Raw genomic sequence first — 226,566 nt, forward strand, 5'->3', positions numbered from 1 at the left:
CTTGTCCCCGACCTGGATTCGCGCTTCGGGTAGTGCCGGCCGCTGGCCGGCAACCTCTTTGAACCAGGCATCGAGAGCAGCCGGCCAGCGGCCGGCTCTACCAGGGCTTGTCCCCGACCTGGGTTGGCGCTTCGGGTAGTGCCGGCCGCTGGCCGGCAACCTCATTGAACCGGGCATCGAGAGCAGCCGGCCAGCGGCCGGCTCTACCAGGGCTTGTCCCCGACCTGGGTTTGCGCTTCGGGTAGTGCCGGCCGCTGGCCGGCAACCTCATTGAATCCAGCATCGAGAGCAGCCGGCCAGCGGTCGGCTCTACCAGGGCTTTTCCCCGACCTGGATTCGCGCTTCGGGTAGTGCCGGCCGCTGGCCGGCAACCCCTTTGAGCCAGGCATCGAGAGCAGCCGGCCAGCGGCCGGCTCTACCAGGGCTTGTCCCCGACCTGGGTTCGCGCTTCGGGTAGTGCCGGCCGCTGGCCGGCAACCCCATTGAACCGGGCATCGAGAGCAGCCGGCCAGCGGCCGGCTCTACCAGGGCTTGTCCCCGACCTGGATTCGCGCTTCGGGTAGTGCCGGCCGCTGGCCGGCAACCTCTTTGAACCAGGCATCGAGAGCAGCCGGCCAGCGGCCGGCTCTACCAGGGCTTGTCCCCGACCGGGTTCGCGCTTCGGGTAGTGCCGGCCGCTGGCCGGCAACCTCCTTGAACCAGGCATCGAGAGCAGCCGGCAGCGGCCGGCTCTACCAGACGGGATCGTTACCGCAGCGGGCGATCCTCGCCGCCATCCCCGCTCTCGGCAGGCGCCGGACCGGCGTTGCTGCGACGCTGCTCCTCATAGGTGCGGAACGCCTGGTGGATGTGCTTGCGGAGCTCATCGTCGTTCCACGGCTTGGTCAGGAAGCGATAGATCGCACCACGGTTGATCGCGTCGGTCACCGTGTTCAGATCGGTGTAGCCGGACAGCACCAGCCGGATCGTGTCCGGGTACAGCATCTTCACCCGGCCCAGGAACTCGGTGCCGCTCATGTCGCTCATGCGCTGGTCGGACAGGATCACCTGCACGTCGTTGATCGCTAGCAGATCGAACGCATCGCGCACGTTGCCGGCGGCCAGAATGCGGTAGCCATCGCGGCGGAACAGGCGCACCAGCGAGCGCAGCACGTTCTCCTCGTCGTCCAGCAGCAGCAGTGTGCGGTCCGGGCGGGTCTCGGCGAAGGCTTCCGGGCGCAGGTAGCGGCGGCGCAGGGTCATGCCGGCGGCATCGGCCGACATCGGTTCGCCGAACAGGTAGCCCTGGAATACATCGCAATCGTTGCGGCGCAGGAAGCCCAGCTGCGCCTGCGATTCCACGCCGTTTGCAATGACCGTCATGCCCAGCTGGTGGCCCATGGCGATGATCGCGCGTGCGATGGCCGCCTCGCGGTTGCCGGCTGGTGCACTCTTGATGAAACTGCGGTCGATCTTCAGCTTGTCCACCGGGTAACGCACCAGCGCACTGAGGCTGGAATCGCCGGTGCCGAAGTTGTCCAGGCTCAGGCTGATGCCTTCGTTGCGCAGGTTGGCCAATGTCTCGTGCACGAAATTGACATTGTTGGTCAGCGCGCTTTCGTTGATCTCCAGCGTCAGCATCTGTGCCGGCACGCCCGCGGCCTGGATCAGGCCCATCACTTCAGCGAAGAAGTTCGGCCGCAGCAGCTGCAGGGTGGAGACATTCACGGCAATGGTGAAGTCGTCGAAGCCCTGGTCGCGCCACAGGCGGGCCTGCTTGAGCGCGCCTTCCAGCACCCAGGTGCCGATCTGCACGATGATGCCCAGCCGCTCGGCGGTGCGCATGAAGCGCTCCGGCACCAGCATGCCCAGCGTGGGGGACTGCCAGCGCAGCAGCGCCTCCATGCCCACAACATGGCCGTCGCGGGCACTGACCAGCGGCTGGTAGCGAAGCTTCAGCTCGCCGTTGGGGATCGCGTCGACGATCTGGCGCGCGATGATGCTCTCGCTGTGCGCGCTCGGCGGGGTATCCACTGCATGGATGCGCACCGCGTTTCCACCTTCGCGGGCCGCCTGGTACAGCGCATCCTCGGCGTGGTCGAGCAGTCGCGAGGCGTTACTGGCGTGTTCCGGGCACAGGCTCACCCCCAGCTTGCCAGTCATGAACAGCGTGTACGGCAGCACCGACAGGGGCAACTCCATCTGTTGCCGGATCTCCTCGGCGAAGTCCTCCGGCAGCGGCACGTCGGCGTTGCGCGGGACCGCGATCAGGAACTCGTCGCTGCCATGCCGCCACAGTTTGCCGCGACCGCGCAGGTAGGACTGCAGCCGCTGCGCCACCAGCACCAGCGCCTGGTCACCCACCTCGGCGCTCATGTTCTCGTTGACTGAAGCGAAGTGGTCGATGTCCACGTGCATCAGCATCAGCGCGGTGCCGCCGGAGGCCGCTTCGGCGACCATCGCCTGCAGCTCGGGGTTGCCGGCACCGAGGCGATCGGGTGCATCATCGATGCTGACCGGCGGCTGGTTGGGATTCCACATAGGCTCAGTATTCCGGTGACTCAACGGCGGCCATGCTGGCCGCCTGGTAGGGGAGGTGAACGTCGATCAGGGTGCCTTCGCCATGTGCGGATTCGATGCGCACATGGCCGCCGACACTCTGCGCGCGCTCGCGCATCACGATCAGGCCCAGGCCGCGCGGGCCGTCCGGGTCGAAACCTTCGCCGTCGTCGCGGATCTGCAGGTGCAGGCTGCGCTTGCCGATGTCGCGCAGCTGCAGGTGTACCTGGCTCGCGCGCGCGTGCCGCAGCACGTTGGTCAGGCTCTCCTGTGCGATGCGGAAGCAGGCCTGTTCGATGCTGTTGTCGGGGCGATGCGGCAGGGGCTCGATCTCGGCCAGCAGCTCCACCTGCGAAGAACGGAACAGCACCCGTGCCTGCCAGCTGAGGGCCGCTTCCAGGCCCAGCGCGTCCAGCTGCGGAGGGCGCAGCAGGGTGGAGATGTCGCGCAGCTTGGCTACCGTGGTGTCGGCCAGGCTGACGATCTGTGCCAGGTCCTCGGCGCGGCGTTGCGGATCGTGCTCGTCCTGCGCGGCATGGGCGGACAATTTGATCGCCGTGATCGCCTGGCCGATGTCGTCGTGCAGATCGCGCGAGATCGCGCGGCGCTCGTCTTCCTGCAGGGAGAACAGGCGGCCGGCCATCGCCTGCAGTTCGCGGTTGCTGGTTTCCAGTGCACTGCGCGTCCGTTCGGAATCACTGAGGTCGCGCACGATCAGCAGCTTGCAGTCGCGGCCACCATAGCGAACCTCGCCCACCGCCAGGCCGGCATGGAAGCTGCGGCCGTCGGCGCGCTGCATGGCCACCACGCTGCTGTGGCCGGGGCCCAGGTGTGGCTGCCCTGCACGCAGCTGGCCGCGGACGCGGGCCAGATCACCGGCAGCGACCAGCGCCGACAGCGGCTCACCCAGCAGGGTATGGCTGCCATAGCCGAACAGGCTGGCCGCCCAGGCGTTGGTGTACAGCACGTGCTCGTCGGAGAGGATCACCACGCCATCGGGCAGCACCCGCACCAGTTCGCGGAACTGCTCCTCGCGCTCGCGTAGCAGGCGCCGCGATTGCTCCCGCTCGGTCACGTCCTGCAGGGTGCCCAGCACGCGGCTGCGGCCGGACTCATCGACACCACTGGCGGCACGCAGGTGCACCATCAGGGCGCGTCCGTCCATCGACAGCAGGGGCAGCAGTACGTCCACCTGCACCGGATCACCCGAGCAGAGGTCGGCCAGCAGCTGTTCGGTCTGGGTGGCGGTGGCAGGGTCGGCGGGAACCAGCAGCTCGTCGAAGCGGTGCCAGCGGCGGGCTTCCGGCGGCCGGCGGCCAAGCAGTCGGTAGACCTGGTTGGAATAGCGGCCCATGCCGGTGGACGGGTCCAGTTCCCAGGCGCCGATGCGCGCCAGTTCGTGGGCTTCTTCCACCCGCGCAAGCGCCTGGTCACGGCGCAGCTGGGCCAGGTCTTCGGCAGTGCGGTCGATGGCAATCAACAAGCGGGCGTTGTGGCCGTCATAGCTGATGGCGTTGGAGCGCAGTTCCATCTGCCGCAGCGAACCGTCACGCAGCTGCAGCTGGGTACGCAGGATGCACAGTTCCTCCGGCGCCTCGCGGATCGCCTCCAGCTTGGTCTGCAGCGCCTGGTCCTGGCCTGGCGGCCACAACGCGTCGATGGTCTGCTCCAGCAGTTCGTCACGCTCCCAGCCGAAGGCGATACAGGCAGCCGGATTCGCATCGAGGATCGCCAGCGTGTCCAGGTCGTAGACCAGGATCGGGCCGGGGTTGCCCTCGAACATCTGCCGCAGGCGCAGCTCCGAGGCCTGCTGGCGCGCATGGGTGTGCAGCACATGCTCGGCCAGCGGCCGCAACAGCAGATACAGCAGGCCGGCACTGGCCAGTGCGAAGAACGAGCCCTTCACGCTCTGCCACATCGCCGCCTGCTGCGGATCCGGCACCAGCGCCTGCACGGCACTGTCGGAAGCGATCATCCAGGCCAATGCCATCACCAGGTAGCTCAGGACCACCCGTCGCCGGTCGCGGCTCAGCGCCTGCGCCATCCGCGGATCGGGTACAAGGGCGGTGCCGGTCGGTTCTGCAGGCATGGACGGGCTGGTTGAAAGGGGCGCCGGCCATCTTACCGCGCAGGTGCGCCCAGACCACTCAATTATCCGCCGCAGGCGCCGTTAACCACTGCGTGCCCCGCTGACGGGCGTGTCATCCGGAGCAAGATCGCGTGGACCAAGGGATCATCGCCAGCCTGCTGCAGCACCCGCTTGCGTCGGCGCTGGTCATCGTCGACCGCACGGGTCGCCCGCTGGCGGCCAATCCGGCTGCGCGCGAGCATGGCCTGCCGGCCACCGTGGCTGCGTATGCGCCGATGCTGGAAGATCTACGCCTGATGGCTGCCGATGGCGGCATCGTGGCCTGCACGCTGCCGGGTGGCCCGCACGGGCACTACGATGGCCACCTGCGCGCCGTGCACGATGGCGCCGGCAACCTGCTGGCCTTCACGCTGAGCATTCCCGAACCGGTGCCGCTCGGCGGCGGTGGGCGCTGGGAGCTGGCGCTGGACAGTGCCGGCCACAGCCTGTGGGACTGGGACATTCCCAGTGACCGTGTGGTGCGCACCCCGGCAGTGGGCGATGAAACCGCCACCGAGATGCTGGCCCGCGTGCACGGCGAGGACATCGCCCAGGTGCGGGCCGCACTGGAAGAGCATCTGCGTGGCTTGAGCGAGCAGTACAGCGCGCAGTTCCGTTTCCGCCAGGCCGATGGCCAGTGGCGCTGGGTACTGGACCGGGGCCGCGTGGTCGCGCGCACCGCCGATGGCCAGCCGCTGCGCATGGTCGGTACCCATACCGATATCGAACAGCAGAAGCAGCTGGAAGGGCTGCTGCAGGAACAGCAGCTGCACCTGAGCGAGGCCCAGCGCATCGCCAGCATGGGCAGCTGGTCGTTCGACCCCAACAGTGGTCATTTCTGGTGGTCGCCGGAGCTGCGTTCGATGCTTGCGCTGGAGCAGGGCGCCGTACCCGGCCAGCGGCGCTGGCTGAAGCAGCTGCACCCACGTTCACGTGGCGCATTGCGTGCGGCGTGGCGGCGGTTGTGGCGCGATGGCCGTGCCGCCAATCTCGAACTGGAACTGACCCGGGGCAATGAGCCGTCGCAGCACCTGCGGCTGTGGATGCAGCCGTTGCTGGACATGGACGGACAGCCCAAGCGACTGCTCGGACAGGTGCAGAACATCACCGAGCAGCACCAGACCGACGCGTTGATCCGCTGGCGCACCGAGTTGCTCAACCGCGTCTCCGCGCTGGGCCGCATCGGCGGCTGCGAGATCGAGGTGAAGACCCGGCACATGCAGTGGACCGAGGAGTGCTATCGCATTCACGGCCTGCGCAAGGAACCGATCACCCTCGACCAGGCGCTGGCGTTGTACACCGAGGACTCACGCAATGCCTTCGAAGCGGCGTTGGCGCGCATCGCCAACGGCGGGCTGCCCGAGCAGCTGGACCTGTGCTTCTACCGCCAGTCCGGCCTGCGCGTCTGGGTGCAGGTGCTGATCGAGCTGGACCGCCGTGACGGCCTGCCGCCGCGCTTCGTGGTGCTGTTCCGTGACATCACCCGCGAGCGCGAAGCCAACGAGCGCATCGAACTGCTGGCCCACTACGATCTGCTGACCGGCCTGCCCAATCGCGTGCTGCTCGGCGAGCAGACGGCAGAGGCCATCGAAGAAGCACGTGACCGTGGCACATCGCTGGCGATGCTGTTCATCGACCTGGATGGCTTCAAGACCATCAACGACAGCTTCGGCCACGCCACCGGTGATGCGCTGCTGAAGGCCGCTGCGACGCGCCTGCACCAGAACCTGCGCAACAACGACCTGTTCGGCCGCTTCAGTGGTGATGAATTCATCGTGGTACTGCGCGACCTGGCCGAGCCGGAAGACGCCGGCCACGTCGCGCGCAAGCTGATCGCTTCGCTGGCCGAGCCGCTGCGTCGTGGCGAGACCACGTTGAAGGTCGGCGCCAGCGTCGGCATCGCGATGCTGGGCGATGCACAGACCGATTTCGATTCATTGCTGCGTGCCGCCGATGCCGCGATGTACGCGGCCAAGGAAGCGGGGCGCAACACCTACCAGTACTACAGCCAGGACGCATTGGCCCGCATCCAGCGCAAGCTGGAGCTGGAGCATGCCCTGCACGGCGCCATCGAGCGCGAAGAGTTCAGCCTGGCCTACCAGCCGCTGCTGCACGCCCACCACGGCGAGCCGCCGGCGATCGAGGCACTGTTGCGCTGGCACCGCCCCGGGATCGGCTACTGCAGCCCGGCCGAGTTCATCCCCATTGCCGAAAAATGCGGCGAGATCGTGCGGATCGGCGACTGGGTGCTGAATGAGGCCTGCCGCCAGGCAACCGCCTGGGACCGTGCCGGTCTGCGTTTCGACCGCATTGCGGTGAATGTTTCTGCGGTACAGCTGCGAGACCGCGGCTTTGCCGAGCGTGTGATCGAAATCTGCCACGCCCATGGCTGGCCACCGCAGCGGCTGGAGCTGGAACTGACCGAGTCGGCGTTGATCCGTGACACCGACATCCTGCGCCATTGCTTCGACGTGCTGGAACGGCACGGCGTGCCGCTGGCGGTGGATGACTTCGGTACCGGCTTCTCCAATCTCAACTACCTCAACCGCTTCCCGGTGGGGCGCCTGAAGATCGACCGCAGTTTCGTGCAGGGCATGCTGCACGATTCGGGTACGGCCGAAGTGACCCAGGCCATCGTGCACCTGGGCCACGCGTTGGGCATGAAGGTGGTGGCCGAGGGCGTGGAAACGCACCAGGAAGAAGACATGCTGCGCCGCCAGGGCTGCGACGAGATCCAGGGCTACCTGTACTCGCGACCGCTAAGCCCGCGCGACCTGGCGCAGTGGCTGCGCCAGCCACAGCCGGTTTCGCTGCGCACCGATGCCAGTGGGGAAGTGATGCTGGTGCGGTGATCAGCTGCACTGGTTGGAACTGACCCTGGCTGCTGTGCCTATCCACGCATGGCGTGGATCTACCGCAACCCGCTTTGGTGGGGGCCGACCGTTGGTCGGCACGGATGCCTGTGCCTCTCGATCATCCACGCATGGCGTGGATCTACCTCGGAAAATCCGCCCTCAGCTGCACGCGCAGCGCTTCTACAATGGCCGCATAGCGCCGCTTCTGGACCAGATAGCTGGCCAGGAACAGCGGAAGCACCAGCAGCATCGGCGCCACCACCGGGCGCATCGCCACCAGTGGCAACAGCAACAGCGACAGGATCGCCACGAACCAGCTGCACAGGCCGATCACCCGCACTTCGTGCCGTCGCGCGTTGAGTACGATGCGACCGCGCATCACCGGGAAGTAGCGCAGGCCGAAGCTTGGCGCGAAGCTCTCGCGGAACGCCATGCTGCCATCGGGCAGCGCATGGAAGGCCAATTGCAGCCATCTGTCCTGCGGCAGGTCACGTTCCAGGCTGCCCAGCGAGAGCCGGGCCTGCATGGCCGGTGACGCCGCGATGCGTTCGTTGAACAGGGTGATGCCCCAACTGAAATAACCGGCCACCCAGGCCATCAGAAGGACGGTCTCGATCAGCAGGAGTGCGATCAGGGTGATGGCCATCGGTCTTCCATGAACGGGATCGGTGGATCATGCCACAACGATTTCGCCACCCCGGTAGATCCACGCCATGCGTGGATGTTGCGGCGAGGGCCAGACGTCACACCGGCGGATGAAAGCCGTCCACCCATGGCGTGGATCTACTTCAGCGCTTCCCCGTCCAACCCCAGGTCCCAGGCCAGTCCCAGCAGTGCCTCGTCCGCCCGCGACGGGGCGGGGCGCGCGTCCGCCAGCTGCTGCAGTTCGCGGATCTCCTCGCGTGCCACATCCTCCAGCTGCTGCAGCTGCTCACGCACGCTCGCGTTGCGCGGGCGCTCGGTATCGGTGAGAGAGGGCAGGGCGCGGATCAGGGTCATGGTGCGGGTACAGGATGCATCCAACGGCGGGTTACAGGCAAAGGCCCCGGTTGAACCGGGGCCTTGCGGGCTGCCGGCGAGGGCAGCGGACATCAGGATCAGAACAGCTCGACGGTGCCGGCGCCCATGCTCTGCTGGGCAACCGGCTTGTGCGGCGGGCGCTCCCATTCGCTGCGCAGTTCGCGCAGGCGGCTGCCGGTGCGCTGCAGGGCGGTGGCGATCTCTTCGTCGAATACGCCGCCATTGCGGTGCAGCAGTTCCTGCAGGGCCACCGCTTCGCGGTTGATCGCGGTCAGGCGGTCCAGGTGGGTGTGCACGCCGCCCAGCGCCTGGGTGGCGATGTCTTCGAACTGCAGGGCGCGCACGGCTTCGGCTACGCTGCCATCGATCGAACGGGCGCACTCGGACACTTCGCGCATGCCGTCACCCAGCGAGGCGTTGATCTGCGCGACGTTGTCGAGCATCGCCGCCGCTTCCTGGCGCGCTTCGCGGGAGCGGTCCATGTCACGCGAGGCCATGTGCGAGACCGTCTCGCGCACCTTGGCGATGGCGTCCTTGGAGCTGTGTGCCAGCTTGCGGATCTGCTCGTTGAAGGTGGTCGAGCGCTCGGACAGGTTGCGCACTTCGTCGGCGACCACCGCGAAGCCACGACCGGCTTCACCGGCACGTGCCGCTTCAATGGCAGCGTTCAGGGCCAGCAGGTTGGTCTGGTCGGCGATCGACTTGACGTCTTCCAGCAGCGCGAAGATGCCATCCAGGTGCTGCGCCATCTGGTCGATGTGCTGCACGGTGGTGCTGCTCTGGCCGCTCACCTGTTCCAGCGCTTCGACCAGCTGTTCCATACGATGGCTGGCGTGCTGGGCGAAACGGGCAACGTCGAGGCCGGCATTGCCTTCGTCACCGGCGCGGTCGACGATGCGCGACAGGGCCTGGCTCTGCTGGCGAGACTTGCGGTTCATCGCATCGAAGCTGCCACCGAGGCTGGAGACGGCCTGGCGGATCAGGTCACGGGCGCGTTCCACTTCGCCGCGCGAACCCTCGATCTCGTTGCCGACGAAATTGCGCAGTTCGGTCAGCAGCTGGTCCTGCTCACGCAGGACTCGGGCGTGTTCCGGGGAACGGTGTGCCTGGGCGCGGGTGGTCCACCACGCAAAGCCGAGCCAGCTCAGCGTCATCGTGGTCAGGATCGCCCAGCGCAGGGCGGCCGGCCATTCGAAACCGATGGCGAAGGGGAGCAGCAGGGTCAGAGCCAGGGGGGCGGCCAGACGGATGAAAATGCGTGAGTACATGGACGTTCTCGGGAGGTGCACGGAGGATGTATCGGCCGTACCCCCTTTCTCTTTAACGTCGATGTGCCTCGAAGTGCATCCTGAATGCGCCGGTTTTCCGGCGCCTTGGCGGCTTCGGGGTCAGAGCCCTTTCCGTGCCGGAAAGGGATCCGACCCCACACCCTCAGGCCAGCTGCCGGTCCACGGCCTCGATCATCGCCTTGCGGCTGAACAGGAAGTCCCAGTAGCTGCCGCCCAGCTGCCGCCACAGCACCGCAGCGCGCACCGCGGCCAGCAGCAGGGCGCGGATCTCGGCCACCACGCCAGCCTGGCCCAGGTAGTGCGGGTTGCCCTGCACCATGACCCGCGGCTTGAGGTGGCTGATGGTGTCGGCGTAAAGGCCTCCCAGGTTGGCCAGCACGTCCGGGTGGCCGCTGTCGCCCAGTTCGGTGGCCTGGCGCTGGGCGCGCTCGATGCCCGAGGCGACCTTGTTCACGGTGGCGCCATCCTGAACGAAGCGACGCTCCAGCTGCAGCACCGACAGGGCCAGCTTGGGCAGGATCGGGTCCTGGCCCTGGCTGCGGAAGTAGTTGTGCAGCAGGCGCAGGCCGGACTTCAGTGCATGGCGGTCACCGAACACCTCCTGCGGCGAGGACGCATCGACACGGAACACGCTGTCCACGGCGGTGCGCACGGCGGCGGCGTCGGAATGGCCGGTATCGGCGATACGGCGTACCTGCTGCAGGGCCTGGGCAATGCCGGCCAGGGCCAGGACGCGGTCGTCGACAGTGAAACTCATGCAGCGATTACCTCAAAAGGGGAAGGGGTGGTGCGCAGGCGCTGCTCCAGCGGCGCATCGGTGGCGGCGATCACCGCGCCACCCAGGCACACGTCACCGTCATACAGCACCAGCGATTGACCGGGGGTAACGGCGCGCTGCGGGCGCGCGAAGGTGACCAGCACGCTGCCATCGTCCAGCACCTGGACCGTACACGGCTCATCGGGCTGGCGGTAGCGGGTCTGGGCGGTGCATTCGAAGCGCCGTGCCGGCGGCGAACCGGCGATCCAGTGCGCGGTTTCCGAGCGCAGGCGCTCGGACAGCATCCACTTGCTGTCACGGTCCTGGTCCACGTACAGCACGTTGCTGGCCACGTCCTTGCCAACCACGTACCACGGCGCGGCCGGGCGGCCACGCACGCCGCCGATGTTCAGGCCCTCGCGCTGGCCCAGGGTGAAATAGAACACGCCCGGATGCTCAGCAATCACGCTGCCGTCGGCCGGGTCGAGGATCTGGCCCGGCTTGGCTGGCAGGTAGCGGCCGAGGAATTCACGGAAGTCGCGCTCGCCGATGAAGCAGATGCCGGTGGAGTCCTTCTTGGCGTGGGTCGGCAGGCTGACGTCACGCGCGATCCGGCGCAGGTCGGTCTTTTCCAGGTCGCCGATCGGGAACAGGGTGGCCGCCAGCTGCTCCTGGCCCAGCTGGTGCAGGAAATAGCTCTGGTCCTTGGAACGGTCGGCGCCGCGCAGCAGCAGCCACTGGTGGCCGCGCTGGGTCACCCGTGCATAGTGGCCGGTGGCGATGCGTTCGGCGCCCAGCTCGCGGGCGGCATCCAGGAAGTGCTTGAACTTCACTTCGCGGTTGCACAATACGTCCGGGTTCGGGGTGCGGCCGGCCGCGTACTCGGCCAGGAAGTGCTCGAACACGCCCTGCCAGTACTCGCTGGAGAAGTCGCGGAAGTGGAACGGGATGCCGAGCAGGCCGCAGACGGCCACCGCATCGCGGCGGTCGTCCTCGGCGCGGCAGTCGCCGCTGCCATCGTCGGCCCAGTTCTGCATGAACAGGCCGGCCACGGCTTCGCCCTGCTGTACCAGGCGCCAGGCGGCGACCGAAGAGTCGACACCTCCGGAGACGCCCACCATCACGCGCGGAGTGCTCATGCGACCTCCCGGACCAGCGAAAGCGGATGGCGCTGGCCACCCAGGTAATCAGCCACCACCTGCCAGACCAGCGGGCTGCGCTGGCGCTCGCCGGCGGCCTGCAGTTCGGCCGGGGTCAGCCACAGCGCGCGGTCGATGCCGGTGTCCAGTGGCTGCGCCGGGTCGTGCGAGACCGGGCGCGCCGCGTAGCAGAAGCGCAGGAAGGCGGTGCCGTCGCCGGCAGTCCACTGGTAGCAGCCGATGAAATGGGTCAGCTGCACCGTCCAGCCGGTTTCCTCGCGGGTCTCGCGCAGGGCTGCCTCGGCCAGGCTTTCGCCCGGCTCGAGGTGGCCGGCCGGCTGGTTCAGCACCTGCCGGCCATCGATGGTCTCTTCAACCAGCAACACGCGGCCGCCGTCGACCACCACCGTGGCGACGGTGGCGTGCGGTGCCCAGCGCGGGTCCGGCGTGGCGTTCAACTCAGAACTCGTCCTTCTTGGTCAGTTCCAGCTCCATGGCGTCGGCGGTGCGGATGGCCGCATCGATGGCGTCGCTGAGCTGGTCGGCAGTGGCATCGGCGTCGATCTTGACCACGAACATGGCGGTGGTGTCCTGCTTTACCCAGCCGCCCATCTTGGCATCCTGCGAATCTTCCAGCAGGCGGTTGGCCACGGCCACCGGGAACTGCTTGGTCTTCGCGTTGTAGGCCGGCGACCAGATCTCGCGGATGTTGTGGGTACCGAAATCTTCCACCGACGAACGCACGTAGACCATCTGGGTGCGGTCACCCTCGACGTCGAAGACCATGCGGTAGTCGCCGTCCTCATCGACTTCGTAGGTGTAGCCCAGCTTGTCCAGATGGCGGGCCACGGCCTTGTCGGCGTCTGCGGCGGCAGCGGAGCCGGTGGCAGCCAGAGCGATCAGGAGGGCGGGGAGAAGGGTCCTTTTCATGAAGATCCTGTGAAACAGTGTTGAGAGAGGGTGCAATTGTGACGGTGGGCGTGCGTGCCGTCCAATCCGCGGCAGGCCGACGCAGGCGCGCCCGAGCCTCTATAATGGCCCGATGCCCCATGAGTCTTCCCCCGATTCCCAGCACGAGCACGGCGTCGCCGTAGAGGCCGCGCGCCCGGAAGTGGCGCCGCCGCCGTTCTACCAGGTGATGCTGCTCAATGACGACTACACCCCGATGGATTTCGTGGTGGATGTGCTGCAGCAGTTCTTCAGCATGGACCTGGACAAGGCCACGCAGGTGATGCTGCACGTCCATACCCGCGGCCGCGGCGTGTGCGGGGTGTTCACCCGCGAAGTGGCCGAGACCAAGGTCGCCCAGGTCAACGAGTACTCGCGGATGAACCAGCACCCGCTGCTGTGCACGATGGAAAAGGCCTGACCGGCTGCTGATTCTCGTCCGGGCACATCGATCCCGGATGGGTGTGCCCTCCAAGGTGGGCACCTACCAAGCGCGGGTCTCACCTCTCCGCCAGCGCCTCCAGGGCCATCCGGGCGACTGTCTCGTCGATATCGGCCGGGTCGCCGTCATCCCTGAACCACGCTGCCGACAGCGCAGTGCTGGCCGCGATCCAGCGCAGCAGGCGTGTGCGTTCCAGTTCGGCCAGCGCACAGACCTGCTCAAGGCGGATCGCAAACCGCTCGGGCCGCGTCGCAACGTGGATGCCCGGACCACAGAGGTCCGGGTTGCTGAACATCGTCGTGTAATCGAACGCACGGTCCCCCAGCAGTCGCTTCGGGTCGATCGCCAACCAGCCGCGCGGGCCGAAATCCAGCACATTGTCATGATGCAGGTCGCCGTGCAGCGGCCGGATCTCCTGTTCATCACGCAGCAGCCCCTCCGCCAGTGATCTGCACTGTTCCAGCAGTGGCGGCAGCACAGCCCTTGGCTGCAGCAGGTCGGCGAACCATGTACGCAGGCAGACCAGTTCCGCTGGCGGCGCGCTCCGTGGCCGGTGCAGCCGCTGCAGGACCTGGCACAGGATCGCGGTGCAGGCGTCATCGTCGCCCTCGATCGAGCGTTGCCGCAGCGAGTCACCGCGGGCACGCTCGATCAGGATCGCAGGCCCCTCGTGGGCCAGCAGGCGGGCGGCGCCATCGCCGTTCCACCAGCGTAGCAGGCGATGGCTGTTCTGCTCCTCGGTCTCGCTGCTGATCTTCAGCATCGCTGGCTCGTCCGTAGCGGTCAGCACCGGCCAGAGCCGGGCGTGGGGCGTACGGAGGGCCGGGCCATCACGCCGCAATCGCCAGCGGCTCAGGTAGGGTTCGCTCATGCTGGGTGGGCTGTCCTGGAGTGAATGAAGATCAAGCGATCTGTACTGCTAACGCCATCTGAACGCAGCAATCCGCTAGGGTGATGGAAATCGCGTAGTCAGGCCGCATATTGTCCCCATCTGCCGCCGGAGTAATCCATGTTCAGCAAAGACCTCGAACACACCATCGGCCAGTGCTACAAGCGCGCCCGTGAGGCCCGGCATGAGTTCATGACGGTCGAACACCTGCTGCTGGCACTGCTCGACAACCCGTCAGCCCAGGCCGTACTGAAGGCCTGTGGTGCCGATGCCGACCGCCTGCGCCAGGAGCTGGAGCAGGCCATCGAGGCCTCCGTGTCCCGCCTGGCGGAAGACGATGGCCGCGACACCCAGCCGACCCTGGGCTTCCAGCGTGTGCTGCAGCGGGCCGTGTACCACGTGCAGTCCTCGGGCAAGAAGGAGGTCACCGGCGCCAATGTGCTGGTCGCCATCTTCGGCGAAAAGGACTCCCACGCCGTCTATTACCTCAACCAGCAGGATGTGACCCGGCTGGATGTGGTCAATTACCTGTCCCATGGCATCGCCAAGCTGGGCGATGAAGGCGAGCAGTCGTCTTCGTCCCCGGAGGGCGAGAGCCGCATGGAAGGCGGGGAGGGCGAGCCCAAGGGGGATGCCCTGACCGAATTCGCCAGCAACCTCAACGACCAGGCGCGGGCAGGTCGCATCGACCCGCTGGTCGGCCGTGCCGACGAGATCGAGCGCACCATCCAGGTCCTGTGCCGCCGCCGCAAGAACAACCCGCTGTACGTCGGTGAGGCGGGCGTAGGCAAGACGGCCATCGCCGAGGGCCTGGCCCGCCGCATCATCGAAGGCTCGGTGCCCGACGTGCTGGCCGACGCGGTGATCTACTCGCTCGACCTGGGCGCACTGGTGGCTGGTACCAAGTACCGTGGCGACTTCGAGAAGCGCCTGAAGAGCGTGCTGACGGCACTGAAGAAGGTGCCCAACGCGGTGCTGTTCATCGACGAGATCCACACCATCATCGGTGCCGGTTCGGCGTCGGGCGGCACCATGGATGCGTCCAACCTGATCAAGCCGGCGCTGGCGTCGGGCGAGCTGCGCTGCATCGGCTCGACCACGTTCCAGGAATACCGCGGCATCTTCGAGAAGGACCGCGCGCTGGCGCGCCGCTTCCAGAAGATCGACATCGTCGAGCCGACGGTGGGCGAGACCTACGAGATCCTGCAGGGCCTGAAGTCCAAGTACGAGCTGCATCACGGTGTGACCTACTCCGACGAGGCCCTGCAGGCCGCAGTGGACCTGTCGGTGAAGCACATCGGCGACCGCCTGCTGCCGGACAAGGCCATCGACGTGATCGACGAGGCCGGTGCCCGCCAGCGCCTGCTGCCCGAGGAGCAGCGCAAGGAGCTGATCGACGTCGAGGAGGTCGAGGCGATCGTGGCCAAGATGGCGCGGATCCCGGCCAAGCAGGTCAGTGCCACCGACAAGGATGTGCTGCAGCACCTGGAGCGCAACCTGAAGATGGTGATTTTCGGCCAGGACCCGGCCATCGAGACGCTGTCCTCGGCGATCAAGCTGGCCCGTTCGGGCCTGGGCAACCCGGAAAAGCCGATCGGCAATTTCCTGTTCGCCGGCCCGACCGGCGTCGGCAAGACCGAAGTGACCAAGCAGCTGGCGTTGCAGCTGGGCATCGAGCTGGTCCGCTTCGACATGTCCGAGTACATGGAGCCGCATTCGATCAGCCGCCTGATCGGCGCGCCTCCGGGCTACGTCGGTTTCGACCAGGGCGGCCTGCTGACCGAGAAGATCGTCAAGACGCCGCATTGCGTGCTGCTGCTGGATGAGATCGAGAAGGCGCATCCGGACATCTTCAACATCCTGTTGCAGGTGATGGACCGCGGTGTGCTGACCGATACCAACGGTCGCGAAGCGAACTTCAAGAACGTGGTGCTGGTGATGACCACCAATGCCGGCGCCGCGCAGGCCTCGCGGCGGTCGATCGGCTTCACCAAGCAGGACCATGCCACCGACGCGATGGAGACCATCCGCCGCAGCTTCACCCCGGAATTCCGCAACCGTCTTGACGCGGTGGTGCAGTTCCAGGCGCTGGGCTTCGAGCACATCCTGCGCGTGGTCGACAAGTTCCTGATCGAGCTGGAGATGCTGCTGCAGGACAAGCACGTCAGCCTGTCGGCCACCCCGACCGCGCGCGACTGGCTGGCCCACCATGGTTTCGACCCGCTGATGGGTGCCCGTCCGATGGCCCGCGTGATCCAGGACAAGATCAAGCGTCCGCTGGCCGACGAGCTGCTGTTCGGCAAGCTGGTCAACGGCGGCAAGGTCAGCATCGACGTGCGCGACGACGAGCTGGTGGTCGAGACCCAGGCCGAGCCGGAGCGGCTGCTGCCGGTCACGGTGGAATGAGCTGACGCCGCAGGCTTGGCGTGAAAGACTGGAAATGACAAGGGCGGCTTCGGCCGCCCTTGTCGCATGCACTGCAACTCAACGCCCCTGCTGCGCCAGCCGCCTGAAGGTCGCCGCATCGATCGGTTCGATCCGGGTCACGGTGCAGTGATTGCTGTCGGTTTTCAGTGTGCTGCGGGCATCGCCGCAGATCCGTTCAGGGGTACTGGGCGTGAAGAAGACATAGCTGGCCGAGGCGGCAGCGCCCAGGCAGCGCTTCTGCAGGTGCACCCGATAGTGGTTGTCACCGTCGCGCAGCAACACCTCGCGTTCCGTGCTGGAGGGGCGGATATCGCGATTGGCGATGAGGGCAATGCACTCGGACGCGTTGGAGGGCTTGCTGGGTTCAGCGGCGAATGCCGCCAGGGGGAGGCTGACCAGCAGAACTGCCGGCAGCAGGACGTGCGGGAGCAGGGCGTTCATGATCGGGAGGGGGTGGCGATCCGGACTGGATCGGATCCCACGATGCCGCGGCGGCTGCAGGCGCGAATCTGCCGCAAGCGGGGCTGACCGACGCCACGGTGAGCTCGGTCACGGTGACCTCCGGCAGGGCCGGATTCCGGGCATGACAAAAGGCCAGCAACCAGGGCTGGCCTTGTCGAGTGGCGCTAGGCGCCGACCGCTTACTTCATGCGGTAGGTGATACGACCCTTGGTCAGGTCATACGGGGTCATTTCAACCTTGACCCGGTCACCGGTGAGGATGCGGATGTAGTTCTTGCGCATGCGGCCGGAGATATGGGCGATGATTTCGTGCCCATTTTCCAGGCGAACGCGGAAAGTGGTGTTCGGCAGCGTCTCGCTGACGGTGCCCTCGAACTCGATGGAATCGTCTTTCGACATGTAGTCCTGTGCGGTTCAGAAAACGGCCACGCTGGGCCTAAGGCGCGGTATTTTACGCGTGACGGCGCCAGCTTGCAAAGTTTGTGTTAACCCCCGGCCAAACGCCGTGCTGGCAGGCGTCCAACCGCTTGGGTCCACGGGCCTTCCCGGCCGTCACCGCGCACGGCCCGGCGCACGTGCTGCAGGAATTCCGCGCGCGGCAGGTGCTCGGCGCCCATCCGCAGCAGGTGCGGATTCTCCACCTGGGCATCGATCAGTTCCCAGCCCCAACCATGCAGGGTGGATGCCAGGGCGGCCAGGGCGATCTTGGAGCCGCCGCTGGCACCACTGAACATGCTTTCGCCGAAGAACATCGACCCGATTGCCACCCCGTAGATGCCACCGACGAGGGTCTGCTGGTCCCAGACTTCAAACGAATGGGCGAAGCCCAGGTCGTGCAGCTGGCCGTAGGCCTCGACCATCGCCGGGCTGATCCAGGTGCCGTCCTGGCCGGGCCGCGGTGCTGCCGCACAGGCGCGCATCACGCGGCTGAAGGCGGTGTCGGCGGTGACCTCCCACGTACTGCTGCGCAGCTGGCGGCGGAACCGGCTGGACAGATGCACGCCCTCGGTGCGGAACACCATGCGCGGGTCCGGCGACCACCACAGGATCGGCTCGCCCTCGCTGAACCACGGAAAGATGCCGCCAGCGTAGGCATTGAGCAGGCGCACCGGGTGCAGGTCACCGCCGACGGCGAGCAGGCCATCGGGCTGGCGCAGCGCGGTCTCGGCCGGCGGGAAGGGGGCGTCCGGCGCATCAGCCAGGCGCCAGGGCAGCTGGCGGGTCATGCCCTCATTGTATTCGCCGTGGTGACCGCTGATGTCTGGCACCATCAACGTCCAACGGCAAGGAGCCCACGCATGAGTGACGCGATCACCGCCATCCTCGATGTGCACGACAACCCGCGCACGTGCAACGACAGCCAGAGCATGCTGCTGGCGCTGGCGACTGAGCAGCCGGGTCAGCTCGGTGCGCTGATGCGGCTGGCCCTTGCCCGGCGTTCACCCAGCTCGGCCTTTCTCGACATGACGCTGGATCTGCTGCCCGACGAAGCGGTTGCGCCGGTCTGTGCCGAGGCCTGGCGTCGCTATCGTGATGGAGAGCGCGGTGAGCTGCTGGCCAGCGTGATCGAATTCGCCAGCTACCAGGCGCCGCAGGTGCTGCAGGACGACTGGGAGGCCTTGCTGGCGATTGTCAGTGAGAATGAGCTGCAGCTGGCTTCGCAGGTGTGGCGGGGCCTGCCGTCTGCCACTGCCGGGCAGTGGGCGCAGATTCTGGCCGAAGCCGATGACGATCGCGAAATGGCGCGGGCCAGGGCGCTGCTGCTCGCGGCGCAGCCCGAGAGCTATGCCGTTGCCCGCGGCTACCTCGCTGACTGGGGCGCGCTGGATGCTGAGGTCTGGGCGCATTGGGCCGGCGTGGCTGATGGGCCGCTGCCGCGCCGCCTGCATGGGGAGCGGCCGCTGCACATCCGCTTTGGCCGCGAGCAGCATCGCGCGCAGCAGGCGGACGAACCGAGCTGGCGCAAGCGTATCTGGCGCCTGCACCCGACCTGGAATGGTGGGCAGGTGCACCATGCGGGGCAGATGGGAGGACCGCTGGAAGCGTTGTGTGGCAGCTGCCATGCACCGCTGCAGCGCCTGATGCGAACCGACGCTGCCGCGCTGCAGCCGGGCGCGGCGGGTGAGATCACGCTGGGCCTGTGCCTGGACTGCTGCGGCTGGGAAGACCCGCCCGTGCGCTTCTATCGCCACGATGCCGTCGGCCTGCCCAGCTGCCACCCCAGCCAGCGTCTGGAGGTGCCGGCCACGCCGACCGACAGCGGTGACCTGGTGCGTGCCGAGATCGGCCTGGTCGCCATGGATACCAGGCGGTGGCAGCAGCAGGACTGGGGCCAGTCCAACCATCGGCAGAACCTGTCGCGCGTGGGCGGCGCGCCCAGCTGGGTGCAGAGTGCCTGGTACCCGGCATGCATCGATTGCGGCGAGGAGATGCCCTTCGTGATGCAGCTGGATTCGACACTGCCGACCACCAGTGGAGGCGCGCTGCTCTGGGGTAGTGGCGGCATGCTCTACACGTTCTGGTGTGCGAAGTGCCGGGTGAGCGGGCACTTCTGGCAGTGCACCTGAGCACAGCGCCCTCGCCATTGTCCTGATAGGTGCCAACGTTGGTTGGCGCGCCCCACTGCCCTGGTAGGTGCCAACCTTGGTTGGCACGCTTCTCGGCGCCGCGCCAGTCGAGCCAGCTCGGCACTACGGCTCTACGCGGAACGGCCCATGCCCCTGCAGCTCCTGCTGGTAGCGCCGCACATCGCGCCGTTCCCGCCGGCACCAATCCTGCAGTGCTTCTGCGAAATCCGCATCGGCCACCCAGTGCCGGCTGCGCACCAGCGTCGGCAGGAAGCCCCGCGCCAGCTTGTGCTCGCCCTGTGCACCCGGTTCGAATCGGGTCAGCCGTTCGCGCAGGCAGTATTCGATACCCTGGTAGTAGCAGGCCTCGAAGTGCAGGCCGGGCAGGGTGGCGCCGCCCCAGTAGCGGCCGTACAGCGTGTCGCCACCGCGCAGGCACAGCGCGCCGGCAATCGGCTCGCCGTCCTGTTCGGCCAGGAACAGCACCAGCCCGCGGCCCAATGAAATGGCCAGATGGCGCAGGAAGGGCTCGGTCAGCGCCGGGGCGTTGCCGTACTCGAGGAACGTCTGCAGGTAGAAGCGATACATCGCCTGCAGGTCGGCACGGCGGGCTTCATCGCCGTGCACCACGCGGAAGGTGATGCCCTGGCGGGTGACCTTGGCCCGTTCCTGGCGGATGTTCTTGCGATGCTTGTGGTTCATCGCGCCAAGGAACTGCTCGAATGTGGCCCAATCGCCCGGGTTCTGCCACTGGAACTGCACGTCTTCGCGCAGCAGCCAGTCATCGCCGAACAGCGCCTCGTCCACTGCGGTGTGGAAGTTGATATGGGCCGAGGACACGTCCAGTGCAGGCAGCGCCTCGCGCAATGCCGACAGCAAGGTGGCGCGACCTGAATCGTGACGGGTCAGCAACCGCGGGCCGGTGACCGGCGAGTACGGCACCGCGCCCAGCCACTTCGGATAGTAGTCGCGGCCATGACGGGCATACGCGTTGGCCCACGCATGGTCGAACACGAACTCGCCGTGCGAATTGGTCTTCAGGTAGCCCGGAATGGCGCCGACCAAGCTGTCGCCTTCCCAGAGCGTGAAGTGCCGGGGCTGCCAGCCCCAGTCCTCGCGCAGGCAGCCGTGCTGTTCAAGGCCTGAGAGGAAGGCGTGGCTGACGAAGGGGTTCTGACCGTCGTGCAGGGCATCCCAGTCGGTGGCGGGGATGGACTGCAGGGAGTCGAGGAGGCGGGGGGAAGGCATGAGGGAAGGATAGGGCAGATGAAACAGAAAGGCCGACGCACTGGCGTCGGCCTTTCATCCGGAGTCGGGCGTGGCTCGGCCCTACAGGAGCGGGTCAGCCTCTCAGCTGGCCTTGCCCTGCGCGTCCAGGTAGCGCTCGGCATCCAGCGCGGCCATGCAGCCGAAGCCGGCCGAGGTGATCGCCTGGCGGTAGTGCTGGTCGGCCACGTCGCCGGCGGCGAACACGCCTTCCACCGAGGTCTGGGTGGCATTGCCGCCCAGGCCCGAACGGATTTCCAGGTAGCCGTTGTTCATTGCCAGCTGGCCGTCGAACAGGGTGGTGTTCGGGTGGTGGCCGATGGCCACGAAGAAGCCGTGGGCGTCGATGTCGCGAGTGCTGCCGTCCAGGGTGGACTTCGCGCGCACGCCGGTCACGCCGGCATCATTGCCCAGCACTTCTTCCACCTGGTGGTGCCAGACGGTCTCGATCTTGCCTTCGGCCACCTTCTTGAACAGCTTGTCCTGCATGATCTTTTCCGCCTTCAGTGTGTCGCGGCGGTGGACCAGGTAGACCTTGCGGGCGATGTTGGACAGGTACAGGGCCTCTTCCACGGCGGTGTTGCCGCCACCGACCACGACCACGTCCTGGTCGCGGTAGAAGAAGCCGTCACAGGTGGCGCAGGCGGACACACCGCGGCCCTTGAACTCGTCTTCGGTCGGGATGCCAAGGTACTTGGCGGTGGCGCCGGTGGCGATGATCAGCGCATCGCAGGTGTACTCGTGGCTGTCGCCGATCAGCTTGAACGGGCGCTGCGACAGGTCGGCGGTGTGGATGTGGTCGAAAATGACCTCGGTCTCGAAGCGTTCGGCATGGGCCTGCATGCGCGCCATCAGGTCCGGGCCCATCAGGCCGTGGGCGTCACCCGGCCAGTTGTCCACCTCGGTGGTGGTCATCAGCTGGCCGCCCTGCTGCAGGCCGGTGATGACGACCGGCTTCAGGTTGGCGCGGGCGGCGTAGACGGCGGCGGTCCAACCGGCCGGGCCGGAACCGAGGATGACGAGGCGCTGGTGGCGGGAGGGCAGGCTGGTGCTCATGTAAACTCGCGAAAAGGTAGATGGGACAAGGCGCTGGCGATGTTTGCGCAGCATCCTTGGCTGGTCATAGAGTGGCGGCTGGGGCAGGGCGATTCAAGCCGATGAACGGAACGCCGTCATCCAGCAGTGGTTTCGGCCCCCGGATTGGCCTGCCGGACGTCGCATAACTGAAAACTGACGCCGTCTCATTTATTATCAATCACTAACAGCGCATTCCAAAGGTATGGTCTAAGGTGGCGAAGCAGGTCCCCGAACGCTCCAAGTCCGACGACAGCAAGGCGTCACGTCGCACGGCCGCGGCGGCGACGACCGACAATCCACGCCGCCAGCGTCTCTGGCGCGATCTGGGCCTGATCGCCATCGCGCCGGCCCTGCTGTACCTGGCGGCCAGTCTTTTCACCTATTCAGCGACTGATCCGGGCTGGTCGCATACCGGCAGCGTGGTCGCGCCGGTGCACAACCTGGGTGGCCGCGCCGGGGCCTGGATCGCCGACGTGCTGCTGCAGCTGTTCGGCTACATCGCCTTCCTGCTGCCGGTGGTGCTCGGCGCGCTGGCGTGGATCGCCATGTTCGGGCTCAAGCGCGAGAGCAAGGGCGAGAACGACCTGGATCCTGCGCTGCGCCTGGTCGGCCTGGTCGGTTTCCTCATCGCCGGCACCGGCTTCCTGCACGTGCGCCTGTTCAGTGGCGACGTCTCCAGCGCCGGCGGCATCCTCGGCAAGCTGGTGGGCAATTCGCTCACGGTGGGCTTCGGCGCGCTGGGCGCCAACCTGTTCGTGCTGGTGCTGCTGCTGGCCTCGATCACGCTCGCGACCGGGCTGTCCTGGTTCACGGTGATGGAGAAGATCGGCCGCGGCGTGATGTCGCTGGCGCCGTTGCTGGAACGCAAGAAGGAAGAAGTCACCGAGTGGAAGCAGACCCGGGTGATGCGCGAGGAGCGCCAGGAAGTGCGCAAGGCCGACGCCGAGGTGCGCGCCAAGCGCGAGCCGGTGAAGATCGAGCCGCGTCCGGAGCCGGTGATCGAGAAGAGCGATCGGGCCAAGCGCGATACCCAGATTCCGATGTTCCGCGGCGTCAACGGTGATGGCTCGGACCTGCCGCCGCTGGCGCTGCTGGATGATCCCAAGCCGCAGCCCAAGGGCTACGACGAAGAGACGCTGGAGACCCTGTCGCGGCAGATCGAGTTCAAGCTGAAGGACTTCCGCATCGATGCGCAGGTGGTCGGCGCCAATCCCGGCCCGGTCATCACCCGCTTCGAGATCGAGCCGGCACCGGGCATCAAGGTCAGCCAGATCAGTTCGCTGGACAAGGACATCGCGCGCGGCTTGTCGGTGAAGTCGGTGCGCGTGGTCGACGTCATTCCGGGCAAGTCGGTGATCGGCCTGGAAATCCCCAACGTCACCCGCGAGATGATCTTCCTGTCCGAGCTGCTGCGCTCGAAGGAATATGACAAGTCGACCAGTGTGCTGACCCTGGCGCTGGGCAAGGACATCGCCGGTCGCCCGACCGTGGCCGACCTGGCACGCATGCCGCACCTGCTGGTGGCTGGTACCACCGGTTCGGGCAAGTCGGTGGCGGTCAACGCGATGGTGCTGAGCCTGTTGTTCAAGGCCTCGCCGAAAGACCTGCGGATGCTGATGATCGACCCGAAGATGCTCGAACTGAGCGTCTACCAGGGCATCCCGCACCTGCTGGCACCTGTGGTCACCGACATGAAGGAGGCCGCCAACGGCCTGCGCTGGTGCGTGGCCGAGATGGAGCGCCGCTATAAGCTGATGAGCGCAGTGGGCGTGCGCAACCTGGCCGGCTTCAACAAGAAGGTGAAGGAAGCCCAGGACGCAGGACAGCCGCTGATGGACCCGCTGTTCAAGCCGAACCCGGAACTGGGCGAGGCGCCGCGCCCGCTGGAAACGCTGCCGTTCATCGTCATCTTCATCGACGAATTCGCCGACATGATGATGATCGTCGGCAAGAAGGTGGAAGAGCTGATCGCGCGCCTGGCGCAGAAGGCGCGTGCGGCCGGCATCCACCTGATCCTGGCCACGCAGCGCCCGTCGGTGGACGTGATCACCGGCCTGATCAAGGCCAACATCCCGACCCGTATCGCCTTCCAGGTCAGCTCCAAGATCGACTCGCGCACCATCCTCGACCAGTCCGGCGCGGAAACACTGCTGGGCCACGGCGACATGCTGTACCTGCCGCCGGGCACCGCGCTACCCGAGCGCGTGCATGGTGCGTTCGTGTCCGACGATGAAGTGCATCGCGTGGTCGAGCACCTCAAGGCGATGGGCCCTGCCGACTATGTCGACGGCGTGCTGGACGAAGTGCAGACGATGGGCGACGGCGTGGTCGTCGGCGCCACCGGCCTGCCCGAGAACAGTTCGTCCGGCGACGAGTCCGACCCGTTGTATGACGAAGCGCTGCGGGTGGTCACCGAGACCCGCCGTGCATCGATTTCCGGCGTGCAGCGCCGGCTGAAGATCGGCTACAACCGTGCAGCGCGACTGATCGAGGCCATGGAAGCGGCCGGCGTGGTCAGCCCGCCCGAGCACAACGGCGACCGCACGGTGCTGGCACCGCCGCCGCCGAAGTAGGACCCGACGTATCCCCCACGACGTCCAAGGAACCGACGCATGCTTCACCCCGTACCAAGCGCGCTGGCACTGGCGCTGGCAGCCTTCCTGGCTGCCGGCCCGGCACTGGCAGACACCGCCACCTCCGCGCCCGCCACGGCGCCGCCTTCCACCAGCGGCGATACCGAAGCCAGCAATAACTTCAGCATTGTCCGTTACCGCGCCGACTACCAGGTGCGGCCGGATGCCGGCAATGTGCAGACCGAAACCTACGAAGTGCTGCTCAAGACCAAGGCCTCGGTCGAGCAGTTCAGCCAGGTGCGGCTGAGCTACAGCGAGAAGATGGAAACCCTGGAGGTGCTTGGCGCCTACACCATCACCGCCGACGGCCAGCGCCGTGACGTGCCGGCCGACCGCATCTACACCCAGGAAAGCTACTCCAGCGCCTCGGCGGCGATGTATGCCGACCGCAAGGTGCGGGTGATCGTGTTCCCGAACCTGGCCCCGGGCACCCGTCTGTACTACCAGGTGCGCCGCACCCAGGCCACGCCGTACTTCCCGGGCTATTTCGGCCTGTGGGAGACCTTCAATGTGTTCACCGAGTACGAGGACGCCGAAGTCACCCTGAGTGCGCCGGCCAACCTGCCGATGTTCATCGACAGCCGCGGCGTGCAGGGCAGCGATCGGCCGACGGTGAAGAACGGCCAGGCGCAGTGGCGCTGGCGCTACCAGCGTCGCGAGGCGATGCCGGCGCAGAACTGGTCGGCGGCGGGCTGGGAGTTCGGCCCGAACATCATGGCCAGTACCTATCGTGACTGGTCGCAGATGGGTCGCGCCTACCAGCTCAAGGCGGGCCCGGCGGCCGAGGTGACCCCGGCGCTGCAGGCGCTGGCTGATGAGATCACCGCGGGTATCAGCGACCGCCGCGAGCAGGCTGATGCGCTGTATCGCTGGGTTGCGCAGAACATCCGCTACGTCGCGGTGTACCTGGGCAATGGCGGGCTGGAGCCGAACAGCGCGCAGAGCATCCTCGACAACCACTACGGTGACTGCAAGGACCACGTGACGATCCTGGAGGCGCTGCTGGCAGCCAAGGGCATCGCCAGCTCGCCGGTGCTGATCGGTGCAGGTGGCGGCCCGACGTTGCCGAAGATTCCGGTGCTGGGCCGCTTCAACCACGCCATCACCTACATTCCCGAGTTTGATCTCTACCTGGATTCGACCACCGCGTGGGCGCGCTTCGGTCAGCTGCCGGAAGGTGATCTGGGTGCGCCGGTGATGCGTACCCGCGACGCCACGCTGGCACGCACCCCGGCCAATACGCCGGAGCGCAATGCCACCTCGATGGAGGTGCGTTTCACCTTCGACGCCAACGGCAACCTGCGCGGCGAGACGATTCCGAAACTGGGCGAGAACGCCGAGATCGGCATGCGCGCCCAGTTCTCCCAGCTCAACGCGCAGAACCGTGCGCGCGCTGAAGAGCAGATCATGGCCGCCTCAGGTTTCGATGGGCGAGGGCAGCTGCAGATCCAGGGCGTGCCGGTCGATCTGACCCGGCCGTTTGGCTATCGCATGGCGTTCCAGGCCGAGGACTACGCCGACTTCAGCGTGGCCGGCGGCATGGCCGTGCCGGACCCGCCGGGTGGCGAGTCGGTGCGTGGCTTGTACGCCACCGCCTCAGCGCCGGCCAACGAGACACCGTTCTACTGCAATGCCAGCCTGCGCGAGGAAACCTATCGCCTGCAGTTCCCGGCCAATGCGCCGATCATCGCCATCCCGGCCAGCCAGCGTTTCGCCAATGCCGCCGGCGAGTACCGGGTGGACTGGAGTCGCGAGGGCCAGGAGGTGATCGTGCACCACCGCTTGCAGCAGAATGCAGTGCGTGGGCCAGAGGCGTTGTGCCAGCCGCAGGACTATCCGGCGTTCCGCGCGCTGTATCGCGAAGTGCGGCGTGGCTTCCGCGGCCAGGTGCTGTACGGCAAGCTGCCGGGATCCGGTGGCTGAATCGCCGATGGACGTTCAGGGCGGCATAATGTCGCCCTGATCGCCCATTCATCTTTCCCCGGGCACACTGGCAACCACCTTTCCTGGCGCCCGCGCCCACAGGATTCCCGCATGAACTTCCGCTTCCGCCGTTTCCTTGCCACCACCACCCTGGCCGTGGCCTGCGCCGCCGCCGGCAGCGCCTGGGCTGGCGCCCGCGATGACCTGAAGACCTTCACCAGCGGCCTGAAGGGCCTGGATGGCCAGTTCAGCCAGCAGGTGTTCGACAGTCGCGGCAAGGTGAAGGAATCAACCAGTGGTCGCGTGGCCCTGTCGGCGCCGCGCCTGTTCCGTTGGGAATACGTGCGCCCGCACGAACAGCTGATCGTGGCCGACGGCAGGAAGGTCTGGATGTACGAGCCGGACCTGGAGCAGGCCACCGTGCGCGAGCAGGGCAAGGAAGAGCAGAACAGCCCGCTGACCGCGCTGATCAACCCGGCGCTGCTGGAGCAGCAGTACGACGTCAGCGAAGAGGCCGCGCAGCGCGACGGCCTGCAGTGGCTGTCGCTGTCGCCGAAGCGCGAGACCGAAGCCAGCTTCCAGTACGCCGCGCTGGGCTTCAACGCGCAGGGGCTGGCCAAGATGGAAATCACCGATGCGGTTGGCCAGCGTACCGTGATCAGCTTCAGTGGCTGGAAGCGCAACCCGGGCTTCGCCGCCGGCACCTTCAGCTTTACGCCGCCGAAGGGCACCGACGTCATCGGTAATTAATGGTGGTCGCCGGGCATGGCCTGGCGCTACCTGCTCTGGTGGGTGCCAACCGGCACCGCCTTGGTGGGTGTCAACCTTGGTTGACACGCTTTTGATCTGCCGGCCAGCGGCCGGCACTACCGAATCCTGTGGCCCGGCGCCAACCGCTCTGGTGGGTTTCAACCGGCACCGCTTTGGTGGGTTTCAACCTTGGTTGACATGCTTTTGATCTGCCGGCCAGCGGCCGGCACTACCAGACATCGCGTCCCGCCCGCCGGGCACGGTCCGGCGCTACCGTTGGGCGGCGCGGTACAATGACCGGGTGCCAAGACATCGCTCCACTTCATTCCCCGGACCCGATCTGCTGAGCGTCGATCGGGAACACATGCGCCCGCTGGCCGAGCGCATGCGCCCCCGCACCCTGGACGAAATGGTCGGGCAGAAGCGCCTGCTGGCGCCGGACAGTGCGCTGCGCCGCGCGGTCGAATCCGGTCGCGTGCATTCGATGATCCTGTGGGGGCCGCCGGGCTGCGGCAAGACCACGCTGGCGCTGCTGCTGGCCGAGTACGCCGATGCGGAATTCCGCGCCATCTCTGCCGTGCTGTCCGGCCTGCCGGAGGTGCGCCAGGTGCTGGCCGAGGCCGCGCAACGCTTCGCCGAAGGCCGCCGCACCGTGTTGTTCGTGGATGAGGTGCACCGCTTCAACAAGGCGCAGCAGGATGCGTTCCTGCCGCATATCGAGCGCGGCACCATCCTGTTCGTCGGTGCCACCACCGAGAATCCATCCTTCGAGCTGAATTCGGCGCTGCTGTCGCGTTGCCGCGTGCATGTGCTGGAAGGCGTTTCGCCCACAGACATCGTTGAGGCGCTGGAGCGTGCGCTGGGTGACCGCGAACGCGGCCTGGGTGAAGAGCACATCGAGGTCGCTCCCGAGCTGCTGCTGGAAATTGCGACCGCCGCCGACGGCGACGTGCGCCGTGCGCTGACCCTGCTGGAGATCGCCGCTGAGCTGGCGGGCGGGGAGGGTGGGCGCATCACGCCGCAGACCCTGACCCAGGTGCTGGCCGATCGTACCCGCCGCTTCGACAAGGGCGGCGAGCAGTTCTACGACCAGATCTCGGCGCTGCACAAATCCGTGCGCAGCTCCAACCCGGACGCCGCGCTGTACTGGCTGACCCGCATGCTCGATGGCGGCTGCGATCCGTCTTACCTGGCGCGCCGGCTGACCCGCATGGCCATCGAGGATATCGGCCTGGCCGACCCGCGTGCGCAGAGCATGGCGCTGGAAGCGTGGGACATCTATGAGCGGCTGGGCAGTCCGGAGGGAGAGCTCGCGTTCGCCCAGCTGGTGCTTTATCTGGCCAGCACGGCGAAGTCGAATGCCGGCTATGCGGCCTTCAACCAGGCCAAGTCCGATGTGCGCGAGAGCGGCACAGAAGAAGTGCCGCTGCACCTGCGCAATGCGCCGACCAAGCTGATGAAGGAACTGGGCTACGGCGCCGAGTACCAGTATGACCACGATGCGGAGGGTGGCATCGCGCTCGACCAGACCGGTTTCCCGGATGCGATGGGCGAACGGGTGTACTACAACCCGGTGCCGCGCGGGCTGGAAATCAAGTTGAAGGAAAAGCTGGATCGTTTGCGCGCCGAGCGCGAGGCTGCGCGCGCCGCGAAGGGCCGCTGACCCGGTTCATGTGGCGTCGAGCCATGCTCGACTTCGCTCTTGGCAGGCTTGTTGGCATATTCGGTAAGGCAGTCGAGCACGGCTCGACCCTGCAGTGGCAACATTGTTCCCGGCACGTTCATTTGGCACACTGCGCGGCTACTTTTTCAAGGATCGATGCCGTGCAGGAAATGATTCTGCCGTTGAAGCGCTACGCCCAGTTCGAGGGCCGCGCGAACCGCCGCGAGTACTGGATGTACCAGCTGTTCCTGTTCCTAGTCGCAACGGCAGTGATGCTGCTGGCCGGCGTGCTGGCGATCCTCCTGCGCAACAGTGCCGAAGCGCTGGCCGGCATCCTGATCGGCATGGTGGTGCTGCTGTGTGTGATGTGGCTGGCCACGATCGTGCCGCTGATCGCAGTGACCGTACGCCGCCTGCATGACTGCAACCAGTCGGGCTGGCTGTTCCTGCTGGCGCTGGTACCGGGTGGCGGGATCGTGATCATGATCTTCTCGCTGCTGCCGGGCACGCCGCAGGAGAATGTGTATGGTCCGGTGCCTACGGGGCCGTGATGATGCATGAGTCGAGCATGGCTCGACGCTACAGAGGCAAAGAAAAGAAGCCGGCATTTTGCCGGCTTCATCTTTACTTGATGGTGCAATCGCCGAAGGACAGGTAATCGGTGCCCGAGCTGAACTGCAGCGTGCAGCTGGCGGTGAAAGTCGCGCCTTCTTCCAGTGCGCCCAGCTTGGCCGCCTGCTGTTCGTCGTCGCTGGTCAGCCGGGCCAGGACATTGCCCTGGTCATCGCCGGCCTCGATCAGTGGCTCGCCCGCCAGGTTGCTGGAAACGCTCAGTGCGACGGCAGTGAATGTCACCGTCTGGTTGAGTTGGTCCATGCCCAGTGACGAATTGCCGGCCTCTTCAAAGGCCTGGTAGAGCGTTGGCAGGTCCTGTGCGGCATGGGCGGCCAGCGGTGCGAGCAGGCCAAGGGAAAGGGCGATCAGGGTGGTGCGCTTCAAGGTGTTCTCGCAGTCACGGGATCCATTCCCGTGGGTGGTGGTCAGTAGATCCACGCCATGCGTGGATAGGTTTGGCAATAGACAGGGCGCGGCCGATGGCTCGATCACCCATCCATCCGCAGCCCTGCGAGGGTAGGGCGCTCCTGCGCCCCGCTGCCGGGCAAAATAGTGGATTCAGTGTTTCCGGTGCAACCGGGAAAATGAACGTATCGCGCGCGTGATACACAGTGTGACGTTTGATCGATGTGATAATCATTCGCGTTTAAGGTAGACTGCGGTCCCCTATGAACCGGCGGCCATTGGTCGCTCCTGCCGCCGCTGATGATGCATTTCGTCCCGCCTTCGCGCCGTGGTCCGCTGGCCCGCGGCCTGGCCGCCTTGATGATGGGTCTGCTCCTGGCCACCCCGTACGCCCATGCGCAGCAGCGCAATCCACTGCAGAAAATTGGCCACACCGTACTCGACGAGCCGGCGGCCAGCTATCGCTTCGAGCATTTCGTGGTGGACAGTCCCGACCAGCAACGCCGCTGGCGGGTGAACCTGGTGATTCCGGCCAAGGCCGGCAAGACGCCCTCCCCGGTGCTCTACGCGCTGGACGGCAATGCCGTCGCCATGGTGCTGGATCAGCCGTTGCTGGCCGAGCTGGCCGCGCGCAAGGCGCCACCGGTGCTGGTGCTGATCGGCTACGACAACGACCTGCGCATCGATTCCAAGGCGCGCACCCGCGACTACACCGCGTGGATCGACCGCGCCGACGATGAGAGCGGTACGACACAGGCGGTCGGCGGTGGTGCTGCGGTCTTCCTGGATGTGATCGAACGCCGCATCAAGCCGGAAGTCGAGCGTCGCGCACGCATCGATACGCAGCAGCAAGCGCTGTGGGGCCACTCGCTGGGTGGGTTGTTCGTGCTCAATGCGCTGTACACCCGTCCCGCCGCCTTCCAGTCCTATCTGGCGGCCAGTCCCTCGCTGTGGTGGAGCCAGGGCGCGGCGCTGGGTGATCCGGAACAGCAGTTCGTGCAGAACGTGCATGGCCAGCCGGCAAAGCTCTGGTTGATGCTGGGCGGTGCCGAGCGTGTTGGCGATCGTGGCAAGCGCGACCTGAGCAACCCAAGGGTGGTCGCGCACCTGCGCCGCATCGGTGGCGCCACGCCGGATGCGGCGTGGCAGTTGTCAGAACGGTTGGCCAAGGTGCCGGGCATGAGCGTGCAGTACCGCGAGTTCCCGGGGCTGGGACACGGCCCGATGCTGCCGGCCTCGTTCCATGCCGCGCTACATGAACTGTACGGCGTGACCGACCGCAGCGCCGGTGACGGTGCCCCCACGGATGGTGACAACGCCGCCGAGTGAATCCCTTCGCACGCGATGCCGTGCGACCCCACTACCCAGGCGAGGCTGCCGGCGTGCAGCGGCCCAGGCAACCGATGAATCCCGCGTCACGTGGCGCGGCCTACGTGTGCAAGGAGCCTTCCATGTCGTTCCGTCCGTCTTTCCGTCTCACCTCTCTCGCCGCCGGCCTGTTGCTGGCGGTGACCGCCACCGCGCAGCCGGTGTTCGACCAGCCGGCCAACGCCACCTTCAAGGGTGAAGTCGTCTCACGCGGTGAGAACGTGGTTCCCGGCAGCACTGCCGACGTGGTCGGCCGCGGTTTCGTGCCGGGCCAGAAGGTCAGCCTGCTGCGTGGCGACAGCGTGCTCAACGCGCAGCCGCTGGTGGTCGACGCTGATGGCAACTTCAAGGCCCAGTTGAGCATTCCGGCCGACGCGGTGCCGGGCACCCATCCGGTGGTGGTGCGCGCCAGCCAACCGGCTGCGGCCACCGTGCTGAAGCTGCGCGTCTCGCCGCAGCTGCCGCTGTCCGGCCAGGCGCAGTTCGCCACCCAGTCCAACAAGCTGGTGCCGGGCCTGTACCAGTCGGCCTACAGCGCCGCCAGCAATGCGGTGTTCGTGACCTCGGCGGTGGGCCGCCCGCCGGTGACCCAGTCGCAGCTGCTGAAGCTGGACCCGAAGTCGCTGAAGGTGACCAAGGCGATCACCCCGGCGCAGGTGCCGGGCAGCACCAATGGTGCGGTCTATGCGGTCTACGGCGTGGGCGTGGATGACACCAACGGCAATGTCTGGGTCACCAACACCCGCCAGAATTCCATCGCGGTCTATCGCCAGAAGGACCTGTCGCTGGTCCATCAGTTCCCGGTCGATGCCGTGCCGCACGCGCGCGACGTGGTGGTCGACGGCACGCGCGGCAAGGTGTTCGCTTCTGCCACCGGCGAGGACCACCTGTCGGTGTTCGATGCGAAGACCTTCAAGGAACTGCCGCAGGTGACGCTGGAATCCGGCGTGGACGACGGCAAGTTCACCCCGATGAGCCTGGTGCTGGACGAGAAGGGCGGCAAGCTGTTCACCGTCAGCATCGGCACCCCGGAAGCGGCGGTGATCGATGTGGCCAGCGGCAAGGTCGAGAAGGTCATCGATCTGGGCAATTCGATCAGTGCCTCGGGCGTGGCCTTTGATGCGGCACGCAACCGCCTGTACGTGGCCTCGCAGGGCACCGACAACCTGCTGATCGTCGACGTGGCCGCCGGCAGGGTGCTGCACGATGTGCCGGTCGGCGCCGGCGCGCTGAACGTCGCCTTCGATGATGCCTCCGGCCTCGCCTACGTCAGCAACCGTGGCGCTGGCACGGTCACCGTGGTGAACGGTGACGGCAAGGTGGTCGCCAATCTTGATGGCGGCACGCTGCCGAACCACGTCCGCGCCGATGGCAAGGGCAACGTGTTCGCGGTGAACAAGTCGCGCGGCGCTGAAGACCCGAAGGGTGACCGCATCACCCGCATCACCCCGAAGCAGTAAGTCACACGGTGGGGCGGCGTGCGCGTCGCCCTGCCAGCAAGGAGAAAGTGCATGAACATCGCGTCCCGTCTGCGCCTGTGTGCGCTTCCGTTCGCTGTTTCGCTGGCGTTGGCTGCCTGTGGCGGCTCGTCGGCTCCCTCTGATGCCAATACGCCTGCCAAGTCGCCCGCAGCAACGGCGGCCGCTGCGGAAACCGCGCTGCCGGCAGGCTGGCAGCGCGTGGCAGGAGCCGAAATGCCGGCCGTGCACGGCCAGAAGGCGGTGCTGCCGGCCAAGGTGCATTCCGATGATGGCGCCGATATCGAAGTGGCCGATACCAGCCGGATCATCGCCGGTGGCGACGACGTCATCGCGGTGATCGAAGCACTGGGGCTGGGCAAGCAGGTATTTGCCGCGCCGACCAACACCACCACCCAGGCCGGCCTGGCCGCGCCGCACCAGTTCCTGTTCAACCGAACCACTGGCGTGGAGGGCGTGCTGAGCCTGCAGGGCTCGCTGTTCCTCGGCAACAGCCTGCGCCGCCATACCGAACTGGCCAAGAAGCTGCGCGAAGTGGGCGAGCCGGCGGTAGTCATCGATGACCTGCAGCCAGCGCCGGACAAGGTGCGCAAGGTCGCCGCGGCACTAGGGCTGGCCGAGGCAGGGCAAGCACTGGCCACGCAGGTGCAGCGTCAGCTCGACGAGGCTGCAGCGATTGGCAAGGGCCTGGGCCATGCGCCACGACTGATCCACGTGTCGGCCACCGGCGCTGGCGGCTCACCGACTGTTGCCGGTGCCGACAGCGCCTCGGCGCAGCTGATCGCGCTGGCTGGCGGCGTCAACATCGGCACCGAGGCGGGGGTGAAGAACTACTCGCAGCTGAGCAATGAAGGCGTGGTCGCCGCAGCGCCGGAGGTGATCCTGGTGACCGAGCATGACCTGCAGCTGTTCGGCGGTGCCGAGGGCCTGTGGAAGGCGTACCCGACGCTGAAGCAGACCCCGGCCGGGCAGGCCAATCGGGTCTGGGTGATGCCGGACGTGCAGCTGAAGTACACCAGTGTCGGTTCCGGTGCGGGCGCGCTGGCGCTGGCCAAGGCCCTGGCGGCGTTGCCGAAGGCATGAGTCCGGCGGATCGGCGCCGCCGTCGCGGGCGGACGATGTTGCTGGTGGCGTTGCTGGCACTGCTGGGTACGGTGCTGGCCTCGTTCGCCGTGGGCCCGCTGCGGCTGCCGCCGCTGGAGGTGATGCAGGCGTTGGCGGTGAAGCTGGGGCTGCTCGATCCGCAAGCAGTCAGCGGCCGCGACCTGGCCGTGGTCTGGCAGCTGCGCATTCCGCGTGCCCTGCTGGGTGCGATGGTCGGTGCGTCGCTGGCGATGGCCGGTGCCAGTCTGCAGGGCCTGTTCGGCAATCCGCTGGCCGATCCCGGCATCGTCGGTGTCAGCCAGGGTGCTGCGCTGGGGGCAGTGGCTGCCATTGTTCTCGGCGCTGCGGGCGCAGCCGGCTGGCTGGTGCCTGTGGCCGCGTTCGTTGGCGGTGCGCTGGCGATCGGCCTGACCTATGCGCTGGCGCGGCCCGGGAAAGGCAGTGGCAATGCCACGCTGCTGCTGGTCGGCATCGCGATGGCCGCGTTCTGCTCGGCGCTGATCGGTTTCCTCACCTACATCGCCAGCGAAAGCGAACTGCAGTCGCTGGTGTTCTGGCAGATGGGCTCGCTGGCGCGTGCCAACTGGGCCGATGTGGCGGCGGTGGTGCCCCTGTTTGCCATCGGCGTGTTCGCGTTGCAGCGGTTGGCCACGCCGCTGGACATGCTGGCGCTGGGCGAACGCCAGGCGCAGCACCTCGGGCTGGACGTGACCCGCACGCGGCGTCGCCTGGTGGCGTTCAGTGCGCTGCTGGTGGGCGCGGCGGTGGCCTTTGCCGGTTCGATCAGTTTCGTGGGCCTGGTAGTGCCGCACGTGGCGCGCCTGCTGGTCGGCCCCGGGCATCGCTGGCTGCTGCCGTTGTCCGGCCTGCTGGGCGCGCTGCTGATCGTGGTGGCCGACACCGCGGCCCGCACGCTCGATCCGCCGGCGGAGATTCCGCTGGGCCTGTTCTCCGCCGCGCTGGGCGCGCCGTTCTTCCTCTGGCTGGTGCTGCAGCAGCGCCGCAAGGCGGCGCCATGAGCGTACTGCTGAAGCTGCACGAGGTGGTGGTGCGCCGCCAGCAGCGCGAGATCCTGCATGGCATCTCGCTGGCGTTCGAGCCGGGTACCGTGACTGCGCTGGTTGGCCCGAACGGCGCAGGCAAGTCCACGTTGCTGGCGGTAGCGGCCGGCGACCTGCGCGCCGATGCGGGCGAGGTGAGCCTGTTGGGCAAACCGCTGGCCAGCTACAAGGCCGGGCCGCTGGCGCGCGAGCGCGCGGTAATGCCGCAGGAGCACGGCGTTCGTTTCGCCTTCAGCGTAGAGGAGGTGGTGGCGATGGGCCGGTTGCCACACCCGCCGGACCCGGTCACGGACGATGCCCGGGTGGAAGCGGCCATCGATGCCGCCGAACTGCAGGCGCTGCGCCTGCGCGAGGTGCAGCAGCTGTCCGGTGGCGAGTCCGCCCGCACCACGTTCGCGCGTGTGCTGGCGCAGGATACGCCGTTGCTGCTGCTGGATGAGCCGACCGCCGCGCTGGACCTGCGCCATCAGGAGCGCACGCTGCGCAGTGTGCGCGCCTGTGCCGAAGCCGGTGCGTGCGTGATCGTGGTGCTGCACGACCTCAATCTTGCCGCCGGCTATGCCGGCCGCATCGTGCTGCTGGAACAGGGCAGGGTGGCGGCCGACGGCACGCCGTTGCAGGTGCTGACCGAAGACAACCTGCAGCGGGTCTACCAGCAGGATGTGGTGGTGCTGGAGCACCCGCGGCGCGGGGTGCCGCTGGTGGTGGTGACCTGAGCGAGGGCCCGCCAGGTTGCTCCGGGTATCATGATCGTTTCGTTTTCTTCAATGGACTGATGCCATGTTCCGCACCGTTACCTGCAGCGTGCTGCTCGCCGCAATGATTGCTTCCGCTTGCGCTGCCAATGCGGCGTCGACCGCTCAGGTTTCGCTGACCGACGCGGCCGAGAACGCCTCGCTGATCGAGACCCGGCATTCCAGTAGCGACGGTGCCGCTGTGACGTCGATGAAGACGCAGTACTTCGCCAACGAGGAAATGTCGGTGAGCTGGGACGACCAGCAGGTGCTGGTGCTGTGCAGGGAGACGGCGTACCTGAAGATTCCTGCGACCAAGCTCAAGGCCGGTGCGTTGACCTCCGAACAGCGGCAGATGATCGTCTACCAGGCGCTGATGTCAGGCCTGGGGGCTGTCGCGGGCGTCATCGGGCCGGCAGGCGAGGTGGTGACCGTGGCCGATGACGGCAGCGAGACCCGCAGCGTTGGCGAAAGCAGCTGGGCGTATGGTGTTGAGCGATACGAGGTGATCACCCAGCGGCTGCCGGACGGTGCACTTCGGGTCCGGACCCGCAAGACGGAAACCGTGAATACCACGCCTCCGGCGGGCCCGGACGACATGTTCAGTACCGAGGACGATCAGGCGGCACGCCTGTCGGAACTGGCGCCGGTGGGCAGCTGGACCGAAGTGGTTGTCCACGGTGGCGCACGGCTGCCACACATGGACCCGGCGACGTCGCTGAAGGGGTGGATCTCGATGGGCGACGACCAGGCGGCGACCGTGGGTGAGGCGCGCAAGCTGCACGACTGCAAGTAGGGCATGGCAGGGGTCAGAGCCCTTTGCTTTGGGCAAAGGGACCCGACCCCGATGTCGGTCGGCTTCATCGTTCTATTAATGTGTGCAATATTCACTTGCGCGCCAGATTGGCAGGTCTAGAATGCGCCCCATGAACCGGATGCCGCTCCTGAAGTTTTTCACCCTGACCCGCGCAAGCGCGGAACGGGCGTGTCTGCCTGGAGCCCCACGAGGCCGTTGAAGCGGCCATCGCTGGACCTTCGACAGAGCGCCCTCCGGGGCGCTCTTTTCGTTTTTGTTTTTTGTTAGTCGACTAACAGTCGACTCTACCCAGTCGACTCTACCCAGTCGACTCTACCCAGTCGACTCTACCCAGTCGACTCTACCCAGTCGACTCTACCCAGTCGACTCTACCCAGTCGACGCTACCTACTCGACTCTACCCAGTACCGCGAAGGAGAACGTGCCATGCACCAGATCGCCGAGACCGAACGCTAGCCGCGCACCCTGTCGCCAACCGGGGTGTGCGGCCCCTGAAGTTGGCTTTGCAGGAACCTCTTTATGAACACCCACGTCCTTTCCCGTCGTCGCAACCTTGGCATCATTGCCCACATCGACGCCGGCAAAACCACGCTGACCGAACGCCTGCTGTGGAAAAGCGGCGAGATCCACCGCGTCGGCGAAGTGCACGACGGCAATGCAACCACCGATTTCTCGGCGATCGAGCGCGAACGCGGCATCACCATCGGCGCTGCCGCCGTGCAGGCGCAGTGGGCGCCACGTGACCTGCCGCCGCATCGGCTGACCCTGATCGACACCCCCGGCCATATCGACTTCGCCATCGAAGTCGAGCGTTCACTGCGCGTGCTCGACGGCGCGGTGGCCGTATTCTCGGCCGTGGACGGCGTGCAGCCGCAGTCCGAGACGGTGTGGCGCCAGGCGCGTCGCCATCGCGTGCCGCTGATCGCTTTCGTCAACAAGATGGACCGCGTCGGCGCGTCGTTCGCGCGCGTGCTGGAGCAGCTGCAGGACAAACTGCAGGCGCGACCGTGGGCGTTGGGCGTGCCGTTGGGCAGCGAAAGCGGCTTCAATGGCTGGGTCGACCTGGTCAATGAGCGCGTGCTGCAGTGGCAGGATGGCGCCGCAACCACGGTGGCCCCGTGGGACGACGCGGCACGCGCGCAGTGGCAGGCTCAGCGCGATGCGCTGGTCGAAGCCGTGGCCGATCACGATGAACAACTGGCCGATGCCTGGCTGGAAGGTCGCGTGATCGATGCCGAACAGCTGCGCGCGGCGATCCGCCGGGCGACGCTGGCGGGTGCGGGCGTGCCTGTGCTGGCCGGTGCTGCGTTCAAGGACAAGGGCATCGAGACGCTGCTGGATGCGGTGGTCGACTACCTGCCGTCGCCGCTGGATCGCCCTGCCGTCAGCGCTGAAAGCGATGAGGGCGAGGTGGTGCTGCCGCCGGATCCGGAGGGGCCGCTGGCCGGCCTGCTGTTCAAGATCACCCACCAGCAGCACGGCGCGCTGAGCTTCGTGCGGCTGTACTCGGGCACCTTGAAGGTGGGCGACGCCGTGGCCAGTTCGCAGCATCCGCAGGGTCGGCGCGTCAGCCGGCTGGTGCGGGTGCAGGCCGACCAGACCCACGACATCGAGCAGGCCGTGGCCGGTGACATTGTCGCGGTGCTGGGCTGGAAGGATGCGGTCAGTGGCGAAACGCTGAGCGGCCGTGCGCAGCCGCTGCGCCTGGAGAATATCCAGGCCCAGGCGCCGGTGCTGGCGTGGCGCCTGGAGCCGGCGCGTGCGGCCGACCTGATCCGGATGGCGCAGGGCCTGGCCAGCCTGGCCCAGGAAGACCCGTCGTTCCGCGTCGAAACCGATCGCGACACGGCGGAAACCCTGGTCTGGGGCATGGGTGAGCTGCACCTGGAGGTGATGGTCGAGCGCCTGCGCAGTGAGTGGAAGGTGGACGTGGGCGTAGGTGCGCCGCGCGTGGCCTACCAGGAGACGCCGCTGCGTGCGATGACCGGCGTCGTCGGGCGACTGGTCAAGCAGACCGGTGGACAGGGCCAGTTCGCGCACGTGGTGCTGGATGTGTCGCCGCGTGAGGACGACCAGGTGGTGTTCAACGACCGCATCGTCGGTGGCGTGGTGCCGCGCAGCTTCATCGCTGCGGTCGAGAAGGGTGTACGTGCCGCGCTGTCGGAAGGGCCGCAGGGTCATCCGGTGGTCGGCATCGAGGTCAGTCTTGTCGATGGCCAGACCCATGCCAAGGACTCTTCGGAGATGGCGTTCCATCGCGCGGGTGCCGAGGCGATCAAGGCCGCGCTGGCCGAAGGTGGCACGCAGCTGCTGGAACCGGTGATGGCGGTGACGGTGCATTCGCCGTCGGCGTCGGTGGGCGATGTGGTCGGCGACCTCAACCGGCGCCACGGTCGCATCGCCCGCATCGAGGACCAGGACGGTCGCGCTGAGGTCAGTGGTTTTGCGCCATTGGCGCAGCTGGTGGGTTACACCACGTCGCTGCGTTCGCTCAGCCAGGGGCGGGCGAGTAGCGAGGCGCACCTGCACGGCTACGAGCCGGTACGCGCTGCATGAGGAAACGTGGGGGGAGCCCGTTCGCGGGCTCCCCTTTTTGTGTTCGGGGGCGCGCATCCACGCATGGCGTGATCTACAGGGCGATCGGGTCGCGAGCTCTGCAGTAGATCCACGCCATGCGTGGATGGGGTCCTCGGGATGCGATTTTTTGCATTGCATCGCAACAAAACTGCAGAAAAGGCTGGATTAAAGTGATGCCTCACGATAAATTGCGCACCCCCCGTTGCTCGCCGCCGCCCGCACCCTTTCTCATGCGTGATGACAAAGACCCCGGAACCCTGGAGCTGACCCTGCCGCGAAAGCGCGGCCGTCCGCCCAAGTTCGGGTACGCCATGAGTGACGCGCAACGGGCCGCGCGCTACCGCGCGCGCCGGGCAGGGCAGGCCAACCACGCGGATGTGCGGTCCTGTTCGGACATGGTGCTGCTGGACAAGATCCGCGCGGCGGTCAGCGCGCGTGACACCGAACTGGCCGGTTTCCTGGTCCATGTGCTCTGGCAGCGCTACCCCCTGCAGCTGAAATAGGCCGACGATGGGGTGGCCGTTGTCATCGAGCTTGTTGATAATGCGGGATTCAGGTTGTTCCCGCTGGCGCGCCCGGGATGGCAGGCGCGCATGATCGAACGGTTCCCAAGATGACCACCACCAGCGACACCACCACCGAAGCGGCGCCGAGCAACGCCCCCCTGTTCTACACCCGTCCGGTGCCGCTGCAGGCCGATGTGCACGCCGACCTGCGCATCCTGCCGGGCAGGCTCGAGTTTGCCGCGGGCAACAACGCCATTCCGCTGGTGCTCGGCGAGTTCTCGCTGGCGCTGCACCACTTCCCGATCCTCTTCGCTGGCCCGACCGCAGTGCCGATGGCTGCCGTTGGCGTATCCGACCAGAACCTGTTCATCAAGGATGGCCTGTGGGAAGACGAGGCCTATATCCCGGCCTACCTGCGTCGCCACCCCTTCATCTTCATCGACACCGGCTCGGACAATGATTTCCTGCTGGGCATCGACGAAGAGAGCTCGCGCGTGGTCAAGGGCGGTGACGAAGGCCAGCCGCTGTTCGTCGATGGCAAGGCCACCGACATGGTGCAGCAGGCACTGGAGTTCTGTGGCCAGTTCACCCGTGAGCACGAACAGACCCAGGCTTTCTCCAAGGCCCTGATCGACAACGGCCTGTTGGTCGAGCGCAACGCCACCGTGCGTACCCCGGATGGCCGTGAGTTCAACCTCAATGGTTTCCAGGTCGTCGACGTCGAGAAGTTCGTCGCGCTGCCGGAAGCCACTGTGGTCGAGTGGCATCGCAGTGGTTGGCTGGCGCTGATCCACCAGCACCTGATGTCGCTGGGTCGCTTCAACGACCTGACCCGTCGCCAGGTCGAGCGTCTGGCGGCCTGATCAGGCCCCGGGCATGGCTTCCGCAGCGCGGGAGCCATGCCATTGCTGAAGGACGCGCAACAGGCGTCGCGCATCGGCCCAGTCGGGTGTGGCGTCGCGACCCAGCTCCCACAGGTCGCCCGCCGTGTCCGCCTCTACGGCAGCTCCGTATATCTGCAGGGCCCCCTGAAGCCGGTGCGCGTGATGGCATAGGTCAGTGGCACTGGCGTCATCGATGGCCTGTTCGATCCGCAGCAGCTCGTGGCCGATGTCCGTGATGTAGGCGGCGTCGCCTGCGGCTGTGCCCATTGCGATGGCCTGTCCGGTCGCCGGCAGCTCCAGCGCCCGCAGCAGTGACTCAAGCTGTAGTGGCTTGGTCAGGGTGGCGTCGAACCCTGCTTTCCGGCAGCGCGCCACATGCCGACGATCACGGCGTGCCGACAGCGCGATCAGTCGCAGTGGGGCACGCGCCTGCCTGCGCAACTGCATGGCCAGCGCATAGCCATCCATGTCCCCGAGCCCGATGTCGAGCAGGATCACGCTGCGCGGTCTCACGGCCTGCTCGGCAAGCGCGCTGGCGGCGTCGCCAGACGCGTGTACATCGGCACCCAGGCGGCGCAGCTGCTCGCTGATGACCCGGCGATTGAGGGCGTGGTCCTCCACCAGCAGCAGCTCAACCCCGCCCAGCGGCGTTCCCGCGCCGGCGCTGGCGGTTGACGTGACCTTGGCCTTGGCGGGGCGTACCGGCAGGCGCAGGGTGAAGCGACTGCCGCGCCCGGGGACGCTGTGTACTGACAGGTTGCCGCCCATTGCGCGGGCAAGCGCATGCGCGATCATCAGTCCCAATCCGCTGCCTCCGCGCTCCTTGCCGTCTCCGCCCTGCTGGAATGGCTGGAACAGCACGGTGAGTTGCTCTGCAGTGATGCCGATTCCGCTGTCGATCACATCCAGCATGAGCTCACGAGGGTGGTTGCCTGGCGTCAGTTGAAGGCGCAGCTCGATGCCGCCGACGTCGGTGAACTTGAGTGCGTTTCCCAGCAGGTTGTCGATGATCTGGCGCAGTCCTTCCGGATCGATGGCGACAATGGGGCAGGGCTCGGGGAGGCAGTCGAAGCGAAGCGCCAGCCCGCGCTGCCGAGCCTGGGGACGAATTGCATCCAGCGATTGGCGGCAGAGTCGTGCAATGTCGCAAGGTTCTACGTGCGGCTTGAAGGTGCCGCTGGCCAGGCGTGAGAACTCCAGCGAGCGGTTGAGCAGGTTGCGCAGCGAGGAGCCCGCGGCATGTGCAGCCGCCAGCGCTTCTCGCTGCCCCATGGGCGCCGACGGCTGGCTGAGCAGGTCGATCGAGGCAAGGACTGCCTGGGCCGAATTGCGCACCTCGTGGCTCAACATGCCAATCGCGCGGGCGCGGGCACGGCCTTCAGCACGCAGGCGCCTGTGCCAGGCATGCCACAGGAACGGGGCGACTGCCAATGCGGCAGCCAGGGCCGGCAGCCACTGCGGGGGCAGCTGACGCATCCAGTCTAGGACGTGCTCCAGCGAGGCGGGGGCCGCCTGTTGGGCCCATAGCTGCAACAGGCCGGCATGTTCCTCCAGCGTAATGTCGTGCAATGCCCGCTCGATGCGCTCCAGCAGCTGGCGATCTTCGTGGCGCGCAAGCAGGTGCAGGTCGGTGGAGAAATCGCTGTCGAAAGGCTGCAGGTGCAAGTGCCCGGCGAAATGCCGACGGATCAGGGGCCGCAGGGTCGTTTCCAGGCCGATTGCCAGATCGGCGGTGCCGTTTTCAACAGCTGCCAGCGTGGCGTGCCGATCGGCCAGGTGTAGCAGGCGGACGTGCGGATGGCGCGCGGCCAGCCATCCCGCATACGGCCCCCCTTCGAGCACGGCCAGGACCTGGTGGTCCAGTTCCGTGATATCGCGTGGCAGGCGTTCGCCGCTGCGGCCGGCGAGCATCGTCTTGCCACCGCGGAACGTGCTGGATGCCACCAGGCCGGGGCAGGGTGGCTGCAGGTGGTTGCCAATCACCAGTACCAGATCCGCTTCGCGTCTGCAGACGGCAGCCACCGATGCGCCGGTGCTGGGATGCTGGTGCTCCTGGAACTGCAGCTGCGAACGCCGTGCAACCAGATTGGCGTAGCCATGGGCCAGGCTTGGCAACGTCGTGCCGCCAGCGAGTGCAGCGGGTACCGGGTGCAGCGACGGCGTGGTCGCCACCCGGACTTCGCGCCCCGGCCCCCATTCAAGTGATGACGCATCCTCGGCCGACGCGGCGGGAAGCAGGATGAGCGCCAACAGCAGGAGGGTGGATGTACGCATTCGATCGCGCATCTTCACGGTGATTCCAGCTGCTGCCGCATGGCGTAGATCTCGGCATCGTTGCGCAGCCTGAGCTTGCGCAGGGCCGCAACCTTCTGTGTGCTGACGGTCTTGATGCTGCGATGGCGGCGGAGCGCGATTTCCGAAACGGTCAGGCCCGCCAGCAGGAGCTCCAGTACTTCGCGCTCGTTGCGGCTGAGCTCTTCGCAGTCTCCCGGCAGCGTGCAGTCGGGTGGCAGTCGCGGAAGGCCCTGCGATACCCGCACGATCGCGTCCGCGAGCATCGGCAGTGGTTCGGCCTTGCTGACCACGCCGCTGACACCCGTGGCGATGAGCTGGTTGATGTGGATCGAGGGTGAAAGGGTCGCAAAAGCGAGCAGGGTGACGCGAGGAAAGTGCTCGCGCAGCAGCGGGGTCAGCTCGGACGCGCTGCGATCGTCGCGGGCCAGGGTCAGATCGATGATCGCGACATCCACCCGCATCTGCTGGAGGCTGTCGATGAGTTCGTCGCTGCGGGCGTGGCTGGCGACGATACGGAAGCGGGCGTCGCGGGAGAGGTGCAGGGCAGTGCCGCGACGGACGACTTCGTGGTCGTCCAGTAGTGCCAGTCGCAGCGGGCGCGGGGCAGGAGGTCCATTCATGCGCAGGGAGGTGATCGGCGCCCATGGGGCGTGATGACCATTCTGGCGCTGCTGTCGCGGCGAACATCGAAAATGCTTGATTTTTGCGATTATTCCTAAGAATCGATGCGCTTTATCCATCGATTCGGGGCTATCCATTGGCGGGATGGATTGCCAGGGCGGAAACAAGCCGTTTCCGCAAGCGTGATGGCGCTTGGCGTGGATGTCATCGGGAAGCTTCCGGTGCGGCATGCCACCGATCCGCACCGGCCGGGATCGACTTCAGGGCGTTCGCCCCTCGTCGCGCAGGCTGCGTGCCATCTCGCTGGTTCCGGCCCAGCCAAGGTCGGCGTACAGCGGCTTCCCTTGCGCGGTGGCATGCAGGACCGCGTAGGTGGCGCCACGCTCGGCGAAGGCGTGGTCTGCCAGGACCATCAGCTTCCGGGCGATGCCCCGGCGGCGGTACTCCGGTTCCACATACACGTTGAGGACGTAGCCGCGGCAGCCCTGTTCCGGATGGGCAGGGTGGGGTGGCCAGTCGATCAGCATCAGGCCAATGCCGGCGATGGTTCTGCCCTGGTCTGCAAGAACATGGCCGAAGTACTCGCCCGAGGCCAGGCGCGGCGCCAGCCAGGCACGGAAAGGAGCCGCCATCGCCCGCAGGACCTCCTCGGTCCGCCCACTCTCGCGGAACATGGCTTCGCGGTGGGCACAGATCACATCCAGGTCGCTCGCACGGATCTGCCGCACTTCAAGCCCGTTCCATGTCGCTTCTGCGTGGCTGCCCATCGTGCTGATCCCCGGCTCAGGTCTGTCCGGGAATTCTGGCATCCTCTGCCGGGTGATGCATGACGCAGGGCGCAATCGGGTCGTTGTTGCCACGCACTACCGGATGGATTGCGGCACGCGCCGCAGCCGGCGGATGTCGTAGCCCATTTCGGCGATGCGCTGCACGGCTTTCTGGTAGTCGCCATCGGCCACCTGCGGCGTACGTGCCATGTACCAGACATAGTCGCGCTTGCTGCGCGCGACGATGGTCTGGCGGTAGTCGTCATCCAGCCAGGCGATGATGTACTCGGCCTGGATCGGCCAGATGAACTGCATGCCCCAGACCGCGCCATGACCTTCCTCTTCAACATGGCCGATGGGGTGCATCGACCTCTGCGGGGCATCGAAGCTGCCCTTGCGATAGGTGAAGGTGGTCTGGATGCGCCCATCGGGCTTCAAGGCATAGCTTTCCACTGCATCGTAGGCATCGCGTTCGGGCCAGGACGGGATATGGGCGATCACGTACCAGTCGCCCATGAAGCGTGGCACATCCACCGAAGGCGCCTGCGGAAGTGGCCGGGTATCGCTGGAGGAGCAGCCTGAGCCGAACAGGCCGACCGCGATCAGCGGAAGCAGCGTGAACATGCGCATGTCACACCTCAGCGGGGACGGAACAGGTAGTGGGCCACCAGCCATTGCTGGCCGTCGTCGTAGCCGAACAGTTCGGCACACGCCATCCAGAACATCCGCCAGCGCTGCCACCAGATCTTCGCCGCTGCCTGGCCGTAGGTGGCGACCAGCACCGGCATCACTCTCTCGCGGGCTGCATCCTGGTTGGCCAGCCAATGCTCGGCAGTGCGCTGGTAGTGGGTGCCCTCCAGCAGCCAGCGTTGATCGAGCCGCAGGTCGTGCTGGAAATGCAGCAGCGTGTCGGCCGCCGGCATCAGGCCGCCGGTGAAGAAGTGGCGGCCCATCCAGTTGTCGCCCCCCTCGGCCTCGAACGGATACATCAGCGTGCGATGGGCGAAGATGTGCACGAACAACGCACCGTCCGGCTTCAGCCACTGCGCAATGCGCGCCAGCAGGCGCTCGTAGTTGCGCACGTGCTCGAACATCTCGACCGAAACGCAGCGATCAAACTGCGCCGAGGGCAACTCCAGCTGGTTCACGTCACGGGTGAGCACCTGCACGTTGTGCAGCCCGCGCGCCTTGCACTGGGCCATGATGTGCTGGCGCTGGCTGTGCGAGTTGGATACCGCGGTGATCGCTGCGTGCGGATAGCGCTCGGCCATCCATAGCGTCAGCGAGCCCCAGCCGCAGCCCAGCTCAAGAATCTGCTGGCCATCGTCCAGTCCGGCACGCTGGCCGTACAGCTCCAGCATGGCGTCCTCCGCTTGGTCGAGCGTTTCGTGCCCGGTGGTGTAATAGCAGCTGCTGTACTTCAATCGCTTGCCCAGGCAGGCCTGGAAGAACGCCGCGGGCACTTCGTAATGCTGGCGATTGGCTGCATCGGTATGCAGGGCGAGCGGACTGTCGGCCAGTTCGGCGATGCGGCGGCTGAAACGCGCGGACTGCGCTTCGATACCGCCTTCCGATTCTTCCTGCAGGCGCTGCGCGCACAGCCGCCGGATGCCGGCCCGCAACGCAGCATCCGGCAGCAGGCCACGTTCGGCCCAGGCGGTCAGCCCGGTTTCCGCTTGCTCGGCCGGATTCAGTGACGGTATCGCGCTCATGCGGAATGCTCCTTGGAAGGGCGGGGGAACCAGGGGAAGAACATCGGCGTACTGCGCTGGTAGGCGCGGTAGTCGTCGCCGCGGCTGCGCAGGGCCTGCTTTTCGGTGAACGGGATGCCGCTGAGATAGCGCAGGAATACATACATCAGCACGGGGCCGAGCCAGGCCAACCACCACAGCGGCGAGCCGACGGCGAGCAGCACATAGGTGAACCAGTGCAGCCACTCGAAGAAGTAGTTGGGGTGGCGGGAATACCGCCAGAGCCCATCACGGCAGGTACGGCCCTTGTTCGCCGGGTTGCTGCGGAACCGGGCCAGCTGGCGGTCGGCCAGTGCCTCTCCGCCCACACTCAGCAGCCAGACAAGCGCGGCCGCCAGCACCCAGGGCGCCATGCCGGGGGTTTGATTGGCGGCGACCGCGACGAAGGGCAGGGCAAACAGCGCCACCAGCAGTGCCTGCGCCATGAAGAACCCGAAGATCTTTCCCTGGTGTCCCTGCCAGTGCGCACGGAGGTAGCGATAGCGCCCGTCCTCTTCTTCGTGCCGGACGCGATGCCATAGATGAAGGGCCAGGCGACCGCCCCACAGGCCGCCGAGCACAGCCAGCGCCACCCGTGGCGTCACCGCACCATCGCCCAGCAACGCCAGCAGCAGCGCGGCGGCGGCCACGCCTTTGGCCCAGAGCACATCCACAACGCCGATGTTGTGGCGGCGGCGCTGCCAGACCCAGCCCCAGCTCATCACCAGCACCGCATACAGCAGCACCCAGAGCAGGTTGATCATGAGGCCGCTCCCGCAAGGGGTGGTTGTGGGGCAGCGCGTCGTGCGCTGCGGCACAACAGGGAAAGTGCAATCGCCCAGCCCGTGCCCAGCATCAGGACGCCCTGCCACATCGGGCTGTTGAACTGCACGGCGCCGAACCCACGCGCGGCCGACAGGTAGGCCAGCGGCGCCAGCAGCAGGCCGAACAGAGGCGGCAACGCAGGGTGTCGCTGCAGGAAGCGCATCGAGGTGGTCAGGGTCATGGCGAATGCAGCCCACAAGGCCATGATCCAGGGCGGGGGCGCCCATCCCAGCGGGGCGGCGGCGTAGCGCAGGGTTCCGCTGGCGGCCGCAGCGGCATCGACCAGCCAGGCGCAGGCCAGCGCCAGCACCAGCAGCCGCAGGTCCAGGCGTGGTTGCGCCGACGTCAGCAGCTGGCTGGCGATGTAGAGCGACGCAGCCAGCAACGCAGGCCACTGCCAGCCGCGGCCCGCGCCGGCCACCGCGCACAGCCAGACCAGCTGGTTGCCAATCAGGTTGGCCCAGAACCGGCGCATTTCAGTTGCCCTCACCAGGCGAGAATGCAGGCCGATGGCCTGGGCGTGCCAGCAGCAGATGCGAGACACCGATCGAACGCTCCAGGAAGCCGCCTTCACAGTAGGCCAGGTAGAAATCCCACAGGCGGCAGAAGCGGGCATCGAACCCCTGCGCCTGCACCGCAGGCAACTGCGCGAGGAAGCGTTGGCGCCAGGCGCGCAGGGTCAGCGCGTAGGAGTGGCCGAAATCCTGCTGAGCGATCAGCTGCAGGTCGCTGGCGCGGGTCTTGGCCGCCATGATGGCGTTGATGGAAGGGATGAAGCTGCCGGGAAACACGTAGCGCTTGATGTAGTCGACGCTGCGCCGTGCCTGCTCGTAGCGATGATCCTCGATGGTGATGGCCTGCAGCAGGGCAACACCATCGGGCTTCAGCAGCCGCTGCAGCGTGGCCATGTAGGTGTCCAGGTATTCGGAGCCGATCGCTTCGATCATCTCGATCGACACCAGCTTGTCGAACTGCCCCTGCAGGTCGCGGTAGTCCTGCATCAGCAGGGTGACCCGGTCCTGCAGGCCGGCGGCCCGCACGCGCTCGGCGGCCAGCGCATGCTGTTCGGCGGAGATGGTGGTGGTGGTGACGTGGCAGCCGTAGTGCTGCGCGGCGTGCACCGCGAAGCCACCCCAGCCGGTACCGATTTCCACCACGCGATCGCCGGGCTTGAGTTGCAGCTGCTGGCAGATTCGGTCCAGCTTGCGGCGCGAGGCGGACTCCAGTGATTCGGATTCGCTGGCGAACAGCGCCGACGAATACATCAGGTCCGGTGACAGGAACAGGGCGAAGAAATCGTTGCCCAGGTCGTAGTGCGCGGCGATGTTGCGCCGGCTGCCCTCACGGCTGTTGCGATGCAGCCGGTTCCAGCCGCGCAGCAGCCACCCACCCACCTGGGCCGGGCCGCGCTCCATGCCGTCCAGCAGGTCGCGGTTGCGCACCAGCAGCTGTATCAGCGCGACCAGGTCATCACAGTGCCAGTCGCCCTGGATGTAGCTCTCGCCAGCGCCGACGCTGCCCTGCGCAGCGACCTTCCGGTAGAACGCGGGGTCATCGATGGTCACCGTTACCTGCAGCCCTGCGTGGGCGTTGCCCAGCCGGACCTCGCCAAGGGCATCGCGCACGCACAGGTGGCCATCGCGCAGCGGGGCAAGCTGTGCCAGCAGGCGACGGCGCAGGAAGGCATCCAACGCACCAGGGCGCGGCAGGGTGACCGAAGGTATGATCGAGTTCATCGCGGTTTTCCGGCAAGGCTGGGGTGGTCGTGCACGGGGTTGCGCTTCAGCCATAGCCGCAGCGCGTGCCAGTGGATGGCAGCCACCACCTGGGTGGTCATCAGTGGGTAGCCGGCGAGGACCCGCGCCAGCCCGAGGCCATCCAGGGGCCGGCGGTGCATCGTCTGGGTGGCATCGAACTGCCGGATGCCGTCGCGCCAGACCTGCATGTGCACGCGCAGGTCCTCATCGGGGCTGCTGAAGCGCCAGTCGTAGCGGCAGTCCATCGGCATGAACGGCGAGACGTGGAAGCATTTGTCGAACTGCCACCGCAGTGATGCGCCTTCGTTCGTGGCCGTAGCGACCGGCAGCACATAGGCGTGCCGTTCCTTCCAGGGAGTATTGGTGATCTCGGCCACGATGCAGTCCAGCGTGTTGCCGTCGGCCTGGTAGCAGTAGTAGAAGCTGACCGGGTTGAACACATGCCCGGCAAAGCGAAGGTGGGTGAGCAGGCGCACCGGCCCGGAAGGTCGATGACCGAGCGTCTTCGCGGCATGGTCGCGCACGGCATCGCCCAAAGGCTGTGCGGGATCGCCGAAATAGTCGCTGCGCCGGAACTCGGCAAGATTGCGGCGATTGACCGACCACAGCCAGCGCCCAGCAAACACGGTCTCCAGTTCATCCAGGTCGAGCAGCAGTTGTGCAACCGGGTAACGGAACGCATGCGGATGCGGATGATGCCGGCGATGCACCACCTGCCCGAAATAGAGGGCGCTGGCGCTCATGCCGCCACCTCGCCCGGTAGCGACACCTCGCGGTGCGATGCGCAGGCCTGCAGCGCATCCACCACGCGGCGGGCGCTGCGGATGCCATCCTCATGGAAGCCCCAGCCCCAGTAGGCCCCTGCGAACCAGGTGTGGCGATGGCCCTGCAGCTCTGCCCAGCGCTGTTGGGCGCGGACCGCGGCGTGATCGTGCACCGGATGGGCATAGTGCAGCGTGCGCAGCACCCTGGCCGGATCGATGGCCCCGCTGCGATTGAGGGTGACGACCAGCGGCGTGTTGCCGGGCAGGCCTTGCAGCAGGTTCATGCAGTAGCTGACCGTGCAGGGCGCGGCTGGATCCTGCGGGACATGCGCGTTCCAGGCCGCCCAGGCCTTGCGGTTGCGGGGCAGCAAGGACGCATCCGTGTGCAGTACCGCCTCGTTGGATTGGTAGCGGATGGCACCCAGTACCTCGCGCTCGACCGGGTCGGCATCACCCAGCAGGGCCAGCGCCTGATCGCTATGGCAGGCCAGGATGACTTCGTCGAAGGCCTCGACGCCGGCGGCGCTGTGCACGCGTGCACCCCCGGGGATGCGCTCCACCCGCTGGACCGGGCACTGCAGGCGCTCATGCACCCGCCAGCGGCGGCGCAGTGCATCCACGTAACGGGCCGACCCGCCGGTAACGACCCGCCAGGACGACCGTCCGGTCATCTGCAGCATCTGGTGGTTGGCCATGAACTGGGCCAGATAGCGCGCGGGGAAGTCCCGCACGGTGGCGGTGGGCGACGACCATAGCGCCGAGGCCATCGGCAGCAGGTGCTCTTCAATGAAGGCCTCGCCATAGCGTTGGGTGCGCAGATACTCGCCCAGCGTCGGGCCTTCCTCTTCGGCGAGCAAAAGCGGCGCATCCCGGTAGAACCGGCGCAGATCGGCCAGCATGCCCCAGAAGCGCGCCGACACCAGGTTGCGCCGCTGGCAGAACAGGCCATCCAGCGAAGTGGCGTTGTACTCCACGCCGCTGCGCTCGCTGTGCATGGAGAAGCTCATCGTGGTCGGCTGCGAGGCAACCCCCAGCTCATCGAACAGTGCCGTCAGCAGCGGGTAGTGCCGGGGATTGAAGACGATGAAGCCGGTGTCCACGGCCATGCGTACGCCTTCCACCTGCACCTCGTGGGTGTGGGTGTGCCCGCCCAGGTAGTCGCTTGCCTCGAACAGCGTCACGTCGTGCCGTTCCTGCAGCCACCAGGCGCTGGCCAGACCTGAGATGCCTGAACCGATGATGGCGATGCGCATGTCAGTACCTCGCCTTGGCCAGCACCCATTCGGGGATGGGCTTGAGGCCTTTGACCAGACCCAGCGCCGCCATCGCGCGCAGTCCGTACCAGGTCAGGTCAATCTCCCACCAACGGAAGCCCTGGCGCACGGTGCCTGGGAAGAAATGGTGGTTGTTGTGCCAGCCCTCCCCGAAGGTGAGCAGCGCCAGCCAGAGGTTGTTGCGGCTGTCATCGCGGGTCTCGAAGCGTCGACGGCCGAAGCGGTGGGCCAGCGAGTTGATGGTGACGGTGGCATGGAACAGCACGATGGTGGAAATGAAGAATCCCCACACCAGCAACTGGGGGCCGGAAGTGTGCAAGCCTGGCGCCCAGCGCTCCAGTGCTGCACCCAATGCATACAATCCGATGGCCAGCAGCACGGGAATGGCGGTATCGAAACGGTCCAGCCAGCGCAGTTCCGGGAAGCGCGCCAGGTCAGGCACCCGCGACAGGTCGGTGGCGAAGGCTTCGCGGGTCAGGAACCAACCCATGTGGCTGCGCCAGAAGCCGCCTTCGCGCGGCGAATGCGGGTCCAGCGGCTGGTCGGCGTGGCGGTGATGGTGGCGATGGTGGGCAGCCCACCACAGCGGACCGCGCTGTACGCTGGAGGCGCCGATCACCGCGAACACGAATTGTACCGCGCGCGGTGCCTGGAAGGTGCGATGCGAGAAGTAGCGGTGATAGAAGGCGGTGATGGCGAACATGCGCACTGCGTAAAGCGCCGCGGCCACGACCACCGCCGTCCACGACACGCCCACCCAGATCACCGCGATGCACGCCAGGTGCATCAGTGCGAACGGCACCGCACGCAGCCAATCGATGCGGCCCGGCGGTTCCGTGCCGGCGTCCGCGGCATTGCCGGTATCGACCCAGCGCTGCAGCGTGCGCAGCAGGCGCCAGCGTCGATGGGGGAGGGGCGATACAGAGGCCATGGCGGATCTCGGCGGGTGTCGTGTCTTCCTGTACGCAGCAGAATGCGTAATGGATGCGACGTGTTGCAGTGAATGTCGGCTTCACGTGTTCGTGACGGGGCAGCGGTCGACCAGCGGCTGCGCCCATGCCTGCTGCCACTCAGGCGTGGGGCGTTGCGCGGGTGGCGAGCCAAAGCGCACCGTCACCTGCGGATAGATGCCCCGCGCATCGCGCAGGTTGCTGGTGCCGTTGAATTCCAGCAGGCGCCGGTCGGCGCTGGCATAGACCAGCGACAGGCGGGGCGCGATGCCGCCATACCAGGTGTCGAGGCTGACCTCGAACGACTGGGCGTCGATGCCTTGCCAGCGCAGGGTGCCGGTATGCCGCACCTGCACCGGGAAGTAGCGCTGTCGCCCAGGCACCAGGAACGGCAGCGAGAGGCGCTCGCCCTTCATCAGCGCCGCCCAGTGCAGGCGGACCGCCGCATCGAATCCCGCATCGATCACCGCGTCCTGCGGCAGATCGAGCCTGCGCTGCCGGAGCGGACTGGCGGCATCCTCCTTCCAGGCCACCGATACTGCGCCGCTGACGGCCTCGATCTCGGCTGTCTGGCCACTGCGCCGGTCCTCCAGTGAATAGCCGCGTGCCTGCGGACGGGTGCTGGCCGGCAGGTGCTTGCGGGCGAACGGCTGGCCGCCGGGGCACTGGTACAGCACCCAGCGTTCGGCACCCTCGCTCGCATCGCGGCGCCAGTGCACTTCACGGTAGAGGACCCGGCCCTGCGGGGAGGTGGCTATGCCCTCGCTCCGCAGCATGGGGGCCGCCAGCGCGGCATGGGGCAGGCACAACAACAGCCAGGCGATGCGCATGGCATTCATCCGTAAGGGCGGGTCCAGGTCGTACGGCAGGCGGGGCGGGTTGGATGCGCAATGCGGGCTGCATCCAATTGCCATTCCCGCGCGTACAGGGGACAGACCTTCACTCGCCCGCCGCGAAAGCAGATGTACCCTGACGCCGCCAGCACCCTTGCCAACCTAGACAGCGCACGCATCGTGTCCAGCTCCCAGCAGGCCAGCAGTGAGCCGAAAGACTGGGCCGGTGACATGGACGGTGTCGCGCGGCTGCGCGACCGCGACTGTTTCATGCGGATCTATGACCATTTCATGCCGCGCCTGTGCGTCTATCTGCGCGGGCTGGGCGCGCCCGAGGCGGTGGCCGAGGAGCTGGCGCAGGAATGCCTGCTGCGCCTGTGGCTGCGTGCGGCTGATTATGATGCCGCGCAGGGGGCCCTGAGTACCTGGCTGTACCGCATCGCCCGCAACCTGCATATCGACCGTGTGCGTCGCGAGCGCAGCTGGATGCAGGTGCAGGTGGCGGTGGAGGACGCCGCGATGATGGACGTGGTCGACCGCAGCAGCGCCGAACAGTTCGCCGACCAGGCCAGGTTGCGCCAGCGCATCAACGAGTTGCCCGCGGTGCAGGCTCGGCTGGTGCGGATGTCCTACTTCGAGGCCAAGAGCCACAGCGAGATTGCCGACGCACTGGGCATGCCGCTGGGAACGGTCAAATCACATTTGCGCCGCGCCTTTCTGCAACTGCAGGCCAAAGTGGGAGGTGCGCTGTGAACCCGCACCACCATCTGCACGAATCCACCCTGATGAGCTATGCCGCCGGCGCGCTGCCGGCGCCGTTGAGCATCGTCGCCGGTGCCCATCTGGAGCAGTGCCCGCATTGCCGTCAGCGCCTGCGCGACGCCGAAGCGATCGGCTCGGTGCTGCTGGAGCAGACCCAGCCACCTGCAGCGGAGACGCGACGCGAACAGCTGCGCGAGGCGATGCTGGTGCGGCTGGCCACGGAAGCGCCGACGGCCATGGCTGGGGTCACACGCCCCGTGCCGAAGGAGCGGCCTGAGGCCAATCCGGACCATCTGCCTGCATCGCTGCATCCGTACTTCGGCGCCTCGCTCAGCGACCTGCGCTGGCGCTGGATGGCGCCGGGCGTGCACTGCATCCGTGCAGAGCAGATGCCTTCGCTGATCATGCTGAAGATTGCCCCCGGCAAATGCCTGCCCATGCATAGCCATGGCCGGAGCGAATTGACGCAGATCCTGCGGGGTTCGTACAACGATGCGCTGGGGCTTTTCGCACCGGGCGACGTGGCGGATCTGGATGGAGACGTGGAGCATCAACCGGTGACCGCGCCGGGTGTGCCCTGCATCTGCGTATCAGCGCTGGATGCGCCGCTGGTGTTCAGTGGCTGGCTGGCGCGGAAGATCCAGCGTTTCGTGAGACTCTAGCGGGGGCGACGATGGCCGGGACGGACGCATTACGGATTCTGTTGACCGGTGCCGCAGGCCTGGTCGGGCAGGGTGTGGCATTGGCCTGCCAACGCTCACCGCAGGTGTCCCGCCTGACAGCGCTGGTCCGCCACCCGGGAAGTCTGATCGGCGCCGGCAGCGAACTGATCGTTCCGGACTTCCTGCGTATCCAGGACCGGTCGGATGAACTGGCTGGGTTCGATGCCTGCTTCTACTGTGCCGGGGCGCCACCGGTCGGCACGGCAGAGGCCGAGTACCGACGCGTGACCCTGGCCACCACCTTGGCGGTGGCCCGTGGCTGGGCGGCCGCGAATCCCGAAGGGTGCTTTCTGTATGTATCCGGTGCCGGTGCGGACCCTCGGAGCCGGCTGATGCCGTTGAGGATCAAGGGCGAGACCGAGGTCGCATTGCAGGGCCTGCCGGTTCGCACCGTGATGCTGCGCCCGGGGGGCGTCAGGCCGGTCCCGGGCACCGGCACCCGTCATGCCCTGTTGAAGCCCCTGTACTGGGGCGGTGCGCCGTTGATGAAGCTGGCCGGCGCCGTTGCGCCGTCGGTGATGACCAGCAATCTGGCACTGGGTCAGGCGATGGTTGCACTGGCCGGCAGGGAGCATCCGCCGTCCACGGTGGAGTGCGCGGACATCAACCGGATCGCCGCTGGCGTACGCGACCCTGCCTCCTGAGCTCAGTGCGGCGCGGCCTCCAGCGCAGTGCGTACTGCCAGCGCCAGATCACTTCGCGTAAACGGCTTCGGCAGCAGGGCAACCGCGCGTCCTTGGCTCCCCGCCTGATCGTGGTCACGTGGATAGCCTGACGTGAACAGGACGGCCACTTCCGGCCAGCGTTCGCGGACTTGACGGACCAGCTCCCAGCCCGACATGCCGGGCATCACCACGTCCGAGAACAGCAGGTCCACCCTGGTATCGGGGCGCTCCAGCAACCGCAGTGCGGAGGGGCCGTCGTGGGCTTCCAGCACGCGGTAGCCGAGCAGCCGCAGCGAATCCACCGTGTGGGCGCGGACATCGTCGTTGTCCTCGGCCACCAGGATGGTTTCCTCGCGCGGTGAGTAGCCGGCCAGGCCGGTCTGCGGGATGTGTGCTTCGCGGGGCAGGGCCAGCGGCGAGCGCGGGAACATCATGGTGATGCTGGTGCCGCCGCCTTCCACCGAATCGATCAGCACGTGGCCCCCTGACTGCTTGACGAAGCCATGCACCATTGACAGGCCCAAGCCGGTGCCACGGCCAACCTGCTTGGTGGTGAAGAACGGTTCGAAGACCCGGCCAAGCGTCGCCGCATCCATGCCGTGGCCGTTGTCACGCACCCGCAACATCACGTACTGGCCTGGTGTTGCATCCGGGAACAGGGCGGCGTAGTCGTGGTCGAGGTGGCTGTTGTCGACCTCGATCACCAGCCGCCCGCCGTGCGGCATCGCATCGCGGGCATTCACCGCCAGGTTCAGTACGGAGGCCTCCAGCTGGCTGATGTCGATCTCCACGCACCAGATGTCCTCGGCGCTGCGGATCTCCAGCTGCACCAGCTCACCCAGTGCACGCTGCAGCATGTCGTGCATGTCCAGCAGGCGCTCGTGGAGGTTGGCGGCCTGGCTGTGCAGCGGCTGGCGTCGGGCAAACGCGAGCAGGCGCTGGGTCAGGCTGGCGGCACGTCCGACACCCTTCAGCGCGTTGTCCAGCGCCCGGCTGACCATCGCCCCGGCTTCGCCCGCGCGCTCATTCAGCAGCATGGCGTGCTCGACGTTGCCGGAGATGACCGTCAGGATGTTGTTGAAATCATGCGCGATGCCGCCGGTGAGCTGGCCGACCGCCTCGATCTTCTGTGATTGGCGCAGTGCATGTTCGGCCTGGAGGCGCGCCGTCGTTTCCACGGCCTCGGAGACCACGGCGGTGACCACGCCTTCGGCATCCAGCAGCGGGCGGAACGAAAAATCGAAGCTGCGCGGCCCGGTCGGGAGTTCCAGCTCCAATGAATGCAGCGAACTCAGGCCCTGCACGGCTGCAGCGACGGCCCGATCGATCAGCGCGCCGATGCCATCGGTTGTGGCGAACCAGAGCGATTCAGCGAAGCGTTGGCCAACCACGTCCTTCTTTTCCGCCAGCACTGCGGCCAGTGACGCGTCATTGGCATCCACCACGCGCCCGGACAGATCCAGCAGCATCTGATGCTGGAAGCTGGATTCGAAGATCGCCTGCAGGCGCCGCTTGCTGGCGCGCAACTCGGCCGTGCGCGCCTGCACCTGCTGCTCGAGCAGCTGGTTGTCCTCGCGCAGGGCCAGCTCGGCCTGTTTCAGCTGCGAGACATCGCTACCCAGGCAGATGTAGCCGGCCACGCTGCCATCGGCCGCATGCTCAGGCACGCAGTCCATCTGCACGAATCGTGATTGGCCGCTGCGGTGCACCAGTTCGACCTGGAAGCTGGTGCGTTCGCCCTGCAGCACCCGTTCCAGGCTCGGCAGGGCGTGTTCGAAGGCGGAAATGCCGCTGACATCCCGTGCCGGCCGACCCAGCAGTTCTGCAAGGCTGGATCCATGCCAGTCCAGAAACGCCTTGTTGGCAAACCGATAGCGATGGTTCTTGTCCAGCTGGGCGATGAGCGCAGGAACGGCGTCGGTCACCTGCTGCAACTGGGCCTGGCTATCGTTCAGTGCGGCCTGCGCAATGGCCAGCTGGGTACGCTCATGCGCTTCCTGCCGTGCGCGACGGATCGCATCGGGCAAGCGTTGCAGGCGTTGCTTCACCACGTAGTCGCGGGCACCGCGCGTGAGTGCCTGCACCGCCAATTCCTCGGTCAGGGTGCCGGAAACAAAGATGAAGGGCGTCTGCGGCACGCGCTCGCGCGCGAGGGCAAGTGCCGCGTCACCATCGAAGCCTGGCAGGACATGATCGGCGAGGATCACGTCGAACGGGCGGTTTTCGATGGCTTCGATGAACGCGTTGCGGGTCCACAGGCGCTCAGCCTCGAAATCGAGGCCGGCACGCTGCAGCTGGGCGCTGATCAGCTCCGCATCAAGCGCGCTGTCCTCCAGCATGAGGATGCGCAGGCGCTCGCTGCGGCGCGATCCATCACGCATTGCGCTGCCCCGAACCGTTGGGCCGATGCGGTGGTGGCTGGTTGGTGATGCCCCAGAACATGCCCAGGCCCTGGATTGCGTCAAAGAATTCCTTGAAGTCAACCGGCTTGACCACGAATGCGTTGACGCCCAGCTCGTAGCTGCGCACCAGGTCCTGCTCTTCGCGCGAGGAGGTCAGCATCACCACCGGCGTGCTGCTCAGATTCGAATCGCCACGCACCTGTTCCAGTACTTCAAGGCCATTGACCTTGGGCAGCTTGAGGTCCAGCAGCACCACCACCGGACCGCCGTGCATGGCGCCGGCAAACTTGCCTTCGCAGCGCAGGTAGTCCAGCGCTTCGGCGCCGTCGCGTACATGGATGACATCGTTGAGCAGCTGGCAGCGCGCAAGCGCGGCCATCGTCAGTTCTGCATCCTTGGGGCTGTCCTCCACCAGGAGGATCGGCCGCAGGTCCCTCATGGGTGGTCTCCTGTGGAACGGGGTAGGGTGAAGTGAATGGTGGCGCCCTTGCCGGGCTCGCCCTCGGCCCAGGTACGGCCGCCATGGCGGCCGATGATGCGGCGCACGTTGGCCAGGCCGATGCCGGTGCCTTCGAATTCTTCGACGTGATGCAGGCGCTGGAACACGCCGAACAGCTTGTCCACGTAGCGCATGTCAAAGCCACAGCCGTTGTCACGCACGAAGAAGTGATCTTCGTCGTCGCTGCGGTCATGCCCAATCTCGATCATCGCGTGCTCGCGCTCGCGGGTGAACTTGATTGCGTTGGCCAGCACGTTCTGCCAGACCAGGCGCAGCATCGTCGGATCGGCTTCGACCTCCGGCAGCGGTGCGAGCGTCCATTGCACGTCGCGGCCGGCGTAGTCCAGGGCCAGGCTCCGGCGCACATCCTCGGCCAGCGCGGTCATGTCCAGCCGCACACGCCCCAGCGTGGAGCGCCCCATCTGCGAGAAGCTGAGCAGGTCATCCACCAGTGTTCCGGCGGACTTGGCCGATTCCACGATCGTGTCCAGGAAGCGGCGCTCGGTCTCGTTGAGGCGTTCGCCGGCGGAGCTGCCCAGCAACTCGGAATAGCCCACGATGTGGCGGAAGGGCGCGCGCAAGTCGTGGCTGACGGAGTAGGAAAACGCTTCGAGTTCCTTGTTGCTGCGAAGCAACTGCTCGTTCAGTTCGGCCATTTCCTCGGCCTTGCGCAACACGATATCGACGATGGCCGTGCGCATCTCGTGTGCCGCGTCGCAGTCAGCGTCACTCCACGGCAGGCTGCGTTGCTGCACGGTCTCCTTCCAGGCCTCGAACGAGTTGCGCGGGGAAAGCGCCACACCCGGTGCTGCTTCCTTGCGGGGATCGCCACCCCAGCGCACGGTGCGCACCACTTCCGGGCGGAACCACATCAGGTAACTGTCATGCAGCTGCGAAATGGACACCGCCAGCAGGCCGCTGGCTACGTCGGCCAGGTGTGCGGCAGGCGACCAGTCGGCTGCCAGGTGATCGGAGCAGTAGGTTTCCTGGCCGGCCTGCTGCGTGGCCAGCCAATTCGCCAGGGCCAGCACGTCGCTGGCGGAAGGGCACTGGCCAACACGCAGGCAATCGCCTTTGTGCACGATCGCCGCGCCGGCCGCGCCTGTCAGCGACAGCAGGCTGGCCTCGTCCTGGCGCAGGGCCGCCATGAAGTCTTCGTCGCCGGCCATGCGACCCAGTAGCTTGACCAGTATGGAACGACGGGCCACGCGCTCTTCGATCGCACGCGCACGCTCCTTGAGGGCAATCTGCAGCGACAGGATCTGGCCCATGAATTCGCAGGCAGTGCGCACGTGGTAGGGCAGGCGGCGTGGCTGCACGGTGTGGCAGGACACCAGGCCCCACAGCCGGCCTTCATGCACCAGCGATACCGACATCGACGCGCCGGTCCCCATGTTGCGCATGTAGTGCAGGTGCACCGGCGAGACGCTGCGCAGCACCGCCATGCTCAGGTCGGTGGGCGGCGCGTCGCGATGATCTTCGGCCCGCATCAACGGGGCAGGGGTGTAGTTGTTGTCCGCGATCAGGCGCACCCGGTTGCGGCGGTAGAGTTCGCGGGCCTGGGCGGGAATGTCCGATTCAGGAAAACGCAGGTCCAGGTACGAGGGCAACAGGCCATTGCCTTCCTCGGCCACCACGATGCCATTCCAGCCGGCGTCGAACTGGTAGACCAGGGTGCGGTCGAAGCCGGTGAGCCGGCGCATGTGCGCGGCGGCCAGCTGGCACAGGTCTTCCACCGTTGCGGCCGATTCGATGCCCGTCATGAGCTCTCGGATGGCCGGATACAGTTCTTCAAGAGAACCGGGCTGGCCTGCGACTGGCGCTTCCAGCTCTACAAGGAGGTCGGTGGCGGAGCGATGCACCAGCAGCTGATGCCGGCCGTGGCCATCCAGGTGAACGGCGCCCACGTGCACACTGCTGCCGATGGTGGCCTTCTGGAGCAGTACCTGGAACGGGGCCAGCACGCCGCCGAGCACCTCGCTGACGTGCTGGAGCAGCGGCTCACCGAACTGCTGCAGCACACTCGGCTGACTGATGGCACGCTCGCGCACCCGCAGTGACTGCGGCTCCAGCACAAGGAGCACACCGTAGGGCTGGATCGCGCCGGGTGTGTGGATCGGTTCGCGCGCGCAACGGGATAGCGCAAGGTCGGGCGTGGACTGGGCAGAGGGCATCAACGGCGGGACTCATGATTCATGGATGGCTGGAGGGACCCAGTGCTACATCCGGCTTGCAGGAATGGTGAAGCAAAAGCGTGCCTTCGACTACCGCCGGGTGCGCATGAAAAGCATTTCATTCAAACCTGAATTCTTCATCTACGCAGCGACGGACGAACTGGAAGCCATCTATCGCACCGCGACAAGCATGCGCTTGCTCGTCCTTGTTCAGTGCCGCAGCATCGATGGCTTCGCGCTGACGTCGCCAGTACTCGGCAACCCCCAGCTCGGAAGGGCGCAGGTGGCGGGCACCATGCCCGGCGTGCAGCCGCAATGCCGCCGCCGCCTTCAACAGCACCGCCGCCCCAAGGGTGGAGCCTTCTGCCACGTAGCGCCAGCCCAGAGCGGTGGCTGGAGAGGCCACCTGCAACTGCGGGTGCCACGTGTGCAGGGTTGGTGCGCACGCCCCCAGGTCCCGCAGGTCCGCCTCGATCAGCGATAATCTGGCTGCGCCCCCGTCGGGGTTCTGGTAAAGCGGCGCAAGGCTTGCATGGAACTGCCACTGCACGCGCAGGAAGGCCAGATAGCGCTCGCGCGAGGCGAAGATGCGCTGTTCCAGCAAATGCTGATCGAGGCGGCCGTGAATGCTGCGGGTGTGTTCCTTCAGCATCAGGCTGAGAGGGACGGTATGAGGGCGGGTTGGGATGGGCACGGACATCGGCAGGCACCCTAGCAGAATCGTGCCCGCCGGCGTGTAGAGGTTTCGCAGCCGGTGCATATGGGCTGCACACCGGCTCGACAGGGGGTGACCTAGGGTTGGTCTACCTTCAACAGTTGCCACGCCCGTGAACCTGCAGACGCTGCCACCCCTCCCGTATCGCATGCTGCCCGACAGCTGCCAGTTTGAATTGCTGGATGTTGATGCCCTGCAGGATCCCGCCAGCGGTCGCCTGCTGCATCTGTACTCGCTGGTGGCTCGTTGCCTTTCCTGTGAGACGGTGTTCAAGGCAGAGGAAGGCCAGGGGCTGGTGAGCCATTCTTCTGCCAGAGTGGTGCGCTGCCCCACGGGCTGCGGCCAGCAGGCCTTCAAGCCGTCCCTGCTGAGGGCGTGGTGTCCGCACGCGATTGCCAAGGCCTGATTGGCGTGCGTTGCCGTCACAGCAGCGCGGGGTTGGCCTGCCAGACTGAGTAGTTCAGCGCGCAGGCAAACGAGATCCAAGCCAGATAGGGTAGCAGCAATATCGCCGCAACGCGATTGACGCGCGCAAACGTGACGACCGTGGCGCACACCAGTGCAATCAGTAGAAGAATGTCAGCGAACGCGACGGCGCCAAGTTTCCAGCCGAAGAACAGCCAGCTCCATAGTGCGTTGGCGGCCAGTTGCAGCAGATAGAGCAGAAGCGCCGGTTGAGCGCCGCGCCAGCCGCGCTCGCGCCATACCCGCCAGGCCGCCACCGCCATCAAGGCATAGAGCAGCGTCCACACCGGACCGAAGACACCTGCCGGCGGTGCCCACGCGGGCAGGTCAAGCGAGGCATAGAAGGCGGCCGCCGACGAAGACGCCCACGCGCCCAGCGCGGCCGCAGCGAAAGTAATGGCCAACCAGCCCAGAAACCCGAAAATCTGTGTGCCACGCTTCATCCACAAACCGCTCCATGCTCCGTATGCGATGCATACGCATGAAGGCGTCATCTGGATGCAGGCGTGCCGGTTTCAGTCTGAAGACCCGCCAGTGCCTGCTGGCAGAAGGGAAGGGCGCTCGTCAAACCACTCGCGTGCCTTGGCCAGGTGCCACTGGCGCTGCCCGCCGTCCAGTTCGATGCCCGCACCCAACAGCCCCCAGCGCAGATAAAGGTCACCGCGCTTGCGCTGTTCCAACAGGTCCAACCGCGCGCGCACCGACAGCCGATCATTCTCGGCCTGCAGGCCATCGATCACCAGATGGCCCGGGCGCCAGCGCAGCCTGGCCTGCGCATCCACCTGGCCTGAATCCAGCAGCGACAGGGTCCAGCGCGGATAGTCCGTGCGTTCCGCGAATAGCGCCAGCAGGGGCCGCGCATCGCTGAGTGTCAGCTCGGTGGTGGCATCCACCTGGAAGGGCGATTGCGCGTCGATGCGGCCGCGCTTGAAGGCCACGCGACCTTTCCACGCGGTCGAGCGTTGGGTGCCGGTCACCTGCACGTTGCGCAGCTCGACCGTGGTGCCGGACAGATCGAAGTGACGCTGGTTGAAGTCGCCCCGGCGCAGCGTTGCGTCCACATCCACATCGCCGCCCATGTCCAGTCCTGCGACTCTGGCGCTGGTGTTGCGCCCGTGCAGGCGGGCCGTGCCATGGCCAACGCGGCCATCGGTATCGAGCGTGGCATCACCGCTGAGTGAGCCGGTGCCACGCAGCAGGCGCACCTGTTCTGAACCGAGATAGCGGTTGTAGGCGGACAGGTCCGGAATGGTGGCTTGGGTGAAGCTCAGGTGCGCGCGCACCCCCTTGCGCAGTTCCTGCAGGCGTCCGTCGCCGGTGAGGTCCAGCGCCAGATCGCGGCCGTCGAACAGCCGAACGGCCTTGGTATCGGTGGGACGCGCGGTGAAGCGGGGCAGGCGGACGGCAAGCAGCGCCTGGCTGGGGTCGCCGCCCTTCAGTTCCCCATGCGCGCTGGCGGTACCGGCAAGCCGGACGCCGGCGACCTCGGCAACCGCTTCGGCAGAGGGAATGTCCACCGTGCTGCCTTCGCTCAGCTCGCCATTGCGCAGCCGCAGGTCGGCCTTCAGCGTGCCGCCACCGTCCAGTTGCAGCCACGGCTTGCGGACGAACAGGGCAGGGATCCAGTTGAGCGAGGTGAACGTCCATTCGCCGCGCACCGTGCCGGAACTTCGCTCCAGCAACTGCGCCGGATCCTGGAAGGGAATGTCACGACCGGTGACGTGCAGGTCCGCATCCACTTCGCTGCCCGAGCCGGGTCGGGCTGGCAGGCGTGCCTGCAGGCGCAGGACATTGGCCACATTGAGCTGAAGGGCCAGCACGCCGCGATCTGGAGCACCGTCCCCAAGATAGAGCGGCACCCGCCATAGAGCGTGGTCGCCGGGCTGCAGCTGGCCGTCGATCAGGCGTGCCGAGAGCTGCAGGTGGCCCGGCACCGGTGCGCTGGAGATCTTCGGGGTGGTGGCATCCGTATCCATGCGCAGGCCCTGGCTGCGTGCATCAACATCCAGCTGGGCATGCAGTATCTTCAGTTTGGCGAGCCCAGGCGCCTGGTCCCGGTAATGGCGCGGGTAGCTGAAGCGTGCCGCCAGGTTCATGTCACCCAGCAGCTGCACGCCATCGAAGCTGGTGTCCGCCCCCTTGAACGTGACGGTTGAATCCAGCAGTTCCGAAGGACCGCCGCGTAGCTGCTTGACGAAGCCGACCGTGCCCTGACCCTTGCCGATGATCAGCAGCTTGCCGAAACGGGCGCTGCGGATGCTGTCGCTGTGGATGGCATCGAAACGCAGCGTCCAGCCCTGGTCGCTGCGCGGGGGCGGCGGGATGGCCTCTTCAACACGGCTGATCTCGGCCGATACGCCCGTGGCCTGCAGACGCGGAACCCGCACTTCGCGCTGGAACAGCGGCAGGACTGCCAGCCTGGCGCTTGCCCGGTCGGCATGCAGCACGTAGACGGTGTGGTTGACGTGGCCGCGCATGTGCACGTTCCAGGCGATCACGTGGCCGGGCAGCAAGGTGACGGCTGGGCCGGTAGTCATCACGAACTTGTGCGGCTTGCGGTTGGTGACCTGGTCGAACAGCGGGGTGTTGAGGAAGATGTTGCCCACCAGGAGGTAGGCAACATACAAGCCCAGCAGGATGTAGATGGCAATGCGCCATCGCCGGGGCAGGTGATGTGCGGGCGCAGGAGGAGGGGACATGTACCACTCGAACAACGAGGACCCCCGCACTATTGCGAAGTGAGCGGCGGCAGCATGTGAAGCCGCCGCGCCGCGCAGGTTCGCCGTGACCTGCCACGCTAAATCAATTGCAACCCATCGGGATGGAACCGGGTTTCATACAATCCATCCGGCACCTATCCGATATCCAAGGAAGACACTGTGAGACAACGCGTCATCGTATGCCCGCTGATCCAGAACCAGGGCGCCTACCTGCTGTGCCGCATGCCGTTGGATCGTGGTGCATTTCCAGGCCAATGGGCACTGTCCGGTGGCGGGCTGGAGCCCGACGAACGCATCGAGGAAGGCCTGCGCCGGGAGATCCGCGAAGAGCTGGGGCACGCGCTGCAGATCGGTGCCGTTCAACCGTGGACCTTCCGCGACGACATCCGCACCAAGCTCTATCCGGACGGTTCCAGCGAGCAGATCCACATGATCTACCTGATCTTCGACTGCGAAGCACTGAATCGTGACGTTACGATCAACGAGGAGTTTGATGCCCATGCCTGGGTAGAACCGAAGGATCTGGGTGCGTACGACCTCAATGCGGCGACCCGAATCACGCTTCTGGCGAAGGGGCTGCTTTCGAACTAGTGCAGGAAGAGGCACCGGGTCTATATCGAGGGCCTGCGCCAGCGGACTGCCATAGGCTATTAACGTGACGCGTCACGCCGGACGGAAATCACGTTCCTGTCAGGGCAAGTGACCGGCCGATGCGATTGGAGGCGGGAGAACGATGAAGGTCCTACTTTGGGCACCCATAGCTCTATTTGCCTTGCTGTCATTGAGAGCGCTGGCTTTCGTGGCCTATCAAGGACTGAATGGCGCCGCCTTTGAAGAGGAAGAGATCATTGTCGCGGGGGTCGGCTTGGTCTGCGGCTGGATCGCCTGGGTCATGTACAAGACCCTGATCGGACGATGGAGGAAGCAGTAGCTGCCAGGCCGCGAAGGGGCCTGCAGGGAAAGCTGGCTTCTTGTCATGGCAAGGTCGGTGGTCGAGGCGAGCGCTACGCCGCCGTCCTTCGGGATGCTTTGAACATAATATACATTATGCGAAATGATGTATCGGACTGTGGTGGCGTTCGTGTCCTCGGCGTTCGTGTCCTCGGCGTGGCAATTGATTGACGGGTCGCCCCATTTGCTACGGAAAGTCGCCACAAGCCGGCCCAACTAAAGTTGTTACTCCGCTCAACGTATTAGTGCTACTTCTCTGAAGTTGGCGCCTCCATCAGGTAAGTAGGGCCATTAGTTGGCGTCCACTAGGCTCGACTGCAGTAACCGAGGTGATTCGGCTCGCCTTCTGGAGGCGAGCCTTCCAAGTAAAAGTGCTACTTCAGCGCGCTCATTGCTTCGGCCGCTTGCGTTTCGGCCTAACATCAGCAGCGATGCGAACTTCTTTGGATCGCTTGAATGCAACTTCCAGCTGAGCTGGCAAATCTCGAAGCCCTGAAAGTTGTCCCTCGAGCGCGTCACATCTGCCGCGCAGGATATCGGCAGACTGACTGGCCGTGGCGGCCGCTGCTTGGGCGGTCTGGATATCCTGGCGCAGCTGCTTCTCAAGAGCTCTGTGTTGCTCGGATGCCTTGCTTAGCTGCACCTGGAGTTCTTTCACCTCCTGTCGGGCGCGATCAACATCGCTGAGCGCCCGATTCTCGACAGATCTGGTGTACTCGGCCCAGTCTTCTCGCTCAGATTTCGCCGTTTCTAGCGCCTCATGAAGCCTGGCGTCGAGTTGCTGTCTCGATGCTTCATTTCGATCGGCTCTTCGAAGCTCGACATCCCGCTGCTCTACAAGCTCTGACACCTGCAGACGGAGCTGGTCAACCAATCGCTGTAGCTCTGCAGCTTGCGTAGCGGCAATCCTCTCTCCTGTGAGAGCATCGTCGCGCTCTGAGCGCATTTGCGTCAGCTCGTCAGCTACAAGCCGGGATTTTGCCTCCAGTGCATCACGCCGGGCGGCCAGTGACTGCTCAGCCGCTGCAAGCTCTCGATGGGCGGCCTCCCGGGCATGACTCAACGCTAGCTCCCACCATTGTCCGGCGAGTTCTGCTAACACCGCTGGTGCATCTTCCAGGTCCGGACGCGCTGGCTGCAGGCGCGTGCCAAGGCGCTTCCACCACGTCTCCAGCCAGCGGGTCACGGTGTTCGGCGAGCCTGTCCCCAGGTGAGCCCGGATCCGCTCGACGGTTGGGCGTTCGCCCTTGCCGACCAATTCGTCGGCGGCGCTATGGACGTCAGATTCAGTGATGCCCCGGGCCATGCGAAGTCTCCTTTACTGGCGCCCTACTCTGCTGGTAGCGTACACGCGATAAGTGATGATTATCGTGGCTATGATCGCCTGAACGTAGCGTACATTACATAGTATGAAAGAAATTTCTACAATTCCCGCACTTGCCGCGACAGCCACCCGCCTGGAACTGCCCGAACAGCTGGCCCAACAGGCTGCCGATGCGGTCCGCGAGCTGCTCGCCGAAGCGGCAGCCGAGAACACGACCCGCAGCTACACCAGCGCCCTGCGCTACTGGGCTGGCTGGCACGCGGCGCGCTATGGCATCGAGTTGGCCTTGCCGGTACCCGAAGCCATCGTGCTCCAGTTCGTAGTCGATCACGTACAGCGCCGCTCGACCGACGGCGAATTGGCCTGGGAACTTCCCCCAGCTGTCGACCAGGCCTTGGTGGCCGCTGGCCTCAAAGCCAAGGCCGGCCCGTGGACCTTGGCCACCGTGCGCCATCGCGTTGCTGTGCTGTCCACCGCGCACCGCCTCAAGCGAGTGGCTAACCCCTGCGAGCAGCCGGCAATCCGCACCGTGCTCAGTCGCGCGGCGCGGGCCGCGGTCAAGCGCGGCGAACGCCCACGCAAGAAGACTGCGATCACCCTGTCCGAGTTGGAGGCCATGTTGGCTACCTGCGACGACAGCCTGGAAGGAATCCGCGATCGCGCCCTACTCTGCTTCGGGTTTGCCAGTGGCGGCCGCCGGCGTAGCGAGATCGCTGCGGCCGACCTGCGCGACCTGCGCCGTATTGGCGAGGCGGGCTATATCTACCGACTGGAGCACAGCAAGACTCAGCAGACCGGGGTTACGGCCTCCTCGACGCCGGACAAGCCGGTGCTCGATCGGGCCGCCCTCGCCCTGCAGGATTGGTTGGAAGCGGCGGGCATCACCGAGGGAGCCATCTTCCGGCGGCTATGGAAACAGCGGGTGGGCCCTGCCCTGTCCCCGGCCGCTGTGGGCGAGATCGTGCAGCGGCGAGCGCGCTTGGCCGGGCTGGAGGGGGATTTTGGCGGGCACAGTCTGCGGTCGGGGTTCGTGACCGAGGCTAGTCGTCAGGGCGTGGCATTGCCGGCGATCATGCAGCTGACGGAGCACCGGTCGGTATCGAGTGTGATCGGGTATTTCCAGACGGGCGGTGCTACGGCAAATCCCGCTGCTCGCCTACTGGAAGATTGACGGCCCAGAGCGGGCTACGGGCGCGCGTTAATCGATGCGCGCCGCTCCACCTCCGATGGCTTATCCTGTGGCTGCTGGACCTGTACTACCGCCAAGGGAGGGGGCGTGGCCACAAGTAAACCAGGTAAGGGAGCCGGTGCGCCGCTATCAGCGCTACCGCCGCCGACCCCTTGGCCTAATGCGAATGCACGCCTTCTTGGCGTGGGGGCGGGACTACCCGTGCAGCCGCTGGATCGGCTGGCTCAGTTCAGCGCGGCAGATTTCGAGCGCTTCACGCTTGAGTGGGCATCTGACTACCTCTCGACGCAAGTTGAGGTCGCTGAAGCTCAGCAGCGCGGCGGTGCCGGCGACAAGGGGAGAGACGTAGTCGTGTGGCTTGATCCCTCGGGGACAGAGCCGCGCCGCTGGAAGCTATATCAGTGCAAGCACTACGGCGACCGTCTGGGCCCCGGCGTCGCGGCGGGTGAGATCGCCAAGGTTCTCTATTACACGCTCCAAGGCGACTACACATCGCCTGAAGAGTATTGGTTTGTCACTCATAAGGGCACGACTTCTACTCTTCAGGATCTCTTGGATGATCCAAAGAAGCTGCGCGATTTCGTAACTGAGAACTGGGACAAACACTGCGCGGGGGCGATTACATCCAAGGCAATAGTGGCTCTCACTAAGGAGATGAAATGCCACATTGCCTCGTTTGACTTCAGCATTTTCAAAGCGAAGCAGCCGCTTGAGCTCATCTCCGAACATGCTCAGACCAGGTACCACCTGACCGTATTCGGTGCGCCGCTGATAGAAAGGCCGCCTCCGCCGGAGCCCCCTTCATCGGTTGCGCCAACAGAGTCCGGCTATATCACCCAGTTGTTCGAAATTATTGGGGAGGCCATGGAAGTAACTATCAGCGCCCCCAGCGACTTCATACATATATCCACTTACAAGGGCATTTTTGAGCGCTCTCGTATTACTTTTTACTGCGCTGAGGGCCTTAAAGAGCTGGCCCGAGATCAGATGGCCGATCCAGCGTTCTTTGAAACTCTGCTCGGCGAGTTCCGGGAGGGCCTGTACTACACATACACGACAACCGGTCAAACCGGATTGAATCGCCTCAAAGACACTGTGAAGGCGGCCCAGTCGCTACAGCTTGGTGGGCACGTGTTGGCCCCTCATGTGCAAGCAAAGGACCGCGAGGGCATGTGTCACCAGATGGCGAACGAGGGCATTCTGAAGTGGTGCGTCACATGATGAACAATGACCCAACCTCACCACGACCTCCGCGCCCTTTCAACACGCCCTTGGAGTGCGGCCTTCGAACGCTATTTGTTCTGAATGCCACCAATGGAGCAACGTTAGATCTCCAGCGGCTCGTTTCATATGACTATCTCCTTGTTCACTCCGGCGACATACCTCATGGCCCGCCCAGCCTGCATCCAGCTGTGCCTCTTCGTGGAACAGAGCTTCTGGTTAAACGTGACCTGGTGCGCGCCGGATTGAATCAGATGTTCAGCCGTGAGTTGCTCATGAAAAGCTTTGATCGTACGGGAATCATGTATAGAGCAACGGCGCTAACGGCAGCTTTTGTAGGCCTGCTCAAGTCCGACTACGCCACAGCACTTCGCTACAGAGCAGAATGGATCGTATCGAACTTCGGAAGCGATTCAGACGAAGAGCTAAACGCCTTTATGTCGGCCAATGTGGGCAAATGGGGAGCCGAGTTTGAGCGGCTTACTGCGCTACGCGATCTGGAGTTGTAAAGCGATGTTTCAATTACGAAAGCTCGTATTGCGTGGCGCCGGTGTTATGGATGCCATGGAAACCTTCGAACCGGGCGGGAACATTCTTGCGGGCGAGTCCGACACCGGAAAGAGCTACCTGCTTCACTGCATTGACTACGTCTTCGGCGCAGATGAACTACGGAAGCGAATCCCCGAGGCCGAAGTGTATTCGGATATTTTCGTCGAGCTAGAGAACTCGGCCGGAGAATTCCTGACGCTCAAGCGCCACTTGGCTGGAGGAAAGATCGCCGTCTACCGATCAAGGTTCGAATCCATGAGCGCAACCCAGCCCGAGGTCGTGACCTCCAAGCGTGGGACGGGTAAAGGCATCAAAGACATCTCGGCTGTCCTCTTTGCTTTTGCGGGGATCCCTGAGGCGGTGCTCCGCAAGAATAACCGCGGGGCGACTCAGCGTCTCTCTATGCGGATGTTTCTTCCGGTGCTCTTAATTGACGAGATCGCTGTTATTGATGAGCGCTCGCCGGTACTTGGGAAGAGTGGATTTAGTGAGACCGCACACAAGCGCACTTTCTCTTTCATGCTTTCCGGCAAAGATGACGAGGGAATTGTAACCAGGGAAGAACAGGTACTTGTAAAGGCGCGCTCTACTGCGCAACTTGGCGTTATCACGGAACTTCTGGCGCCTCTTGAAGAGCGCGCGGCAAAACGCCAGTTCGCGTCGCCCTTGGCCTCCGAAGAGATTCACGAAGCGATTAACAGCATTAGTGACCACCTCACGTTGATCACCGACGAGCGGACAAATCTCTATTTAGAGCGAGAGGCGTCCACCGCAGAGCTGAACCGAGCTGAGTACCAAGTCATTGCTTTGAAAGAACTACTGTCGCGGTACCACTTGCTTGATGGCCGCTATGCCTCGGACTTGGAGCGCCTTGACTTCGTAGCCGAGGGCGCTCACTACTTCAAGGAGTTGCAGGAGACGCGTTGCCCTCTTTGCGATCAGGTCATGGACGGCGCTCATGAACACTCCGCTGAAGCATCTGCGGAGAGTGTCCACCAGTCAGCGCGGGCGGAGGCAGGAAAGATTCTCGGGCATCGCGCGGACTTGGCGGAGACTATTGAGGCCGTCACTTCACGCATGCAAGAGCAGGCCATGCAAGCCGCTGCGGCTAAAGCAAACCTATCGCGAATTGAAGATAGGCTTACTCAGGTAATAATTCCGTCCTTCACCGAAGTCGCCGCCCGTCTCGACGACCTGGTCAGTCATAGAATTGAGCTTGAGCGCGCCAATAGCGAGCGTGATCAGATTCGCAACCTCAGCGAGCTCAAGCGACAGATCGAGACCGCGCTGGACACGAAGGAAGAGAAGGAAACGTGGCAACAGTTGCCCGCAAAGGCACTGCGAGAACTCTGCTCCGAGATTGAGACCATCTTGGGCGAGTGGAGCTGGAAGGGTCCGGGACGAGTAGATTTCGACCAGAAGGAGTATGACATTGTTGTGGATGGTCAATCTCGCCAATCGCACGGCAAGGGCGTTCGCGCGGTCCTCTATGCAGCTTTCGCGATAGGGCTTCTTCGGTACTGCAGGAGTAAAGGCACGCCCCACCCCGGCATGGTGATAATTGACTCACCGCTGACGAGCTACAAAAAAGGGAAGTCCAGTTCTACTGGTGATGGCCCAGTTGACCCCGGAATCGAGGCCTCCTTCTGGGAATCGATGGCGGGCCTCGATGATGGAATTCAGGTTGTCATCGTCGAGAACAAAGAGCCGCCCCAAGACGTAGCCGAAAAAGTCCACTATCAGTGGTTCGCAGGCGACGCCGCAAAGCCGGGCGAACGCGCCGGACTGATTCCCCGGTAACAGCCTCGATTGGCAAACCCGTCCCATATCGAACCGCCCGCCACTAACCGACGCAATCCTAGTGGCCATCGCGCGCTTGGTAGATGGCTCACAGACCGACGAGTGCGAGCCAGACACTCGAACATCGAGTTTCAGATTGATAAGGCAAAGCTGGCTTCGGTAGATCCCGGCAGGCGATCAAAGCCTATTGGGTAGTCAAAGCTGGTTCGCCCGGTGCTGAGTTGGGCGCTGTCAATCGACAGGCCGTCCGGAGAAATTCTTGTCGCCGGACTGTTATCTACGGCTCAGGCTTACGGAGGCTTCCGCCCCGCTGCCGCGAACTACTGTGGTGCTGAGGAAATTGCCAACCTCTCAGCAGCCTTCGACCTACAGAGCGGGCAGTTGGGGGCTGGTGGCTCGCTCTGGCCCAAAGTCCTATCGCCGCTGGCCGCGGAGGAGCTAACTGCGGGACTTGGGGCTTACGCGGAGAGGGCCCCTAGCGGCGCTCTCGATAGCCCCTTCGTTGCCGGTACCGCTAAGGACCTATGGAGGCTACCACCGCAATCGCTGGCGCTTGGCTTCGTGTCCGGCCCAGGCAGACACGCTAATCATTGGCTCATACCTTTGATGATGGTGGAACTAGAATGCCGGCAATCAGGGGTTCTCGGGCGCCCCTTAGAGGCGTCCTTAGTTCATAATTTGCCCAGTGACCTGGGGGGGGGCATAAGACGCATGCGGGACGAACAGTACATGCGCACAGAACTGGGTCTGCTGGTACCTCGCGGTTCGGTCGACTCAAAACAACCAGCAGCGCTTCCTGATGCCGACCTAGACGCTTCGGCCAAAACAACTGTCGGCCATAGCGACCGTTGGCTTAACCTCGCGTCTATTTTCATACAACTAGTGACTGTGGTTGTTCTGTGGCTAACGTTCAAAAACACAGTAATCCCTACCCAGCAGAAGGAGCTACTTGCAGAGCAAGTGGCAGGCCTTGAGCAAGATCGAAAGAGAACAGTGGCAGACATTGAGCACGGCAGACGCACAATGGAAAAGTTGAACAGCACCCTGTCCGGCCAGAGGCAAGAACTAAGCAGGCTGCAGCAGGAGCGAAACGCGCTCGAGATCGAGTCAAGACGAGCACATGCTGAAGCAATAGCCGCACAAGCCAAGGAGCAGGCCGCGCAGCTCTCGACAAAGTCCGCCCAGAAAGGCCTAACAGACGCAAGATGGAGAATCTTTTCAGAAGAAGCAAGCTGGCAAATTCTTCGTGCGGACACTGGAAGAACGTTAATCTACAAGCATATAAGTAATGCTGCTGATTCCGCAAATTCAGCTGCGGAAAAGCAAACAGCGGCTCAGAGTATTGTTCGAGACATCGAGCTATACGAGAAAAATTGGCCCGACTACAAGACGCTCGTGAAGTTAACGGGCGATCACATCAGGGCGTTGCGCAGTCCGCACTACACGGTTGAGATGGCTAACGAATTTGCAGATCAATTTGAAAAGGAGGGTGCTAAATTTCAATGCGAACGCCCCAATTTCGCAACAATGAAAGAGAAATACCTACTCGCTCTGGCGAATGCTGGAAAAGAAGCAAGCGAAGAAGCAAAGCGACAGATGGATAAAATTCGGCGCGAGTACGCCGCAAGAGGTCAGACACCTGTATTCCAGGAGGGATGGGAGGAAAATGCGACACGGATGAGTCTAATCGGCCTGGAGTACAGCGTTAAAAGGGACCTAACTAATGAACTGATTGAGCTCCCGAACGAATGCGAGCAGCGCTTCAAAGCCATCGGCGCAAAGTTTCTTGAGGAGAGGAGTGGAAGTCCACAGGCGCTACCGGACGACATTCTGTATTAGTTCGATGCATCCCCGAGAACAAGACTGGCACTCCAATGGATGCTGACCTTGCCGCCCGCCACCCCAGGCTAGTGCTGAACGGGTCGGGAGTTGCCCTTACCTACCCCCGATAAATCTTCCTAATCGCCCACCCCAGCAATGTCTGCTTTGCTGCCAGAGGCAGACATCTATCGTCGCCTAGCCAGGGACCTAAAGCTATCCGCCGTTAGCCAGATGCCGAGGCGCCCTCAACGCGCCTCGGCATCCGATTCGTCACGGGCTGTAGTGCATGGAGGCACTAAAGGCACGTCCCTGTTCGTAGCCGGCATGGCCCATTAGCGGCTCGGGCACGAGACCCTGCGTTTCACTCCAGCCTGTGCTGCCGTCCCCGGTGAAGCCACTGATGGCGTCGATCAGCTGCCGCACTTCAGCACTGGCCGACGTGTCCATCGTGCGGACAGAAGCAAGCGAGGCTGCGGCCGGCAGTGGCTTGAGTTGGCCGGCGATCGCAGACGCCGAGATGGCATTGCCTCCGTCTCCTGGCTGTACGAACGCGATAGCGTACTGCCCTCCTTGGAAGTGCTTGAGCACCCGCATCTGCTGAGCAGCGTCACCGTCAACCCGTACGAGCAGATCATCACCATCACGGTAGTAGCTCAGGCGGCTGCGAGCGATTCCGTCGAAGTACAGCCAGTCGGTACCACCGCCGGTGTTGTCCACGGTATCCACGCCACCGCCAGCGCGGTAGAAGTAGGTGTCGTTGCCGACGCCACCGAACAGCATATCGTTACCGTCTTCGCCCACCAGTTGATCGTCGCCCGCGCCGCCAATCAGGATGTCGTTGCCCGAACCGCTGAAGCTGCCATTGCCACCGGACAGATAGTCGTTGCCGTCGCCGCCGTCGAGCTTGTCATCCCCGCCCATGCCGAACAGTGTATCGTCGCCGCCGAGACCCTGGATGCGATCACGGCCACTGGTACCCACCAGCTGCTCGCCGGCCCCCGTGCCGGAGATCTGTGAGGGATAGTCGCCGTCGTTGCCACCTCCCGGATTCCCGCTACCGGTACCCGGCACCAAGGCATTGATGGCCGCCGTGTTCAGCGCCGAGCCTCCTGCGGGTTGCAGGTAGTCCAGTGCCATGTCCCCGCCCATGAAGTGATTGGTGACGGTGACCTTCTGATTGGCATTGCCGTTGATGGTGATCACCAGGTTGTCGCCATCACGGGCGAAGGCAAGCTTGGACAGGGTGATGTCGTTCTGGAAGATCAGCCAGTCCGTACCGCCACCCGTATTGTCGATGACATCGATGCCGCCGCCGTAGACGTACTGATCATCACCTGTGCCGCCAATGAGCACGTTGCTCCCATCTTCGCCACGCAAGGTGTCATTGCCCAGCCCACCCTCGAGGCGATCATCGCCCGAGCCGCTGCCGCTTCCATTGCCGCCGGACAGGTAGTCATTCCCGTCTCCACCGCGCAGGGTGTCATTGCCGCCCATACCAAACAGTGTGTCGGCGCCGCCCAGGCCTTCAATGAGATCCTTGCCAGCGCTGCCTGCCAGCTGTTCGCCGGCCGCGGTTCCCTGGATGACCTGGTCGAACTGCCCGCCGGTACTGCCACCGGCGACGATCTGATTGATCTGCGCGGTGGTGAGGTACGAACCGCCATCCGGCTGCACATAGTCGATCGCGGCGTCACCACCTAGGAAGTGGTTGGTGACACGTACGGCCGGCGTGGCGGCGTTGTCCAACGTGATCAGCAGATCGTTGCCGTCGCGGCTGAACGAGATCCGCTCACGGCTGATGCCACCGGTGAAGAACACGCCGTCGAAGCCTCCGCCGGTGTTGTCCACCGTATCGGTGCCGCTGCTGGTATCGAAGACGTACTTGTCATCGCCGCTGCCGCCGACCAGCGTGTCGTTGCCACCTCCTCCGACAATCGTATCGTTGCCACCCATCCCGTGGATGATGTTGGCTTCCGCATTGCCGGCAAGGTAGTTGTCCAGTGCGTTGCCACCGCCATTGATGGCATCGGCACCGGTCAGGAACAAGTTCTCGATGTTGTCCGACAGCACGTACGAGGCGCTCGACTGGACCTGGTCCTTGCCAGCGCCGACGGCCTCGACCACCACGTCGCCACTGTCATCGACAATATAGATATCGTCGCCGGCACCGCCCTCCATGCGGTCGATACCTTCGCCGCCATCGTGATAGTCGTTGCCGTTGCCACCGTACAGCGTGTCGCTGCCACTGCCACCAAACAGCGAATCATTGCCATCCAGACCGTACAGCAGATCTTCGCCATCCCAGCCCCCCAGGGTGTTGGCGCCGGCATTGCCAGTGATCACGTTGTCCAGCCCATTGCCGTTGCCGGTCTGGACGCCGGCGGCCAGGATCAGATTCTCGACCTCATCGGCAAGCACCAGGTTCGTTTCATAGCGTCGCTCGATGGTATCGACGCCCTCCCCGGCATGCTCGACGATCCAGTCACCGCTGCTGTCGTTGATGTAGTAATCGTCGCCCTCGCCGCCCTGCATGCGGTCGCCGCCGGCGCCACCGTCGAGGCGGTTGTTGCCTGCATTGCCGGTCAGCTGGTTGTTGCCGCCGTTGCCGGTACCATTGATGTTGCCGGCGCCGGTCAGCACCAGGTCTTCCAGAGTATCGCCGAGTACATAATCGATGCTGGATTCGACCGTGTCGTGGCCTTCACCGGCGAGTTCAACCACGGCATCGCCCGTCTGGTCGACCACGTAGGTGTCATCGCCCAGGCCACCCAGCATGCGGTCGGCCCCTGCCCCGCCGTCCAGGCGATTGCTGTTGCTGTTGCCTGTCAGTTCGTTGTTGTCAGCGCTGCCGGTGCCGGTGATGGCACCGCTCGCCTCCACCAGCACCAACCGCTCGATGTTGCTCGACAGAGCGTAGTCGCTGGTGGCATGCACGACATCGACTCCCTCGCCCGCGAGCTCGACGATGCTGTCCAGCTGGCTGTCCACATGGTAGACGTCATCACCGGCACCACCCTCCATGTGGTCGTCCCCGGACTGGCCATCCAGCACATCGTTGCCACTGCCCCCCAGCAGGCGGTCATTACCTTGGCCGCCGAACAATTGGTCATCACCGGCACCACCGTCCAGCCGGTTGGCACCCTCGTTGCCGTTCAGGACGTTGGCGAGTTCGTTGCCGGCTCCATCGATGCTCCCGTTTCCGGTAAGCAGGAGATCTTCCACATTGGCTGCCAACCCGTGGTTCACCGAGCTGTGCACGGTGTCCCTTCCTTCCGCGGCGGCTTCGATCACCACGTCACCGGCATCATCCACGATGTAGACGTCATCGCCCTGTCCACCCTCTGATCGGTCGGCACCCGCCCCGCCGTCGAGGACGTCGGCACCAGCGCCGCCGCGCAATGTGTCATTACCTTCTCCGCCGAACAGCCGGTCGTCACCATTGTCGCCCTCCAGCAGATCGTCCCCGCCCTCGCCGAGGAGCTGGTCATCGCCATCGGCGCCGTGAATGACGTTCCCCAATGCACTGCCGACGATTACGTCGCTATGGCTGGTAGCCACCAGTACCTGCTGATCAAGAGCGGAGGCATCCATCCAGCGGGGAGCTGCGTTGCCGATGATCAAGCGCAGGCCACGCGTTGCGAGTCCACTGACCGCATCGAAGATGCCGTCGACACGAATCTCATCCACGCCGTTCTGATCGATCCGGAGAACCAGGGTCGAACCCTCCCGGCGCATGAACACACTGCTCTCGACGACACCCAGGAGTCGCAGTGTCGATGCGCCGGCGTCGTCTACGATCCGGTCGCGACCATCGCCGGTTGAGAACCGGTACTCGTCGTCGCCCTCACCGCCTTCCAGCACGTCGTTTCCGATACCACCGGCCAGTACATCGTTGCCAGAACCACCCAGCAATTCATCGTCGCCACCGCCGCCGAGCAGCAGATCGTCTCCCTGATCCCCTGCCATCCAATCACGGTCGTCACCGCCTTCCAGAATGTCCGCGCCGCTTCCGCCGTACAACGCGTCCATACCATTACCGCCGAAGATCTGGTCGGCTCCTTCACCACCAGTAATCGTATCGTTTCCGTCTTCGCCTCGGATCAGATCGTCGCCTGCCTCACCTTGCAACAGGTCATCCCCTTCGCCACCGGAGAGCTGATCAGCGCCCGCGCCGCCGGAGATATCGTCATTTCCCTGCAAGCCAAGCAGAACATCGTCGCCCTCGTAGCCGCGCAGAACGTCATCGCCGACCGTGGCAGCCTGGACCATCGACTTGATCATGGCCACCGACCACGAGGCACCGTTGGCGAAGCGGATCTCATCGATCCGGGAGGGACCCGCAGCGTCTTCTCCGAAATAGTTTTGCACCGTCAGCATGTCCGTGCCGTTGGCAAGCTGAAGGAGCAGGTCATTGCCCACCCGAGTGGCACGCACGTCAGCAGGATCGATGCCAGGCAGGAACTCGACGGTATCCAGGCGATCGGCCGCTGCATCATAGTTGTTGATTACATCCCGCCCGAAACCATTGGCGAAGATGTACCTGTCGTTGCCGCTCCCCCCCTGGAGAGTGTCATTGCCGGCACCGCCCTCCAGCCGATCGTTGCCATTACCACCGTCGAGATAGTCGTCGCCCTCGCCGCCCAGGAGCAGATCGGCGCCGTCCCCGCCGGACAGATGGTCATTGCCCGTGCCGCCGTCGAGCGCGTCGTCGCCATCATCCCCATTGAGTCGATCGGCGCCGCCTCTGCCGGCCAGGCTGTCATTGCCGCCTCGGCCACTGAGCCACTCGTTGCCATCGCCGCCCTGGATCACATCGTCACTTTCGTACCCGTACCGGTCATCCACCCCGGGGGTAGGAACCAGCACGATCTGCTTTACATCGGCAATCGTCCACTGCGTGCCATCGGCAAAGCGGATGAGGTCCACGCGATAGGCGCTGTTGCCGTCGTCACGGAAGTAGTTCTGGATGTCGATCCGGTCATCCGTGCCGCTGATCTGGATGCACAGGTAGTCGCCGCTGCGCCAGACCTTCAGGTCTGAAGCGAGAACACCGCTGCCCATTTCGAGCACGTCGATGCGCCCCTGCGACGCATCATGGTTGTAGATGCGGTCATGGCCGGACCCGCGGCCGAACACGTAGAGATCATTGCCCGTGCCGCCATCCAGATAATCATCGCCTGCGCCGCCATCGATGCGGTCGTCACCGGCACCACCGTTCAGTGAGTCAGCGCCCGCGCCACCGAAGAGCCTGTCGCGGCCGTCACGGCCGTCAAGCGAGTCGTCGCCAGCGCCGCCGTGCAGGGTATCGGCGCCCGCGCCACCGTCGAGCTGATCCTGCTGCGCGCCGCCATACAGGACGTCATCACCGGCCTCGCCGCGCACGATGTTGCGGCCCTGGCCCCCGAACACCACGTCGTCGCCAGCGCCTGCAGAGATGAATTCGGATACATCCGGCGTGTCCCCGCCGAGAATCGTGTCATCTCCGGTCCCACCAATGCCACGACGCAGTCCGACCTGTTCCAGCGACTGGATGAAGGTTGCGTCCTGAGCATTCTCGGCCATCCACGCACGCAGCAGCGTTTCGCCCTGAGTCCAGGTAACCGCACCTGATACCTGTCGCGGCAATGCCCTGGCCAGCTCCACCAGATCGATTGCAGCGTTGGTGCGATCGGCGGCATAGCGGGACAGCAGCACCGTGTCGACGGGCGCAAAGTCCACGTCCGTCTTTCCGGTGACGGTATCGATAGTCAACGTCACCTTGTTGATGTAAGCCTGCAGGCGCGTCTGAAGTGCAAGCTGCGCGTAGCTGCCTTCAAAGAAGGCATCGTAGACCCGGCCATAGTTGTTGAGGTTCTCGGTACCCCAGAAGACGGCGCTGATGGGTTCCATGCCAAGGATGGCTTCGACGACACGCACCTTGCGCGTATACGCCTCATCCATGCTGCCGGGTTCACCGACAAATACCTGCTCGCCGGGACGCAGGCGGATCACATTCTCCGAGTTTTCGTCATAGCGTCCGCCGCTCATGTAGAGGGCGATGCTCTCATCGCTGAATCTGGGGTTCGTCCGTGCCCACTGGTAGAGCACCTCCCCCAGCAGTTCACGCTGGGCGCTGCGCGTGGTCGCTGCGGAGAATGCCTGGATTGCCTGGAGTAGCGCGGGCGACAGCGAGGCCGCCTCACGCAGGTCCCGCAGCATGCCCATACCCTGAAGATTCGCGAGTCCCGCCAGCGCCTCCGGAATCACGATACGGTCCACATAGCGGCTGTGGATGGTGTCGGCGTCAAAGTTGAAATCCTGCATCAACCGGGTAGATTCCACCCCGTTTGCATCCACGCGGGTGTAGCTGCTGGTGCCCATCAGGTTGCCGCCCGGCACGTCGTCACTGGCGGGTCCATTGCCGACAAAGTTCGTGGAAAGGCGGGTGATCCCCAGTTCCGCCAACGTCTTCAGTTCACTTGATTCACTGATGCCATTGCCATTGCCGTCCTGCCAGATCTTCAGCGAGCTGAAAGCCGCGTCGGCTGCGTCGATGGACCCATCGCCATTGGAATCGAGATCGGCTAGCGCCTCCATTCCGTTGAGAGCGAGGCGACCATTGCGCAGGCGGGTACGGTCGCCGAAAAGTTCGCTACCATTCTCAATCGCACCAGAGCCGTCGATATCGCGCACCAGCAGCCCGTCGCGCGCTCCGACCCAACCGGTTGCCGTGCGAATGCCGTCGCCGTCATAGTCGAAAAGTGGGCCGGACAGATCGCCATCAACGATGGTCGATACAACACCGTCTCCGTCCAGGTCCAGGGCGATGGGATCGTAGCGCTCAATACGGTAGTCGTCGCCCCGGATCGAATCGCCCAGTTCACCGAGCTTGTCCTGCAGCGGTCCGTTTACTTCGTCCCACAGCATGCCACCCAGATAGCCGCCAAGGACGGCGGCCAGGCCGATGGCAATGGTCACCGGAAGGCCGACGGTGAGGCCGAAGGCGCCCAGCAACGCCATCGCGCCATAGCCGAAGGCCTCTGCCAGCAACAGGCTGGTACCGGCCTTGCCCAGGCCGTTCCAGTCCTGGTTCAGCGCTGCCTGGCCGATCTGGTACGCGTCGAACGCCGGCCCCAGATACTCTCCGAGGGCTCTGCCGGCAGCACTGTTGCCGAAGGTGCCAAGGTCACTCAATGCTTGGGTCTTCATGTTCCCCAGGAAGCCGTTGAGCTGATCCTGGGTGTGGATGCTCTGGGTTACCAGGCTGTCAGCCATTGCGTTGTAGTGATTGGCCAGATTCTGGTAGGTCTGGGAGAAGCTGAGGTCTGGATTGTTGGCGTAGCGCTGCGCGTTGAGATCTGCATAGTGCGCGTTGGCCCGGATTCCGCTCTCCAACCCTGCGATCTGGGCGTCGAACGACGACCGGCCCTGCGCAACGGCTAGGTCATAGCCATTGTTGTATGCGTCGTAGAATCCACCGATGAAATTATTCAGATGTCCTGCGAGATCACCCGCATTCTGTTGAATTTCTTCAAGCGTAATGACGGAAGTTGCCACGGTTCACACTCCTTGTTGAATCAGGCCAGAGAGAAGGGATGACACACATGCGTGCAGGGAGAGCGCTCCAAGTGGGGCGATCCTGCAGAACTGCTCAGAGCAGGTGGCACGTCCGGACTCGGCTACGCGTCGGAACGGCCACTGCGCCGCGCCTAGCGCGCGGTAGATTTGGGAAAGAGCAGCCTGGGAGTTCCGACCAGCAATAACCAGGCAGCCATTGCCGCCCCGTAGGCAAGAACAGTTCCTACCAGGAACGTGCCGAACAGGCTGCCAGTGAATAAGTGATACAGCCCCATGCCGCGTCCAGCAGCGCTGCTGCCAACGATGAGCACGATCACCGGCAGCAGCATCAGCCCGCTGCAGAGGACCAGCGAAAAGGCGCCCAGCAGCCAACGCTTGAGCACGGGGTTCCAGGGCACGGGATAGCCCGCGAGCCGTCGTCTCATCTGGAAAAACAGCACTGGAATGGTGACCAGATACATTAGTGCCACGTACAGCCAACTCCGGACATCGGTGCCAGCACTATCAAGCAACGCGTGGGGGTAGGCCCCTGTGCGGTGCAGCACGTGAGCACCTGCCGCCAACAATGCGCTCATTGCCATTGCAGGCCAGAACAGCCGCGAGACGCTGCCCCATTGTGTGTTGCGTTGCTGCTGCCCATCATTCATGCCAGACATGAAAGCCTTCTTGAGAGGTTGTGTCATGGATATCCGGGAGCATTCCCGGGCTGTCGCAGATTGGGCCAGGGAATGGCAGGAGCGGCTGTTGCTAGCGCTCTCGCAGCGCCTCGCCTGCATGTTGGCGCAATGGACTCAGCAGGTAGTCGATGACCCGCCGCTTCCCGGTCTTGATCTCGGCGCTCAGGCTCATGCCCGCGGTCATGCGCACGCGCACCCCGTCGATCTGCAGGGTGGCCTTGTCGAGCTTGACCCGTACCGGGAAGACCAGGCCGAGATTCTCGTCCTGCATGGCGTCATGGGAGACGCTCACTACTTTCCCTGTCAGGTAGCCGTAGCGGGTATACGGAAAGCTCTCCACCTTCACGGTTACCGCCTGGCCGGTGCGCACAAAGCCGATGTCTTTGTTGAGGATGGTAGCTTCGACCTCCAGTGATTCCTCGCTGGGGACGACGGCCAAGAGGGGCTGCGCCGGAGTAACCACACCACCCACTGTATGTACGACCAGCTGCTGCACAGTTCCATCGACAGGCGCCCGCAGGGTCATCTGGTGGTCGCGCTGCCCTGTTCGCGATACTTCAGGCGTCATCTGTCCGATCTGCTCCTGCGCCTCACGCAATCCGTCCAGGGTCTGTTGGCGGAAGTCGGCCACCAGCACCCTCAGTTCTTCTTCGGCAGCCCGCTGGGCCGACCGGATCTCCTGCACGCGATTGCGCTGCGCGGCAAGATCGCGCTCACCCGCGATACGCTCCTGCTCTCGCAGCAGATAGTCGTGACGCCCCACGTAGTTGCCCTCCAGCAGGCTGCGGTAGTCATCGGCGCGAAGGCGGGAGATGCGCGCCGACTCCTCCAGCGGCTTCACCGAGGCCTGGGTGGTTTTCAGTTCCGCACGGCGCTGTGCGATCAAGGCCTGCAGATTGTGGCGCTTGGCCTGCAGCGCCTCGAACTGGCTTCGGGCCAGCGCCTGCTCGGCCTGTACCCGGTCTGCCGGCAGGTCTGGATCAACATGGAATACCGGCGCTGTACCATCTTCCAGGGCCTCGGCGAGGGCACGCAGGCGTAGGGCGGCCATGCGCGCGTTCAACAATGCATCGTCCGCCTTGGCCACGTCGGCGGACGTGGAGGTGGCATCAAGTTCGATCAGCACCTGCCCTGCTTTGACCGCCTGCCCGTCACGCACCAGAATCCGGCGCACCACGCTGGTTTCCGCCGGTTGCACCACCTTGGTCCTTGAGTCCACGACGGTTTTCCCGGGAGCCACAGCAACGATATCGAGCTTGCCAAGACTGGCCCACAGCACCGCCACACAGAACAACGCGATGATGATGCGCAGCGTCCACCGTGCGGTGGGCGACGCAGGGGTTTCAATCAGTTCCAGGTGGGCGGGCAGGAAGGCGCGCTCGTCGGCCTCGCGCGCAGGCGGGTCCATCTCGTGGCGGGCCTGCCAAGCGCTACGGAACACGGCAAGGTAGCGCGCGGTGAAGATGCGCACCGCATCATGGATGTGCTTCATGCCGCCCCCTGCTGAAGGCGATGCAGCTGCGCGTAGTGCCCGAGTGGCTGAGCCAGCAACTCATCATGTGTTCCACTCTCGACGATGCGACCTCGGTCTACGACGACGATGCGGTTGGCCCTGCGCACGGTGGAGAGGCGGTGCGCAATGATGATGACGGTGCGGCCCTTGCAGATCTCGCGCATGTTGGACATCACCGCATGCTCGGACTCGTAGTCCAGGGCACTGGTAGCCTCATCCAGGATCAGGATGCGGGGATCGGTGATCAGCGCACGGGCGATCGCCACGCGCTGCCGCTGGCCACCCGACAGGCCCGCGCCATGCTCCCCCACTTTGGTGTCATAACCCTCAGGCAGCGCCGAGATGAACTCGTGGGCGCCGGCAAGGGTCGCCGCCTTGATCACCTGTTCAAGCGGCATGCCCGGATCACTGAGTGCGATGTTCTCACGCACGCTGCGGTTGAACAGGAAGTTCTCCTGCAGTACCACGCCCAGCTGCCTCCGCAGCCAGGCAGGATCGGCCAGGGCCAAATCATGCCCATCCACCAGCACTCGTCCGCGCTCGGGCGTGTACAGGCGCTGCACCAGCTTGGTCAGCGTGCTCTTCCCGGAGCCCGAACGCCCGACGATGCCAATGACCTGCCCGGCCGGCACGTGCAAATCGATACCGGCAAGAATCTCCGGGGTATCCGGGCGATAGCGGAATCCGACCTGCTCGAAGGTGATGTCGCCACGGATGGACGGTAGTGCCATCCGGCTGCCAGGCAGTTCCGTGCGGGTGTTGAGGATATCGCCGAGACGCTGGACAGAAATGCCCACTTGCTGGAAGTCCTGCCACAGCTGGGCCAGGCGGATGATCGGCGCGGCGACCTGTCCAGACAACATGTTGAAGGCGATCAGCTGGCCCAGTGACAGCTTGCCATCAATGACCAGCTTTGCCCCCCAGAACAGGATGGCAACACTGACCAGCTTCTGCACGAGCTGCACGCTCTGCTGGCCGACGGTCGCGATCTTGGTGACGCCAAATCCGGCATTCACATATCCTGCCAGCTGGCTGTCCCAGGTGCGTGTCACCCGTGGATCGACCGCACTGGCCTTGACCGTACCGATACCACTGATGGTTTCGACCAGGAAGGACTGGTTGTCCGCGCCGCGTGCGAACTTCTCATCCAAGCGCTTGCGCAGCACGGGAGTGATGCCTGCCGAAACAAGCGCATAGAGCGGAAGCGAGATCACGACGATAAGAGTCAGCCAGCCGCTGTAGTAGAACATCACGGCCAGGAACACCACGGTGAACAGCAGGTCGAGGACCGAGGTCAACGCCTGCCCGGTCAGGAAGTTACGGATGTTCTCCAGTTCGCGCACGCGGGCAATGGTGTCGCCCACACGTCGGGATTCGAAGTACGCCAGCGGCAACGCCAGTACATGCCGGAACAGGCGGGCACCGAGCTCGACGTCAATCTTGCTGGTCGTATGGGCGAACACATAGGTACGCAGCCCACTCAGCACGACGTCGAAAATGGCGATGGACACCAGCCCAATCGCGATCACATCCAGTGTTGTCAGGCCGCGATGCACCAAGACCTTGTCCATCACCACTTGGTAGAACAGAGGCGTGACCAGTGCAAACAACTGGATGAAGAACGAGACGATGAAGACCTCCAGCAGCATCTTCCGATACTTGATCACCGCTGGAATGAACCAGCTGAAATCGAACCGGGCCAGCTCGCCGAGAACCGACGCCCGCGATGCGACCTGCAGCAGGCGCCCCCGGTAGCGCTGCCGAAGCGCGGCCATGTCAATGCTCAACGGGCGCTTCTGGGCCAGATCGTGGATCAGCACCTGATCGCCATTGATGCGGGCGATGATGAACGCATCACCGTCCTCACCAAGTGCAAGCGCAGGCAGGTTGGCCAACGCCAGGCGCGCGCAGGGCGTCGACACCATCCGCGCCTTGAAGCCCAGCTTGCGGGCCGCCAGGACCAGGGTCGTTTCGTCCATGGGGGCATTGCCCAGTCCAGCGTCGTGTGCCAGCTGACTGGCGTCGGCCGCAATGCCATGAAATTGAGCAAGCAGTACCAGACCACGCAACGCCAGATCCTGTTGATCCTGCGCACGCGCTACCCCCGGCACCGAAAGTGCCGCGTCTCCCTCTGACATAAAATCCCCTGCGCAGCTTCCATTGTGCGCAACCCCGACGCGGAGATTGGGGTCACCAAAGTTCCCTGTCAAGTGGCGGCAACCCTTGAGGCCTGAGGCGTAGCTGGAAGCTGCTGCGTTGGGGGGCGCACTCAGCACGGGCGCAGCGCCCGAGCTCATCTTTCTGCGTGCGCCCCCCTCAGGCAGGTGCGATGGAGCTGTGCGTTGTGCGACTACACCGCCGCCTCCATGGCATATGCGGATGACCGACCGATAGCGCCGCCCTGTATCAGCAAGGGCACATTGGAGACTCCATCGAGGAGAGGAAGGGGAGAGGCCTCCATGCCGAAGCTGCTCATTGCGGCGACCAGGCTGTTCAGCTCCCCATGTTCCGTCCTAGGTACCGTTGTCTTGCCGGTGCTGGGCCGCCAGGCCGCCTCGAGCGCTGGCTGCAGTGCCTGACGCTCGGCGGTGGTGAGCATATCTCCGTTGGACTTGCCCAGCTGCTGCATGGCCGAGAACAGCGCCTGCACTTCGCTGGCCTGTAGGAGCATGCCATCAGCTTCGATCGTTTCGACTCGGTGCTGGTCGCCAAGGAACCAGTTCTCGATGATGAGGGTCTCCTGTCCGCCCAACACCTTGATCGACAGATCGTTGGATCCGGTCGCACGCATCAGCCACAAGCGGTCGTGCGATACCCCGCTGAAGCGCGCGACGTCATGGTCGCCAGCCTGACTTTGAGTTTCCACGATGGTGTCGGTGCCATAGCCCGATCCCATGAGATAGGTGTCGCTGCCATCGCCACCGACCAGCCGGTCCCAGCCCTCGCCACCGTCCAGGGTGTCGTTGCCCCCGAGGCCATTGAGCGTATTCCCGCCAGAGTTACCGGTCATTACGTTGTCTGCCGCATTGCCGTTGCCGGTGAATCCATGGGAGTAGAGGAAGCTGAGGTTCTCCAGGTCCTCGCTCAACGTATAGTCCGTAGAAGCCTTTACCGTGTCGATACCCTCGCCGGCCAGCTCAACGATCCAATCGCCGGGATCGTCCACCACGTACGTGTCGTTGCCTCGCCCCCCTGTTAGGCCGTCCCGGCCTCCCTGGCCATCCAGCACGTCATCACCATCCATGCCCCACAGACGGTTGTTGCCGTAATCTCCGGTTATCACGTTGTCCAGCGCATTACCGCTTCCGTCCCCCCAGCCGCTCACCTGCAGATTCTCCAGGTGTGCGCCCAAGGTGTACCCGGAGACAGAGGTTCGCACCAGGTCAATACCCTCTCCGGCCAGCTCAACGATGACATCATCGTCTGCGCCGAGGTTGTAAACATCATTGCCTGAGCCGCCGTCGAGGTGATCGCGACCAGCACCTCCAGTGAGCTCATCGTTGCCTTCGCCACCATATAGGTAATCGTCCCCCGAGCCACCCTCAAGCACATCCGCACCGGCCAGCCCCCAAATACGATTGGCCTTCTCGTTGCCGCGAATAGTGTTTGCGGTCGAATTGCCGGTCGCGTCGATCGCATTGGTGCCGCTCAGTGTCAGATTTTCAACATTCTCACTCAGCGTGAAGGTCACAGTAGAGAACACGCTGTCGACGCCCTCCCCGGCAAGCTCGATGACCTGATCGCTGGCGTGGTCCACACTGTAGCTGTCGTTCCCCTTGCCGCCGTACATAAAATCGGCCCCGCCACCGGCATCGATCCGATCATTTCCTTCGTAGCCGTAGATCACATCGGATTTCCAGGTTCCGGTGAGATCTTCGCTGGAGGATGTGCCATTGATCAGCGATGCAGCCCCCACAATCGTGATGCTCGCGACGGCCTGCTGCCCGAATGCGTCCGTGGCGACGATGTGGACCCCGTAAGTAGAACTCCAGTCGCTTGGCGCTTGGCCGCTCAACGTGCGCGTCGTCGCGTCGAACTGCATCCATTCCGGCTGATTACGGGCCTCCCAAGTTAGCGACCCATTATCACTGAACAGATCGGCGGGGAGTGTGTAGCTGAAGATGCGGCCCGCCACTGCCGGGGCCGGCGCCAGCGTGCGATTGACGGTAGGTGCTGTGTCCAATCTTGCAAGCAGATCCTGCGTCGTCCAAGTGGTCCCATCGGCGAAAACAATTTCTTCGACTGCGCCGCCACTGAGCTCTCCGAAAGAGAGCTGATTATCCAAGGTGACGAGGTCATCAGAGCGGCCTGCGAAATGCAAGGTCAGTCCAATTTCGCCATTGCGGGTGACGACTACATCAGCCGGTGTCAGGCCTTCGCCCAGATACAGGCGATCGAATCCGCTTCCGTCCAGATCGTCATAGGGCGAGCCATAGGGCCATGCATCCATGATCGTATCGTGACCATCGCCTGCATTGAAGTGGAGGCTATCGTCACCGAAGCCACCTATGAGCGTGTCGTCACCAATTCCGCCATGCAGTTGGTCAGCGCCTTCCCCACCGCGGAGCATGTCGTCACCTGCCCCGCCATGTACGACGTCGTCCCCCAGGCCCGCACGAATGTTATCTCCGGCCGAACCGCCAGTGATGGTGTCATCCCCACCCATTCCATAGATGAACTCACCGTTGTCGCCACCGATCATCACCTCGGAGGCAGCAGTTCCCACGCGCGACTGTTCGGGTTCGCCGGTCTGGATGGCGTTTGCAACCACGTGGGCGTAGAAGTCGTCGGCAAGCATGACGCTACCATCGGCAAATTCGACGCGATCTATCTCGCCCGAGCTGGTGACAGACGCCTCGGTATTGCCGAGCGCGGTATAGATATTGAAGACATCGTCGGTGCCCTTTATGCGGATGCTGAGGGATAGCCCGGTAAACATGTTGGTACCAAGGACAAACTCCAGATCAGACAGCGCTATACCGGGGCCAAGCCGCAGGGTGTCGGTACCATCATGGGTCCCGTAGCGCACCCAATCCACCTGGTTGCCACGTTGGAACAGGTAGGTGTCGTCCCCATCGCTACCACTCAAGTTGTCTTCGCCGGCACCGCCATCCATCAGCGCAGCGCCGTTACGTGCGTCTAGCGTGTCATTACCGTCACCACCGTACAGCGTGTTGCTACCTTCATCACCGAAGAGGAAGTCATCGCCGTCTCCGCCGCGTAGGATGTCGTCATCCCTCCCCCCACTGAGCCAGTCGTTACCGGCCCCACCATCGAGAACGTCAGCGCCCGCCTGGCCTGACAGGGAATCATCACCTTCCCCCCCCGCTAGGGAATCCGGGGTTTCGTACCCAACCAGGACGTCATCACCAGAAGTGGGTTGGATCAGGGCTTCGCGGATCCATTGCTGAGTCAACACGCGGCCGTCATGGAAGTAGATGGAGGGCGCACTGCCCTCTTCCGCCTGCATGTAACTACGCAACGTCAGGGACCACTCGCTATTGCCAGGCATGCTGATGATCAGGTCATCACCACTGCGCTTCACAGCCACATGATCGAAGTCGATATCCGAAGCGAGGCGGATGATGCTGTCCGAATCACGGTCGTCGATGACATCATGTCCCGCGTCAACTTCGAAACGGTAGGCGTCCAGTCCCGCGCCACCCTGAAGAGTATCGTTGCCTGCACCACCCTCGAGAGTGTCGTTCCCGTCTCCGCCCATCAGCTGGTCGCTCCCCGCACCACCGCGAAGAACATCATCGCCCGTGCCGCCGTCCAGATAGTCCCATCCGTAGCCGCCCAGCAGGATGTCCGCGCCATCATCGCCGATCAAGCCATCGTCACCGTCTCCGCCCATCAGCGCGTCATTGCCCTCGCCTCCCTGCAGCGTATCCCCGCCAGCGCCCCCATCCAGAACGTCATTGCCACTGCCCCCGCCAAGGTAGTCCCAGCCTTCGTCTCCGTAGAGTCGATCATTGCCTTCGCCGCCCTCGAGGCGATCATCTCCACGTCCGCCGTTGAGCACGTCATCACCTACGTCACCGTTTAACGCGTCGCCGCCGTCGCCACCGTTGAGCACATCATTGCCCGTGCCGCCAGACAGTTCGTCGTAGCCCGCGTCGCCCGACAAGGTGTCGTTTCCGTCATCGCCGAACAGCCGGTCATCATCGTCGCCGCCAGATAGGCGGTCGTCACCGGCATCGCCACGCAGTTGGTCGATGCCCCCTCCGCCGTTGAGGCTGTCATTGCCGCTTCCACCGAACAGGGCGTCGTTACCCTCGCCGCCGTAGAGCTGGTCATTGCCGCCGTTGCCCTGGAGGCGATCATCACCCTCCCCGCCATCCAGAAAGTCGTTTCCATGGAGGGCTTCAGGCGTGAACCAATCATCTCCGAATAGATCGTCGTTTCCGGCCCCACCAGACAGTGTGTCGTTCCCCTCGTTGCCTATCAGGAGGTCCTGGCCAGCGCCGCCATCCAGTTCATCGTTGCCGGTAGGACCAGGCGAATACACTGGATCGTCCAGACTGTCGTTGAGTCGATCTCCCCACAACTCGTCATTGCCGTCGCCGCCACTCAAGATATCGGCACCACCCTGCCCGTAGATGAGGTCGTTGCCTGCACCACCATCGATGATGTCGGCCCCCGCAATATTCGCGAGGTTCGAGACGTCGCCCAGCACGTACATCAAACTTGGATTCATGGCGGTTAGGACATCGCCAAGGATGAGGTCGTCGTCATCGCCACCATTGATGAGATCCGCATCATGGCCACCAATCAGTACATCACTCCCCGATCCACCATCGATTACGTCGTCTCCTTCGCCTGAAGCTACGGTATCGGCACCCGCGCCAGCATCAATGACATCCCTACCATTGCGATACTGGTTCGCGTCAAGCGATCCCCAGATACCTGTGCCGCTAAAACCCCATGCATAGACTTCCAAGCCCCCCAGCCGGCCAAGCCTGTCACTCGGATCGAAAGCCTGGTCGTTCTTGTACTTAGCAAACCATCCATTGCCATACGCATGGACAGGTCGCCCGGCATACTGGCTTTGGAAGTACTCCAGTGACATACCCATCTCTTCGGCGGTGCGCCAGTTCATTGCGAACGAGCCGTTCAGGATGATGTCGTTTCCACTGCCGGCGGTAATGTGATTCTCGCCCGGCCCGCCTAGCAGCAGATCGTCACCACCGCCCCCGTCGATGTAGTCATCGCCGTAGCCGCCATCGATACCGTCATTTCCCTCCAGGCCCCGGATATTGTCATCACCGCTGGCGACGCTATTTGAATCGCCATCGCGACCTACAAGGTCATCGCCATTGGTTTCCGTGATCGGGTTCTCCGGAGTTCCGGGCTGATTGTAGGTGGGTAGAGTGATCCCTAGATGTCCGTCGACCCACTTTTCCACCACGATGCGGCTGTTGGTTGCACGGTGCACGATAATCAGCGATCGCGTTCCATCCTCATTGAGTGCACCGAGCAGCAGGTTGAACTTGTCATCTGCAGTTCTCCAATAGAAGCCCTGCGCACCATATCTGTGCACCGCGCCACTGCCGAGATCGGTACCGAACGCCGCGCCATTGAACAGGATGACACCCTGCCCATCGTCATCTACGATGATGTCGCGGGTGGCGCCTTCGGCAAAATCCTCATCTTTGAAATCATAGGTGTCCACCCCGCTTCCACCGTACAATCGGTCATTGCCGGTGCCACCCCACAGTTCATCGTTGTGGTCTCCACCCTCCAGCACATCATCGCCGCCGTGCCCATCCAATATGTCATTGCCGGTACCACCGCCCAGGACGTCTGCGAGCGCATCGCCGTACAGACCGTCGCTTCCACTGCCGCCACCGATGATGTTTGATTTCCCGGCAATTCCGAACACTTGGTCGTTTCCAAGAGTGCCGAACAGTGCTGCAAGCTCGGTTCCATCAAACTGCTGGAAGCCCTGCCCATAGAGCTGATAGCAGCGCTCGACCATATAGCGCATCTCACTGTCACCGAATATCCGCTGGAAGCCGGCCGATGCAGAATCCTCGAATGCGTCTTCTACCAGCCCGACTATTCCGGTCGCGGTCAAAAGTGGGCCGAGATACGGGAAGCGGCCTAGGGTCGCATCGATTAAGGTACCGACGACTCCCATAGTGAGCACTGTCGCCATCGTGCTGTAGTCGCCATCGCGCGCAGCAATGATGAGGTCGCCGACGTCCAGCGCGGTCTGGATTGCACCTCCTGTAATACCGACCATCTCGCCAATGGTGCCGGCTGTTCCAGGGAGTTTGATTGCCGTCGCCTGATCAAGAATGCCAAGCACATCACTAAGCTTGTCGACGTGCAGGCGTCCATCATCGTGGATGCGCTCCACGATGTTCTCGAAGCTATCAAGATAGTTCGCTTGCAGCGATTGCCATGCCGGATCGCCGGCGAGATCGGGGATCTGCCCGAACATGCGGACCAGCTCGATGGCCTGTGCACTTGCCCGTGCATAGGCTTCATTGATGCGCAGAGCGACCTCTTCATCGGGCGAACTATTGCCGAGAGCCGAAATCTCTATTCCGGCTTGTTTCAACTCCCGTCCGTACAATGCCGCCAACTGACGGGACAGGCCAACCAAGAGTGACTGCATCTGCACTGCCGTGTACGTCATTTTCTTTCCTTGGAGTCGAGATGGAAATGCGATCGGACCGATTGAAACGGAATGCAGCCATTGCCGGCTATGAAGTGATGATCATAGATACGGGCTCTTGTGAGAATGGCGCGAGGCCGGTGCGTGTGCGCGCGGCGGCGCGACGGACGTTCAGACCAGGCATGTGACTCGAACCAGAGCCATAGCGGGGGCAAAACCAGCACATTGCATGCCGGTGATATTGAACAGAATCAATGCCTTCCCCTCTTTTTCATCGTGGCAACCCCTGTCTCCCCGGCGCATATTTGCATGCTGGCTGCGTACTCGGCAATGGGGAGATTCTGCAGGCGTTGGTCGTGATCAGTCCGCCAGTTACTGACCTAATGTTGCAGGGCTTCGACTGCACAAGTTTGACGAGGTAAACACCGCACCCTGCGTGACCACCTCCACACGCATCCCGAGCCCAGGAAGACCGCTGACACTCTCTGACACCGCTGCATGCAGATCCAGCATCGCCTCGACCGCACAATCCATGCATAGCCAAAGACTCGACCTAGGTGGCGGGCCGATGGTAGCTGAGCACATCCCCATCCCGGCTACCGCCGCTACTATCCTATTTGCCCGCCGCCGTAGCCCCAGTCACCAAGCTGATCGCGTCTTCGGAGGTGGATGTGTGATTTGCCGGGCAATGTAGGGCGCGGCATCGGGCTCACAGCAGCTGTCCAATACGGGCCAGAAGATGGGCGCCCCTCTACCCCCGATAAACATCCCTTATCACGAGTCGCGCGGCGCGCGCGCTCAGCAGAATTTGATTCAATTAACGTGACGCGTCACGCCCAATCGCCCACCCATTGGCGCCCACCCCTCCCCCACTATAGTTCCACCCCTCACAAGGACGAGGCGGCACACATGCCCTATATCGGAATCGGACTCCACGTACTGGCAGCCATCTACTTCGCGGTGCACGCCATCCGCTCGGGCCAGAGCCTCTACTGGCTCATCCTGCTCTTCTCGTTCCCGCTGCTCGGCAGCATCGTCTACTTCCTGGCGATCTACTTCCCGGAAGCCCGCAACTCGCGCGGCGCGCGGCAGGCAATCCGCTCCGCCAAGCAACTCATGGACCCGGGCCAGGACCTGCGCAACGCGCGTGCCGAACTGGCGCGTACGCCCACCGTGCAGAATCGGGTTCGCCTGGGCATGACGCTGCTGGATGCCGGCCAGGCCGAGGAAGCCAGAACCCTGCTAGAGCAGGCAGCCAGCTCGCCGCTGGGCGACGATCCCTACATTCTGACCGGCCTGGCGCGTGCCCACCTCGATTCCGGCCAGCCCGCGCTTGCGGCGGAGACGCTGGACGGTCTGTTCGCCCGCCATCCGGATGTGCGCCGCAAGCCGGAACAGACCCTGCTTTACGCGCAGGCACTGGCGGCTGCCCAAGCGCCCGGCACCCGTGCCGCGTTCGAGCGAGCCGTGGAATGCGGAAACGATGCCGCCGCCCGCTGCCTGTACGCCGAGTGGTTGATGGCACAGCCGCAGCCCGACGATCGTGAGCAGGCCCGCAGCCTGTTCGCCAGCATCATCGATGATGCCCAGCACTGGTCGCGGCATGCGCGCAGCCACAATGCCGTGTGGTTGGAACGCACCAAGGTTGCGTTGAAGGGCTACTGACGCCTGGCGGCCTTTGGCGATCCTGTCGCATCCGCCTCGTTCACGGCCTCGCCGGGCGGATGCCGACAGCACGCAGGACTGCACCACCGACATCGCCGATAGCCTTGCAGGGCATGGCTCCCGCCTCATTGCGCCTCATGCAACGATTCTGAAAATGTTGAAAGTGGTGACGGCATCGGCCTTACTGCATTGGCATCACGCATAGGTCCGCGTATTCCTTGCTGTGCCACCGTGCATCGGTGGTCGGGATTCGAAACCCCGGTTCTACGCTGAAGTAAACGCTTGCCAGCCGGCATCACCCATCAGGTGGTGCCGGCTGGCAATCCGTCGGCCGGCTATGGCGGGCGGTGCGCGGAGGCCTTGTGCCTGCCGGTTTTAGCGTAGACCGGGTTTCGAACCTCGCACCGTCCGCCACCTTTATCGGTGGCGGCTTCTGCATGCACGCAAGGAGCCCAGCCGTGACCCAGCCCCACTCCCCTGCCCCGCATCCGATCCACGACGTGTCCGCCAACGGTCCTGCCTTGGACCCGAACACGCTCATCGCCCTGCTGCACAGCATCGGCGCCGGCGCCGCATCCGATGGTCAGCCCTGGCCAGAGCACCATCAGATGCCCGGCCGACGCATCGCCCTGGCAGATACCGATTGCTCGCTGGCCGGGCTACGCGTGGTCCTGGAGATCCTGCTGGCCGCACAGCGCGCCCGCGAGAACGGCGAACTGGAGCAGTACGTCGGCCCGCGGGTCATGGAAGGCCTGATCATGGCCGGAATGGGACTCGCCGCGCACGCCAGCGCGCGCCTGCAGCCGGAGGGCTGAGTGGCGTGGCACCGCTGGGCGGCCGTGGCGCTGTGCATCGCCTCATTGGTTGCGGCACAGCGTCAGTTGTCGGCGCGCCTCATGCCCTCGCCTCTCGCGTTCAAGAGCACCTCCGGTGAGCGCTATTCGCAGCTGCGTCGCCAGGCGATCCAGTTCGTCGAGGCACGGCCGAGGCAGGGCTTCCAGTTCGTCGAACGGCATGAAGACGGCGCTTTCCAGATTCTCTGCAGAGGCGTTCCGGTGCTGTGGCTGGAGAGGCGCTCTCAGCATTTGCTGATGCAGGCAACACGGGATGTGGAACAGCGAGCGCCCGACGTTCTGCAGCTACGGGCGCTGCTGCAACGGCAGCTGCAGCCATTGGACTACCTGGAACAAGTGCTTGCTGGTGTGCCGGAGCCCGTTTTGATGGATCGGATGCTGGGGGTTCTCGCTGGTGGAGTACCTGATGGGGCGCGATGTGTGACGGAATAGCCGAGCATGGCTCGGCTCTACAAGGGCGCAACCACGTTCGGTTCGGGTTCTTGTATGGAGCCCTCAAGCAGGGCGACATAAGTGTCCAGGCGGGTGCGCAGGCCGATCAGCATCCAGCCCACGGCGTACAACAGCACCATACCGAAGATCAGCAGTGCACTAAGTAGGCTGATGTCAAATGCACTTGCCCAGTCGCCCCATTTCCATTCACGGAACTGCAGGTAGAACGCGATCAGCAGCGGGAATGGACCAAGCCTCTGCAGACCGCCATACATCATGCCCATGCGTTCGATCATGTTGGTGCGCAAGGTGCTGACGAACTTGAGTCGCCGCTCGCGCTCGACCCTGGGGAAGCAGCGGAGGTCAGTAATCACGACTTGCCAATGAGCGAACTCAGTGTCCATTTCCTGGGCGTGCGAGAGCCGCGGTTGGCTGAACTGGCGGATACCCCTGCGGGCCGCAAGAATGCCGGCCACAACGAAACTACTGAGCTCCACCACGAGGCATGCCGTGACGAACGGAGAAGTAACAGTGAGCGGAACCCATCGATCCGGCAGCTGACTACTGAGCACGCCGACGACGGCGGCCACTATTCCGGCGCGGAACGACCACGTCTCGATCCTGCCGGCCTTCGGATAGATACTGTGCTCGGCCAGCCCCTGCACCCGCTGGTAGAGCCAGTGGAATGTCAGTTCCTGCGAATCGGTCTTTGCCGGAGGATCGAATCCGTCTCCTGCCTGCATGTCCATTGCGCCCCCTTGCCCGCCGGCGCGGATGCCGGCGGTCTCATCGTACCCGAGCGCGCTTCGGATAGCGCCTCAGCGGGAATCACATACCCAGCTCAGACAACCCCGGATGATCATCCGGGCGACGCCCCAGCGGCCAATGGAACTTGCGGTCGCTTTCCTTGATCGGCAGGTCGTTGATGCACGAGAAGCGGCGCTGCATCAGGCCATCGGCGCCGAATTCCCAGTTCTCGTTTCCATAGGAACGGAGCCAGTTGCCGGAGTCGTCGTGCCATTCGTACGCGTAGCGGACAGCAATGCGGTTTTCGGTAAAGGCCCAGAGCTCCTTGATCAGGCGGTACTCGAGCTCCTTGTTCCATTTGCGTGCCAGGAACTGCCGGGCTTCCTCCCGGCCATTGGTGAATTCGGCACGGTTACGCCACTGGGTGTCGAGCGAATAGGCAAGCGACACCTTGTCGGCATCGCGGGAATTCCAGCCATCCTCGGCGAGACGCACTTTCTGGGTGGCCGATTCAAGGGTGAACGGTGGAAGCGGCGGACGGGGTTGTTCAGCGGACACGGGGAGACCTCCAATCGAAATGGACACACGGGTTGCTTCAAAGGATCTGGCGTACTCAGGCGCTAACGCTTGGCCTGTTCCAGCAACAGCTTCGCGACATCCTTCGCGGTATCTGCGGCGCCGTAATCACCCATCACGCGCGACAGGGTGATGGCGCCTTCCATCAGGACCAGCAGTTGACGGGCCAGTACCGCCGGCTGCTCCACATCCAGTTGTCCGGCAAGTTCCAATGTGTAATCGAGCAGCTTCTGCTTGTGATCACGCGCGATCTGCCGGATCGGATCGGCCGGGTCGCCGACCTCGCCCGCGGTATTGATGAACGCACAACCGCGATAGCCCTCGGACTGGAACCAGCTCTTGAGCACGGTGAACATGCCGAGGATCCGCGCTTCCGGAGTGTCCGCCTTGTCGCACTCCTGCCGGAACCAGGCCAGCCAACGCACATCGCGCGCCCTGAGCGCAGCAGCGGCCACCTCGTCCTTGTTCTGGAAATGGCGGTAGATGCTCTTCCGCGCCACGCCCGAGGTCTTCACCAGCAGGTCCATGCCGGTGGCGTGGATCCCGTTCTGGTAGATCAGTGCCTCGGCCGTGGCCAGGATCTTCTGTTGGGTGTCGGTGGTGGCCTTGCTCATGGCCACAAGGTGGAACGATCATTCTCCCTCGTCAACAGGCGGTGGCGGGCGATTCGTGCGAGCACATCGGTGCAAGACGATCTATCAAGAAATCCGGACAGTGCATCACCCGGACGCCTGATTGCAGGCGCAAAGTACGTCTCACCACCCACCCATGAGAGTTCCCGCATGAATACCCTCGCCCGCTCACTGGCCGTTGCCGCCCTCGCCCTCTCGGTCCAGGCCGGCCTGTCCGCACAGGCCGCCAAGCCGGCCAAGCCGGCGGCGGTCACCGCCATCGCGCGCACCGCCAGCTACATCACCACCGCCGATGGCGTGCAGCTGTACTACAAGGACTGGGGTCCGAAGGACGGCCCGGTCGTGACCTTCAGCCACGGCTGGCCGTTGAATTCGGACAGCTGGGAATCGCAGATGCTCTTCCTGGCCAATCATGGCTACCGCGTGATCGCGCATGACCGTCGTGGCCACGGTCGTTCCAGCCAGCCGTGGGACGGCAACGATATGGATCACTACGCTGATGACCTGGCCACGGTGATCAATACGTTGGACCTGCACGATGTGACCCTGGTGGGTTTCTCTACCGGTGGCGGCGAGGTGGCGCGCTACATCGGCCGGCATGGCACCGGGCGAGTGAAGAAGGCCGTGCTGATCAGCTCGGTGCCGCCGTTCATGCTGAAGAGCGCCGACAACCCCAACGGCCTGCCGATCGAAGTGTTCGATGGCATCCGCAAGGCACAGATGGACAACCGCGCCCAGTTGTACAAGGACATTCCGTCGGGCCCGTTCTATGGCTTCAACCGCCCGGGCGCGAAGGTGTCGCAGGGGCTGATCGATGCGTGGTGGGCGCAGGGCATGCAGGGCGGCCACAAGAACACCTACGATTCGATCGCTGCGTTCTCGGCCACCGACTTCCGCGCGGACCTGAAGAAGTTCGATGTGCCAACGCTGGTCATCCACGGTGATGACGACCAGATCGTACCGATCGATATCTCGGGCCGCCAGTCGGCAAAGCTGATCAAGGGCGCCAGGCTGATTGTCTACCCGGGTGCGCCGCATGGCCTGACCGACACCCACAAGGGCAAGGTCAACCAGGACTTGCTGACGTTCCTGCAGGAAAAGTGAGCAACAGGGGGCTCCGGCACTGCGCCGGAGCCCGTTTCATCCTGCAGGGTGCCGCCTCCATGCGGCCCTTTTCGTGTCGGACATCGGCAGCCGGGCATGGCTCGGCTCCGCACAGGTCCCCGCAAAGACGAACTCAGTCCGCCCCGCCCCGTGCGTTGCGCCGCAGGGACTGCGGGGGCTGGCCGAAGGCGCGCAGGAACGCTCTTCGCATGCGTTCGGTGTCAACGAAGCCCGTTTCGGCCGCGACTTCATCCATCGTGTAGCGGCTCTGCTCGATCAGCACGCGAGCGGCCTCCACGCGCAGGCTCTCCACCGCCTTCGCAGGGGATTGCCCGGTTTCTTCGCGGAACGCGCGACTGAACTGACGGGTGCTGAGATGTGCGGCCTGGGCCAGTTCTTCAACCGACAAGGTGGCGCGCAGGTTGCCACGCGCGAAGGTCAGCGCATTCTGGATGCGATCGGACCGGGCATCCAGCTCGAGCAGCACCGAATGCTGGGACTGCCCGCCTCCACGGCGGTGGTAGACCACCAGCTTCCGGGCCACCGCCCTGGACAACTCCGCACCGAAGTCGTTCTCGATCATGCCAAGCGCCAGGTCCAGCCCCGCGCTCATGCCGGCGGAAGTCCAGATCGGGCCATCGGTGATGAAGATGCGATCTTCCTCCACCTGCGCGGCGGGAAAGCGCTGCTTGAGCGCACGGGCGTGGAACCAGTGCGTGGTGGCGCGCCGCCCGTCCAGCAGCCCCGTTTCGCCAAGAATGAAGGCGCCTGTGCAAACTGACGCGGTCCGTCGCGTGCGCGTGGCCCCCTGGCGGATCAGCTCGATCAGCGTGCCGGTGGACGGGGCTGGCTCCAGCAGGCCGGCCACGATCAGAGTATCCAGCGGCTGCTGAGCCAGCGGCGCCGTCTGCATGGCCATGCCAAGCGAGCTGGATACCAGCCCGCCCTGTTCGGAGAGCATGTGCAGATCGTAAAGGCGCGCGCCTTCGGTGGCATTTGCCAGTTCGAAGGCGGACGCAGCTGCGATCGCCATGGTCTGGAACCCGGATGGCAGGACAAATCCAACACTGAGCATGACGGTTTTTCAGGGGTGGCCGTAAGCGAGGTATATACGACATTTACGCCATTCACAAGCCGGCCTAGATTTGGCCCTGACCCCGGCGACGCCCGCCGCTTCGGACTGACCACCGTGAACAACCCTACCCCTCAAGGCACCGCTCTCATCACCGGCGCATCGTCAGGCATCGGCGCGGTCTATGCCGATCGCCTGGCCCGCGCCGGATACGACCTGATCCTGGTTGCGCGACGCGGCGACCGCCTGCGCCAACTGGCCGAAGCACTGGCCCGCAGCACCGGCCGCGCAGTGGACATTGTCGCGGCCGACCTGACCACCTCCGACGGGCTTGCCGAAGTTGAGAAGGTCATTCGAGACCGAGCGGATATCCGACTGCTGGTCAACAATGCCGGCATCGGCGCAACGGCTCCCCTGCTGCAGTCGGACATCGGCGAGATGGAGCGTATGATCACGCTCAACGTAAACGCCGCGATGCGCCTGGCCTACGCCGCCGCCCCGGTGTTCGTGGCCCATGGCCGGGGCACGATCATCAACATCGCCTCCATCGTCGCATTGGCGCCCGAGCTGCTCAACGGCGTCTACGCGGGAAGCAAGGCGTTCGTTCTGGCGTTTTCGCAGTCGCTCCACCATGAGCTGGCCGACAAGGGCGTGCGCGTCCAGGTTGTGCTGCCGGGGGCCACCGCAACGGACTTCTGGCACCTCTCCGGCCTGCCGGTGGAGCACTTGCCGCAGGGCATCGTGATGAGCGCCGAGGACATGGTGGATGCATCCCTGGCCGGGCTGGCACAGGGCGAACGTGTGACCATTCCGGCGCTTCCGGACATCGCTGAGTGGGACGCCTTCGAGCATGCACGCAAAGCCATGGCACCGGGGCTTTCGCGTGCGCAGCCGGCACAGCGCTATATGAGCAGGGTCTGACCGGCAAACGGGTTGCAGATGCCCGGTGCAGGGGATGGAGCGATGGCCGGGCGGCGTTGCGTTGAGCGCTACGCTCCCCGCCCTGCTGATTGTTAACGCGTGTTGCCTGAAGGTTTGACGCCACGTTGCCCCGCCCTTGATGGGGCCGCTCACAGCGCACTCCTATGCTGGGCCGGCCACCTGAGGGGTGGTGATCAACCTGGAGATTCACCATGCAACGCGATCAGAAAGACCTCCCCCACCCGGACGCGGAAGCGCAGCACCCCGATCCTGTCAGCCCGCTGCAGGCAAAGCTGCACAACCACCGCAATCATGACGAAGCGCTGCAGGAAACCTTCCCTGCCAGTGATCCGATCTCCCCCTTCGTCGCCGCGCCAACGCCGGAAGAGCAGGCCAAGCGCCTGGGTGAGCGGGTCAGGCTGCCAGATCGTCGAACGGATGAGGAGGCCGCGGGAGGTGACGAGTGATCCGGCGCGGCTTCGCCCGGGTCGCGGCCGCGACGGCACGATTGTCCGGCAGCCTGGGCGCATTCGTCGCGGCGCTGGGGGTCATCATCACCTGGGCCGCCAGCGGGCCGGCCTTCCACTTCAATGATACGTGGCAACTGGTGGTGAACACGGGAACGACCATCGTGACCTTCCTGATGGTGTTCCTGATCCAGCATACGCAGAATGCCGATACGGCCGCGCTGCACATCAAGCTGGATGAACTGATCCGGGTCAGCAAGGACGCCAACCAGGAGTTGTTGAACCTGGAGTCGATGGAACCGGCGCACCTTGAAGAGATTCGCCAGCGTTACGAGGCACTGGCGAAGACCGCTGCAGACATCAAGTCCAAGAAGGAACGCCGCATGCCCTGCGAGGCGGATGCGGCCGCCGAAGCCTGAGGGTCACCGCTGCAGCGGCTGCTCTGCCTGCAGCGGTTCTGGCGTGAGGCCCTGCCGGGCGGGGCCTTCCAGCAGCGCCCCGGTGGCGGAAAAGCGGCTGCCATGGCATGGGCAATCCCATGTGCGTTCATGGCCATTCCATTGGACAACGCACTTGAGGTGCGGGCACAGCGCCGACATCGCATGCAGTTGACCGTGCTCATCGCGGTAGACGGCGGTCCGCTTTCCATCCACGTCCAGCAGTGCGCCACAGCCACGGCTTAACTCGCTGGGCGAGTGCGACGGCGCAGCACCAAGGCGATCTCCCACCATGTGCCGTGCAACCGTGCCATTGGTACGGGCCCAGCCGGCCGCCGAGCGCACTGGCGTGAAGCGCATGGGGCTTAGCAGCTTCTCGATCTCGCTGGTCGTGCCCATGATTCCCTCGGTGATCGCACGAGCGGCCACGCCCGCCCAGGTCAAGCCATCGGGACCATAGCCGGTGGCGACCCATACATTGTCGTGCGCGCTGCTGCCGATGTAGGGCAACTGGTCGGCTGCACGGAACTGCTGCGCCGACCAGCACAGCGGCTCGCCCTGCACGGTGAAGTTGCGACGCGCGTCGGCGACCAGATGCTGTGCCGGATCCATCACCGGGGTTTCGCCGGTGCGATGTGTCTCGCCGACCAGCACCAGCCAGTCGCGGCCATCAGTACCGCGCACCCCGCGCAGCGAGCGGTGCCGATCGGCGATCCAATGAATACCTGCCGCTGGCGGATTGGCAACCGGCACCGCCACGCCGTACTCGCGGTACACCTCCATCTCGGCCTGCACCAGGTTGAACCCTGCTGGCGAGTGGGTGGCGAGCACGAAGTGCCTGGCATGGATGCGGCCGCCAAAGGCGGTGGCAACGCCTGCTGATGCCTCGATGCTGTTGATCTGGGTCCAGTCGTGGATGCGCACCCGGCCCACCAGGTGTCGCGCCAGCTCCCTGCAGAAGGCCGCCGGATCCAACTGCGCCTGATCGGGAACACGGAACGCGTGGCCCAATGCGAATGGCAGACCTGACTGCTGGTGTTCGCACTGCAGGCCTACGCGCTGATAGGCCTGAAGTTCACGCTCGAATAGCGTCGTCACCTCGCGCGTGCGCTCCTGCATGCCGTACTGCATGGCCACGCGTTCGAAGCCGCAACGCAGATCGTAGCGATGAACCAGCGTTTCGATGGCGCGCAGCGCCTGCTGCCGCCACTGCACGATGCGACTGGCCGTGTCGCCGCCCCAGCGCGAGACCAGTTCTGCCAGCCGGGAGACGGGCCCGTAAAGATTGCCCGTGGACATCACCGTATTGCGCCCGCCGATGGGCCCTGCATCGACCACCAGCACATCCAGGCCGCTATCCGCCAGGCGGGCCGCTGTCAGCAGGCCGGTCATGCCGGCGCCCACCACCAGCACGTCCGCGCGCGTCGTGCCGGCAAGGGGGTGGAAGCAATGCGACTCGGTGTCAGCTGACCATAAGCTGGCGCGCGGGAACGGTTCGGACATGAAAGGGATCCTTGCAGCTTCAGCTGGGAGGCCTCTCTGATACGCCTTGCCGGGTGAAACGAGGGTGGCGCGGCCGTGCAGATGATGCTCACGCGCTGCGACGATCAACGCCATGGTCAAGGCCAGATGAGCGCTGCGTGGGCAACACGCCTGTGTCGCCTCTGCGAACCGCAACTCTCTGCTTGCAGCGTGGTCGCTAACGTGCCTGGAAGGAGGATCAGGCAGTGAGCACGCACCTGGAAATCGATCTGATGATCGCGCAACTGGACGAACTGCTGCCGACCTGGGCAGCGTTCTACCCCGAGCAGCAGTTCGTCCGCATGCTTGCCGAGGCACTGGACTACATTGCTGCCAGTGCAGACCCGGAGGCCCGGCTGTATTGCGTGATGCGCACCGGGCACCTCAACGCGTGCAGCGGAGAGATTCCATGCGCGGCGCGCTATGGAGGCCGCTAGGCCGGTGGATCACGCCGCGACCGCGTAAGGTTCCACCAACCTGGCCAGGATATCCATCGCCGTCTCGGTTGGCGCATCGTCACCGCTGTGCTGGGCGAACCCTGACCAGTCCGCGCGGGCAAGAAGCTTCAACTGCTCGGGTTGGGTGGGCAGCCAGCGCATCGGCCAGAACGGGAGCCGCCGGTTGCCCACCCTGCCGCGCTGCAACTCGATGAGCCCGGTATGGCTGGAGGCGCCCACCACCCGCGAATACGCCACCCTCAAGCCGTCTTCGGGCCCCTCCATGTACTGCAGGAAGCGGCTGCCGTCGAACAGCAGGACGCCGGTGACGCCGGCACTGCGGTTGAAGCGGGCGGCATCATCGACCAGATCGTCGAGCTTTCCGCTGCCCAGGCCGAACGGATCACCAGCAACGGCTGGGCCCGCTTCGCTGACGTATGCGACTGCCCTGATCGGCATTAACTGCTCCTGTAGCGAATCCCCCCAGATTCCGTGGCCGTAGGATAGGCCAGCTGCGCCCCGCAGTTGTTCCCATCATGTGCATTTGTGAATCAGTTGGGTTCCAGCTGACAAACGGCATGCAGGACGCCTACACCCCCCATGCCATGGATCGTTTACGCTTGGGCCAGATGACTCGGGAGCGCCCCATGCCCAATACCGGCCTTTTCCATGTTCTGGAGCTGGACGCTGTTTCCGGCGTGCAGGGTATTGAGCGCGTCAGGTCCATTCGCGTGCGCTGCAACACCTGCGGCGGGATTACACAGTTGTCGGGGGACGCGTTGGGGGCGGTGCCCGGTGGAACGACGCTGGTGTGCGGCGCTTGTCCTTCGCGCCAGACGGTCAGCAACGCTCGGCTGGTCGAATGCGATCATGTCCTGCCCGGCAGCGCGCAGGGATCCGACGCGTAGGCGCGGGCTACGGGTCTGCCTGCGCCCAGCGCGCCAGATTCTGTTTCACTTCCCCGATGCCGACCCAGGGGTCTTTGCGCCGCCGCTTGAGCTTTGCTGGCACGTCCTTGATCGTGAACGCGTCTGCGCGCTTGAGTTTCGCCAGATCGCCCCAGGCGATCGGCAACGCGACCGGTGCGCCCGGCCGCGCCCGCAGCGAGTAGGACGCGACTGCCGTGGCACCGCGTCCGTTGCGCAGGTAGTCGACGAAGATCCGCTTGTTGCGGAGGCTTTTGGTGGCCGTTGCCAGGAATCGCTGGGGCTCGGATTGCGCCAGCGCATCGGCGAAGCCCTTCGCAAAGCGCTTGGTCAGGTCCCAGTCGCATCCCGGGTTGAGCGGCACCACCACGTGCAGGCCCTTGCCGCCGGATACCCGCAGGAACGATTCCAGCTGCAGCTGCGCCAGCAGTCTGCGGATGTCGATTGCCGCCTTCTTGACCTCGGCAAAGGGTACGTCCGGTCCTGGATCCAGATCGAACACCACCCGGTCGGCCTTGTCGGGCGCTTCTGCGTGGCTGCCCCAGGGGTGGAACTCCAACGCGTTGAACTGCACCAGTTCAAGCAGGCTGGCCGCGTCACGCACCACCAGGTAATGGGCGTTGATGCCGCTTTCCTCCTTCAGCCTTACCGGATCGACCAGGTCCAGCCCGGCTGTGTGGTGTTTCTGGAAGAAGCAGGGTTTTGCGGTGCCACTGGGGCATCGGATGATCGACAGCGGACGATCAACCACCTCGGGCAGGAGGTGCTCCATCACTGCTGCGTAGTAGTCCCATACCTCCTGCTTGGTGTAGCCATCGCCAGGAAACAGGATCTTGCCGGGGGACGAAAGCGCGGGCGGTTTGCGGCCGGTAGCGGGTGATTTTTTCGCCCTGCGCCCGGGTCGCGAGGGTGCATGCGTGCCACCCGCAGCCGGGGCCTTTCCGGCGCGATCGGAATCTTCGAGATCGGCGATGTCCTTGTCCGCCCGTACCGCCTTCAGCGATGCCTGGCGCAACAGCTTCTGCCCGCCAATCCCGCGATAGAAGACCTCCACAACGAAACGCGGTGCGAACCAGGTCGCGGCGCGAAGGTCGGTGTCCTGGGTGGGCACGTGCGCCGTCGGCTTGCGGCCGCCGCCGCCTTCGATGCGCCTGCTGACTTCGCCGATCAGTTCGTCCGAGAACCCGGACCCGACGCGGCCGACGTAGAGCCAGCCATGTTTCGGGTCTGGCCGCGCCAGCAGCAGCGAGCCGAACCCGGTGCGGCTGCCCTTCGGCGCGGTGTATCCGACCACCGCGAACTCGTCGCTGGCCAGCTGTTTGGTCTTGCGCCAATCCTCACTGCGGCCGCTGTGGTAGCTGCGATCGGCGCGCTTGGAAATGATGCCTTCGAAGTGCTGCTCACCGGCCAGGCGATAGGCCTCGTCGCCATCCTCCTGCACATGCGAACTGAACGCCAATGGCCTGCCCTGCCCCTCCAGCACGGAGTGCAGCAGGGCCTTGCGTTCCAGCAAGGGCGCATCGGCGATGTCCACGCCATCAAGATGCAGCAGATCGAACAATGCATACGTCAGGACGCCCTGCCGCTCGCCGGAGAGCGTGGCCTGCAGCAGGTTGAAGTCTTCCTTGGTGCCGGCGCCCGCGATGAGCTCACCGTCCAGTGCCGCCGAGGTGAGCCCCAGTGCCGCGATCGCTTCACGTATTTCTTTCAGGCAGCTTGCCGGTCCATTCCAGTGCGTTCCGCGACCACAGCTGCACGTTGCCCTCAGCCACCGTAGCAAGGATGCGGTATCCATCCCATTTGATCTCATGCACCCACTGCCCGCCCTGGGGCGGCGTGTCGCCCAGCTTGGCCAACTGCGGCTCAAACGGCCCGGACGGCGCTGCCGCCTTTTTCGCTTTGCTGAGCGCCAGGGCCTTCTTCGCCCAGTTCTTTCGTCGGGTGCGTGTGGGGGGTACGACCGTGAGTTTCTTCTTCGCGGTCTTTCCGCGCCCGGCACGCTTCAGGTCTTCCGGGGGCGCCACAGCAACATCCGCCAGCAGATCGTCTGCCTCGATATCGCTGGCAAATTCATCGTCATCCTTGAACAGCAGCCATTGCGGCTGGCGCGCAGGCTTGCCGGAACGGACCAGATGCCATCCACCCTTGAGCTTGGCGCCGAACAGCTCGAAGCGTAGATGGCCCTTGGCGAGCTGGGCTTCCGGGTCGCCCTGCGTGGCCCACACACCGTGGTCGAACTGGGCGACATGTCCGCCGCCATACTGGCCTTTGGGAATCTCGCCTTCAAATGCTGCGTAGTCGACGGGATGATCCTCCACCTCCACCGCCATGCGCTTGACCTTCGGGTCGTAGCTGGGGCCCTTGGGAACGGCCCAGCTCTTCAGCGCGTCACCCACCTGCAGACGGAAGTCGTAGTGCCTGCGGCTGGCATGATGCAACTGCACCACGAAAATGGCGCGTTGGCCTTCTGGCAGCGCCTTGCCCGGTTCGGGCTCCCTGGTCTGGTCAAAACGACGCTTGCGGCGGTACTCGACCAGTGACATGGGCAGCTCCGCGCTACTTTCCCAGGTGCTTGCGTACAGCAGCGGCGGTGGGCCCGACCTCGGCGACCGCAGCCCGAAGTTCCTCGGCTGACACACCCAGTGCGGTGGTCCAGTACTGCAGTTCATAGTCTTCGTTGACGTTGATACGATCCCGGTCCGGGCTGCCGGTGTTCTTTTTGTCATCGCTCATGGAAGTCTCCACGCGTGATCGGGCGTGAAGTGACCGTACCGGTCGGCCCATGGGCACCAGGCGATGCCACCGTGAAGCGACGGCGAAGGCCTGCCTGTATCGGGACTGCGGCAGGCGGGCGACAGACGCCACCTCGTGAAGACAACGCGCAGGGCTCGCGTTGGCGTTCACATGCCGCCTTCACCTGGCCCCCGCCTGATCGCAACCGGGCGGGACCTACGCTGAGCGCTCCACTCACAGCGGAGCCCAGCATGGCTATCAAGACAGCGGAAGACCTGTTCATCCACGAACTCTCGGATATCTACAGCGCCGAAAAGCAGCTGACCAAGGCCCTCCCGCGCCTGGCCCGTGCGGCCGAGAACCCTGACCTGGCCACAGCATTTGAAACGCACCTGGAAGAAACCCAGGGCCAGATCGAGCGCATCGACCAGGTGGTGGAGGTTCTCGGCATCCGGCTGAAGCGCATCAAGTGCGCGGCGATGGAAGGTCTGGTGGAGGAAGGCAAGGAAGTGATCGACAGCATCGACAAGGGCCCTGTGCGCGATGCCGCCCTGATCGGCGGCGCGCAGAAGGTCGAGCATTACGAGATCGCGTCCTACGGCACCATCGCCGCGCTGGCCAAGCAGCTGGGCTACAAGGACGCCCTGCCGCTGCTGCTGGAGACGCTTGAGGAAGAGAAGGCCACCGACGAGAAGCTCACCCTGCTGGCCAAGGGCGGCGGCAATGCCAAGGCGGCACAAGCCGCCTGATCGACGCGCCCCGAAGCCGGCCGCCATGGACGGCGGCCTCAGGGTTCGTACAGCACCTGGTCGTTCGGGCAGAAGAACGTGCGCCGCCGGGTGGTGCCCATGTAAAGCTTGCTGATCGGGCCGCCGCATGCCGGGCAGATCCTGCGCGTGTGTACCTGCCAGTGCTTCTTCAACTCGAAACGGCGCTTCCACTGCAGGAAATCAAAGCTGTAGGCGCGGGCCTGCGTGATCAGCGCGGTGAGCCTGCGCGGTGGCAGGTCGCCCAGCCGCGTGGCGGGGTGCACGCCTATTCGGAACAGAACCTCGTTCTTGATGATGTTGCCCACGCCGGCAAAGACCGTCTGGTCCAGAAGCGCATCACAGACCATGACGTCCGGCATTGCCTTCAGCTTGCGCCGGGCCAGCTTCGGATCCCAGGCATCGTTCATCACGTCCGCGCGCCAGTCGTAGACCTCGTCCAACGGCTCGTCGATCAGCCGCACGGAACACGCATAGAAGTTCAGCTCGCCATTGTCGAACCGCAGGGATACACGCGGCGGGGTTGGCTTCCGTTCGTCGATGCGCCAGCTGCCGAACATCATCAGATGGATGCGCAGTGTGTGGCGGCTGAATTCCAGCAGGAAGTGCTTGCCCCAACTGCGGACCGCCTTGACCCTTCGGCCCTGCAGTGGCGACAGGTCGACCCGGCTGTTCCCGGAGACGGCGCGGACCACGTGCCCCTTGAAGTGGCTCGCTGCTTCGCGCAGCAGGACGATCGAAGGGCCTTCAGGCATGTTCCTTCTCCTGCAGCAGCGCCTGCAGGTGCAGGGCGTTGCCGGTCGCGTGACCCAGTGCGGTGTTGTCCAGTACGAACCAGGCGGGTCGTTTCGCCTCGGCCTCGGCCAGCAGCTGCCGCGCAAGGTGGGCAAGGGTGGGTTCGTCGTAGGCGCTGCGATAGATCTGTGGCTGGCCGTGCCAGCGCCAGTAGCTCCACGCGCGGTCACCGCCGGGCGTCGCTGCCGCCGGCACACGTGCCGGATCCGCGGCAACCCGTGCCACGCCATGCGCGCTCAGAAGCGCATCCACTTCCGGCGTGAACCAACTCGGGTGGCGCGGCTCGCACGCCACATCGGCCTGGGTACGCGCGCGCAGGCCCCGCAGGAATGCGCTGGCCGTGGCCGTGTCGTACATCAGGCTCGGCGGCAACTGCAGCAGTAACGGCCCGAGCTTTTCACCCAGCTCCAGCACGCCTTCAAGGAACCGCTCGAGCGGTTGCATCGCGTCGCGCAGCCGACGCTCATGGCTGATCTCTCGCGGCAGTTTCACCGCGAACCGGAAGCCCTCCGGCACGCTCGCCGCCCATCGCGCATAGGTCCTGGCCTGGTGCGGTCGATAGAAGGATGAGTTGATCTCCACCATCGGCAGGCGTGTGGTGTAGCGCTGCAGCGCGGTGTCGCCCGCGCCGAACGCTTCCTGATCCGCGCGCGGCAGCGACCAGCCCGCACAGCCGACACGCAGTGGAGCGGATGCACGCGGGGCGGCCGCCGCCGTCATCGTACCAGCTGCCCGTACGGTTCCAGGGTCTCTCCCGCACCTGCATCCGTCTGCAACTGCGAGACCGACAGCAGACGATCCAGTGCGCTGGCGCCCGACTCCAGCGCCGACGCGCTGCGCACGAAGCCGGTCCAGTCAGAGATGGCGATCTTTCCCAGCGCGAGCTCATCCACCCGCACGCTGCGCATCCGCCAGTGCGGAAACTGCCGCCGCCCCACCCTGCCCCGGTTCAGCTCGACGATCCCACTGTGGCTGCCGGCCGCGAGAATGCGCGTGTACGCGGCATTGATCCCGGCCTCCGGGCCCTCCAGATACTGCAGGAAGCGCGAGCCGTCGAACAGCAACGTGCCGGTGGCATCGACGGATTCGTTGAACTGCACCGCTTCGGCCACAAGCCGTTGCAGTCGCTCTTCGGTCAGGCTTGGGGACGCTTCACTCACATAGGCAATCGCACGAAAAGGCATGGCACCACCGGTTGTTGCAGACAGCTCTACCTTAGCGACGCGGGTCGTATGTGCAGTGAGGCCGGCGTAGAGGCTGCGTCGAGTTGAGGCGCGGGTCCGCCGCATCGCCTTGACACGTGATCGAGCGCGGCGGGCGCGCCTGCGGGCGCACACGCGTGTGCACGACGTTTCGTGGAGACCGGATGAGGAATCGTGGGCTTCCGGATGACGCCACGTTGGCGGTCATGCCACCGCCCACTAGCGCCGGATCTGGAAGATGGTCCCTGCCGCCAGTCGGGCGGCTCAACCCAGGGAGACTTTCCATGGCCAACCAGAACCAGAACCAGGGCAACAGCAACCGCGGTTTCGCTTCGATGGACGAGGACAAGCAGCGCGAGATCGCCGCCAAGGGTGGACGTGCCGCGCACGAATCAGGCAACGCCCATGAATTCAGCTCGGAAGAAGCACGCGAAGCCGGCCGCAAGGGCGGCGAAGCGGTGAGCCAGGATCGCCAGCACATGGCGGACATCGGCCGCGAAGGCGGCCAGAACAGCCGCGGGGGTGGAAACCAGGGCGGCAACCAGGGCGGCGGGCAGCAACAGCAGGAACGCGGCGGCGGCAACAACCGCGGTGGCCAGCAGCGCTGATCGCGGCTGAAGCCAGATGTACCTCTTCGTGGGCGGACGTGATGTCCGCCCACTTTCGTACGCCTTGACGCTGATCAAGGGCTTCGCCACTGGGGCGCCGCAGATGGGCGCCCCAGCCCTTTCATGGCTCGCGTGGTGGCAGGTCCAGTGCTCCCGCGCCCGGGCCGGCCCCCAGCTCGGCCCCGGTGGTCGGCCGCGCTTCCGGGTCGGAGAGTGTACGCAGGGTCATGGCCTGCACCGCCGCTTGTTCGCGCGCGTCCAGGTCCACCGTGCCGCCGCCGTCGCCACCATCCACAGCGGACTGTGCCTCGCGGTCGCTGACCCGCTCCCATAGCTCGCCGCTGTTCCAGCTGCCCTGCAGGTCGTCGGCGCCGTCGCCCTGCGACATGTCCATGTACAGATCGGTGAACGCAGGGTCCCCCGGCAGCTTGCCCGGCGGGAAGTTGGGCTGGATGCTGTGCAGCGCCTTCTCGAATGACTTCATGTGCGCGATCTCGCGCGTCATCAGGAAACGCAGCGCATCCTTGATGCCGGGGTCATCGGTGACGTTGATCAGGCGCTCATACACCAGCTTGGCGCGCGCTTCCGCAGCGATGTTCGAGCGCAGATCGGCGGCAGGTTCCCCGATCGAGTCGATGTAGGCCGCTGTCCACGGCACCCCGCTGGAATTGACCAGTGCCGGCCCGCCACCGTACAGGATCTGCTCGGTATGGCTGGTGCTGTTCTGCCCCAGCAGCCGCATATCCTCGGCCTCGGCAAGCCCTTCGGACTGAATGGCCTTCGGCCCGCGGTTGAGCATGGCGATGATGGTGCCGATGATCTCCAGATGGCTGATCTCTTCGGTGGCGATATCCATCAGCAGGTCCTTGCGGCCTGGATCGCATTCGCCGAGTCCCTGGGTGAAGTACCGCATGGCGGCAGCAAGCTCGCCCTGCGGGCCGCCGAACTGTTCAAGCATGAGGCTGGCGAGCTGCGGGTTGGATTCGCGCACGCGCACGGTGTACATCAGCTTCTTGTGATGAAAGAACATGGGGTTTCTCCAATGGCTGGCTGTGCTGGCTTCGGGGTCAACGCTTGGCTTGCGCGCCCGGCGTTTCGTCGCGATTGAGGAACGCACCGACCAGGCCGTCCTGGTGGTCTTCCAGCCAGCGCGCCATGGCGATCTCTTCCTGCAGGATCTGACCACAGACCGCGGCGATGTCCGGCGCTGCGGCGCGCTCGGCAGCAATCACCAGCGCCCGGTAGGTGGCGATCTCGGTGTTCTCGAAGCCGAACGAAAGCCCTACGCTCTTGACCACCTCGTCTTCCATCAGGCTTGTGCCGGCCGCGTGGAGAGCCGCAGTCATGCTGGCGAACAGTCCCTTGGCGGTCGGCACGCTTCCTCCAAGCGCTTCAATGCACTGGCGCAGCGAGGCGGCCTGCCCCTGCGTCTCCTGGACGTGCTGGGCGATCCGTGCAGCGAGGTGGGGATAGTTCTGGATCCGCGAAGCCATGGCCTTCATCATGGTCTCCGCCTCCTGTTCCATGGCGTAGGCGTCCTGCAGCCACTTCAACAGGCGCTCGCTTCGGGCGTTGTTCTGGTCTGCCATTTCGATCTCCGGTGCGGGGCGACATGCCTCCGGAGACCATGGTGGAGCGCCGGCAATCACCGCCCTGTCGGCCGGTGTGAGCCGTCGAAGGTGGGCGCTGCACGCAGTGGTGATGCGGCGATAACATCCGCAGCCCTGTGTTTCACCCAGGAGGTGCTCTCAGGTCGCCAGTGCGCTGGATACGCCCACGCCGACTGCAGGTCGCTCGCGCCTGGCGTTCGAGGCGCACGCGCCGCCCGCCGCCATCACGGCCTGCATTACCCGATGTTGAGCACGATGCCCGCCACCATCCACGCCCACGACATAGACGAAGCGCCCATCGAACTTGGCCTGTGCGCCTTCCATGGCGTCGTCGGCCAGCAGTGCTCGCTTCAGCGACTTCATCCAGGCCCGTTCAGGCGCCCGGTCCAGCTCCACGACGATGGCGGCACCGCCGCAGTCGAGTGGCATGCACTCGACACGCAGTACGCCTGGAGCGACAGAATCGGTTCCGGACAGCGGCATGACAGAATCTCCGATGGGGGGAACGGCGGCAGTATCCACAGCGCGTGCCAAGACGCCGTCAACGAAATCCAGGGCACCTTCCACACCTCCTCCACCCGGTTGGCGGCGCGCTCGGGGGGAGGCTTCGCGCCGGGCTGACAATGCACACGCATGGCGTTGATGCAGTACAGCACAGACTGCAGTTCCCAGGACAACACAGGCGTGCACGTATGCAATCCGGAATGAGCCAGCGCAGATGCAACCTGCTGCTGGTGGAAGACCAGCTCGACCTGGCTGCGCTGATGGAACAGGCGCTGGAGGACGCAGGCGATCAGGTGACGCATGCCTACAGCGTGTTCGATGCGCTGGGGCTGCTGGACAACCAGCGATTCGACGGCGCCGTGCTCGACGTCGAGCTTCGCGACGGCGTGGTCTTCCCGGTGGCTGATCGCCTGACGGAACTCGGTATTCCGTTCCTGTTCGTATCCGCAGTCTATGACCAGTTGGTGCCGCAGCGTCACCGTCGCGCCGCGTTCGTGGCCAAACCGTTCCACGTCGGCGAGTTGCAGGCGACGGTTCGGCGCGTCTTGGGGATGTCTGCGTGCAACCGCCGGCGCATTGATTGCCATGGGTGGTCACCCCAGGTGCGGGGCCACCACCAGGCTCAGCTGGCGCAGCGCGCCGCCACGGGAGAGCCCATCCCAGTTGCTGCGCGCCACGCTGCGGATCTCGGAGGCATCGACCCACAGCAGCCGCATTGACCAGTAGGGAAAGAACCGGCCGGAAACCCTGCCCCGGCCCAGCTCGATCAGCTCGCAATGGCTGCGGGCACTGAGGATGCGGCTGTACACCACGTTGATGCTGTCTTCCGGTCCCTCGATGTACTGGAGGAAACGGAGCCCGTCGTAAAGAAGCACACCCGTAACGCCGGCTTCGAAGTTGAAGCGGGCGGCGGCCCTGGCGAGGTCATCCACATGGTCCATGGAAAGCCCCGATGTCGCCTCACTTGCGTAGGCGACTGCACGGAGGGGCACATTCGTTCCTTCTGACGCAGGAGATTTCCTGCTCGTCCATCATCGCTTCGCGGAGGTAGGCAGTGATGAGGGCCTTCGTGGCCTGCGCTGTCCCAACGCTCTCCTCAACCGCACGCTCCGATAACACGGGCGCTTGCGTGACGGTGTGGCTGACCCTCAGGTGACCAGGGCCGACGCTTCCGCGCCAGAGCGCTCGCCACCCAGCGCCGCCAGATAAGCGGAGAATCCGCCTGTAGCGCGCCCCTGCAGACGCGCACTTGTCATCACCACGGGAGCGCCGGCCCATCGCACCACCGCACCGCAGCGTTGCAGCGCTCTGACAAGCGCCACGTCTTCACTGCAGTGCAGGGGAGCAAAGCCGCCAACGGCCCGATAGGAACAGGCAGAGATGCCGAGGTTGGCACCGTGGATGCGCCCATGATGGTCGCCCCACTGCTGTCTTGCCTGGAATGCCCTGCGCAGGCGCCGTTCACCCTGACAGGTCGTCGCTATGTCCACCAGTCCGCAGAAAGCGTCACAACTGCCCTGAACCTGTGCGGCCAGCCACTCGGGAGGCACCTCGCTGTCAGCGTCCGTGCTTGCCAGCCACCTGGCGCCCCGCCCCAGCAGTTCAGCAGCGGCTGCGGCCCGGGCGACACCGACGCAGCGTGCATCCAGCTGCACGCTGCCGACCTGGTGTTGGCGGCAGATGATGCCCGTTGCATCCGTACACGCATCCAGCGCGACCATCACCTCCACTGCTTCGCCGCCGAGGCCCGGGTGAAGGGCCGCCACCCGGATGGATTGCAGGCACCGCGCGATACTGTCCGCCTCGTTGTGGGCGGGTATCAGAACGCCTATCACCGCAGGCCCTCGTTCCGGGCCAATGACAAGGGGCCCCGTGTCCATCCCTGAAGCACGAAGTCCGCATCGCGGTAGTGGAAGGCTTCCTGCAGGCCTTCCCCCAGGCATCGATGCACCACCTCGGTCCGGCTCGCGCGTCCGGCGAACGAGGGCAACCAATGGCAGGCAACCAGCAGGCCGTCATCGCGAAGTGCTTCATCGATGCCGCCGCGCAGCTCGCGCAGTGCGCCTGCCCCCAGGTAGTAGCCCATTTCGCCGCAGACGATCAGGTCGAAGCGTCCTGGCGGCCATTGCTCGGGATGGCTGGCGCAATGAACCTGCACGTGCGGCAGATGGGCCAGGTTGCGGCGCGCCTGGAACGCCGCACGTGGGCTGATGTCGGTTGCCAGCAGGCGTTCGCAACGTGCGGCCAGCGCCTCGGTCAGTACGCCGTTGGAACACCCCAGTTCCCAGCCGCGAGCGAACTGGCGCTGGCTGAGGCTTGCCAGCAGCAGCGCACGCTTGCGCTCTTCATACCACCGGCTGCGGTAGCCGAACGGGTCCTCCTGCTCATGCAGGTCATCGAAGTACGGTTGCGCGCTCATGCAAGGAATACCTCGTAGTTTCGGAAGAATCGGGCGAGTACATGTGCGGGCAGCACCGGCGGGCTGTTCAGGCCCGCCACGTCGCCGGTCTGCGTACGGAAATGCGCGATTGCGTTTCGCTTTGCGGACGCCACTGCTGAAATGTCGACCAGCTTCGGAACCTCCCACGCCATATGTGCGCAGGCAGGGTCAAGCCAGTGCCAGCCCCACACCGGGTACTCCAGCCGGTGGCAACCAACCGCCCGCGCGGCGCGGCAGGCAGCGCGTCCTGCCGCTTCGTGATCGGGGTGACCATCAAACCGCCATGGCGCCAGGACCAGGTCGCGCGGTTGCAGATACTGCTGCAGCCAACCTTCCAGCCCCTGCTCATGCGCGCTGACCGCGCCGTCGGCGATACCCAGGTGGAAGATGGAGCGAACCGGAATGCCGAGTTCGCCCAATGCCGCGGCAAGCTCCGCTCGGCGCGCTGATCGCAGGCGTTCGGGCGTCCACCACGGCTCGCCCGGGTAGCATGCTTCGCCGTCGGTCACGGCAACGACACTGACGTCGATACCCTGCCCCGCAGCATGATGCAGCAGTCCGCCACAGCCGAGGATTTCGTCGTCCGGATGCGGCGCGACCACCACCATGCGGTCATGCCCGCTGCAGAGTGCGGTTGCCGATGTGGTCGGTTGCTGCCAGAGCCAATCGCAGTGCAGCCAGGCCTGCTCCTGGGTTCCTTCCCCTTGCAGGGGTGTCCTGGCTACAGCGCCCATGTTGCCTCCTGTGCTGCACGCTGCTCGCCCAGCCATTCCCAATCGCGGTCGGCGTGGCTCTGGCGAAGGAACACGGTCAGGTCCGCGCAGCGCCGGGCATGGGCGTCCTCCAGGCACATCGGGCCCGGGCCCAGCGCCCGACCCGCAAGGTCCAGCACACGCGTTGCCGCGCGCTCAACGACACAGCGCACGCGCACTACATCTTCGCGATGGGCCAGTTCGGGCGCGGCGTCGATGTGCGCCGCCAGTTCGCGAAGCAGCGCGGCTGCCGGGCCCAGGGCGAGGTCCACTTCACCCAGCAGCCGCGCGCGATTTCCCTCGGTGCAGGCCGGTCGCATGCGCTCGGCCAAAGCGGCCGCTGCACCAAACCAGACCGCCGCGATGCCTGCCCCGCCGTGCCAGAAGCCCGGGCGCTGCAGGTAGTCATCGCGCGTCCCCAGGATCACCATCGGTGCGCCGTCAAAGCGCACCGTGGTGGAAGGGATTGCGGCCATGCCCACGGCAGGCCATGGCTCGCCCGCAAGTGTGTGCCAGTGTTCCGCCGCTACCTGGCATAGCCACACGCCCTGCGGGTTGCGAACCGTTACCAGTGCCGCATCCACCCATGCGCTGCCGGAACACCAGGGTTTGTCACCGTACAACCCACCGCCGGCATCGATGCGAACGGTGTTGGCCGGACCCTCTGCAGCCCACACCGCCAGCAACGTGTCTTCAGCAGGGATGGGCGCCCTCAACTCGGCAGCAATCGCCTGGGCGTCATAGTGGGCCTCCAGTACCTTGGCCAGGCAAAGATCCTCTGCCCCCCAGGCTGCCAGCGCCTGCCAACGCTGCAGCGTCTGGCCGCCACCGGGCAAAGGCAATGCCGGTTGCTGCACCAGCACCTGGCGTGCGCGATTGAACAGCGAAGAGGATGACGTCACATCCTGCATGGGTGGCAGACCTGCAATGGAGATACGCCATGAACGTAGGCGGCAGGCGGTCACATGTCTGTCTTGATGGCGTGGCGGGCACATGAATGCCCGGTACCATGATCCTCACGGCCCCGTCTGCGTGCGCTGTCTTGCACGCACGCACTGCCGCAGTTCCCAGAGCCATGGCAGCACCACCAGGCCCAGCGCCGGCAGCAGGGTGAACCACCAGACGTCCGGTTCTGCAGGCTTCACTTCGAGCGACCACCGCGGGTGGACCTGCCAGCCCACCCAGGCCAGCAGGACCCACGGCGCGGCATCCAGCACGCTGTGCACATGCTGTTCCGCCGGGCTGATGCGTCGACGGCCGTCCGCGCTGACGGTATCGAGATAGCCGGCGACCGCGTGTGCGATGACCAGGCCTGCCAGAAGCGCGACCAGCGACAACGTGTTCTCCAGCAGGAGCCAGGCAAGCACGCCGCTGCCGATCAGCAGCAGCTGCACCCCATGCAGCAGGCTTTCGCGCATCGCGGAAGTGTGCGGAAGATCGGTGCGCCGGTGAAAATGGAAATCCAGCGATCCGGCAGCCAGCCACAGGGCGTAGACACAGGCGATGACAATCGCGCTCATGGCGGCACGCTCAGGGTGTCAATACGATCTTGCGGCAGTCATCGTCCTTGGCATCAAACATTGCATAGCCTTGAGCTGCATCGGCCAGGCGCATCCGGTGCGAGATGATGTCACCCGGGTGCAGCTTTCCTTCCATGATTGCGTCGAGCAGTTCCGGCATCAGTCCCTGCACGTGGGTCTGCCCCATCTTGAACGTCAGCCCCTTGTCGAACGCATCACCCAGCAGAAAACCATGGATGAAGCCAGCGTAGACACCAGGGATGCTGACCACGCCGCCGCGGCGTGCTGCCGCGATGCACTGCCTGATCGCCACGCCGCTGCTGCCCTCCAGTTTCACGGCAGTCAATGCTGACTCCAGCGCGCTGCCCTCGGCCTCGAAGCCTACCGCCTCGATGCAGGCGTCCACGCCCCGCCCACTGGTCTGGGCAAGGATGTAGTCCGCCGGGTCTTCGATCTCCTTGAAGTCGATGGGCGTCACACCGTAGGTACGGCGCGCGTAATCCAGACGGTAACGAAGATGGTCGACCATGAAGATGGTCTCTGCGCCCAGCAGGCGGCAGCAGGCCGCGCTCATCAGCCCCACCGGGCCCGCACCGAAGATGGCCACCGTCGAGCCCGCCTTCACCCCTGCGTTCAACGCAGCCTGGTAGCCGGTGGGGAGAATGTCGGACAGGAACAGCACCTGCTCATCCGCAATGCCTTCCGGAATGCGCAGCGGGCCTACATTCGCCTTCGGTACGCGCACGAATTCGGCCTGGCCCCCGGCCACGCCGCCATACAGATGGGTGTAGCCGAACAATGCGGCCGGAGGCAGCATGCCCTTCTGATTCAGTGCGGCGCCCTTGCCGGTATTGGTGGTTTCGCAAGCGGCATACTCGGCCAGGCGGCAATGGAAGCACTCTCCACAGGCGATCACGAAAGGGATCACCACACGATCGCCCGGCTGCACCTGGGTCACGCCGCTGCCGACCTCTTCCACCACGCCCATGAACTCGTGGCCGAGCACATCGCCATCGTGCAGATCCGGAATCTTGCCGCGATACAGGTGCAGGTCCGATCCACAGATGGCGGTGGCAGTTACCCTCAGGATCAGATCATCCTCGGCCGCCAGTACCGGGTCCGGTACGGTCTCGACTCGCACATCCTTGCGGCCGTGATAGGTCAATGCCTGCATCGTGCTTCTCCAGGAGCTCGGGACGCCAGCATCGCAAGGCCGCCGTCCCGCTTCGGTGACATCCCGGTGTGCACGGCGTTCATTCCACGGGGTCATGGTGTTAACCCGGCCCGGTGCAGTCTTCGGTCTTTAGCCGCAGGAGCTGCCCATGAACGACAAGCTGCCCTTCAATCCGACGACAGACGTGGACGATCAGTCGAAGGCGCACACGCCGGACAAGCGGCGCAACGATCGAGCCAAGTGGAAGGAGCACGACATGCCCGACGACGGCGATGGCCCCAAGGCCGTACCGGAAGACTACGAACGTCCTGATCCTGACCCGACCGGAAAGCGTTGAGTCCGCCTCACATTCTGGATGCGCCGGATTCACGGGTCATGGCCCGCTACCCGCGCAAGCTTCGCGCACGGCCTCTGGAACAGACTGAATGAGGTGTTGCATGTGGAAACGCAACGGTCTCTCGCTGGTGCTGCTTGTGCTCACGCTTGTGTTCATCGTTGGGCAGGCGGTTGCCGGGCATCACGTGCACAACCAGGAACTGGTCGAGTACGGACGCGCGCCGATCGATCTCTGGCACTACCTCGCGACGGGGCACTTCGTCAGCGCCACGTTCGAGAACTGGGAGAGCGAGTTCCTGCAGATGGGGATGTATGTGCTCCTGACGGTCAGCCTGCGCCAGCGCGGCTCGGCCGAATCGCGGCCGCTGGACCCTGCGCAGGAACAGAATCGCGTCGAGCCGGGGCCCACGCCGTGGCCGGTAAGGCGCGGTGGTCCATGGAAGACGCTCTACGGTCATTCGCTTGCGATCGCGTTCGGGCTGTTGTTCCTGTTCAGCTTTACGCTGCATGCAGTGGGAAGCTGGCGTGCCGAGGAGGCCGAACAGCAGTTGAAGGGATTGCCGCCGCCAGGCTTTGTGGAGCACCTCGCCAGCAGCACATTCTGGTTCGAATCCATGCAGAACTGGCAGAGCGAATTCCTGGCCGTGCTGTCCCTGGTGGTGCTGACGATTTTCCTGCGCCAGAAGGACTCGCCGCAATCCAAGCCGGTTGAGGCCCCACACGCGCAGACAGGTGATTGAGCCATGCGAGATGATCCATCGACGGCCCTGCTGATCATCGACATGTTCAGCCGATTCGACTTCCCTGGCGCTGAAAAGCTGGCGCCGGCGGCAGAGCGGGCGGCCCGGCAGATCCGGCGCCTGAGGGATCACTTCGACGAACGCGGTTGGCCGGTCATCTACGCCAATGACAATTTCTCGGATTGGAAGCGCGACTTCCGCCAGCAGGTGGAACAGTGCCGGCGCGACGGTGGCCCGGCGGGGCGAATCGCCAGCCTTCTCTCGCCATTGCCTGGTCACTACTTCGTGCTCAAGCCCAAGCACTCGGCCTTTCTGGCCAGCCCTTTGCCGATTCTGCTGGCCAAACTGGGAGTGCGCCACCTTTGCCTGTGTGGCATGACGGCCGATTCGTGTGTCCTGGCTACAGCGTTGGACGCCAACGCCAGGGAATTCCACGTGGTGTTGGCGTCGGAGGCCGTGGCGGGAATGCCAGCGCAGAAGCGGCGGGCACTGGCGCTGCTTGCTGGTTCGGGCGCAGCGCGGGTCGCGCGGATTTCTTCGCTTGTCTCTGGGCAGGAGCGGGATGGCGCTGACGGCGACTCAGGCCCGGTCGGCTAAACCCTTTACACCTGAATGACCGGCGCAGTGTGCGCAGCAGAAGATCTGGCCGTTTCCTTCAACACCATGCCCGATAACGGCGCAATCGCAGTGTGCGCAGCGCGGTGCGAATGCGTGGATCGCGCATTCGAACGAATCGAACGTGCCGCTGCGCCCGCCCTGCTGGAGGGTGAAGCTCTTGTCGTAGTTGTTGCCGCAGACATCACAGGTGGCCATGGGGCACCTCGTGCTGTGGAAGGAGCATACAGTGTGGACAGCGCGGGTGTCGGTGGCCGTGAATGCACCGTGTCGCGAGGGTGTAGGACGTTCGCGTGGTCACGCGTCGGGCGCGGCCCGTCCTATTCGTCTTTGCCGGGCTCGGCACTGCCACCCCGTGACGCGCCACCACCACAGGGAAATGCGGTCCGCAGCGCTTCGGCAACCAGTGAAGACGCATCCTGCTGCAATCGCTCGCCGGGCAACTGCCGGAGATGGGAAGACACACGGTCGACCAGCTCATGCGGAAGAATCCTGCCTTGGCCACACCACTGGCCGTGGCTGGCATCGGCAACGCCCTGGATATAGGCGCTGGCGCGAGCGCTGGACAGGTTCCGGCACTGCTCGCCGTCGCAGAACCCATCAGCGCCTTTGCCCTGCAGCAGGGTGATGAGTTCGGCTCCACTGACAAGCCAGGTGCGTGCCGCTTGCGTTGTTCCGGCGAGGGCGGATCCTGCCAGGGCGCAGAGGCCGAGTGCGAGGAGCCGACGCAAGAGGCGGCGCGCCTGGGGTTCGTGATGTCCGTTCATGTCGGAGTCCTTGGCGCGTTCCTGTGGGATGCACACAGCGTGGGTCAAAGTCGAGCTAGCTGGTTGTGGACAGATGGCTTGTAACAGACAGCGGCTGGCCCGCCAACACCCGGGCGGCATTCCCAGGCTTCGCCGCGATCGGGCGCCGAGCTATCGCGCTGCCGTCGACCCTCTGACCACGCACCGGCCCGTCATTACGAGTCGGCGTACCGGCAGCTCCGGCGTGCGCAGGCGCTCAAGCAGCAGCGACATCGCGGCCCGCCCCATCTCCTCAACCGGTTGCTCGATCACGGTGATGCCCGGCTCGACCAGCTCGGTCCAGCGTTCGTTGTCGAAGCCGGCCAGTGCCAACGCCTCTGGAATCGCCAGCCCGGCGCCGCGGGCGGCTTTCAATGCTCCCATCAACAGCAGGCTGTTGCTGGTGACCAGTGCTTCGGGGCGGGATGGCGTGGCGAGCCACTGATCGACCGTCGCGATGGCGGCTTCGGCCGTGGGTTCAACCTCACGGTAGTCCGGCTGCAACCCATGCGTGCGCATCGCAGCGAGATAACCGTCACGTCGCTCGGCCGCGGTGGTACTGGTGCTGCCGAACAATCCGCCGATACGCCGATAGCCGCGCTCGACCAGATGCTCGACCAGGCCTGCCATCGCTGCCGGATTGTCGAGTACCACGCTGTCGATCGGACCGCCGGGCGCGGCACGGTCCACCAGCACCGTCGGATAGTCCAGCGTGAGCCGCTCGAGCCGGCCCACCGTGGTCCGGGTCGGCGCGAAGATCAGGCCGCTGATGCGCTCTTCGTGCATCAATTGCAGATACAGCGCCTCCCGCTCGGGGTCCTCGTCGGTGTTGCAGAGGGTGACCCGAAGACCTTCGCGATAGGCCACCTCTTCCACGGCGCGGATCAGCGCCGTGAAGAACGGGTTGCGGATATCCGCCACGATCAAGCCGATGATGCCGGTGTGCCGGGAGCGCAGCCGTCTTGCCTGCAGGTTGGGTCGATAGCCGGTCTGGCGGATCGCCAGCTCGACCCTGCCGCGCACGTCCTCGCTGACCGGACCGCCCCCGAGCACCCGTGACACCGTGGATTTGGACACCCCCGCCACGCGTGCGACGTCGTTGATGCTGATGCTCATTGGAAACGTTCCCGGAAACGTACGCTGTTCATGGCCGGATGGCTGTTCAGGGCAATGCTAACGCCAAAGGACTATTGGATTTTTGTGCAGTGCACATTGAAATGTGCAGTGGGAACGTTCCCAATACGCCCCAGCCATCCCTCCCGGAGCCCGCTTTGTCGCCCCTGACCTCCCCTTCCCCCGTCAGCCGGGAACTGATCCGCCTGGATGCGCGGGCACAGGACAAGACCGATGCCATCGCCCAGGTGGCCCAGATGCTGGTCGCTGCCGGCTGCGTGGCGCCGGGCTACGAGGCCAGCATGGGACGCCGCGAAGCGCTGGCGAACACCTTCCTCGGCCATGGCGTGGCGATCCCGCACGGGCTCGGCGAGGACCGCCACCTGGTGCGCCGCGACGGCATTGCGGTGCTGCAGTTGCCGGAAGGCGTGGAATGGAACCCCGGCCAGGTCACCCGCCTGGTGGTTGGCATTGCCGCCCAGTCCGATACCCACATCACCCTGCTGCGCAGGCTGACCCGCCTGATCCAGGACGAGGCCGCGCTGCAGCGGTTGTTCACTACCTCCGATGCAAGCGAAATCGTCAATGCGCTGGCCAGCGACGTCGCAGTCTCTGCCACTCACGACCCAGTGGCGGACCTGGCCGAGCGTTTCGACTGGACCATTGCTTACCCCAGCGGACTGCACGCGCGCCCGGCCACGCGCTGGGCCGAGACGGCGCGGAGTTTTACGGCCCGGGCCCAGGTGCGCGCGGGTGATCAGGCGGCCGATGCCAAGAGTCTGGTGGCGCTGCTGCAGCTCGGGCTTCGCGAGGGCGATGCCGTGCGTGTTTCTGCCGAAGGCGCCGATGCCCCCGCACTGCTGGCTGCACTACGCAAGACCATGGACGGGCTGGTCGCGCAGGAAAAGGCCGATGCGGAGCGTGCAGCGCAGCGAAAGACGGCGCCGGTCGCGGGCTGGAATCCGCCCGAAGCGCAGGCAGCGATCGTCGGCATCGGCGCCAGCCCCGGGCTGGCCATCGGTCCGCTGCATGTACTGGCCAGCGCGCAGGCCGATGTTGCCGATCGCCCTGCCCCGCTTGGCGAGGGCGGCGCGCGCCTGCAGGATGCACTCAGTCGTACCCGCCAGCAGCTGGCCGCGCTGCAGGACGACACCCAGCGCCGCCTTGGCGCCTCGGATGCGGCGATCTTCAGGGCGCAGGCTGCGCTGCTTGACGACACCGACCTGATTACCCGTACCTGCCAGCTGATGGTTGAAGGTCATGGCGTCGCGTGGTCCTGGCACCAGGCCATCGAGCAGATCGCCTCCGGGCTGGCGGCGCTGGGCAATCCGGTGCTGGCCGGGCGCGCTGCCGACCTGCGCGATGTGGGTCGGCGCGTACTGGCGCAGCTTGACCCCTCTGCGGCCGGTGGCGGCCTGGCAGATCTACCGGCGCAACCGTGCATCCTGCTTGCCGCCGACCTGTCGCCCTCGGATACTGCCAACCTTGACAGCACCCGCGTGCTCGGCCTCGCCACCGCACAGGGCGGCCCCGCGTCGCACACTGCGATCCTCTCGCGCACGCTCGGCCTGCCGGCGCTGGTTGCCGGTGGCGCCGAACTGCTGGCGATCCAGGCCGGCCGCGAAGCGATCATCGACGGCAGCAGCGGGCGGCTCTACCTGTCCCCTTCCGAGGCCGATCTTGCTTCGGCACGCGCCTGGATCGCCGAGCAGCAGCAGATCCGCGCGCGCGAAGCCGCACAACGCGCGCAGCCGGCGCAGACCACCGACGGCCATCGCATCGACATCGGCGCCAACGTGAACCTGCCTGAGCAGGTGCCATTGGCGCTGGAACAGGGCGCGGAAGGTGTCGGCCTGATGCGCACCGAATTCCTGTTCCTCGAACGCGGCAGCACGCCCAGCGAGGAGGAGCAGTACGCAACCTACATGGCGATGGCCAAAGCGCTGGAAGGCCGTCCGTTGATCGTGCGTGCGCTCGATATCGGTGGCGACAAGCAGGTCGCCCACCTGGAGCTGCCGCACGAGGAGAACCCGTTCCTCGGCGTGCGCGGCGCGCGCCTGCTGCTGCGCCGCCCGGATCTGCTTGAGCCGCAGCTGCGTGCGCTGTACCGCGCAGCGAAGGAAGGGGCACGCCTGTCCATCATGTTCCCGATGATCACCTCGGTGCCTGAACTGGTCGCACTGCGTGCCATCTGCGAGCGCCTGCGCGCCGAACTCGAGGCCCCCGACGTGCCGATCGGCATCATGATCGAAGTACCGGCCGCGGCCGCCCAGAGCGATGTGCTGGCGCGCCACGCCGACTTCTTCTCGATCGGCACCAACGACCTGACCCAGTACGTGCTGGCGATCGATCGCCAGAACCCGGAGCTGGCCGCAGAGGCCGACAGCCTGCACCCGGCCGTGCTGCGCGCGATCCGCACCACGGTGGACGGCGCACGCACGCAGGGGCGCTGGGTGGGTGTCTGCGGCGGCCTGGCCGGCGATCCGTTCGGCGCGATGCTGCTGGCAGGGCTGGGCGTGGACGAACTGTCGATGACCCCGAACGACATCCCGTCCGTGAAGGCACGCCTGCGTGGCAGCGCGCTGGCCGATCTGCAAACGCTGGCTGCGACGGCGCTGGACTGCGAAACCGCCGAGCAGGTGCGCGCCCTCGACGGAGCCCGCGCATGAACGCCCGCGCCGTCACCGTTACCTTGAACCCGGCGATCGACCAGACCGTGCGGCTGGCCAGCCTGCGGCCGGGCCATGTGCACCGCGCCCGCAGCAGCCGCGACGATGCGGGTGGCAAGGGCATCAACGTGGCCGCCTGCCTGGCCGACTGGGGCGTGCCGACCGCCGCGCTGGGCGTGCTCGGTGGCGGCAACGACGGTGTGTTCGGCGCGCTCTTCTCCACGCGCGGCATCGTGGATGGTTGCCTGCGTATCCCCGGCAGCACCCGCACCAACATCAAGCTGGTTGACGAGGACAACGGCGAAACCACCGACATCAACCTGCCCGGCCTGGCCCTCGACGATACCGCTCTGGACGCAGTGTCGCGCAGGCTTGGCGCCTTGCTGCTGCCGGGCCTTCCGGTGGTGCTGTCCGGCAGCCTGCCGTCTGGACTGCCGTCCGATGCATGGGCGCGACTGCAGGCGCAGGCCGCCGCCGCCGGTGCGCGCGTGCTGCTGGACACCAGTGGCGACGCACTTGTGGCTGCATTGAGTGACACCGCCGGTGCGCTGCCCTACGCGGTCAAGCCCAACCGCCAGGAGCTGGAGGCCTGGACCGGCACCCCGCTGCCGGACCGCAGCGCCCTGCGCGTCGCTGGCCAGGCCTTGGTCGAACGTGGCGTTGCGCTCGTAGCGATCTCGATGGGCACCGACGGCGCGCTGTTCATTGATCGCAGCGGCGCGCTGGTCGCACGACCGCCGCGACTGGCCCAGGGCAGCACGGTCGGTGCGGGCGACGCGATGGTGGCCGGCATCGCTGCCGCCCTGCTGGAGCCGTCCATCGATCTGGACGGCTGCGCGCGGCTGGCGACCGCGTTCTCGATGAGCCGGCTGCAAAGCGGTGACGCACGACGGCTGGACCCGGCGCAGGTACGCGGGTGGACCGGCGATGTACTGATCGAGCGGTTGGATTGACCCCCCTGCCGGGAGCACGGCGGCGGCTTCGGGCCGACCGCAGCGCCTTCGGCAAGCACGAGCCCGAAGAATTCCAGGAGTTTCCATGCACGCTTCCAACGTAGTCATCGCCGCCGGCGAACGCAGCATCGAGGCGGTTCTTGCCGCCGAAGCGCTGCGCCGCGCCGCCCGCCAGCGCGGGCTCGAGCTGATGATCGAGATCCGCAGCGACCAGGGCGTGACCGGCGCGCTGTCTGCCTCGAACGCCGCCGCCGCGACGCACCTGCTGCTGGTGGGTGACGGTGAGGCGGACATCGCGCGCTTCGCCAATGCCGGGATCGTGCATGCGAGCCTGGGCGAGGTACTGGACGACCCGGTTGCGGCGCTCGCACCGCTCGTGGCCGCGGTGTCGGGCAACGCCGGCACGCATGCGGGCAAGCGCATCGTCGCCGTCACCTCCTGCCCCACCGGCATCGCCCACACCTTCATGGCGGCGGAGGGCCTGCAACAGGCCGCCAAGGCACTGGGCCATGCAATCCGGGTCGAAACCCAGGGCTCGGTGGGCGCGCAGGACGCGTTGAGTGACGAGGAAATCGCTGCCTCCGACCTCGTCCTGATCGCCGCAGACCGCGAAGTCGATCTGTCGCGCTTCGCCGGCAAGCGCCTGTTCAAGAGTGGCACCAAGCCGGCGATCAACGATGGCCAGAACCTGATCCGCAAGGCGCTGGCCGAGGCCGGCGTGCAGGCCGGTACCGCGACTCCGGGCCGCACGGCCGAAAAAACCAGGGCCACCGGCCCCTACAAGCATCTGATGACCGGCGTGTCGTTCATGCTGCCGTTCGTCACTGCCGGTGGCCTGCTGATCGCACTGGCGTTCGCACTCGGCGGCATCTATGCCTTCGATGACGCGCACAAGGGCACGCTGGCGTGGTCGCTGTTCCAGATCGGCGCCAAGTCCGGCTTCATGTTGATGGTGCCGGCGCTGGCCGGTTACATCGCCTACTCCATCGCCGACCGGCCCGGCATTGCGCCCGGCATGATCGGCGGACTGGTAGCAGTGAACATGGATGCTGGCTTCATCGGCGGCATCCTGGCTGGCTTCATTGCAGGTTATGGCGTGCACTGGATCAACCGTGCGCTGCGCCTGCCGCGCAGCCTGGAAGGCCTCAAGCCGGTGCTGATCCTGCCGGTGCTGGGCACGCTGCTGGTCGGCCTGTTGATGATGTACGTGATCGGCACGCCGGTCGCCGGGCTGCTGGCGTGGCTGACCGACTGGCTGCGCGGCATGCAGGGCGGCAGCGCGATCCTGCTTGGCCTGCTGCTGGGCGGAATGATGGCGGTGGACATGGGCGGGCCGGTCAACAAGGCGTCCTACGCGTTCTCTACTGCATTGATTTCCAGCCAGGTCTACACGCCGATGGCGGCGACGATGATCGGCGGCATGACGCCGCCGCTGGGTATTGCACTGGCGACATGGCTGTTCAGCAACCGCTTCACCGCCGAGGAGCGCGGCACGGCCGGTGCCGCCGGCGTGCTTGGCCTCAGTTTCGTGACCGAAGGCGCGATCCCCTACGCCGCACGTGATCCGCTGCGCACCATTCCGGCGCTGATCCTTGGTTCTGCCGTGGCAGGTGCAATCTCGATGGCCGCTGGCGTCGAGCTGAAGGTGCCGCACGGCGGCGTGTTCGTGCTGCCGATCCCGAACGCAGTCACTCACCTCGGCATCTACCTGTTGGCACTGCTGGCCGGCGTGGCTGTCACTGCGGTCGCGCTGCGCATCCTCAAGAAGCCGGTCACCACGCCGGCCTGATCCACCCCATCGCCAAGACCCTGCCACCTCCCCTGCGCACGCAGGGGCGCAGCGACCTACGCCCTGCACAAGGACCCTCGCCCATGACCCGCTCTTCCCGACACGTGTTGCCGATGGTGATCGCGCTTGCCCTGCCATCCCTGGCTGCCACCGCAGACGCGAGCGACGTCTTCACTCCCAAGCTCGCCTACACCGGCGAGGCCGCCGCCACGCTCGATGGGGGCAAGCGCAGCGGCACGGCCTATGCCGGCCAACTGATGTTCGGTGCCGACGTGGACCTGGACGCTGCGTTTGGCTGGCGAGGCGCGACGATCAAGGCCTACGGCATCAATCGTCATGGCACCAACCTCGCCAACAGCAGCACGGGCAACAGCACCTCGGTGCAGGAAATCTTCGGTGGCCAGGGCACGCGCCTGGCCAACCTGACGCTGGAGCAGAAACTGCTGGACGACCGGCTGGTGCTTGAGGCGGGACGCAGCGTCGCCAACATCCATCATCTAGGTTCGGAGTTGTGCCAGTACTTCCAGGGCAACTCGGCCTGCGGCAACCCGACCTACGTATTCCGTACCAGCAACTTCACCTGGTGGCCTGTATCGAGCTGGATGGCTGATGCCACGGCATGGGTGACGCCGGATGTCTACGTACGCGTGGGCGCGTACCAGGTCGACCCGAGCCAGGCCGAAGATGGCCAGCACGGCCTGAAATGGAGCACGAACCAGGCCACTGGCTGGATCGTGCCCTACACGATCGGCTGGCGCAGCCCCGCGTCGGCGCGCTTGAAGGCCCGCTACGAACTGGGTGGCTGGCAGGACAACTCGACCTACCGCGACCCGCTGCGCGATGCCAATGGCACGCCGGCGCTGCTCAGTGGCCAGGAGTACGCGACACGTCATGGTCGCTCCGGTGCGTTCGCCCGCTTCGAGCAGCAGCTCAGCAGCGATGGCAGCGGCCGTGGCCTGACCCTTTTCGGCGCCGCGCTCAAGGGCACCTCCGGCCAGGTGATCGAGGATCACTTCCTTCAGGCCGGGCTGGTGCAGAAAGGTACGTTCGCCAGCCGACCGCAGGACAGCATCGCCTTCGTCGTGACGCAGCAGAAGTACAGCAGCATCGCGCTGGAAAACCTGCGCCTTGCCCGTGCCGCAGCGGGCGGCAGCGGCACCCCGCACGGGAGCCAAGTGATGATGGAGCTGAGCTATGGCATCCAGGTCACCCCCCAGCTTCGGGTCGCGCCGAACCTGCACTACATCGTGCATCCGGACCAGTTCAACGAACCCGCACGCCAGCGGGACCTGCCGAATGCGTTGATCGCCGGCCTGCGGGTCGATTGGAGTCTGTAGGAGAATCCGTTTTCGTCCACGCGATTGCCGCTCAACGGCTCATCAAGTCTCGAAGTGGGCTTTCAGCCAGTCGTCGACACCCTCCAGTTTCACGCCAATGCTGGCATTGAACGTCCCGTCCAGGCTCCAGGAGACGCCCCTGCCCTGGGCGAAGGCAGCACGGTACTTCCTGATCATGCTTGATGGGTCACTGACAAGCTCCTCCATCAGCTGGGGAACGCTCCACACGATCAGCTTGAAGGGAGCACCGAACTTTTCCTCAAGGATGGCGGGCAGCTGCTCATAACGGACCGTGTCTCCCGCAAGATAGACGATCTCGTTTCGAAGGGGGGGCGAGTGGAAGACGATCTGTGCAGTCATTGCACCTATGTCCTCTGGTGTGGTCAGCGTAACCGCATTGGAGGCTGTGCCAAGTGCATTGACCTTTCTGCCGGGAAGATCGATGACGCCAAACTCCGGCTCGAAGAGGTAGCTGGTGAACATGCCGGTGGAAATGACCACCCAGTCCATTTCGGCCTGTGAGCGGAGATAGTCGCGTACATCCAGCTGGGCGTCGAAAAGATCCTGTGGCCCGCCGCGTCCGATGGCGTCAAAGTCGACCCCGAATTGCCAAGGGAAGTACCTGGTAATGCCCGACTTCACGGCGGCGCGCGCTACCTTCATGGGAGTGTCGCGGCCAGCGGCGTAGCCGGTGCAGCCGATGACCGTGTCATAACCGGAGAATAGATCAGCCAGCTCATCGACCGTGGCAGTGACCAGGTCGCCAGGAACGAGGGCCACTCCCAGCGAGCGGATCTGGTCAATGACCGTACGCTTGTCCGGTAGTGTGGATTCAATCGACGCAGGCCTCAGCATCACGCTGATGGTTGCGTCATGCACAACCGCGAGCTGGGCCAGGTTGCGGATGACGGGCATTCCGAGTTCGCCGGCACCCAGCACCAGGATTGAGCGGGAAACAATCGGGGGAGACATTGAAACCACCATCTGTGTGTACGATGGCGGCGATTCTGCGCCCCTCCCTAGTTGCCACGTAAGAAGGCACACCGATGATACCGACCGCACCGTTCATGAGCACCGATGAGCTTCTGCGACATTCACAATCGATATGCGACGGCATGAGCGCGGACGACGACGGTCTGCGCCGCGAGGTGCTCGCGCATGCCGGCAGCCGCTGGTCGCTGGGCATCATTCACGCCCTGGGGGTCTACGGAACACTGCGTCACGCCGATGTGGCGCGGCGGATGAAAGGAGTCACGCAGCGTATGCTGACGCGTACCCTGCGTCAGCTTGAAAGGGACGGACTGATCCATAGGCAGGATTTCCGTGAGGTTCCGCCGCGCGTGGAGTACACCATCACTCCGCTGGGCAGGGAGCTGCTGGTTCTTATGATCCCGATGTGGACCTGGGTAGTGGGACACGCCGAGGAAGTCCGCCGCTGCAGGGAGAATTTCGACACGCATCACGGCCCTCCCCCTGACTGACCCGGCCTGCATCCGGTGCATCCAGGCGCTCCCGCCAGCCGTATGTAGGATGCCCGCGCTGTGCGGGCATCCTATCGAGGAACGCACCGTGAACGCTCTTCAGCGCATCGCCGCCGCAGTCAGCTTCGCCGTACTCGTCTCAGCCGCTTCCGCCAGCTTCGCCGCAGATCCGGTAATGGTTGGCGGGGCCGAGATGTACCCGACCAGGACCATCGTTGAAAACGCCGTGAACTCCAGGGATCACACCACCCTGGTGGCAGCGGTCAAGGCCGCAGGCCTGGTCGAGACCCTCAATGGCGCCGGTCCCTTTACCGTCTTTGCGCCCACCAATGCGGCCTTCAACAAGCTTCCAGCAGGCACGGTCGATACACTGGTGAAGCCTGAAAACAAGGCGCAGCTCACCCGGATCCTCACCTACCACGTGGTCCCAGGACGGTTCAGTTCCGCCCAGCTCCTGGCCGATGCCAGGAAGCACGGTGGAAAAGCCACGCTGAAGACAGTGCAAGGCGAGCCGCTTACCGTGGCGCTCCACGACGGCAAGCTGTGGGTGATCGACGCCAAGGGTGGCAAAGCAGGCATCAGCATCGCCGACGTCAACCAATCCAACGGCGTCATCCACGTTGTCGATACCGTGCTGATGCCGAAGTAGTGGCGCGCCCTGCCAGACCCTGCCACTCCGGCCAGCAGCATGAAGCAGTGGACGAGGATCCGGGCGCAGGCCCGGCTCCTCCGTTCACTGAAGCGCCTGGGCCAGCGTGAGTACATCCGCCGGGAATGTCGCGTAGTCATCCAGTGGCGCGCGATGGCTGTCGCGTCGGTGGATGAGGCGCACGGCAACCACGCGCTGCTGCGGAACGATGACCAGGTGCTGGCCCAGGTAACCGTTGGCGGCGTAGGCAACGGTGGGGCCGCGTTGGATGTCGAACATGTCGGACAGCTTGAGTCCACGACCGGTGATCTCGCTGCCATAGTGCTGCGGCCAGTCCGCCCCAAGTCGCTCGGCCACGTACGCAATCAATGCACTCTTGCTGTCGAATACCCTGCCCCCGGTGGCCAGCAATGCCTGCTGGACCGGAGCGCTGACCCCATGCTGCGCCAGGAAGCCGGCCATCTGGCCTTTCAGCTCATAACGCTCCCATGCTGGAATGCGCCACCACAGAAGACCAACATCCGGGGAGCGGGCACTTGCTCCAGTCAGCAGCGCCACCGACCGCTCGCTCAGCACGCGCGTACCCGCCGGGGTCACGCCGCCATCAAGCAGCAGCTGCCCGATCTTCGCCAGATCGCGGGCACTCAGCGACAATCCGGCCATGCCCAAGGGGGTGCCCGCACCGTCCTTCAACCAGGTATATCGGGCAATGCCCAGCGGTTTGAACAGGCGCTTCTCAAGGTAGGCATCCATCGGTTCCCCTGCCAGACGCTCGACAATGCCGGGCAGCAGATTGGTAGCCTTGTTGTTGTAGGAGAACGTGGTACCTGGATCGCTGCTCAGCTCTGCCGCCAGTGCGAGCTTGACCAGGTCCGGCGCAGCTTCCAGCTCTTCCCCCGCGTTGGCCACGTTCTGCAGGCCTGAGGTATGGTCCAGCAGCATGCGTACCGTGATGTCCCTTTTCCGCCCCTGCTTCCACTCCGCGAAGATGTTGCTTACCGGCTCGTCGACCGAGGCCAGTTTTCCGTCGTCCAGCAGCAGCATGATGGCCAGCGCCACCACCGACTTGGTGGCAGACATGAGGTGAACCGGCTCCTCGCCAGTCTCTGGCTGTGGCTCCAGCAGTGCTTTTCCATCCTTCCAGACAAGCACCGCGTCGGAATGCGCGGCACGGGCGTTGCGTTCGATCGTCGCGACGGCGTCGGCCGTGGTGGTCGTGCTGGCCAGTGCAGGGAGGGCCAGCATCAAGGCCGCGAAGCCGGACAACCATCTTGCAGTTTTCATGGGCATCTCTTCCGGTGAATGCCTGTCCACATTGCCTACAGCTGTAGTCACGACCGAGTGCCTGAAGTCATGCCCGGCCACATGACAGCATCAGCACCACGCCCCCTGCATGGCCCCGTAGTCCGCCAGCGGATACGCGAAGCCGATGGCCCTTCCTGCGGACCCGCTTTCTGATGGTTCCGATCCGGCCGTTGCAGTCGCAGGAAAGGGGCAAGGCCGCCCGATTTTGTTTCGCATTGCAGCAAATGCGGCGTGCCAAGCAGCACTGCTGATCGCTCAACTGTCTGATTTCCCGGGCTTCTGGTCATCCATCATTCATTCTGATTGACAGCGTTGTCAGGTCGCGCTTACAAGAGCCCACGTCCGGCGCGTGGCGCGGGAACGTCCAGACATCACTTATGGGGAGAGAGGGACCCTATGACCGGCCATTTCAGGAAGAGCACACTCGCACAGGCAGTACTTGCCACCATCGTCACCGCCACTGCAGCGCTGCCCGTCGCAGCGCAATCAGCCAAGGAAAGCAGCTCGACCGCCACCAGCGAGGCACGGGAGGCCTCAACCCTGGACGCCGTCATCGTCACTGTCGAACGCCGGGAACAGGACCTGCAGAAATATGCAGGTACTGCCCAGGCAATTTCCGCGGACGATACGCGTGCGCTGGGCATCAACAATGAGCTGCGCAACATCCAGGCCCTGGTGCCGGGCATGAGCATGGCCAACCAGGAAGGCAACCTGGAGATCTTCATCCGCGGCGTGGGCTCTTCGAACAACACCGAACTGGGTGATCCGGGCGCCGCGCCCCACATCAACGGGGCCTACATTGCACGACCGCGCGGTCTGGGCGGCATGTTCTACGATGTCGAGCGGGTGGAAATCAACAAGGGTCCGCAGGGCACGCTGCGCGGCCGCAATGCGCTGGCCGGCACGCTGAACATCATCACCAAGCGCCCCGACCTGGAAGCGTTCGGCGGGTATGTTCAGGCCGAGGCCGGCAATCGTGACCATCGCGGTGGCGAGTTCGCACTGAACCTGCCGATCGGCGGTGGCGCGGCCTTCCGCGTGGCCGGCTACAAGGTGGAGAAGGACTCACCGTTCAAGAATGCGGGCCGCGCGCAGGACCTGGAACCGGCTGGTGTGCAGGACGACCGGGGGGCACGCCTGTCGTTCCTCTACCAGCCGGATGACAAGCTGTCGATCTTCGCCATGGCCGACATCGGCAAGGAAGGCGGCACCGGCTATCCCGGTGCCAATGTCTACACTGCCGCGAAGGCCGGTTATCTGCCGGACGATGTCGATCTGCGCAAGATCATCTACCGCGGCGCGCAGGGCAAGCTGGACAGCACCAACTGGGGGGCGCAGACCAGCATCTCCTACGACTTCGGCAAGGTAGCGGTGGAATACAACGGCAGCTACCGCAACGTGGACTACCGCCAGACCAATGCGCAGAGCGAAGGCATCCTCTGGCCGGGCCGCAACATCGATCCGGTATCGCCCAGCAACCCCGGTGGCATCGATTACGACAACTACTCCACCCAGTACTGGCTGACCGAGTCGGAGTCGCAGGTACATGAGCTGCGGTTCACGTCCGACCAGGACGAGCGGCTGCGCTGGACCACCGGCCTGTTCCACTTCAACGAGGACCAGCGGGTGGGCTACCTTTCGCTGGTGGACAAAGGGCGCTGGTATTCGGGCACTGAATTCACCATGCCGAAGGTCAATGGCAAGTCTTCCGCCGTGTTCGCCGATGGCACGTTCGACGTCAACGATCGCCTGCGCCTGAAGGGCGGCCTGCGCTACTCCGAGGAGAAGAAGTCACGTTACGGCATCGGCGGCAACTGGTCGCTGGGCCTGCCTGGCCAGGGCGGGGACTTTGCCACGCGCCTCGGCACGCCCGGCTTCGAGCCCGCGTTCATGAGTCGTCCGAACTTTGATGTCAGCAACATCACCTCGCAGGCGGAGATGGCCCGCTTCCTGCTGCAGGGCGTGCTGCGACACGGTCGCAACGACACCTTGCTGCAGCAGATCGGCGCGGTGCCCGATGGCGGCCCATTCGGTTGCGTCGACCGTCCCGACATCGGTGGCGATACCGTCGATTGCCCGTACCAGAGCTGGGCCCAGGTCAGCGCGATTCCGGCCCAGCAGTTCGGCAAGAGCAAGTTCAGCTTTACCGACTGGCGCGCAGGCTTCGAGTACGACGTGAGCGACGACAGCCTGCTGTACGGCCTGGTATCGACCGGCCACAAGGCGGGCGGCTTCAACGACACGTTTGATCCGAAGGAGATTCCCGAGACCTTCAAGCCCGAATCGATCATTGCCTACGAAATCGGCAGCAAGAACTCCTTCCAGATGCTGGGCCGCACCTCGACCTTCAACGTCAGCGGGTTCTATTACGACTACAGCGACCAGGTGTTCCAGGACCTGGCGGTAATCGCCACCAATCCGACCACCGGTGAAGCCACCGGCTATGCGCTGGTCAACCGCAACGTCGGCAAGTCCGCTGTGTACGGCCTGGAGGCGGAAAGCACCTTGCGATTCCCGCACAACTTCATGGTCAACATCAATGCGCTCTGGATGGACAGCGAGATCAAGCGAGGCACCGTCGCCGATGTCCGCAGCCAGAACTACGACGCCGGTGGTGCTACCTCGCTGATCGACCTGTCCGGCAACGAGCTGCCGCTGGCCTCGAAGCTCACCTTCAACGTACGGCTGCAGCATACGACCGAGCTGCGCTTTGGCACCTTCGACTGGCAGTTGCTGGCCTCGTACCGCTCGGCCTTCTATCTCACCCAGTACAACAACCGGGACGTAGAGTTCATCCGACAGGATCCGGCCACTGGTGAGCTGGTCCATGACCGTACCGAAAGTGCCGCTGCGGCCGGCTTCCCTGACCGCCAGAAGGGCGAGACCACCTTGAACGCGGGCATTGGCTTCACCTCACTGAGCGGCAACTGGCGGGTGGAAGCCTGGGGCAACAATCTGCTGGGCAACGACGTCTCGCAGAAGGCGCTGGTGGGTTCCGGCATCAACGTCCGCTTCCTGAACGATCCGCGCAGCTACGGCCTGCGCCTGCGTTACCAGTTCTGAGCAACGCAGCCTTGAAGGAGGGCCGGTTTCGCCGGCCCTCCGTGCGCAATCACCACGTCCCGCCCTGTGCGACAACGCACGGGGCGTCGCCCTGCCCGCGATGACACGAGAATCATGAAACACACAACCCGCTGGTCGCAGTTCGGTGTACTCATCACCGTCTTCTTCTTCTGGGGCTTCGTTGCCGCAAGCAACGGCATCCTCATTCCGGTGTTCAAGAAGGCGTTCCATCTCAGCCAGGCGCAGAGCATGTACGTGGCGATGGCTTTCTACGTTGCCTACACCGCCGGTTCGCTGATCTACATCGCCGTCTCCCGCGCCATCGGCAGCGACCTGCTGCACAGGGTGGGCTACCGCAACGGCATCTGCCTTGGCCTGCTGGTCTCGGCACTGGGTGCCCTGCTCTTCTATCCCGCGGCCAACACCGGCTCGTTTGCACTGATGCTGTCCGGCCTGTTCATCGTTGGCCTGGGCTTCTCGCTCCAGCAGATCGCAGCCAATACGCTGGCGGTGATCATGGGTGATCCGGCCACTGGATCGCAGCGCCTGACCATGGCCGGCGGTGTCAACAACCTGGGCGCGACGGTAGGCCCACTGCTGGTGAGCATTGCCATCTTTGGCAGCGTGTCAGCGGGCAACACAGAGGCGAGCATCGAGAGCGTAAAGATCCCATACCTGGTGCTGGGCGCCGCCTTCGTACTGGTAGCCGTGCTAATGCGGCTCTCGAGCGTGCCCAATCATGTCGAGCTGTCCGCGACGGTCCCCGCAGGTGCAACCGGGGCAGATCACCAGACAGATCGCAGATCTGCGCTCGCCTACCCGCAGCTGGTCATGGGCATGATCGCGATCTTCCTTTACGTCGGCGTGGAGGTATCGACCATCGACAATCTTCCAGCCTACCTTGAGCAGCCCTTGAGCAAGGGTGGACTGGGGCTGGAAACCTCGGTGATCGCCCCGTTCGTGTCGTTGTACTGGGCCAGCCTGATGATCGGCCGCTGGGGTGGTGCCGCAGGCGCGTTCGATGTGCGCGCAGGCACCCGGAAGCTGTTGATGCTGGTGTTGCCGTTCGTCGCGTTCGCCATCTACCTTGCCGTCAACGCGATCTCTGGCCACAACTCCGCACAGTTCCTGCACTACGCGCCGGTGATCGTCCTGATGATCATTGCCACCCTGGCCAGCAGGGGCAATCCGTCGCGCATGCTGCTGTACTTTGCCGTGTGTGGCATTGCGGCGCAGCTGGTCGGCATGTTCACCACCGGCATGACCAGTGTGATCGCCTTCATCAGTGTCGGGCTGTTCTGCAGCACGATGTGGCCCTGCATCTTTACCCTGGCCATCAGCGGCCTGGGCCGCCATACCAACCAGGCAAGCAGCCTGCTGATCATGATGATCATGGGCGGCGGCATCGTCAGTTGGGCGCAGGGTGCGCTTGCCGACAAGGTCGGCGTGCACTACAGCTTCATCATTGGCGTGCTGTGTTTCTGTTATCTGGCGTTCTACGCCTGGGCGGCCGGCCGTACACTTCGTCGCCAGGGTGTTGATCTGGAGCGATTGGCAACCGAAGCGGGCCACTGAGCTGAACCGCGCCCCTGCCCTGCCAGCGCGGCGTCCCGATCGCGCCGGCAGGCCGTTGGACCGCGTTCAATCGTGACGGACCGGCCCCGTGGATCGCCGGACCTGCAGGGCGTAGTCAATATCGACCACGCCACCGCTGCCGAGCTCGCGCACTTCCTTGATAAGCTCCATGGCCGCGCGCCGGCCCATCTCTCGGGTGGGCTGGCAGACCGTGGTCAACGCCGGATAGATCTGGCGGGCGATCGGCGTGTCATCGAAACCACAGACCGAGATGTCGCCCGGCACCGAAAGGCCGTGCTCGAACACCGCGCAGATGACCCCGGCCGCCATATCGTCGTTGGCAGCGAAGATGGCAGTCGGCCGATCAGGCCGATCAAGCAGTGCGTTGGCGCCGATGTAGCCGGATTCGTATGAGAACTCACCTTCCAGCACCAGGCTGGGGTCGTAGCGCAGGCCTGCCCTGCGCAGGCCTTCGCGATAGCCTGCCAGGCGCCACATGCTTGCGCCATGCGCGGCGTGTCCCTTGATATGGGCGATGCGGGTATGGCCCAGCGAGGCCAGGTGTGCGATCAGCGCCACCACCGCGCCGATTTCATCCACGACGACGCCCACGTTCCGGTTCTGTTCCTTCGCCGAAATGCTGGAGTACGGAATGCCCAGGTCGACCAGGCGTTCCAGCAGGGCCGTGTCGTCGGTCAGGGGCGGCGTCAGCACCACGCCGTCGAGCTGCGACTGCATGATCAATGACTCGACCTTTTCCACGATATCGGCCGCGTCGTAGATCAGCGGAGCGAGCATCAGGTTGTAGTGCTGTTCCATGCAGGCATCCAGCACCCCCATCTCGATCTCCATCAGATAGTTCGAGGACGGATTATCGAAGAGCATCGCGATCAGGTAGGAACGCCGGCCGGCGAGGACCCGTGCAGAGGGCAAGGGACGGTAACGCAGCTTTTCCACTGCCGCGTCCACCCGGGCCCGGGTGCTCTTGGAGACGTTCGGCTCGTTGTTGAGCACCCGCGAGACGGTCTTCATCGAGACCCCGGCCGTTGCCGCGACATCCTCGATCCGCACGCGTCCCGGCCTGCCTGCGAGCACCTGCTCAGGTCCCGGCATCCCCCGCCCTCTGCCCGTCATAGCCTCACCATCTCTACCGAAATCCTGCACCACGGGATGTGGATGCAGATGCAACTTTATCCTCAAAACCCATGCCGCTGTGCAGCAAGCATTCGTTCCACGGGCTGGGTATGCTCGACTTCGACTGACAACGCTGTCAGGTTGCTTTCTGGTCGCCGAGCCCATCCAAGCCACCCTTCCGAGATGATTGTTCCGATGAACGTCCGTCATTCCGATCGTGCGAAGCGCAACCCCGTTCTACGTCCACACCGCCTGCTGCTGGCTGCATCGCTTGCCATGGCGCTGGTGCCTGCGACCGGTGCGGCCCCTGCCCCGGTGAACGACGCAGGTACCATCACTCCCGCGCACTGGCCCAAGGCAACCTGGCCGCTGGCCAACGATCCGGCCATGGAACGACGCATCGACGCGCTGATCGCATCAATGACGCTGGAAGAAAAGGTCGGCCAGATCGTGCAGGGCGATATCGCCAGCATCACGCCCGACGACGTGCGCAGATATCGATTGGGTTCAATACTGGCGGGCGGCGCATCCGACCCAGGTGGCCGCTACAACGCAAAACCCGCCGAATGGCTTGCGCTGGCCGACGCGTTCTGGGAAGCCTCGATGGACACGCGCAACGGTGGCAAGGCCATTCCCATCGTCTGGGGCATTGATGCGATGCATGGCCAGAGCAATGTGGTGGGTGCCACTCTGTTCCCGCACAACATCGGCCTGGGCGCAGCGCGCAACCCGGAACTGCTGCGCGAGATCGCAAGGATCACCGCTGCCGAAACCCGTGTGACCGGCATGGAATGGACCTTCGCGCCGACCGTGGCCGTTCCGCAGGACGACCGCTGGGGGCGCACGTACGAAGGCTACTCGGAAGATCCGGCATTGGTGGCCAGCTATGCAGGGGCCTTCGTCGAAGGCCTGCAGGGCAAGGCCGGGGCTGCTGACTTCCTCGACGACCACCACGTGATGACCACGGTCAAGCATTTTCTCGGCGATGGCGGCACGGGCAATGGCAAGGACCAGGGCAACACCACGGTCAGCGAGGCAGAACTGCGCGACATCCATGCCGCCGGATACCTGCCGGCGATCAATGCGGGCGCGCAGTCGGTGATGGCGTCCTTCAACAGCTTCCATGGCGAGAAGATGCATGGGCACAAGCCGTTGTTGACCGATGTGCTGAAGGGCCGGATGGGCTTCGGCGGCTTCGTGGTCGGTGACTGGAACGGCCATGGCCAGATCAAGGGCTGCAGCAACACCGACTGCGCCAGGACCTACGTGGCGGGCCTGGACATGGCGATGGCACCGGACAGCTGGAAGGGGATGTATGAAAGCACGCTGGCCCACGTGAAGGACGGCAGCCTGCCGGAGGCGCGGCTGGACGATGCCGTCCGCCGCATTCTGCGGGCGAAGATGCGCATGGGCCTGTTCGACAAACCCAAGCCGTCCGAGCGCGCATTGGGCGGCAGATTCGAGCTGCTCGGGGCGCCGGCGCATCGCCAGGTGGCGCGGCAGGCCGTGCGTGAATCGCTGGTGCTGCTCAAGAACCAGAACCAGCTGCTGCCACTCCGGCCGAAACAACGGGTGCTGGTTGCGGGCGATGCCGCGAACGACATGAGCCGTCAGGCGGGCGGCTGGACGCTCAGCTGGCAGGGCGATGGCACGCGTCGGGAGGACTTCCCGAATGCTGAGACGATCTGGGAAGGCCTGGAGGCACAGGTCAGGTCGGGCGGCGGCCAGGCCGAACTGGCGGTCGATGGACGTTATCGCAACCGGCCCGATGTGGCCATCGTGGTGTTCGGCGAAGATCCGTATGCCGAATTCCAGGGCGACTTGCCCAACCTGATGTTCAAGAACGGCAAGTCCGGAGACCTGGAGCTGATGCGACGCCTGAAGGCAGACGGCATTCCGGTCGTGGGGGTGTTCCTGAGCGGGCGCCCGTTGTGGCTGAACCGCGAAATCAACGCCGCCGATGCCTTCGTGGCCGCATGGCTGCCGGGATCGGAAGGTGGGGGCGTGGCCGATGTGCTGCTGCGTGGGGCCGATGGGCGCGTGCAACACGACTTCCGCGGAAAGCTGAGCTACTCCTGGCCACGCCGCGCCAACCAGTACCAGAACAACGTGGGGCAGAAGGACTACGACCCGCAGTTCGCCTTCGGATACGGCCTGACCTATGCCGACAAGGGAAATCTGCCTGCGCTTTCCGAGGACCCGGGCATTGATCCGGACGCCGCCGGTAGCGGTACCCTGTTCGATCGTGGTGTGGCCGGCACTGGGCTGATGCTTCGCCTGACTGCCGCCAATGGCGAATCGACCGATGTCGTGCACCCCAATGCAAAGACTGCCGACCAGTCACTGGCGATGGTCGCAATCAACACCGATGTGCAGGAGGGCGCACGCCGGTTCAGTTTCCGGGCGCCGGCCACGGTGGCGTTGCAGGCCAATACTCCGCTGGACTGGTCGCGCGAGACCAACGGCGAGCTGTCCTTGGTAGCGACCATGCGTGTCGAGCAGCTCCCGGCGGAATCCGCAGTGACACTCGGTACCGCCTGCGGGGCGGCATGTGCTGCCGAGGTTGCGCTGGGCCCCGCGCTGTCGGCGGCGCCGCGCAATGAGTGGGTCAGGCTGGGCGTTCCCCTCAAGTGCCTGGCCAACGCCGGTGCGAACATGAGCCGCTTGAACGTGCCGTTTGCGCTGCGCGCCGGAAAGGGCACAACGCTTGCGATCACCTCGGTCGTACTGGGCACCGAGTTCGATCGCAAGGTGGAGTGTGCGTCGCAGTAGGCGCGGTGTTGAATGCCCTGGTGCGGCCGTCACGTAACGTGCCGCGCCAGGGCCTTTGCTGGGCAGCCGGCGCAGTATGATGCCGCAACCCCGGCACTTGCACTGATCGCAGCGGGCGCCTGCACGCCGATCACATGCGCCGGAGAACCGGCGACGCGGTCGATGGACGGCACCGCGCACGCCCCCTACCCCATGCTCGCTTCCCATTCTTCCCTCATCATCTGGATGGCGGTGGCCGTTGCCACTGTCGGCCTGCTGTTCCGTCCGTTCCGCATTCCGGAGTATGTATGGGCGCTCGGTGCGGCCGCGCTGCTTCCGCTCAGCGGCACTGTGTCGTTCGGCACTACCTGGCACGCAATCGCCGAGGGCCGCGATGTCTACCTGTTCCTGGTCGGCATGATGGTGCTGGCCGAGCTCGCCCGCCGCGAAGGGCTGTTCGATTGGCTGGCGTTGTACGCGGTGCGGCATGCGGGCGGATCGGGTCGGCGCCTGTTCGACCTGGTGTTCCTGGTCGGCACGCTGGTAACGGTGTTTCTTTCCAATGATGCGACAGCCGTGGTGCTGACGCCGGCGGTCTACGCGGCCTGCAAGGCGGCCCGGGCCAATCCCCTGCCCTACCTGTTCGTCTGTGCCTTCATCGCCAACGCGGCCAGCTTCGTGTTGCCCATCTCCAACCCGGCCAATCTCGTGGTGTACGGCCAGCACATGCCGCCGCTGCTGCAGTGGCTGGCGCAGTTCGCACTGCCCTCGCTGGCGGCGATCGGTGCGACCTATCTTGTGCTGCGCTGGGTGCACCGTCGCGAAATCGCACAGCCGCTGGTGGCCGCGCCGGCGCATCGCCCGTTGACCGAGGGTGGGCGCCTGAGTGCGCTGGGTGTGCTGTTCACCGGCACGGTGCTGCTGGTTACGTCCGCCTTGAACGGGCCGCTGGGCCTGACCACCTTCTGCGCGGGCACGCTGAGCGTGGTGGCGGTGGCGATCCGCCAGCGACGCAGCCCGCTGCCGCTGCTACGCCACGTATCCTGGGGGGTGCTGCCGCTGGTGGCGGGGCTGTTCGTGCTGGTGGAAGCGGTAGCGCAGACCGGTGTCATCCAGAGTTCGGCCAGCGCGCTGCAGGCGCTGGCGAAAACGTCGCCGCACCAGGCCAGCTGGCTGGCCGGCGGCGCCGCTGCACTGCTGAGCAACGTGGCCAACAATCTGCCGGTCGGCCTGGCGGCTGGTTCGTTGGGGCAGATGGCGGACCTGCCGGCGCAGACCCGTGCCGCATTGCTGGTCGGCGTGGATCTGGGCCCGAACCTGTCGGTGACCGGCTCGTTGGCCACGATGCTGTGGCTGATGGCGTTGCGTCGCGAAGGCGAGCATGTCAGCGCGCTCGACTTCCTGCGCGTCGGCGCGCTGGTGATGCCACCTGCACTCATCGCAGCGTTGTTGCTGCTGTGACCAGAGTGCAGGCGGCGCCCCTGCCCTAGAAGACCAGCTGCAGGCGGGTATTGAAGGTGGTGCCTTCATCCCTGCCCATTGCGCTGCCGTTGCGGTGACGGGTCTGCCAACGGACGGCTTCGAACATCACGCGACTGAAATCGTTGAGGTACCAGTTCGCGCCCAGGGTCCACGCGTTACCGGTACCACCACTGGGCAGCTCGGCATAGTCCACGTCTTCATAGCGGCCCTTCAGCTCCCAGGCACCGCCGCCGCCGCGCGTCACCGGATCGGCGACCTTCACCTTCCCCCAGGTACCGGCCTTGCCCGAGTACGAAGGCTGGGCGCCCGCCAGGAACCAGCCAGCCGAGATCGCCCACGCCGCGTGGTCGCGATCGTAGCGACCGCCGGCATCGGCCCCGCGCAGGCTTCGCGTACCCCACTCGCCCGTTGCCCACGCCGGGCCGAAGAAGCCGGCCAGTTCCGCACCGTACGCGGTGCTGCGCTCGGCGCCCAGCAGCGTGCCCGGTGTGATCCTGACCAGATCGTTGAAATGCCCCGCGATAGCCGAACTGCGCACCACGCCGCTGGCCCCGGCGGGAATCTTCTCGTGGAACGCCCATGCGCCCAGATGCAACGTGGCACCAGCGGTGTCCAGCGGATTCCAGTGCACGCGCGTGGCCCAGGTCTGGCTGTCGTTGTCGGTGCCGGCGTTGTTGAGATCGTTGCCGGCCACCGACAGGCTGGCGTGCCAGCCCTTTCCGTACACCCGCTCGGTCAGCCCGACACCGAACAGGCCGCGCTGCGGCAGCATCAACGTGCCGACCACGTTGCGTTCTTGGAACGGCGTGTTGGAGGTGCTGCTGGAGCCATCGATACCGCGATCGTTCAAGCGGTTGCCCATCGTGAGATCGGCCGGCAGGCCGAACAGGGTGTGGTCCAGCGTGGCGTAGACCGACTTCCAGGCCACCGCGTTGTCGGCGAAGTCACCCTCAACCACCCAGCCCAGTGTGCCGTAGCGTCCCTCGGCCCCCAGGCGCACCGAACGGACCTCGGTGCCCGAAACGTTGCGATCACCGACCGCCGAACCGTCCGTACTGGAGGCATCGACGAACAGGCGGCCGCGGGGACGGAACACCGTAGTGCCGTCGGCGCTGCTGAACTCGGGTGCGCCCTTGGCCCAGGAGACCTTGGGCTGCCTGGACTGGCCGGATTCCAGTGCGGCCACCCGCGTTTCCAGCGCGGGCGCGGGCGGCGCGGATAGTGCGGCCGCGGTGCCCTGCCCGCCCTCGACGGCGCGGAGGCGCGCTTCCAATTGCTGGATCTGCAGCGCCTGCTGCTGTACCAGGCGTGACAGCTCGGCCTGGCTCAGTGGCGTGGGCGGGGATGAAACAGACTGGGCGTCGGCGTGGCCACTGGCCAACAGCAGGCCGAGCGCGACCGGCAGCGCTGCCAGCGGCAGCACGGTGGAAGGGTTCATGGACTCTCTCTCCGGCCAGCCGGCCCCCTGGCCCGGCGCTGGCCTGTTGCGGTGGTGCGGGGGAAGATCGGGGGAGGAAGCTCGCGCCGCCGGATCGGACCGGCGGCGCGGCAGGCGGGCTCAGCCCGGCCCGGTCAGCTGGTGGCCTGTGCCTGGGCGTTGGGACGCCAGGTGATCAGCTTGTTCTCGACCACGTCCAGCAGGGCGTCGATGACCAGCACGAAGGCGGCCAGGATGATGATGCCGGCGAACACACCCACGGCATTGAAGTTGCCCTCGGCCTGCGCGATCAGGTAACCCAGGCCCGCCGAAGCGCCGAGGTACTCGCCGATGATCGCGCCGACCACGGCAAAGCCGACCGAGGTGCGCAGCGAGGACAGGATCCAGCTCGCCGCTGCCGGGAAGTAGACATGGCGCAGCAGATCGCTGCGGCTTGCGCCCAGGATGCGGGCATTGGCCAGCACCACCGGATTCACCTCGCGCACGCCCTGCATGGCGTTGAAGAACGTGGTGAAGAACACCAGCGTGACCGCCAGCGCCACCTTCGACCACAGGCCCAGCCCCAGCCACAACACGAAAATCGGCGCCAGCACTACGCGCGGAATCGCGTTGAAGCCTTTGATGAAGGGATCGAGGATGCGCGCCGAACGGCGGCTCAGGCCCAGCCAGACACCGCCAGCCACGCCCAGGCCGGTGCCGATGATGTAGCCCAGCGCGGTTTCAGTAAGGGTGATGTAGACATGCTGGTAGAACGAGGTATCGGACAACCAGGTCCAGGCCTGCTGCACGATGGCCGTCGGCGAAGGGAAGAAGAACGGATCGATCACGCCCAGCGCGATACCGCCTTCCCAGCCGCCGAACACGGCGACCACCAGCGCGAGCTGGATGAATTTGTCAGTCTTGGCGTGCATAGCTCTTCTCCACTTCGCCGCGCAGGCAGGCCCAGATGTCGCGGTACAGGTCGGTGAAACGGTCATCCAGCTTGATCTCGGCCACATTGCGCGGCCGTTCCAGATCCACGTCGAAACTGCGCACCACGCGGCTCGCCGGGCCGGAGGACAGCACCACCACGCGGTCACCCAGCGCGATTGCTTCTTCCAGGTCATGGGTAATCAGGATCACCGAGCGGCGATCCTCCTGCCACAGGCGCAGCAGCTCGTTCTGCATCAGGTGGCGGGTGTGGATGTCCAGCGCCGAGAACGGCTCGTCCATCAGGATCACCTTCGGCTCGACGATCAGCGCCTGCGCCATCTGCACACGCTTGCGCTGGCCACCGGACAACTGGTGCGGATAGCGATGCTCGAAACCGGCCAGGCCGACCTTGGCCAGCCACGCGTTGGCTTTGGCCTTGCGTTCGGCTTCGGGCACGCCGCGGAAGCGCAGGCCCAGCTCGACGTTCTGGAAAGCTGTCTTCCACGGCAGCAGGGCGTCCTGCTGGAACAGGTAGCCGACCGACTCCTGCACGCCGCTGACCGTGCGGCCATCGATGGCCACGTCGCCCGAGGATGGCTTCAGCAGGCCCGCCACGGAATTGAGGATGGTGCTCTTGCCGCACCCGGTGGGCCCAACGATGGCGAGGAACTCGCCGTCACCTACCTGGATGTCGACATCGCGAACGGCGGTGAACTCGCCGAAGGACATGGTCACCTTGTTGATGGCGACCATGGTCTGTGCAGGCTCCAGCTGCGGTGCGCCGTTGAGTTGGCGCACGGTGGCATTGAGGGCCATGGGGTTACCTCCGCTTACGGTTGGGCAGCCGGCGCCGCAGCGTTGGCACGCTCGACGAAGGCATTGGTGTAGGTCCTGGACAGATCGATGTTGGCCTTGGCCACATCCGTATTGAACTCACGCAGCACCTTCAACGGCGTCTCCAGGTCGGCCGGGGTGAAGCGTCCATCGCGGGTGAATATCGCGCGGGCGTTCTCCACCGCGCGGGCATAGGTGGCGCGGTCGCCGGAGACATAGCTGTCCGGCAGCGCGGCAACGATCTCCTCGGCACTGTTGTCGGCGATGAACTTCAACGCCATCTGCTCGGCACGGGCGATCTTCTCGGCCGCTTCGGGGCGCTTGTCCAGGAAGCTCTGGTTGGCATACATCACTGAGGTCGGGTACAGCCCGCCATAGACCTGGCGGGCGCCTTCGTCGCTGCGCGCGTCGAGGATGATCTTCCCGACCTTGCGCTCGGTGATCAGGGTTGCAGCCGGATCGTAGTTGACCAGCAGGTCGATCTTGCCCTGCTCGAGCGCGGCGACTGCAGCAGCGCCGGAGCCGACGCCGATCAGCGAAATGCTGTCGGCCGGAATATCGTGCTGCGCCAGGAAGTGGCGGACGAAGAAGTCGGACGAGGAGCCCGGGGCCGTGATGCCGACCTTCTGGCCCTTGATGGACTCCGGTCGCGCAGGATCAAACGTGGCATCTTCGCGCCCCGCCATCACCAGGCCGGAATTGCGCGAGAGCAGCACGAAGGCCACCACGTCCTTGCCCTTGGCCTGCATCTGGATGGTGTGGTCGTAGAAACCGACCGCCACGTCGGTGGAATTCGCCACCAGGGCCTGCAGCACCTTCGAGCCACCCTGGGCGAAGTTCTCGGTTTTTACGTCCAGGCCGACGTCCTTGAAGTAGCCCTTGGCATCGGCAATGAAGAACGGAAGGTTGTTGAGGTTGTAGGAGCCGACGCTGATGCGCACGGGTGCATCGTCACCGGTGCCGGTGGATGCGCCATCGGGGCGCCCGCTGTTGCTGCAACCGGCCGCGGCCAGACCGGCCGCGCACAGCGCGGCCATGAAGAACTGCTTGTACATCATCCCTCCCAGGAGTGAAGCATCTACGTTGTAATGGCTGGCATGCGCGTCTGCGCCGGCCCTGCCGGGTTCAGATCATGCCGCTGACGTCCATTGGCGGGCTTGGGTGGCACTGGCCGCGGCGGGCGCGGGCGAAGTCGCGTACACGCGCCCCTCGAACAGGCGGCGTGCGGTGCGGACCACGCTGGCAATCACCGGTGCGTCATCCGAGCTGCGACTGAGGCCCACCTGCAGATCCCCGCTCGGATGTTCGAGGGTAATGCTGCCGGGAACGGACAGGCACCCGACCAAAGTGTGGGCCAGCGTGCCCGGCGTGACGGCGGCGGTGGCCAGGCCGACCGCGCCGGTAATGGCCAGTGCGGTGTGGCATTGGTGCGGCATGAAGTAACGCACCTGCAGATCGCCGCCGTGTTGCGGCGCCGACAGCAGCACCGGCTTGGGAATGACCTTGTTGCCGGCGTCGGCGATACCCATTCGGGCGCCCGCCTCGATGCGCAGCGCTTCCAGCCGGCGCATGAACGCGGCATCCGCGTTCAGTTCGGCGGGCGAGGCATCACCGTGCACGCCCAGGTCTTCGGCACGCACCAGCATCATCGGCATGGCGCAGTCCACCAGGCTGACCGGCACGCCATCGATGGTTTCCCGGGCGTGGCCGCTGGGCAGCAGCTTGCCGGTGCGGGCGCCTGCGGCATCAAGGAAGGAAAGCCTGACCGGCGCGGCCGAGCCCGGTGCGCCGGCAATGCGCGTATCACCGCGGTAGACCACATGGCCACCCGGCGTTTCCACCGTGGCGATGATCAGCTTGCCGGTGTTGACGTTGTGGATGCGCACCTCGGTCTGCGGATCCTGAGCCTGCACCAGCCCCCGCTCGATGGCGTACGGGCCCACCGCCGCCAGCATGTTGCCGCAGTTGGGGGACGTGTCCACCACCTGCTGCTCCACCCGTACCTGGGCGAACAGATAATCCACGTCGGCGTCTGCCCGGCTGGATCGGTCGATGATGGCCACCTTGCTGGTCAGCGCGTTGCCGCCACCGATGCCATCGATCTGCAGCGGATGGCCCGACCCCATTACTTCCACCAGCAGGCGATCGCGTTCAGCAATGTCCGCCGGAAGGTCGCTGGCCAGGAAGAACGGGCCCTTGGATGTACCACCGCGCATGAGTACGCAGGGAATGCTGAGCAGATCGTTGGACATACGTGTGCTAGATTGATGCGTGTAGGGGATGAATGACCCCTCTGTGATTCGATACTGGCATGACCCCAATTGATCTGTGAATTGCTGATTTTTGGATGATTGATACCCAATGAGCATCAATTGCGAGATCCTGGATCTACGCGCATTCCTGCTGGTGTCGGAGACGCGCAGCTTCCACCGCGCCGCGGAGATCCTGCACGTCTCCCAGCCGGCACTCAGCCGACGGATACAGAAGCTGGAGCAGGCTGTGGGTTCGCCACTGCTGGAGCGCACCACGCGCAGCGTCAGCACCACCGCCGTCGGCGAGAACCTGCTGCCGCTGGTGCGTCGCATGCTGGAGGAATTCGATGGGTCACTGTTCTCACTGCGGGGCCGGGACGATACGCGGGGCGCTACCGTCACCATCGCCTGCCTGCCCACGGCGGCGTTCTACTTCCTGCCCAGCGTGATGGCGCGTTTCCATGAAGCGCATCCCAACGTGCGCTTCCGGATCCTGGATATCCCGGCCACCGAAGGCCTGCAGGCGGTAGAGCGTGGCGAAGTCGAGTTCGGCATCAACTTCATGGGCGCCAACGATCCGAATCTCGATTTCGACGTGCTGGCCGAAGATCCCTTCGTGCTGGCCTGCCGACGCGATCATCCGCTGGCCCGCAAGCGCAAGGTTGAATGGGCCGATCTGGCCGAGCACCAGCTGATCACCGTGCATCGCACCAGCGGCAACCGCACGCTGCTGGATGGTGCCCTGGCGCGCGAGAACCTCAAGCTGAGCTGGCACTACGAAGTGACCCACCTGTCGACATCACTGGGCATGGTCGAGGCCGGCATCGGCGTGTCGGTCCTGCCGAAAATGGCCACGCCGGACGGGGATCATCCGACCCTGGTGACGCGCACGATTGGTAACCCCGTGGTGTCGCGCACGATCGGGATCGTCCGTCGCCGGGGCGCCCTGCTCTCGCCTACTGCGGAACGCTTTCTGCAGATGTTGATGAGCCAGTGGCGCGGGGAGACCTGAGCATCGTTTGCTGGACAGGCCGCCCCCGGATCTGGCCGAGGGTGATGGCCGGGCATGGCTCGGCCCTACAGAGGAGCCAGCTCGCGCGCAAGGAAAGGCGCTGTCCTGCTTCCCCGCGCGCGGGCCACCTGTTGCGGCGTTCCCTTCGCCACGATGGTGCCACCCGCGCTGCCTGCGCCCGGCCCGACGTCAATCACCCAGTCCGCCTGGGCGACCGCCCGCATGTCATGCTCGATCATCACCACCGTATTTCCTGCGTCGACCAGCCGCTGCAGCTGAACCAGCAGCCTGTCCGCATCCGACGCGTGCAGGCCGGTGGTGGGTTCGTCCAGCACGTAAAGCGTGCGCCCGCGCTGGCTGCGCTGCAGTTCGGTGGCCAGCTTGATGCGCTGGGCCTCGCCGCCTGAAAGCTCCGTGGCCGGCTGGCCCAGCCTCAGGTAGCCCAGGCCGATGTCCTGCAGCAGCTGCAACGGCCGGGCAATCACCTCTTCCGCCATGAAGAATGCATGCGCCTGGTCCACGGTCATCTGCAGGACCTCGGCGATGTTGCGGTCATTCCATAGCACCTTCAGCGTGGCCTCGTTGTAGCGGGCGCCGTGGCAGGTGGGGCATGGGGCATAGACGCTGGGCATGAACAGCAGTTCGACACTCACGAAACCCTCGCCTTCGCAGGTTTCGCATCGGCCCTTGGCTACGTTGAACGAGAAACGACCCGCATCGAAGCGACGACGACGTGCGGCGGGCGTCGCCGCGAACAGTTTGCGCACGTGATCGAACAGCCCGGTATAGGTGGCCAGGTTGGAGCGTGGCGTGCGGCCGATCGGCTTCTGGTCGACCTGCACGACCCGCTGGATGGCGTCCACATCACCGGCCAACTGGCCACGGGTGGTTTCCATCACCGTCGGCCCGTCGTCCGGCGACGCCTCGGCGCCATCGTCCGCGGGTTCATGCCCCAGGTGCAGCAGCATCAGCTCGGGCAAGGCCTGTGCCATCAGGCTGGACTTGCCCGACCCCGAAATGCCGGTCACGGCCGTCAGCAAACCCAGCGGCACCTGCGCGTCCACTCCCTGCAGGTTGTGGCGATGGATGCCCTGCAGTTCCAGCCAGTGGGTGGCGGTGCGCTGCCGCCGGGTGGGCGCGGGTACCTGGTCGAACAGATACAGTGCCGTGCGCGACTCCTGCACCTGGCGCAGGCCATCGGGCTCGCCGCTGTAGAGCACGCGCCCGCCCCGCTCACCGGCCTCCGGGCCCACATCCACCAGCCACTGCGCGCGGCGCATCAGCTCCAGATCGTGCTCGACCACGAACACCGAGTTGCCACCATCACGCAGCCGGTCCAGCGCGTCGTACAGCGCCTGGCTGTCGGCGGGATGCAGTCCGGCCGAAGGCTCGTCGAGCACGTACAGCACACCAAACAGCAACGAGCTGAGCTGCGTGGCCAGCCGCAGGCGCTGCAGTTCGCCGGCGGACAGCGTGGGCGTGGCGCGGTCCAGCGAGAGATAGCCCAGGCCAAGCTCGCGCAGTTGCCGTACCCGCCCCATGACCCCGCCCGCCAGCCGCTGTGCGGCCAGCCGCTTCTCTTCGGACAGGGCCGAGGTCAGGCGCACGTCGGGGGCGCCCTCGTGCGTCGCGCGGCCACTCGCGGCGCGCCGGGCACGATCGCGGGGTGTCGCATGCCTGCTGATAGGTGCACCCTTGCTGTGTGCGCCGAAATCACCTTCCGCGATGGGCTCCAGCAGATCCGCCAGTTGATCCAGGGGCAACCGCATGAACTCACCGATATCCACGCCCGCGAAGGTGACCGAGAGCGCTTCCGGCTTCAGGCGCTTTCCGTGGCAGGACGGGCACAGCTTGCCTTCCATGTAGCGGGAAACCCGTTTGCGCATCAGCGCGCTCTGGGTGTTGGCGAAGGTATGCAGCACATAGCGACGCGCGCCGGTGTATGTACCCATGTAGCTCGGCTCGAGCTTTCGCTTGAGCGCAGCCCGGGTCTCGGCAGGCGTGAAGCCTGCATAGACCGGCACGGTGGGCGTTTCTTCCGTGAACAGGATCCACTCCCGATCCTTCTTCGGCAGCTTCTTCCACGGTACGTCGATGTCGTAGCCGAGCGTGACCAGGATGTCGCGCAGGTTCTGGCCATGCCAGGCCGGCGGCCAGGAGGCGATGGCGCGCTCGCGGATGCTCAGCGACGGATCCGGCACCATCAAGGCTTCCGTCACCTCGTAGACGTGCCCCAGCCCGTGACAGGTGCTGCAGGCGCCCTGCGGGGTATTGGGCGAAAAGTCCTCGGCGTAAAGCATCGGCTGGTTGGCCGGGTACGCACCTGCACGCGAATACATCATGCGCACCAGGCTGGACAGCGTAGTGACGCTGCCCACCGATGAGCGCGCGTTGCTGGCGCCGCGCTGCTGTTGCAGGGCCACTGCCGGCGGCAACCCGTCGATGGCGTCCACATCGGGCACGCCGGCCTGGTCGATCAGGCGCCGTGCATACGGCGCAACCGACTCAAAGTAGCGCCGCTGCGCCTCCGCGAAGATCGTGCCGAACGCCAGCGATGACTTGCCGGAGCCCGAAACACCGGAAAACACCACCAATGCGTTGCGCGGGATGGAGACGTCGACATTCCTGAGGTTGTGCTCGCGCGCGCCGCGCACCTCGACGCAACCGCTGGCAGCGGCGGCACATGACGATTCACCAAAGGGGGGCTTGGACATCTTCGCGATCCTGCAGGCAGTGAGCGGCGCGCGTAGGGGCGCGCCCGATAGTGCATTTTCGCTGTTGTGGAGTGAATGCGGGTGATGGCGTGGTCACGCCATGGTGCGCCGATACAACTGATCGAGCGTAGCCGTGCGAACCAGGCGGCCGCGATTGTAGAAATGCAGCACCGGCTCGCTCAACGTCACGTCAGCCGGAACCAGGTTCATGCCTTCGCAGCCGACCACGACCGAGCCCCATCGTCCGACGGGAACAACCCGCGATGCCATCCGGGTATCAGCGAGGCATCCTGGCCCGATTCCTGTGGCATTACCCGCGTTGAATTGACGGCTGGATCCGAATCGGTACAGAGATTCCGCGCGGGGGGAGCATGCCGTGAACCTCTCCGGCGGCAGCAGCGGGGCATCGGCAAGCGCCGGGCCCGCAGCAAATGCGGCGATGAGCGTGATGAAAGCCTTCATGTCGCTGCACATCCCAAGGGAGCGGCCGCCGAACCGCAAACTAAGCGGCGTGCACGTAGGGCTCAACCGCGGCGGCCAGCACATCGATACCCCACGCAGAACCCGCAATCTCCTCGGGCTGGCTTCTCTTGAAGCGTGACCAGTCGGCCCTGGCAAGCCTGCCGACCAGAAGCTGGTCGGCAGGAAGCTGGTGCATCGACCAATAGGGGAACTGCCGGGTAGAGACACGTCCCCGGGCCAGCTCCACCACATCCGTGTGGCTGGTCGATTGCAGCACCCGCTCGTAAACGCTGGCCACCCCATCTTCCGGCCCTTCGAAGTACTGCACGAATCGCGTGCCGTCATGCAGCAGCACGCCTGTCACCCCTGCAAGCTTGTTGAACCTCGCGGCATCGGTGACGAGTGCTTCCAGGCGGTCAATCGAAAGGCCTTCAACGGCCTGGCTTGCGTATACAACGGCCCGGATGGGCATGGACTTCGCCTTGAATGCAGGGCCACGTCGGCACCTATTCACACTCTAGCACCCGGCGCAAGTCCGGGCCGTGATGCGTATTCTTAATTCTTCAGAATACGGTTCGCGCCTAGCAGCGCGACAGGCGGCATGATGAACGCCCCCATACGTTCAGGGCTTTATTCATCTTCATGCGCGACATCGGACAGTTCTATGTAAACAGCGTCGAAGGAGTGGCGCGTGAGGATGGCACCCTGCTGCAGGTCACCCGGATCGATTGTTCCTGCCTGAAGTGTTCAAGGCAGTTCCGCGCCATTCCTGATCATGGCCTCGTCGATCTCAACGGCGCTGCTTCGCTCAGTTGCCCAGGCTGTGGCAACCACCAGTCCGTCAGCCGGGCGCGGCTGGAGGAGTTCGTGCTGCGTAGTGATGCATGAGCTGAAGCGCGCCGTTTCTCGACACTGTGCCAACCCTGTCGACACCTTCGCCTCGCATCTTCCCGTAGTGCACCCACAACGGCGTTCCAATGAGTCATACCGGCCTATTCAAGATCAGGGACCTCACCTACACGCCAGGCGCGGAGGGCGACCTGGCCCGTGCCCTGCAGATCGAAGCCACCTGCACGGCCTGCGGCGCAACCAGCGTCTGGGGCGAGCAGGAAATGGAGCATGTGCGAGGAGGAACCGTGCTTGCGTGCCGGGCGTGCGGTACGCGCCAGGCCATCAGCAATGCGGGCCTGATCAGTACCCCGTCAGGGATACGCCACCGCCGGGGCTGAGCGGGGCGGCACCGGGTCATGCGCTGCCCGGCAGGCACGATTGATGGCCTGTCAGCGGCGGGCAACCGATGGCAGCGCCCGATGCTGGTTGATCCAGTCCAACGACTGGGCAATTCCACCGAACGGAAAGAAGTGCGGGCTGACCAACCCGTGGGCATCAGTCAAACCGCCCGCCAGACGGTCCACGAACACCTCCGGGCCCGCGCTGCCCAGCAACCGGCCGATCGAGATGCCATACCGGGACAGCATCAATGCACTGGCCCCCACCCCGCACATTGCGGCGTAGCGTACCAACCGCGCGATGCTTGCCGGGCCCGGCACGCCAACGAGCACCGGAACGTGGATGCCACGGGCGCGCAGCGCGTGCAACCAGGCCAGGACGATGTCGGCATCGAAGGCGAACTGCGTGATGATCATTGGCGCCATGCCGCGCGCTTCGATGGACTGGCACTTGTGTTCCAGTACCTGCCAGCACGCGTCACTGCCCAGGACCGGATGGCCATCGGGGTGACCGCCGATGGCGACGACCTTGATACCGGCCCTCTCCAGAAGGCCGCTCTCGATGATCGAAGCGCTGTCAGCAAACGGTCCGGCGGGCGTGGCCAGGTCGCCGGCGATCACCAAGCACTGGGCGACACCTGCCTCGTTGGCGGCACGCTGCAGGAAGCGCTCAAGCACCGCACGCGACCCGATGCGCCGCGCCGAGAGATGCGGCATCGGCTCGAAGCCCAGTTCACGCACCCTGCGCGCCGCTGCCAGGCGTGCGTCGTCGTCCTCGCTGGCCAGCCAGGGAATGGAGATCGTGGTGCCACGCGGAATGCGGGTGGCTTCGGCACCCAGCGCCGGCATGGCCCTGGCGCTCACCTCCAGCGAAAAAGCATCAAGGAAGGCCTGCACCCGCAGCGACGTAGGCGCGGACATCACGCGCCCACGCCTGCATTGCTGGCCAGGGGCGAACTGTTCCGCGCCAGTTCGATGAAGGCCTGCAGGTAGTCGATGCTGGTATCGGCTTCGCGCGCACCCAGATAGATCTGCTTGGGAATGCCCTTCGCACCGAGGCGCACCGGCACCACGTCCATGCGGGTGGCGTACTCTTCCACCAGCCAGCGCGGCATGGCGGCCACGCCACGACCGCTGGCCACCATCTGCATCATGATGTCGGTGGTTTCAATGGCCTTGTGCCGTCGCGGCGTAATGCCGGCCGGCAGCAGGAACTGGTTGTAGATGTCCAGGCGCTCGAACGGCACCGGATAGCTGATCAGCACTTCCTGGCCGAGCTGGCGCGGCTTCACGTAATCCACCTTGGCCAGGGCGTGGTTGCTGGCCACCACCAGCACCTGCTCGTAGTCGAACACGGGAATGAACTTGAGGCCTGGCTTGAGCAGTGGATCGGGGGTAACCAGCAGATCGATCTCGTAGCCGAACAGCGCGCCGATGCCGCCGAACTGGAACTTCTGCTTGACGTCCACATCCACATCCGGCCACGCGGCCAGGTACGGCGAGACGATCTTCAGCAGCCACTGGTAGCAGGGATGGCATTCCATGCCGATGCGCAGCGCGCCGCGCTCGCCCTGTGCGAACTGGCCCAACCGCTCCTCGGCCAGATCCAGCTGCGGCAGCACGCGGTTGGCGACGGCCAGCAGGTATTGCCCGGCCTGGGTCAGGCGCAGGCTGCGGCCTTCGCGCAGCCATACATCAGTGCCCAGCTGCTGTTCCAGCTTCTTCATGCTGTGGCTCAGGGCCGACTGGGTCAGGTTCAGTACGCCGGCGGCCGCGGTAAGCGAGCCCTGCTGCTCGACCTGCTGCACGATGCTGAGGTGGATCCGCTCCAGCATGACGATGAATCCTGCTCATGGATAGGTGAAGTAATACCATTTTACTTCATGGAAGGGCATGGCTAGCATCGGGTCATGCTTTCACCTGCCCGCCCCCTTCGAATCGTCGCCGTGTCCGGCGGATTGCAGCGCCCCTCCAAGGCCGCCACCCTGGCCGAGCATCTGATGGGCCTGATCGGCGAGGACATCCACAGCGAGCAGCACCTGGTCGAACTGGGCGAACTGGCCCCGCAGCTGGCCGGTGCGCTCTGGCGTTCGCAGTTGCCCGACACCGTGGAACGCCAGTTGACCACCGTCGAGCAGGCCGATGTGCTGGTGGTGAGCACGCCGGTCTATCGCGGCTCGTACACAGGGCTGTTCAAGCATTTCTTCGACTTCGTCCACCAGGACGCACTGGTCGACACCCCCATCCTGCTGGCCGCGACCGGCGGCAGCGAGCGCCACTCGCTGGTGATCGACCATCAGCTGCGCCCGCTCTTCAGCTTCTTCCAGGCGCGCACCCTGCCGCTGGGCGTCTACGCCACCGACCGGGATTTCGCCGACGGTCGCGTGCACAACGACGCCCTGGTCGAGCGCGCACGGCTGGCGGTGCGGCGGGCCATGCCGCTGCTGGACCTGCCTCGCCAGCGCCTTGCCGACCTGGAAGCGGCCGCAGCACTTTGAATGCCGGATGCCCTCGCCCGCATCCGGATGTCACCCCGCACTACGGAACGCCACCCATGACGACCGACACCTTCACCTTCAGCATCACGCAGATCCCCTTCAACGAGGATTACCAGCCTGCCGACGGGACGCGCATCACCACCAATTTCGCCAACCTTGCCCGCGGCGCGTCCCGCCAGGAAAACCTGCGCAACACGATCAGCATGATCAACAACCGCTTCAACGATCTGGCGCACTGGGACAACCCCAGCGCGGATCGCTACGCGGTCGAGCTGGACATCATCTCGGTGGAGATGCACATCGGCAGCAGCGGTGGCGGTGATCCGTTCCCGCTGATCGAGGTGCTGCGCCCGACCATCGTCGACACCCGCACCGGCGCGCGCATCGAAGGCATCGTCGGCAACAATTTCTCGTCCTACGTGCGCGACTACGATTTCAGCGTGGTGCTGCCGGCCAGCAACGAAGGGAAGGCCACCTTTGGCATCCCGGAGGGCTTTGGCGACCTGCATGGCAAGTTGTTCAAGCATTTCCTGGAGTCCGAGGCCTACCGCGCCAACTTCAGCAAGGGGCCGGTAATCTGCATCAGCGTATCCAGCAGCAAGACCTATCACCGCACCGAGAACCACCACCCGATCCTGGGCGTGGAATACCGCCAGGGCGAGTTCTCTCCCACTGACCAGTACTTCGACAAGATGGGCCTGCAGGTGCGCTACTTCATGCCGCCGGGCAGCGTCGCACCGCTGGCGTTCTACTTCCAGGGCGACCTGCTGGGCGACTACTCGAACCTGGAGCTGATCGGCACCATCAGCACGATGGAGGCCTTCCAGAAGATCTACCGCCCGGAGATCTACAACGCCAATTCCGTGGCCGGCAAGGTCTACCAGCCCAGCCTGAAGCACCAGGATTACTCCTCCACCCGCATCGTCTACGACCGCGAAGAGCGCAGCCAGCTGGCGGTCAAGCAGGGCCGGTTTACCGAAGAACACTTCATCAAGCCGTACCGCGCCGTGCTTGAGCAGTGGGCTGCCCGCTGATTCATTGATTCCCCATTCGCCCCCAGGAAACCAGACGCAATGTCGACGAAGAAACTGCTTCCCACCTCCACCGCAGGCAGCCTGCCCAAGCCCTCCTGGCTGGCCGAGCCCGAGAAGCTCTGGTCACCCTGGAAGCTGCAGGACGACGGCCTGACTGAAGGCAAGCAGGATGCACTGCGCCTGTCCCTGCAGGAGCAGCAGCACGCCGGCATCGACATCGTCAGCGACGGCGAACAGACCCGGCAGCACTTCGTCACCACTTTCATCGAGCACCTCAGCGGCGTCGATTTCGAGAAGCGCGAAACGGTCCGCATCCGCAACCGCTACGATGCCAGCGTGCCGACCGTGGTCGGCGCCGTGAGCCGTCCGAAGCCGGTGTTCGTCGAGGATGCGAAGTTCCTGCGCCGCCAGACCACGCAGCCGATCAAGTGGGCCCTGCCCGGCCCGATGACCATGATCGATACGCTGTACGACGCGCACTACAAGAGCCGCGAAAAGCTGGCCTGGGAGTTCGCGAAGATCCTCAACGAGGAAGCGAAGGAGCTGGAAGCCGCTGGCGTCGACATCATCCAGTTCGATGAGCCGGCCTTCAACGTGTTCTTCGACGAAGTGAACGACTGGGGCGTGGCCGCGCTGGAGCGTGCGGTTGAGGGCCTGAAGTGCCAGACGGCGGTGCACATCTGCTACGGCTATGGCATCAAGGCCAACACCGACTGGAAGCAGACACTGGGCTCGGAATGGCGGCAGTATGAAGAATCGTTCCCCAAGCTGCAGACCTCCAGCATCGATATCATCTCGCTGGAATGCCAGAACTCGCACGTGCCGATCGACCTGATCGAACTGGTGCGCGGCAAGACGGTGATGGTGGGCGCCATCGACGTGGCCTCCAATACGGTGGAAACGCCGGAAGACGTGGCCAACACGCTGCGCAGGGCGCTGCAGTTCGTGGATGCCGACAAACTCTACCCAAGCACCAACTGCGGCATGGCGCCGCTTGCACGGGAAGTGGCACGCGGCAAGCTGCGCGCGCTCAGCGAAGGGGCCAGGATCGTGCGTGAGGAGCTTTCGGCGTAACCCTGGCTGGGGAGGTGTTCCCGTTTCGGTGCGGCGAGGATGGATTCTGGCCGGGCACAGACCAGGTTCCACCTCGTCCCTGCACCTCGGGCCTGGCGGCCATCACGCGCGGCCGTGGCGCCAGCGCTTCCTTGATCCGCCCCATCTCGCTTGCGCCGGCCTCGGCCAGGCGCCGGGCCTGCTGCCGCTGCGTCCGGGTCAGTGGCGGCGCGAACACGGCGCCCGGTTCGGGTGCACTCTGCACCAGTCGGGCGACGGCGTCACGCAGTGGCAGTTGTGGGCAGAGCCGCGCCGCGCACCAGCGCTCGGCGTAGCGCTTCGCCTGGCGGGCGCTGGCGACGGACACGACCTTGCTCTGTGACATCCTGCGTGCGTCCAGTTTCAGGCGGAACCCGAGCACGGCATGCGGCACGATACTGGCCACCGAACGGCCGTTCCACCACAGATCCCAGCGCTCGCCGCTCTGCACCCAGCCGGACGGCCGGGTGACGATCATGAAATCTGGACGGTGAAATGATGAGCCCATGATGGGAAGCATACGAACGCTCGTCGCACCGGCTGAGATCAGGGTAACGCCCCCCCTGCACTGCTACGCCTCCACGAAAAGCAATCAATGTGACGCGTCACGGCTGATGCTTTCGATCCAGTCGATGTAGCGCGATACGCGAACGTTGTAGACCACCTGGCCATAGAACCCCGCCTCGAGCGCATGCTCTGGAACCGCAGTGATCCACGAACCAAGCCCCACCAGCTGCGGCGTTCCGTGATCATCAATCACCAGCGGACCGCCGCTGTCACCGTTGCCGAGAACCCCCTCCAGCGGCAGGGCCTGCGGTGGCGGATCGAACCGGTACCAGAGATACCGTTCGTTGCCGCCGGTAATCGCGTTGAATGCCCGCCGCAGGGTCGTGCGATGCGGGCCGCCCGGCACCAGCCCTACGACGCCATTGCCGGTAGCCCCCTTTCCTATCAGGGCCGCGATCTGCGCGACTTCGGCAGCACCGCGATAGAGCGCTACGGGCTGTACATCCTTTACAGCAGTCGCAAGCCTGATCAGTGCGATGTCATCCGATGCTGCCAGGAACGCGTGGATCCTGGAGGGATTTCCTGTCGCCAGCGCCTCCTTGCCCAGGGCCTCCGGCATTCTTCTGAAACCGGGATGCACAAAGACGCGCTCGACCGCATAGGCGCGTCCATTGATGGAGATGGATTCTTCCATCCCTTCCATGGGTGCCGCATGCGCTGCGGTCAGTACCCAGCGCGGGGCGATGAGAACGCCATGTCCTTCACCCGGCATGTCAGCCAGCGCCGGGAAGACAGAGGCATCGATCTGATACCGGGCGTCGTCAACGTCATCACGGATGACCACGGCACCGGCAGTGAACGGGAGCGCAGCAAGCGCCAGGAAAAGCCAGCGGTTCATGGGGTCGTCATCCCTGCGGTCGATCGCTATAGCCTAGCCGAGGGCATTGCCGCGGCGCAGACCATGCGACCAACGATGATATCCAGCGACGAACGCTAGGAATGCGAGCGCAAAGCCCTGCGGCCGACAGCCGCCGGGGCCGAGCAGTCTGTCCAGATCGGTTCCAGGCTTGTCCGACACGTCGTCCTGCGAAGCCACATTGGTCCACGGACCGGGCCGCGTGGGCCCGAGCCTCAGCGGGAGGTTCAACGCGCCGCGATTCTCCCGACCAGGGTATCGATCGCCGCCTCCATGGCACGCGCGGTCCGGTCGCCGCTCTGGTTGGTGATCACGAAGATGCCCAGATCGTGCTCCGGCATGATGTAGATGTAGCACTGCGAGCGTGGAACGCCACCGTGGTGGGCGTAATAGACACCCTTCTGGCGATCGCCAGCGACGATGTTCCAGAAATAGCCAATGCTGAACTCGTCGTCGAATCTGGCCAGAGTGCGATGCGATTCCTGCACCACCGGGCCGTTGGCCAGCTGGAACTGAAGGTATTTCACCATGTCGGGCACTGTTGCCTTGACGTTGCCGGAAGCGCCCCATGGCAACTGTGGCATCGGCGAGGTCGGCACCGGATTGTCGCTGTGGTAGCCGATGGCAAGACGGTCTTTTTCCGCATTCCCCAGCTTGATCCCGATGCTGGTCATTGCTGCGGCGTCGCTGAAGAAGCCACGCAGCAATGACGTGTAGTCGGTCTTGTAGACGCCTTCCAGAATGTGGGCCGTCAGCTCCGTCCCAGCACTGGAGTAGGCGTACTCTTTCCCGGGCATCCGTGGGATCCGCACGGCGTGCAGATCCCGCAGGAAATCCGGCTTGCCGTAATGCGCATAGAGGGCACTGAGTTCACCGGGCACGCGGTGATCGGTGAAGTCCTCCAACACGGTGTTCGCCCGCTCCGGCAGCATGTTCGGCAGGCCACTGGTGTGTGACAGCAGGTGACGGACCCGTATGGGCTGGCCCTGGTACTGCAGGTTCGGATAGTCGCCCTGCAGGTAGCTGCGAACGTCATCCTCCAGGCCCACCCTGCCCTCAAGCACCGCACGGGCCATCAACGTGCCCGCCAGGGTCTTGCTCAGCGAGCCGATCTCATACAGCGTTGCGTCGGTCGGAACATCGGGCTTGCCGGCTACCATCTCGCCGCGGTGACGGATGAAGGTCTTGCCCCGGTACACCACGCCGATGGAGGCCGAGTGCAGCAAAGGCTGTTCGATCAGGGCATGGGCCGCCTCGTCGACCGCCGCCCCCACATCGTTCGGCGGTGCCTTCCTGCCCTCGCAGCCGACGGCAAGGAGCACTGCGGATAGCACGACGGCATTGAGCCATTGCCGGTTTCGGGCAGTCGTTGACATGGATTCCATGCGCCGGCGCTTGAAGGTCGTGGGAACGGGCGCTCACGATAATCGATTGCCATGAGCGGCTGAAGGTGCCATCCGGCACCTCCGGTCGCGCCCCTCCCTGGAAGGCCCCCTGCCCCCCGTCAGCGCTGGTAGTCCTTCAGGAACAACCAGGTGATCAGCGTGGCGTCCGGCCCCTTCGGGTCGGTGAATGGCAGGCCCGACTGGCTGCCGCTCCAGGCATGCCCCATGCCCTGCACCACGTAGTGCTGGACCAGCGTCCTGCCACCGTAGGCGTAGGTGTCGACGGTATACCCGCGGCCGCCCGGCACCTGTCCGTGATAGGTGCTGGTCGGCACGTATTTCACCGAGTCGTTGTCCAGGCCGTCGTCGGCCAGGTCATTGGTCTGCAGGAACTGGCGCACGGCCTGCTGGCCGTTCACCGGATTGACGGTGAGATCGGCGCTGCCATGGAACACCAGCACCGGCAGCGGTCGCGGCGACGGCGAACCCGAGCACTGCCACGCCAGGCGGCCATTGCTGTCCGGCGAATAGATGCTGCCGGCCAGCAGTGCGTAGGCGCTGCCGGAAATCGTGGTCGCGCCCTTGAACATGCCACCGGAGTGGATGGCGCCGGCAGCGAACACATCCGAATAGCAGGCCAGCATGATCGAGGTCATCGCACCACCTGCCGAAATGCCGGTGACATAGACCCGGCGCGGATCCACGCTGTAGTCCGCTTTCACCTTGTCCACGATGCCGGCCAGGATCGACGCTTCGCCGCTGTCGCGGGCCTGGTTGATCGGCAGCTGCCAGTTCCAGCAGCGGGCCGGATTGGAGGTGACGTTCTGCCGGGGGTAGACCACGATGAACCCTTCGGTGTCGGCCACATCATTGAAGCCTGACGCCTCCCCCATCAGGTTGGGCCCGTTGACGCAGCCGTGCAGCACCAGCAGCAACGGTAGCGGCTGCTGGTCGTCGTAGCCCGCCGGCACCCACACCTGGTACTCGCGGGCGCCGAACAGATTGCCGTACAGGCCAATGTCCCAATGCCCGGCCGGGCCTGCGGCAAGGGCACTGCCCGCCATCGCCAGCCAACTGCACAGCACCAGCAGTACAACCTTGATCGAATCGATTCCGGATTTCATGGCCAGATCCTCATGCGTGAGTCGTGGATGAAGTGGTACCGGGACGCGCTTCCGGCTGGGGGCGCGCCCAGTATCCGCATCCGGCGGCCGCTGCCGACTGGACCTAGGTCCACTCGCCGCTGCGTGATGACACCGCTAGCCTTGGCTGCAGGATGGCAATGGGCCATCTGCAAGCAGCTGCCTGGGGGAGGACCGAATGAAACGGAATTGCCTGAGTCTCATGATCGGCGCATTGCTGGCCTCCGGGCCGGTACTGGCACAGGAAACGCCCCAGGCCACGCCGACGGCGGCCAGGACTGCATCACCCACCAACCTGGACAGCATCAAGGTCACCGCGCGCAAGCGCGAGGAAACCCTGCAGGAGGTCCCGGTAGCGGTTACCGCATTTACCTCCGAAGCGCTGGACAAGATGAATGTCCAGGACATCAGCGACCTGGATGCGCAGGTGCCCAACCTGACCATCTACGCCGCCCGCGGTGCCAGCAGCACGGTCACCGCCTACATCCGTGGCATCGGCCAGTCCGACCCCACCTGGGGCGCCGATCCGGGCGTGGGCATCTACCTGGATGACGTCTACATCGCGCGCCCGCAGGGTGCGCTGCTGGATGTGTTCGATGTCTCGCGCATCGAGGTGCTGCGCGGCCCGCAGGGCACGCTCTACGGCAAGAACACCATCGGCGGCGCGATCAAGTACATCTCGCGCGGCCTGCCGACCCAGACCGAGGGCTTCGCCCAGGTCACCGTGGGCAACTACAGCCAGTTGGATGCCAAGGCAGCCATCGGCGGTCCGATCGGCGGTGCTGACAGCGGCCTGCGCGCCCGCGTGGCGGTGGCCAGCATGAACCACGACGGGTTTGGCGAGAACACTTTCAACGGCCAGCCGGTCAGTGACAAGCAGATCAACGCGGCACGCCTGAACCTGGGCGCGTATGCGGGCGACGACTTCGATGTGCAGTTCGCACTGGACTGGATCGACGATCAGTCCGGCATGCGCGGCTCGAAGATGCTGGCACCCAATCCGTTCCTGCGCGCCTACCCGCCGATGGACAGCCGCTATGACATCCGCTCGGGCATGCGCAACCTCAACAACGTGGAGAGCAAGGGCGCCTCGGCCACGGTGAACTGGCGGCCGAACGAAGACATCGCTGTGAAGTATGTGGTGGCCAAGCGTGAGTCGGACAGCGAGGCCAACATCGACTTCGACACCACGCCGATCAAGCTCGCCGACGTGGGTGGCACCTACCACGACGACCAGGTCAGCAACGAAGTGCAGTTGAACTACGATGCCGGCGGCCGGGTGCGCGGTGTGGTCGGCCTGTACCAGTTCAGTGGCGAGGCTGGCGGGCAGATCCAGAACAACTATTTCAGTGCCCAGTTCGCCGACAACCAGGGCAAGGTGCTGACCGACAGCATCGCGCTGTATGCGGACTGGACCTTCGACCTGACCAGCAGACTGAAGCTCGATGTCGGCGCCCGCTACACCGACGAGGACAAGCGCGCGATCGTGCTCAACCGCCTCTACGCCGACCCGGGCTTCAGCCGGCCGGTGGCGGTGACCGCCGATTTCGACAAGAAGACCAATTTCAGGAACGTCTCGCCCAAGGTCTCGCTGGACTACCAGATCACTCCGGACATCATGGTCTATGGCCTGGCGACGCGTGGCTTCAAGTCCGGCGGCTACAACATCCGCGCCAACGCGGTGGCGGTACCGCGCTCGGCGGAGCCGTTCGATGACGAGACCGTGGACAGCTATGAGGTCGGCAGCAAGATGGCCTTCCTCGACCAGCGCCTGTTCCTGAACCTGTCAGCGTTCTACAACAAGTACAAGGACATCCAGCTGTCGGTGTTCACCGGCCTAGATACCAATGGCGATGGCATCGATGATTCCTTCTTCGGCGATTTCACCAATGCCGGGGCCGGTACCGTCAAAGGCCTGGAGGTCGAGTATCAGTACCTGCCCAACCAGCACTGGCTGATTTCCGGCAACCTGGCGTGGCTGGATACCAGATACGACGAGTACATGGACCGCGGCATCAACGTGGCCAGGCAGATGAAGTTCACCAATGCCCCGGATATCTCCGGTGCGTTCAACGTGGAATACCGCACCGACCTGGCCAACGGCAGCAACCTGTCGGCACGCGTGAGCTACAGCTACCAGAGCGAAGTGTGGCCGACCACCGACCTCAGCCCGGTGATCCGCCAGCAGGGTTACGGGCTGGTCAACGCCGGCGTCATCTGGCGCCTGGATGATGCGTGGACCTTCTCGTTGCAGGGCACCAACCTGGCCGACAAGGAATACCGCACTACTGGCTACAACATTCCTGCAGTCGGCACGCTGATTGGCTTCTATGGTCCGCCGCGCCAATATAGCCTCAGCGTCCGTTACGATTTCTAGCGCATCCGTTACGATCTTCAGGAAGCTTCTGCATGACGCAGTCTTACGACGACCTGTACTGGAACAGCGACGATGGCCTGCGCCTGCACGCGCGCGACCATGCAGCGGATACCCGGCAGGCGCCCCGCGGCACCGTGGTCTGCATTCCCGGCCTGACCCGCAATGGTGCCGATTTCGATGCACTGGCCGAAACACTCACCGCCGAGGGATGGCGCGTGATCGCCGTCGACCTGCGTGGCCGCGCCGGTTCAGAACGTGCGCACGATCCGTCCAGCTACAACCCGCGCACCTACGCAGATGACATGGTCGCGCTGCTGCGCGCGCAGAACATCGACAAGGCGGTGTTCGTCGGCACCTCACTGGGCGTGCTGGTGACCATCACCCTCGCTTCGCGCGCGCCGGAGCGGATCGCGGGCGCGGTGCTCAACGATGCCGGCCCCAGGGTGCCGCGTGAGGCGCTGGCACGGATCGGCAAGTACGCCGGCAAGCCGATACCGCCGATGGACCTGGTGCAGGCCACGGCCTACGTGGAATCCATCGGCAAGGCTGCGTTCCCGCGCTTCAGCGCCGACGACTGGCGGCAGATGGCGGTGCGCACCTTCCGCCCGCGCAGCGATGGCCTGCTGGAACTGGACTACGACCCGGCAGTGATCCGCACCACCCGGCCATGGCTGCTGTGGCTGTTGCGTCCCCTGCTGTGGCGTGCGGTTCGCGGGCTGACCGCCCGGGTGCCGGTGCTGGTGGTACGCGGTGCGCTGTCCGACATCCTGCCGGCCGATGTCGCTCGGCAGATGGCGGCCACCTCGGAAAGTGCCCGTCTGGTGGAGGTGCCCGATGTCGGCCACGCTCCGATGCTGTCCGAACCAGAGGCGCGTGACGCGATCCTTGCCTTGCTGGAGCGTGTGGTGTGAGTGCGGACAGCGAGCTGCCTCCCGCCCTGCAGGCGGTGCAGCAGTGGGCCGCCAGTGAGCGGCTGAGTGGCGTGACCTGCCTGGACCAGGCGCGCATCGATGCCTTTGCCGACGCCACCGGCGACCACAACTGGATCCATGTCGATCCAGCGCGGGCGCAGGCGCAGATGCCGGGCGGGCGTACCATCGCACACGGCTTCCTGCTGCTCTCGCTGACGGTGGAGGACGATGTGGCCGCCCTGGCCGGCTTCCCCGGCATCGCCCATGTGCTCAACTACGGCTTGAACAAGGTCCGCTTCCTGGCGCCGGTGCCGAGCGGGTCCGAGGTGCGGGTACGCTCGCAGTTGGTATCACTGGATGCGCGCCAGCCCGGCCAGTGGCTGCTGATCCAGCGCAAGGCCGTCGAGCGGGTCGCCGATGGCGAGCTGGCACTGGTCGCTGAGCAGCTGTCACTGATCGTGATCACGCCCTAGCACCACCCCGCCCGATTCTCTCCCTACACTGGAGCGATGTTGACGCCCTCCATCGTCCTCTTCGCCTGCATTGCATGGACCGCACTGCTGTTTGGCGTGGCGCTGTGGGGCGAGCGCCGGGGGCACCGGCTTTCGAAGGCATGGCCGCTCATCTATGCACTGTCGCTGGCCGTGCACTGCACCGCGTGGACCTACTACGGTGCGGCCTCGCAGGGGCGGCAATGGGGTTTCCCCATTCCACCAACCCTGGCCGGCATGGCGCTGATCTTCGCGTTCGGCCTGCCGTTCCTGCTCCGTCTCGGGCGGCTGGCCAAGCAGCACAACAGTGCCACCATCGCCGATCTGGTCGTTGCACGACTGCGTGCCGATCGCGGCCTCGGCTTCACCATCACCCTGGTGGCGCTGTTCGGCATCATTCCGTACATCGCACTGCAGCTGAAAGCCGTCAGCCAGGGGCTGGGCACCCTGCTGGGTGATGGGTTCGCGCCTGCCGGTGCGCAGCTGGACATGTCGTTCTGGTTCGCGCTGACGATGGCCGCGTTCACCCTGCTGTTCGGTGCACGCAAGGCCTCGGCCACCGAGCCCAACCGCGGCATCGTGGTCGCGCTGGGCCTGGAGTCCGTATTGAAGCTGGTGGCGCTGCTGGCCATTGGCCTGTATGCGGCGCTGTCCGTGCACAAGGCCGGCACACCGCTGCTGGAGAAGATGGCGCAGCTGCCACCACCGGCCATCGTGCCGGACTATCTCACCATGGTCGCGCTGGGGGCGATCTCCGCGTTCACCCTGCCGCACCAGTTCCATGTTGGCGTGGTCGAGCTTCGCCAGACATCGGACCTGAAGACGGCACGCTGGATGTTCCCGGTCTACCTGCTGCTGATCGGCCTGCCGTCGGTGCCGATGGCATTGGCCGGCGCCGCGCAGCTGCCGGCCTCGGTATCGCCTGACCTGTACGTGCTGGCGCTGCCGCAGGCCGGCGGCCATCATCTGCTGGCGCTGCTGGCCTATCTGGGCAGCCTGAGCGCGGCCACCGGCATGATGATCCTGTCCGGGCTGACGCTGTCGATCATGCTTGGCAACCATGGATTCGGTTCGCGCCTGCTCGGTGGCATCGGGGGCGGCGTGGCCAATGCCGATCTGCGCCCGCGCGTGCTGGCGTTCCGCCGTGCCGGCATCCTCGCCGTGTTCCTGATGTCGTGGCTGTACAGCCGCGCGATGAGCGACACCGAGGCACTCAGCGATTTCGGCCTGATGTCCTTCACCGCCCTCTCGCAGCTGGCACCGGCTGTGCTGCTGGCGGTGTATCGCCCACGTACGCCCTCCGCGGCCATCATAGCCGGCATCGTGCTGGGCTCATTGGCCTGGCTGTGGCTGGTACTGCTGCCGATGGTGATCCCGGCCGCGACGCCGTCGGTCAGCGCCGACGGGCTGCACTGGTTGGCGGTGGTCTCGCTGCGCGTGCAGCCGGGGCATATCGCCATCAGCATGGGGGCCAGCCTGGCGGTCAACCTGCTGACCGTGGCCCTGGTGTCGCGGGCCGTGCGTCCGTCATTGCCGCGGAGGCGGGATGCGGTGGCTGCGGCGTCCCTGCGCAGGACCGCCGGACGCTTCCTTGGCCAGGAGCGTGCGCGCCAGCTGCTCGAGGGCCACGCCGGGCAGATGCTGGATGACGACCGGGTCACCGCCGTCGAGCGTGAGCTGACGGCCGTGGTGGGCGCAGGCATGGCACGGCTGCTGGTCGAAGCCGCACGCGAGGGCGGCGCCGCGCCGCTGGATGCGGTGACCCGCGCCGTCGGCGAAGCTACCCAGGTGCTGCGCTTCAACCAGCGACTGCTCGAAGCCGCGCTGGAGAACATGAGCCAGGGCATCAGCGTGGTCGATGCGCAGCTGCAGCTGGTGGCCTGGAACAGCCGCTACGCCGCGCTGTTCAAGTTCCCGCCGGAGCTGCTGCAGGTCGGGCAGCCGGTGGTCAACCTCACGGCGTGGGCACTGGGGCAGCTGAAGATCGGCGATGGCCCCGGCGACACGCCCACCAGGGCGTTGCAGCGCCGCGTCGCGCACATGCGCCGTGGCACGCCACACCTGTCCGAACGGATCTTCCCCGATGACACCATCGTCGAGATCCGCGGCAACCCGATGCCGGGCGGTGGCTATGTAGCCACTTTCACCGATGTCACGGCGTTCCGCCGCGCGGAAGATGCGCTCAAGCGCAGCAATGAAACCCTGGAACGCCGCGTACAGGACCGCACCGCGAGGCTGCAGCAGGCGGTCCAGGAGGCCGAGCGCGCGAACGCGGCGAAAACCCGCTTCCTGACGGCGGTCGGCCATGACCTCATCCAGCCCCTGCATGCAGCCCAGCTGCTGACCGAGGCGATGTCGCAGCACATCGAATCCGAGTTCCTCGACAGTTTCCTGCGGCAGATCCGCGGCGCACTGGATTCCACCGATGACCTGCTGTCCGGCCTGCTCGATATCTCGCGACTGGAAGCCGGTGGGCTGGTGGCCGATCCGCGCCCGTTCGCGCTGTCGACGGTGCTGGATCCGCTCGCGCAGGAGTTCGCGGTGCTGGCGGCGGCGCGCGGCCTGCAGTTCCGCCATGTGCGGAGCCAGGCCTGGGTCCATAGCGATCCCCTGCTGCTGCGCCGGGTGCTGCAGAACTTCCTGGCCAATGCCATCCGCTACACCCGCCATGGCGGTGTGTTGCTGGGTGTGCGCCGCCAGGGGCAGGCACTGATGATCGGCGTGCATGACACCGGCCCCGGCATTGCTCCGGAGCAGCACGCGGTGGTGTTCGAGGAGTTCCACCGGGTCGATCGCAGCAACGGCCAGGGACTGGGACTGGGCTTGACCATCGCCCACCGCATCGCCGATCTGCTGCATGCACCCTTGCACCTGCGCAGCGTGCCCGGGCACGGCTCGACCTTCTCGATCAGCGTGCAACGCGCAGCACCGCCTGTGACCCCGCGCAGTTCGGCACCGACGGGTAGCAGCAACGCCCTCAAGGGTATCCGCGTACTGGCAGTGGACAACGACCCGGACGCGCTGGAGGCGATGCGGCAACTGCTGATTTCCTGGGGCTGCGACGTCATCGCGGCAGGCAGCGCCGATGCCATCGGGCCCTCAGCGCACGAGGCGGCGCTGTGGCTGTTCGACTATCACCTGGATGACGGCGATACCGGTGTTGCGCTGTGGCAGCGGCTGGCGGACATGCATGGACCGCGGCCGACGGTGATCCTCAGTGCGGATACCGGCAGCGATACACGCGAGGCGGTGCGCGGCGCTGGGCTGTCCCTGCTCAACAAGCCGTTCAAGCCGTTGGCGCTGCGCTGGGCGATCAACCACCTGCTGGTGGCCACTGCCACGCGCTGACCGTTCAGCGCTCGGGCAGCGCTTCGATCAGCCGGGACGGATCGGCCAACCCCATTTCGTGCAGCACGCGGATGGCCTGCGCGCGGTTGCGCACGCCCAGCCGCTCCATGATGCGTGTCATGTGCGCCTTGACCGTGCGCAGCTGCACGCCCAGCCGGTCGGCGATCTGCTTGTTGAGCAGGCCTTCGGCCACCAGCCCCAGCACCTTGTATTGATGTGCGGACAGGCTGGCCAGGCGTGTGGCCAGGTCGGCATCCCTGCTGAACGGCGCTACCCGCGCCACCGGCTCGCGCAGCAGCGCCGGGATCCAGCGTTCGCCCTCCAGCACGGACTGCAGCGCGGACTGCAGCTCGTTCAAACCCGAGCTCTTGGGCAGGTAGCCCGCGGCGCCGAGGTCGATGGCGCGCCGGATCACCTGCGGCTCCTCGTTGGCGGAGACGATGATGATCGCCAGGCCCGGCTGCAGCGCACGGATGGTCGCCAGCCCGGCCAGCCCATGGTTGCCCGGCATGTGCAGGTCCAGCAGCATCAGGTCGATCGACTGGTTCTCGATCGCCTCCAGCACGCTGTCCAGTGAATCCGCCTCGCTGATCTGCAGATCGGCGACCGCCTCTTCCGCCGCGCGATGCAGTGCCGCGCGGAACAAGGGGTGATCGTCGGCAATGAGCAGGGTTGGCATGTCCTGGCGAGATTATCAAATCGGGTGCGCGCGGGAACAGGTACCTAGGTACGCTGGTACAGCAAGAAGGGCTTGCTAGTGTGGTGAGGAGAAGGCCAGCGACCGCAACGCCGCCCACGAGGAAATGCCATGTCATCTGCCCCCACTCCCGATGCCCATGCCTATCCACTGCTGATCAAGCAGCTGCTGCTGATGCCGCTGGCGGTGAGTCCTGAACAGGAAATCGTCTACGGCGACCAAGTCCGATTCGATTACCGCACCCTGCAGGTGCGCATCGGCCAACTGGCCGGCCTGTTGACCTCGTTGGGCGTCGGCCACGGCGACACGGTGGCGGTGATGGACTGGGACAGCAACCGCTACCTGGAGGCCTACTTCGCGGTTCCGATGATCGGTGCGGTGCTGATGATGGTGAACGTGCGCCTGGCCCCCGAGCAGATCGCGTACACGCTGAACCACAGCGGCGCGCGGCTGATCCTGGCCAACCGCGAGTTCCTGCCGCTGCTGGACGCCATCGACGAGCAGCTGCCGGACCTGCGCACGCGCATCCTGCTGGACGATGCCGGTGGCCCGCTGCCGCCTGGCTTCGCCACCGAGTACGAAGCGGGGTTGCGCGGTGCCACGCCGGTCGTCCGCTTCCCGGACTTCGACGAGAATGCCCGTGCCACGGTGTTCTACACCACCGGAACCACCGGATTGCCCAAGGGGGTCTATTTCAGCCACCGGCAGCTGGTGCTGCATTCGCTGGCGGCGATGGCCGCGCTCGGCGGCGCACCCCGCCAGGGACGCCTGCATCGTGACGATGTCTACATGCCCATCACCCCGATGTTCCATGTGCACGCGTGGGGCCTGCCCTACGTGGCTACCGCGATGGGCATCAGGCAGGTCTATCCGGGGCGCTACCTGCCTGCGAAACTGCTGGCGTTGATCGCCCGCGAAAAGGTGACCTTCTCGCACTGCGTGCCAACCATCCTGCACATGCTGCTGGAGCACCCGGACGCCGCGCAGACCGACCTGGAGGGCTGGAAGGTGATCATCGGCGGTGCCGCGCTGCCCCGTGCCCTGGCGCAGCGCGCACTGGCGCGGGGCATCGACATCTTCGGCGGCTATGGCATGTCCGAGACCTGCCCGCTGCTCACCATCGCCCAGATCGACGTGGACAGCGTGACCGATGCCGACGAGGTGCTGTCACTGCGCACCAAGGCCGGCATTCCGGTGCCGCTGGTGGACCTGCGCATCGTCGACCCGGACATGGGCGATGTCGTCCACGATGGCGTCGCCACCGGTGAGGTGGTGGCGCGCGCCCCCTGGCTGACCCAGGGCTACCTGCACGATCCCGAGGCTTCGGCAACGCTGTGGGCGGGCGGCTACCTGCACACCGGCGACATCGGCAACATCGACGAAGCTGGCTACCTGCGTGTCACCGACCGCATCAAGGACGTGATCAAGACCGGGGGCGAATGGATCTCCTCGCTCGCGCTGGAAGACATCATCGCACTGCACCCGGCGGTCAGCGAGGTCGCGGTGATCGGTATCGCCGACACGAAATGGGGCGAGCGGCCATTGCCACTGGTGGTCAGGAAGCCGGGAAGCCATGTGGCCGAAGCGGAGATCATCGAACTGGTCGCGGCGCGCAGCCGTTCCGGAGACATCTCACGCTATGCGATCCCGGAGCGCGTGAGCTTCGTGGATGCAATCGAGCGGACCAGCGTGGGCAAGATCAACAAGAAGAAGCTGCGCGGGCTGCATGATCCGGTCCTTGGCACCGGCGGGCGATGACGGCCTCTGCCGGCACCGCTCAACCGCGCGACGCCCCACCCTGCAGCAGCTGGACCCAGCTCTGGAATCCCTCCAGGAAGCGCTGCAGGCGCTTGCGCGTCGCCGCGTCGAAATCTCCCGCGTCATCGTCGTAGGCGGCCGCTGCTTCGGCCACATAGAGCTGTGGCGAGGCCATGGTCAATGCGCCCATGGCGGTCAGTGTATGGCGCAGCTGCGACTGTGCCAGTTTGGTGCCCCAGTGACCCGGCGTAGCGCCGATGATCGCCACCGGCTTGGCCGAAAGGACCATGCGGTACTCGGCATCGTCGCGGGACAGCCAATCGAGCGTGTTCTTGAGTACGCCGGGCAGTGACTGGCTGTACTCCGGCGTGGCGATCAGCACGCCGTCAGCGGATGCAATGGCCGCGCGCAGGCGCTTGACCCCGGCAGCGCCGGCCGGGTCGGCGGCTTCCAGGTCTTCGTCGAACAGCGGAATATCGGCGATGGTGTCATGCACGGTCAGCAGCAGGCCCGCAGGCGCGGCGCCTGCTGCAGCCCTGACCAGGCGCCGGTTGTAACTGTTGCTGCGCAGGCTGCCGGCAAACGCCAGGATGTTCAGCGGTGGAGGGGTGTCGGACATGCGGGATTCCTCGGATACGTCGGCGCGGGGTCACGGGCCAGGCATCGACAGCGCGGGTGGGCGAGGGCCAGACTGGATCTGCAGAGGATCACGGTTCCGGCGGTGTAGTGCCTTCGTCCTTGCTGCTCCCTCTTCCAGGGCGAACAGGGCGCGGCGGGGCGATGCTACTGCACGGGCTGGCTGGCTTCAGTGATGGACACAGGTCGTGCCATGCTGTCGAACGTATTGACCTTCCAGATGTAGCGCACGCCATCCTGCTCGATGACCTTCTGCAACAACGGTATCTGCTTGGCTGCGATGATTCCGCTGGCACGCTGATATGCCGGTCGCCCGGCCAATGCCGGATAGCTGCCGGAAGCGTCAAGCTGATAGCTGAGGGTGGTGGCGCGGCCCGGCTGGACCGAGGAAAGCAGATAGCCTTCGTCCACATTGAATCGATTGCCAAAGGTGTGCCGGGTGGTGACACCCTCTGCATCCTTGACGTCCACCCACTTCGTGGCCGGCGAATTCGCCTGGCACAGTTCCTTGCTGCCGTCGGCATAGCACCCGTTGGCCGGGCCGTAACTGTAGGCCCACGTATAAGGCTGGTCGATGCCCGGCCCGGTGACTGTCCTGGAAACCAGCGACCACGTGTAGTACCTGGCGGGCGTGTATTCGATCGAGTCGAGGAACCCGCTACCCGTGCTGTCGGGCATATTGCAGCCATAACGCGCCCACGAGCGGCCATGCAGCGTCGGCTCGAAGCGATACCTCGCCACTGCACCACTGGGATGGCGGATCGAACCGGAATGGCCGTAGGTCACCACACCCGGATTCCGGCAGAAACCCCGCTCTGCGGGAACGGCACCGGCACCCATGGTGCCTACGTTGAACCCCGTAGTCTGCCAGTAGGACTGGTCCGGGAAGGTGACCTTGTAGCCACCCACCACGGTACCGTAGGTCCACGTCCTCCCGCCCGCACGGACCGCGCTCACTTCGCTTGGCAGCGTGCTGGGCGATCCAGCCGTCCATTCGAGATCGACGGTGCGGCCATCGTTGGCTGCGATGCGCAGCAACTGCCGTGGATTTGCCGGATCCCACGTGTAGGTCACCGAATTTCCAAACCGGTCTCGGGCATTGGTCGGAAGAATATGGAACTCCTGCCGGAAAAGAACGAACTCGAACTCCGTAACCGAGCCGAAGTTTCCCCGCGAGTATCCCTTCTTGATCAATGGCGGTCCGCTACCAAGGCTGGCCATATGATTGAGCGTGTAGGTGATGCCGGCAGGCGTTGTGACTTCGAAGCCCTCACCCGCCCCGTCGTCCATGGCGACGCAGCGGATGACATTGCCGCTCTTGGTTCGCATCGGGTACGCATGGCCTGTACTCGGCACCGGCCATTCGTTGCTTTGCGCGAGTAGATCCTCGTCACCGGTCTCTGGCAGGTAGAGCTGCGTTCCATGCCAGAACTCGTCGGAGTTGAAGTACTCGGTGAATGTCCCTGGCCCGGTCGGCGTCTGCGCCTTCACCGTGACGATCTCGGTTGGAGGCGGGGTGAACTTCGAACAGCGGTTGAGCGGCTCGGCCACCACGTAATTCTTCCATCCCCCCTGGGTGCTGAACGTTCCATGCACCCTGGGCAGGGCCAGGTCCCACACCCCGAACATGCCCAATCCCTGCCGGCCCTGCGCACCTGCCACCAAGCGCCGCTTGATGCCCACCTCCAGCGCACTGTTGCCCGGCAGGTCGACGTCCGTCTGCAGAAATTCCACCGAGCCGGTAAACAGCCCGATCCTTTCCCCGAACATGTCACCGGTATCCAACTGCAGAATCTGCCCGCGGGCATTCAGCGCCGCCGCGTAGTCCTCCATCACCGTCGAGCCGCGGTTGGCGCTCGACGCAGGCAGGGCCGTCATACACAGCAGCGCAGCTGCCGCGATCCTTGCGTACATGGTGTCCCCCTCGTCGACGAAGCAGAGCTTACTTCGCGCTCGTCGGCACCCGCAAGGATGATTCCCCGCACGTCACAGCGTCCTGACCCGCCCCGGCGGCCCTGGAAACGCCGTTACTCAGATACGCGTCGTGGCCATGAACCGTTCGCGGTCCTGCTGCGTGCGGCGGCGGATCTCCTCCAGCGCCTGGCTTTCGGTCGCCTGCAGCATGGCCTCGAACAGACGCTGGAAGTGATGGCGCATCGCATTGCGCGCGGCCACCGGATCGCGCGCGCGCAGGGCTTCGAAGATCGCCATGTGCTCGTCGGCACGGCTGGCGCCATCATCATGGCAGACCCGTGCATAGACCTCGGTTACCCGCGGCAGTTCGCTGCGCATGCGCCAGATCTGCTGCACGAAGAACTCCACCACCGGGTTACCGGAAAGCCGTGCGATGGCCAGGTGGAAACGGCGGTCGTACTCGCCGGCTTCCGCGTCGCTCAGGTCGCGACGGCACAGCGCTTCGGCCAGCGCCTGCAGCTCGGCAATGCCGGCATCATCCAGATTGCTTGCCGCCAGAGCGGCGGCCTCGGCCTCGAATACCGCGCGGGCAGCGGTGAGGTCGAAGGCGCTGACATCCGGCAGCCCGCCGGGCGCCTGCGTCGGGCGCGGCTTCACATGCACGCCCGAACCGATGCGGATCGCGATCCAGCCCTGTGCTTCCAGTGCGATCTCGGCTTCGCGGATGGTGACCCGGCTGACACCGAACCGTTCGGCCAGTTCACGCTCGCCCGGCAGCCGCGAGCCCGGTGGAAATTCGCCGTCCTCGATCAGCTTGCGGAGCTTGGCAGCGATGGTCTGGTAAAGGCGGTTGGCGGACATGCGGCTGACCCTTGGCGATTCCTTCCCGGTCCCTGCCCTGCCACCGCGGCCGGCAAGGGTCCGGTTGGAGCGACGGCGCGACCACTGGCCGCGCCGCCCTGTTCAGAACTTGTATCGTACACCGAAATACGCACGTCGCCCGTAGGTCACCACTTCGCGGAAGTTCCCATAAAGCGGCTGGTAGGCCACGCGCGGCTCGTTGGTCAGGTTCATCAACTCCAGCGACAGCGACAACCGCTTGTTCACCCGGTAGCGCAGGCGCAGGTCCACGCTGGTGTTGTCATCGTAGTAGCGGTTCTGCTGTGCGGTGTTGCCGGTGAAGTCCTGGTAGTAGTGCGAGCGGAACTTGCCGATGGCCTGGATGTTGAAGCGCCCGACGTCCCAGTAGATCGAGCCGGACAGGACGTGCCGCGAGAAGCCGCTGAGGCCCGCCGGCGGCACGATCGCCGGAAGGATCGTGCCGTCACTGGCCAGCTGCTCGCCCAGTCGCGAGTCCTGGGTCCGGTAGTCGGCATCGGCGTAGTTGTAACTGACCTTGAAGCCCAGCCCGTCGAACGGCTTGGGCAGGTACGACAGTCGATGGGTGGCGGTCAGCTCGAAGCCGGTCAGCGTGCTGTCCTCGTCGGTGGTTACCTGCTGGCGTACCGGCACGGTCACGCTCTGGCCGTCGATGGTGTAGGTCTCCGGCACCAGCGCAGTGGCGGTGCCGCCGTTGAACTGCTTCCAGTACACCGCGCCGGCCAGCATCGTGTCCGGGTTCGGGTACCACTCCAGTGACAGGTCGCCGTTCCAGGACATCAGCGGCTGCGCGGCGGGGTTGCCGCTGGCGCTGATGTCATCCAGCGCGTCGGCCAGATTGCCGTAGGTGGCATCACTGCTCACGTTGATGGTGCGCCCGGCACCCAGCGCGGCGATGTCCGGCCGTGACATCGCGCGGTATGCACCGACCCGCAGCAACACGTCCGGGCGCAGTTCGAAGGCCGCGTTGAGGCTGGGCAGCAGCTTGTCGTTGCCCGCCTTGAACACCTGCGTGCTGTACGCACCGGTGGGTTGCAGGCGGATCGTGCCGTCACCATTGTCCTCGATACGCAGCCCGGTACGCACGCCTTCGGAGCGAACGTCGGTCTTGACCCAGCGCAGGCCGAGGTTGCCGGTCACCGGCAAGCCGAACAGGCTGCTGCTGAACTCCCCCATCAGATAGAGCGCGCGTGTCTTCTCGGTGATATCGACATTGTTCGGATCCTGGAAACCCGGATCCAACCCACTGTCGAGGCTGCCACGGAACGACTGGTACAGGCAGTTCGGATCGAAGTACGCCCACGAGGAGATCGTGTTGCCGCTGGCGGCATCCATGAAGTCATCCTGTGGGAACGGCGCGCGGCAGACCTGGTTGGCGGCGATGATCTTCGCCTTGTCGGCCGCCACGCGCTGGTCGTAATCGCTTACCAGGGTGTTGTCGCGCAGGCGGTAGTCCGCCTGGCTGGCACGCACGCCACCCTTGATACGGGTGAAGAAGCCGGACTCCGGCATGAAGCTGGCATCGAAGCGGCCGGCCTTGATCCTGTGGTCGTTCTCCGTTGCGCTGGAGGTGACGCGCGCCGCGCCGGTGTAGGCGTCCCAGTTGTTGGGGTCGAAGTTCGGCGCCAGCGCGACACTGGGCACTTCGCCGTGCCAGTCCCAGTCATAGTCCACGTAGCCGGTGGCACCACTGCTGATGCCCGGCACGATGGCATTGTTGACGTCGCGCTGGTTGGCACGAAGGCGGGTCATGCGCTCGCTGTCGAGGCGATTGGTGTGCGAGTACGAAAGATCCGTGGACAGTTCCCAGGCCGGGGTCGGTCGCAGGATCAGGTTCAGGCCACCCCCGGTGTACTCCTCACCACGCCAGTAGCGGTTTGAGGTGGAATCAATCGAGGTGCTGCCATGCAGGTGGCGCACGATGCCGTCCTCGTCCACCTCGCGCCGGGTGATGCCACGGCGGGCGTTGGACAGGCTCAGGTCGCTGCGGTTCTCGTACCAGTTGCGCTCGGTGTGTTCGAAGTCGAGGTTCACTTCAACCACGTCATTGGGCCGCCACTGCAATGCGGCGAACTCGCTCTGCCGGTCGTTACGCTCCTGCTTGAGCCGGTAGATGCGGCTGCTTGGCACCAGGTAGTACGGCGCGCCGTTGGCGATGGCCTGCGCGGACACTTCATTGCAGTTGGCATTGCCCACGTTCTGCGTGCCATCGCAGGCATACCAGGTGGAACCGCTGGTGATGCTCTCTTCCGGGTCGGTGCCGTCCAGGCGCTGGAAGCCCAGCGAGATGCCCAGCTTCTGCCCGTTGCCGAACTCGAACTGGTCGATGTAGCTGGCGGTGCCGCGATAGCCGATGCCGTCGTCGTCGCGGTACTTCTTGTCATACTCGGCCCAGCTGCCGCGCAGGTCCAGCTGCGCCGCACGCTTGCCGTACTCCAGTGGGCGCACTGTTTCCAGGCCGATGGTGCCAGCCACGCCGCCTTCGATGATGTCGGCGCGCTGTGTCTTGTAGATGGCCACCGTATTGATCAGCTCGGCGGGGAACATGTTGAAGTTCACCGAGCGGTCGCCGCTGCCGTTGGTGATCTCGCGGCCATTGAAGTTGGTGCTGCTGAGGAAGGCACCCAGGCCACGGATGGAGATTTCCGAGGCGCCGGTCTTGTCGCGGGTCGAAGCGGCGCCGGTCAGGGTCTCGATCGCATCGGCCAGCGAAGGCGCCGGCAGGTCGCCGATGTCATCGGCCGAGAGCACGTCGGCAATGACCGTGTCATCGCGCTTCTTGTTGATCGAACTCTGCATCGATTCGCGGATGCCGGTGACCTGCACCTGGTCCAGCGTGGTGGGATCCTGCCCTGCCGCGTCCTTGCCGGATTGCGCCTGGGCCGTGGGCAGCCCCGCCAGCACGGCGAGCAGCGCCACGATCAGGGGTGTGGGGGACAACGAGATGCTGTGCACTGCTCCGGCGGGTCGCCGCATGGTTTCCTCCTCCCAAAGGATCGCCTGCATGCCAGGCGTGGGACGCAGCTTCGGCACGGCGACATGACAATGTCAACCAATTGGTATGCGATTGTTCAAATGCCTTTGATCCATACCACTTTATCGCAATTTAATGTGCTCATGCAGCATGACTTTGCGCGAAAGCTGGCTTACAACAGACCCGAAAGTGGTATGCAGGCCCACCCTGAAACGACGGCCCGGCCGTCCCTGGAAGGATTTCATGCGCATTCACTCGCTGGCGCGTCACCGATCCAATGATTCATGGCTGTTTTGCCTGACCACTGGTCTGGCAATGTGCCTGACCACTTCAGCAGCAAGTGCAGCCAGCTGGCTCGTCCACGATGTCGCGGAGTTCACTACCGCCGCCTCGGCGCTGCAGCCTGGCGATGAGATCGTGCTGGCTGACGGCACCTGGACCGATGCCCGGCTGCTGCTTAAGGGTCAGGGCACGGCAGCCGCACCGATCGTGCTGCGCGCGCAGACCGCCGGCAAGGTCGTCCTCAGCGGACGCTCGGACCTGCGCCTGGCCGGGAACTACCTGCAGGTGTCCAACCTGGTGTTCCGCAACGGCTATGCGCCGGGTGATGCGGTGGTGGCGTTCCGCGAGTCGAGCAAGGCCGTCGCCAGCAACAGCCGCGTCACCGGCCTGGTGATCGATGACTACACCAACCCGGATGCCAGCGACCAGGACTACTGGGTATCGCTGTATGGCAGCAACAACCGGTTGGATCACAGCCAGTTGCGCGGCAAGACCAACGCCGGGCCGACCGTGGTGGTGGTGCGCGATGCCACCCAGGGCCTGGACAACCAGCACCGTATCGACCACAACTGGTTCGGGCCGCGCCCGGCGCTGGGCGTCAACGGGGGCGAAACGATCCGCGTCGGCACCAGCGACAGCTCACTGAGCGATTCCAACAGCACGGTGGAGAACAACTGGTTCGAAGGCTGCGACGGCGAGACTGAGATCATCAGCAACAAGTCCGGCGGCAACACCTACCGCGGCAACGTGTTCTACCGTTCGGCCGGCGCGTTGACCCTGCGCCATGGCAACGGCAACCGGGTGATCGACAACGTCTTCCTCGGCGATGACAAGGCCGGCACCGGCGGCGTACGCATCATCAACGCCGACCAGACCGTCAGCAACAACTACTTCGAGCGGCTGGCCGGGTCCAGCAACCGCTCGGCACTGGCGGTGATGGATGCGCAGGCCAGTCCTCCGCTGTCCGGCTATGCGCCGGTGGTGAATGCCACGATCAATCGCAACACCTTAGTGGACGTGGCGAAGATCAGTTTCGGCGTCGGCCACGATGAAGCCAAAGGCATCGTGGTCGCCGCCAGCAGCAGCCGCTTCACCGGCAACCTGATCGTCAACCGCAACAGCAGCAACCCACCAACTGCCGCCAGTTCGCTGGCCGGCATCGACTTCAGCGGCAACGTGCAGTCGCCGGCAGCCAGCACCGTGTTCCCGGGTGGCGTAGAGGGCCGTGGCGTCAGCCTGCAGCAGGCTGCCAGCGGATTGTGGGTGGCCACGCCTGCCCTGCCCGCCGTGGGCGCCGATCCTGCCCTGGCGATGACCGCGCGCGAGGCGACCGGCGTCGCCTGGTATCCCAAGGTGGGCGAAGTTGCCCTGTCACGCACCCGCAATGGAGTTGATCGATGAGGTTGCAGCCGCTGTTCGTCTCCCTGGCCTTGACCTGTCCCGTTGCCTTGATGCCGGCCCCGCTGCTGGCGGCTCCGGCCACCGTCGCGCGACAGGCCGAAGCCGCACCGGTGTTGGTCACCGCCGCACAGTGGCAGCAGATGGCCAGCGAAGGCCGCCGCTACCCGTGGTTCGCCAAGGAGCAGGCGCGCACCGAGGCAACACTGAAGAAGATGATGAAGGCCGGCATCGACGTGCCGGTGCCCAGGGACAAGGGCGGCGGGCGCACCCATGAACAGCACAAGCGCAACTACCAGGCACTGTTGGCGGCGGGCACGCTGTACCGGTTGACCGGCGACAGGGCCTACGTGGACTACGCGCGCGACATGCTGCTGCAGTACGCCCAGCTTTACCCCACGCTGGGCCCGCACCCGGAGGGTCGCGGCCAGATTCCCGGCCGCGTGTTCTGGCAGGTGCTCAACGATTCGGTGTGGCTGGTCAACGCCATCCAGGGCTATGACGCGATCCGTGACGCGCTGTCCGCCGAGGACCGCGACACCATCGAATCGAAGGTGTTCCGGCCGATGGCCGAGTTCCTCGTCAGCGAACCGAAGAACTACGACCAGATCCATAACCACGCCACGTGGGCGGTGGCCGCCACCGGCATGACCGGCTACGTGCTGCGCGACCAGGAACTGGTGGAGAAGTCCCTGCGCGGCAGCCAGAAGGACGACAAGTTCGGCTTCCTGCGGCAGATCGACCTGCTGTTCTCGCCCGATGGCTACTACGAGGAAGGCCCTTACTACCAGCGCTATGCACTGGCGCCGTTCCTGCTGTTCGCCAACGCCATCGAACGCAATGAGCCGCAGCGGAAGATCTTCGCGCGTCGCGATGGCGTGCTGCTGAAGGCGGTGGATGTGCTGGTGCAGTCCAGCTATGGCGGCCTGTTCTTCCCGATCAACGATGCGATCCTGGACAAGGGCATCGACACCGAAGAGCTGGTGGCCGGCATCGGCATCGCCTATACGCGCACCAGTGATGACCGCCTGTTGTCGGTGGCCCAGCAGCAGAAACGCCTGCTGTTGTCACCCGAAGGCCTGCAGGTGGCGCAGGCACTGTCCGCCAACAAGGCCAAGCCCTTCGACTACCGCCCGATGCTGCTGCGCGATGGCCCCGACGGCGACCGCGGCGGCCTGGCGATCCTTCGCATGAACGGCGAACGCGGCCAGGCACTGGTGCAGAAGGACACGATGCAGGGCATGGGACACGGCCACTTCGACAAGCTCAACTGGCTGTTCTACGACAACGGCAACCCGGTGGTGACCGATTACGGCGCCGCCCGCTTCCTCAACGTGGAAGCCAAGCGCGGTGGCATCTACCTGGCCGAGAACCGCAGCTGGGCCAAGCAGACCGTGGCCCACAACACCCTGGTGGTGGACGAGCAGAGCCACTTCATGGGCGACTGGAAGCGTGGCGAGGAACATGCCCCGCAGGTGCGCTTCTTCCAGGCCGATGCCGATACCCAGATCGCCTCGGCAACGATGCGCGATGCCTATCCCGGCGTGGCGTTCACCCGCACCCAGGCGCTGCTGCGCCACCCCGACCTGGGCCTGCCGGTGGTGCTGGACCTGCTGCAGGTGCACGGCGACAAGGCCGCGCGCTACGACCTGCCGCTGCACTTCAACGGCCACATCGTCACCACCGGCTTCGAGGCCGAGCACTTCCCCAGCCAGCGCCCGGTGCTGGGCAAGGACAACGGCTACCAGCACCTGTGGCTGGATGCACGCAGCAAACCCGGCAGCGAGCCGCGGTCGCTGGCGTGGCTGCTGGACGGGCGCTTCTACACCTACCGCTTCGGCAGCAGCGCGCCGGCGCAGGCGCTGCTGGTGGAAAGCGGCGCGAACGATCCGGAATTCAACCTGCGCCGTGAGCCTGCCCTGCTGCAGCGCGTGGACGGCCAGAAGGAGGTCACCTTCTTCAGCGTGCTGGAGCCGCATGGGGAGTACAACGGCACCGCCGAGTACGTGCATGGCGCCGACAGCCGCATCAGGGAGATCGTGCGTACCCGCGGCAGCGATGCCGAGGTGATCGAGCTGCGCCTGGCCAGTGGCGCGCGCATCGCCCTCGGCGTGGCCGACGACAGCAGCGCCAAGGGCGAGCACAGCGTGAGCGTGGACGGCCATGCCTACCGCTGGAGCGGCAGCCACGCACGCATGGACCGCAGCAAGGGTGACGGCAAATGAACGGCCCTGCGGTGGTGGCCAACCTGCGCAAGGTGCCGGTGCGTTCAGCCGTGCGCTGGCTGATCGTGGGCCTGATTGCCGTTGCCACGATCATCAACTACATCGACCGCAACGCACTGGCGGTGATGTGGCCGGAAATCGCCAGGGAAGTGGGCGCGACCAAGGATGACTACGCCCTGCTGGTGACGGTGTTCATGCTGTTCTACGCCGCCGGCCAGTTCCTGTTCGGCCGCCTGTTCGACATGATCGGCACGCGCCTGGGTTTCGCCCTGTCGATCAGCGTGTGGTCGATCTCCATCGCCCTGCACTCGATCACCCATTCGATGCTGTCCTTCAGCCTGGTGCGGGCGATGCTCGGCATCAGCGAGGCCGGTGCGTGGCCGGGCGCGGTGAAGGCCAATGCCGAGTGGTTCCCGGCGCGCGAGCGCGCATTGGCGCAAGGCGTGTTCAACGCCGGCGCGTCGATCGGCGCGATCGTTTCCGCGCCGGCCATCGCCGGCCTCTACCTGTGGCTGGGCTGGCGCGGTACCTTCGTGCTGGTCGGTGCCATCGGTTTCCTGTGGCTGCTGCCGTGGCTGCTTGTCTACCGCGCCGGGCCGGACAAGCACCCGTGGGTGAGCGATGCCGAGCGCCGGCTGATCCAGGAAGACCAGGCCGGGCAACAGGCGGTGGTGGCGCCGAAGGCCAGCGTTCGTGAGCTGCTGGCCCACCGGCAGAGCTGGGGCATGCTCGCCTGCCGCTTCCTGCTGGACCCGATCTGGTGGCTGTTCGTGTCCTGGCTGCCGATCTACCTGGCTGAAACCTTCGGCTTCGACATCAAGCAGATCGGCCTGTTCGCCTGGGTGCCGTTTGTCGGCGCGATGCTGGGCAGCCTGAGTGGTGGCTGGTTGTCCGGGCGCCTGATCCGCGCCGGGCGCAGCGTGGACCGCGCCCGCAAGCTGTCCATAACGCTGGGCTGCGTGGTCATGGCTCCTTCCCTGCTGGGTGCCGTGCTGGCCAACCAGCCGCTGCTGGCGGTGCTGGCAATCGCTGCGGTGCTGTTCGGCTTCCAGGTGGCCATCGGCAACATCCAGACCCTGCCGGGCGACCTGTTCGACGGCCGCTCGGTGGGCACGCTGGCAGGCCTGGGTGGCCTGGCTGCCGTGGCCGGCACCTTGATCACCACTTGGCTGGTGCCGGTGCTGACCCGCCACTCCTATGCCCCGATCTTCATCCTCGTTGCCGCCCTGGTGCCGCTGTCGCTGGCCGCGCTGTGGTGGTGGACCGGCCCTATCCGGAAGCTCGACCGCCGCGGCGGTTGAGCCCACGTTTTTCATCCCCCCGCAAACCAAGGAGTTTTCCGCATGTCGTTCCAGGACAAGGTGGCCATTGTCACCGGCGGTGGCCGCGATATCGGTCGCGCCGTTTCGATCAAGCTGGCTGCCGCCGGTGCACGCGTCTGCATCAACTACGCCAATGACGAGGCCAGTGCCCAGGAAACGCTGGCACGGATCCAGGCGGCCGGTGGCCAGGCCATGGTGCATCGCGCCGACGTCACCGATGCCACGGCCGTCGCCGGCCTGGTCGCTGCGGCACAGGCCGCGTTCGGCGAGCGCATCGACCTGCTGGTGAACGTGGCCGGTGGCATGGTGCAGCGCCGGCCGCTGGCCGACATCGACCCGGTGTTCTTCCACACCGTGATGGACCTGAACCTGACCTCGACCTACCTCACCACCCACGCGGTGGTGCCGCACATGCGCGAAGGCGCGGCCATCGTCAACTTCGCCTCGCAGGCAGGTCGTGATGGCGGCGGCCCGGGCGCATCGATCTACGCCACCGCCAAGGCGGCGGTGATGACCTTCACCCGCGCCATGGCCAAGGAGCTGGGGCCGAAGGGTATCCGGGTGAACGCGCTGTGCTGCGGCATGATCGCCACCCGCTTCCACGATGAATTCACCAAGCCGGAAGTACGCACGGCCGTTGCCGGCGCCACCCCGTTGCGCCGCCAGGGCGCGCCGGACGAAGCCGCCGACGCTGCGGTGTTCCTGGCCTCGGATGCGGCGGCGTTCATTACCGGCGCGAATCTGGACGTCAACGGCGGCACCTACTTCTCCTGACACCTGACCGGACTCCTGCCCATGCAGCGCTGGACACTTCTGTTTTCATTGACGCTCTGCTCCGCCATGACGGCGCCCGCCGTGTGGGCCGCACCCGTGTGGGTCACTGCCTGGACGGCCGCGCCCGCGCCCGACCGCAAGGACGGAACGTCCGAGGCACCCGTACAGTTCGCCGCACAGACCGTGCGCCAGGACATGCGTATCGGCAGCCGTGGCGATGCGCTGCGGCTGCGCATCAGCAACGAGCTCGGCACGACGCCCTTGCGGGTCGAGGACCTGCGTGTGGGAGTGAAGGACGGCAAGGCCGCACCGCTGCCGGTAACGGTGGATGGCCGCGCGGTCATCGAGGTGCCGGTCGGAGCCGCGCTGCTGAGCGACCCGGTGCGGATGCCGGTGGCGGCGCTGCAGGAGATCAGCGTGAGTGCCTATTTCCCGCAGCCCACCCGCCCCGCGGTGCGCCGCACCGAGCTGCGGGTCGCAGATGGCAAGCAGACAGCCGTCGCCGACAGCGTGCGGCTGAGCTACCAGCAGAACGTGTTCTCGGCAGTGATGGTGCAGCGTGATGATCGTCCCCAGGTAATCGTGGCGCTGGGCGATTCCATCACGGAAGGCGCCACCGCACGCCGCGGCAGCTTCAACCAGTGGCCGGAGCGATTGGCGCAGCGCCTGCAGCAGGCCTGCCCGAACCGGTTCGTGGTGCTCAACCAGGGCATCAGCGGCAACAAGCTGCTTGACCACGGCCGCAGCCACAGTGCGCTGTCACGATTGGATCGCGATGTGATCGCGGTGGCCGACGCCGATCAGGTGATCCTGTTCGAAGGCATCAATGACATCCGCCACGGTGGTGGCGCGCAGCCGCTGCCTGGACGCAGTGCGGCGGACATGCTGCTGGGCTATCAGCAGGTTGCGGCGCGGCTGCATGCGCACGGCATCCGCGCCTGGCTGGGTACGTTGACCCCGTTCGGCGGTTCCGAGCGCTACGAGCCCGTGTCCGCCGCCACCCGCACCACGATCAACCAGTGGGCACGCGGCGGCAACAGCGGCTTCGATGGCATCATCGATTTCGATGCCGCGCTGCGTGACCCGAAGGCAGCCGAATCGTTGCCCAACGAGATCACCCGCGACCATCTGCATCCCAACGACGAAGGCTACCGGCGCATGGCCGATGCCATCGATCTGCGCATGCTGGGCTGCACCACCCCCGAGTGAGAGAGAACCGATGAGCCGCGTCGTTTGTTTCGGTGAGTTGCTGCTGCGCCTGGGTGCACCCGGTCGTGAACTGCTGCTGCAGACGCCGCAGCTGCAGGTTCATGTGGGAGGTGCCGAGGCCAATGTGGCGGTCTCGCTGGCCAGCCTGGGCCACGATGTGCAGATGGTCAGCACGGTACCCGGTAACGCGCTGGGCCGGCATGCTGTGGCCGAGCTGCGGCGGCATGGCGTGGGCGTGGGCGCCGTGCGTGAAGTGGAGGGTGATCGCATGGGCCTGTACTTCCTGGCGACCGGTGCGGTGCAGCGCGCCAGTGAAGTGGTGTATGACCGGGCCGGTTCTGCATTCGCAAACAGCAATGCCAGTGACCATGCGTGGCCTGCCCTGCTGTCCGGCGCGCACCTGCTGCATGTCTCGGGCGTGAGCCCGGCGCTGGGCGCCAACGTGGCCGAGTCGGTGCTGGGTGCCGTGCGTGCGGCTCGCGCGGCCGGTGTGCAGGTGTCCTTCGACGGCAATTATCGTCCCTCACTGTGGCGACGCTGGGATGGCGACGCAGCGGCGATCCTGCGTGAGCTGTTCGCCGAGGCCGACATTGTCTTTGCCGATCATCGGGACATCGAACTGGTGCTGGGGCTGCACTTCGCGCAGGACGATGCGGTCGCCCGAACCGAGGCCGCTGCGGCCGCTGCTTTTGCCGCGTTCCCGCACCTGCGGTGGCTGTCCTGCACCCAGCGCGAGGTGGTGAGTGCAGACCATCACATCCTGGGCGCGCTGCTGCTCGGCCGCGACGGCACGCGGGCGCAGGCACCACCGCGCCCGCTGCCCGGTATCGTTGATCGCATCGGGGGCGGCGATGCCTTTGCCGCCGGCATCCTGCACGGATTGCTGTCCGGGCTCGACGCAGAAAGCACCGTGGGCTTCGGACTGGCTGCGGGCGCGTTGAAGCACGCCATTCCCGGCGACTTCAGCCCGGTCGCTGAGGCGCAGGTGCTGGCTCTGCTGGGCAATGGAGGTGCCGATGTCCAGCGCTGAATGCCGAGCGCGCGCGGTCACCCCGCCGGGGTGGCGACGAAGCGACGGTTGGGACGCAGATAGATGCTGCCGGAACGGGCATCCAGCAGGATATTGAACTGCTGCAGGACTTCGCTGCCAAGCGTCCCGTCGTCCGTGGAGCCATCGTCATCGACGGTGATCGAGGCTTTCGGCTCCTTCAGTTGCAGGGTCGAGATGCTGGCCACGGGCACGCGCACGTCCACCGCGCGGATCTTCCGGCCCGCGCTGCCGCTGAACTGTGATGTTCCAACTCGTTCCGGAAACGCTTCCTGCAGGCGGTGGGCGGTGCCGAAGGCATAGGACAGGTCGATGTTGCCGTTGCTGCCGGTGTCCAGGGTAAGCCAGGGTGTGAAAGTGCTGTTGCCGTTGCCGAGCGTGACCTGGATGGCCGGAATGTTGTCAATCCAGCGCACGGTGGCCCGGACATACCCGGCAAGGTCGGGAACCTCGTCATGCAGACGCAGCAGGCTGCGGTCGTAGTCGATCTCCAGCACCTTGCCCTGGAAGAAGGTCCAGCCCAGTACCGCATCGAAGGGGCGCCCCGTGTAGTCGATCACCACGGCTCCCATCGGTCGCTGCACGCCGCCGATCTGCACGGCGTTGTGCGTGCTGTAGTCGAGAAGCGTGACGCCATCGGAACCGGTGTTCTCACTCTGGTCGTCAATGACCAGCTTCGCGTCCTGCTGGATGTGCCTGGCAACGGCCATGGCCGACGCGCCTGTATCGACGAGAAAGCGCAGTGGTCGGGAGCCGTTGATCGTGCCCTCCACGTAGATCCGGTGATCCTTGCCCAGCTCGAAGGGAACTTCAGTGACCGCAGCACCTGCTGCGAAGGGCACCAGCATGATCAACATCGCGCATGGAAGCGCAGTACGAGGCAGTTCGCACATCCGAGGGCTCCTTCGGTCAGTAGAGCTGCAGCAGCGGTTGCCCGGCTCATTACGGGTTGGATGCAGCTGCCAGTGAAAAGGTTTAATGCGCCGGAACTGCTTCACCTGTACGCCACCAGGACGGGATCATCGTCCGGAGATCCACGCCTCAAGTGCCGGGGTGTCCCGCATGTCGCCGGTATAGCGATGATCGGGCACGTGCGGTTCGTTCGAACCACGCACCCGCCCCCGGAATACCTTCATCGGCACCGAAATCCTGGCCAGCCCGCTTGGCAGCCGCTCCGGCCTGACATCCATGTAGAGGCTGTCGGCCGAAGTTTCGACGCCGACCTGCATTGCGCCCAGCCGTTTCCACAGATCCAGCGCATCGAGGCAGGCCGAGCCGCAGGAAGCATCGGCCACGATCACCACCCTGCCCGTGTGTCCGGATCCGGCCTGCTCTACCTGCGATACCGCGGCGGCCGGATCATTGGCCGGTTCCCGCCACAATGGCTGGCCTTGCTCTCTTGCCTGCGCCATCCCTTCGGTCACGGACTGCAGCATGTGTAGCAACGCCGGTGATGCGTCAGCTGCCTGCTTCAGTTTCTCCAGAAAGCCACGCAGCTGTGCGATGTTGGGCTCGGACGCCCGCCACTCCACCCAGCTGTCGTCACGCACTGCGTCCACGGCCTCGCGCCTCCAGATCAACCGCGCCAGCTCGATGCTCCAGTGCGACGCACCACCGCTGTTGCCGCGCACATCGAGCACAACCCATGGCGCCTGCCGCAACGCATCAGCCACCGGGGTGAGTTGCTGCAGCATCCGGGTCAGCTCCTTGAAATTGGCCGCAGTGGGATCGGCATTGAAGCTGCTTGTGGTGATCCAGTAGCCGCCATTGGGCATCGTGTGCCAGCCATTGGCCGGTCGGAAGCTGCGCCGGGTGTCGGCCAGCCGCTCCTTGCGCTGTGCGGCCTGCAGCGGCTGCCACTGCAGTGCATAGGATTTCTCGCGTCCGTCCACCAGGAAAACGCAGGTGCGCAGTGCCGGCACGTAAGGATTGCCCTGCTCCAGCAATACCTCACCGCCGCCGTGGATGCGGCTCGCCTGCAGGTTCCAGCGCCCGCTGAAGTCCCCGATCCTGCGCGCAGCCAGCGTCTGTGCATCGATGCCATCACAGGACAGCAATCGTGCTCCAAGTGGCGGATGGCCTGGGCCACCGTCCACGGTCATGACCACCTGCGTGTCGCCATCGAAGCCGGTCAGGAAGCCGGGCCACTGCGTTGGAAGATCGGGAGCGTCGGCAAGCGCGTTGAGGCTGACGTGGCCGTCATTGAAGGAGGCCGCGTAACCCTTCATGGCCCACCAGTAGCCCGCGAAGCTGTCGACATTGGCCGCGCGCGAGCGGGCAAGCGCCGAGGCAGCCTCCAGCTGCGGAAGGAAACCGGGATTCCGCGAATCCACGGCGCCCGGATGGCTACCGCGCATGGCCGCGTTGGCAGCGTCCAGATCCTTCGACAGCGTGTCCGACCAGGCGATCGGCGCACCCTGTGCGGTGGGCGCCGCAAGCACTGCACCGAGCAGCAGCCCTGAAATGACCATGGATTCATCCCTTTCCCGGACCAAACGCCGGTCTCGCAGTTTTCCAGCCTGGCGTACCGCGCCCGCCGCAACGGGCGCGGCCTTCCATCAATGCAGCGGCACCTTCAGCACCGAAGGCGCGTTGGCAGGCGAACTGAAGGTCACCGTACCTCCCAACTGGCTGATACCCGAGTAGCGCAGATCCACCGTATCAACCACCAGGGTCAGGCGGCTGCCAGCCGGAATGTTCCAGCTGCTGGCTTCCAGCCGCAGGTCGATGGTCTTCGCCTGCCCCGGCGTGACACCGCGCAGCGTGTAAGGCTTGTGGCTGATCAGCTGGCCATTGCCCAGCACGTCCTCGGCATACAGGTAGGCATACAGCGTGGTGTTGGCGCGGCTGGGCGTGACGGTCAAGCGCACTTCCGGCGTGCCGTCCAGGCGCTGCGCACTCCACTGGATCGGCCCCTGCCACACACCTGCGGCGTTGCGGCCCACGAACGGCACATAGGCGCCCGGCGGCAGATTGATCATCTGCAGCGCGCCGGAGGCCATCGCCACGCCAGAATTGGCAGCGGTCAGCAGGCCGCTGCCGATACGGTAGTTCCAGCCGGTGCTGCTTCCACTTTCGGCCAGGCCTCCGGTGGGCAGCAGCAGCCCTTTGGGTGCGGTCAGCGCATAGCTGATGGCGCCGGCATTGGTCGCCTGCCAGTTCGCATACGTGCTCCAGCTGCCCTTCTGTGACTTCAGCTGCACCGCAGGCTGCCGGTCGATGCCATTGGCCACGCCCTTCAGGTAATGGTCGAACCAGTCGCCCACCGAATCGTAGACCTCGTTGGGAACACCCAGTGCGCCAAAGGCTTCGTTGAGCGCGTGATCGCCATGGCGCAACTGCAGCTGCTTGGGGCCCTTCAGGCGGTTGAAGAAATCGACCAGCTGGCCCGGCGGGAACAGGCTGTCGTTGAAGGCGTTGGCCAGGAACACCGCTGGCTGGTTGGCGTTGATCTCATCGATGCTGGCCCCGGGGCTGCGCTGCGCCGCCACCGGCAGCAGCGAGTCCACCGCGCCCTGGTAGTTGCCGACCAGCACATTGCGATTGATGGTGGACAGCTCCGGTCCCGGGCGACCGGTGGCCAGGCCTGCGGCAACCAACAGCGCGATGCCCTGTGCGCTGGGGGTGTCGTTGCTGTACAGCGAGGCCTGCAGGTCGGCCCATCCACTCAGTGCAGCCACTGCCTTGATGCGCGGATCGCGTGCGGCCGCCAGCAGGCTGGTGCCGGCCCCATAGGAGATGCCCGATACGCCGATTCGTGACGGGTCGGTGCGGGTGTTGTCCAGCGCCCAGTCAATCAGTGCACTGACGTCCTCCACCGTGGCCGGCCCGGCGATGTCGATGCTGCCGCCGGATTCCCAGAAGCCACGCGAGCTGTAGCTGATGACCACATAGCCGCGCCGGGCCAACGACTGCGCCACGCCCACGTACTCCACGCTGGGCACCGCCCAGCTGCTGGGCATCACCAGCAGCGGATACCGTCCGCTGCCCGCGTCCTGCGGTTCGATGACGAATGCCCCGAGAGGCGTTCCATCCCAGCTGGGAATGGTGCGATGGGTGGTCTTGATCGTGGCCGCCCAGGCGGTGGGCGCCAGCCCGGGCAGCAGGATCAACAGCAGCACTACCTTGCGCATCGTGGTCTCTCCCCGTCGGTGGTGGTGCAACGGGTTGGACCGTACCAGTGCGAATGGTGGGTGGCACCTTGCGACGCAGCATGACCGTTGCTGCACTGTCGCAACCTTTGAATCGATGCTATGACGGGACCTTCCCAAGGACGGATGGATAATGAGACCCCGGCCGCTTTCACTTGTCGCCCTGTTGCTGGTTGCCGTTGGCCCCGTGTCCGCGGAGGATCCTGCGCTGTCCGACGTGACCGCTGGCGCAGTCTTCGAAGAGGCGCAAACGCTGTGCCAGGCCGACAACGGTCGACTTTGGGGAGCGTCGCTGTGTGGGCCAATGATGCTGGTGGACAGGACCAGTCGCCGGGTCACGGCATCCCGTGCAGATGCACAGGGCAACCTGCAGGCGCGTGGAGAGGTTTTCATCGGCCAGCTTCCGCCGGACGCGATCATCGCCAACACCGCCGTCGAATGGTCCGGCACCCGCTGGACGCAGCTGCTCTGGCCGCTGCCGCAGGACGAAAGCCGGCGACGCACGCTGCTGGCCCACGAGATGTTCCACCGCCTGCAACCCGCGCTGTCGATCGCAGCGCCGGCAGAGGACGGCAATGAACACCTCGACACGCTTGAAGGACGCTATTGGCTGCAGCTGGAATGGCGCGCACTGGCGGATGCGCTTGCGGCCACCGATGCAGTGGCGCAGCACACTGCGATGATGGATGCGCTTGCATTCCGCGCCGAACGCCACCGTCAGTTCCCTGCGGCCGCGCAGGACGAAGCCGCGCTGGAATTGAACGAGGGCCTGGCTGAATACACCGGCGTGGTCGTCGGCAACCCGTCACCCGCGACACGCGTCCAGGCGGCGCTGCATGACCTCCGGGCGCACGTTGCTGATCGCAGCTTCGTCCGCTCTTTCGCCTACGCCACCGGCCCGGCCTATGGCCTGCTGCTGGACCAGGCGGCCCCCGGTTGGCGCAGCGATCTCGCCCACCACGCCCGGGATCTCGGCACGCGCCTGGCCGAAGCGACCGGTGCACCTCCACAGACGGACGTTACCGCACTGCGGGCAGCTGCCGCGCGCTACGACGGGCCAGCACTGCGCGAAGCTGAAACGCTGCGCGAACAGCAGCGCCTGGCGCAGCTGGAACACAATCGTGCGCGCTTCGTGACAGGCCCGGTCGTGCGCCTGGACCTGCGCAGCATGCGCATCCAGTTCAACCCCAACACGATGCAGCCGTTGCCTGGCCGTGGCACGGTATATCCAACGATGCGGCTGACCGACGTCTGGGGCAGCCTGGAAGTCACCGACGGTGCGTTGATGCAGAGCGACTGGAAGGCGGTGTTCGTGCAGGCGCCCGCAAATACTGAGCCGCCGCTGCAGGGGCCGGGATGGTCGCTGGACCTGAAGCCGGAGTGGTCGCTGGTGCCGGGAACACGCAATGGCGACTACGTGTTGAAGGCGAACCCCTGACGACCGCTGCAGGCGTCGCGATGCCCTAGCACGCCTGGGTTTCAGTCACGCCCTGCTCCATCTGACACATCTCCAGTGCTTGCGCGCTGTCACAGCTTGGTCTTTTCGTCGTTGACCGAAAGACGACAGCTTGTGACGCTTACGACACCGCACGGCCCCACGGCCCTGTCATCGCGGTCACGTCCTACCGCAATCCGCAGCACCCGTCTCCGCAACGCCCTCCCATGACTTCGCCCCGGCCTGGTTGTGGCGGACGGCTGCGCCCTGAACTTTTGCTGGAGAACCGCAATGCGCCTTGCAACCTTCTTCTTCGCGTTTGTCCTCAGTGCCTTCGCCGGCGCTGCCCAGGCCCAGGTCGTCACCCTCAACAAGGGCGGCTTCGTGCTCACCTACGACTGCAGCATCCACAGCGCCACCCGCTACGAATACACCCTGACCGCAGACACCGGTTCGGCCGCGCGCCCGTCCAGCTTCTACAAGGATCCGGACCTGCCGGCAGGCTGCCTCGGCCAGACCAGCACCGCTTCCTACGCCAGCATCAGATCCGGCTATGACCGCGGTCACCTGGTGACCTCCAACCACATGGACTACAACGCGACCTACATCCGCCGCGCCAACTACATGACCAACATCGTTCCGCAGGTGTCCAGCTTCAACCAGGGCATCTGGGTGAAGGCCGAGAACGTGGCCGAGTGCTACCGCGACATCGCGCCGGTGGATGTCTATGGTGGCGTGGTCTACGGCGACGCCTCCAACGACTACTTCCTTTCCAGCCACGGCATCCCGACGCCGGAGTTCTTCTGGAAGACCATCATCACCCGTGACCCGAACACCGGCACCGCCAAGGCGATCAGCTGGATCATTCCCAACGAAGCCAATCTGGGCAGCCTCGACAGCTATCTGGTGACCATCGCCGATCTGGAGGAGCTGCTGGGTGCGAGCTACGTGGCGATCAACGCACCGGCCTCGTTGAAGAACATGCTGCCGGCCAGCACCTGGCCGCAGCCGGCGGGTTGTGACCTGGGCTGACCGGCCGGCCGGGAATGGGTGGCACCCGGTCCGGGTGCCACACAGGGATGGCTGTGGGAAAATGGCGGGCAATTGCACCACTGCATTGCCCCCCCCTGGAGCTGTAGATGTCCCGTTTCCCGTTTGATGCCGTGCTGTTCGACTGCGACGGCGTACTCGTCGATTCCGAGCCGCTGGTCGCCCGCGTTCTCTCGGAAATGCTGACCGCACGTGGCTGGCCGCTGACCCCGGCGCAGGCGGGTGAAGTCTTCCTCGGCCAGTCCGTGGCCCATCTGGCTGGCCTGATCGCAGAGCGCACCGGCAAGGCGTTCACCGAGGAATGGCTTGAAGAGTTCCGCCAGCAGCGCAACCAGGCACTGGAACGTGACCTTGAAGCGATCCAGGGGGCACCCGAGGCCGTGCGTGCGATCGCTGCGGCCACCGGCGGGCGGATCGCCTGCGCTTCCGGTGCCGACCTGCACAAGGTGAAGCTGCAGCTGGGCAAGGTCGGCATCCTTGATGCCTTCGGTGCCCATGTGTTCAGTGGCCAGGACATGCCGCGCACCAAGCCGCACCCGGACGTGTACCTGGCTGCAGCCGCAGCGCTGGGCGTCGACCCGACGCGCTGTGCAGTGATCGAGGACACCGTCACCGGCGCCACTGCGGGCGTTGCCGCAGGCGCCACCGTGTTCGGCTTCAGTGAGGGTGGCCCGCACCACAGTACGCCCGAAGCCCTGCGCGCAGTCGGTGCAAAGGTGATTTTCCAGCGCATGGACCAGCTGCCGGGCCTGCTTGCCGCCTACGCGGTGGACGCCGTCGCCTGACCCTGCTCAGCCCGCAGTGCCCAGTGCGGCGCTGCGGCGCTTTCCGGCGTAGTGCAGCGCGAACAGGTACAGGCCGGTGAACAGTTGCAGGAACAGCGGCGGCAGCGGCGAATAGGTGATCCACGCTGCAGGTTCGCCCTGCCCCAGCCCGCGAACGGCGAAGTTGGCGATCACCGCCAGGGTGAACACGATCGAGGTCCAACGATGCACGGGCCGTGCCCAGCCACCGCGGCTCATTGCCGGCGCCTCGCTTCGGAACGGGCTTCGATCATCTTCCAGCCATTGCCTGATGGGTCACGGAAACCGGCGTCGATGGCGCCATAGCGCTCGATCGGCTCCTGGGTGAATTCCACACCCTGTGCCAGCCATTGCGTGTAGCGCGCCTGGCAGTCATCCACGGCCAGCACCAGCGGCGGCATTGCGCCCTTGGCCACCAGCTGCTGCAGCGCAAGCGTGGTAGCGGCGTCGTGGGTGGGCGGGCCTGGCACGAACAGGCCCAGCTGGAAACCGTCCTGGCCCGGGCTGCGTACCGTCAGCCATCGGTAGCTGCCATTGCGTACGTCGGTATGCACTTCGAAGCCGAGCTTGCCGACGTAGAACGCCAGCGCCTCATCCTGGTCGCGCACATACAGGCCGACCGTGTTCACAGTGTTCGTCATGGGACCTCCCTCAGGTAGGGTCCACGTTAGCAACCGCCTCGCGGCGGCGCTTCTCCAAAACCGCGATCTTCAGGTCCGGGCGCTGCGCGGCGCGTGCATGGCATTCCGGCACGCTGGCCGACGCCGCCTGGCCCGCACGCTCACGCTCACGCACATTGCCCGGGCTGTCACCGGTGATGTCACGGAAGATGCGGCCGAAGGTACCCAGACTGTTCCACCCGGTCTGCGCGGCGATTTCGGTGACCGGCAACTCGGTGTCACGCAACATCGCCACGGCCCGTTCGATGCGCCGGCTGAGGAGATAGCGGTGCGGTGGCAGCCCGAAGGCCTGCTTGAACGAGCGGGCGAAGTGCGCCGGCGACACCGCACTGACCTCGGCCAGGCGCGCGACCGGCCATTCCTCATGGCTGGCGCGGTCCATCCGGTCCTTGGCACGCAGCAGGCGCCGCAGCAGTTCGGGGCTCTGGTTCATGGCACCACCGCCTGGGCCAGGTAGTGGCGTGCCGCGTGCCGCGCCTCAGCGGCCTGCTCGACCAGCCAGTCACGCAATGCAATGACCTTGGCACTGCCATTTCGCGCCGTGGGTGCCACGAACCAGAAGCTGCGACCGTCGCTGGCGACACCCGGATGCGCCTGCACCAGCCGCCCGCTGTCCAGCTCGGCCTGGAAAAGGATCGGCGAACCAATGGCAATGCCTTGCCCGGCGATCGCGGCGCCGACATCCAGATGTTCGACGGCAAAGGGCGCGACGAAACTCTCCGGTGGCGGCGGTGGAATGTGTCCGTGCGCGGCAAACCACAGGGCCCACCAGTCCGGCCGCCCGAGCAGGGGAATCTCCAGCGCGCTGCTGCCCAGCCCACGCGCCTCGTGCAGCAGCGCCGGCGCACACAACGGTGTGAACACGCTGGGAAACAAGGGAGTTGCCTGAAGACCCGGCCATTCGCCCTGGCCATTGCGGATGGCGGCATCGAAGTGACCGGCAGCCAGATCCTGCGGCGCTGCCGACAGGTCCAGTTCCAGCACGAAATGCCGGTGGCGGGCGCGGAACGTGCCCAGCCGCGGCGTCAGCCAACTGGTGCCCAGCGTCGGCAGCACGGACAGGCGCAGTCGCGCCGCATCCCTGTCAGCGGCGCGCATGAAGCTGGCGCGCAGTGCATCGAATGCCCGGGTCGCCTCCTGGGCGACGCTGGCACCCGCCGCCGTCAGTTCCACGTGCTGTGCGTGGCGCAGGAACAGGCAGATGCCGGTCTGGGCCTCCAGCCGCCGCACGTGGTAGCTCACCGACGCCGCACTGGTGTCAAGCTCTTCGGCGGCGCGCGCGAAGCTGCCCAGCCGCGCCGCCGCCTCGAAGGCACGGATGGCGGCAAGCGATGGCAGCTGGCGTTGGGTGACCATAAGTGTGACTTAGCCTGAGCCCCGATATCTGCGTGGTCAATCCCCCTGGTACGCGCAACGATGGAGGCACCTTCGACAGGGGATCACGCACATGGATCGACGGCAGTTCCTGGCCACCCTGGCCGCCGCGGCGGCATCTACGGCGCTGCCCCCCGGGTGGGCCCTGCCCAGCCACGGCGAAGACTGGAAATGGTTGCAGGGCAACTGGCAGGTCCGGCACCGACGCCTGAAGGACCGCCTGGTCGGCGATACCCGTTGGGAGTCCTTCACCGGTTCCAGCGCGGTCTGGCTCACCCTGGGCGGACTCGGCACCATCGATGACAACGTCATGGCGCTGCCTTCGGGCCCCTACAGGGGCCTGGGCGTGCGTGCATTCGATCCGGTGTCTTCCACGTGGTCGATCTGGTGGATCGATGGCCGCAACCCTGCCCATATCGAAGCCCCTGTGCGCGGCGCTTTCAAGGGCGATGCCGGCAGCTTCCGCGGCACCGACCGGATCGACGGGCGCCCCATCGAGGTCTGGTTCCGTTGGCACGACATCCACGGCGAGGAGCCGTGGTGGGAACAGGCGTTCTCCGACGATGCCGGTGCGCACTGGGAAGTGAACTGGCGCAACTGGTTCCGCCGCACTGCTGCGGTCCCCTCTCCGCTTCCGAAGCTGCCGGATGCACCGGGCGATTTTGATTTCCTGGTGGGCCATTGGAACGTGCGCCATCGTCGCCTGCGCGCTCGGCTGGCAGGCAGCGATGCATGGGACGCGTTCAACGGCACCCTGCACAACTGGCCGGTCCTGGGAGGATTCGGCAACGTGGGTGACAACCTGATGGACATGCCTGGAGCGCCGCTGCGCGGCATGGGCATCCGCGCCTGGAATGCGGCGGAGCGGCACTGGCTGAGCTGGTGGCTGGATGGCCGGGAGCCGACCCGGATCGGCGCGCCACTGCGCGGTGGTTTCCAGGCTGGTGTCGGCCGCTTTTTCGGCGAAGACCAGCACGACGGTCGAACAATCCGGACACGGGTGATCTGGTCACGCATCACCCCGCGTTCGGCGCGCTGGGAACAGGCGGCCTCGACCGATGGTGGACACAGTTGGGAAACCAACTGGGTCAGCGACTTCGAGCGACAGGCATGAAGGTGCTGCTGGCCGTGATGCTGCTGGTTGCTGCGTCGCCTCCCGCGTCTCCATCCAGGGTGCTGCGGATCGTCGGCCCCGCCGAGCGCTTCGCCCCGGGCGTTGCATCCACGCAATACGACGAGATTCGACTGACCTTGAGCCCGGATGGTAGAACCGCACTGTGGTTCAGCCGCAACCGGCCCGGCGGTCCAGGCGGGTATGACATCTGGGTCTCCCGCAACGATGGTCAGCGCTGGCGGCCGGCGATGCCGGTGCCGTTCAACTCGCCGGGGCGCGACTTCGATCCCGCCTTTTCCGCCGATGGCCGCGTGGTGTATTTCTGTTCGGATCGCGCAGGCGGCCAGGGCGGCGACGATCTGTACCGGGTCAGCATGGGGAGCGACGGTCGATTCGGGGAGCCGGTCAATCTTGGCCCGGCAGTGAACAGCGCGGCCGATGAATTCGCGCCGATGCTCTCGCCCGACGCAGCCACGCTGCTGTTCTCCAGCGATCGCGCAGGCGGTGCGGGTGGCCATGACCTCTACGTCGCAGCGATGGTCCGTGGCATGGCGCAGCCGGCACGGCCGCTGCCGGGAGACCTCAATACCGCAGCGCAGGAGTTCGATGCCACCTTCCTGGGCGACGGCCGGACGCTGGTGTTTGCCCGCGCCCTGGACTTCGGCAGTGCACCGGTACGCCAGTTCATCGCCTACGCGCGTGGAGACCGTTATGACGCGGGCCTTGCATTGCCCTCCCCCTTGAACGAGGCCTCCGGCGACAGCTACGGCGCGATGCTGGATGGCTCGCAACCCGACACCTTGACCTATTCGGCGCGGCGCGCGGACGGTGCAGGGTTGGACCTGTATCGCATCCGCTATCGGATGATGCACCCTTGAAGGTAGATGTTGTCGATTTTCGGCGCCCCGGTTCGTCGAGAGGATGAAACCCCAGGAGAAAACGCAGATGGCCTCACACCAGTCCCTTGCCTGCGCCTGCGGCCAGGTGCGCCTGACCGCCACGGGCCAACCCATTGCCACCCTCGAATGCTGCTGCGACAGCTGCCGCAAGGCCGGCGCCATGCTGCAGTCGATGCCCCGAGCACCGGACGTCCTGGGCCCGCACGGCCAGACGCTCTTCGTAATGCACCGCAAGGATCGCGTCAGCATCGATGCCGGACATGCCATGCTGCGCGCGTTGCGGTTGTCCAGCAAGGGCGGCAGCCGCCGCGTCGTGGCGGGATGCTGCAATACACCGCTCTTCCTGGAGTTCAGCGGTGGCCATTGGCTGAGCCTGTATGGCCTGTTGTGGCCGGCGTCGGCAAGACCCGCCGTGGAGATGCGGACGATGGTCAGTGATCTTCCTGACCCGTCTGTCCTTCCAGACGATGTGCCGAACCTGAAGACCCACTCGCTGCGGTTCTACGCCCGCCTGATGAAGGCGTGGATCGCCATGGGCTTCCGCAGCCCGCGCATCGAAGTCGCGGGAGATACCCATGTCTGAGCCCGAGCGGATCGAGATCGAGAGCATCACCACGCCCGGGCACATCCAGCGCGTGGATCGCGCCAAGTATCTCGCCATGCGCCATGCCTTGCTGCGGGCCCTGCCTGCGCAACCGCCCGGCCTGACCGTTGCGCAGGCAAAACAGGCACTGCTGCCACATCTGCCCGCCACCCTGTTCCCGGCAGGTGCCACCGCCGGCTGGTGGTTGAAGGCCGTGCAGCTGGACCTGGAAGCCAAGGGCGTGATCGAGCGCGTCGCGGGCAAGCCGTTGCGCCTGTTCAAGCACCTCGCGGCCGGCTGATCAGCGCTGCGCAGGCAGCTCCAGCCGGTGCTTGCGGCACAGGCGATACACCGTCACGCGCGATATCTGCATCTGCCGCGCACACTCGGAGACGTTGTAGCCGGTCTGGCGCAGGGTCTGCAGCAGCACATCCCGCTCGGCCTGCCCCCGTGCATCGTGCAGCATCGCCGCTGGCGGGACCGCCGCCGATGCGCCCAGCTCCAGGTCACGCTCACTGATCAGCTCGCCTTCGGCCATGATCGCTGCACGCTGCACACGGTTGAGAAGTTCGCGTACGTTGCCGGGCCAGTCGAAGCGCCGCATGGCCTGCACTGCGGCCGGTGCAAAGCCGCGTGCACGCACGCCGTGGCGCAGCCGGAAGCAGCGCAGGAAGTGCTCGGCCAGCAGCTGCACGTCGGCGCCGCGCTCACGCAGCGGTGGCATCAGCAGGCGCAGCACATTCAGACGGTAGTAGAGATCGCTGCGGAACCGCCCCTGCGCCACCGCGTGTTCCAGTTCGACGTGGGTCGCGGCAAGTACACGTACGTCTGCGCGCAGCGGCTGGCTGCTGCCCACGCGCTCGAAGGTTCCCTCCTGCAGCACGCGCAGCAGACTGGTCTGTGCCTCTGCCGGCAGATCGCCCACCTCATCAAGAAACACCGTTCCGCCATGGGCCGATTCGAACACGCCGATCTGCCGCTTGTCGGCACCGGTGAACGAGCCACGTTCGTGACCGAACAGCTCCGACTGCACCAGATTGGCCGGAATCGCACCGCAGTTCACTGCAATGAAAGGCCTGCCGGCACGCCCCGACAGCGCATGCAGCGCGTGTGCGGCCAGTTCCTTGCCTGTACCGGTTTCACCGGTGACCAGCACCGGCAGCTCCACCGGCGCAAACTTGTGCAGCACCGTGCGCACCGCATGCAACGCGGCGCTTTCGCCAATCAGCGCGTGCGGTCCGTGCCCACCGCAGGTTGCGTCGACAGGCGGATCATCCGCGTCGAACTGCTGGCGCATTGCGCACACCAGGTCCTGCAGGCCGAACGGCAGCGTGAAGCGCGCGCAGCATCGCTGCAGCAACGGCAGCCAAGCCGGTGATGTGGGTCCGGCACCCGGTGGCAGTACCGCCAGCCAGGGTAGATGCTGGTGCTGCTCGATCCACGGCGCCAGCAGCTGCAGCGCGACCGCATCGAGATGGCGCAGATCGAGCACGGCGAGCAATCGATCGCGCCCACGCAGGCCAATCGCCATGGCGGGATCGGGATGGATGCTGCGCACATACCAGCCCGCTGCCGCCAGCGCACTGCGCTCGTTCGCCAACGGCTCGCCAAACCAGAGCACGCAACGTGACGTAGAAGCCTCCGGGACCGCTGCCATGCTTCCCCCAGCATCCGGACACCGTCGGCGGACTGTCAGGCAATCACCGGCGTGCCGCCCCCCGCCGGGACCTCTACGGCCACCGGGATGGCCTTTGTTGGGCGGATCCTAGCGCTTCCCTAAACGGCGGCGCAATGAGCAGTGCGTCAAGAAATTCCTGGCTGAAGCGGCACCGTAGCAGACGGCGACGCCACCTGTAACACCGATGCGACAGTCGCCCGCAGCCCTTGCCCTGCGGCGCCTGGGGCTTCGAAATCCCGACAATTCCGCGACGTGCCTGTAACAGCATGGCAGCAGCCCGGTCAGGTGCTGCGCGGTCACCCTGTTGGCGCGTGGGCACTTCGAAGTTGGCACGGTTGATGCGTGGTTCGGCCGCACCCATCGCGGGAGATCGGCATGGACGGCACCACCCTGATTCGCGGCCTGGCCGCAGCGCTGGCAACAGCCCTGCTGTCGGTTGGCGCCGACGCGTCCGCGTCGGGCGCCCGCCAGGGCGTGAAGGCACAACCGGGCGAAATCGTCCTGTTGCGGGACGTCTCCGCGCGGCCGGCCTATCGCATGGCACCACCGGGCATGGCGCTGATTGCCGACCCGAAGCCGCAGCGCGAGATCGCCACCGCATTGGGTGCCGGCGGCACGACGACCGGCATGGATGAGTTGAGCGATGAGGACTATGCCGGCATGGGGGCCGGGCAGGCAGCGTCCATCGCGGCGCCGGGTGGAACCACCGTTGAACGGGTCACCCAGCAGGCCCTGGGCGGCACGCTTGGCCGCAGTGGCGACGGCATGGTCGGCAGCAACCTGGGGGGCGCCATGAGTGGTCCGCTCGGTGCGGTCGGCAGCAGCACCCGCGGTATCGCCGACACCGTGCGCGGCGCACTGGCCCAGTTCCCCCTGCAGGGCACGGCCCCGGCAGGTGGAAAATGAAGACCCTGCACGGCTTGCTTCTGCTGCTCGCTGCCGCGCCCTGGGCAACCCGGGCCGATGACTACAGCGGCATGCTCGCCTATCTCGACGTGGCCCGGATCGACGGCCACGCACTGGCCGGGGCCAATGGCGCCATCGCCGTGAACCAGGCCGCCGGCGACCTCAATGTGCAGGCCAACCTGCGGGGTATCGCCAAGGGCGATCGCGCCGACGTGGCGATCAATGCGCGGCAACTGCAGCAGGGCAACCGCGTGCTGTCCGCGCCGCTGCAGGCCACTGCATTCATTGGCGGTGACGCACTGGCCGGTGCCAGTGGCATCGCATCCATCAACCAGGCCAGCGGCATCGCCAACACGACGCTCAACGTCGTCAGCGCAACGCTGGCCCGACAGGGCATACGCGAAACCGACGATACGGCCTTGGCCGCCGAGGGTTCCGCGTTGGCAGGGGGGCGGGACGACACCGGTCGCGGCGTCGCGACGGGCACCCGCAGCGCCGGTGTAGCCAGCACCGCACTGCGGGGATTCGACGGGGTCCTGCAACTCAATCAGATCGCGGGCAACGGCAACGATACGGCCAACGTACTGGGCCTGGTCGTGCAGGACCGCCCGTGACAACCACCCAACCGATGCACCACCTGATGAGAGAGAGGGCACCATGAAAGCGACCGTCAAACAGACCATGCTCGCCATGGCGATTGCCACTGCCTCGACCGCCGCTGCGGCCAATGGCTGGGACAACCAGAACGCCAACGCGAACATCAACCACAACCACACCGTCAGCGAAACCCGCAACGACACCCACAACCACACTGACAACGACGTGCGCAACCGCACCGTCAACGTCAATGTGCAGAAGCACAGCAACATCCAGGCCGACGAACGCAAGGAGAAGAACAACCACGGCGTCGACGTGAACCTGGAGAAGGACCTGCGGCTGAGCACCGACATCAATTTCTCCGGCGACCCGAACATCACCGGCGACATCGACCTCGACTCGGCGGCCATTGCCGTGATCGACAACCGCCAGTCGATCAGCAACAACGCCACCAGCAACAGCCTGGTCACCAACAGTGCCTCCATCGGTGACAGCGTGGGTGCCGGCGCATCGGGCAATCTCGGCTTCAACGTGGTCTCCGGCGACAACAATGCCCAGGACAATGCCGCGTCGCTGTCCGCTGCCGATGCGTCCTTCAGCTTCGGCATGGCTGACGCCGAGGTGTTCGTCAACCAGGCCGGCTTCGGCAACGCGACCATGAACTCCGGCGTCACCAACGCCGCAGGTCTTGGCGGCAACGCTTTCGGCGGCGCGTCCGGCAACATCGGCGTGAACATCGCCTCGGGCAACAACAACGAGCAGAAGAACGCGCTCGCGGCCTCGGTCGCGACCACGGCGGTGGCCCAGTCGAGCATCAGCTCCAACCAGGTCTCCACCGGCAACACGGTCAGCAACGCCGGCTTCGTGCAGTCCTACACCGATGCCGTGCAGGTCGGCATGCATGGCGGCGTCAGCGGTCTGACCCTGGCCTATGGCGCGGGCACCTACCGCGGTACCGGCAATGCCTACCAGATGGCCAACTACTACCTGGATACGTGGAGTGGCGAGCTGCCACACCCGGGTGGCAACAGCACCGGCCACATCGACCTGGACAACCAGATCCAGAACGCCACGATGAACCCCAACCGGCCGGGGGTGGGCGGCCTGGGCTTCGATACGCGTGAGAGTGGCACCAGCCAGTTCGTCGAACTGGGCGTGGCCGACCTGTATGCCAGCCTCAGCGGCACGGTCAGCACCACGCGCTGGGTGAACGTCAACGCCACCAACACCTCGGCATTGTCCGGCAGCGCCTTCTCCGGCGCCTCCGGCAACATCGGCGTGAACGTGGCTTCCGGCACCGGCAACCTGCAGGCCAACAGCCTGGCCCTGGCAGTCGCCCAGCCCAGCACCGGCGGCGGTGGTGGCAGCGGCGAGTAAGCGCAACACCCCGGCCGTCCGCCAATGGCCGGGTTCCCGGGAGCCCCTGTCCCTCCTCCCCCTTGGGGCAGGGGCTCCCCCCTGCTGCCGGAGACTGTGATGATCCGTTGCCGTCTTTCGATGTGCCTGCTGGCCTGCCTGTTGCTGCTGGCCACTGTTCCTGCGTGGGCGGGCGACGTGCGCTTCAGTGGCGTACTGCCCAATGGAGCGCTGCTGCAGCAGAAGGTGGAGAGCATGCAGGAGCGGCGCTACCGCAACGTGGTACGCCAGCACACCGACTACAGCTGCGGGGCTGCGGCGCTGGCGACCATCCTTCGCCACGCCTACCACCTGCAGACCGACGAGGCGACGGTGATTGAAGGGATGATGGGGGTTTCCGATCCAGCGCTGGTAGCCGAACGCGGCTTCTCCCTGCTCGACATCAAGCGCTACGTGGAGTCGCTGGGCATGCGTGGCCGGGGCTACCGCATCGACGAAACACGACTGCGCACCCTTCGCGTGCCGGGACTGGTGCTGATGGACGTGCGCGGTTTCCGCCATTTCGTGGTGCTCAAGCAGGTGCGCAACGGCATCGTGGAAGTGGCTGACCCGATCCTCGGCAACCGCAGCCTGGCGCTGCCGGAGTTCCTGGCCGCCTGGCCATCGCGCGCGGTCTTCGTGGTGATCGGCAGCGACTTCGATCGCAACACCGCTCTTCTGCAACCCAGCGAACGGCCCAGTGCCCGCGCGCTCTTCGCGCGGCAAGGGCCGATCACCGATGCCGAACTGGTCGACTTCGGCTTCAGCCACGCCGACCTGTTCTGAGGAGGTATGACCATGTTCCGCCAACACGTATGGATGGCTCTGCTGCTGATGGCCCCTGCCCTGCCCCTGCAGGCCGCCGACGGCAGGACCGGGCGTGGCCTCACGGAAATCCCCGATCCGGAGCTGAGCCTGATGCGGGGGCGCTACACCGTGGGCGGCAACAACGTCGCCTGGTTCGGGGTCACCATGGTGTCGCAGTGGCAGGCCAGCAACGGCACGACCCTGCAGGGCGGCCTGACCCTGGGCATGGACTTCCGTGGCGGTGGCGCGCCGAAACTCAGCTTCCAGCCCAGCGTGCATGTCACGGCAGCCGATGCGCCGCTGCCCGATACCCACGGACGCAGCATTGACAGCAGCGGCCTGGCCAATGCCAGCGGCCTGGTGCAGAGCGTGCAGGTGGCCGGCGATGGCAATGTCGCGCGCAACGTCACCACGCTGACGGTTCGCGAGGGTGACGTGCCGGCGGCTCTTTCTGATGGCGCAGGCAATGTCAGTGCGCAGCAGGGCGGCGCCAGCGCGACGGCGGTGCTGGAAGGCAACCAGGCACGCCTGCTGCTGCAGGTGGATGGCCAGGGGCTGGTGCAGCAGTGGATCCGCAATGGCAGCGTCGGCCAGGGCATCGCCCTCGCCGGTGACGGCCAGATCGCCAGCAACCAGTTGCAGCTGGAGCTGGTGCGCAACGCCGTGGGCGGCAACCTGCCATTGAGCCAGAACGTGGCCCAGGCGATTGCGTTGAACCGCGGCATGGGGCCGGGCCAGTAGCACGGCGCGGCATTGGGGGAGACGCTCCACAACGCAGGACACGAACATGCACACCCTGATGAGGATCACCCCGATGGCGCTGGCGGCGCTGGCGGGCACCGCCCTTGCCGCACCGACGACGCCGGACGATGGCGCCGACGTGCAGGCCCTGGCCAACCAGCTGGAACAGCTGAAGGCCAACTACGCACAGGAAGTGCGGCGGTTGCGCGAACTGGACATGCAGGTGCAGGCCATGCAGGCGCGCCTGGGCGGGCGGGTTGGCCCAGCCTCGACCCCACCGGCCGCGCCATTGGCGCAGGCAGCGGCCGCCGCGGCTCCACCGAGCAGCGAGGGTTACGCCAGTTCCGCCGCAGAAGCACAACAGGCCAGGCAGGAGTCGCGCCGCAGCGTGGACGACGTGAAACAGCAGCAATCGGCCCTGTTCTCGCGTCGTTTCACCATCGAGAACAGCCTCACCTACGCACGCTACGACCGCAAGCAGCTCACCCTCAACGGCTTCCTCGCGTTGGACGCCATCTTCCTCGGCAATATCGCCATCGAGAACGTGGAGTCCGACTCGCTGACCTACAACGTGGCGGCCCGCTGGGGCGTCAGCCCGAACCTGACGCTCAACCTGGATGTGCCCTACCTGGCGCGGCGCACCGTGTACCAGAAAGGCGGCGCCGGCGGTGCAGCAGCTGCCATCGCGCAGGAGCAGACCAACGGCAACGGCCTGGGCGACATTGGCCTGAGCGCGAACTACCGGCTGTTCGGCGAACGCGGCTGGCGCCCGGAGACCGTGCTCACGGCCGGCGTCACCGCCCCCACCGGACGCGCACCCTACGGTCTGGACTGGAAGGTGATCGAGCGCGATGACGATGACTACATCCGCTTCGCCGTGCCGCGCGAGCAGCCCACGGGCAACGGCGTATGGCAGGCCAACCTCGGCCTGTCGATGGTGAAGACCGCCGACCCGGCCATCCTGTTCGCCAACATCGGCTATGTGCACTCCATCCCGCGCGGATTCAACGACATCGACAGCAATCCGGACACGGTCAATCCGGGCGACGTGAAGCTGGGTGGCTCGGTGTACTTCGGCGCAGGCGTGGCCTTTGCGTTCAACGAGCGGACCAGCCTGAGCCTGTCCTTCAGTGACCGCATCAGCGCCCGCGCCTCCACCCGCTTCCAGGGCGGCAAGTGGATGAAGGTGATCGGCAGTGATGCCAATGCGGCATCCCTGAACCTGGGCGTGACCTATGCGTTGAACCAGCACACCACGCTGGTGACGCTGCTGGGCATCGGGCTGACCCCGGATGCGCCGGACTTCACGCTGGCGTTCAAGATTCCGTACATGTTGTAAGGGCGCACTTGAAGTGTCACGGACCTGTGGGCAGGCATATCTGCGCATGTTCCACGTGGGTACAGCCGCATCGAGGTGGAGCTGCGAGCAAAGGTATGTACTTATGCCCGTGCTGCTTCTGGCATCTGCTGCAATAGGAGCGCCAATTGGTCTGTGTCACGATCCAGCCAGCCAATTGAGCTTCTGACGATGATTGGGAGGATGGATTGCCGGGATACGCACCATTGAATGTTGAAAATACCATTCGACCTGGGCCGACCCCTGCTGGCGTGCTGTTCGCAGTAACCTCACCGCCGTGGTGAGGAGCTACCATTCCGGTGAGATCCTGCTTGGCAGATGACGGAATGGATGGATAGTCAGCGTCACCGGTCAGCAGAACGCGCGCATGATCGGATTCCACTCTTAGCGCCAGGGAAGTGTTGTTCTTCAGATATGCAGGCGTGTTGGGCGTATTCGGGCCCGGATCGCATCGATGGATCACCACAGAGCCAACACTGATATCCGGCCAATTACTGTTCCAGATGTGAAGCGCGCTCGCCCCTCCAGCCAGTTTCCTGCTTTTGAGAGACAAAAGAAGGTGGAGGTGACTTGCACCCAGGGCCACCGTCGATGGCGGCAAGCGGACAACCCATGGCCTTTCCCGAGCCGTACGACGGTATACAGGATTCACTATCCAGGCACCCTTGCTCTTGTCCCAGCGAGCCACACCAGACTTGAATGCGAAGTGCCAATGATCCTGATCCAAATGAGACAGGACCACTGGCTCGTTGGATTTCCACGACTTGCTGAAGACCAGAGGATTGAAGTTATCCAATGCTGGAGAGCTGAAGCCTTTTATGTATATGGGCCGGCCAAAATCAAAGAAAAGACGAGGATGTTCGTATTGATCCACAAGGGCATTGAAGTTGGCCTGCCCGACGTCGTAGACCGCAACGCCATGCAGCGACACATCGACGCTACGAAGCGCTGCCTCGACCTGCGACGTCTCGGCAGCCTCACTCAGAAAGGAGCGCAGGTTATTGCTCGAGGTCGCCGCGCGTCCTGTCTCGTCCTTCTGCACGGACATGTAGAGTCTTTCAGGCCTACTTCCCTCACCAGAGCCATCACCAATTGGAAGTGTCCGCACAGAGATGGCGCCGGCGAAGTTGCGGTTGGAAAGAGTGATTAGGCACCAAGCGTCTTCGCCACGCGCATACTCTTCATCGCTCAGCTCGTAGTCTTCAACCTCACGCGCGTCGACGCTCAGCAGAAGAAAGTCGACGTTATCCGGCGCCTCGTCCATCGTGGCAAATGACTCGGCCGATGCGACGGGCATCGCATCAATCAGAACCGGAGCGTCAAGGTTCCAGCGCCCATTTTCCAGAATGTCAGTCGGCTCGAAGAGTGCGTAGTACTGTGCACTGCGTTCCTCGGATTTGTAGCGCGGCATGCTCTGCACCCTCCTTGGCCAGGCCCGACACAGCGTCGGCTGGGACGTCATTGCCCCTCCTCGGATTAGGCCCGGAGTCGGCGGCGGAATCAACGTCCGGACTATTACCGGGGCCCCGTGGCGCCCATTCACCTGCCGGCACCACAGCCGCCCCCGGCCACTGCTATATTCAGCCAAGCTCGGCAGGCATGGTGCCTGCCCTCGAATCACAGGGTGTTGGACATGGGTCTGGTACAGGCGGTGAAGGGTGCGGTTGGCGGTGTGCTGGCCGACCAGTGGAAGGACTTCTACACCGTGCCGGCGGGCCTGCCGTCCACGGCCGCCCTGTTCGCGGCGGTGCCGCAGGGCACCAATGCCGGCCGCGGCTCCAACACCAGCGGCTCGTCCAACATCATCACCAACGGCTCGAAAATCATCGTGCCCGAAGGTTACGGCCTGCTGCTGTTCCAGGACGGCGCGATCACCGCATTCGTCGCCGAACCGGGTGGCTACGAATGGCGTTCGGACGACCTGAACTCGCAGTCGATCTTCGCCGGCGACGGCCTGGTCAGCACCTTCATCAAGCAGAGCTGGGAACGCTTCAAGTTCGGCGGCCAGCCGGGCGCGCAGCAGGCGGCCTACTTCGTCTCGCTGAAGGAACTGCCGGACAACCGCTTCGGCACCCAGTCGGAAATCTACTGGGACGACGGTTTCCTCAATACCCAGGTCGGTGCGATCACCCGCGGCTCGTACACGCTGAAGATCGTCGACCCGATCCTGTTCGTGAAGAACTTCGTACCGGCCAGCTACCTGCGGCCGGGCCAGGTGTTCGACTTCACCGATCTGGACAACGCCGCTGCCAGCCAGCTGTTCAATGAAGTGGTCGGTTCGCTGGCTCCGGCCTTCAGCCTGTATACCAACGATCCGGGCAAGGGCAACCGCATCACCAAGCTGCAGCAGGACTCGCTGGGCTTCGCGCAGAGCCTGTCGGCCGCCGTCGAGCAGGGTTACCAGTGGAAGTCCGACCGCGGCCTGGCCATCGTCAAGACCGCCATCGTCTCGATCGAGTACGACGCCAACACCCGCGAACTGCTGAAGACCGTGCAGCGCGCCGATGCGCTGTCCGGTTCGCGCGGCAATTCCAACCTGCAGGCCAGCGTCGCCCAGGGCATCCAGTCGGCCGGCGAGAACGGCGGTGCGGCGGGCCTGGTCGGTGTCGGCATGGCCTCGGGCATGTTCGGTGTCGGCGGCATGCAGCAGCCGGCCACCCCGGCTGCCGACGATCCGGTCGCCAAGCTGAAGAAGGCCAAGGAAATGCTGGACCTGGGCTTGATCACCCAGAGCGATTACGACGCGCTCAAGGCCAAGGCACTGGGCCTGTAACAGCAGGACGCACAACCGACATGTCCGATCCCCGAAACGGCCCACCGCCGCTGCCCGGATCCGCGCCCGCGACGCCGCCGCCCCTGCCGGCGGCGTCGTTGGATGGGCCCGGTTCGCCGCAGGACGTCCCTCCCCTGCCCGGCAGCTTCCCGCTGGACACCTCGAAGCTGCCGCAGGCGATCCGCGATGAAGTGGAAGCGCCCGATCCCGTGGCCATCGATACCTCGGCCAGCGAGCTGAAGGACGGCCTCAACCGCTGCCCGAAGTGCGGCGCCACCGACATCCGGCCCAAGGCCGGCACCGACATCCTCGTCTGCCTGTACTGCCGTCACGAATGGCATGGCGCGCGGGTCGAGGAGGAATTCGGACTGGCCGAGGCCATCGACCAGCTGCGCGGCACCGTCATCGCGTCCGGCGCACGCGACATCGATGCCGACACCTCGGCGTTGATGACGTTCAAGTGCACCGGCTGCGGCGCCGAAGTCACGGTCAATACCGAAAGCACGATGACGGCGCGCTGCCACTGGTGCCGCCACGTGTTCGGCGTCAACGAACAGATCAGCAATGGCGCGGTGCCTGATGCGGTGCTGCCCTTCCATATCAAGAAGGACGACGCGGTCGCGCGCATCCGCCAGTTCGTCGACAAGCGCCGCATGTTCGCGCTGAAGGCCTTCAAGGACCAGTTCACCCCGGAAAACGTGGTGGGCGTGTTCCTGCCCTACATGATCGTCGACAGCAATGTAAGCGCGGCCGTGGCCGGCAAGGGCGAGATCAAGACGCGCGAGTACACGGTGGGCAGCGAGAAGAACAAGCGCACCCTCTACGACGCCGATGTCTACCAGGTGGAGCGCCAGGTCGATTTCACCGTTGATGACCTGCCGCTGGAATCCTCGGCCGAGCGCGGCAATCTGGACACCCGCGCCAACACCAACAACATCATCAACACCATCCTGCCGTTCGATACCAAGAACGCGGTGAAGTGGAACGCCTCGTACCTGGCCGGCTTTACTTCTGAGAAGCGTAACCTGGATGTGGAAAAGCTGCGGCCGCGGCTGGAAGACCAGCTGCTGTCGATTGCCCGCGCACAGGTGGAAGGTTCGGTGAAGCGCTACAACCGTGGCGTGCGCTGGGAGCAGGAACAGCTGGAGGTGCATGGCACCCGCTGGGTGTCGATGTACCTGCCGGTGTGGTTGTACTCGTACCACCAGCCCGGAAAGAACGGCGGCATGCTGCACTACATCGCGGTGAACGGCCGTACCGGCGAAACCATGGGCAGCGTGCCCGTGCAGCAATGGAAGATGCTGCTCGCGGCACTGGCCACCGGCACCGTCATTGAAGCCCTCGCAATTGCCTTCCTGGTGGCATCGACATGAGCGACGACAGTGGCCTCTGGCTGTTGGCGGCAGGTCCAGCCGGCGCAACCGCGCTGTACTGGGCGCTGTACCGCTATTACCGCAACACCGACAAATCACATTCCTTCGAGCACGAGACCGAAATCGAGGCGCAGCCCGTGACCGGTTCGGACCAGCAGGTGGGCCGGGTCACCGGCACCGAGGAAAAGCGCATCCGCGGTGACAACGTGTATGAGTACCGGAAACGGGTGGTGAGGGTGAAACCCGACCCGTAGCGCCAGGCCATGCCTGGCTGCTGGATGTGCCCGGCCGCTGGCCGGCATTCCTTCGGTTTCTGGGCGCCAAGTGGGAGCCGGCCAGCGGCCGGCACTACCCTTCGCTGGGCTGCCCCAGCGCACACCCTCACACCGTCTCCCACCCCACCGGTTCGATACTCGCGCGATCCCCCCTTCCGAGGATCCTGCGATGGCTGCCGTGCTCGCCCGTACCTTCCTGTCCGCGTTGTGCTGCCTGGCCCTGCCCGCCCTGGCCCAGGACGCCTCGTTCGGCTTCGGCGAACAGACCACCCACACCGACCAGACCACGCAATCCAGCAGCACCCAGACCCAGAGCAGTGGCGCGGTGACCACCCAGACCACCACCAGCGGCAGCTCGCAGTCCGAGTCACGCAGCGAAAGCAAGGAGATCGACGTGGGTTTCGGTTTCCACGACGACAACGACGACTGGGGCCACGACCGCCACCGTGGCGGCCGCGATGTGCGCGACAGCGATCTGTTCGGCAGCTGGACGCTGGGCCAGGAGAACGGCAACACCTGCTCCATCGAGCTGAAGAACATCGAGTGGTTCGGCGGCTACAGTGCCTACGTGCCCGCCGGCTGCCCGGATGGCTTCTTCTCGGCCAACCGTTGGGTACTGTCGGGCAATCAGCTGCTGCTCACCGACACCAGCAACACCGTGTTCGGGCGCTTCCGCGCGTCAGGCGGTGGGCGCTGGACGGGCTACCGTGAATCGGATGGGGCGCGTTTGTACCTCAATCCCAAGGGGCGCTGATCGCACCGTGCACACAGTAGGCACGCGCTGATCAGGAAGATCAGGAATCCGCCTCACCCCGCCGCCGAAATGTCCGCTCCCACCGGTTCCCGTCTGGTCATCTACGCCGCCCTCGCGGGCAACCTGGCCATCGCCATCGCCAAGTTCATTGCTGCCGGCAGCTCCGGCAGCTCGGCCATGCTCAGTGAGGGCGTGCATTCGCTGGTCGACACATTGAATGAACTCCTGCTGCTGTACGGCCTGCGCCGCGCCGGCAAGGCGCCAGACCCCGTGCATCCGTTCGGCTACGGCCGCGAGCTGTACTTCTGGAGCTTCATCGTCGCCCTGCTGGTGTTCGCCGCCGGCGCCGGTGTTTCGGCCTACGAGGGCATCCAGCACATCCGCCGGCCGGAGCCGGCCACCAACCACGCGTTGAGCTACAGCGTGCTGGGCATCTCCATCCTGTTCGAGGGGGCTTCATGGTGGGTCGCGCTACGGGAGTTCCGGCGTACCAAGGGCAAACTGGGCTACTTCGAAGCCTTCCGTCGCAGCAAGGACCCGTCCACCTTCACAGTGCTGCTGGAGGATAGCGCGGCCCTGCTGGGCCTGGGTTTCGCACTGATCGGGCTCGTGGCCGCCCAGATCCTGGACATGCCGGTGCTTGATGGTGTGGCGTCGCTGTGCATCGCCGGCGTGCTTGCCGCCACCGCCTTTCTTCTCGCACGCGAAACCAAGGGACTGCTGGTGGGTGAGCCGGCCCACCCGGCCGTGGCCGAGCGGATCATGGCCGTGGCGGAAACCGATCCGGACCTGCGCCGCGCAAATGGCGTGACCACCATGCAGATGGGCCCCGAACAGGTCGTGGCCATGCTCAGCGCCGAGTTCGAGGATGACCGGAAGACACCGCAGATCGAGGCGTGCATCACCCGCATCGAATCAGCCGTGAAGCGCGAGTATCCGGAACTGGTGGCACTGTTCATCAAGCCGCAGACACCCGAGGTCTATGCCTCCCGCCGCGCGGCACTGGCCGTTCCGCCTGCGCAGGAATGACACTGCGTCTGCGCCCGTTTCACCTGTCTGGTGCCACAGTGCCATCACCGTTTTCCCGAGCCTGCCTCTACCGTGCCGGATTGGTTGCCCGCCTCTCTTCAGATCCTCCCGCGCAGCTTCTACCGGCGCCCGCCCGTTGAAGTTGCGCCCGAGCTGCTCAACAAACTTCTGGTCCGTGACGATGGCCGAACGGGTCGCATCGTTGAAGTCGAAGCCTACGCGGGCAGTGTCGATCCGGCCGCACACTCCTATCGCGGGCAGACCCCGCGCACGGCCAGCATGTTCGGCGAGGCCGGCCACCTGTATGTCTACTTCACTTACGGCATGCACTGGGGCAGCAACGTTGTCTGCGGCGAAGTGGGTGAAGGCGTGGCGGTGCTGCTGCGGGCCATCGAGCCGCTGCTGGGCCTGGAGCGCATGCGCGAACTGCGTCCCGCCGCGCGCCGCGACCACGATCTGGCCAGCGGGCCCGGCAAGCTCTCGCAGGCCTTCGGGCTGGACCGCAGCTTCGACGGCGCTGATCTGGTGACCGGCAACCACGGCATTGTCATCGCCAGCGATGGCCTGCCGCCGCCGGAGGATCCAGTGGTCGGGCCCCGCATCGGCATCACCCGCGCTGTTGATTTCCCCTGGCGTTGGCACATCCGTGATCACCGTCACGTATCGATCCAGCCACGTCGCGCTTCCGCCCCAGCGAGGAAACGATGATGACCCCGCTCGACAAGCCACTGCGCCGCGAACTGCACATCGACGGCCAACCCTACACTCTCACCGTGGCGCCTGAGGGCCTCAAGCTGGTTGAGAAGGGGCGACGCAAGGGCATCACACTGCGCTGGCAGGACCTGGTATCCGGAGACGCTGCACTGGCCACCGCCTTGCAGGCATCGCTCCAACAGCACTGAGCCGGCGCGCCCACCTCACATCGGCATCACCCCGCCGTGGCGATACATAACGGCGCGCACACTAGCGTAGCGCCAGCCAGCCGCCGCAACCGCCCTCGCCACCCAGCCCTGAAAAGCGCCATGGACGAAGCCGAACGACTGCTCGAAATCGAACGACTGCACCTGTTGGATACGCCACCGGAGCCGGTGTTCGATGCCATCGTCGCCGCGGCCCGCGCCGCGACCGGCCTTACCATGGGCCTGATCACCGTGGTGGCCGAAGACCGCCAATGGTTCAAGGCCAACATCGGCCTGGAGGGCGTCAGCGAGACCGCCCGCGAGATTTCCTTCTGCACCCATGCCATACGCCAGGACGAGCTGTTCGAGATTCCCGATGCGCGCCAGGACCCACGCTTTTCCACCAATCCGCTGGTCACCGGTGGGCCGCGCATCCGCCACTACGCCGGCATTCCCCTGGGGTCGACGCACGGCGCACGCATCGGCACGCTGTGCCTGCTCGACCCGATGCCCGGTGTGCTGTCACCCTCCCAGCGTGAACTGATGGTGCATCTGGCTCGGGTCACTACCCAGGTGCTGGAACAGCGCAGCACCCTCATGGCGCAGGTTGGCCAGGCCAAGGCGCTGCATCGCGAGCTGAAACGCAGTGAGGACTTCCTGGAGCGTACCAACCGTGCCGCACGGGTAGGCGGCTGGGAGATGGACCTGCTGACCAACGAGGTGCGCTGGACACGGGAAACCAAGCAGTTGCATGGCGTACGCAGCAACTTCACGCCCACGTTGGAGACCGCACTCTCGTTCTATCGCGAGGACAGCCGCAATATCATCCAGGCGGCGGTACAGCGCTGCATCGACGAGGGGACATCCTGGGAAGTACAGCTGCCGATGACCACGGCCGACGGGCGCGCGATCTGGACCCGGGTGGTCGGCAGCCGGCAACAGGTCGACGGCCATCCGCGCCTGGTCGGGGCGATCCAGGACATCACGGACGAACGAGCCGCGCTCGACGCGCTGGAAGCGAGCGAAACCCGCTACCGTCGGCTGTTCCACTACAGCCTGGGCCTGATCTGCACCCACACGCTGGACGGCACATTGACCTCGGTGAATCCGGCGGCGGTGCAGTCGCTGGGCTTCGAGGAAAGCCAGATGATCGGGCGCAGCCTGTGTGACTTGATGCCGCCGGAAAAACGCGAAGGTTTCAGGGCCTACCTCGCCCGGATCCAGGCAAACCACACCGACGCTGGCGTGATCGAGCTGATTGCCGCCGATGGTACGCGCCACTACTGGGCGTACCACAACGTGCTCGACAACGAAGCCAGCCCGCCCTACGTGCTGGGGCATGCACAGGACGTCACCGCGCTGAGGATGCAGGAGCAGCAGCTGCGCGACATGTCCTTCAAGGATCCGCTCACGCAGTGCTACAACCGGCGTTACCTGCACCGGCTGGATGAACTGATTGACGAGCGCTGGGCCTGCGTGATGTTCGATCTGGACCATTTCAAGCACATCAACGACACCCAGGGCCACCGCCGTGGCGATGCCGTGCTGGTCGAGTTCGCCACCTTCCTGCGCTCGCCGCTGGGCAAGGACGAGACCGTGGTACGGCTGGGTGGCGACGAGTTCATGGTAGTGCTGGTCGCGCCAGCGAATGGCCGCCTGAGCGAACTCGAGCACTGGTACCAGGACCACGCCGCGCTTTCGCCCAGCGCGTTCTCGATGGGTGCGGCCATCAACACGGCCGGTGAGCCCGTGGCCGACACCATCCAGAAGGCGGACAGCCGCCTGTACCGAACCCGCGCGCGCGTGCGTCGGGAGCGACGCGCGCAGAAGGATTAGGACCGCCCGCGGATCGCCACCGCGCGCTGCTCACGCAAGTCGCCTCGATGCACCGGACCGTCGGTCGAGCAGGCCATCAAGCATCAGCAATCGTGGAGAGCGCTTCAGCAGCCGGTCCAGGAAGATGCCGATGCCGGCGCCCCCAACGCTGTACTCATTGCAGACCCGGTGATGTGCCGGGCCCGCGAACGCCACCCCGACGGGCATGGGAACTGCGTGCTGTGCGATCGCCTCGGCGTGATGGAAGGCCGCATTCGCGTAACGCTCATCCCCCAAGACGCAAGCCAGGTCCAGCATGTACTCACCGAATCCGGCATTGCCGCTCTCCTGCCACAACTTGTTGGTCACCCTTGATCGGACCGAATACGCACACTCCAGGGCAATCTCGCGGAAACGCACCTCACCCGTTGCAGCAAAGTGCCGAAGGCAGGCGGTACCGATGCCCGCTGCGCCAAAGCGTGTGTGCGGTGAGTTGCTCGCATTGGCGGGCGCATCCGCCAGATTCTTCCAGAACAGCCGTCCGGCCACACGAATGCCATGGGAAATATCGTAATCCAGCGCCTGCGACGCCGCCTCCAGGAATCGGGCATCGCCGCTGGCCACGCCAAGGTAGCTAAGGAACAGTGCAATCCCGGATTGACCATCACCCAACCCAAGGAAGACCTTGCCCTGCGATGACCAGAATCGACCTTGCGGGGTACGCCGGGAGCTTTCCAGCAGGCCTTCGCCGATGCTGATCGCCGATGACAGGTAAGCGCCATCACCGGTGGCCTGCCAGAAGTGCAGGTCCATCAGGCCCTGTCCGGCCGCACCAAAGTACAGGCTAGGAGTTGCCATTGCGTCGCCCGACTGCGCGACGCCCGCGCGCACCCGCATCGCCGCTTCCCGTCTCCCGGCCTGCAACAGCAGCAGGCTGACCCCGGCTAGTCCGGAGTACAACCCTGGCGGGCACCGCTCACTGACCGCCCTGTCCTGGATCCAGTCAAGAATCGCCGGGTCGAGGTGCCCCTCATGCCGTAGCAGGAACCATGCAGTTCCCGTCGCGCCAAACTGAAGCGAAACCGGATTGGTGAAGAACAGCTGCGGTCCGGCTGGCCAGAGACGATCATCACGCCCGGTGTCGACAACGGAGTGCAGATAGGCCGCGAGCCCTGAAAGGATGTCTTGGAGCGCCCGGCACCCGGAGGGAGCCGGCATCGGCGCGGTCAGCAGCTCCTGGCGGGACGGAAACATCACCCGCCGTGGCGATGGCACTTCAATGTTCCCCAGCGCTTTCAACGCCTTGGCGATGTCCCAGCGCCTGCCTGCATCCTGATCGGTCAACCCGACCACGATATCCCGCAGCGCCTCGGGCAGGCCCAGATCTGCCAGAACCTGAGGTAACTTTCCGTCGACGATCTGCCCACGGGCCAGGTCGAGACCGGAGGCACAGAAGGTGAGCATATCCAGGATCAGCACACCCAGCGCATAGTGATCCTCTTGCACGGTCGGTCGCCGCGACGCACGCTGTTCCGCCGATGCATATCCGGGTGTCCACCCCTTCACCCAGCGGTCGTCAACACCGATTTCATGCGCAAATTCGAGATCGATGAACTTCACCTGCCCGGCGGCGGTGAACATTACGTTACTACGTGTCAGGTCGCGAAGTACGACACCACGTGAATGCACGACGGAGAGCGCCTCTGCAATGCTGACAATCTTCTCCCGGATGCGCCTGAAGCCATCGGCGGCCGTCTGCAGCTCCTCCGAGAAGTAGAAGTCCATTGCGCTGTCCCAGAGTGTCGAAGCCTCCAGCTGTTCCTCGACAAGAAACCAATTGTTCCACTCCTTGAACAGCGCCACGAACTCGGGTACCAAGCCAGTGCCCGACAGCTTCTGCAGAATCCTGGCCTCACGCTGGATACCGCCCACGAGCACATGCGGAGCAAGCGCCTGCATTGAGCCGGCGAAGCCGCGCACCTCGCGGATCACGATTCGCTGGCCTGTATCCATATCCACGCCGTGGTAGACGCCGCCTGTACCATTGAATTTGAGCGCGCCCAGGACCCTGTAGCGCTGGTTGAGCAGTATCTCCGCCGGCTGCGGATCGACCGCAGGACGCTCCAACGGAACCACCGGGTCCGTGCAGCCTGGAGGGAGCCGGAAGTGGGCACCTCGCACGTCGTCGTGCCAAGAGCCGTCCTCCAGCCGGAATCCCTGCTCCCTGTTGCCATAGATGTCGGGTCGGAAGCCCTCCGAGTGGGCACCGTAGCGATAGTAGACAACACTGCTCCCCTTGTACGGGCGATCAGTAAGAATGTGTGGTCCACCGAGGTGCTGCGTACGTACGTGCAGCCGTTCCAGCAGGCTGAGAAACTGGGCCTCGCCTGCCGGATAGAGCGTGATGAACTTTCCAAGCTGGAACCGTGACCATCCCTTTCCCAGCGACATTGCCAGCATGCGCGGATCGGAGCAGAACTTGAACATGGCACCCGCGGCCGCGATCTCTTCGCACGCTACCGCGATGGTCTCTTCGGCGTTCTCCGGGATGCTCGATATGTGGATCTTCCAGCCGTGGGAGCGGCTCTTCCATCCCGGCGGCCGGCAGTGTGTCCAGAACCCACGTGGCTGCAACTGCCAGTCGGCAGGGAGCAGGTTACGAGCAACGGAAGAATACTCATCCGTCGGCCTATAGCGTTCGATGTTCTCGAAATGAACATCATCTAACAACGTATACATCCGTGCCGTCGTGTCGACCATGAACAACTCCCTGTCATCCCGGCCCAAGCTGGGTTGATCCGGAAACATGCGGCTGGCCAGGTACAAATGCGCCGCCAACGCGATGCCGGCGGCGCACGTTAGATCAGCTGCCCGATGCCGTCAAAAAGCGCTCGCCGGCAACAGGACGCGGGATCGATCAGGCTTGATCCATGCCATCTTCGATGCCTGCATCCGAACTGATCAGAGACAGGCAGGCAGTGCAGGTTTCAGAGACATCGAGGCATTCGATTTCAAGGGCCTGCAGGGCAAGTACATTGTTCATTCGTCACTTCCTTATTTAATGGAGATGAACACTGCTGAATACGGTGCAGCAGATCAGCATTTTTTCTCAATATAGCTGCACCGCGCGCCACTTATAATCTCAGCGGGTTTTCGATGTCAAATCGCATTATCAAATTCCGTTTTATCCATCACAGTATGGACCACCCTGCTTTGATTACTCCATTGCAGATGCCGGATCCGGGCCCTGCCGCGCGTTGATCAAGCCCGCACCGCCACCCAAGCCGGCGCGTGGTCGCTGGCCTTTTCCTGCAGCCGCACCCAACGGTCGACGCCCGCATCCTTCAGTCGCTCCGCCAATACGGGATTCAACAGCAGATGATCGATGCGCAGCCCACGGTCGCGCTCGGCGTGCTGGCGGAAATAGTCCCAGAAGGTGTAGATCGTGGCGTCGCCGTGCACCTTCCGCAGCGCATCGGTCCAGCCCTGCGCGAGCAGCCGCTCGAAGGCATCGCGAACCTCGGGCTGGAACAGCGCATCGCGCCGCCAGGCCTTGGGATCATAGACATCGGCGTCTGTGGGAATCACGTTGAAATCGCCCAGCAGCAGCGCCGGGTGCGGCAGCTCGACCAGGCTGCGTGCATGCCGGATCAGGCGTTCCATCCAGCGCAGCTTGTAGTCGAACTTGGGCCCGGGCTGCGGGTTGCCGTTGGGCAGGTAGAGGGCACCCACGATGACGCCGTGCACCGCCGCCTCCAGGTAGCGACTCTGCGTATCCTTGGGTTCGCCCGGCAATCGGCGGCGGCTCTCGACCGGCATGGTCCCCCGGGCCAGCAGCGCCACGCCGTTCCAGCGCGCCTCACCCTGCCAGAGCGCACCGTAGCCGGCCTCTTCCAATGCCGCAGCGGGAAACGCGGCGTCGGTGACCTTCAGCTCCTGCAGGGGAACCACGTCCGGCGATTCCCTGTGCAGCCAGTCCAGCAGCTGCGGCAGGCGCGTGCCGATGCCGTTGACGTTGAACGTCGCAATACGAAGCGTTTTGCGGCGGGGCATGAAGAAAGGTTCCTCGGCGCAGCGGGACGAGCATTCACTCTGCGCGCCCGGGCATGCACGGGCCGTGGATGCCACGTCATGATGCGGTGCCATTCGGTTCACGAACCGCTGCCCCGGCGCGCAGCAGGCTGGTCACCCGTGAACAGTGCCGGAGAAGCCCCATGGCGGTGCGTCCGCTGCGCGCGATCTACCAGGTCGACCCGTATCTGTTCCGCGACAGCCAAGGCCGCGGCTGGGGCACCCTGGATGGCATCACCGAAAAGCTGGACTACCTGCAGTGGCTCGGCATCAGCCATGTGTGGCTGCTGCCGTTCTACTGCAACGCCGGCCGTGATGGCGGCTACGATGTCACCGATCACTACCGCATCGATCCACGCCTGGGCGACGAGACCGCCTTCCAGCGCCTGGTCGATGCGGCCGACGCGCGCGGCATCGGCATCATCGTCGAACTGGTGATGCAGCACACCGCCAGCGCGCACCCGTGGTTCGTCGCCGCACAGCAGGGCGACCCGGCCTGGCGCCGCTGGTACCTGTGGAGCGACCACATGCCTGACGACGGCCTGCAGCCGATGTTCCCGCCGATCGAGGCCTCTGTCTGGACATGGGATGCCACGGCCGGCGCGTTCAACCGGCACATGTTCTACCGGCACGAGCCAGACCTCGACCTGGCCCATGCGCCGGTACGCGAGGAACTGCTGCGGGCAATGACGTTCTGGCTGCAGCGCGGCGTGGCCGGCTTCCGCGTGGACGCCGTTCCGTACATGGTCGAGCGCGCCCGCCACGCCGACCCGCGCGACGGTGGGCTGTGGCTGCTGGAGGCGATGCGCGCCACGGCAGACGCGCAGCAACCAGGGCTGCCACTGATCGGCGAAGCGGATGTCCGCGCGTCCCACTACGGTGACTTCCTGTGCCACGGGCGGCGGCTTTCGCACCTGCTGGATTTCCACCTCAACAATCATTTCTTCCTCGCACTGGCACGTGGCGATGCCAGCGAAGTGGCGCGGGTCATGGCCGAGTACGGCCCGCACGCGCCGCCGGACACACGCATTGCCTGGCTGCGCAACAATGATGAACTGGACCTTGAGCAGTTGGAGCCGGATGAGCGCGAAGCGGTGATGGAACGCTTCGCCCCTGAGCGTGGCATGCGCATCTATGGCCGTGGCATCCGCCGCCGGCTGGCACCGATGCTGGAGGGCGACATCGCATGGCAGGCCATGGCCTGGGCGGCGCTGCTGTCGCTGGGCCAGGTGCCGGTGATCCGCTATGGCGAAGAGATCGGTCTCGGTGATTGTCTGGAGCTGCCCGAACGCAATGCCGTGCGCATGCCGATGCACTGGCATAACGGCCCAGGGGCTGGGTTCACCGACGAACCGCGGCATGCCTGGCGCGCGCCACCGGCAGACGGCCCCTACGGTTACCGCACGGTGAACGTCGAGGCGCAACGCGCGACGCCAGGTTCACTGCTGCTGCGGGTGCGCGAGCTGCTGCAGCAGCGCAATGCACATCCCGTGCTGGAGCAGGGTCCTCACACGCTCGACCCGCCCTCACCTGCGCTGCTGATGCTCCGCTACGGTGAGGCACCCCATCAGGCACTGGCACTGATCAACTTCGGCGACGAGCCGGTCGAGGTGGACGTACCCCTGCGCGGTCCGCTGAACACGCTGGTGGGCCACGGCGCCAAGCTGCAGGGTCGCCGCTGTTACCTGCAGGGCCACGGCTATACGTGGCTGGCTGCCGAAGGTGCCTGAGTGCGCAGCGCGGGCAGCACGTGTTCGGCGAAGTCATCGATGAAGCGTTCCTGCTCGCGGTTCACGTTGTGCAGGTAGATGCGATCGAACCCCAGTCCCTGCAGCTCCTGCAGCCAGGCCCGATGCTGGCCCAGGTCTGCCGAGACATGCACGTGCTGGCGCACCACCTCGGCACTGACCGATCGGGCCTGTGCTTCGAACTGTTCGGGCTGGTCCAGGCCTTCGGCCAGTTCCGGCGGCAGCACGTTGGCGCTCCACTGCTCCATCGCACCTTCCAGCGCCGCCTGTTCGGCACGCGCGTAGGAGAGCTTGGCCTGCAGGTACATCGGCTTACCCCTGCCACCGCCGTCCTCGAACGCCGCAACCACACGCCGCAACTGCGCCAGCGGTTGGCTGATGGTGATCAGGCCATCGGCCCAGCGCCCCATCCAGCGTGCGGTTTCCTCGGTGACGGCCGCCCCCAGCAGCGGCAGGGGAAGCGCCGGTCGGCTGTACAGGCGTGCCTTGCGCACCTGGAAGCCACCGTCGTGGTCGACCTGCTCGCCACCCCACAGCCGCCGCATCACCTCGGCCGCATCGCGCAGTGCCTTCTGCCGCTCCCGCTTGGCTGGCCACGGCTGGCCGGTGATGCGCTCGTTCAGGGCCTCGCCGGTACCCAGCGCCAGCCAGATCCGGCCCGGCGCCAACTGCTCCAGAGTCGCCGCTGCCTGCGCCACCAATGCCGGGTGCTGGCGCAGCATCGGGCAGGTCACCATGCCCAGGGTCAGCGCGCTCTGCACCGCCAGCGCGCCGGCCCACACCCAGCTGTGGCCGGACTGCCCTTGCGCAGTCGTCCATGGGTGGAAATGGTCCGAGCACATCACGGCCTCGAATCCCGCCTGTTCGGCGCGCAGCGCCAGACCCAGCAAGGTGGCGGGCGGGAACTGCTCATGCGATGCGTGGTAGCCGATGGTCATCACGGATTCCGTGCGGGGACTGGACACGATGGCAACACCCCTCCAGCTAAAACGGCGTCATGGAAACGAACGCTTCCTGCATCGGGCATCGACGCTGGGCTATCGCCGAGGGCTACATTCCAGCCTGGAGCAACGGCCCGTCACCGGAGATGCAGAGTCACGAAACCTGCTGCGTACTCAATGCCGGCGACGAGCCCGCGCATGTCACGCTGACCCTCTACTTCGAAGACCGTGATCCGGTGGGCCCCTACCGGTTCACCGTGCCGGCGCGACGCACCTGTCACCTGCGCTTCAACGACCTGCAGGATCCGGCGCCGGTGCCGCGCGGCACCGGCTTTGCCACCCTCGTTGAATCCGACCAGCCGATCATCGTCCAGCACACGCGGCTGGATTCACGGCAACCGGCCAACAGCATCATGACCACGATCGCCCATCCGTTGTGAAGTCTTCCGCGCAGGCGTCCACGCTGCAACGACACCGCGCCCTCCGGCCGTTTACCCGCATGGAGGGAGACTGGCACCGGTTTCCTTCCGGAGAGTGACGATGGCCCTGCCCGACTACCCACGCCCGCCCTTCCCCGCCCAACAGCAATCCTTCCCCGGCAAGACCGCGCAGATGCAGCCGCGGCCGGACCACGGCGAGAACAGCTACCGCGGCCATGGCTTGCTGCAGGGCAAGAAGGCACTGATCACCGGCGGTGACAGCGGCATCGGCGCAGCCGTGGCCATCGCCTTTGCGCGCGAAGGCGCCGACGTTGCCATCGCGTTCCTCGACGGTGAGCAGGACGATGCCCGCCATGTGCAGCAGCAGATCGAACAGGCCGGGCGCAAAGCCGTGCTGGTGCCGTGTGACATCAGCGACCCGGCACAGGCGCGCTCGCTCGTGGACCGCGTGGCCAGCGAACTGGACGGCCTCGACATCCTGGTCAACAACGCGGCCTACCAGCGCTACTACGAGCACTTCGACGACATCACCCTGGATGACTGGAAGCGGACGTTCGATACCAATGTCCATGCCGTGTTCAATCTGACCCGGTTGTGCGTCCCGCACCTGCGCGGTGGCGGCGCGATCATCAACACCGCATCGGTCAATTCCAAGCGACCGACCCCGAACATCCTTCCGTACTCCGCGACCAAGGGCGCGGTGGCCAACCTGACGCTGGGGCTGGCGGGCCTGCTGGCCGAGCACCAGATCCGCGTCAATGCGGTGCTGCCCGGCCCGATCTGGACGCCGTTCATTCCGGCAGGCATGGCCGCCGAGGAGGTCGAGCAGTTCGGCTCGCAGACGCCGTTCGGCCGCCCCGGCCAGCCAGCCGAACTGGCATCGGCCTATGTGATGCTGGTTTCGGACAGCGCCAGTTATACCTCTGGTGCACTGCTGACCATTTCTGGCGGCGCGGCGACGCTGTAGCCTCCATGACCGGATTGCCTGCCTGGATCGAGGACTGGCTGACCGTGGTTGTGCCGGTGGCCGAGGTGCTGGCCATCCTCGGCGTCGCGTGGGTGATGGTGCGTGCGCTGGCGTGGCTGCTGGTGCAGGCCCGGCAGCGCGGCAGGCTGGCTCCAGAGCTTCATGTGGGCCTGCGTCGCGGCGGTGCCTTGCTGCTGTATCTGGCGGCCGCGCTGCTGATACTGGAGCGGTTGGGCGTTTCGCGCTCGGTGCTGTGGACCGCGCTGACCGGGTTCATGGCCGTCGGCGCGGTGGCGTTCTTTGCCGCGTGGAGCGTGTTGTCCAACCTGTTCTGTTCGTTCCTGATCGTCGCCACGCGCCCGTTCCGCATCAATGACACCATCGAAGTGCTGGAAAGCGTGGACAAACCGGGCCTGTGCGGCCAGGTGGTGGACATCAACCTGATCTACACCACGCTGAGTGATCGTGGCGAAGGCGGGCGCGGTTGCCTGCTGCGCGTGCCCAACTCGTTGTTCTTCCAGCGCATCACCCGGCACTGGGGCGACAGCGGCTATGCGCAGCTGCCAGGAAGCGTGGCGATCAAAGGCAAGGCGCGCTGAGTCGCTGTAGCGCCGAGTCCATGCTCGGCTCGCTGCGCGCGGCGCAGGGCGCATCGCGGTCTGAACGGAGAGCAGCCGAGCGTGGGTTCGGCTTTACACGTGCCATAGCAGGCGAGCCTACTCCGCCGCCAATGCCTGGATCGGGTCCAGCTGCGCGGCATTGCGGGCCGGGAAGTAGCCGAAACCCAGCCCGATTGCAGACGAACATGCCAGCGCGGCGAGCACCGGCCCAGGCGTGAACAGGAACGGCACGCCCAGTGACAGCAGACTGGACAAGGCGCCGACGCCCAACGCGGACAATACGCCCAGCACCCCACCGAACAGGCAGATCAGCACGGCCTCGATCAGGAACTGGCGCAGGATGTCGCCCTGCCGGGCCCCCACTGCCAGCCGCACACCGATCTCGCGCACGCGCTCCTTCACCGACACCAGCATGATGTTCATCACGCCCACGCCACCGACCACCAGCGCCACCGCCGCAATCGCCGAGACCAGCGCCGCCATGGTCTGGCTGGACTTCATCACCGCCTTGCGGATCTGGTCCGAGTTGTAGATGAAGAAATCGCGGCGCCCATGCAGCCGCTGCAGTTCCGCACCCAGCGAGGCCTCAGCTGCACGGGTTGATACGTCATCGCGCACGCGTACGGTGATGCTCTCCAGCCGCTGGCTGCCAAGCAGGCGCGAGGCCGCCGAGGTGTAAGGCACGTAGACCGTGGGCGTCGCGCCGCCTGCGAATGCACTGGCACCCACCACCCCGATCACGTCCACCGGCATGCCGCCCAGCAGCACCGTGCCGCCGATCGGATTGCCGTTGAACAATGCCTTGGCCGCCTTCTGGTCGAGCACGGCCACCGCGCGATGGGCATCCACCTCGGCATCGGTGAAGAACCGGCCCGCCTTCAGGCGCAGCCCGCGCACGCGGGGTAGATCAGCGCCCACGCCAAGCACCTGTGTGTTGGCGCGCCGGTTGCCCTGCAGAGCGGCCACCGAGCTGCTCAGGTTGGGGCTTACGCTGTCTACGTAACTCAATGCGGCCAGGTGATCGGCATCGCCCACGACCAGCGTTTCAATCTCGGCCGAGCGCGGGTCGCCGAAATCCGTACCCGGGAAGATCTCCAGCGTACTGGCACCCAGTTCGTTGATCTGTGACTCGACCTGCGCCTGTGCGCCCTTGCCCAACGCAACCACGGTCACCACCGCAGCCACGCCGATGATGATGCCCAGCATGGTCAGCAAGGTGCGCAGGCGATGGGCCAGCATCGAACGTACCGCCATCCGTGCAGCTTCCCTGGTCGCATCCAGGCGCGCGCGGCGCTCGGCGCCCGGTTCCGTGCTGCGCTCGGGCCCGACGGCTTTGCGTGCAACCGCGGGATCACCCGTACCATGGTCGGATACGACCCGGCCGTCTGCGATCTCGATCACGCGTGAAGCGTGCGCGGCAATCGCCGCATCATGGGTCACCAGGATCACGGTATGGCCCTGCGCATGCAGGCGCTTGAGTTCGGCCATCACCTGCCTGCCGCTGGCATGATCCAGCGCACCGGTCGGCTCGTCGGCCAGCACGATGGCGCCGCCGTTCATCAGCGAACGCGCAATGGAAACGCGCTGCTGCTGGCCGCCGGACAGCTGGCTGGGCCGGTTCGCGGTCCGCTCGCCCAGGCCAAGCGTTTCCAGCAGCAGGCGGGCACGCGTGGTGCGCGCATCGGCCTCCACCCCGGCATAGACGGCGGGCAAGGCCACGTTCTCGGTGGCGCTCAGGTTCTCCATCAGGTTGTAGCGCTGGAAGATGAAACCGAAATGCTCGCGACGCAGGTGCGCCAGTTCATCGGGCGACATCTGCTCGGTTGCGGCGCCGTGCACGCGGTAGCTGCCTTCGGTTGGCCGGTCCAGGCAGCCCAGGATGTTCATCAGCGTGGATTTTCCCGAACCGGACGGGCCGATGATGGCGATGAACTCGCCCGCCGCGATGCGCAGCGACACGTCCTTCAACACCACCACCTCGCCCGCGGCCGAGCGGTAGGCGCGCGATACGCCATGCAGTTCCAGCAGCGCGTCGGCCATGCTCACATCCCCAGCAGGCTGGTGGGCTCGGCTTCCGCGCCACTGGGCGCCTGCCCGACCACCACGTTCTCGCCTGCCTTGAGGCCGGACAGGATCTGCACCGCAGTAGCGGTGCGCAGGCCGGTCGTCACCGCGCGCTCGCGGGCACGGCCCTTGGCGTCGATCACCTGTACGGTCGCGCGGTTGCCCGCCTTGTCATCGCTCTCGGACACTGCTGTCAACGGCACCTGCAGCGCGTTGGCGGCGCGCGCCAGCTGGATCGTCACCTTCACCGTCATCGACGGCTTCAGTTTCAGGCCCGGATTGGGTACGTCAAACAGCCCGGCGTAGTACACCGCCTTCGGCGTCTGCGCCGATCCACCGGTGTTGCCGGTGGCCACATCGGCAATCGACGATGGCGCAGGTTCAAGCTGCTGCAGATGCGATTCGTAGCGGCGTCCGCCCGGCCCCAGCGTAGAGAACCACAGGGGTTGGCCAGGCGCGATCAGCTCCACGTCGGCCTCCGCGATCTCGGTGCGAACCGTCATCGTGTCCATCTGTGCCAGCATTACGATGGTCGGCGTGGTCTGCATCGAGTTCAGCGTCTGCCCGGCCTTGGTGACGATGGCCACGATGTAGCCGTCGGAAGGTGAGACGATGCGGGTGTAGCCCAGGTTGATCCGCGCCGTTTCCACCTGGGTCAGCGCCTGCTCGATCTGGGCCTGCAGCGCGGCGACGTCAGAGCGCGCCGCTTCGCGCGCCACCCGCGCGGACTCGAAACCTTCCTGCGAAACCAGCCGCGACGCCACCAGCTGCGACTGGCGCTCATGCACGCGGATGGCCTGGGCGTAGCGCGCCTGGCTGGCGGCATGCTGGGCACGCAGCGCATTGGCAGCCGCTTCGGCGCTGCGCAGGGCGATGCGCTGCGGCTGCGAATCCACTTCGGCAATCAGATCACCAGCGTGCACACGCTGGCCCAGCACCACATGCAGGCGCTTGACCTGGCCCGATACCTGCGCACCCACCGCCACCAGTTCCTTGGGGTTGACCCGGCCAACGGCCTGCACGGTCTTTTCCAGGTCCGCCACCCTTGCCGCGGCCGTGATCAGCGCGGCATCATCACTTTCGGCAAACAGCCACCAGCCGGTGCCGCCCGCAAGAAGCGCAACGATTGCGGCAATGATCCAGGTCCTGCGGTTGTTCATCGGAAGGCTCGCATGCACGCAGCCACCGGATGTGACCGCAGAACCCGCAGTCTGGGAGGTGGTGGTGGATGTTTCTTGGAGCCACTGTGGAGATTGCATGGAGGCCGCACATCCGTTCAGGCACGGCGTCCGCTCCTGAACGGCACGGATCGCGTCCATGAAATCTCGACACAATCTCGACCAAGTCTCCATCAACGGCCCCTAGCCTTGTCGGCCTCGCCGACTGCGTTCCCGCCGTGTACCTCCCGTTTCCTGACCTGCCTCCCATCGATGTCCGCCGCGCCTACCTCGCCTGGTGCGCGCCTTCGCCGTGGCTGCTTGCACTGGTAATGGCGTCGACCAGCGCCTGGATGCTTGCCAGCGCGAACCCGGCGCCGCCCCTGCTCGCGGGCGCCGGTGCCGCCGCGCTTGTGTGCTTCCGCAGCGAAGGCCCCGCCCATTCGGCGCGCACGGGCACCCTGGCGTCGCTGGTGCTGATCGGCTTCGCGGCCTGGTCCGCCTCCAGCGCTGGCCTGAGTCTCATGCCTGCAGGGATAGCAGCGGTCCTGGTGGCTGCGTTGCTTGCCCTGCGCCTGTGGGCCCTGGTCCGCATGGCCCGCCGCTTGCAGGACCGGGTGGACGCAACGGGCATGCAATCACGGTGGAGCAAGCTGCCTGCGGCCGTATCGACCCTGCTCGCACAGCACCTGCGCGGGACCGCAACGCTGGCGCCCGCCCTGCAGCACACGCTGGTGCTGGCCACCCTCGCCTGGGCCGCCCACGAAGAGGCGCAGACCCTGGAACGGCCACGATGACACCGTCGGCGGCGTTTCCCATTCCTCACGTGAAACCGCAGCATGCAATGAAATCCGATGCCCGCACGCGCCAGGCGCCCCTGGTGCTGATTGCCGAGGATGAAGGCGAAATTGCTGACATTCTCGGCGCCTACCTGGCCCGCTCCGGGTTGCGCAGCGCCCGCGCCGCCGATGGCGAAGCCGCCCTCGCCAGCCACCGCCAGCTGCGCCCCGACCTGGTGCTGCTGGACGTGCAGATGCCGAAGTTGGATGGCTGGCAGGTCCTGAGTGAGCTGCGCCGGCGCGGCAACACCCCGGTGATCATGCTCACCGCACTGGACCAGGACGTGGACAAGCTCACCGGCCTGCGCGTCGGCGCCGACGACTATGTGGCCAAGCCGTTCAATCCGGCCGAGATCGTCGCCCGCATCCAGGCGGTGCTGCGCCGTAGCGCGAAGCCCATGGCAGAAGAACCCAACGGGCTGATCCGGCAGGGCCCGTTCGAGATCGACCTGCGCAGCCATGAGGTCACCGTGCGCACCGATGACCATGTGCACGCTTTGAATTTCACACTCACCGAGTTCCGTCTGCTGGTGCACATGGCGCGCGCACCGCGCATGGTGCACAGCCGGCTGGATCTTCTCCAGACCTGCCTGCCGGAAGGCGATGCGCAGGAGCGCACCGTGGACAGCCACGTCAGCAAGCTGCGCCGCAAGCTGGAGGGCGTCGGCGTCATCGGCATTCCCGCCACCATCCGCGGTGTCGGCTACCGCTTCCTGGACTGAACCGATGAACCCCAAAGGCAAGAGCATCGGGCGCCAGATCACGCTGTCCATCACGGTCGCGTCGCTGTGTTCAACCGTACTGTCGATCAGTGGTTTCTACCTGTTCTATTACCTGATGGAGGTGTTCTATCCACGCTGGTATGACGAGCCGGAAACCATCATGCCGTCAGGGCTGGAGTGGCTGTGGATCGGCCTGACCGCCACTGTGGTGGTGGCACTGGCCACGTTGATCGCCTCGCGCCTGACCCGGCGCATCATCACCCCGCTCAACTCAGTGGCCGAAAGCCTGCGTCGCGTCGCCAGCGGTGATCTTGAGGCGCGTGCGCGCGGCGGCGACACCTCGATGACCGAGGCCGCCACACTGGTCAGCGACTTCAACTCAATGGCCGAGCGGCTCAGCCGGATGTCCGAGAACCGCGTGTTCTGGAATGCAGCGATCGCACACGAACTGCGCACGCCGATGACCATCCTGCGCGGCCGCCTGCAGGGCATCGCCGAAGGCGTGTTCGAGCCCGGGCCGGAGCAGTTCAACAGCATGCTCACCCAGCTGGAGGGCCTGACCCGCATCATCGAAGACCTGCGCGTGGTCAGCCTTGCCGAAAGCGGTCACCTGGATCTGCGCCTGCAGCGCAGCGATGTCAGCGTGCAGGTAGCGGCGGTGGTCGAAGCGATGTCCGA

General features: G+C 65.3%; 200 protein-coding genes and 1 pseudogene (1 of these 201 only partly in view). 99 read left to right on the forward strand and 102 right to left on the reverse strand.

The window, feature by feature from the left end:
• Nucleotides 1-747: 747 nt before the first annotated feature.
• Together AC5P9N_RS01810 and AC5P9N_RS01815 are read right to left on the reverse strand one after the other, a co-directional pair.
• A complete protein-coding gene (locus tag AC5P9N_RS01810; RefSeq protein ID WP_005409582.1) occupies nt 748-2,520 on the reverse strand; it encodes an EAL domain-containing protein in 1,773 nt (590 codons plus the stop codon).
• 4 nt (nt 2,521-2,524) lie between these two features.
• The gene (locus tag AC5P9N_RS01815; RefSeq protein ID WP_088428725.1) at nt 2,525-4,627 is read right to left on the reverse strand and encodes a sensor histidine kinase; all 2,103 of its coding nucleotides are present in this window, start codon (nt 4,625-4,627) and stop codon (nt 2,525-2,527) included.
• 131 nt (nt 4,628-4,758) lie between these two features.
• Here AC5P9N_RS01815 and AC5P9N_RS01820 point away from each other — a divergent pair, with 131 nt between their 5' ends.
• Nucleotides 4,759-7,518: a bifunctional diguanylate cyclase/phosphodiesterase gene (locus AC5P9N_RS01820; protein WP_005409584.1), complete on the forward strand. Its 2,760-nt coding sequence runs from the start codon at nt 4,759-4,761 to the stop codon at nt 7,516-7,518.
• Nucleotides 7,519-7,660: 142 nt separating this feature from the next.
• On the opposite strand, the gene AC5P9N_RS01825 is transcribed toward AC5P9N_RS01820, so the two are convergent.
• From AC5P9N_RS01825 to AC5P9N_RS01855, 7 genes are all read right to left on the reverse strand, one after another.
• A complete protein-coding gene (locus AC5P9N_RS01825; protein WP_005413277.1) occupies nt 7,661-8,167 on the reverse strand; it encodes a hypothetical protein in 507 nt (168 codons plus the stop codon).
• Between the two features lie 137 nt (nt 8,168-8,304).
• Complete coding sequence (locus AC5P9N_RS01830) at nt 8,305-8,520, reverse strand: hypothetical protein (RefSeq protein WP_032966708.1); 216 nt, start codon at nt 8,518-8,520, stop codon at nt 8,305-8,307.
• A 98-nt stretch (nt 8,521-8,618) separates the two neighbouring features.
• Nucleotides 8,619-9,809 (reverse strand): methyl-accepting chemotaxis protein, encoded by a 1,191-nt coding sequence (locus AC5P9N_RS01835; protein ID WP_005409587.1) that lies wholly within the window; start codon nt 9,807-9,809, stop codon nt 8,619-8,621.
• 163 nt (nt 9,810-9,972) lie between these two features.
• On the reverse strand, nt 9,973-10,587 hold the full coding sequence (gene hflD / locus AC5P9N_RS01840) for a high frequency lysogenization protein HflD (RefSeq protein ID WP_005413279.1): 615 nt from the start codon (nt 10,585-10,587) through the stop codon (nt 9,973-9,975).
• Nucleotides 10,584-11,726, reverse strand: a complete 1,143-nt coding sequence (gene mnmA / locus AC5P9N_RS01845; protein ID WP_012480134.1) for a tRNA 2-thiouridine(34) synthase MnmA — start codon at nt 11,724-11,726, stop codon at nt 10,584-10,586. The genes hflD and mnmA overlap by 4 nt, the downstream gene beginning before the upstream one ends.
• Nucleotides 11,723-12,184 carry an NUDIX hydrolase gene (locus AC5P9N_RS01850; protein WP_005409590.1) on the reverse strand — a complete coding sequence of 154 codons (462 nt, stop codon included), beginning with the start codon at nt 12,182-12,184 and terminating at the stop codon, nt 11,723-11,725. The genes mnmA and AC5P9N_RS01850 overlap by 4 nt, the downstream gene beginning before the upstream one ends.
• Nucleotide 12,185: 1 nt before the next feature.
• The gene (locus AC5P9N_RS01855; RefSeq protein WP_005409591.1) at nt 12,186-12,656 is read right to left on the reverse strand and encodes a hypothetical protein; all 471 of its coding nucleotides are present in this window, start codon (nt 12,654-12,656) and stop codon (nt 12,186-12,188) included.
• 112 nt (nt 12,657-12,768) lie between these two features.
• Here AC5P9N_RS01855 and clpS point away from each other — a divergent pair, with 112 nt between their 5' ends.
• Nucleotides 12,769-13,095: an ATP-dependent Clp protease adapter ClpS gene (clpS, locus tag AC5P9N_RS01860; RefSeq protein WP_005409592.1), complete on the forward strand. Its 327-nt coding sequence runs from the start codon at nt 12,769-12,771 to the stop codon at nt 13,093-13,095.
• Nucleotides 13,096-13,174: 79 nt separating this feature from the next.
• Here the strand turns inward: clpS and AC5P9N_RS01865 are convergent, their stop codons facing one another.
• The gene (locus AC5P9N_RS01865) at nt 13,175-13,987 is read right to left on the reverse strand and encodes an APH(6) family putative aminoglycoside O-phosphotransferase (RefSeq protein ID WP_164212607.1); all 813 of its coding nucleotides are present in this window, start codon (nt 13,985-13,987) and stop codon (nt 13,175-13,177) included.
• A gap of 138 nt (nt 13,988-14,125) precedes the next feature.
• Between AC5P9N_RS01865 and clpA the strand changes: the two genes are divergently transcribed.
• Nucleotides 14,126-16,411, forward strand: coding sequence for an ATP-dependent Clp protease ATP-binding subunit ClpA (clpA, locus tag AC5P9N_RS01870; protein WP_005409594.1), 2,286 nt, complete (start codon nt 14,126-14,128; stop codon nt 16,409-16,411).
• A 78-nt stretch (nt 16,412-16,489) separates the two neighbouring features.
• Here the strand turns inward: clpA and AC5P9N_RS01875 are convergent, their stop codons facing one another.
• The 3 genes from AC5P9N_RS01875 to aat form a co-directional block, all read right to left on the reverse strand.
• Nucleotides 16,490-16,873 (reverse strand): hypothetical protein, encoded by a 384-nt coding sequence (locus tag AC5P9N_RS01875; RefSeq protein ID WP_164212606.1) that lies wholly within the window; start codon nt 16,871-16,873, stop codon nt 16,490-16,492.
• Nucleotides 16,874-17,073: 200 nt separating this feature from the next.
• The gene (gene infA, locus AC5P9N_RS01880; protein WP_005409596.1) at nt 17,074-17,292 is read right to left on the reverse strand and encodes a translation initiation factor IF-1; all 219 of its coding nucleotides are present in this window, start codon (nt 17,290-17,292) and stop codon (nt 17,074-17,076) included.
• Nucleotides 17,293-17,378: 86 nt separating this feature from the next.
• Complete coding sequence (aat, locus tag AC5P9N_RS01885; RefSeq protein WP_088428762.1) at nt 17,379-18,119, reverse strand: leucyl/phenylalanyl-tRNA--protein transferase; 741 nt, start codon at nt 18,117-18,119, stop codon at nt 17,379-17,381.
• A 72-nt stretch (nt 18,120-18,191) separates the two neighbouring features.
• On the opposite strand from aat, the gene AC5P9N_RS01890 reads away from it, so the two are divergent.
• Entirely contained in the window at nt 18,192-19,460 is a 1,269-nt protein-coding gene (locus AC5P9N_RS01890) for a hypothetical protein (RefSeq protein ID WP_099484210.1), read from the forward strand.
• Nucleotides 19,461-19,583: 123 nt separating this feature from the next.
• Here the strand turns inward: AC5P9N_RS01890 and AC5P9N_RS01895 are convergent, their stop codons facing one another.
• Nucleotides 19,584-20,708 carry a GNAT family N-acetyltransferase gene (locus AC5P9N_RS01895; protein WP_099484209.1) on the reverse strand — a complete coding sequence of 375 codons (1,125 nt, stop codon included), beginning with the start codon at nt 20,706-20,708 and terminating at the stop codon, nt 19,584-19,586.
• Nucleotides 20,709-20,810: 102 nt separating this feature from the next.
• A complete protein-coding gene (trxB, locus tag AC5P9N_RS01900; protein WP_099484208.1) occupies nt 20,811-21,782 on the reverse strand; it encodes a thioredoxin-disulfide reductase in 972 nt (323 codons plus the stop codon).
• A gap of 233 nt (nt 21,783-22,015) precedes the next feature.
• On the opposite strand from trxB, the gene AC5P9N_RS01905 reads away from it, so the two are divergent.
• From AC5P9N_RS01905 to AC5P9N_RS01925, 5 genes are all read left to right on the forward strand, one after another.
• On the forward strand, nt 22,016-24,376 hold the full coding sequence (locus AC5P9N_RS01905; RefSeq protein ID WP_005409601.1) for a DNA translocase FtsK: 2,361 nt from the start codon (nt 22,016-22,018) through the stop codon (nt 24,374-24,376).
• Nucleotides 24,377-24,415: 39 nt separating this feature from the next.
• Nucleotides 24,416-26,359, forward strand: a complete 1,944-nt coding sequence (locus AC5P9N_RS01910; protein ID WP_005409602.1) for a DUF3857 domain-containing protein — start codon at nt 24,416-24,418, stop codon at nt 26,357-26,359.
• A 111-nt stretch (nt 26,360-26,470) separates the two neighbouring features.
• Complete coding sequence (gene lolA / locus AC5P9N_RS01915; protein ID WP_024958744.1) at nt 26,471-27,109, forward strand: outer membrane lipoprotein periplasmic chaperone LolA; 639 nt, start codon at nt 26,471-26,473, stop codon at nt 27,107-27,109.
• Between the two features lie 364 nt (nt 27,110-27,473).
• Nucleotides 27,474-28,772 (forward strand): replication-associated recombination protein A, encoded by a 1,299-nt coding sequence (locus AC5P9N_RS01920; protein ID WP_005413290.1) that lies wholly within the window; start codon nt 27,474-27,476, stop codon nt 28,770-28,772.
• Between the two features lie 161 nt (nt 28,773-28,933).
• On the forward strand, nt 28,934-29,323 hold the full coding sequence (locus AC5P9N_RS01925) for a DUF805 domain-containing protein (RefSeq protein ID WP_005413291.1): 390 nt from the start codon (nt 28,934-28,936) through the stop codon (nt 29,321-29,323).
• Nucleotides 29,324-29,396: 73 nt separating this feature from the next.
• On the opposite strand, the gene AC5P9N_RS01930 is transcribed toward AC5P9N_RS01925, so the two are convergent.
• Nucleotides 29,397-29,771 carry a hypothetical protein gene (locus AC5P9N_RS01930; protein WP_005413292.1) on the reverse strand — a complete coding sequence of 125 codons (375 nt, stop codon included), beginning with the start codon at nt 29,769-29,771 and terminating at the stop codon, nt 29,397-29,399.
• Nucleotides 29,772-30,092: 321 nt separating this feature from the next.
• Between AC5P9N_RS01930 and AC5P9N_RS01935 the strand changes: the two genes are divergently transcribed.
• From AC5P9N_RS01935 to AC5P9N_RS01975, 9 genes are all read left to right on the forward strand, one after another.
• Complete coding sequence (locus tag AC5P9N_RS01935) at nt 30,093-31,121, forward strand: alpha/beta hydrolase (RefSeq protein ID WP_024957363.1); 1,029 nt, start codon at nt 30,093-30,095, stop codon at nt 31,119-31,121.
• Nucleotides 31,122-31,243: 122 nt separating this feature from the next.
• Nucleotides 31,244-32,620 carry a YncE family protein gene (locus AC5P9N_RS01940; protein WP_043033554.1) on the forward strand — a complete coding sequence of 459 codons (1,377 nt, stop codon included), beginning with the start codon at nt 31,244-31,246 and terminating at the stop codon, nt 32,618-32,620.
• A gap of 51 nt (nt 32,621-32,671) precedes the next feature.
• A complete protein-coding gene (locus AC5P9N_RS01945; protein WP_043033553.1) occupies nt 32,672-33,721 on the forward strand; it encodes a heme/hemin ABC transporter substrate-binding protein in 1,050 nt (349 codons plus the stop codon).
• A complete protein-coding gene (locus AC5P9N_RS01950; protein ID WP_087803523.1) occupies nt 33,718-34,761 on the forward strand; it encodes a FecCD family ABC transporter permease in 1,044 nt (347 codons plus the stop codon). The genes AC5P9N_RS01945 and AC5P9N_RS01950 overlap by 4 nt, the downstream gene beginning before the upstream one ends.
• Nucleotides 34,758-35,519, forward strand: a complete 762-nt coding sequence (locus tag AC5P9N_RS01955) for a heme ABC transporter ATP-binding protein (RefSeq protein WP_495223802.1) — start codon at nt 34,758-34,760, stop codon at nt 35,517-35,519. Before AC5P9N_RS01950 ends, AC5P9N_RS01955 begins: the two co-directional genes overlap by 4 nt.
• Nucleotides 35,520-35,583: 64 nt before the next feature.
• Nucleotides 35,584-36,333, forward strand: a complete 750-nt coding sequence (locus AC5P9N_RS01960; RefSeq protein WP_043033550.1) for a hypothetical protein — start codon at nt 35,584-35,586, stop codon at nt 36,331-36,333.
• Nucleotides 36,334-36,872: 539 nt separating this feature from the next.
• The gene (gene fusA / locus AC5P9N_RS01965) at nt 36,873-38,909 is read left to right on the forward strand and encodes an elongation factor G (protein WP_099484206.1); all 2,037 of its coding nucleotides are present in this window, start codon (nt 36,873-36,875) and stop codon (nt 38,907-38,909) included.
• Nucleotides 38,910-39,160: 251 nt separating this feature from the next.
• A complete protein-coding gene (locus AC5P9N_RS01970) occupies nt 39,161-39,433 on the forward strand; it encodes a hypothetical protein (RefSeq protein ID WP_005409616.1) in 273 nt (90 codons plus the stop codon).
• A 110-nt stretch (nt 39,434-39,543) separates the two neighbouring features.
• The gene (locus tag AC5P9N_RS01975; RefSeq protein WP_012480151.1) at nt 39,544-40,299 is read left to right on the forward strand and encodes a SapC family protein; all 756 of its coding nucleotides are present in this window, start codon (nt 39,544-39,546) and stop codon (nt 40,297-40,299) included.
• Here the strand turns inward: AC5P9N_RS01975 and AC5P9N_RS01980 are convergent, their stop codons facing one another.
• From AC5P9N_RS01980 to AC5P9N_RS02035, 12 genes are all read right to left on the reverse strand, one after another.
• Nucleotides 40,300-42,606 (reverse strand): ATP-binding protein, encoded by a 2,307-nt coding sequence (locus AC5P9N_RS01980; protein ID WP_012480152.1) that lies wholly within the window; start codon nt 42,604-42,606, stop codon nt 40,300-40,302. It abuts the gene before it with no gap.
• Between the two features lie 2 nt (nt 42,607-42,608).
• A complete protein-coding gene (locus tag AC5P9N_RS01985; protein WP_224119204.1) occupies nt 42,609-43,466 on the reverse strand; it encodes a LuxR C-terminal-related transcriptional regulator in 858 nt (285 codons plus the stop codon).
• Nucleotides 43,467-43,496: 30 nt separating this feature from the next.
• Nucleotides 43,497-44,003, reverse strand: coding sequence for a GNAT family N-acetyltransferase (locus AC5P9N_RS01990; protein ID WP_043033545.1), 507 nt, complete (start codon nt 44,001-44,003; stop codon nt 43,497-43,499).
• Between the two features lie 96 nt (nt 44,004-44,099).
• Nucleotides 44,100-44,633, reverse strand: coding sequence for a lipocalin family protein (locus AC5P9N_RS01995; protein ID WP_099484205.1), 534 nt, complete (start codon nt 44,631-44,633; stop codon nt 44,100-44,102).
• Nucleotides 44,634-44,641: 8 nt separating this feature from the next.
• Nucleotides 44,642-45,715: an SAM-dependent methyltransferase gene (locus tag AC5P9N_RS02000; protein ID WP_099484204.1), complete on the reverse strand. Its 1,074-nt coding sequence runs from the start codon at nt 45,713-45,715 to the stop codon at nt 44,642-44,644.
• Complete coding sequence (locus AC5P9N_RS02005; protein WP_099484203.1) at nt 45,712-46,497, reverse strand: DUF1295 domain-containing protein; 786 nt, start codon at nt 46,495-46,497, stop codon at nt 45,712-45,714. Before AC5P9N_RS02005 ends, AC5P9N_RS02000 begins: the two co-directional genes overlap by 4 nt.
• Nucleotides 46,494-47,033, reverse strand: a complete 540-nt coding sequence (locus AC5P9N_RS02010) for a DUF2878 domain-containing protein (RefSeq protein WP_099484202.1) — start codon at nt 47,031-47,033, stop codon at nt 46,494-46,496. Before AC5P9N_RS02010 ends, AC5P9N_RS02005 begins: the two co-directional genes overlap by 4 nt.
• Before the next feature lies 1 nt (nt 47,034).
• The gene (locus AC5P9N_RS02015; protein WP_099484201.1) at nt 47,035-48,294 is read right to left on the reverse strand and encodes an SAM-dependent methyltransferase; all 1,260 of its coding nucleotides are present in this window, start codon (nt 48,292-48,294) and stop codon (nt 47,035-47,037) included.
• Nucleotides 48,291-49,058: a DUF1365 domain-containing protein gene (locus AC5P9N_RS02020; protein WP_099484200.1), complete on the reverse strand. Its 768-nt coding sequence runs from the start codon at nt 49,056-49,058 to the stop codon at nt 48,291-48,293. The genes AC5P9N_RS02015 and AC5P9N_RS02020 overlap by 4 nt, the downstream gene beginning before the upstream one ends.
• Nucleotides 49,055-50,332: an NAD(P)/FAD-dependent oxidoreductase gene (locus tag AC5P9N_RS02025; protein ID WP_099484199.1), complete on the reverse strand. Its 1,278-nt coding sequence runs from the start codon at nt 50,330-50,332 to the stop codon at nt 49,055-49,057. Before AC5P9N_RS02025 ends, AC5P9N_RS02020 begins: the two co-directional genes overlap by 4 nt.
• Before the next feature lies 1 nt (nt 50,333).
• On the reverse strand, nt 50,334-51,284 hold the full coding sequence (locus AC5P9N_RS02030; RefSeq protein WP_099484198.1) for an acyl-CoA desaturase: 951 nt from the start codon (nt 51,282-51,284) through the stop codon (nt 50,334-50,336).
• Between the two features lie 81 nt (nt 51,285-51,365).
• Complete coding sequence (locus AC5P9N_RS02035; RefSeq protein ID WP_099594719.1) at nt 51,366-52,133, reverse strand: hypothetical protein; 768 nt, start codon at nt 52,131-52,133, stop codon at nt 51,366-51,368.
• Between the two features lie 132 nt (nt 52,134-52,265).
• Between AC5P9N_RS02035 and AC5P9N_RS02040 the strand changes: the two genes are divergently transcribed.
• Genes AC5P9N_RS02040 through AC5P9N_RS02050 form a run of 3 tightly spaced genes read left to right on the forward strand, consistent with a single transcriptional unit; the run spans nt 52,266 to nt 54,264 of the window.
• Nucleotides 52,266-52,889, forward strand: a complete 624-nt coding sequence (locus AC5P9N_RS02040) for a sigma-70 family RNA polymerase sigma factor (RefSeq protein WP_099484197.1) — start codon at nt 52,266-52,268, stop codon at nt 52,887-52,889.
• Nucleotides 52,886-53,560 carry a ChrR family anti-sigma-E factor gene (locus tag AC5P9N_RS02045; protein WP_099484196.1) on the forward strand — a complete coding sequence of 225 codons (675 nt, stop codon included), beginning with the start codon at nt 52,886-52,888 and terminating at the stop codon, nt 53,558-53,560. The genes AC5P9N_RS02040 and AC5P9N_RS02045 overlap by 4 nt, the downstream gene beginning before the upstream one ends.
• An 11-nt stretch (nt 53,561-53,571) precedes the next feature.
• Nucleotides 53,572-54,264, forward strand: coding sequence for a Rossmann-fold NAD(P)-binding domain-containing protein (locus AC5P9N_RS02050; protein WP_099484195.1), 693 nt, complete (start codon nt 53,572-53,574; stop codon nt 54,262-54,264).
• 2 nt (nt 54,265-54,266) lie between these two features.
• Here AC5P9N_RS02050 and AC5P9N_RS02055 read toward each other — a convergent pair whose 3' ends face one another.
• From AC5P9N_RS02055 to AC5P9N_RS02070, 4 genes are all read right to left on the reverse strand, one after another.
• The gene (locus tag AC5P9N_RS02055) at nt 54,267-56,666 is read right to left on the reverse strand and encodes a hybrid sensor histidine kinase/response regulator (protein WP_099484194.1); all 2,400 of its coding nucleotides are present in this window, start codon (nt 56,664-56,666) and stop codon (nt 54,267-54,269) included.
• On the reverse strand, nt 56,659-57,126 hold the full coding sequence (locus AC5P9N_RS02060; protein ID WP_099484193.1) for a response regulator: 468 nt from the start codon (nt 57,124-57,126) through the stop codon (nt 56,659-56,661). The genes AC5P9N_RS02055 and AC5P9N_RS02060 overlap by 8 nt, the downstream gene beginning before the upstream one ends.
• Nucleotides 57,123-59,360, reverse strand: a complete 2,238-nt coding sequence (locus tag AC5P9N_RS02065; RefSeq protein WP_099484192.1) for an ATP-binding protein — start codon at nt 59,358-59,360, stop codon at nt 57,123-57,125. Before AC5P9N_RS02065 ends, AC5P9N_RS02060 begins: the two co-directional genes overlap by 4 nt.
• Nucleotides 59,361-59,478: 118 nt before the next feature.
• Complete coding sequence (locus AC5P9N_RS02070; protein ID WP_158491033.1) at nt 59,479-60,060, reverse strand: biliverdin-producing heme oxygenase; 582 nt, start codon at nt 60,058-60,060, stop codon at nt 59,479-59,481.
• 127 nt (nt 60,061-60,187) lie between these two features.
• Here AC5P9N_RS02070 and AC5P9N_RS02075 point away from each other — a divergent pair, with 127 nt between their 5' ends.
• Entirely contained in the window at nt 60,188-60,481 is a 294-nt protein-coding gene (locus AC5P9N_RS02075; RefSeq protein WP_099485314.1) for a hypothetical protein, read from the forward strand.
• A gap of 16 nt (nt 60,482-60,497) precedes the next feature.
• Here the strand turns inward: AC5P9N_RS02075 and AC5P9N_RS02080 are convergent, their stop codons facing one another.
• Both AC5P9N_RS02080 and AC5P9N_RS02085 read right to left on the reverse strand, forming a co-directional pair.
• A complete protein-coding gene (locus tag AC5P9N_RS02080; protein ID WP_099485313.1) occupies nt 60,498-60,983 on the reverse strand; it encodes a TspO/MBR family protein in 486 nt (161 codons plus the stop codon).
• Between the two features lie 72 nt (nt 60,984-61,055).
• Nucleotides 61,056-63,239, reverse strand: coding sequence for an AsmA family protein (locus AC5P9N_RS02085; protein WP_495223803.1), 2,184 nt, complete (start codon nt 63,237-63,239; stop codon nt 61,056-61,058).
• Nucleotides 63,240-63,419: 180 nt separating this feature from the next.
• Here AC5P9N_RS02085 and nudI point away from each other — a divergent pair, with 180 nt between their 5' ends.
• A complete protein-coding gene (gene nudI, locus AC5P9N_RS02090) occupies nt 63,420-63,851 on the forward strand; it encodes a nucleoside triphosphatase NudI (protein WP_062607032.1) in 432 nt (143 codons plus the stop codon).
• Nucleotides 63,852-63,993: 142 nt separating this feature from the next.
• Nucleotides 63,994-64,191, forward strand: coding sequence for a hypothetical protein (locus AC5P9N_RS02095; protein ID WP_062607033.1), 198 nt, complete (start codon nt 63,994-63,996; stop codon nt 64,189-64,191).
• 408 nt (nt 64,192-64,599) lie between these two features.
• Here the strand turns inward: AC5P9N_RS02095 and AC5P9N_RS02100 are convergent, their stop codons facing one another.
• Complete coding sequence (locus AC5P9N_RS02100) at nt 64,600-65,517, reverse strand: DNA-binding protein (RefSeq protein ID WP_099484151.1); 918 nt, start codon at nt 65,515-65,517, stop codon at nt 64,600-64,602.
• Between the two features lie 103 nt (nt 65,518-65,620).
• Here AC5P9N_RS02100 and AC5P9N_RS02105 point away from each other — a divergent pair, with 103 nt between their 5' ends.
• From AC5P9N_RS02105 to AC5P9N_RS02125, 5 genes are all read left to right on the forward strand, one after another.
• Nucleotides 65,621-66,706: a site-specific integrase gene (locus AC5P9N_RS02105; protein ID WP_099484150.1), complete on the forward strand. Its 1,086-nt coding sequence runs from the start codon at nt 65,621-65,623 to the stop codon at nt 66,704-66,706.
• Between the two features lie 219 nt (nt 66,707-66,925).
• A complete protein-coding gene (locus AC5P9N_RS02110; RefSeq protein ID WP_199127935.1) occupies nt 66,926-67,945 on the forward strand; it encodes an ABC-three component system protein in 1,020 nt (339 codons plus the stop codon).
• Nucleotides 67,942-68,454: an ABC-three component system middle component 2 gene (locus AC5P9N_RS02115; RefSeq protein WP_099484148.1), complete on the forward strand. Its 513-nt coding sequence runs from the start codon at nt 67,942-67,944 to the stop codon at nt 68,452-68,454. Before AC5P9N_RS02110 ends, AC5P9N_RS02115 begins: the two co-directional genes overlap by 4 nt.
• Nucleotides 68,455-68,509: 55 nt before the next feature.
• Nucleotides 68,510-70,294, forward strand: coding sequence for a hypothetical protein (locus tag AC5P9N_RS02120; RefSeq protein ID WP_143569533.1), 1,785 nt, complete (start codon nt 68,510-68,512; stop codon nt 70,292-70,294).
• Between the two features lie 729 nt (nt 70,295-71,023).
• A complete protein-coding gene (locus tag AC5P9N_RS02125) occupies nt 71,024-72,133 on the forward strand; it encodes a hypothetical protein (RefSeq protein WP_143569534.1) in 1,110 nt (369 codons plus the stop codon).
• 252 nt (nt 72,134-72,385) lie between these two features.
• Here the strand turns inward: AC5P9N_RS02125 and AC5P9N_RS02130 are convergent, their stop codons facing one another.
• The 5 genes from AC5P9N_RS02130 to AC5P9N_RS02150 all read right to left on the reverse strand — a co-directional run bounded on the left by AC5P9N_RS02130 (nt 72,386) and on the right by AC5P9N_RS02150 (nt 90,509).
• The gene (locus AC5P9N_RS02130; RefSeq protein WP_239498922.1) at nt 72,386-79,651 is read right to left on the reverse strand and encodes a calcium-binding protein; all 7,266 of its coding nucleotides are present in this window, start codon (nt 79,649-79,651) and stop codon (nt 72,386-72,388) included.
• A gap of 152 nt (nt 79,652-79,803) precedes the next feature.
• On the reverse strand, nt 79,804-80,328 hold the full coding sequence (locus AC5P9N_RS02135) for a transporter (protein ID WP_099484162.1): 525 nt from the start codon (nt 80,326-80,328) through the stop codon (nt 79,804-79,806).
• Nucleotides 80,329-80,419: 91 nt separating this feature from the next.
• Nucleotides 80,420-81,841, reverse strand: coding sequence for an HlyD family type I secretion periplasmic adaptor subunit (locus AC5P9N_RS02140; RefSeq protein WP_099484145.1), 1,422 nt, complete (start codon nt 81,839-81,841; stop codon nt 80,420-80,422).
• Complete coding sequence (locus AC5P9N_RS02145; protein ID WP_099484144.1) at nt 81,838-84,000, reverse strand: type I secretion system permease/ATPase; 2,163 nt, start codon at nt 83,998-84,000, stop codon at nt 81,838-81,840. The genes AC5P9N_RS02140 and AC5P9N_RS02145 overlap by 4 nt, the downstream gene beginning before the upstream one ends.
• 212 nt (nt 84,001-84,212) lie before the next feature.
• Nucleotides 84,213-90,509, reverse strand: a complete 6,297-nt coding sequence (locus AC5P9N_RS02150) for a calcium-binding protein (RefSeq protein WP_164212693.1) — start codon at nt 90,507-90,509, stop codon at nt 84,213-84,215.
• Between the two features lie 888 nt (nt 90,510-91,397).
• Here AC5P9N_RS02150 and AC5P9N_RS02155 point away from each other — a divergent pair.
• From AC5P9N_RS02155 to AC5P9N_RS02165, 3 genes are all read left to right on the forward strand, one after another.
• The gene (locus tag AC5P9N_RS02155) at nt 91,398-92,153 is read left to right on the forward strand and encodes a tetratricopeptide repeat protein (protein WP_099484619.1); all 756 of its coding nucleotides are present in this window, start codon (nt 91,398-91,400) and stop codon (nt 92,151-92,153) included.
• A 458-nt stretch (nt 92,154-92,611) separates the two neighbouring features.
• Nucleotides 92,612-92,968 (forward strand): hypothetical protein, encoded by a 357-nt coding sequence (locus AC5P9N_RS02160; RefSeq protein WP_099484620.1) that lies wholly within the window; start codon nt 92,612-92,614, stop codon nt 92,966-92,968.
• On the forward strand, nt 92,969-93,439 hold the full coding sequence (locus AC5P9N_RS02165) for a hypothetical protein (protein WP_049450666.1): 471 nt from the start codon (nt 92,969-92,971) through the stop codon (nt 93,437-93,439). It begins immediately after the preceding gene.
• 17 nt (nt 93,440-93,456) lie between these two features.
• On the opposite strand, the gene AC5P9N_RS02170 is transcribed toward AC5P9N_RS02165, so the two are convergent.
• From AC5P9N_RS02170 to AC5P9N_RS02180, 3 genes are all read right to left on the reverse strand, one after another.
• On the reverse strand, nt 93,457-94,188 hold the full coding sequence (locus AC5P9N_RS02170; protein WP_099484621.1) for a hypothetical protein: 732 nt from the start codon (nt 94,186-94,188) through the stop codon (nt 93,457-93,459).
• A 79-nt stretch (nt 94,189-94,267) separates the two neighbouring features.
• Nucleotides 94,268-94,744, reverse strand: a complete 477-nt coding sequence (locus AC5P9N_RS02175; protein ID WP_099484622.1) for a nuclear transport factor 2 family protein — start codon at nt 94,742-94,744, stop codon at nt 94,268-94,270.
• A gap of 62 nt (nt 94,745-94,806) precedes the next feature.
• Nucleotides 94,807-95,376, reverse strand: a complete 570-nt coding sequence (locus AC5P9N_RS02180; protein WP_005409679.1) for a TetR/AcrR family transcriptional regulator — start codon at nt 95,374-95,376, stop codon at nt 94,807-94,809.
• Between the two features lie 168 nt (nt 95,377-95,544).
• Between AC5P9N_RS02180 and AC5P9N_RS02185 the strand changes: the two genes are divergently transcribed.
• Nucleotides 95,545-96,498, forward strand: coding sequence for an alpha/beta fold hydrolase (locus tag AC5P9N_RS02185; protein ID WP_208180439.1), 954 nt, complete (start codon nt 95,545-95,547; stop codon nt 96,496-96,498).
• Between the two features lie 133 nt (nt 96,499-96,631).
• Here the strand turns inward: AC5P9N_RS02185 and AC5P9N_RS02190 are convergent, their stop codons facing one another.
• Complete coding sequence (locus tag AC5P9N_RS02190) at nt 96,632-97,531, reverse strand: GlxA family transcriptional regulator (RefSeq protein ID WP_239498881.1); 900 nt, start codon at nt 97,529-97,531, stop codon at nt 96,632-96,634.
• Between the two features lie 156 nt (nt 97,532-97,687).
• Here AC5P9N_RS02190 and AC5P9N_RS02195 point away from each other — a divergent pair, with 156 nt between their 5' ends.
• The 3 genes from AC5P9N_RS02195 (at nt 97,688) to AC5P9N_RS02205 (ending at nt 99,377) form a co-directional block, all read left to right on the forward strand.
• A complete protein-coding gene (locus tag AC5P9N_RS02195) occupies nt 97,688-98,491 on the forward strand; it encodes an SDR family NAD(P)-dependent oxidoreductase (protein ID WP_049450745.1) in 804 nt (267 codons plus the stop codon).
• Between the two features lie 212 nt (nt 98,492-98,703).
• Nucleotides 98,704-98,958, forward strand: coding sequence for a hypothetical protein (locus AC5P9N_RS02200; protein WP_099484624.1), 255 nt, complete (start codon nt 98,704-98,706; stop codon nt 98,956-98,958).
• Complete coding sequence (locus AC5P9N_RS02205) at nt 98,955-99,377, forward strand: low affinity iron permease family protein (RefSeq protein WP_495223804.1); 423 nt, start codon at nt 98,955-98,957, stop codon at nt 99,375-99,377. Before AC5P9N_RS02200 ends, AC5P9N_RS02205 begins: the two co-directional genes overlap by 4 nt.
• A 3-nt stretch (nt 99,378-99,380) precedes the next feature.
• Here the strand turns inward: AC5P9N_RS02205 and AC5P9N_RS02210 are convergent, their stop codons facing one another.
• Nucleotides 99,381-100,898, reverse strand: coding sequence for an FAD-dependent oxidoreductase (locus tag AC5P9N_RS02210; RefSeq protein WP_099484625.1), 1,518 nt, complete (start codon nt 100,896-100,898; stop codon nt 99,381-99,383).
• Nucleotides 100,899-101,122: 224 nt separating this feature from the next.
• Between AC5P9N_RS02210 and AC5P9N_RS02215 the strand changes: the two genes are divergently transcribed.
• Entirely contained in the window at nt 101,123-101,353 is a 231-nt protein-coding gene (locus AC5P9N_RS02215; RefSeq protein ID WP_024956843.1) for a hypothetical protein, read from the forward strand.
• 9 nt (nt 101,354-101,362) lie between these two features.
• On the opposite strand, the gene AC5P9N_RS02220 is transcribed toward AC5P9N_RS02215, so the two are convergent.
• Complete coding sequence (locus AC5P9N_RS02220; RefSeq protein ID WP_005409687.1) at nt 101,363-101,812, reverse strand: BLUF domain-containing protein; 450 nt, start codon at nt 101,810-101,812, stop codon at nt 101,363-101,365.
• Nucleotides 101,813-102,000: 188 nt separating this feature from the next.
• On the opposite strand from AC5P9N_RS02220, the gene AC5P9N_RS02225 reads away from it, so the two are divergent.
• Complete coding sequence (locus AC5P9N_RS02225) at nt 102,001-102,261, forward strand: hypothetical protein (protein ID WP_224482002.1); 261 nt, start codon at nt 102,001-102,003, stop codon at nt 102,259-102,261.
• Nucleotides 102,262-102,268: 7 nt separating this feature from the next.
• Here the strand turns inward: AC5P9N_RS02225 and ligD are convergent, their stop codons facing one another.
• From ligD to AC5P9N_RS02240, 3 genes are read right to left on the reverse strand one after another with little or no spacing between them, the layout of a single operon-like run.
• Nucleotides 102,269-104,074 carry a DNA ligase D gene (ligD, locus tag AC5P9N_RS02230; protein ID WP_414488988.1) on the reverse strand — a complete coding sequence of 602 codons (1,806 nt, stop codon included), beginning with the start codon at nt 104,072-104,074 and terminating at the stop codon, nt 102,269-102,271.
• Nucleotides 103,974-104,822: a DNA polymerase ligase N-terminal domain-containing protein gene (locus AC5P9N_RS02235; protein WP_414488989.1), complete on the reverse strand. Its 849-nt coding sequence runs from the start codon at nt 104,820-104,822 to the stop codon at nt 103,974-103,976. The genes ligD and AC5P9N_RS02235 overlap by 101 nt, the downstream gene beginning before the upstream one ends.
• 13 nt (nt 104,823-104,835) lie before the next feature.
• Nucleotides 104,836-105,012, reverse strand: a complete 177-nt coding sequence (locus AC5P9N_RS02240) for a DUF3606 domain-containing protein (protein WP_076739996.1) — start codon at nt 105,010-105,012, stop codon at nt 104,836-104,838.
• 251 nt (nt 105,013-105,263) lie between these two features.
• Between AC5P9N_RS02240 and AC5P9N_RS02245 the strand changes: the two genes are divergently transcribed.
• Nucleotides 105,264-105,761 carry a YciE/YciF ferroxidase family protein gene (locus AC5P9N_RS02245; RefSeq protein WP_005409691.1) on the forward strand — a complete coding sequence of 166 codons (498 nt, stop codon included), beginning with the start codon at nt 105,264-105,266 and terminating at the stop codon, nt 105,759-105,761.
• Nucleotides 105,762-105,799: 38 nt separating this feature from the next.
• On the opposite strand, the gene AC5P9N_RS02250 is transcribed toward AC5P9N_RS02245, so the two are convergent.
• The 3 genes from AC5P9N_RS02250 to AC5P9N_RS02260 are packed head-to-tail and all read right to left on the reverse strand — an operon-like array spanning nt 105,800 to nt 107,758.
• Complete coding sequence (locus AC5P9N_RS02250; RefSeq protein WP_012480284.1) at nt 105,800-106,534, reverse strand: DNA-formamidopyrimidine glycosylase family protein; 735 nt, start codon at nt 106,532-106,534, stop codon at nt 105,800-105,802.
• The gene (locus AC5P9N_RS02255; RefSeq protein WP_099484626.1) at nt 106,527-107,294 is read right to left on the reverse strand and encodes a DUF72 domain-containing protein; all 768 of its coding nucleotides are present in this window, start codon (nt 107,292-107,294) and stop codon (nt 106,527-106,529) included. Before AC5P9N_RS02255 ends, AC5P9N_RS02250 begins: the two co-directional genes overlap by 8 nt.
• The gene (locus AC5P9N_RS02260; RefSeq protein ID WP_049459907.1) at nt 107,291-107,758 is read right to left on the reverse strand and encodes a BLUF domain-containing protein; all 468 of its coding nucleotides are present in this window, start codon (nt 107,756-107,758) and stop codon (nt 107,291-107,293) included. The genes AC5P9N_RS02255 and AC5P9N_RS02260 overlap by 4 nt, the downstream gene beginning before the upstream one ends.
• A 302-nt stretch (nt 107,759-108,060) precedes the next feature.
• On the opposite strand from AC5P9N_RS02260, the gene AC5P9N_RS02265 reads away from it, so the two are divergent.
• Complete coding sequence (locus AC5P9N_RS02265) at nt 108,061-108,384, forward strand: KGG domain-containing protein (protein WP_005409695.1); 324 nt, start codon at nt 108,061-108,063, stop codon at nt 108,382-108,384.
• A gap of 121 nt (nt 108,385-108,505) precedes the next feature.
• Here AC5P9N_RS02265 and AC5P9N_RS02270 read toward each other — a convergent pair whose 3' ends face one another.
• The 3 genes from AC5P9N_RS02270 to AC5P9N_RS02280 all read right to left on the reverse strand — a co-directional run bounded on the left by AC5P9N_RS02270 (nt 108,506) and on the right by AC5P9N_RS02280 (nt 110,357).
• Entirely contained in the window at nt 108,506-109,414 is a 909-nt protein-coding gene (locus AC5P9N_RS02270; RefSeq protein WP_099484627.1) for a manganese catalase family protein, read from the reverse strand.
• A 37-nt stretch (nt 109,415-109,451) separates the two neighbouring features.
• Nucleotides 109,452-109,973, reverse strand: coding sequence for a ferritin-like domain-containing protein (locus AC5P9N_RS02275; protein WP_005409697.1), 522 nt, complete (start codon nt 109,971-109,973; stop codon nt 109,452-109,454).
• A gap of 159 nt (nt 109,974-110,132) precedes the next feature.
• Complete coding sequence (locus AC5P9N_RS02280) at nt 110,133-110,357, reverse strand: hypothetical protein (RefSeq protein ID WP_049396038.1); 225 nt, start codon at nt 110,355-110,357, stop codon at nt 110,133-110,135.
• Between the two features lie 401 nt (nt 110,358-110,758).
• On the opposite strand from AC5P9N_RS02280, the pseudogene AC5P9N_RS02285 reads away from it, so the two are divergent.
• Nucleotides 110,759-110,974: pseudogene (locus AC5P9N_RS02285) on the forward strand (response regulator); the annotation flags it as partial.
• 117 nt (nt 110,975-111,091) lie between these two features.
• On the opposite strand, the gene AC5P9N_RS02290 reads toward AC5P9N_RS02285, so the two are convergent.
• The 7 genes from AC5P9N_RS02290 to AC5P9N_RS02320 form a co-directional block, all read right to left on the reverse strand.
• Complete coding sequence (locus AC5P9N_RS02290) at nt 111,092-111,490, reverse strand: BLUF domain-containing protein (RefSeq protein ID WP_032965872.1); 399 nt, start codon at nt 111,488-111,490, stop codon at nt 111,092-111,094.
• Nucleotides 111,491-111,646: 156 nt separating this feature from the next.
• The gene (locus tag AC5P9N_RS02295) at nt 111,647-112,333 is read right to left on the reverse strand and encodes a glycosyltransferase family 2 protein (RefSeq protein WP_099484628.1); all 687 of its coding nucleotides are present in this window, start codon (nt 112,331-112,333) and stop codon (nt 111,647-111,649) included.
• Nucleotides 112,330-112,917, reverse strand: a complete 588-nt coding sequence (locus tag AC5P9N_RS02300; RefSeq protein ID WP_005413477.1) for a class I SAM-dependent DNA methyltransferase — start codon at nt 112,915-112,917, stop codon at nt 112,330-112,332. The genes AC5P9N_RS02295 and AC5P9N_RS02300 overlap by 4 nt, the downstream gene beginning before the upstream one ends.
• Entirely contained in the window at nt 112,914-113,672 is a 759-nt protein-coding gene (locus AC5P9N_RS02305) for a PIG-L deacetylase family protein (RefSeq protein ID WP_032966809.1), read from the reverse strand. The genes AC5P9N_RS02300 and AC5P9N_RS02305 overlap by 4 nt, the downstream gene beginning before the upstream one ends.
• Nucleotides 113,660-114,601 carry a hypothetical protein gene (locus AC5P9N_RS02310; protein WP_005413479.1) on the reverse strand — a complete coding sequence of 314 codons (942 nt, stop codon included), beginning with the start codon at nt 114,599-114,601 and terminating at the stop codon, nt 113,660-113,662. The genes AC5P9N_RS02305 and AC5P9N_RS02310 overlap by 13 nt, the downstream gene beginning before the upstream one ends.
• A 105-nt stretch (nt 114,602-114,706) precedes the next feature.
• A complete protein-coding gene (locus AC5P9N_RS02315) occupies nt 114,707-115,210 on the reverse strand; it encodes a hypothetical protein (RefSeq protein WP_012480293.1) in 504 nt (167 codons plus the stop codon).
• 10 nt (nt 115,211-115,220) lie between these two features.
• Complete coding sequence (locus AC5P9N_RS02320; RefSeq protein ID WP_099484629.1) at nt 115,221-116,384, reverse strand: zinc-dependent alcohol dehydrogenase; 1,164 nt, start codon at nt 116,382-116,384, stop codon at nt 115,221-115,223.
• Between the two features lie 148 nt (nt 116,385-116,532).
• Here AC5P9N_RS02320 and AC5P9N_RS02325 point away from each other — a divergent pair, with 148 nt between their 5' ends.
• The 3 genes from AC5P9N_RS02325 (at nt 116,533) to AC5P9N_RS02335 (ending at nt 118,057) form a co-directional block, all read left to right on the forward strand.
• Entirely contained in the window at nt 116,533-116,721 is a 189-nt protein-coding gene (locus AC5P9N_RS02325; RefSeq protein WP_005409707.1) for a hypothetical protein, read from the forward strand.
• A gap of 100 nt (nt 116,722-116,821) precedes the next feature.
• A complete protein-coding gene (locus AC5P9N_RS02330; RefSeq protein ID WP_087802649.1) occupies nt 116,822-117,460 on the forward strand; it encodes a DUF6766 family protein in 639 nt (212 codons plus the stop codon).
• A gap of 3 nt (nt 117,461-117,463) precedes the next feature.
• Complete coding sequence (locus tag AC5P9N_RS02335) at nt 117,464-118,057, forward strand: cysteine hydrolase family protein (RefSeq protein ID WP_099484630.1); 594 nt, start codon at nt 117,464-117,466, stop codon at nt 118,055-118,057.
• Here the strand turns inward: AC5P9N_RS02335 and AC5P9N_RS02340 are convergent.
• The 3 genes from AC5P9N_RS02340 to AC5P9N_RS02350 all read right to left on the reverse strand — a co-directional run bounded on the left by AC5P9N_RS02340 (nt 118,040) and on the right by AC5P9N_RS02350 (nt 119,976).
• Nucleotides 118,040-118,273 (reverse strand): metallothionein, encoded by a 234-nt coding sequence (locus tag AC5P9N_RS02340; protein ID WP_076738418.1) that lies wholly within the window; start codon nt 118,271-118,273, stop codon nt 118,040-118,042. The genes AC5P9N_RS02335 and AC5P9N_RS02340 overlap by 18 nt on opposite strands.
• Before the next feature lie 122 nt (nt 118,274-118,395).
• The gene (locus AC5P9N_RS02345; RefSeq protein WP_224119208.1) at nt 118,396-118,842 is read right to left on the reverse strand and encodes a Rap1a/Tai family immunity protein; all 447 of its coding nucleotides are present in this window, start codon (nt 118,840-118,842) and stop codon (nt 118,396-118,398) included.
• Nucleotides 118,843-118,992: 150 nt separating this feature from the next.
• Complete coding sequence (locus AC5P9N_RS02350; RefSeq protein ID WP_005413481.1) at nt 118,993-119,976, reverse strand: LacI family DNA-binding transcriptional regulator; 984 nt, start codon at nt 119,974-119,976, stop codon at nt 118,993-118,995.
• Nucleotides 119,977-120,131: 155 nt separating this feature from the next.
• On the opposite strand from AC5P9N_RS02350, the gene ptsP reads away from it, so the two are divergent.
• The 4 genes from ptsP to AC5P9N_RS02370 all read left to right on the forward strand — a co-directional run bounded on the left by ptsP (nt 120,132) and on the right by AC5P9N_RS02370 (nt 126,721).
• Nucleotides 120,132-122,642, forward strand: a complete 2,511-nt coding sequence (ptsP, locus tag AC5P9N_RS02355) for a phosphoenolpyruvate--protein phosphotransferase (RefSeq protein ID WP_162792514.1) — start codon at nt 120,132-120,134, stop codon at nt 122,640-122,642.
• Complete coding sequence (locus AC5P9N_RS02360; RefSeq protein WP_099484631.1) at nt 122,639-123,595, forward strand: 1-phosphofructokinase family hexose kinase; 957 nt, start codon at nt 122,639-122,641, stop codon at nt 123,593-123,595. The genes ptsP and AC5P9N_RS02360 overlap by 4 nt, the downstream gene beginning before the upstream one ends.
• 85 nt (nt 123,596-123,680) lie before the next feature.
• Nucleotides 123,681-125,384 (forward strand): PTS fructose transporter subunit IIC, encoded by a 1,704-nt coding sequence (locus AC5P9N_RS02365; protein ID WP_060380055.1) that lies wholly within the window; start codon nt 123,681-123,683, stop codon nt 125,382-125,384.
• Nucleotides 125,385-125,467: 83 nt separating this feature from the next.
• Nucleotides 125,468-126,721 (forward strand): carbohydrate porin, encoded by a 1,254-nt coding sequence (locus AC5P9N_RS02370; protein ID WP_060380056.1) that lies wholly within the window; start codon nt 125,468-125,470, stop codon nt 126,719-126,721.
• A 42-nt stretch (nt 126,722-126,763) separates the two neighbouring features.
• Here AC5P9N_RS02370 and AC5P9N_RS02375 read toward each other — a convergent pair whose 3' ends face one another.
• Nucleotides 126,764-127,693, reverse strand: coding sequence for an aromatic alcohol reductase (locus AC5P9N_RS02375; RefSeq protein ID WP_099484632.1), 930 nt, complete (start codon nt 127,691-127,693; stop codon nt 126,764-126,766).
• A 95-nt stretch (nt 127,694-127,788) separates the two neighbouring features.
• Here AC5P9N_RS02375 and AC5P9N_RS02380 point away from each other — a divergent pair, with 95 nt between their 5' ends.
• Together AC5P9N_RS02380 and AC5P9N_RS02385 are read left to right on the forward strand one after the other, a co-directional pair.
• Nucleotides 127,789-128,202 (forward strand): winged helix-turn-helix transcriptional regulator, encoded by a 414-nt coding sequence (locus AC5P9N_RS02380; RefSeq protein WP_180863295.1) that lies wholly within the window; start codon nt 127,789-127,791, stop codon nt 128,200-128,202.
• 49 nt (nt 128,203-128,251) lie between these two features.
• Nucleotides 128,252-128,851 (forward strand): fasciclin domain-containing protein, encoded by a 600-nt coding sequence (locus AC5P9N_RS02385; protein ID WP_012480305.1) that lies wholly within the window; start codon nt 128,252-128,254, stop codon nt 128,849-128,851.
• An 84-nt stretch (nt 128,852-128,935) separates the two neighbouring features.
• Here AC5P9N_RS02385 and AC5P9N_RS02390 read toward each other — a convergent pair whose 3' ends face one another.
• Complete coding sequence (locus AC5P9N_RS02390; protein ID WP_099484634.1) at nt 128,936-130,096, reverse strand: serine hydrolase domain-containing protein; 1,161 nt, start codon at nt 130,094-130,096, stop codon at nt 128,936-128,938.
• 184 nt (nt 130,097-130,280) lie between these two features.
• Between AC5P9N_RS02390 and AC5P9N_RS02395 the strand changes: the two genes are divergently transcribed.
• The 3 genes from AC5P9N_RS02395 (at nt 130,281) to AC5P9N_RS02405 (ending at nt 134,794) form a co-directional block, all read left to right on the forward strand.
• Complete coding sequence (locus tag AC5P9N_RS02395; RefSeq protein ID WP_140416078.1) at nt 130,281-130,463, forward strand: hypothetical protein; 183 nt, start codon at nt 130,281-130,283, stop codon at nt 130,461-130,463.
• Nucleotides 130,464-130,552: 89 nt separating this feature from the next.
• On the forward strand, nt 130,553-133,219 hold the full coding sequence (locus AC5P9N_RS02400; protein WP_099484635.1) for a TonB-dependent receptor: 2,667 nt from the start codon (nt 130,553-130,555) through the stop codon (nt 133,217-133,219).
• A 66-nt stretch (nt 133,220-133,285) separates the two neighbouring features.
• Nucleotides 133,286-134,794, forward strand: a complete 1,509-nt coding sequence (locus AC5P9N_RS02405; RefSeq protein ID WP_262088496.1) for an MFS transporter — start codon at nt 133,286-133,288, stop codon at nt 134,792-134,794.
• Between the two features lie 66 nt (nt 134,795-134,860).
• On the opposite strand, the gene AC5P9N_RS02410 is transcribed toward AC5P9N_RS02405, so the two are convergent.
• On the reverse strand, nt 134,861-135,907 hold the full coding sequence (locus AC5P9N_RS02410) for a LacI family DNA-binding transcriptional regulator (RefSeq protein WP_005409722.1): 1,047 nt from the start codon (nt 135,905-135,907) through the stop codon (nt 134,861-134,863).
• A 216-nt stretch (nt 135,908-136,123) separates the two neighbouring features.
• Between AC5P9N_RS02410 and AC5P9N_RS02415 the strand changes: the two genes are divergently transcribed.
• Together AC5P9N_RS02415 and AC5P9N_RS02420 are read left to right on the forward strand one after the other, a co-directional pair.
• Entirely contained in the window at nt 136,124-138,700 is a 2,577-nt protein-coding gene (locus AC5P9N_RS02415) for a glycoside hydrolase family 3 protein (protein WP_148239660.1), read from the forward strand.
• A 162-nt stretch (nt 138,701-138,862) separates the two neighbouring features.
• Nucleotides 138,863-140,140 carry an arsenic transporter gene (locus AC5P9N_RS02420; RefSeq protein WP_099484637.1) on the forward strand — a complete coding sequence of 426 codons (1,278 nt, stop codon included), beginning with the start codon at nt 138,863-138,865 and terminating at the stop codon, nt 140,138-140,140.
• 25 nt (nt 140,141-140,165) lie between these two features.
• Here AC5P9N_RS02420 and AC5P9N_RS02425 read toward each other — a convergent pair whose 3' ends face one another.
• From AC5P9N_RS02425 to AC5P9N_RS02445, 5 genes are all read right to left on the reverse strand, one after another.
• Complete coding sequence (locus tag AC5P9N_RS02425; RefSeq protein ID WP_043033424.1) at nt 140,166-141,599, reverse strand: OprO/OprP family phosphate-selective porin; 1,434 nt, start codon at nt 141,597-141,599, stop codon at nt 140,166-140,168.
• Nucleotides 141,600-141,733: 134 nt separating this feature from the next.
• A complete protein-coding gene (locus tag AC5P9N_RS02430; RefSeq protein WP_005409726.1) occupies nt 141,734-142,510 on the reverse strand; it encodes an ABC transporter permease in 777 nt (258 codons plus the stop codon).
• The gene (locus AC5P9N_RS02435; RefSeq protein WP_005413494.1) at nt 142,494-143,327 is read right to left on the reverse strand and encodes an ABC transporter ATP-binding protein; all 834 of its coding nucleotides are present in this window, start codon (nt 143,325-143,327) and stop codon (nt 142,494-142,496) included. The genes AC5P9N_RS02430 and AC5P9N_RS02435 overlap by 17 nt, the downstream gene beginning before the upstream one ends.
• 14 nt (nt 143,328-143,341) lie before the next feature.
• Nucleotides 143,342-144,400: an ABC transporter substrate-binding protein gene (locus AC5P9N_RS02440; protein WP_044571384.1), complete on the reverse strand. Its 1,059-nt coding sequence runs from the start codon at nt 144,398-144,400 to the stop codon at nt 143,342-143,344.
• Between the two features lie 75 nt (nt 144,401-144,475).
• Nucleotides 144,476-145,597: a 4-oxalomesaconate tautomerase gene (locus AC5P9N_RS02445; protein WP_099484638.1), complete on the reverse strand. Its 1,122-nt coding sequence runs from the start codon at nt 145,595-145,597 to the stop codon at nt 144,476-144,478.
• A gap of 109 nt (nt 145,598-145,706) precedes the next feature.
• Between AC5P9N_RS02445 and AC5P9N_RS02450 the strand changes: the two genes are divergently transcribed.
• Nucleotides 145,707-146,609, forward strand: coding sequence for a LysR family transcriptional regulator (locus AC5P9N_RS02450; RefSeq protein ID WP_005409730.1), 903 nt, complete (start codon nt 145,707-145,709; stop codon nt 146,607-146,609).
• A gap of 65 nt (nt 146,610-146,674) precedes the next feature.
• On the opposite strand, the gene AC5P9N_RS02455 is transcribed toward AC5P9N_RS02450, so the two are convergent.
• The 3 genes from AC5P9N_RS02455 to AC5P9N_RS02465 all read right to left on the reverse strand — a co-directional run bounded on the left by AC5P9N_RS02455 (nt 146,675) and on the right by AC5P9N_RS02465 (nt 150,257).
• A complete protein-coding gene (locus AC5P9N_RS02455; RefSeq protein WP_099484639.1) occupies nt 146,675-149,323 on the reverse strand; it encodes an excinuclease ABC subunit UvrA in 2,649 nt (882 codons plus the stop codon).
• Nucleotides 149,324-149,416: 93 nt separating this feature from the next.
• The gene (locus tag AC5P9N_RS02460; RefSeq protein WP_134946164.1) at nt 149,417-149,785 is read right to left on the reverse strand and encodes a hypothetical protein; all 369 of its coding nucleotides are present in this window, start codon (nt 149,783-149,785) and stop codon (nt 149,417-149,419) included.
• Between the two features lie 40 nt (nt 149,786-149,825).
• Nucleotides 149,826-150,257 (reverse strand): BLUF domain-containing protein, encoded by a 432-nt coding sequence (locus tag AC5P9N_RS02465; protein ID WP_043033421.1) that lies wholly within the window; start codon nt 150,255-150,257, stop codon nt 149,826-149,828.
• Nucleotides 150,258-150,427: 170 nt separating this feature from the next.
• Between AC5P9N_RS02465 and AC5P9N_RS02470 the strand changes: the two genes are divergently transcribed.
• The gene (locus tag AC5P9N_RS02470; RefSeq protein ID WP_012480318.1) at nt 150,428-150,673 is read left to right on the forward strand and encodes a hypothetical protein; all 246 of its coding nucleotides are present in this window, start codon (nt 150,428-150,430) and stop codon (nt 150,671-150,673) included.
• 392 nt (nt 150,674-151,065) lie between these two features.
• On the opposite strand, the gene AC5P9N_RS02475 is transcribed toward AC5P9N_RS02470, so the two are convergent.
• Nucleotides 151,066-151,935 (reverse strand): methylenetetrahydrofolate reductase, encoded by an 870-nt coding sequence (locus AC5P9N_RS02475; RefSeq protein ID WP_012480319.1) that lies wholly within the window; start codon nt 151,933-151,935, stop codon nt 151,066-151,068.
• Nucleotides 151,935-152,849, reverse strand: coding sequence for a LysR family transcriptional regulator (locus tag AC5P9N_RS02480; RefSeq protein WP_012480320.1), 915 nt, complete (start codon nt 152,847-152,849; stop codon nt 151,935-151,937). The genes AC5P9N_RS02475 and AC5P9N_RS02480 overlap by 1 nt, the downstream gene beginning before the upstream one ends.
• A 75-nt stretch (nt 152,850-152,924) precedes the next feature.
• Between AC5P9N_RS02480 and msuE the strand changes: the two genes are divergently transcribed.
• The 3 genes from msuE to AC5P9N_RS02495 are packed head-to-tail and all read left to right on the forward strand — an operon-like array spanning nt 152,925 to nt 155,620.
• A complete protein-coding gene (msuE, locus tag AC5P9N_RS02485; RefSeq protein WP_012480321.1) occupies nt 152,925-153,512 on the forward strand; it encodes an FMN reductase in 588 nt (195 codons plus the stop codon).
• A gap of 56 nt (nt 153,513-153,568) precedes the next feature.
• The gene (locus tag AC5P9N_RS02490; RefSeq protein ID WP_012480322.1) at nt 153,569-154,546 is read left to right on the forward strand and encodes a DUF1852 domain-containing protein; all 978 of its coding nucleotides are present in this window, start codon (nt 153,569-153,571) and stop codon (nt 154,544-154,546) included.
• A gap of 39 nt (nt 154,547-154,585) precedes the next feature.
• On the forward strand, nt 154,586-155,620 hold the full coding sequence (locus tag AC5P9N_RS02495; RefSeq protein WP_012480323.1) for a methionine synthase: 1,035 nt from the start codon (nt 154,586-154,588) through the stop codon (nt 155,618-155,620).
• On the opposite strand, the gene AC5P9N_RS02500 is transcribed toward AC5P9N_RS02495, so the two are convergent.
• The 4 genes from AC5P9N_RS02500 to AC5P9N_RS02515 form a co-directional block, all read right to left on the reverse strand.
• Nucleotides 155,577-156,158: a hypothetical protein gene (locus AC5P9N_RS02500; protein WP_087802665.1), complete on the reverse strand. Its 582-nt coding sequence runs from the start codon at nt 156,156-156,158 to the stop codon at nt 155,577-155,579. The two genes, AC5P9N_RS02495 and AC5P9N_RS02500, sit on opposite strands and share 44 nt — an antisense overlap.
• A gap of 72 nt (nt 156,159-156,230) precedes the next feature.
• Nucleotides 156,231-157,043, reverse strand: coding sequence for a S1 family peptidase (locus AC5P9N_RS02505; protein ID WP_012480325.1), 813 nt, complete (start codon nt 157,041-157,043; stop codon nt 156,231-156,233).
• A 245-nt stretch (nt 157,044-157,288) separates the two neighbouring features.
• Nucleotides 157,289-158,437, reverse strand: coding sequence for a serine hydrolase domain-containing protein (locus tag AC5P9N_RS02510; RefSeq protein ID WP_043033420.1), 1,149 nt, complete (start codon nt 158,435-158,437; stop codon nt 157,289-157,291).
• A gap of 128 nt (nt 158,438-158,565) precedes the next feature.
• Nucleotides 158,566-159,570 (reverse strand): extracellular catalytic domain type 1 short-chain-length polyhydroxyalkanoate depolymerase, encoded by a 1,005-nt coding sequence (locus tag AC5P9N_RS02515; RefSeq protein WP_043033419.1) that lies wholly within the window; start codon nt 159,568-159,570, stop codon nt 158,566-158,568.
• 196 nt (nt 159,571-159,766) lie between these two features.
• On the opposite strand from AC5P9N_RS02515, the gene AC5P9N_RS02520 reads away from it, so the two are divergent.
• From AC5P9N_RS02520 to AC5P9N_RS02535, 4 genes are read left to right on the forward strand one after another with little or no spacing between them, the layout of a single operon-like run.
• Entirely contained in the window at nt 159,767-161,965 is a 2,199-nt protein-coding gene (locus tag AC5P9N_RS02520) for a TonB-dependent receptor (RefSeq protein WP_239498883.1), read from the forward strand.
• Nucleotides 161,966-161,997: 32 nt separating this feature from the next.
• The gene (locus AC5P9N_RS02525; RefSeq protein ID WP_049459995.1) at nt 161,998-162,876 is read left to right on the forward strand and encodes an alpha/beta fold hydrolase; all 879 of its coding nucleotides are present in this window, start codon (nt 161,998-162,000) and stop codon (nt 162,874-162,876) included.
• A complete protein-coding gene (locus tag AC5P9N_RS02530; protein WP_049450730.1) occupies nt 162,873-163,349 on the forward strand; it encodes a MaoC family dehydratase in 477 nt (158 codons plus the stop codon). The genes AC5P9N_RS02525 and AC5P9N_RS02530 overlap by 4 nt, the downstream gene beginning before the upstream one ends.
• 36 nt (nt 163,350-163,385) lie before the next feature.
• Nucleotides 163,386-166,715 (forward strand): hybrid sensor histidine kinase/response regulator, encoded by a 3,330-nt coding sequence (locus AC5P9N_RS02535; RefSeq protein WP_049459997.1) that lies wholly within the window; start codon nt 163,386-163,388, stop codon nt 166,713-166,715.
• A 4-nt stretch (nt 166,716-166,719) separates the two neighbouring features.
• Here AC5P9N_RS02535 and AC5P9N_RS02540 read toward each other — a convergent pair whose 3' ends face one another.
• The gene (locus AC5P9N_RS02540; RefSeq protein WP_049459998.1) at nt 166,720-167,394 is read right to left on the reverse strand and encodes a response regulator transcription factor; all 675 of its coding nucleotides are present in this window, start codon (nt 167,392-167,394) and stop codon (nt 166,720-166,722) included.
• 129 nt (nt 167,395-167,523) lie between these two features.
• Here AC5P9N_RS02540 and AC5P9N_RS02545 point away from each other — a divergent pair, with 129 nt between their 5' ends.
• The gene (locus AC5P9N_RS02545) at nt 167,524-169,170 is read left to right on the forward strand and encodes a fatty acid--CoA ligase (protein ID WP_049459999.1); all 1,647 of its coding nucleotides are present in this window, start codon (nt 167,524-167,526) and stop codon (nt 169,168-169,170) included.
• A gap of 19 nt (nt 169,171-169,189) precedes the next feature.
• Here AC5P9N_RS02545 and AC5P9N_RS02550 read toward each other — a convergent pair whose 3' ends face one another.
• The 4 genes from AC5P9N_RS02550 to AC5P9N_RS02565 form a co-directional block, all read right to left on the reverse strand.
• Nucleotides 169,190-169,789: an NADPH-dependent FMN reductase gene (locus AC5P9N_RS02550; protein ID WP_495223805.1), complete on the reverse strand. Its 600-nt coding sequence runs from the start codon at nt 169,787-169,789 to the stop codon at nt 169,190-169,192.
• A 164-nt stretch (nt 169,790-169,953) separates the two neighbouring features.
• Nucleotides 169,954-171,720: a hypothetical protein gene (locus tag AC5P9N_RS02555; protein ID WP_049460001.1), complete on the reverse strand. Its 1,767-nt coding sequence runs from the start codon at nt 171,718-171,720 to the stop codon at nt 169,954-169,956.
• A gap of 117 nt (nt 171,721-171,837) precedes the next feature.
• Nucleotides 171,838-172,581 carry a FadR/GntR family transcriptional regulator gene (locus tag AC5P9N_RS02560; protein WP_005409753.1) on the reverse strand — a complete coding sequence of 248 codons (744 nt, stop codon included), beginning with the start codon at nt 172,579-172,581 and terminating at the stop codon, nt 171,838-171,840.
• Between the two features lie 102 nt (nt 172,582-172,683).
• Entirely contained in the window at nt 172,684-175,575 is a 2,892-nt protein-coding gene (locus tag AC5P9N_RS02565; protein WP_049460002.1) for a TonB-dependent receptor, read from the reverse strand.
• 241 nt (nt 175,576-175,816) lie between these two features.
• Between AC5P9N_RS02565 and AC5P9N_RS02570 the strand changes: the two genes are divergently transcribed.
• Genes AC5P9N_RS02570 through AC5P9N_RS02595 form a run of 6 tightly spaced genes read left to right on the forward strand, consistent with a single transcriptional unit; the run spans nt 175,817 to nt 183,813 of the window.
• On the forward strand, nt 175,817-177,256 hold the full coding sequence (locus AC5P9N_RS02570; protein WP_049460003.1) for a polysaccharide lyase 6 family protein: 1,440 nt from the start codon (nt 175,817-175,819) through the stop codon (nt 177,254-177,256).
• Nucleotides 177,253-179,478, forward strand: a complete 2,226-nt coding sequence (locus AC5P9N_RS02575; protein WP_049460004.1) for an oligoalginate lyase — start codon at nt 177,253-177,255, stop codon at nt 179,476-179,478. Before AC5P9N_RS02570 ends, AC5P9N_RS02575 begins: the two co-directional genes overlap by 4 nt.
• The gene (locus AC5P9N_RS02580) at nt 179,475-180,779 is read left to right on the forward strand and encodes an MFS transporter (RefSeq protein ID WP_099484641.1); all 1,305 of its coding nucleotides are present in this window, start codon (nt 179,475-179,477) and stop codon (nt 180,777-180,779) included. Before AC5P9N_RS02575 ends, AC5P9N_RS02580 begins: the two co-directional genes overlap by 4 nt.
• 42 nt (nt 180,780-180,821) lie before the next feature.
• Complete coding sequence (locus AC5P9N_RS02585) at nt 180,822-181,574, forward strand: SDR family NAD(P)-dependent oxidoreductase (protein ID WP_005413520.1); 753 nt, start codon at nt 180,822-180,824, stop codon at nt 181,572-181,574.
• A 21-nt stretch (nt 181,575-181,595) separates the two neighbouring features.
• Nucleotides 181,596-182,783, forward strand: coding sequence for a GDSL-type esterase/lipase family protein (locus tag AC5P9N_RS02590; protein ID WP_012480340.1), 1,188 nt, complete (start codon nt 181,596-181,598; stop codon nt 182,781-182,783).
• 10 nt (nt 182,784-182,793) lie between these two features.
• Nucleotides 182,794-183,813, forward strand: coding sequence for a sugar kinase (locus tag AC5P9N_RS02595; protein WP_099484642.1), 1,020 nt, complete (start codon nt 182,794-182,796; stop codon nt 183,811-183,813).
• Nucleotides 183,814-183,830: 17 nt separating this feature from the next.
• Here the strand turns inward: AC5P9N_RS02595 and AC5P9N_RS02600 are convergent, their stop codons facing one another.
• From AC5P9N_RS02600 to AC5P9N_RS02610, 3 genes are all read right to left on the reverse strand, one after another.
• Nucleotides 183,831-184,679, reverse strand: coding sequence for a retropepsin-like aspartic protease (locus tag AC5P9N_RS02600; protein WP_225792061.1), 849 nt, complete (start codon nt 184,677-184,679; stop codon nt 183,831-183,833).
• Between the two features lie 171 nt (nt 184,680-184,850).
• On the reverse strand, nt 184,851-186,302 hold the full coding sequence (locus AC5P9N_RS02605; protein WP_088610754.1) for a S41 family peptidase: 1,452 nt from the start codon (nt 186,300-186,302) through the stop codon (nt 184,851-184,853).
• Between the two features lie 87 nt (nt 186,303-186,389).
• Entirely contained in the window at nt 186,390-187,964 is a 1,575-nt protein-coding gene (locus tag AC5P9N_RS02610; protein WP_099484644.1) for a S15 peptidase family protein, read from the reverse strand.
• A 322-nt stretch (nt 187,965-188,286) separates the two neighbouring features.
• Between AC5P9N_RS02610 and AC5P9N_RS02615 the strand changes: the two genes are divergently transcribed.
• The 3 genes from AC5P9N_RS02615 to AC5P9N_RS02625 all read left to right on the forward strand — a co-directional run bounded on the left by AC5P9N_RS02615 (nt 188,287) and on the right by AC5P9N_RS02625 (nt 191,252).
• On the forward strand, nt 188,287-189,420 hold the full coding sequence (locus AC5P9N_RS02615; protein ID WP_180863301.1) for an adenine nucleotide alpha hydrolase family protein: 1,134 nt from the start codon (nt 188,287-188,289) through the stop codon (nt 189,418-189,420).
• Nucleotides 189,421-189,708: 288 nt separating this feature from the next.
• Nucleotides 189,709-190,449: a DNA/RNA non-specific endonuclease gene (locus AC5P9N_RS02620; RefSeq protein WP_049460013.1), complete on the forward strand. Its 741-nt coding sequence runs from the start codon at nt 189,709-189,711 to the stop codon at nt 190,447-190,449.
• A gap of 107 nt (nt 190,450-190,556) precedes the next feature.
• A complete protein-coding gene (locus AC5P9N_RS02625) occupies nt 190,557-191,252 on the forward strand; it encodes an HAD family hydrolase (RefSeq protein WP_049460014.1) in 696 nt (231 codons plus the stop codon).
• Nucleotides 191,253-191,258: 6 nt separating this feature from the next.
• Here the strand turns inward: AC5P9N_RS02625 and AC5P9N_RS02630 are convergent, their stop codons facing one another.
• Genes AC5P9N_RS02630 through AC5P9N_RS02645 form a run of 4 tightly spaced genes read right to left on the reverse strand, consistent with a single transcriptional unit; the run spans nt 191,259 to nt 193,306 of the window.
• Entirely contained in the window at nt 191,259-191,489 is a 231-nt protein-coding gene (locus AC5P9N_RS02630; protein ID WP_033834252.1) for a hypothetical protein, read from the reverse strand.
• Nucleotides 191,486-191,911 carry a VOC family protein gene (locus AC5P9N_RS02635; RefSeq protein ID WP_049460015.1) on the reverse strand — a complete coding sequence of 142 codons (426 nt, stop codon included), beginning with the start codon at nt 191,909-191,911 and terminating at the stop codon, nt 191,486-191,488. Before AC5P9N_RS02635 ends, AC5P9N_RS02630 begins: the two co-directional genes overlap by 4 nt.
• A gap of 10 nt (nt 191,912-191,921) precedes the next feature.
• Entirely contained in the window at nt 191,922-192,383 is a 462-nt protein-coding gene (locus tag AC5P9N_RS02640) for a helix-turn-helix domain-containing protein (protein WP_012480349.1), read from the reverse strand.
• A complete protein-coding gene (locus AC5P9N_RS02645) occupies nt 192,380-193,306 on the reverse strand; it encodes a LysR substrate-binding domain-containing protein (protein WP_044570259.1) in 927 nt (308 codons plus the stop codon). The genes AC5P9N_RS02640 and AC5P9N_RS02645 overlap by 4 nt, the downstream gene beginning before the upstream one ends.
• A 91-nt stretch (nt 193,307-193,397) precedes the next feature.
• Between AC5P9N_RS02645 and AC5P9N_RS02650 the strand changes: the two genes are divergently transcribed.
• The 4 genes from AC5P9N_RS02650 (at nt 193,398) to AC5P9N_RS02665 (ending at nt 196,221) form a co-directional block, all read left to right on the forward strand.
• Nucleotides 193,398-194,438, forward strand: coding sequence for a twin-arginine translocation signal domain-containing protein (locus AC5P9N_RS02650; protein WP_049460017.1), 1,041 nt, complete (start codon nt 193,398-193,400; stop codon nt 194,436-194,438).
• Entirely contained in the window at nt 194,435-195,316 is an 882-nt protein-coding gene (locus AC5P9N_RS02655; RefSeq protein WP_049460018.1) for a TolB family protein, read from the forward strand. Before AC5P9N_RS02650 ends, AC5P9N_RS02655 begins: the two co-directional genes overlap by 4 nt.
• Before the next feature lie 67 nt (nt 195,317-195,383).
• Nucleotides 195,384-195,920, forward strand: a complete 537-nt coding sequence (locus AC5P9N_RS02660) for a GFA family protein (protein WP_049395973.1) — start codon at nt 195,384-195,386, stop codon at nt 195,918-195,920.
• Nucleotides 195,913-196,221, forward strand: coding sequence for a DUF6958 family protein (locus tag AC5P9N_RS02665; protein WP_005413537.1), 309 nt, complete (start codon nt 195,913-195,915; stop codon nt 196,219-196,221). The genes AC5P9N_RS02660 and AC5P9N_RS02665 overlap by 8 nt, the downstream gene beginning before the upstream one ends.
• On the opposite strand, the gene AC5P9N_RS02670 is transcribed toward AC5P9N_RS02665, so the two are convergent.
• Nucleotides 196,222-197,577 (reverse strand): sigma-54 dependent transcriptional regulator, encoded by a 1,356-nt coding sequence (locus tag AC5P9N_RS02670; RefSeq protein WP_049460019.1) that lies wholly within the window; start codon nt 197,575-197,577, stop codon nt 196,222-196,224.
• A 396-nt stretch (nt 197,578-197,973) separates the two neighbouring features.
• On the opposite strand from AC5P9N_RS02670, the gene AC5P9N_RS02675 reads away from it, so the two are divergent.
• From AC5P9N_RS02675 to AC5P9N_RS02700, 6 genes are all read left to right on the forward strand, one after another.
• Complete coding sequence (locus AC5P9N_RS02675) at nt 197,974-198,504, forward strand: FapA family amyloid fibril periplasmic chaperone (RefSeq protein ID WP_049460020.1); 531 nt, start codon at nt 197,974-197,976, stop codon at nt 198,502-198,504.
• Nucleotides 198,501-199,118, forward strand: coding sequence for a FapB/FapC family functional amyloid domain-containing protein (locus AC5P9N_RS02680; protein WP_049460021.1), 618 nt, complete (start codon nt 198,501-198,503; stop codon nt 199,116-199,118). The genes AC5P9N_RS02675 and AC5P9N_RS02680 overlap by 4 nt, the downstream gene beginning before the upstream one ends.
• A 43-nt stretch (nt 199,119-199,161) precedes the next feature.
• Nucleotides 199,162-200,478: a FapB/FapC family functional amyloid domain-containing protein gene (locus tag AC5P9N_RS02685; RefSeq protein ID WP_049460022.1), complete on the forward strand. Its 1,317-nt coding sequence runs from the start codon at nt 199,162-199,164 to the stop codon at nt 200,476-200,478.
• Nucleotides 200,479-200,577: 99 nt separating this feature from the next.
• A complete protein-coding gene (locus AC5P9N_RS02690; RefSeq protein WP_012480358.1) occupies nt 200,578-201,282 on the forward strand; it encodes a C39 family peptidase in 705 nt (234 codons plus the stop codon).
• 12 nt (nt 201,283-201,294) lie between these two features.
• Nucleotides 201,295-202,044 carry a hypothetical protein gene (locus tag AC5P9N_RS02695; RefSeq protein ID WP_099484678.1) on the forward strand — a complete coding sequence of 250 codons (750 nt, stop codon included), beginning with the start codon at nt 201,295-201,297 and terminating at the stop codon, nt 202,042-202,044.
• Between the two features lie 46 nt (nt 202,045-202,090).
• A complete protein-coding gene (locus AC5P9N_RS02700) occupies nt 202,091-203,383 on the forward strand; it encodes a transporter (RefSeq protein ID WP_043033388.1) in 1,293 nt (430 codons plus the stop codon).
• 16 nt (nt 203,384-203,399) lie between these two features.
• Here the strand turns inward: AC5P9N_RS02700 and AC5P9N_RS02705 are convergent, their stop codons facing one another.
• Complete coding sequence (locus AC5P9N_RS02705; RefSeq protein ID WP_143569554.1) at nt 203,400-204,812, reverse strand: ComEC/Rec2 family competence protein; 1,413 nt, start codon at nt 204,810-204,812, stop codon at nt 203,400-203,402.
• A 222-nt stretch (nt 204,813-205,034) separates the two neighbouring features.
• On the opposite strand from AC5P9N_RS02705, the gene AC5P9N_RS02710 reads away from it, so the two are divergent.
• The 8 genes from AC5P9N_RS02710 to AC5P9N_RS02745 all read left to right on the forward strand — a co-directional run bounded on the left by AC5P9N_RS02710 (nt 205,035) and on the right by AC5P9N_RS02745 (nt 212,340).
• A complete protein-coding gene (locus tag AC5P9N_RS02710) occupies nt 205,035-206,174 on the forward strand; it encodes an SPFH domain-containing protein (RefSeq protein ID WP_005409782.1) in 1,140 nt (379 codons plus the stop codon).
• A gap of 20 nt (nt 206,175-206,194) precedes the next feature.
• A complete protein-coding gene (locus tag AC5P9N_RS02715) occupies nt 206,195-207,547 on the forward strand; it encodes a hypothetical protein (protein WP_099484647.1) in 1,353 nt (450 codons plus the stop codon).
• Nucleotides 207,544-207,801, forward strand: a complete 258-nt coding sequence (locus tag AC5P9N_RS02720; RefSeq protein WP_005409784.1) for a hypothetical protein — start codon at nt 207,544-207,546, stop codon at nt 207,799-207,801. Before AC5P9N_RS02715 ends, AC5P9N_RS02720 begins: the two co-directional genes overlap by 4 nt.
• 190 nt (nt 207,802-207,991) lie before the next feature.
• Nucleotides 207,992-208,576, forward strand: coding sequence for an AprI/Inh family metalloprotease inhibitor (locus tag AC5P9N_RS02725; protein WP_043033385.1), 585 nt, complete (start codon nt 207,992-207,994; stop codon nt 208,574-208,576).
• Nucleotides 208,577-208,645: 69 nt separating this feature from the next.
• Complete coding sequence (locus AC5P9N_RS02730) at nt 208,646-209,605, forward strand: cation diffusion facilitator family transporter (RefSeq protein ID WP_099484648.1); 960 nt, start codon at nt 208,646-208,648, stop codon at nt 209,603-209,605.
• 72 nt (nt 209,606-209,677) lie between these two features.
• Nucleotides 209,678-210,313, forward strand: coding sequence for a DNA-3-methyladenine glycosylase (locus AC5P9N_RS02735; protein ID WP_043033383.1), 636 nt, complete (start codon nt 209,678-209,680; stop codon nt 210,311-210,313).
• Nucleotides 210,313-210,507, forward strand: coding sequence for a hypothetical protein (locus tag AC5P9N_RS02740; RefSeq protein WP_005413550.1), 195 nt, complete (start codon nt 210,313-210,315; stop codon nt 210,505-210,507). The genes AC5P9N_RS02735 and AC5P9N_RS02740 overlap by 1 nt, the downstream gene beginning before the upstream one ends.
• A gap of 120 nt (nt 210,508-210,627) precedes the next feature.
• Complete coding sequence (locus AC5P9N_RS02745; RefSeq protein WP_043033382.1) at nt 210,628-212,340, forward strand: sensor domain-containing diguanylate cyclase; 1,713 nt, start codon at nt 210,628-210,630, stop codon at nt 212,338-212,340.
• A 30-nt stretch (nt 212,341-212,370) separates the two neighbouring features.
• Here AC5P9N_RS02745 and AC5P9N_RS02750 read toward each other — a convergent pair whose 3' ends face one another.
• The 3 genes from AC5P9N_RS02750 to xth all read right to left on the reverse strand — a co-directional run bounded on the left by AC5P9N_RS02750 (nt 212,371) and on the right by xth (nt 216,372).
• Complete coding sequence (locus tag AC5P9N_RS02750) at nt 212,371-215,079, reverse strand: class III lanthionine synthetase LanKC N-terminal domain-containing protein (RefSeq protein ID WP_164094156.1); 2,709 nt, start codon at nt 215,077-215,079, stop codon at nt 212,371-212,373.
• Between the two features lie 157 nt (nt 215,080-215,236).
• Nucleotides 215,237-215,362: a hypothetical protein gene (locus AC5P9N_RS02755; protein ID WP_254913561.1), complete on the reverse strand. Its 126-nt coding sequence runs from the start codon at nt 215,360-215,362 to the stop codon at nt 215,237-215,239.
• 218 nt (nt 215,363-215,580) lie between these two features.
• Nucleotides 215,581-216,372 carry an exodeoxyribonuclease III gene (xth, locus tag AC5P9N_RS02760; RefSeq protein ID WP_164212563.1) on the reverse strand — a complete coding sequence of 264 codons (792 nt, stop codon included), beginning with the start codon at nt 216,370-216,372 and terminating at the stop codon, nt 215,581-215,583.
• 161 nt (nt 216,373-216,533) lie between these two features.
• On the opposite strand from xth, the gene AC5P9N_RS02765 reads away from it, so the two are divergent.
• Entirely contained in the window at nt 216,534-218,120 is a 1,587-nt protein-coding gene (locus AC5P9N_RS02765) for an alpha-amylase family protein (RefSeq protein WP_099484650.1), read from the forward strand.
• Here AC5P9N_RS02765 and AC5P9N_RS02770 read toward each other — a convergent pair.
• Complete coding sequence (locus AC5P9N_RS02770; protein WP_099484651.1) at nt 218,090-219,076, reverse strand: TIGR03885 family FMN-dependent LLM class oxidoreductase; 987 nt, start codon at nt 219,074-219,076, stop codon at nt 218,090-218,092. The genes AC5P9N_RS02765 and AC5P9N_RS02770 overlap by 31 nt on opposite strands.
• Nucleotides 219,077-219,135: 59 nt before the next feature.
• Between AC5P9N_RS02770 and AC5P9N_RS02775 the strand changes: the two genes are divergently transcribed.
• The 3 genes from AC5P9N_RS02775 (at nt 219,136) to AC5P9N_RS02785 (ending at nt 221,085) form a co-directional block, all read left to right on the forward strand.
• On the forward strand, nt 219,136-219,519 hold the full coding sequence (locus AC5P9N_RS02775) for a sensory rhodopsin transducer (protein WP_164212564.1): 384 nt from the start codon (nt 219,136-219,138) through the stop codon (nt 219,517-219,519).
• Between the two features lie 100 nt (nt 219,520-219,619).
• Nucleotides 219,620-220,486, forward strand: a complete 867-nt coding sequence (locus AC5P9N_RS02780) for a glucose 1-dehydrogenase (RefSeq protein WP_043033376.1) — start codon at nt 219,620-219,622, stop codon at nt 220,484-220,486.
• A gap of 5 nt (nt 220,487-220,491) precedes the next feature.
• Complete coding sequence (locus AC5P9N_RS02785; RefSeq protein WP_043033375.1) at nt 220,492-221,085, forward strand: mechanosensitive ion channel domain-containing protein; 594 nt, start codon at nt 220,492-220,494, stop codon at nt 221,083-221,085.
• A 117-nt stretch (nt 221,086-221,202) separates the two neighbouring features.
• On the opposite strand, the gene AC5P9N_RS02790 is transcribed toward AC5P9N_RS02785, so the two are convergent.
• A complete protein-coding gene (locus tag AC5P9N_RS02790) occupies nt 221,203-223,146 on the reverse strand; it encodes a MacB family efflux pump subunit (protein WP_111189733.1) in 1,944 nt (647 codons plus the stop codon).
• Nucleotides 223,147-223,148: 2 nt separating this feature from the next.
• Complete coding sequence (locus tag AC5P9N_RS02795; RefSeq protein WP_049460139.1) at nt 223,149-224,330, reverse strand: efflux RND transporter periplasmic adaptor subunit; 1,182 nt, start codon at nt 224,328-224,330, stop codon at nt 223,149-223,151.
• 329 nt (nt 224,331-224,659) lie between these two features.
• Between AC5P9N_RS02795 and AC5P9N_RS02800 the strand changes: the two genes are divergently transcribed.
• The 3 genes in view from AC5P9N_RS02800 to AC5P9N_RS02810 are tightly spaced (at most 47 nt apart) and all read left to right on the forward strand, a layout consistent with a single transcriptional unit that may run on beyond the window.
• On the forward strand, nt 224,660-225,124 hold the full coding sequence (locus tag AC5P9N_RS02800) for a hypothetical protein (RefSeq protein WP_049460140.1): 465 nt from the start codon (nt 224,660-224,662) through the stop codon (nt 225,122-225,124).
• A gap of 47 nt (nt 225,125-225,171) precedes the next feature.
• Nucleotides 225,172-225,888, forward strand: coding sequence for a response regulator (locus AC5P9N_RS02805; protein WP_164212565.1), 717 nt, complete (start codon nt 225,172-225,174; stop codon nt 225,886-225,888).
• A 4-nt stretch (nt 225,889-225,892) separates the two neighbouring features.
• A protein-coding gene (locus AC5P9N_RS02810; RefSeq protein ID WP_062607160.1) for an ATP-binding protein crosses the window boundary here: on the forward strand, nt 225,893-226,566 show its 5' portion. Its footprint extends 403 nt past the window's final position; the window shows 674 of its 1,077 coding nt (coding positions 1-674); its start codon is at nt 225,893-225,895; its stop codon lies off the right edge, out of view.

It is taken from the genome of Stenotrophomonas sp. YJH_SMC_6 (assembly GCF_059371335.1).

What these genes read in the sequence shown, in the direction of transcription:
- AC5P9N_RS02220 (WP_005409687.1), bottom strand. Translation starts at nt 101,812, where the DNA reads ATGCCGATCAGGGCAGTCGCATACGTCAGCGAAGCGGGCCCAGCCGTT.
- AC5P9N_RS02505 (WP_012480325.1), bottom strand. Translation starts at nt 157,043, where the DNA reads ATGAACCGCTGGCTTTTCCTGGCGCTTGCTGCGCTCCCGTTCACTGCC.
- AC5P9N_RS01810 (WP_005409582.1), bottom strand. Translation starts at nt 2,520, where the DNA reads ATGTGGAATCCCAACCAGCCGCCGGTCAGCATCGATGATGCACCCGAT.
- AC5P9N_RS02375 (WP_099484632.1), bottom strand. Translation starts at nt 127,693, where the DNA reads ATGTCTCCCCCGATTGTTTCCCGCTCAATCCTGGTGCTGGGTGCCGGC.
- AC5P9N_RS02590 (WP_012480340.1), top strand. Translation starts at nt 181,596, where the DNA reads ATGCAGCGCTGGACACTTCTGTTTTCATTGACGCTCTGCTCCGCCATG.
- AC5P9N_RS02240 (WP_076739996.1), bottom strand. Translation starts at nt 105,012, where the DNA reads ATGAGCGATGACAAAAAGAACACCGGCAGCCCGGACCGGGATCGTATC.
- AC5P9N_RS01955 (WP_495223802.1), top strand. Translation starts at nt 34,758, where the DNA reads ATGAGCGTACTGCTGAAGCTGCACGAGGTGGTGGTGCGCCGCCAGCAG.
- AC5P9N_RS02665 (WP_005413537.1), top strand. Translation starts at nt 195,913, where the DNA reads ATGTCTGAGCCCGAGCGGATCGAGATCGAGAGCATCACCACGCCCGGG.
- AC5P9N_RS01865 (WP_164212607.1), bottom strand. Translation starts at nt 13,987, where the DNA reads ATGAGCGAACCCTACCTGAGCCGCTGGCGATTGCGGCGTGATGGCCCG.
- AC5P9N_RS02425 (WP_043033424.1), bottom strand. Translation starts at nt 141,599, where the DNA reads ATGAACCCTTCCACCGTGCTGCCGCTGGCAGCGCTGCCGGTCGCGCTC.
- clpA (WP_005409594.1), top strand. Translation starts at nt 14,126, where the DNA reads ATGTTCAGCAAAGACCTCGAACACACCATCGGCCAGTGCTACAAGCGC.
- AC5P9N_RS02105 (WP_099484150.1), top strand. Translation starts at nt 65,621, where the DNA reads ATGAAAGAAATTTCTACAATTCCCGCACTTGCCGCGACAGCCACCCGC.
- trxB (WP_099484208.1), bottom strand. Translation starts at nt 21,782, where the DNA reads ATGAGCACCAGCCTGCCCTCCCGCCACCAGCGCCTCGTCATCCTCGGT.
- AC5P9N_RS02340 (WP_076738418.1), bottom strand. Translation starts at nt 118,273, where the DNA reads ATGGCCACCTGTGATGTCTGCGGCAACAACTACGACAAGAGCTTCACC.
- AC5P9N_RS02790 (WP_111189733.1), bottom strand. Translation starts at nt 223,146, where the DNA reads ATGGCCGACGCGCTGCTGGAACTGCATGGCGTATCGCGCGCCTACCGC.
- AC5P9N_RS02520 (WP_239498883.1), top strand. Translation starts at nt 159,767, where the DNA reads ATGAAACGGAATTGCCTGAGTCTCATGATCGGCGCATTGCTGGCCTCC.
- AC5P9N_RS02050 (WP_099484195.1), top strand. Translation starts at nt 53,572, where the DNA reads ATGGCCGGGACGGACGCATTACGGATTCTGTTGACCGGTGCCGCAGGC.
- aat (WP_088428762.1), bottom strand. Translation starts at nt 18,119, where the DNA reads ATGACCCGCCAGCTGCCCTGGCGCCTGGCTGATGCGCCGGACGCCCCC.
- AC5P9N_RS02615 (WP_180863301.1), top strand. Translation starts at nt 188,287, where the DNA reads ATGATGCTGGTGGACAGGACCAGTCGCCGGGTCACGGCATCCCGTGCA.
- AC5P9N_RS02635 (WP_049460015.1), bottom strand. Translation starts at nt 191,911, where the DNA reads ATGACGAACACTGTGAACACGGTCGGCCTGTATGTGCGCGACCAGGAT.
- AC5P9N_RS02335 (WP_099484630.1), top strand. Translation starts at nt 117,464, where the DNA reads ATGCGAGATGATCCATCGACGGCCCTGCTGATCATCGACATGTTCAGC.
- AC5P9N_RS01835 (WP_005409587.1), bottom strand. Translation starts at nt 9,809, where the DNA reads ATGTACTCACGCATTTTCATCCGTCTGGCCGCCCCCCTGGCTCTGACC.
- AC5P9N_RS01875 (WP_164212606.1), bottom strand. Translation starts at nt 16,873, where the DNA reads ATGAACGCCCTGCTCCCGCACGTCCTGCTGCCGGCAGTTCTGCTGGTC.
- AC5P9N_RS02190 (WP_239498881.1), bottom strand. Translation starts at nt 97,531, where the DNA reads ATGGCGATCGCAGCTGCGTCCGCCTTCGAACTGGCAAATGCCACCGAA.
- AC5P9N_RS01975 (WP_012480151.1), top strand. Translation starts at nt 39,544, where the DNA reads ATGACCACCACCAGCGACACCACCACCGAAGCGGCGCCGAGCAACGCC.
- AC5P9N_RS01990 (WP_043033545.1), bottom strand. Translation starts at nt 44,003, where the DNA reads ATGGGCAGCCACGCAGAAGCGACATGGAACGGGCTTGAAGTGCGGCAG.
- AC5P9N_RS02235 (WP_414488989.1), bottom strand. Translation starts at nt 104,822, where the DNA reads ATGTCACTGGTCGAGTACCGCCGCAAGCGTCGTTTTGACCAGACCAGG.
- AC5P9N_RS02185 (WP_208180439.1), top strand. Translation starts at nt 95,545, where the DNA reads ATGAATACCCTCGCCCGCTCACTGGCCGTTGCCGCCCTCGCCCTCTCG.
- AC5P9N_RS02720 (WP_005409784.1), top strand. Translation starts at nt 207,544, where the DNA reads ATGAGCGACGACAGTGGCCTCTGGCTGTTGGCGGCAGGTCCAGCCGGC.
- AC5P9N_RS01815 (WP_088428725.1), bottom strand. Translation starts at nt 4,627, where the DNA reads ATGCCTGCAGAACCGACCGGCACCGCCCTTGTACCCGATCCGCGGATG.
- AC5P9N_RS02610 (WP_099484644.1), bottom strand. Translation starts at nt 187,964, where the DNA reads ATGCGCAAGGTAGTGCTGCTGTTGATCCTGCTGCCCGGGCTGGCGCCC.
- AC5P9N_RS02795 (WP_049460139.1), bottom strand. Translation starts at nt 224,330, where the DNA reads ATGAACAACCGCAGGACCTGGATCATTGCCGCAATCGTTGCGCTTCTT.
- AC5P9N_RS02730 (WP_099484648.1), top strand. Translation starts at nt 208,646, where the DNA reads ATGTCCGCTCCCACCGGTTCCCGTCTGGTCATCTACGCCGCCCTCGCG.
- AC5P9N_RS02245 (WP_005409691.1), top strand. Translation starts at nt 105,264, where the DNA reads ATGGCTATCAAGACAGCGGAAGACCTGTTCATCCACGAACTCTCGGAT.
- AC5P9N_RS02135 (WP_099484162.1), bottom strand. Translation starts at nt 80,328, where the DNA reads ATGTCTGGCATGAATGATGGGCAGCAGCAACGCAACACACAATGGGGC.
- AC5P9N_RS02480 (WP_012480320.1), bottom strand. Translation starts at nt 152,849, where the DNA reads ATGCTGGAGCGGATCCACCTCAGCATCGTGCAGCAGGTCGAGCAGCAG.
- AC5P9N_RS02395 (WP_140416078.1), top strand. Translation starts at nt 130,281, where the DNA reads ATGGCCCTTCCTGCGGACCCGCTTTCTGATGGTTCCGATCCGGCCGTT.
- AC5P9N_RS01985 (WP_224119204.1), bottom strand. Translation starts at nt 43,466, where the DNA reads ATGCCGCACCGGAAGCTTCCCGATGACATCCACGCCAAGCGCCATCAC.
- AC5P9N_RS02150 (WP_164212693.1), bottom strand. Translation starts at nt 90,509, where the DNA reads ATGACGTACACGGCAGTGCAGATGCAGTCACTCTTGGTTGGCCTGTCC.
- AC5P9N_RS02620 (WP_049460013.1), top strand. Translation starts at nt 189,709, where the DNA reads ATGCGCCTTGCAACCTTCTTCTTCGCGTTTGTCCTCAGTGCCTTCGCC.
- AC5P9N_RS02570 (WP_049460003.1), top strand. Translation starts at nt 175,817, where the DNA reads ATGCGCATTCACTCGCTGGCGCGTCACCGATCCAATGATTCATGGCTG.
- lolA (WP_024958744.1), top strand. Translation starts at nt 26,471, where the DNA reads ATGAACTTCCGCTTCCGCCGTTTCCTTGCCACCACCACCCTGGCCGTG.
- AC5P9N_RS02555 (WP_049460001.1), bottom strand. Translation starts at nt 171,720, where the DNA reads ATGTACGCAAGGATCGCGGCAGCTGCGCTGCTGTGTATGACGGCCCTG.
- AC5P9N_RS02755 (WP_254913561.1), bottom strand. Translation starts at nt 215,362, where the DNA reads ATGAACAATGTACTTGCCCTGCAGGCCCTTGAAATCGAATGCCTCGAT.
- AC5P9N_RS02020 (WP_099484200.1), bottom strand. Translation starts at nt 49,058, where the DNA reads ATGAGCGCCAGCGCCCTCTATTTCGGGCAGGTGGTGCATCGCCGGCAT.
- clpS (WP_005409592.1), top strand. Translation starts at nt 12,769, where the DNA reads ATGCCCCATGAGTCTTCCCCCGATTCCCAGCACGAGCACGGCGTCGCC.
- AC5P9N_RS02710 (WP_005409782.1), top strand. Translation starts at nt 205,035, where the DNA reads ATGGGTCTGGTACAGGCGGTGAAGGGTGCGGTTGGCGGTGTGCTGGCC.
- AC5P9N_RS01830 (WP_032966708.1), bottom strand. Translation starts at nt 8,520, where the DNA reads ATGACCCTGATCCGCGCCCTGCCCTCTCTCACCGATACCGAGCGCCCG.
- AC5P9N_RS02080 (WP_099485313.1), bottom strand. Translation starts at nt 60,983, where the DNA reads ATGAAGCGTGGCACACAGATTTTCGGGTTTCTGGGCTGGTTGGCCATT.
- AC5P9N_RS01935 (WP_024957363.1), top strand. Translation starts at nt 30,093, where the DNA reads ATGATGCATTTCGTCCCGCCTTCGCGCCGTGGTCCGCTGGCCCGCGGC.
- AC5P9N_RS02095 (WP_062607033.1), top strand. Translation starts at nt 63,994, where the DNA reads ATGAAGGTCCTACTTTGGGCACCCATAGCTCTATTTGCCTTGCTGTCA.
- AC5P9N_RS02305 (WP_032966809.1), bottom strand. Translation starts at nt 113,672, where the DNA reads ATGGGCGCTGTAGCCAGGACACCCCTGCAAGGGGAAGGAACCCAGGAG.
- AC5P9N_RS02535 (WP_049459997.1), top strand. Translation starts at nt 163,386, where the DNA reads ATGTTGACGCCCTCCATCGTCCTCTTCGCCTGCATTGCATGGACCGCA.
- AC5P9N_RS02605 (WP_088610754.1), bottom strand. Translation starts at nt 186,302, where the DNA reads ATGGTCATTTCAGGGCTGCTGCTCGGTGCAGTGCTTGCGGCGCCCACC.
- AC5P9N_RS02280 (WP_049396038.1), bottom strand. Translation starts at nt 110,357, where the DNA reads ATGAAGTCGCTGAAGCGAGCACTGCTGGCCGACGACGCCATGGAAGGC.
- AC5P9N_RS02650 (WP_049460017.1), top strand. Translation starts at nt 193,398, where the DNA reads ATGGATCGACGGCAGTTCCTGGCCACCCTGGCCGCCGCGGCGGCATCT.
- AC5P9N_RS02140 (WP_099484145.1), bottom strand. Translation starts at nt 81,841, where the DNA reads ATGAAGCACATCCATGATGCGGTGCGCATCTTCACCGCGCGCTACCTT.
- AC5P9N_RS02040 (WP_099484197.1), top strand. Translation starts at nt 52,266, where the DNA reads ATGTACCCTGACGCCGCCAGCACCCTTGCCAACCTAGACAGCGCACGC.
- AC5P9N_RS02545 (WP_049459999.1), top strand. Translation starts at nt 167,524, where the DNA reads ATGTCATCTGCCCCCACTCCCGATGCCCATGCCTATCCACTGCTGATC.
- AC5P9N_RS02690 (WP_012480358.1), top strand. Translation starts at nt 200,578, where the DNA reads ATGATCCGTTGCCGTCTTTCGATGTGCCTGCTGGCCTGCCTGTTGCTG.
- AC5P9N_RS02025 (WP_099484199.1), bottom strand. Translation starts at nt 50,332, where the DNA reads ATGCGCATCGCCATCATCGGTTCAGGCATCTCAGGTCTGGCCAGCGCC.
- AC5P9N_RS02365 (WP_060380055.1), top strand. Translation starts at nt 123,681, where the DNA reads ATGCACGCTTCCAACGTAGTCATCGCCGCCGGCGAACGCAGCATCGAG.
- AC5P9N_RS01920 (WP_005413290.1), top strand. Translation starts at nt 27,474, where the DNA reads ATGCGCCCGCTGGCCGAGCGCATGCGCCCCCGCACCCTGGACGAAATG.
- AC5P9N_RS02420 (WP_099484637.1), top strand. Translation starts at nt 138,863, where the DNA reads ATGGACGGCACCGCGCACGCCCCCTACCCCATGCTCGCTTCCCATTCT.
- AC5P9N_RS02085 (WP_495223803.1), bottom strand. Translation starts at nt 63,239, where the DNA reads ATGTCCCCTCCTCCTGCGCCCGCACATCACCTGCCCCGGCGATGGCGC.
- AC5P9N_RS02120 (WP_143569533.1), top strand. Translation starts at nt 68,510, where the DNA reads ATGGAAACCTTCGAACCGGGCGGGAACATTCTTGCGGGCGAGTCCGAC.
- AC5P9N_RS02060 (WP_099484193.1), bottom strand. Translation starts at nt 57,126, where the DNA reads ATGAGGGACCTGCGGCCGATCCTCCTGGTGGAGGACAGCCCCAAGGAT.
- fusA (WP_099484206.1), top strand. Translation starts at nt 36,873, where the DNA reads ATGAACACCCACGTCCTTTCCCGTCGTCGCAACCTTGGCATCATTGCC.
- AC5P9N_RS02145 (WP_099484144.1), bottom strand. Translation starts at nt 84,000, where the DNA reads ATGTCAGAGGGAGACGCGGCACTTTCGGTGCCGGGGGTAGCGCGTGCG.
- AC5P9N_RS02750 (WP_164094156.1), bottom strand. Translation starts at nt 215,079, where the DNA reads ATGGTCGACACGACGGCACGGATGTATACGTTGTTAGATGATGTTCAT.
- AC5P9N_RS02005 (WP_099484203.1), bottom strand. Translation starts at nt 46,497, where the DNA reads ATGATCAACCTGCTCTGGGTGCTGCTGTATGCGGTGCTGGTGATGAGC.
- AC5P9N_RS02410 (WP_005409722.1), bottom strand. Translation starts at nt 135,907, where the DNA reads ATGCCGGGACCTGAGCAGGTGCTCGCAGGCAGGCCGGGACGCGTGCGG.
- AC5P9N_RS02515 (WP_043033419.1), bottom strand. Translation starts at nt 159,570, where the DNA reads ATGAAATCCGGAATCGATTCGATCAAGGTTGTACTGCTGGTGCTGTGC.
- AC5P9N_RS02030 (WP_099484198.1), bottom strand. Translation starts at nt 51,284, where the DNA reads ATGGCCTCTGTATCGCCCCTCCCCCATCGACGCTGGCGCCTGCTGCGC.
- infA (WP_005409596.1), bottom strand. Translation starts at nt 17,292, where the DNA reads ATGTCGAAAGACGATTCCATCGAGTTCGAGGGCACCGTCAGCGAGACG.
- AC5P9N_RS02740 (WP_005413550.1), top strand. Translation starts at nt 210,313, where the DNA reads ATGACCCCGCTCGACAAGCCACTGCGCCGCGAACTGCACATCGACGGC.
- AC5P9N_RS02070 (WP_158491033.1), bottom strand. Translation starts at nt 60,060, where the DNA reads ATGTCCGTGCCCATCCCAACCCGCCCTCATACCGTCCCTCTCAGCCTG.
- AC5P9N_RS02460 (WP_134946164.1), bottom strand. Translation starts at nt 149,785, where the DNA reads ATGAAGGCTTTCATCACGCTCATCGCCGCATTTGCTGCGGGCCCGGCG.
- AC5P9N_RS02465 (WP_043033421.1), bottom strand. Translation starts at nt 150,257, where the DNA reads ATGCCCATCCGGGCCGTTGTATACGCAAGCCAGGCCGTTGAAGGCCTT.
- AC5P9N_RS01940 (WP_043033554.1), top strand. Translation starts at nt 31,244, where the DNA reads ATGTCGTTCCGTCCGTCTTTCCGTCTCACCTCTCTCGCCGCCGGCCTG.
- AC5P9N_RS02435 (WP_005413494.1), bottom strand. Translation starts at nt 143,327, where the DNA reads ATGGCCCTCAATGCCACCGTGCGCCAACTCAACGGCGCACCGCAGCTG.
- AC5P9N_RS02600 (WP_225792061.1), bottom strand. Translation starts at nt 184,679, where the DNA reads ATGCTGGTGCCCTTCGCAGCAGGTGCTGCGGTCACTGAAGTTCCCTTC.
- AC5P9N_RS02695 (WP_099484678.1), top strand. Translation starts at nt 201,295, where the DNA reads ATGTTCCGCCAACACGTATGGATGGCTCTGCTGCTGATGGCCCCTGCC.
- AC5P9N_RS02270 (WP_099484627.1), bottom strand. Translation starts at nt 109,414, where the DNA reads ATGTTCTTTCATCACAAGAAGCTGATGTACACCGTGCGCGTGCGCGAA.
- hflD (WP_005413279.1), bottom strand. Translation starts at nt 10,587, where the DNA reads ATGAGTTTCACTGTCGACGACCGCGTCCTGGCCCTGGCCGGCATTGCC.
- AC5P9N_RS02370 (WP_060380056.1), top strand. Translation starts at nt 125,468, where the DNA reads ATGACCCGCTCTTCCCGACACGTGTTGCCGATGGTGATCGCGCTTGCC.
- AC5P9N_RS02525 (WP_049459995.1), top strand. Translation starts at nt 161,998, where the DNA reads ATGACGCAGTCTTACGACGACCTGTACTGGAACAGCGACGATGGCCTG.
- AC5P9N_RS02805 (WP_164212565.1), top strand. Translation starts at nt 225,172, where the DNA reads ATGAAATCCGATGCCCGCACGCGCCAGGCGCCCCTGGTGCTGATTGCC.
- AC5P9N_RS02800 (WP_049460140.1), top strand. Translation starts at nt 224,660, where the DNA reads ATGGCGTCGACCAGCGCCTGGATGCTTGCCAGCGCGAACCCGGCGCCG.
- AC5P9N_RS01945 (WP_043033553.1), top strand. Translation starts at nt 32,672, where the DNA reads ATGAACATCGCGTCCCGTCTGCGCCTGTGTGCGCTTCCGTTCGCTGTT.
- AC5P9N_RS02785 (WP_043033375.1), top strand. Translation starts at nt 220,492, where the DNA reads ATGACCGGATTGCCTGCCTGGATCGAGGACTGGCTGACCGTGGTTGTG.
- AC5P9N_RS01895 (WP_099484209.1), bottom strand. Translation starts at nt 20,708, where the DNA reads ATGCCTTCCCCCCGCCTCCTCGACTCCCTGCAGTCCATCCCCGCCACC.
- AC5P9N_RS02580 (WP_099484641.1), top strand. Translation starts at nt 179,475, where the DNA reads ATGAACGGCCCTGCGGTGGTGGCCAACCTGCGCAAGGTGCCGGTGCGT.
- AC5P9N_RS02385 (WP_012480305.1), top strand. Translation starts at nt 128,252, where the DNA reads ATGCCCGCGCTGTGCGGGCATCCTATCGAGGAACGCACCGTGAACGCT.
- AC5P9N_RS01970 (WP_005409616.1), top strand. Translation starts at nt 39,161, where the DNA reads ATGCGTGATGACAAAGACCCCGGAACCCTGGAGCTGACCCTGCCGCGA.
- AC5P9N_RS02725 (WP_043033385.1), top strand. Translation starts at nt 207,992, where the DNA reads ATGGCTGCCGTGCTCGCCCGTACCTTCCTGTCCGCGTTGTGCTGCCTG.
- xth (WP_164212563.1), bottom strand. Translation starts at nt 216,372, where the DNA reads ATGCCCCGCCGCAAAACGCTTCGTATTGCGACGTTCAACGTCAACGGC.
- AC5P9N_RS02645 (WP_044570259.1), bottom strand. Translation starts at nt 193,306, where the DNA reads ATGGTCACCCAACGCCAGCTGCCATCGCTTGCCGCCATCCGTGCCTTC.
- AC5P9N_RS02210 (WP_099484625.1), bottom strand. Translation starts at nt 100,898, where the DNA reads ATGTCCGAACCGTTCCCGCGCGCCAGCTTATGGTCAGCTGACACCGAG.
- AC5P9N_RS02475 (WP_012480319.1), bottom strand. Translation starts at nt 151,935, where the DNA reads ATGTCCGCGCCTACGTCGCTGCGGGTGCAGGCCTTCCTTGATGCTTTT.
- AC5P9N_RS02470 (WP_012480318.1), top strand. Translation starts at nt 150,428, where the DNA reads ATGCGCGACATCGGACAGTTCTATGTAAACAGCGTCGAAGGAGTGGCG.
- AC5P9N_RS01980 (WP_012480152.1), bottom strand. Translation starts at nt 42,606, where the DNA reads ATGCGCGATCGAATGCGTACATCCACCCTCCTGCTGTTGGCGCTCATC.
- AC5P9N_RS02320 (WP_099484629.1), bottom strand. Translation starts at nt 116,384, where the DNA reads ATGCAGGCATTGACCTATCACGGCCGCAAGGATGTGCGAGTCGAGACC.
- AC5P9N_RS02250 (WP_012480284.1), bottom strand. Translation starts at nt 106,534, where the DNA reads ATGCCTGAAGGCCCTTCGATCGTCCTGCTGCGCGAAGCAGCGAGCCAC.
- AC5P9N_RS02685 (WP_049460022.1), top strand. Translation starts at nt 199,162, where the DNA reads ATGAAAGCGACCGTCAAACAGACCATGCTCGCCATGGCGATTGCCACT.
- AC5P9N_RS02455 (WP_099484639.1), bottom strand. Translation starts at nt 149,323, where the DNA reads ATGTCCAAGCCCCCCTTTGGTGAATCGTCATGTGCCGCCGCTGCCAGC.
- AC5P9N_RS02705 (WP_143569554.1), bottom strand. Translation starts at nt 204,812, where the DNA reads ATGCCGCGCTACAAATCCGAGGAACGCAGTGCACAGTACTACGCACTC.
- AC5P9N_RS02330 (WP_087802649.1), top strand. Translation starts at nt 116,822, where the DNA reads ATGTGGAAACGCAACGGTCTCTCGCTGGTGCTGCTTGTGCTCACGCTT.
- AC5P9N_RS02125 (WP_143569534.1), top strand. Translation starts at nt 71,024, where the DNA reads ATGCGCACAGAACTGGGTCTGCTGGTACCTCGCGGTTCGGTCGACTCA.
- msuE (WP_012480321.1), top strand. Translation starts at nt 152,925, where the DNA reads ATGCTTTCACCTGCCCGCCCCCTTCGAATCGTCGCCGTGTCCGGCGGA.
- AC5P9N_RS02315 (WP_012480293.1), bottom strand. Translation starts at nt 115,210, where the DNA reads ATGAGCGCGATTGTCATCGCCTGTGTCTACGCCCTGTGGCTGGCTGCC.
- AC5P9N_RS02430 (WP_005409726.1), bottom strand. Translation starts at nt 142,510, where the DNA reads ATGCACGCCAAGACTGACAAATTCATCCAGCTCGCGCTGGTGGTCGCC.
- AC5P9N_RS02745 (WP_043033382.1), top strand. Translation starts at nt 210,628, where the DNA reads ATGGACGAAGCCGAACGACTGCTCGAAATCGAACGACTGCACCTGTTG.
- AC5P9N_RS02780 (WP_043033376.1), top strand. Translation starts at nt 219,620, where the DNA reads ATGGCCCTGCCCGACTACCCACGCCCGCCCTTCCCCGCCCAACAGCAA.
- AC5P9N_RS02065 (WP_099484192.1), bottom strand. Translation starts at nt 59,360, where the DNA reads ATGCCCTCTGCCCAGTCCACGCCCGACCTTGCGCTATCCCGTTGCGCG.
- AC5P9N_RS01995 (WP_099484205.1), bottom strand. Translation starts at nt 44,633, where the DNA reads ATGCGCATGTTCACGCTGCTTCCGCTGATCGCGGTCGGCCTGTTCGGC.
- AC5P9N_RS02035 (WP_099594719.1), bottom strand. Translation starts at nt 52,133, where the DNA reads ATGCGCATCGCCTGGCTGTTGTTGTGCCTGCCCCATGCCGCGCTGGCG.
- AC5P9N_RS02265 (WP_005409695.1), top strand. Translation starts at nt 108,061, where the DNA reads ATGGCCAACCAGAACCAGAACCAGGGCAACAGCAACCGCGGTTTCGCT.
- AC5P9N_RS02775 (WP_164212564.1), top strand. Translation starts at nt 219,136, where the DNA reads ATGGAAACGAACGCTTCCTGCATCGGGCATCGACGCTGGGCTATCGCC.
- AC5P9N_RS02770 (WP_099484651.1), bottom strand. Translation starts at nt 219,076, where the DNA reads ATGACCATCGGCTACCACGCATCGCATGAGCAGTTCCCGCCCGCCACC.
- AC5P9N_RS02550 (WP_495223805.1), bottom strand. Translation starts at nt 169,789, where the DNA reads ATGTCCGACACCCCTCCACCGCTGAACATCCTGGCGTTTGCCGGCAGC.
- AC5P9N_RS02490 (WP_012480322.1), top strand. Translation starts at nt 153,569, where the DNA reads ATGACGACCGACACCTTCACCTTCAGCATCACGCAGATCCCCTTCAAC.
- AC5P9N_RS02275 (WP_005409697.1), bottom strand. Translation starts at nt 109,973, where the DNA reads ATGGCAGACCAGAACAACGCCCGAAGCGAGCGCCTGTTGAAGTGGCTG.
- AC5P9N_RS01855 (WP_005409591.1), bottom strand. Translation starts at nt 12,656, where the DNA reads ATGAAAAGGACCCTTCTCCCCGCCCTCCTGATCGCTCTGGCTGCCACC.
- AC5P9N_RS02495 (WP_012480323.1), top strand. Translation starts at nt 154,586, where the DNA reads ATGTCGACGAAGAAACTGCTTCCCACCTCCACCGCAGGCAGCCTGCCC.
- AC5P9N_RS02325 (WP_005409707.1), top strand. Translation starts at nt 116,533, where the DNA reads ATGAACGACAAGCTGCCCTTCAATCCGACGACAGACGTGGACGATCAG.
- AC5P9N_RS02400 (WP_099484635.1), top strand. Translation starts at nt 130,553, where the DNA reads ATGACCGGCCATTTCAGGAAGAGCACACTCGCACAGGCAGTACTTGCC.
- AC5P9N_RS02565 (WP_049460002.1), bottom strand. Translation starts at nt 175,575, where the DNA reads ATGCGGCGACCCGCCGGAGCAGTGCACAGCATCTCGTTGTCCCCCACA.
- AC5P9N_RS01910 (WP_005409602.1), top strand. Translation starts at nt 24,416, where the DNA reads ATGCTTCACCCCGTACCAAGCGCGCTGGCACTGGCGCTGGCAGCCTTC.
- AC5P9N_RS02180 (WP_005409679.1), bottom strand. Translation starts at nt 95,376, where the DNA reads ATGAGCAAGGCCACCACCGACACCCAACAGAAGATCCTGGCCACGGCC.
- AC5P9N_RS02380 (WP_180863295.1), top strand. Translation starts at nt 127,789, where the DNA reads ATGAGCACCGATGAGCTTCTGCGACATTCACAATCGATATGCGACGGC.
- ligD (WP_414488988.1), bottom strand. Translation starts at nt 104,074, where the DNA reads ATGGATACCGCATCCTTGCTACGGTGGCTGAGGGCAACGTGCAGCTGT.
- AC5P9N_RS02575 (WP_049460004.1), top strand. Translation starts at nt 177,253, where the DNA reads ATGAGGTTGCAGCCGCTGTTCGTCTCCCTGGCCTTGACCTGTCCCGTT.
- AC5P9N_RS02260 (WP_049459907.1), bottom strand. Translation starts at nt 107,758, where the DNA reads ATGCCTTTTCGTGCGATTGCCTATGTGAGTGAAGCGTCCCCAAGCCTG.
- AC5P9N_RS02500 (WP_087802665.1), bottom strand. Translation starts at nt 156,158, where the DNA reads ATGCTTCCCATCATGGGCTCATCATTTCACCGTCCAGATTTCATGATC.
- AC5P9N_RS02000 (WP_099484204.1), bottom strand. Translation starts at nt 45,715, where the DNA reads ATGAGCGCGATACCGTCACTGAATCCGGCCGAGCAAGCGGAAACCGGG.
- AC5P9N_RS02640 (WP_012480349.1), bottom strand. Translation starts at nt 192,383, where the DNA reads ATGAACCAGAGCCCCGAACTGCTGCGGCGCCTGCTGCGTGCCAAGGAC.
- AC5P9N_RS02510 (WP_043033420.1), bottom strand. Translation starts at nt 158,437, where the DNA reads ATGTCAACGACTGCCCGAAACCGGCAATGGCTCAATGCCGTCGTGCTA.
- AC5P9N_RS02115 (WP_099484148.1), top strand. Translation starts at nt 67,942, where the DNA reads ATGATGAACAATGACCCAACCTCACCACGACCTCCGCGCCCTTTCAAC.
- AC5P9N_RS02630 (WP_033834252.1), bottom strand. Translation starts at nt 191,489, where the DNA reads ATGAGCCGCGGTGGCTGGGCACGGCCCGTGCATCGTTGGACCTCGATC.
- AC5P9N_RS02680 (WP_049460021.1), top strand. Translation starts at nt 198,501, where the DNA reads ATGAAGACCCTGCACGGCTTGCTTCTGCTGCTCGCTGCCGCGCCCTGG.
- AC5P9N_RS02055 (WP_099484194.1), bottom strand. Translation starts at nt 56,666, where the DNA reads ATGCGTGATGGATCGCGCCGCAGCGAGCGCCTGCGCATCCTCATGCTG.
- AC5P9N_RS02765 (WP_099484650.1), top strand. Translation starts at nt 216,534, where the DNA reads ATGGCGGTGCGTCCGCTGCGCGCGATCTACCAGGTCGACCCGTATCTG.
- AC5P9N_RS02170 (WP_099484621.1), bottom strand. Translation starts at nt 94,188, where the DNA reads ATGGACATGCAGGCAGGAGACGGATTCGATCCTCCGGCAAAGACCGAT.
- AC5P9N_RS01825 (WP_005413277.1), bottom strand. Translation starts at nt 8,167, where the DNA reads ATGGCCATCACCCTGATCGCACTCCTGCTGATCGAGACCGTCCTTCTG.
- AC5P9N_RS02360 (WP_099484631.1), top strand. Translation starts at nt 122,639, where the DNA reads ATGAACGCCCGCGCCGTCACCGTTACCTTGAACCCGGCGATCGACCAG.
- AC5P9N_RS02450 (WP_005409730.1), top strand. Translation starts at nt 145,707, where the DNA reads ATGAGCATCAATTGCGAGATCCTGGATCTACGCGCATTCCTGCTGGTG.
- AC5P9N_RS02655 (WP_049460018.1), top strand. Translation starts at nt 194,435, where the DNA reads ATGAAGGTGCTGCTGGCCGTGATGCTGCTGGTTGCTGCGTCGCCTCCC.
- AC5P9N_RS02560 (WP_005409753.1), bottom strand. Translation starts at nt 172,581, where the DNA reads ATGTCCGCCAACCGCCTTTACCAGACCATCGCTGCCAAGCTCCGCAAG.
- AC5P9N_RS02255 (WP_099484626.1), bottom strand. Translation starts at nt 107,294, where the DNA reads ATGACGGCGGCGGCCGCCCCGCGTGCATCCGCTCCACTGCGTGTCGGC.
- mnmA (WP_012480134.1), bottom strand. Translation starts at nt 11,726, where the DNA reads ATGAGCACTCCGCGCGTGATGGTGGGCGTCTCCGGAGGTGTCGACTCT.
- AC5P9N_RS02700 (WP_043033388.1), top strand. Translation starts at nt 202,091, where the DNA reads ATGCACACCCTGATGAGGATCACCCCGATGGCGCTGGCGGCGCTGGCG.
- AC5P9N_RS02625 (WP_049460014.1), top strand. Translation starts at nt 190,557, where the DNA reads ATGTCCCGTTTCCCGTTTGATGCCGTGCTGTTCGACTGCGACGGCGTA.
- AC5P9N_RS02155 (WP_099484619.1), top strand. Translation starts at nt 91,398, where the DNA reads ATGCCCTATATCGGAATCGGACTCCACGTACTGGCAGCCATCTACTTC.
- AC5P9N_RS02440 (WP_044571384.1), bottom strand. Translation starts at nt 144,400, where the DNA reads ATGTACAAGCAGTTCTTCATGGCCGCGCTGTGCGCGGCCGGTCTGGCC.
- AC5P9N_RS02225 (WP_224482002.1), top strand. Translation starts at nt 102,001, where the DNA reads ATGCCCAATACCGGCCTTTTCCATGTTCTGGAGCTGGACGCTGTTTCC.
- AC5P9N_RS02660 (WP_049395973.1), top strand. Translation starts at nt 195,384, where the DNA reads ATGGCCTCACACCAGTCCCTTGCCTGCGCCTGCGGCCAGGTGCGCCTG.
- AC5P9N_RS02715 (WP_099484647.1), top strand. Translation starts at nt 206,195, where the DNA reads ATGTCCGATCCCCGAAACGGCCCACCGCCGCTGCCCGGATCCGCGCCC.
- AC5P9N_RS02300 (WP_005413477.1), bottom strand. Translation starts at nt 112,917, where the DNA reads ATGAGCGCGCAACCGTACTTCGATGACCTGCATGAGCAGGAGGACCCG.
- AC5P9N_RS01950 (WP_087803523.1), top strand. Translation starts at nt 33,718, where the DNA reads ATGAGTCCGGCGGATCGGCGCCGCCGTCGCGGGCGGACGATGTTGCTG.
- AC5P9N_RS02010 (WP_099484202.1), bottom strand. Translation starts at nt 47,033, where the DNA reads ATGCGCCGGTTCTGGGCCAACCTGATTGGCAACCAGCTGGTCTGGCTG.
- AC5P9N_RS02670 (WP_049460019.1), bottom strand. Translation starts at nt 197,577, where the DNA reads ATGGCAGCGGTCCCGGAGGCTTCTACGTCACGTTGCGTGCTCTGGTTT.
- AC5P9N_RS02390 (WP_099484634.1), bottom strand. Translation starts at nt 130,096, where the DNA reads ATGCTGGCCCTCCCTGCACTGGCCAGCACGACCACCACGGCCGACGCC.
- AC5P9N_RS02595 (WP_099484642.1), top strand. Translation starts at nt 182,794, where the DNA reads ATGAGCCGCGTCGTTTGTTTCGGTGAGTTGCTGCTGCGCCTGGGTGCA.
- AC5P9N_RS02100 (WP_099484151.1), bottom strand. Translation starts at nt 65,517, where the DNA reads ATGGCCCGGGGCATCACTGAATCTGACGTCCATAGCGCCGCCGACGAA.
- AC5P9N_RS01890 (WP_099484210.1), top strand. Translation starts at nt 18,192, where the DNA reads ATGAGTGACGCGATCACCGCCATCCTCGATGTGCACGACAACCCGCGC.
- AC5P9N_RS02200 (WP_099484624.1), top strand. Translation starts at nt 98,704, where the DNA reads ATGCAACGCGATCAGAAAGACCTCCCCCACCCGGACGCGGAAGCGCAG.
- AC5P9N_RS02445 (WP_099484638.1), bottom strand. Translation starts at nt 145,597, where the DNA reads ATGTCCAACGATCTGCTCAGCATTCCCTGCGTACTCATGCGCGGTGGT.
- AC5P9N_RS02350 (WP_005413481.1), bottom strand. Translation starts at nt 119,976, where the DNA reads ATGAGCATCAGCATCAACGACGTCGCACGCGTGGCGGGGGTGTCCAAA.
- AC5P9N_RS02675 (WP_049460020.1), top strand. Translation starts at nt 197,974, where the DNA reads ATGGACGGCACCACCCTGATTCGCGGCCTGGCCGCAGCGCTGGCAACA.
- AC5P9N_RS02585 (WP_005413520.1), top strand. Translation starts at nt 180,822, where the DNA reads ATGTCGTTCCAGGACAAGGTGGCCATTGTCACCGGCGGTGGCCGCGAT.
- AC5P9N_RS01960 (WP_043033550.1), top strand. Translation starts at nt 35,584, where the DNA reads ATGTTCCGCACCGTTACCTGCAGCGTGCTGCTCGCCGCAATGATTGCT.
- AC5P9N_RS02015 (WP_099484201.1), bottom strand. Translation starts at nt 48,294, where the DNA reads ATGAACTCGATCATACCTTCGGTCACCCTGCCGCGCCCTGGTGCGTTG.
- AC5P9N_RS02310 (WP_005413479.1), bottom strand. Translation starts at nt 114,601, where the DNA reads ATGCAGGATGTGACGTCATCCTCTTCGCTGTTCAATCGCGCACGCCAG.
- AC5P9N_RS02415 (WP_148239660.1), top strand. Translation starts at nt 136,124, where the DNA reads ATGAACGTCCGTCATTCCGATCGTGCGAAGCGCAACCCCGTTCTACGT.
- AC5P9N_RS02540 (WP_049459998.1), bottom strand. Translation starts at nt 167,394, where the DNA reads ATGCCAACCCTGCTCATTGCCGACGATCACCCCTTGTTCCGCGCGGCA.
- AC5P9N_RS02345 (WP_224119208.1), bottom strand. Translation starts at nt 118,842, where the DNA reads ATGAACGGACATCACGAACCCCAGGCGCGCCGCCTCTTGCGTCGGCTC.